252 protein-coding genes, 20 tRNA genes, 3 rRNA genes, 2 pseudogenes and 1 other annotated feature (2 of these 278 cut by a window edge) are annotated in these 230686 nt (G+C 35.4%); of the genes and pseudogenes, 113 read left to right on the top strand and 164 right to left on the bottom strand.

All coding sequences use genetic code 11. The features are described from left to right. Both QY322_04630 and QY322_04625 read right to left on the bottom strand, forming a co-directional pair. Window positions 1–1467, bottom strand: the 5' portion of a protein-coding gene (locus QY322_04630; protein WKZ25633.1) for a penicillin-binding transpeptidase domain-containing protein. 33 nt of this gene lie to the left of the window's left edge; the window shows 1467 of its 1500 coding nt (coding positions 1–1467); its start codon is at window positions 1465–1467; the stop codon falls past the left edge of the window. Window positions 1468–1509: 42 nt separating this feature from the next. Continuing rightward, window positions 1510–2673 (bottom strand): rod shape-determining protein, encoded by a 1164-nt coding sequence (locus QY322_04625; GenBank protein WKZ25632.1) that lies wholly within the window; start codon window positions 2671–2673, stop codon window positions 1510–1512. A gap of 247 nt (window positions 2674–2920) precedes the next feature. On the opposite strand from QY322_04625, the gene QY322_04620 reads away from it, so the two are divergent. Genes QY322_04620 through fmt form a run of 3 tightly spaced genes read left to right on the top strand, consistent with a single transcriptional unit; the run spans window position 2921 to window position 5892 of the window. After that, entirely contained in the window at window positions 2921–4486 is a 1566-nt protein-coding gene (locus QY322_04620) for an O-antigen ligase family protein (protein ID WKZ25631.1), read from the top strand. 40 nt (window positions 4487–4526) lie between these two features. Next, complete coding sequence (gene def / locus QY322_04615) at window positions 4527–5084, top strand: peptide deformylase (GenBank protein WKZ25630.1); 558 nt, start codon at window positions 4527–4529, stop codon at window positions 5082–5084. Between the two features lie 4 nt (window positions 5085–5088). After that, a complete protein-coding gene (fmt, locus tag QY322_04610; protein WKZ25629.1) occupies window positions 5089–5892 on the top strand; it encodes a methionyl-tRNA formyltransferase in 804 nt (267 codons plus the stop codon). Window positions 5893–5900: 8 nt separating this feature from the next. Here fmt and QY322_04605 read toward each other — a convergent pair whose 3' ends face one another. Continuing rightward, window positions 5901–6095 (bottom strand): hypothetical protein, encoded by a 195-nt coding sequence (locus tag QY322_04605; GenBank protein WKZ25628.1) that lies wholly within the window; start codon window positions 6093–6095, stop codon window positions 5901–5903. Between the two features lie 78 nt (window positions 6096–6173). On the opposite strand from QY322_04605, the gene QY322_04600 reads away from it, so the two are divergent. The 4 genes from QY322_04600 to QY322_04585 all read left to right on the top strand — a co-directional run bounded on the left by QY322_04600 (window position 6174) and on the right by QY322_04585 (window position 8028). Beyond that, on the top strand, window positions 6174–6788 hold the full coding sequence (locus QY322_04600; protein ID WKZ25627.1) for a site-2 protease family protein: 615 nt from the start codon (window positions 6174–6176) through the stop codon (window positions 6786–6788). Between the two features lie 213 nt (window positions 6789–7001). Next, window positions 7002–7073: transfer RNA gene (locus tag QY322_04595), tRNA-Thr, on the top strand. A gap of 59 nt (window positions 7074–7132) precedes the next feature. Further along, on the top strand, window positions 7133–7921 hold the full coding sequence (locus QY322_04590) for a hypothetical protein (protein WKZ25626.1): 789 nt from the start codon (window positions 7133–7135) through the stop codon (window positions 7919–7921). 24 nt (window positions 7922–7945) lie between these two features. Beyond that, window positions 7946–8028, top strand: a tRNA-Tyr gene (locus QY322_04585). Window positions 8029–8049: 21 nt separating this feature from the next. Here the strand turns inward: QY322_04585 and QY322_04580 are convergent. After that, window positions 8050–8928: a CapA family protein gene (locus tag QY322_04580; protein WKZ25625.1), complete on the bottom strand. Its 879-nt coding sequence runs from the start codon at window positions 8926–8928 to the stop codon at window positions 8050–8052. Between the two features lie 25 nt (window positions 8929–8953). On the opposite strand from QY322_04580, the gene QY322_04575 reads away from it, so the two are divergent. After that, window positions 8954–9025 (top strand) — tRNA-Thr (locus QY322_04575). Between the two features lie 10 nt (window positions 9026–9035). Here QY322_04575 and QY322_04570 read toward each other — a convergent pair. Beyond that, window positions 9036–10265 (bottom strand): glycosyltransferase family 4 protein, encoded by a 1230-nt coding sequence (locus tag QY322_04570; protein WKZ25624.1) that lies wholly within the window; start codon window positions 10263–10265, stop codon window positions 9036–9038. A gap of 39 nt (window positions 10266–10304) precedes the next feature. Here QY322_04570 and rpmG point away from each other — a divergent pair, with 39 nt between their 5' ends. After that, window positions 10305–10490: a 50S ribosomal protein L33 gene (rpmG, locus tag QY322_04565; GenBank protein WKZ25623.1), complete on the top strand. Its 186-nt coding sequence runs from the start codon at window positions 10305–10307 to the stop codon at window positions 10488–10490. Between the two features lies 1 nt (window position 10491). On the opposite strand, the gene QY322_04560 is transcribed toward rpmG, so the two are convergent. Beyond that, complete coding sequence (locus tag QY322_04560; protein WKZ25622.1) at window positions 10492–10794, bottom strand: hypothetical protein; 303 nt, start codon at window positions 10792–10794, stop codon at window positions 10492–10494. Window positions 10795–10824: 30 nt separating this feature from the next. After that, complete coding sequence (locus QY322_04555; GenBank protein ID WKZ25621.1) at window positions 10825–11067, bottom strand: hypothetical protein; 243 nt, start codon at window positions 11065–11067, stop codon at window positions 10825–10827. Window positions 11068–11114: 47 nt separating this feature from the next. Here QY322_04555 and QY322_04550 point away from each other — a divergent pair. Further along, window positions 11115–11185 (top strand) — tRNA-Trp (locus QY322_04550). A gap of 1858 nt (window positions 11186–13043) precedes the next feature. On the opposite strand, the gene QY322_04545 is transcribed toward QY322_04550, so the two are convergent. Then, window positions 13044–13562, bottom strand: coding sequence for a thermonuclease family protein (locus tag QY322_04545; protein ID WKZ25620.1), 519 nt, complete (start codon window positions 13560–13562; stop codon window positions 13044–13046). Window positions 13563–13603: 41 nt separating this feature from the next. Beyond that, window positions 13604–15973, bottom strand: coding sequence for an ATP-binding protein (locus tag QY322_04540; protein ID WKZ25619.1), 2370 nt, complete (start codon window positions 15971–15973; stop codon window positions 13604–13606). Window positions 15974–16050: 77 nt separating this feature from the next. On the opposite strand from QY322_04540, the gene QY322_04535 reads away from it, so the two are divergent. Both QY322_04535 and QY322_04530 read left to right on the top strand, forming a co-directional pair. Next, the gene (locus QY322_04535; GenBank protein WKZ25618.1) at window positions 16051–16935 is read left to right on the top strand and encodes a PfkB family carbohydrate kinase; all 885 of its coding nucleotides are present in this window, start codon (window positions 16051–16053) and stop codon (window positions 16933–16935) included. Between the two features lies 1 nt (window position 16936). Then, entirely contained in the window at window positions 16937–17512 is a 576-nt protein-coding gene (locus QY322_04530) for a hypothetical protein (GenBank protein ID WKZ25617.1), read from the top strand. A gap of 3 nt (window positions 17513–17515) precedes the next feature. On the opposite strand, the gene QY322_04525 is transcribed toward QY322_04530, so the two are convergent. The 3 genes from QY322_04525 to QY322_04515 are packed head-to-tail and all read right to left on the bottom strand — an operon-like array spanning window position 17516 to window position 19803. After that, on the bottom strand, window positions 17516–18076 hold the full coding sequence (locus tag QY322_04525; GenBank protein ID WKZ25616.1) for a hypothetical protein: 561 nt from the start codon (window positions 18074–18076) through the stop codon (window positions 17516–17518). A gap of 37 nt (window positions 18077–18113) precedes the next feature. Continuing rightward, complete coding sequence (locus QY322_04520; GenBank protein ID WKZ25615.1) at window positions 18114–18872, bottom strand: hypothetical protein; 759 nt, start codon at window positions 18870–18872, stop codon at window positions 18114–18116. Window positions 18873–18921: 49 nt separating this feature from the next. Continuing rightward, window positions 18922–19803, bottom strand: a complete 882-nt coding sequence (locus QY322_04515) for a DMT family transporter (GenBank protein ID WKZ25614.1) — start codon at window positions 19801–19803, stop codon at window positions 18922–18924. Window positions 19804–20581: 778 nt separating this feature from the next. On the opposite strand from QY322_04515, the gene QY322_04510 reads away from it, so the two are divergent. Then, complete coding sequence (locus tag QY322_04510) at window positions 20582–20764, top strand: hypothetical protein (GenBank protein ID WKZ25613.1); 183 nt, start codon at window positions 20582–20584, stop codon at window positions 20762–20764. Window positions 20765–20848: 84 nt separating this feature from the next. After that, complete coding sequence (locus QY322_04505) at window positions 20849–21202, top strand: hypothetical protein (GenBank protein WKZ25612.1); 354 nt, start codon at window positions 20849–20851, stop codon at window positions 21200–21202. 566 nt (window positions 21203–21768) lie between these two features. Here the strand turns inward: QY322_04505 and QY322_04500 are convergent. Continuing rightward, on the bottom strand, window positions 21769–22776 hold the full coding sequence (locus QY322_04500; protein ID WKZ25611.1) for a GDP-mannose 4,6-dehydratase: 1008 nt from the start codon (window positions 22774–22776) through the stop codon (window positions 21769–21771). A 72-nt stretch (window positions 22777–22848) separates the two neighbouring features. Between QY322_04500 and QY322_04495 the strand changes: the two genes are divergently transcribed. The 4 genes from QY322_04495 (at window position 22849) to nusG (ending at window position 24610) form a co-directional block, all read left to right on the top strand. Continuing rightward, window positions 22849–23421: a hypothetical protein gene (locus QY322_04495; GenBank protein ID WKZ25610.1), complete on the top strand. Its 573-nt coding sequence runs from the start codon at window positions 22849–22851 to the stop codon at window positions 23419–23421. A 172-nt stretch (window positions 23422–23593) separates the two neighbouring features. Further along, window positions 23594–23788 carry a 30S ribosomal protein S21 gene (gene rpsU, locus QY322_04490; GenBank protein WKZ25609.1) on the top strand — a complete coding sequence of 65 codons (195 nt, stop codon included), beginning with the start codon at window positions 23594–23596 and terminating at the stop codon, window positions 23786–23788. Then, window positions 23789–23974 carry a preprotein translocase subunit SecE gene (secE, locus tag QY322_04485; GenBank protein WKZ25608.1) on the top strand — a complete coding sequence of 62 codons (186 nt, stop codon included), beginning with the start codon at window positions 23789–23791 and terminating at the stop codon, window positions 23972–23974. Window positions 23975–23995: 21 nt separating this feature from the next. After that, a complete protein-coding gene (nusG, locus tag QY322_04480) occupies window positions 23996–24610 on the top strand; it encodes a transcription termination/antitermination protein NusG (GenBank protein ID WKZ25607.1) in 615 nt (204 codons plus the stop codon). An 11-nt stretch (window positions 24611–24621) separates the two neighbouring features. Here nusG and QY322_04475 read toward each other — a convergent pair whose 3' ends face one another. Continuing rightward, entirely contained in the window at window positions 24622–24840 is a 219-nt protein-coding gene (locus QY322_04475; protein ID WKZ25606.1) for a hypothetical protein, read from the bottom strand. 137 nt (window positions 24841–24977) lie between these two features. On the opposite strand from QY322_04475, the gene rplK reads away from it, so the two are divergent. The 5 genes from rplK to rplL all read left to right on the top strand — a co-directional run bounded on the left by rplK (window position 24978) and on the right by rplL (window position 27475). After that, window positions 24978–25409 carry a 50S ribosomal protein L11 gene (gene rplK / locus QY322_04470; GenBank protein WKZ25605.1) on the top strand — a complete coding sequence of 144 codons (432 nt, stop codon included), beginning with the start codon at window positions 24978–24980 and terminating at the stop codon, window positions 25407–25409. 1 nt (window position 25410) lies between these two features. Then, complete coding sequence (locus QY322_04465) at window positions 25411–26142, top strand: hypothetical protein (protein WKZ25604.1); 732 nt, start codon at window positions 25411–25413, stop codon at window positions 26140–26142. 38 nt (window positions 26143–26180) lie between these two features. After that, a complete protein-coding gene (locus QY322_04460; GenBank protein WKZ25603.1) occupies window positions 26181–26369 on the top strand; it encodes a hypothetical protein in 189 nt (62 codons plus the stop codon). A 131-nt stretch (window positions 26370–26500) separates the two neighbouring features. Next, complete coding sequence (rplJ, locus tag QY322_04455) at window positions 26501–27040, top strand: 50S ribosomal protein L10 (protein WKZ25602.1); 540 nt, start codon at window positions 26501–26503, stop codon at window positions 27038–27040. 33 nt (window positions 27041–27073) lie between these two features. Further along, window positions 27074–27475, top strand: coding sequence for a 50S ribosomal protein L7/L12 (gene rplL, locus QY322_04450; protein WKZ25601.1), 402 nt, complete (start codon window positions 27074–27076; stop codon window positions 27473–27475). Between the two features lie 114 nt (window positions 27476–27589). Here rplL and QY322_04445 read toward each other — a convergent pair whose 3' ends face one another. The 8 genes from QY322_04445 to QY322_04410 are packed head-to-tail and all read right to left on the bottom strand — an operon-like array spanning window position 27590 to window position 34428. After that, complete coding sequence (locus QY322_04445) at window positions 27590–28486, bottom strand: hypothetical protein (GenBank protein WKZ25600.1); 897 nt, start codon at window positions 28484–28486, stop codon at window positions 27590–27592. A gap of 26 nt (window positions 28487–28512) precedes the next feature. Next, window positions 28513–29325, bottom strand: coding sequence for an ATP-grasp domain-containing protein (locus QY322_04440; protein WKZ25599.1), 813 nt, complete (start codon window positions 29323–29325; stop codon window positions 28513–28515). Beyond that, the gene (locus QY322_04435; protein WKZ25598.1) at window positions 29326–29952 is read right to left on the bottom strand and encodes a class I SAM-dependent methyltransferase; all 627 of its coding nucleotides are present in this window, start codon (window positions 29950–29952) and stop codon (window positions 29326–29328) included. Next, the gene (locus QY322_04430) at window positions 29918–30739 is read right to left on the bottom strand and encodes an ATP-grasp domain-containing protein (protein ID WKZ25597.1); all 822 of its coding nucleotides are present in this window, start codon (window positions 30737–30739) and stop codon (window positions 29918–29920) included. Before QY322_04430 ends, QY322_04435 begins: the two co-directional genes overlap by 35 nt. A 16-nt stretch (window positions 30740–30755) precedes the next feature. Then, on the bottom strand, window positions 30756–32069 hold the full coding sequence (locus QY322_04425; protein WKZ25596.1) for a sugar-transfer associated ATP-grasp domain-containing protein: 1314 nt from the start codon (window positions 32067–32069) through the stop codon (window positions 30756–30758). Between the two features lie 16 nt (window positions 32070–32085). After that, the gene (locus tag QY322_04420) at window positions 32086–32967 is read right to left on the bottom strand and encodes a 7TM domain-containing protein (protein WKZ25595.1); all 882 of its coding nucleotides are present in this window, start codon (window positions 32965–32967) and stop codon (window positions 32086–32088) included. Window positions 32968–33013: 46 nt separating this feature from the next. Beyond that, complete coding sequence (locus QY322_04415; GenBank protein WKZ25594.1) at window positions 33014–33811, bottom strand: nucleotidyl transferase AbiEii/AbiGii toxin family protein; 798 nt, start codon at window positions 33809–33811, stop codon at window positions 33014–33016. After that, window positions 33805–34428: a hypothetical protein gene (locus QY322_04410; protein WKZ25593.1), complete on the bottom strand. Its 624-nt coding sequence runs from the start codon at window positions 34426–34428 to the stop codon at window positions 33805–33807. Before QY322_04410 ends, QY322_04415 begins: the two co-directional genes overlap by 7 nt. A 95-nt stretch (window positions 34429–34523) precedes the next feature. On the opposite strand from QY322_04410, the gene QY322_04405 reads away from it, so the two are divergent. After that, complete coding sequence (locus QY322_04405; protein WKZ25592.1) at window positions 34524–36254, top strand: ABC transporter ATP-binding protein; 1731 nt, start codon at window positions 34524–34526, stop codon at window positions 36252–36254. Between the two features lie 79 nt (window positions 36255–36333). On the opposite strand, the gene QY322_04400 is transcribed toward QY322_04405, so the two are convergent. From QY322_04400 to QY322_04385, 4 genes are all read right to left on the bottom strand, one after another. Beyond that, a complete protein-coding gene (locus tag QY322_04400) occupies window positions 36334–37050 on the bottom strand; it encodes a nucleotidyl transferase AbiEii/AbiGii toxin family protein (GenBank protein ID WKZ25591.1) in 717 nt (238 codons plus the stop codon). After that, window positions 37047–37595, bottom strand: coding sequence for a hypothetical protein (locus QY322_04395; protein ID WKZ25590.1), 549 nt, complete (start codon window positions 37593–37595; stop codon window positions 37047–37049). The genes QY322_04400 and QY322_04395 overlap by 4 nt, the downstream gene beginning before the upstream one ends. Window positions 37596–37647: 52 nt before the next feature. After that, window positions 37648–37866: a MerR family transcriptional regulator gene (locus QY322_04390; protein ID WKZ25589.1), complete on the bottom strand. Its 219-nt coding sequence runs from the start codon at window positions 37864–37866 to the stop codon at window positions 37648–37650. 98 nt (window positions 37867–37964) lie between these two features. Beyond that, on the bottom strand, window positions 37965–38990 hold the full coding sequence (locus QY322_04385; protein ID WKZ25588.1) for a cache domain-containing protein: 1026 nt from the start codon (window positions 38988–38990) through the stop codon (window positions 37965–37967). Window positions 38991–39023: 33 nt separating this feature from the next. Here QY322_04385 and QY322_04380 point away from each other — a divergent pair, with 33 nt between their 5' ends. The 6 genes from QY322_04380 to QY322_04355 all read left to right on the top strand — a co-directional run bounded on the left by QY322_04380 (window position 39024) and on the right by QY322_04355 (window position 47109). Then, window positions 39024–39335: a hypothetical protein gene (locus QY322_04380; protein WKZ25587.1), complete on the top strand. Its 312-nt coding sequence runs from the start codon at window positions 39024–39026 to the stop codon at window positions 39333–39335. A gap of 238 nt (window positions 39336–39573) precedes the next feature. Beyond that, complete coding sequence (locus QY322_04375) at window positions 39574–40188, top strand: twin-arginine translocation signal domain-containing protein (GenBank protein WKZ25586.1); 615 nt, start codon at window positions 39574–39576, stop codon at window positions 40186–40188. Window positions 40189–40197: 9 nt separating this feature from the next. Then, the gene (locus QY322_04370; GenBank protein WKZ25585.1) at window positions 40198–42519 is read left to right on the top strand and encodes a hypothetical protein; all 2322 of its coding nucleotides are present in this window, start codon (window positions 40198–40200) and stop codon (window positions 42517–42519) included. A gap of 123 nt (window positions 42520–42642) precedes the next feature. Continuing rightward, entirely contained in the window at window positions 42643–44244 is a 1602-nt protein-coding gene (locus tag QY322_04365; GenBank protein WKZ25584.1) for an ATP-binding protein, read from the top strand. 57 nt (window positions 44245–44301) lie between these two features. Continuing rightward, window positions 44302–44661 carry a response regulator gene (locus QY322_04360; GenBank protein WKZ25583.1) on the top strand — a complete coding sequence of 120 codons (360 nt, stop codon included), beginning with the start codon at window positions 44302–44304 and terminating at the stop codon, window positions 44659–44661. A 123-nt stretch (window positions 44662–44784) separates the two neighbouring features. After that, the gene (locus QY322_04355) at window positions 44785–47109 is read left to right on the top strand and encodes a hypothetical protein (protein WKZ25582.1); all 2325 of its coding nucleotides are present in this window, start codon (window positions 44785–44787) and stop codon (window positions 47107–47109) included. Window positions 47110–47121: 12 nt separating this feature from the next. Here QY322_04355 and QY322_04350 read toward each other — a convergent pair whose 3' ends face one another. Beyond that, window positions 47122–48363, bottom strand: coding sequence for an ATP-binding protein (locus QY322_04350; protein ID WKZ25581.1), 1242 nt, complete (start codon window positions 48361–48363; stop codon window positions 47122–47124). 74 nt (window positions 48364–48437) lie between these two features. Here QY322_04350 and QY322_04345 point away from each other — a divergent pair, with 74 nt between their 5' ends. From QY322_04345 to QY322_04290, 12 genes are all read left to right on the top strand, one after another. After that, window positions 48438–48911, top strand: coding sequence for a hypothetical protein (locus QY322_04345; GenBank protein ID WKZ25580.1), 474 nt, complete (start codon window positions 48438–48440; stop codon window positions 48909–48911). 133 nt (window positions 48912–49044) lie between these two features. Then, a complete protein-coding gene (locus tag QY322_04340; protein WKZ25579.1) occupies window positions 49045–51483 on the top strand; it encodes a hypothetical protein in 2439 nt (812 codons plus the stop codon). A 14-nt stretch (window positions 51484–51497) separates the two neighbouring features. Next, on the top strand, window positions 51498–51896 hold the full coding sequence (locus QY322_04335) for a hypothetical protein (protein WKZ25578.1): 399 nt from the start codon (window positions 51498–51500) through the stop codon (window positions 51894–51896). Window positions 51897–51918: 22 nt separating this feature from the next. Continuing rightward, on the top strand, window positions 51919–52098 hold the full coding sequence (locus tag QY322_04330; protein ID WKZ25577.1) for a hypothetical protein: 180 nt from the start codon (window positions 51919–51921) through the stop codon (window positions 52096–52098). Window positions 52099–52123: 25 nt separating this feature from the next. Further along, a complete protein-coding gene (locus QY322_04325) occupies window positions 52124–52363 on the top strand; it encodes a hypothetical protein (protein ID WKZ25576.1) in 240 nt (79 codons plus the stop codon). Window positions 52364–52367: 4 nt separating this feature from the next. Next, window positions 52368–53201: a hypothetical protein gene (locus QY322_04320; GenBank protein ID WKZ25575.1), complete on the top strand. Its 834-nt coding sequence runs from the start codon at window positions 52368–52370 to the stop codon at window positions 53199–53201. Window positions 53202–53238: 37 nt separating this feature from the next. Then, the gene (locus QY322_04315) at window positions 53239–54540 is read left to right on the top strand and encodes a right-handed parallel beta-helix repeat-containing protein (protein WKZ25574.1); all 1302 of its coding nucleotides are present in this window, start codon (window positions 53239–53241) and stop codon (window positions 54538–54540) included. A 10-nt stretch (window positions 54541–54550) separates the two neighbouring features. Further along, entirely contained in the window at window positions 54551–54751 is a 201-nt protein-coding gene (locus tag QY322_04310; GenBank protein WKZ25573.1) for a twin-arginine translocase TatA/TatE family subunit, read from the top strand. Continuing rightward, window positions 54751–54888: a twin-arginine translocase TatA/TatE family subunit gene (locus tag QY322_04305; GenBank protein WKZ25572.1), complete on the top strand. Its 138-nt coding sequence runs from the start codon at window positions 54751–54753 to the stop codon at window positions 54886–54888. The genes QY322_04310 and QY322_04305 overlap by 1 nt, the downstream gene beginning before the upstream one ends. 8 nt (window positions 54889–54896) lie before the next feature. Continuing rightward, window positions 54897–55634, top strand: a complete 738-nt coding sequence (locus QY322_04300; protein ID WKZ25571.1) for a twin-arginine translocase subunit TatC — start codon at window positions 54897–54899, stop codon at window positions 55632–55634. Window positions 55635–55665: 31 nt separating this feature from the next. Further along, window positions 55666–55818: a twin-arginine translocase TatA/TatE family subunit gene (locus QY322_04295; GenBank protein WKZ25570.1), complete on the top strand. Its 153-nt coding sequence runs from the start codon at window positions 55666–55668 to the stop codon at window positions 55816–55818. A gap of 18 nt (window positions 55819–55836) precedes the next feature. After that, window positions 55837–56205, top strand: coding sequence for a hypothetical protein (locus QY322_04290; GenBank protein ID WKZ25569.1), 369 nt, complete (start codon window positions 55837–55839; stop codon window positions 56203–56205). On the opposite strand, the gene QY322_04285 is transcribed toward QY322_04290, so the two are convergent. Together QY322_04285 and tatA are read right to left on the bottom strand one after the other, a co-directional pair. Further along, entirely contained in the window at window positions 56188–58557 is a 2370-nt protein-coding gene (locus QY322_04285) for a hypothetical protein (protein WKZ25568.1), read from the bottom strand. The genes QY322_04290 and QY322_04285 overlap by 18 nt on opposite strands. An 8-nt stretch (window positions 58558–58565) precedes the next feature. After that, the gene (gene tatA / locus QY322_04280) at window positions 58566–58709 is read right to left on the bottom strand and encodes a twin-arginine translocase TatA/TatE family subunit (protein WKZ25567.1); all 144 of its coding nucleotides are present in this window, start codon (window positions 58707–58709) and stop codon (window positions 58566–58568) included. 195 nt (window positions 58710–58904) lie between these two features. On the opposite strand from tatA, the gene QY322_04275 reads away from it, so the two are divergent. Further along, the gene (locus tag QY322_04275; GenBank protein WKZ25566.1) at window positions 58905–59858 is read left to right on the top strand and encodes a hypothetical protein; all 954 of its coding nucleotides are present in this window, start codon (window positions 58905–58907) and stop codon (window positions 59856–59858) included. Window positions 59859–59893: 35 nt separating this feature from the next. Here QY322_04275 and uppS read toward each other — a convergent pair whose 3' ends face one another. Genes uppS through QY322_04250 form a run of 5 tightly spaced genes read right to left on the bottom strand, consistent with a single transcriptional unit; the run spans window position 59894 to window position 63232 of the window. Then, window positions 59894–61120 carry a polyprenyl diphosphate synthase gene (gene uppS, locus QY322_04270; protein ID WKZ25565.1) on the bottom strand — a complete coding sequence of 409 codons (1227 nt, stop codon included), beginning with the start codon at window positions 61118–61120 and terminating at the stop codon, window positions 59894–59896. Between the two features lie 10 nt (window positions 61121–61130). Then, a complete protein-coding gene (locus QY322_04265) occupies window positions 61131–61829 on the bottom strand; it encodes a nucleotidyl transferase AbiEii/AbiGii toxin family protein (protein WKZ25564.1) in 699 nt (232 codons plus the stop codon). Further along, window positions 61799–62377 carry a hypothetical protein gene (locus tag QY322_04260; GenBank protein WKZ25563.1) on the bottom strand — a complete coding sequence of 193 codons (579 nt, stop codon included), beginning with the start codon at window positions 62375–62377 and terminating at the stop codon, window positions 61799–61801. The genes QY322_04265 and QY322_04260 overlap by 31 nt, the downstream gene beginning before the upstream one ends. Before the next feature lie 30 nt (window positions 62378–62407). Beyond that, window positions 62408–63085 (bottom strand): haloacid dehalogenase-like hydrolase, encoded by a 678-nt coding sequence (locus QY322_04255; GenBank protein ID WKZ25562.1) that lies wholly within the window; start codon window positions 63083–63085, stop codon window positions 62408–62410. A gap of 21 nt (window positions 63086–63106) precedes the next feature. Next, window positions 63107–63232, bottom strand: coding sequence for a hypothetical protein (locus tag QY322_04250; protein WKZ25561.1), 126 nt, complete (start codon window positions 63230–63232; stop codon window positions 63107–63109). Window positions 63233–63331: 99 nt separating this feature from the next. Between QY322_04250 and QY322_04245 the strand changes: the two genes are divergently transcribed. From QY322_04245 to QY322_04235, 3 genes are read left to right on the top strand one after another with little or no spacing between them, the layout of a single operon-like run. Beyond that, on the top strand, window positions 63332–63898 hold the full coding sequence (locus QY322_04245) for a hypothetical protein (GenBank protein WKZ25560.1): 567 nt from the start codon (window positions 63332–63334) through the stop codon (window positions 63896–63898). Further along, window positions 63882–64568, top strand: a complete 687-nt coding sequence (locus tag QY322_04240) for a nucleotidyl transferase AbiEii/AbiGii toxin family protein (protein ID WKZ25559.1) — start codon at window positions 63882–63884, stop codon at window positions 64566–64568. Before QY322_04245 ends, QY322_04240 begins: the two co-directional genes overlap by 17 nt. Further along, window positions 64565–65089, top strand: a complete 525-nt coding sequence (locus QY322_04235) for an RNA polymerase sigma factor (protein WKZ25558.1) — start codon at window positions 64565–64567, stop codon at window positions 65087–65089. The genes QY322_04240 and QY322_04235 overlap by 4 nt, the downstream gene beginning before the upstream one ends. Here QY322_04235 and QY322_04230 read toward each other — a convergent pair. Together QY322_04230 and QY322_04225 are read right to left on the bottom strand one after the other, a co-directional pair. Beyond that, complete coding sequence (locus QY322_04230; GenBank protein WKZ25557.1) at window positions 65064–65984, bottom strand: WecB/TagA/CpsF family glycosyltransferase; 921 nt, start codon at window positions 65982–65984, stop codon at window positions 65064–65066. The genes QY322_04235 and QY322_04230 overlap by 26 nt on opposite strands. Window positions 65985–66343: 359 nt before the next feature. Beyond that, a complete protein-coding gene (locus QY322_04225; GenBank protein ID WKZ25556.1) occupies window positions 66344–67390 on the bottom strand; it encodes a rod shape-determining protein in 1047 nt (348 codons plus the stop codon). Window positions 67391–67418: 28 nt separating this feature from the next. Here QY322_04225 and QY322_04220 point away from each other — a divergent pair, with 28 nt between their 5' ends. The 3 genes from QY322_04220 to QY322_04210 all read left to right on the top strand — a co-directional run bounded on the left by QY322_04220 (window position 67419) and on the right by QY322_04210 (window position 68783). Then, window positions 67419–68582 (top strand): PEGA domain-containing protein, encoded by a 1164-nt coding sequence (locus tag QY322_04220; protein WKZ25555.1) that lies wholly within the window; start codon window positions 67419–67421, stop codon window positions 68580–68582. Window positions 68583–68598: 16 nt separating this feature from the next. Beyond that, window positions 68599–68670, top strand: a tRNA-Arg gene (locus QY322_04215). A 41-nt stretch (window positions 68671–68711) separates the two neighbouring features. Next, window positions 68712–68783, top strand: a tRNA-Pro gene (locus tag QY322_04210). Between the two features lie 33 nt (window positions 68784–68816). Here the strand turns inward: QY322_04210 and QY322_04205 are convergent. From QY322_04205 to QY322_04180, 6 genes are all read right to left on the bottom strand, one after another. Next, window positions 68817–73823: a fibronectin type III domain-containing protein gene (locus QY322_04205; GenBank protein WKZ25554.1), complete on the bottom strand. Its 5007-nt coding sequence runs from the start codon at window positions 73821–73823 to the stop codon at window positions 68817–68819. A 151-nt stretch (window positions 73824–73974) separates the two neighbouring features. Further along, window positions 73975–74460, bottom strand: coding sequence for a hypothetical protein (locus QY322_04200; protein WKZ25553.1), 486 nt, complete (start codon window positions 74458–74460; stop codon window positions 73975–73977). Between the two features lie 46 nt (window positions 74461–74506). After that, entirely contained in the window at window positions 74507–75241 is a 735-nt protein-coding gene (locus QY322_04195; GenBank protein WKZ25552.1) for a nucleotidyl transferase AbiEii/AbiGii toxin family protein, read from the bottom strand. A 6-nt stretch (window positions 75242–75247) separates the two neighbouring features. Next, a complete protein-coding gene (locus QY322_04190; protein WKZ25551.1) occupies window positions 75248–75736 on the bottom strand; it encodes a hypothetical protein in 489 nt (162 codons plus the stop codon). A 52-nt stretch (window positions 75737–75788) separates the two neighbouring features. Next, complete coding sequence (gene ndk, locus QY322_04185; GenBank protein WKZ26126.1) at window positions 75789–76256, bottom strand: nucleoside-diphosphate kinase; 468 nt, start codon at window positions 76254–76256, stop codon at window positions 75789–75791. A 22-nt stretch (window positions 76257–76278) separates the two neighbouring features. After that, window positions 76279–77556, bottom strand: a complete 1278-nt coding sequence (locus QY322_04180; GenBank protein ID WKZ25550.1) for a pitrilysin family protein — start codon at window positions 77554–77556, stop codon at window positions 76279–76281. Window positions 77557–77571: 15 nt separating this feature from the next. On the opposite strand from QY322_04180, the gene QY322_04175 reads away from it, so the two are divergent. Then, window positions 77572–78027 (top strand): low affinity iron permease family protein, encoded by a 456-nt coding sequence (locus QY322_04175; protein ID WKZ25549.1) that lies wholly within the window; start codon window positions 77572–77574, stop codon window positions 78025–78027. 2 nt (window positions 78028–78029) lie between these two features. Here the strand turns inward: QY322_04175 and argS are convergent, their stop codons facing one another. The 5 genes from argS to QY322_04150 form a co-directional block, all read right to left on the bottom strand. After that, window positions 78030–79667, bottom strand: a complete 1638-nt coding sequence (gene argS / locus QY322_04170; protein WKZ25548.1) for an arginine--tRNA ligase — start codon at window positions 79665–79667, stop codon at window positions 78030–78032. A 217-nt stretch (window positions 79668–79884) separates the two neighbouring features. Continuing rightward, complete coding sequence (locus QY322_04165; GenBank protein WKZ25547.1) at window positions 79885–80748, bottom strand: MBL fold metallo-hydrolase; 864 nt, start codon at window positions 80746–80748, stop codon at window positions 79885–79887. Continuing rightward, entirely contained in the window at window positions 80715–81776 is a 1062-nt protein-coding gene (locus tag QY322_04160; GenBank protein ID WKZ25546.1) for a ComEC/Rec2 family competence protein, read from the bottom strand. Before QY322_04160 ends, QY322_04165 begins: the two co-directional genes overlap by 34 nt. 29 nt (window positions 81777–81805) lie before the next feature. Beyond that, entirely contained in the window at window positions 81806–82444 is a 639-nt protein-coding gene (locus QY322_04155) for a helix-hairpin-helix domain-containing protein (GenBank protein WKZ25545.1), read from the bottom strand. After that, on the bottom strand, window positions 82386–84734 hold the full coding sequence (locus tag QY322_04150; protein ID WKZ25544.1) for a class I tRNA ligase family protein: 2349 nt from the start codon (window positions 84732–84734) through the stop codon (window positions 82386–82388). The genes QY322_04155 and QY322_04150 overlap by 59 nt, the downstream gene beginning before the upstream one ends. 231 nt (window positions 84735–84965) lie before the next feature. On the opposite strand from QY322_04150, the gene QY322_04145 reads away from it, so the two are divergent. Genes QY322_04145 through QY322_04120 form a run of 6 tightly spaced genes read left to right on the top strand, consistent with a single transcriptional unit; the run spans window position 84966 to window position 89660 of the window. After that, window positions 84966–85130, top strand: coding sequence for a hypothetical protein (locus QY322_04145; protein ID WKZ25543.1), 165 nt, complete (start codon window positions 84966–84968; stop codon window positions 85128–85130). Window positions 85131–85177: 47 nt separating this feature from the next. Further along, window positions 85178–85849, top strand: a complete 672-nt coding sequence (locus QY322_04140) for a hypothetical protein (protein ID WKZ25542.1) — start codon at window positions 85178–85180, stop codon at window positions 85847–85849. Between the two features lies 1 nt (window position 85850). Further along, a complete protein-coding gene (locus QY322_04135) occupies window positions 85851–86747 on the top strand; it encodes a hypothetical protein (protein ID WKZ25541.1) in 897 nt (298 codons plus the stop codon). Beyond that, entirely contained in the window at window positions 86729–88225 is a 1497-nt protein-coding gene (locus QY322_04130) for a hypothetical protein (protein ID WKZ25540.1), read from the top strand. The genes QY322_04135 and QY322_04130 overlap by 19 nt, the downstream gene beginning before the upstream one ends. A gap of 5 nt (window positions 88226–88230) precedes the next feature. Continuing rightward, complete coding sequence (locus QY322_04125; GenBank protein WKZ25539.1) at window positions 88231–89232, top strand: hypothetical protein; 1002 nt, start codon at window positions 88231–88233, stop codon at window positions 89230–89232. 26 nt (window positions 89233–89258) lie between these two features. Continuing rightward, a complete protein-coding gene (locus QY322_04120; GenBank protein WKZ25538.1) occupies window positions 89259–89660 on the top strand; it encodes a BrnA antitoxin family protein in 402 nt (133 codons plus the stop codon). On the opposite strand, the gene QY322_04115 is transcribed toward QY322_04120, so the two are convergent. Together QY322_04115 and QY322_04110 are read right to left on the bottom strand one after the other, a co-directional pair. Further along, window positions 89657–90556 (bottom strand): hypothetical protein, encoded by a 900-nt coding sequence (locus QY322_04115; protein ID WKZ25537.1) that lies wholly within the window; start codon window positions 90554–90556, stop codon window positions 89657–89659. The two genes, QY322_04120 and QY322_04115, sit on opposite strands and share 4 nt — an antisense overlap. 3 nt (window positions 90557–90559) lie before the next feature. Beyond that, a complete protein-coding gene (locus QY322_04110) occupies window positions 90560–91009 on the bottom strand; it encodes a hypothetical protein (protein WKZ25536.1) in 450 nt (149 codons plus the stop codon). Window positions 91010–91487: 478 nt separating this feature from the next. Here QY322_04110 and QY322_04105 point away from each other — a divergent pair, with 478 nt between their 5' ends. The 6 genes from QY322_04105 (at window position 91488) to QY322_04080 (ending at window position 104195) form a co-directional block, all read left to right on the top strand. Further along, on the top strand, window positions 91488–98585 hold the full coding sequence (locus QY322_04105; protein ID WKZ25535.1) for a site-specific integrase: 7098 nt from the start codon (window positions 91488–91490) through the stop codon (window positions 98583–98585). A gap of 63 nt (window positions 98586–98648) precedes the next feature. Further along, window positions 98649–99860 carry an ATP-binding protein gene (locus QY322_04100; GenBank protein WKZ25534.1) on the top strand — a complete coding sequence of 404 codons (1212 nt, stop codon included), beginning with the start codon at window positions 98649–98651 and terminating at the stop codon, window positions 99858–99860. A 4-nt stretch (window positions 99861–99864) separates the two neighbouring features. After that, entirely contained in the window at window positions 99865–100689 is an 825-nt protein-coding gene (locus QY322_04095; GenBank protein ID WKZ25533.1) for a hypothetical protein, read from the top strand. Window positions 100690–100723: 34 nt separating this feature from the next. Continuing rightward, entirely contained in the window at window positions 100724–100954 is a 231-nt protein-coding gene (locus QY322_04090) for a hypothetical protein (protein ID WKZ25532.1), read from the top strand. A gap of 25 nt (window positions 100955–100979) precedes the next feature. Next, entirely contained in the window at window positions 100980–102212 is a 1233-nt protein-coding gene (locus tag QY322_04085; protein ID WKZ25531.1) for an ATP-binding protein, read from the top strand. Window positions 102213–102323: 111 nt separating this feature from the next. Beyond that, window positions 102324–104195: a tetratricopeptide repeat protein gene (locus QY322_04080; GenBank protein ID WKZ25530.1), complete on the top strand. Its 1872-nt coding sequence runs from the start codon at window positions 102324–102326 to the stop codon at window positions 104193–104195. An 8-nt stretch (window positions 104196–104203) separates the two neighbouring features. On the opposite strand, the gene QY322_04075 is transcribed toward QY322_04080, so the two are convergent. Next, window positions 104204–104274, bottom strand: a tRNA-Ala gene (locus QY322_04075). A gap of 63 nt (window positions 104275–104337) precedes the next feature. Between QY322_04075 and QY322_04070 the strand changes: the two genes are divergently transcribed. Next, window positions 104338–105717, top strand: coding sequence for a hypothetical protein (locus QY322_04070; GenBank protein WKZ25529.1), 1380 nt, complete (start codon window positions 104338–104340; stop codon window positions 105715–105717). Between the two features lie 80 nt (window positions 105718–105797). Then, entirely contained in the window at window positions 105798–109487 is a 3690-nt protein-coding gene (locus QY322_04065) for a hypothetical protein (GenBank protein WKZ25528.1), read from the top strand. A 147-nt stretch (window positions 109488–109634) separates the two neighbouring features. Here the strand turns inward: QY322_04065 and QY322_04060 are convergent, their stop codons facing one another. From QY322_04060 to rho, 3 genes are read right to left on the bottom strand one after another with little or no spacing between them, the layout of a single operon-like run. Then, window positions 109635–110333, bottom strand: coding sequence for an SIMPL domain-containing protein (locus QY322_04060; GenBank protein WKZ25527.1), 699 nt, complete (start codon window positions 110331–110333; stop codon window positions 109635–109637). Between the two features lie 21 nt (window positions 110334–110354). Continuing rightward, window positions 110355–111437, bottom strand: coding sequence for a peptidoglycan DD-metalloendopeptidase family protein (locus QY322_04055; GenBank protein ID WKZ25526.1), 1083 nt, complete (start codon window positions 111435–111437; stop codon window positions 110355–110357). 21 nt (window positions 111438–111458) lie between these two features. Then, entirely contained in the window at window positions 111459–112670 is a 1212-nt protein-coding gene (gene rho / locus QY322_04050) for a transcription termination factor Rho (protein WKZ25525.1), read from the bottom strand. 369 nt (window positions 112671–113039) lie between these two features. Between rho and QY322_04045 the strand changes: the two genes are divergently transcribed. Next, a complete protein-coding gene (locus tag QY322_04045) occupies window positions 113040–114044 on the top strand; it encodes a hypothetical protein (protein WKZ25524.1) in 1005 nt (334 codons plus the stop codon). 366 nt (window positions 114045–114410) lie between these two features. Here QY322_04045 and QY322_04040 read toward each other — a convergent pair whose 3' ends face one another. From QY322_04040 to QY322_04030, 3 genes are all read right to left on the bottom strand, one after another. Further along, complete coding sequence (locus QY322_04040; protein ID WKZ25523.1) at window positions 114411–114824, bottom strand: hypothetical protein; 414 nt, start codon at window positions 114822–114824, stop codon at window positions 114411–114413. Between the two features lie 78 nt (window positions 114825–114902). Continuing rightward, window positions 114903–115628, bottom strand: coding sequence for a sortase (locus QY322_04035; GenBank protein ID WKZ25522.1), 726 nt, complete (start codon window positions 115626–115628; stop codon window positions 114903–114905). After that, window positions 115625–116758, bottom strand: coding sequence for a hypothetical protein (locus QY322_04030; GenBank protein ID WKZ25521.1), 1134 nt, complete (start codon window positions 116756–116758; stop codon window positions 115625–115627). The genes QY322_04035 and QY322_04030 overlap by 4 nt, the downstream gene beginning before the upstream one ends. Window positions 116759–117274: 516 nt before the next feature. Here QY322_04030 and QY322_04025 point away from each other — a divergent pair. Continuing rightward, complete coding sequence (locus QY322_04025) at window positions 117275–117931, top strand: hypothetical protein (protein WKZ25520.1); 657 nt, start codon at window positions 117275–117277, stop codon at window positions 117929–117931. A gap of 3 nt (window positions 117932–117934) precedes the next feature. Here the strand turns inward: QY322_04025 and radA are convergent, their stop codons facing one another. The 10 genes from radA to QY322_03975 all read right to left on the bottom strand — a co-directional run bounded on the left by radA (window position 117935) and on the right by QY322_03975 (window position 127500). Further along, window positions 117935–119248, bottom strand: a complete 1314-nt coding sequence (gene radA / locus QY322_04020) for a DNA repair protein RadA (GenBank protein WKZ25519.1) — start codon at window positions 119246–119248, stop codon at window positions 117935–117937. An 18-nt stretch (window positions 119249–119266) separates the two neighbouring features. Further along, window positions 119267–119530, bottom strand: coding sequence for a hypothetical protein (locus QY322_04015; protein WKZ25518.1), 264 nt, complete (start codon window positions 119528–119530; stop codon window positions 119267–119269). A 38-nt stretch (window positions 119531–119568) separates the two neighbouring features. Further along, window positions 119569–120690, bottom strand: a complete 1122-nt coding sequence (locus tag QY322_04010) for a S1 RNA-binding domain-containing protein (GenBank protein ID WKZ25517.1) — start codon at window positions 120688–120690, stop codon at window positions 119569–119571. 47 nt (window positions 120691–120737) lie between these two features. After that, window positions 120738–120854: ribosomal RNA gene (gene rrf, locus QY322_04005) — 5S ribosomal RNA — on the bottom strand. 128 nt (window positions 120855–120982) lie between these two features. Beyond that, window positions 120983–125829 (bottom strand): 23S ribosomal RNA (locus QY322_04000). Between the two features lie 286 nt (window positions 125830–126115). Then, a tRNA-Ala gene (locus QY322_03995) sits at window positions 126116–126188 on the bottom strand. A 305-nt stretch (window positions 126189–126493) separates the two neighbouring features. Beyond that, entirely contained in the window at window positions 126494–126733 is a 240-nt protein-coding gene (locus QY322_03990; GenBank protein WKZ25516.1) for a hypothetical protein, read from the bottom strand. Window positions 126734–126736: 3 nt separating this feature from the next. Continuing rightward, window positions 126737–126808, bottom strand: a tRNA-Ile gene (locus QY322_03985). A gap of 31 nt (window positions 126809–126839) precedes the next feature. Then, entirely contained in the window at window positions 126840–127256 is a 417-nt protein-coding gene (locus QY322_03980) for a PIN domain-containing protein (protein WKZ25515.1), read from the bottom strand. Further along, on the bottom strand, window positions 127246–127500 hold the full coding sequence (locus QY322_03975; GenBank protein WKZ25514.1) for a hypothetical protein: 255 nt from the start codon (window positions 127498–127500) through the stop codon (window positions 127246–127248). The genes QY322_03980 and QY322_03975 overlap by 11 nt, the downstream gene beginning before the upstream one ends. Window positions 127501–127576: 76 nt before the next feature. On the opposite strand from QY322_03975, the gene QY322_03970 reads away from it, so the two are divergent. Together QY322_03970 and QY322_03965 are read left to right on the top strand one after the other, a co-directional pair. Beyond that, window positions 127577–129697 (top strand): type IV secretion system DNA-binding domain-containing protein, encoded by a 2121-nt coding sequence (locus tag QY322_03970; GenBank protein WKZ25513.1) that lies wholly within the window; start codon window positions 127577–127579, stop codon window positions 129695–129697. Window positions 129698–129810: 113 nt separating this feature from the next. Next, window positions 129811–130155, top strand: a complete 345-nt coding sequence (locus QY322_03965; GenBank protein ID WKZ25512.1) for a hypothetical protein — start codon at window positions 129811–129813, stop codon at window positions 130153–130155. 434 nt (window positions 130156–130589) lie between these two features. Here the strand turns inward: QY322_03965 and QY322_03960 are convergent, their stop codons facing one another. From QY322_03960 to QY322_03950, 3 genes are all read right to left on the bottom strand, one after another. Continuing rightward, window positions 130590–131024, bottom strand: coding sequence for an LAGLIDADG family homing endonuclease (locus QY322_03960; protein ID WKZ25511.1), 435 nt, complete (start codon window positions 131022–131024; stop codon window positions 130590–130592). Between the two features lie 506 nt (window positions 131025–131530). Further along, a 16S ribosomal RNA gene (locus QY322_03955) occupies window positions 131531–132922 on the bottom strand. Window positions 132923–133102: 180 nt separating this feature from the next. Beyond that, complete coding sequence (locus QY322_03950; protein WKZ25510.1) at window positions 133103–133951, bottom strand: LAGLIDADG family homing endonuclease; 849 nt, start codon at window positions 133949–133951, stop codon at window positions 133103–133105. Window positions 133952–134000: 49 nt separating this feature from the next. After that, window positions 134001–134812: a sequence feature (16S ribosomal RNA rRNA prediction is too short), on the bottom strand. A 558-nt stretch (window positions 134813–135370) separates the two neighbouring features. Here QY322_03950 and QY322_03945 point away from each other — a divergent pair. After that, on the top strand, window positions 135371–135577 hold the full coding sequence (locus tag QY322_03945; protein ID WKZ25509.1) for a hypothetical protein: 207 nt from the start codon (window positions 135371–135373) through the stop codon (window positions 135575–135577). Between the two features lie 82 nt (window positions 135578–135659). On the opposite strand, the gene QY322_03940 is transcribed toward QY322_03945, so the two are convergent. The 6 genes from QY322_03940 to QY322_03915 are packed head-to-tail and all read right to left on the bottom strand — an operon-like array spanning window position 135660 to window position 140926. Beyond that, window positions 135660–137405: a DUF2207 domain-containing protein gene (locus QY322_03940; GenBank protein WKZ25508.1), complete on the bottom strand. Its 1746-nt coding sequence runs from the start codon at window positions 137403–137405 to the stop codon at window positions 135660–135662. Then, window positions 137384–138427 (bottom strand): hypothetical protein, encoded by a 1044-nt coding sequence (locus tag QY322_03935; protein WKZ25507.1) that lies wholly within the window; start codon window positions 138425–138427, stop codon window positions 137384–137386. Before QY322_03935 ends, QY322_03940 begins: the two co-directional genes overlap by 22 nt. Next, the gene (locus tag QY322_03930; protein WKZ25506.1) at window positions 138393–139034 is read right to left on the bottom strand and encodes a VTT domain-containing protein; all 642 of its coding nucleotides are present in this window, start codon (window positions 139032–139034) and stop codon (window positions 138393–138395) included. The genes QY322_03935 and QY322_03930 overlap by 35 nt, the downstream gene beginning before the upstream one ends. 58 nt (window positions 139035–139092) lie before the next feature. Then, entirely contained in the window at window positions 139093–139650 is a 558-nt protein-coding gene (locus QY322_03925; protein ID WKZ25505.1) for a hypothetical protein, read from the bottom strand. Next, a complete protein-coding gene (locus tag QY322_03920; protein ID WKZ25504.1) occupies window positions 139647–140216 on the bottom strand; it encodes a hypothetical protein in 570 nt (189 codons plus the stop codon). Before QY322_03920 ends, QY322_03925 begins: the two co-directional genes overlap by 4 nt. Before the next feature lie 14 nt (window positions 140217–140230). Continuing rightward, on the bottom strand, window positions 140231–140926 hold the full coding sequence (locus QY322_03915) for a hypothetical protein (protein WKZ25503.1): 696 nt from the start codon (window positions 140924–140926) through the stop codon (window positions 140231–140233). 91 nt (window positions 140927–141017) lie between these two features. Between QY322_03915 and QY322_03910 the strand changes: the two genes are divergently transcribed. The 3 genes from QY322_03910 (at window position 141018) to QY322_03900 (ending at window position 141396) form a co-directional block, all read left to right on the top strand. Next, a tRNA-Lys gene (locus QY322_03910) sits at window positions 141018–141089 on the top strand. An 83-nt stretch (window positions 141090–141172) separates the two neighbouring features. Then, window positions 141173–141244, top strand: a tRNA-Glu gene (locus QY322_03905). Window positions 141245–141323: 79 nt separating this feature from the next. Further along, a tRNA-Gln gene (locus QY322_03900) sits at window positions 141324–141396 on the top strand. Window positions 141397–141461: 65 nt separating this feature from the next. Here the strand turns inward: QY322_03900 and QY322_03895 are convergent. The 3 genes from QY322_03895 to QY322_03885 are packed head-to-tail and all read right to left on the bottom strand — an operon-like array spanning window position 141462 to window position 142494. Beyond that, complete coding sequence (locus tag QY322_03895) at window positions 141462–141923, bottom strand: NUDIX hydrolase (GenBank protein WKZ25502.1); 462 nt, start codon at window positions 141921–141923, stop codon at window positions 141462–141464. 2 nt (window positions 141924–141925) lie between these two features. Continuing rightward, on the bottom strand, window positions 141926–142267 hold the full coding sequence (locus QY322_03890; GenBank protein WKZ25501.1) for a hypothetical protein: 342 nt from the start codon (window positions 142265–142267) through the stop codon (window positions 141926–141928). A gap of 8 nt (window positions 142268–142275) precedes the next feature. After that, window positions 142276–142494 (bottom strand): hypothetical protein, encoded by a 219-nt coding sequence (locus QY322_03885; protein ID WKZ25500.1) that lies wholly within the window; start codon window positions 142492–142494, stop codon window positions 142276–142278. 83 nt (window positions 142495–142577) lie between these two features. Here QY322_03885 and QY322_03880 point away from each other — a divergent pair, with 83 nt between their 5' ends. Further along, window positions 142578–143123 (top strand): TrmH family RNA methyltransferase, encoded by a 546-nt coding sequence (locus QY322_03880; protein ID WKZ25499.1) that lies wholly within the window; start codon window positions 142578–142580, stop codon window positions 143121–143123. Here the strand turns inward: QY322_03880 and QY322_03875 are convergent. From QY322_03875 to trxA, 5 genes are read right to left on the bottom strand one after another with little or no spacing between them, the layout of a single operon-like run. Then, complete coding sequence (locus tag QY322_03875; GenBank protein WKZ25498.1) at window positions 143107–143916, bottom strand: HD domain-containing protein; 810 nt, start codon at window positions 143914–143916, stop codon at window positions 143107–143109. The two genes, QY322_03880 and QY322_03875, sit on opposite strands and share 17 nt — an antisense overlap. A gap of 7 nt (window positions 143917–143923) precedes the next feature. Beyond that, complete coding sequence (locus QY322_03870; GenBank protein WKZ25497.1) at window positions 143924–144751, bottom strand: thioredoxin domain-containing protein; 828 nt, start codon at window positions 144749–144751, stop codon at window positions 143924–143926. A gap of 32 nt (window positions 144752–144783) precedes the next feature. Then, window positions 144784–145701: a thioredoxin-disulfide reductase gene (gene trxB, locus QY322_03865; GenBank protein ID WKZ25496.1), complete on the bottom strand. Its 918-nt coding sequence runs from the start codon at window positions 145699–145701 to the stop codon at window positions 144784–144786. A gap of 9 nt (window positions 145702–145710) precedes the next feature. Continuing rightward, the gene (locus tag QY322_03860) at window positions 145711–145980 is read right to left on the bottom strand and encodes a hypothetical protein (protein WKZ25495.1); all 270 of its coding nucleotides are present in this window, start codon (window positions 145978–145980) and stop codon (window positions 145711–145713) included. Then, window positions 145980–146306: a thioredoxin gene (gene trxA, locus QY322_03855; protein WKZ25494.1), complete on the bottom strand. Its 327-nt coding sequence runs from the start codon at window positions 146304–146306 to the stop codon at window positions 145980–145982. The genes QY322_03860 and trxA overlap by 1 nt, the downstream gene beginning before the upstream one ends. Before the next feature lie 66 nt (window positions 146307–146372). Between trxA and QY322_03850 the strand changes: the two genes are divergently transcribed. After that, complete coding sequence (locus QY322_03850; protein ID WKZ25493.1) at window positions 146373–147011, top strand: hypothetical protein; 639 nt, start codon at window positions 146373–146375, stop codon at window positions 147009–147011. Between the two features lie 22 nt (window positions 147012–147033). On the opposite strand, the gene QY322_03845 is transcribed toward QY322_03850, so the two are convergent. From QY322_03845 to QY322_03835, 3 genes are read right to left on the bottom strand one after another with little or no spacing between them, the layout of a single operon-like run. Beyond that, window positions 147034–149169 (bottom strand): heavy metal translocating P-type ATPase, encoded by a 2136-nt coding sequence (locus tag QY322_03845; protein WKZ25492.1) that lies wholly within the window; start codon window positions 149167–149169, stop codon window positions 147034–147036. Beyond that, entirely contained in the window at window positions 149166–149519 is a 354-nt protein-coding gene (locus tag QY322_03840; protein WKZ25491.1) for a cupredoxin domain-containing protein, read from the bottom strand. The genes QY322_03845 and QY322_03840 overlap by 4 nt, the downstream gene beginning before the upstream one ends. A 2-nt stretch (window positions 149520–149521) precedes the next feature. Then, window positions 149522–149779, bottom strand: a complete 258-nt coding sequence (locus QY322_03835; GenBank protein WKZ25490.1) for a metal-sensitive transcriptional regulator — start codon at window positions 149777–149779, stop codon at window positions 149522–149524. A gap of 61 nt (window positions 149780–149840) precedes the next feature. Between QY322_03835 and QY322_03830 the strand changes: the two genes are divergently transcribed. Genes QY322_03830 through QY322_03810 form a run of 5 tightly spaced genes read left to right on the top strand, consistent with a single transcriptional unit; the run spans window position 149841 to window position 152483 of the window. Then, window positions 149841–150821, top strand: coding sequence for a sulfite exporter TauE/SafE family protein (locus QY322_03830; protein ID WKZ25489.1), 981 nt, complete (start codon window positions 149841–149843; stop codon window positions 150819–150821). Next, a complete protein-coding gene (locus QY322_03825; GenBank protein ID WKZ25488.1) occupies window positions 150821–151012 on the top strand; it encodes a hypothetical protein in 192 nt (63 codons plus the stop codon). Before QY322_03830 ends, QY322_03825 begins: the two co-directional genes overlap by 1 nt. Window positions 151013–151014: 2 nt before the next feature. After that, entirely contained in the window at window positions 151015–151380 is a 366-nt protein-coding gene (locus QY322_03820; protein WKZ25487.1) for a hypothetical protein, read from the top strand. Next, window positions 151377–151922 carry a hypothetical protein gene (locus QY322_03815; protein WKZ25486.1) on the top strand — a complete coding sequence of 182 codons (546 nt, stop codon included), beginning with the start codon at window positions 151377–151379 and terminating at the stop codon, window positions 151920–151922. Before QY322_03820 ends, QY322_03815 begins: the two co-directional genes overlap by 4 nt. A gap of 6 nt (window positions 151923–151928) precedes the next feature. Beyond that, on the top strand, window positions 151929–152483 hold the full coding sequence (locus tag QY322_03810; protein ID WKZ25485.1) for a hypothetical protein: 555 nt from the start codon (window positions 151929–151931) through the stop codon (window positions 152481–152483). 2 nt (window positions 152484–152485) lie between these two features. Here the strand turns inward: QY322_03810 and QY322_03805 are convergent, their stop codons facing one another. The 12 genes from QY322_03805 to QY322_03750 all read right to left on the bottom strand — a co-directional run bounded on the left by QY322_03805 (window position 152486) and on the right by QY322_03750 (window position 163114). Then, entirely contained in the window at window positions 152486–152992 is a 507-nt protein-coding gene (locus tag QY322_03805) for a hypothetical protein (GenBank protein ID WKZ25484.1), read from the bottom strand. 9 nt (window positions 152993–153001) lie between these two features. Next, window positions 153002–153289, bottom strand: a complete 288-nt coding sequence (locus tag QY322_03800; protein ID WKZ25483.1) for an MGMT family protein — start codon at window positions 153287–153289, stop codon at window positions 153002–153004. An 8-nt stretch (window positions 153290–153297) separates the two neighbouring features. Next, entirely contained in the window at window positions 153298–154269 is a 972-nt protein-coding gene (locus QY322_03795) for a CvpA family protein (protein WKZ25482.1), read from the bottom strand. A gap of 113 nt (window positions 154270–154382) precedes the next feature. Continuing rightward, window positions 154383–154664 (bottom strand): hypothetical protein, encoded by a 282-nt coding sequence (locus QY322_03790; GenBank protein ID WKZ25481.1) that lies wholly within the window; start codon window positions 154662–154664, stop codon window positions 154383–154385. Beyond that, the gene (locus QY322_03785) at window positions 154640–155113 is read right to left on the bottom strand and encodes an aminoacyl-tRNA hydrolase (protein ID WKZ25480.1); all 474 of its coding nucleotides are present in this window, start codon (window positions 155111–155113) and stop codon (window positions 154640–154642) included. The genes QY322_03790 and QY322_03785 overlap by 25 nt, the downstream gene beginning before the upstream one ends. Before the next feature lie 88 nt (window positions 155114–155201). Continuing rightward, complete coding sequence (locus tag QY322_03780) at window positions 155202–155531, bottom strand: hypothetical protein (GenBank protein WKZ25479.1); 330 nt, start codon at window positions 155529–155531, stop codon at window positions 155202–155204. Between the two features lie 17 nt (window positions 155532–155548). Then, window positions 155549–158020: an HAD-IC family P-type ATPase gene (locus QY322_03775; GenBank protein ID WKZ25478.1), complete on the bottom strand. Its 2472-nt coding sequence runs from the start codon at window positions 158018–158020 to the stop codon at window positions 155549–155551. Window positions 158021–158023: 3 nt separating this feature from the next. After that, a complete protein-coding gene (locus QY322_03770; GenBank protein ID WKZ25477.1) occupies window positions 158024–159397 on the bottom strand; it encodes an Nramp family divalent metal transporter in 1374 nt (457 codons plus the stop codon). Between the two features lie 18 nt (window positions 159398–159415). After that, window positions 159416–159802, bottom strand: coding sequence for a PIN domain-containing protein (locus QY322_03765; protein ID WKZ25476.1), 387 nt, complete (start codon window positions 159800–159802; stop codon window positions 159416–159418). Continuing rightward, complete coding sequence (locus QY322_03760; GenBank protein ID WKZ25475.1) at window positions 159799–160080, bottom strand: hypothetical protein; 282 nt, start codon at window positions 160078–160080, stop codon at window positions 159799–159801. The genes QY322_03765 and QY322_03760 overlap by 4 nt, the downstream gene beginning before the upstream one ends. A gap of 42 nt (window positions 160081–160122) precedes the next feature. After that, on the bottom strand, window positions 160123–161820 hold the full coding sequence (locus tag QY322_03755; GenBank protein ID WKZ25474.1) for an ATP-dependent DNA ligase: 1698 nt from the start codon (window positions 161818–161820) through the stop codon (window positions 160123–160125). Window positions 161821–162049: 229 nt separating this feature from the next. Next, window positions 162050–163114, bottom strand: a complete 1065-nt coding sequence (locus QY322_03750) for a Fic family protein (GenBank protein WKZ25473.1) — start codon at window positions 163112–163114, stop codon at window positions 162050–162052. A 53-nt stretch (window positions 163115–163167) separates the two neighbouring features. On the opposite strand from QY322_03750, the gene QY322_03745 reads away from it, so the two are divergent. Continuing rightward, complete coding sequence (locus QY322_03745; protein WKZ25472.1) at window positions 163168–163419, top strand: DUF5654 family protein; 252 nt, start codon at window positions 163168–163170, stop codon at window positions 163417–163419. On the opposite strand, the gene QY322_03740 is transcribed toward QY322_03745, so the two are convergent. Genes QY322_03740 through QY322_03700 form a run of 9 tightly spaced genes read right to left on the bottom strand, consistent with a single transcriptional unit; the run spans window position 163416 to window position 169410 of the window. After that, window positions 163416–163682 carry a hypothetical protein gene (locus QY322_03740; protein WKZ25471.1) on the bottom strand — a complete coding sequence of 89 codons (267 nt, stop codon included), beginning with the start codon at window positions 163680–163682 and terminating at the stop codon, window positions 163416–163418. The genes QY322_03745 and QY322_03740 overlap by 4 nt on opposite strands. Next, window positions 163675–164703 carry a DNA replication and repair protein RecF gene (gene recF / locus QY322_03735; GenBank protein ID WKZ25470.1) on the bottom strand — a complete coding sequence of 343 codons (1029 nt, stop codon included), beginning with the start codon at window positions 164701–164703 and terminating at the stop codon, window positions 163675–163677. Before recF ends, QY322_03740 begins: the two co-directional genes overlap by 8 nt. Window positions 164704–164735: 32 nt before the next feature. Further along, the gene (locus tag QY322_03730; protein ID WKZ25469.1) at window positions 164736–165224 is read right to left on the bottom strand and encodes a hypothetical protein; all 489 of its coding nucleotides are present in this window, start codon (window positions 165222–165224) and stop codon (window positions 164736–164738) included. Beyond that, the gene (gene mutM / locus QY322_03725; GenBank protein ID WKZ25468.1) at window positions 165212–166075 is read right to left on the bottom strand and encodes a bifunctional DNA-formamidopyrimidine glycosylase/DNA-(apurinic or apyrimidinic site) lyase; all 864 of its coding nucleotides are present in this window, start codon (window positions 166073–166075) and stop codon (window positions 165212–165214) included. Before mutM ends, QY322_03730 begins: the two co-directional genes overlap by 13 nt. Then, window positions 166076–166633 carry an MFS transporter gene (locus QY322_03720; GenBank protein ID WKZ25467.1) on the bottom strand — a complete coding sequence of 186 codons (558 nt, stop codon included), beginning with the start codon at window positions 166631–166633 and terminating at the stop codon, window positions 166076–166078. Window positions 166634–166635: 2 nt separating this feature from the next. Further along, on the bottom strand, window positions 166636–167094 hold the full coding sequence (locus QY322_03715; protein ID WKZ25466.1) for a hypothetical protein: 459 nt from the start codon (window positions 167092–167094) through the stop codon (window positions 166636–166638). Continuing rightward, entirely contained in the window at window positions 167072–168235 is a 1164-nt protein-coding gene (locus QY322_03710) for a glycosyltransferase (GenBank protein ID WKZ25465.1), read from the bottom strand. The genes QY322_03715 and QY322_03710 overlap by 23 nt, the downstream gene beginning before the upstream one ends. A 3-nt stretch (window positions 168236–168238) precedes the next feature. Then, window positions 168239–169153, bottom strand: coding sequence for a 5'-3' exonuclease H3TH domain-containing protein (locus tag QY322_03705; protein WKZ25464.1), 915 nt, complete (start codon window positions 169151–169153; stop codon window positions 168239–168241). A 35-nt stretch (window positions 169154–169188) separates the two neighbouring features. Further along, on the bottom strand, window positions 169189–169410 hold the full coding sequence (locus QY322_03700) for a hypothetical protein (protein ID WKZ25463.1): 222 nt from the start codon (window positions 169408–169410) through the stop codon (window positions 169189–169191). A 34-nt stretch (window positions 169411–169444) separates the two neighbouring features. On the opposite strand from QY322_03700, the gene QY322_03695 reads away from it, so the two are divergent. Beyond that, window positions 169445–170011, top strand: a complete 567-nt coding sequence (locus QY322_03695; protein WKZ25462.1) for a VTT domain-containing protein — start codon at window positions 169445–169447, stop codon at window positions 170009–170011. On the opposite strand, the gene QY322_03690 is transcribed toward QY322_03695, so the two are convergent. The 10 genes from QY322_03690 to QY322_03645 form a co-directional block, all read right to left on the bottom strand. Beyond that, a complete protein-coding gene (locus QY322_03690) occupies window positions 169967–170206 on the bottom strand; it encodes a hypothetical protein (GenBank protein WKZ25461.1) in 240 nt (79 codons plus the stop codon). The genes QY322_03695 and QY322_03690 overlap by 45 nt on opposite strands. A 1-nt stretch (window position 170207) precedes the next feature. Continuing rightward, a complete protein-coding gene (gene ftsH, locus QY322_03685) occupies window positions 170208–172142 on the bottom strand; it encodes an ATP-dependent zinc metalloprotease FtsH (GenBank protein ID WKZ25460.1) in 1935 nt (644 codons plus the stop codon). Window positions 172143–172181: 39 nt separating this feature from the next. Further along, window positions 172182–172532 carry a tRNA-binding protein gene (locus tag QY322_03680; GenBank protein ID WKZ25459.1) on the bottom strand — a complete coding sequence of 117 codons (351 nt, stop codon included), beginning with the start codon at window positions 172530–172532 and terminating at the stop codon, window positions 172182–172184. Continuing rightward, window positions 172520–172912 (bottom strand): type II toxin-antitoxin system VapC family toxin, encoded by a 393-nt coding sequence (locus tag QY322_03675; GenBank protein ID WKZ25458.1) that lies wholly within the window; start codon window positions 172910–172912, stop codon window positions 172520–172522. Before QY322_03675 ends, QY322_03680 begins: the two co-directional genes overlap by 13 nt. Then, window positions 172893–173153 carry a type II toxin-antitoxin system prevent-host-death family antitoxin gene (locus QY322_03670; protein ID WKZ25457.1) on the bottom strand — a complete coding sequence of 87 codons (261 nt, stop codon included), beginning with the start codon at window positions 173151–173153 and terminating at the stop codon, window positions 172893–172895. Before QY322_03670 ends, QY322_03675 begins: the two co-directional genes overlap by 20 nt. A 30-nt stretch (window positions 173154–173183) precedes the next feature. Further along, on the bottom strand, window positions 173184–174167 hold the full coding sequence (gene trpS / locus QY322_03665) for a tryptophan--tRNA ligase (GenBank protein ID WKZ25456.1): 984 nt from the start codon (window positions 174165–174167) through the stop codon (window positions 173184–173186). 48 nt (window positions 174168–174215) lie between these two features. Then, window positions 174216–174461 carry a GIY-YIG nuclease family protein gene (locus QY322_03660; GenBank protein WKZ25455.1) on the bottom strand — a complete coding sequence of 82 codons (246 nt, stop codon included), beginning with the start codon at window positions 174459–174461 and terminating at the stop codon, window positions 174216–174218. A 102-nt stretch (window positions 174462–174563) separates the two neighbouring features. Beyond that, window positions 174564–175121 carry a hypothetical protein gene (locus QY322_03655; protein WKZ25454.1) on the bottom strand — a complete coding sequence of 186 codons (558 nt, stop codon included), beginning with the start codon at window positions 175119–175121 and terminating at the stop codon, window positions 174564–174566. A 316-nt stretch (window positions 175122–175437) separates the two neighbouring features. After that, complete coding sequence (locus QY322_03650; GenBank protein WKZ25453.1) at window positions 175438–175758, bottom strand: hypothetical protein; 321 nt, start codon at window positions 175756–175758, stop codon at window positions 175438–175440. A 259-nt stretch (window positions 175759–176017) separates the two neighbouring features. Further along, window positions 176018–176230: a helix-turn-helix transcriptional regulator gene (locus QY322_03645; GenBank protein WKZ25452.1), complete on the bottom strand. Its 213-nt coding sequence runs from the start codon at window positions 176228–176230 to the stop codon at window positions 176018–176020. A 105-nt stretch (window positions 176231–176335) separates the two neighbouring features. Between QY322_03645 and QY322_03640 the strand changes: the two genes are divergently transcribed. From QY322_03640 to QY322_03610, 7 genes are all read left to right on the top strand, one after another. Further along, window positions 176336–176557 (top strand): hypothetical protein, encoded by a 222-nt coding sequence (locus tag QY322_03640; protein ID WKZ25451.1) that lies wholly within the window; start codon window positions 176336–176338, stop codon window positions 176555–176557. Continuing rightward, on the top strand, window positions 176554–177102 hold the full coding sequence (locus tag QY322_03635; GenBank protein ID WKZ25450.1) for a hypothetical protein: 549 nt from the start codon (window positions 176554–176556) through the stop codon (window positions 177100–177102). Before QY322_03640 ends, QY322_03635 begins: the two co-directional genes overlap by 4 nt. Before the next feature lie 277 nt (window positions 177103–177379). Further along, a complete protein-coding gene (locus tag QY322_03630) occupies window positions 177380–177649 on the top strand; it encodes a hypothetical protein (protein WKZ25449.1) in 270 nt (89 codons plus the stop codon). Further along, complete coding sequence (locus QY322_03625; GenBank protein WKZ25448.1) at window positions 177630–178118, top strand: hypothetical protein; 489 nt, start codon at window positions 177630–177632, stop codon at window positions 178116–178118. Before QY322_03630 ends, QY322_03625 begins: the two co-directional genes overlap by 20 nt. A gap of 217 nt (window positions 178119–178335) precedes the next feature. Then, entirely contained in the window at window positions 178336–178524 is a 189-nt protein-coding gene (locus QY322_03620; protein ID WKZ25447.1) for a hypothetical protein, read from the top strand. 102 nt (window positions 178525–178626) lie between these two features. After that, window positions 178627–180432 (top strand): recombinase family protein, encoded by a 1806-nt coding sequence (locus QY322_03615; protein ID WKZ25446.1) that lies wholly within the window; start codon window positions 178627–178629, stop codon window positions 180430–180432. A 246-nt stretch (window positions 180433–180678) separates the two neighbouring features. After that, window positions 180679–180752 (top strand) — tRNA-Met (locus QY322_03610). 17 nt (window positions 180753–180769) lie between these two features. Here the strand turns inward: QY322_03610 and QY322_03605 are convergent. Next, the gene (locus QY322_03605; GenBank protein WKZ25445.1) at window positions 180770–181138 is read right to left on the bottom strand and encodes a septum formation initiator family protein; all 369 of its coding nucleotides are present in this window, start codon (window positions 181136–181138) and stop codon (window positions 180770–180772) included. Between the two features lie 27 nt (window positions 181139–181165). On the opposite strand from QY322_03605, the gene QY322_03600 reads away from it, so the two are divergent. Both QY322_03600 and QY322_03595 read left to right on the top strand, forming a co-directional pair. Then, a complete protein-coding gene (locus tag QY322_03600; protein ID WKZ25444.1) occupies window positions 181166–182029 on the top strand; it encodes a tyrosine-type recombinase/integrase in 864 nt (287 codons plus the stop codon). Window positions 182030–182053: 24 nt separating this feature from the next. Then, on the top strand, window positions 182054–183061 hold the full coding sequence (locus tag QY322_03595) for a hypothetical protein (protein WKZ25443.1): 1008 nt from the start codon (window positions 182054–182056) through the stop codon (window positions 183059–183061). Between the two features lie 7 nt (window positions 183062–183068). On the opposite strand, the gene QY322_03590 is transcribed toward QY322_03595, so the two are convergent. The 11 genes from QY322_03590 to QY322_03540 all read right to left on the bottom strand — a co-directional run bounded on the left by QY322_03590 (window position 183069) and on the right by QY322_03540 (window position 192652). Further along, on the bottom strand, window positions 183069–183260 hold the full coding sequence (locus tag QY322_03590) for a hypothetical protein (GenBank protein ID WKZ25442.1): 192 nt from the start codon (window positions 183258–183260) through the stop codon (window positions 183069–183071). 85 nt (window positions 183261–183345) lie between these two features. Beyond that, window positions 183346–183421 (bottom strand) — tRNA-Ile (locus QY322_03585). 66 nt (window positions 183422–183487) lie between these two features. Continuing rightward, complete coding sequence (locus QY322_03580) at window positions 183488–184363, bottom strand: hypothetical protein (protein WKZ25441.1); 876 nt, start codon at window positions 184361–184363, stop codon at window positions 183488–183490. Window positions 184364–184383: 20 nt separating this feature from the next. Further along, a complete protein-coding gene (locus tag QY322_03575; GenBank protein WKZ25440.1) occupies window positions 184384–186711 on the bottom strand; it encodes a type IV secretion system DNA-binding domain-containing protein in 2328 nt (775 codons plus the stop codon). After that, window positions 186708–187043, bottom strand: coding sequence for a hypothetical protein (locus tag QY322_03570; protein WKZ25439.1), 336 nt, complete (start codon window positions 187041–187043; stop codon window positions 186708–186710). The genes QY322_03575 and QY322_03570 overlap by 4 nt, the downstream gene beginning before the upstream one ends. A gap of 24 nt (window positions 187044–187067) precedes the next feature. Then, window positions 187068–187562, bottom strand: coding sequence for a cob(I)yrinic acid a,c-diamide adenosyltransferase (locus QY322_03565; GenBank protein WKZ25438.1), 495 nt, complete (start codon window positions 187560–187562; stop codon window positions 187068–187070). A gap of 38 nt (window positions 187563–187600) precedes the next feature. Next, window positions 187601–190081, bottom strand: coding sequence for a vitamin B12-dependent ribonucleotide reductase (locus QY322_03560; protein WKZ25437.1), 2481 nt, complete (start codon window positions 190079–190081; stop codon window positions 187601–187603). Then, the gene (gene nrdR / locus QY322_03555; GenBank protein WKZ25436.1) at window positions 190078–190524 is read right to left on the bottom strand and encodes a transcriptional regulator NrdR; all 447 of its coding nucleotides are present in this window, start codon (window positions 190522–190524) and stop codon (window positions 190078–190080) included. The genes QY322_03560 and nrdR overlap by 4 nt, the downstream gene beginning before the upstream one ends. Window positions 190525–190795: 271 nt before the next feature. Continuing rightward, window positions 190796–191404, bottom strand: a complete 609-nt coding sequence (locus QY322_03550; protein WKZ25435.1) for a DUF5667 domain-containing protein — start codon at window positions 191402–191404, stop codon at window positions 190796–190798. 79 nt (window positions 191405–191483) lie between these two features. Beyond that, window positions 191484–192131: a CPBP family intramembrane metalloprotease gene (locus QY322_03545; GenBank protein WKZ25434.1), complete on the bottom strand. Its 648-nt coding sequence runs from the start codon at window positions 192129–192131 to the stop codon at window positions 191484–191486. A gap of 11 nt (window positions 192132–192142) precedes the next feature. Continuing rightward, window positions 192143–192652: a hypothetical protein gene (locus QY322_03540; protein ID WKZ25433.1), complete on the bottom strand. Its 510-nt coding sequence runs from the start codon at window positions 192650–192652 to the stop codon at window positions 192143–192145. Window positions 192653–192663: 11 nt separating this feature from the next. Between QY322_03540 and QY322_03535 the strand changes: the two genes are divergently transcribed. Together QY322_03535 and QY322_03530 are read left to right on the top strand one after the other, a co-directional pair. Next, complete coding sequence (locus QY322_03535) at window positions 192664–194880, top strand: PBP1A family penicillin-binding protein (protein ID WKZ25432.1); 2217 nt, start codon at window positions 192664–192666, stop codon at window positions 194878–194880. A 20-nt stretch (window positions 194881–194900) separates the two neighbouring features. Further along, window positions 194901–197105, top strand: coding sequence for a PBP1A family penicillin-binding protein (locus tag QY322_03530; protein WKZ25431.1), 2205 nt, complete (start codon window positions 194901–194903; stop codon window positions 197103–197105). Here QY322_03530 and QY322_03525 read toward each other — a convergent pair. The 3 genes from QY322_03525 to QY322_03515 are packed head-to-tail and all read right to left on the bottom strand — an operon-like array spanning window position 197098 to window position 199721. Then, a complete protein-coding gene (locus QY322_03525; protein WKZ25430.1) occupies window positions 197098–197781 on the bottom strand; it encodes a hypothetical protein in 684 nt (227 codons plus the stop codon). The genes QY322_03530 and QY322_03525 overlap by 8 nt on opposite strands. Then, a complete protein-coding gene (locus QY322_03520; GenBank protein ID WKZ25429.1) occupies window positions 197765–198760 on the bottom strand; it encodes a serine hydrolase in 996 nt (331 codons plus the stop codon). Before QY322_03520 ends, QY322_03525 begins: the two co-directional genes overlap by 17 nt. After that, complete coding sequence (locus QY322_03515) at window positions 198735–199721, bottom strand: D-glycerate dehydrogenase (GenBank protein ID WKZ25428.1); 987 nt, start codon at window positions 199719–199721, stop codon at window positions 198735–198737. The genes QY322_03520 and QY322_03515 overlap by 26 nt, the downstream gene beginning before the upstream one ends. A gap of 37 nt (window positions 199722–199758) precedes the next feature. Here QY322_03515 and QY322_03510 point away from each other — a divergent pair, with 37 nt between their 5' ends. After that, window positions 199759–199977 carry a hypothetical protein gene (locus QY322_03510; protein ID WKZ25427.1) on the top strand — a complete coding sequence of 73 codons (219 nt, stop codon included), beginning with the start codon at window positions 199759–199761 and terminating at the stop codon, window positions 199975–199977. Here the strand turns inward: QY322_03510 and QY322_03505 are convergent. From QY322_03505 to pgk, 7 genes are read right to left on the bottom strand one after another with little or no spacing between them, the layout of a single operon-like run. After that, complete coding sequence (locus tag QY322_03505; protein WKZ25426.1) at window positions 199958–200950, bottom strand: carbohydrate kinase family protein; 993 nt, start codon at window positions 200948–200950, stop codon at window positions 199958–199960. The genes QY322_03510 and QY322_03505 overlap by 20 nt on opposite strands. Next, window positions 200943–201923: a fructose-bisphosphate aldolase class I gene (locus tag QY322_03500; protein WKZ25425.1), complete on the bottom strand. Its 981-nt coding sequence runs from the start codon at window positions 201921–201923 to the stop codon at window positions 200943–200945. The genes QY322_03505 and QY322_03500 overlap by 8 nt, the downstream gene beginning before the upstream one ends. Before the next feature lie 48 nt (window positions 201924–201971). Then, window positions 201972–202967, bottom strand: a complete 996-nt coding sequence (locus QY322_03495; GenBank protein ID WKZ25424.1) for a transketolase C-terminal domain-containing protein — start codon at window positions 202965–202967, stop codon at window positions 201972–201974. A gap of 28 nt (window positions 202968–202995) precedes the next feature. After that, window positions 202996–203847 carry a transketolase gene (locus QY322_03490; GenBank protein ID WKZ25423.1) on the bottom strand — a complete coding sequence of 284 codons (852 nt, stop codon included), beginning with the start codon at window positions 203845–203847 and terminating at the stop codon, window positions 202996–202998. After that, window positions 203844–204488: an LOG family protein gene (locus QY322_03485; GenBank protein WKZ25422.1), complete on the bottom strand. Its 645-nt coding sequence runs from the start codon at window positions 204486–204488 to the stop codon at window positions 203844–203846. The genes QY322_03490 and QY322_03485 overlap by 4 nt, the downstream gene beginning before the upstream one ends. A gap of 20 nt (window positions 204489–204508) precedes the next feature. Continuing rightward, entirely contained in the window at window positions 204509–205600 is a 1092-nt protein-coding gene (gene gap / locus QY322_03480; GenBank protein ID WKZ25421.1) for a type I glyceraldehyde-3-phosphate dehydrogenase, read from the bottom strand. 24 nt (window positions 205601–205624) lie between these two features. Further along, entirely contained in the window at window positions 205625–206605 is a 981-nt protein-coding gene (gene pgk / locus QY322_03475) for a phosphoglycerate kinase (GenBank protein ID WKZ25420.1), read from the bottom strand. Window positions 206606–206666: 61 nt separating this feature from the next. Here pgk and QY322_03470 point away from each other — a divergent pair, with 61 nt between their 5' ends. Beyond that, window positions 206667–206936: a hypothetical protein gene (locus QY322_03470; protein WKZ25419.1), complete on the top strand. Its 270-nt coding sequence runs from the start codon at window positions 206667–206669 to the stop codon at window positions 206934–206936. A gap of 2 nt (window positions 206937–206938) precedes the next feature. Here the strand turns inward: QY322_03470 and QY322_03465 are convergent, their stop codons facing one another. The 6 genes from QY322_03465 to QY322_03440 all read right to left on the bottom strand — a co-directional run bounded on the left by QY322_03465 (window position 206939) and on the right by QY322_03440 (window position 209653). After that, a complete protein-coding gene (locus QY322_03465; protein WKZ25418.1) occupies window positions 206939–207391 on the bottom strand; it encodes an RpiB/LacA/LacB family sugar-phosphate isomerase in 453 nt (150 codons plus the stop codon). Between the two features lie 33 nt (window positions 207392–207424). After that, complete coding sequence (locus tag QY322_03460) at window positions 207425–208087, bottom strand: triose-phosphate isomerase (protein ID WKZ25417.1); 663 nt, start codon at window positions 208085–208087, stop codon at window positions 207425–207427. A 65-nt stretch (window positions 208088–208152) separates the two neighbouring features. Continuing rightward, complete coding sequence (locus tag QY322_03455) at window positions 208153–208398, bottom strand: glutaredoxin family protein (protein ID WKZ25416.1); 246 nt, start codon at window positions 208396–208398, stop codon at window positions 208153–208155. Next, window positions 208395–208901 (bottom strand): thioredoxin family protein, encoded by a 507-nt coding sequence (locus QY322_03450; GenBank protein ID WKZ25415.1) that lies wholly within the window; start codon window positions 208899–208901, stop codon window positions 208395–208397. The genes QY322_03455 and QY322_03450 overlap by 4 nt, the downstream gene beginning before the upstream one ends. Window positions 208902–208919: 18 nt before the next feature. Further along, complete coding sequence (locus QY322_03445) at window positions 208920–209384, bottom strand: hypothetical protein (GenBank protein WKZ25414.1); 465 nt, start codon at window positions 209382–209384, stop codon at window positions 208920–208922. Between the two features lie 92 nt (window positions 209385–209476). Further along, window positions 209477–209653, bottom strand: a complete 177-nt coding sequence (locus QY322_03440) for a hypothetical protein (protein WKZ25413.1) — start codon at window positions 209651–209653, stop codon at window positions 209477–209479. Window positions 209654–209771: 118 nt separating this feature from the next. On the opposite strand from QY322_03440, the gene QY322_03435 reads away from it, so the two are divergent. Then, the gene (locus tag QY322_03435) at window positions 209772–210695 is read left to right on the top strand and encodes a C1 domain-containing protein (protein ID WKZ25412.1); all 924 of its coding nucleotides are present in this window, start codon (window positions 209772–209774) and stop codon (window positions 210693–210695) included. Between the two features lie 36 nt (window positions 210696–210731). Here QY322_03435 and QY322_03430 read toward each other — a convergent pair whose 3' ends face one another. The 4 genes from QY322_03430 to QY322_03415 are packed head-to-tail and all read right to left on the bottom strand — an operon-like array spanning window position 210732 to window position 213662. Then, a complete protein-coding gene (locus tag QY322_03430) occupies window positions 210732–210929 on the bottom strand; it encodes a hypothetical protein (protein WKZ25411.1) in 198 nt (65 codons plus the stop codon). A 59-nt stretch (window positions 210930–210988) separates the two neighbouring features. Continuing rightward, complete coding sequence (locus QY322_03425; GenBank protein ID WKZ25410.1) at window positions 210989–212758, bottom strand: ABC transporter ATP-binding protein; 1770 nt, start codon at window positions 212756–212758, stop codon at window positions 210989–210991. Window positions 212759–212817: 59 nt separating this feature from the next. Further along, the gene (locus QY322_03420; protein ID WKZ25409.1) at window positions 212818–213117 is read right to left on the bottom strand and encodes a YdeI/OmpD-associated family protein; all 300 of its coding nucleotides are present in this window, start codon (window positions 213115–213117) and stop codon (window positions 212818–212820) included. Then, on the bottom strand, window positions 213114–213662 hold the full coding sequence (locus tag QY322_03415; protein ID WKZ25408.1) for a Fic family protein: 549 nt from the start codon (window positions 213660–213662) through the stop codon (window positions 213114–213116). Before QY322_03415 ends, QY322_03420 begins: the two co-directional genes overlap by 4 nt. Window positions 213663–213794: 132 nt before the next feature. On the opposite strand from QY322_03415, the gene QY322_03410 reads away from it, so the two are divergent. Then, window positions 213795–213866: transfer RNA gene (locus tag QY322_03410), tRNA-Asn, on the top strand. 8 nt (window positions 213867–213874) lie between these two features. Here QY322_03410 and QY322_03405 read toward each other — a convergent pair. Both QY322_03405 and QY322_03400 read right to left on the bottom strand, forming a co-directional pair. After that, window positions 213875–214189 (bottom strand): AI-2E family transporter, encoded by a 315-nt coding sequence (locus QY322_03405; protein WKZ25407.1) that lies wholly within the window; start codon window positions 214187–214189, stop codon window positions 213875–213877. A gap of 331 nt (window positions 214190–214520) precedes the next feature. Beyond that, window positions 214521–214745, bottom strand: a pseudogene (locus QY322_03400) (hypothetical protein). A 73-nt stretch (window positions 214746–214818) separates the two neighbouring features. Here QY322_03400 and QY322_03395 point away from each other — a divergent pair. From QY322_03395 to QY322_03365, 7 genes are read left to right on the top strand one after another with little or no spacing between them, the layout of a single operon-like run. Next, window positions 214819–214989 carry a hypothetical protein gene (locus QY322_03395; GenBank protein ID WKZ25406.1) on the top strand — a complete coding sequence of 57 codons (171 nt, stop codon included), beginning with the start codon at window positions 214819–214821 and terminating at the stop codon, window positions 214987–214989. 20 nt (window positions 214990–215009) lie between these two features. Next, window positions 215010–215390, top strand: a complete 381-nt coding sequence (locus tag QY322_03390) for a YggT family protein (GenBank protein WKZ25405.1) — start codon at window positions 215010–215012, stop codon at window positions 215388–215390. Between the two features lie 3 nt (window positions 215391–215393). Next, window positions 215394–215642 carry a GlsB/YeaQ/YmgE family stress response membrane protein gene (locus tag QY322_03385; protein WKZ25404.1) on the top strand — a complete coding sequence of 83 codons (249 nt, stop codon included), beginning with the start codon at window positions 215394–215396 and terminating at the stop codon, window positions 215640–215642. A gap of 36 nt (window positions 215643–215678) precedes the next feature. Beyond that, window positions 215679–215879, top strand: coding sequence for a hypothetical protein (locus QY322_03380; GenBank protein WKZ25403.1), 201 nt, complete (start codon window positions 215679–215681; stop codon window positions 215877–215879). Between the two features lie 2 nt (window positions 215880–215881). Beyond that, window positions 215882–216058 (top strand): hypothetical protein, encoded by a 177-nt coding sequence (locus QY322_03375; GenBank protein ID WKZ25402.1) that lies wholly within the window; start codon window positions 215882–215884, stop codon window positions 216056–216058. A gap of 15 nt (window positions 216059–216073) precedes the next feature. Further along, complete coding sequence (locus QY322_03370; GenBank protein WKZ25401.1) at window positions 216074–216217, top strand: DUF3096 domain-containing protein; 144 nt, start codon at window positions 216074–216076, stop codon at window positions 216215–216217. Window positions 216218–216261: 44 nt separating this feature from the next. Continuing rightward, window positions 216262–216723, top strand: a complete 462-nt coding sequence (locus QY322_03365) for a hypothetical protein (protein ID WKZ25400.1) — start codon at window positions 216262–216264, stop codon at window positions 216721–216723. Between the two features lie 102 nt (window positions 216724–216825). Here QY322_03365 and QY322_03360 read toward each other — a convergent pair whose 3' ends face one another. Continuing rightward, window positions 216826–217398 (bottom strand): SET domain-containing protein, encoded by a 573-nt coding sequence (locus tag QY322_03360; protein ID WKZ25399.1) that lies wholly within the window; start codon window positions 217396–217398, stop codon window positions 216826–216828. Between the two features lie 35 nt (window positions 217399–217433). Between QY322_03360 and QY322_03355 the strand changes: the two genes are divergently transcribed. Both QY322_03355 and QY322_03350 read left to right on the top strand, forming a co-directional pair. Continuing rightward, the gene (locus QY322_03355) at window positions 217434–218243 is read left to right on the top strand and encodes a Bro-N domain-containing protein (GenBank protein ID WKZ25398.1); all 810 of its coding nucleotides are present in this window, start codon (window positions 217434–217436) and stop codon (window positions 218241–218243) included. 28 nt (window positions 218244–218271) lie between these two features. Next, on the top strand, window positions 218272–219621 hold the full coding sequence (locus tag QY322_03350) for an MBL fold metallo-hydrolase (GenBank protein ID WKZ25397.1): 1350 nt from the start codon (window positions 218272–218274) through the stop codon (window positions 219619–219621). A gap of 25 nt (window positions 219622–219646) precedes the next feature. Here the strand turns inward: QY322_03350 and QY322_03345 are convergent, their stop codons facing one another. After that, window positions 219647–219982 (bottom strand): phage holin family protein, encoded by a 336-nt coding sequence (locus QY322_03345; GenBank protein WKZ25396.1) that lies wholly within the window; start codon window positions 219980–219982, stop codon window positions 219647–219649. Window positions 219983–219997: 15 nt separating this feature from the next. Beyond that, a complete protein-coding gene (locus QY322_03340; protein ID WKZ25395.1) occupies window positions 219998–220561 on the bottom strand; it encodes an SAM-dependent methyltransferase in 564 nt (187 codons plus the stop codon). 27 nt (window positions 220562–220588) lie between these two features. On the opposite strand from QY322_03340, the pseudogene QY322_03335 reads away from it, so the two are divergent. The 3 genes and pseudogenes from QY322_03335 to QY322_03325 all read left to right on the top strand — a co-directional run bounded on the left by QY322_03335 (window position 220589) and on the right by QY322_03325 (window position 222833). Further along, a pseudogene (locus QY322_03335) lies at window positions 220589–221053 on the top strand (TspO/MBR family protein). Window positions 221054–221821: 768 nt separating this feature from the next. Beyond that, window positions 221822–222226: a hypothetical protein gene (locus QY322_03330; protein WKZ25394.1), complete on the top strand. Its 405-nt coding sequence runs from the start codon at window positions 221822–221824 to the stop codon at window positions 222224–222226. Next, complete coding sequence (locus tag QY322_03325; protein ID WKZ25393.1) at window positions 222219–222833, top strand: hypothetical protein; 615 nt, start codon at window positions 222219–222221, stop codon at window positions 222831–222833. The genes QY322_03330 and QY322_03325 overlap by 8 nt, the downstream gene beginning before the upstream one ends. Here the strand turns inward: QY322_03325 and rpoD are convergent. From rpoD to QY322_03275, 10 genes are all read right to left on the bottom strand, one after another. Then, window positions 222830–223909: an RNA polymerase sigma factor RpoD gene (gene rpoD / locus QY322_03320; GenBank protein WKZ25392.1), complete on the bottom strand. Its 1080-nt coding sequence runs from the start codon at window positions 223907–223909 to the stop codon at window positions 222830–222832. The genes QY322_03325 and rpoD overlap by 4 nt on opposite strands. 75 nt (window positions 223910–223984) lie before the next feature. After that, complete coding sequence (gene dnaG, locus QY322_03315; GenBank protein WKZ25391.1) at window positions 223985–225658, bottom strand: DNA primase; 1674 nt, start codon at window positions 225656–225658, stop codon at window positions 223985–223987. A gap of 36 nt (window positions 225659–225694) precedes the next feature. Next, window positions 225695–225946: a type II toxin-antitoxin system RelE/ParE family toxin gene (locus QY322_03310; protein WKZ25390.1), complete on the bottom strand. Its 252-nt coding sequence runs from the start codon at window positions 225944–225946 to the stop codon at window positions 225695–225697. Next, window positions 225946–226215: a type II toxin-antitoxin system Phd/YefM family antitoxin gene (locus QY322_03305; protein WKZ25389.1), complete on the bottom strand. Its 270-nt coding sequence runs from the start codon at window positions 226213–226215 to the stop codon at window positions 225946–225948. Before QY322_03305 ends, QY322_03310 begins: the two co-directional genes overlap by 1 nt. A gap of 38 nt (window positions 226216–226253) precedes the next feature. Then, window positions 226254–226337: transfer RNA gene (locus QY322_03300), tRNA-Ser, on the bottom strand. A 16-nt stretch (window positions 226338–226353) separates the two neighbouring features. Then, complete coding sequence (locus QY322_03295) at window positions 226354–226569, bottom strand: hypothetical protein (protein WKZ25388.1); 216 nt, start codon at window positions 226567–226569, stop codon at window positions 226354–226356. 10 nt (window positions 226570–226579) lie between these two features. After that, window positions 226580–227017, bottom strand: coding sequence for a hypothetical protein (locus QY322_03290; protein WKZ25387.1), 438 nt, complete (start codon window positions 227015–227017; stop codon window positions 226580–226582). Between the two features lie 38 nt (window positions 227018–227055). Further along, window positions 227056–227140, bottom strand: a tRNA-Ser gene (locus tag QY322_03285). A gap of 13 nt (window positions 227141–227153) precedes the next feature. Further along, a tRNA-Arg gene (locus QY322_03280) sits at window positions 227154–227225 on the bottom strand. A gap of 96 nt (window positions 227226–227321) precedes the next feature. Continuing rightward, complete coding sequence (locus tag QY322_03275; protein WKZ25386.1) at window positions 227322–227834, bottom strand: hypothetical protein; 513 nt, start codon at window positions 227832–227834, stop codon at window positions 227322–227324. A gap of 148 nt (window positions 227835–227982) precedes the next feature. Between QY322_03275 and QY322_03270 the strand changes: the two genes are divergently transcribed. The 5 genes from QY322_03270 to QY322_03250 all read left to right on the top strand — a co-directional run. Next, window positions 227983–228069, top strand: a tRNA-Ser gene (locus QY322_03270). 23 nt (window positions 228070–228092) lie between these two features. Continuing rightward, window positions 228093–228180, top strand: a tRNA-Ser gene (locus tag QY322_03265). 34 nt (window positions 228181–228214) lie between these two features. Continuing rightward, window positions 228215–228997 (top strand): DNA methyltransferase, encoded by a 783-nt coding sequence (locus QY322_03260; GenBank protein ID WKZ25385.1) that lies wholly within the window; start codon window positions 228215–228217, stop codon window positions 228995–228997. 2 nt (window positions 228998–228999) lie between these two features. Continuing rightward, window positions 229000–229899: a hypothetical protein gene (locus tag QY322_03255; GenBank protein WKZ25384.1), complete on the top strand. Its 900-nt coding sequence runs from the start codon at window positions 229000–229002 to the stop codon at window positions 229897–229899. 4 nt (window positions 229900–229903) lie between these two features. Then, window positions 229904–230686: the 5' portion of a DNA adenine methylase gene (locus QY322_03250; GenBank protein WKZ25383.1), read on the top strand. Its footprint extends 285 nt past the window's final position; only the first 783 of its 1068 coding nucleotides appear in the window; the start codon lies at window positions 229904–229906; its stop codon lies off the right edge, out of view.

The following is a 230686-nucleotide window of genomic DNA, read 5'->3' as shown; positions in this document are numbered from 1 at the left end:
ATCCATCACTTTTCGTGCAATCGGTCCCGCAACTTTACTTCCTTCACCAGACTTTTCAACCATAACTGTTAACTGTATTTCAGGATTTTCAACTGGTGCAAAAACAGTAAACCAAGCGTGATTTTTCCCATCCTCATTTGTTTCAGCAGTACCTGTTTTACAAGCAACATCTAAACCATAATGCTTTTCACTAAAGTCAAAAAAAGTAAAGGCCGTTCCGCCAGTTTGACAGGTCATTTCCATACCCTCCTGAACATAGCTTAAATTATCAGGTTTAATTTTTAAAACAGTGCAGTTTGTGTCACCTACAATTTTTAAATCACATAGTTTACCCATATTTGAAACTACCAAATTAGCTCTATGTATACCCACAGTAGTTAGTGCCAAATCTCCTTGACCAATTGAAAAGTGGTAGGTGTTACCCAGAAACCATCTCTCCCCTTTAATTCTTTGTTTCCACTCAGGATAAGGAACTAAAGAATAGACTTCACCTCTAAGGTCAATATCCGTAAGTTTAGATAATCCAAATCTTTTCATCCATTCAACAAGGCTATCAATTCCCACATATTCACCAATTTTGTAAAAAAAAGTATCAGTTGATCTGGCCATTGCCCTTGTTAAGTCAATCTCACCCTCTTGGCCACCGTACTGAGTCAAATACCAATTGGTGTATGAATAGTTGCCATACGGGCTTTCAACTGTCACCACACCTGTATCAATATATCTAAAGTTTCTGTCAATTTTTCCCTCTTCCAAAGCTGCAATTGATACAAGGGGTTTAAAAATTGATCCGGGATGATATATACCACCAATTGCCCTATTAAACAAAGGCAGCTCGGGATCATCTAAACTTTTTACAATATCACTAGGATCAAATGTGGGAGATGAAAAAAGAGCCAACACTTCACCGTTTTTGTCTGTTGCAACAGCAGAACCAGTAAGACCCTCAAAATTATTTGCTAGCTCAACCTGCAAATCATAGTTAATGTTAGTCTTTAAATCTTGCCCAGTGATTGGATATTTTGTACCTATCGTTCGTAGTTTATTACCAAGACTATCAACTTCTATAAGTTCTTCACCATCCACACCAGATAAATGACAGTTATAATATTCTTGTAAACCACTTCTACCTATAATTTGGCCTAACTTCATTGGACCTTTTTCAATACACCTGGGGTCAACTATTCCAACCTCTTGTTCATTGGTCTCTGCAGTATAGCCTGTAATGTGGGCAAAATTGGGTCCACTTAATACTTCTCCACCACGTGCCAAAATTCTACCCCTCGAAGCGACGATTCTAACCCTTTCAATCCTATTTCCTTCTGCAAGTTTTCTATAATAACCCCCCTTTATCAACTGTAAGTCTACCAACCTTGCAATTAGAATAAACAACCCCAAAATTAAAACGCCTCTCAAAAACCAAGAGAGCCAAGATTGTTGTTGTTTTGATGAAGCCAAAGTCTGCATATATAAAGTAGATTATCACAAATATTGAAGGTTAACGAGTTATTACTTCATACCTTTTGTAACTCTGATTCTACTTAACATTAGAGGGTTTTCTAATAGTTTTCCACAACCCCTTACAACACAAGTTAATGGATCATCAGCTATAAAAACTGGCATTTTAGTTGCATCTGCAATTGCTTTATCCATCCCATGAATTAGTGAACCTCCCCCTGCTAAATATATTCCTTTTTCCATAATGTCAGATACTAATTCTGGTGGAGTTTCTTCCAGTGTGTCAGATATTCCAGTAATTATCACGTGGATTATTGGTCCCAAGGCTTCTCTAATTTCTCCATCTGTTAATTTAACTGACCTAGGTAAACCAGTTTCTAAATCTCTTCCTCTAACTATTTGAGATCTAGGTTTGTCAAAATTTACTGCAGAACCAATAGATATTTTAACTGTTTCAGCTGATGGTTGACCCAAAAGTACTGAATACTTTAGTTTAACGTAATTAATAATTGCTTCATCCATTTCATCTCCAGCAACCCTTAATGACCTTCCAATTACTATTCCACCCATGGAAATAATTGCAATTTCAGAAGTTCCACCGCCAATATCAACAATGAATGTTCCCTCAGGCGACTCAACATCAAGACCTGCTCCAATCGCTGCAGCCATTGGCTCTTCAATCAAATCCGCCCTTCTGGCACCTGCGTCTATTGCAGCATCAGCAACAGCCCTACGTTCTACTTCAGTTACTCCAGAAGGTATGCCAATAACTACATGGGGTCTTGGAATTTTTGGCATATTTCCACCTGTTTCATGAACTTTTTTTATATAATATGTGAGGATAGAAGACGCTGCATCAAAGTCAGCAATCACACCATCCCTTAAAGGTCTAATTACTTCGATTGTTGATGGGGCACGACCCATCATCTTCTTTGCAGGTGAACCGATAGCTATAACCTCTTTGGTCTTTTTGTGCCTCGCAACAGCTGAGGGCTCACGAGTAGCAACCCCCTTACCTTTAATATAGACTAAGGTGTTAGCAGTACCTAGATCAATACCTAGGTCATTTGAAAAAAAACCTAAGATCATATTAATAGGATTTGGTATACTTTTTAATGAAAACATGATTGCCTTACTTTTTAACACATTATTTTTTTTAATTCCACTTATTTTTTTCAAAAACACGTCTGAGCTTTTTGAGTTTAATAAAGTCATAGTTTTATATGTCTTTACTATTTTAACAATATCCGTTTGGGCAATAAACAGCATATCACAAAAAAGTATCACTTTCCGTCGCACAATACTGGATTGGCCAATTGTTATTTATCTGTTCATTCAATTGGCCAGCACACTACTATCTATTGACCCAAGAACTTCGTGGTTAGGATATTATTCCAGGTTTAATGGCGGTCTTCTGACCCAAATCTGCCTTAGTCTTCTCTATTGGGCGTTTGTCTCAAATATGACAGTAAAACAATCACTTAGTGCTTTATACTATCTACTAATTTCAACGGCTATCACTTCTACCTTAGCCGTGTTAGAACATTTCAAAATATTTGCAACGTGCGGACTAATGGGTTTGGGATACTTTGAATCTTGCTGGGTCCAGGATGTTCAATCTAGGGTTTTTTCAACACTTGGTCAACCAAATTGGCTTGCAGCATTAGTGGTAATACTACTACCCATTTCTTGGCTTTATAGTTTTAAAAACAAGTGGTACATCCTACTTTCAGTATTATTTTTTGTTACCCTTCTGTTTACTAAATCTCGTTCAGGATTACTTGCTTTTGGAATTGAATTTGTAATTTTCTTTACTCTTATGTTTTGGAAAGAAAAATCAAAAATTGTAAAGGAGTTTTTAATTTTACTATTTACTTTTATTGTTATTTATTTTGCTATTAACCCACCACACATCACAAATAACCCACTTGAAACCACCTCAGTTGGTCCCGCTCTTGAAGTGGGAGGGACAGAATCTGGAACAATACGTAAATATGTTTGGACTGGAGCAATTAATATATTTAAAAACTATCCCTTACTTGGATCCGGCCCAGAGACCTTTGCTTATACGTTTCCAAAACATAAACCAATCGAACACAACTTGACGTCTGAGTGGGACTTTATTTACAACAAAGCACATAATGAATACTTAAATTACTTGGCAAATACTGGTATTTTAGGTTTAATTTCATACCTTGTCTTAATTATTGTTTCAACTGTTGTTATTTATAAGTCAAAAAATATTGCGCTTTTGGCTGGATACTTTTCAATTCTAGTTACTAACTTTTTTGGTTTTTCAGTTGTTGCAGTTTCACTCCTCTTCTTTATTTTTCCTGCAATGGCAATTGTAACTTCCTCGCCTGAAGCGGTACAAAGAAAAAAACAAAAACTAAATACAAGCCAAATGATATTAACAGCTTTTGTAGTTATTGCTATAACTTTCTCTTTATATTTTATCTTAGGTTATTGGCGATCAGACGTTCACTATAATAGTGCAAGAAACTATAATCGCGAAAAAAATAGAGAGCTTGCATTAGTAGAAATCACAAAGGCCTTAAAATACACACCCAACGAGCCACTTTATATGGCTGAAAAAGCTCTAGCAAACTTAAGTATTAACGATGCAGTGGTTGCCCTTGATGCAAATCCATACAACCAGAATGTCAGAAATATTTTGATAAGCAACTTAAACTTGCTCGCAAGCCAGAATAAAGAGTATTTACTAGTAGCAGAAGAAATAGCTCTAACAGGTAGCCAAATAGCTCCAACAAATCCAAAGTCTTTCTACCAACTTGGTATTTTGAATCTTAAGAATGGCAAATTGGATGAGGGGTTAGAAAATTTAGAAAGAGCAGTTATATTAAAACCTAACTACAAAGAAGGTAGGTTTGCATTAGGACTTACATACATTGATATTCAAGATTATGAAAATGCAAAAGAACACTTGGAATACATACTTAATAATATTGATCCAAATGACGAATTGATCAAAAAATATTTAGACCAATCTATATCAGCCTCAAAATGATATGAGATTATAACATTAAGATGTTATAATCATAGATATTATGGTTCAAAAGATAGTCCAGTCGGGTAACCCAACTTTAAGAAGGTTGAGTAAACCTGTTGAAAAAATTGACAAAAAGGTGCAAAAATTAATTCAAGATTTAAAAGATACACTTTCTGTTCAAAAAGACCCAGAGGGTGTTGGGTTGGCTGCCCCTCAGATTGGCGTAAACTTAAGAGTTTTTGCTGTTAGTTTTAAAAACTTAAAAAGGATTGTTATTAATCCTGAAATAATAAGCAGAGCTTGGCCCTCTGGGCTTGAAATCAAAAAAGTCAAATTACCTATCAAAGAAAAACAAAAGAAAAATGAAATTTTGGAAGGCTGTTTGTCACTTCCCCACTATTATGGCCCACTAAAAAGAGATGGTTATGTTAAGTTAAAGTATCTTGATGAGAATGGAGAAGAAATAATTGAAGAATTTAAGGATTTTAACGCACAAATAATTTTGCATGAAATCGACCACCTAAATGGATTTCTTTTTATAGACAGGTTATTAGAGCAAAAGAAAAAACTATACAAGTTAGATGAAAGTGACGAATGGGAAGAAGTGGAAATTTAATTATATGAAAGTAATTTTTTTTGGAACCCCAGATTATGTAATCCCAGTTTTGGAGAAATTACACAAATACTACGAGATTACAGCTGTTGTTACCCAGCCACCTAAACCTTTTGGAAGGGAGAAAAAACTTGAATTTTCAGCGGTAGATGGTTGGGCACACAAAAGAAAAATAGAAAAACACTTTGATTTTGATAATTTACCAAAAGCAGATATGGGTGTTTGTGCCTCTTTTGGTATGATCATACCAAAAAATGTAATCAATAACTTCAAGTATGGAATTTTGAATATTCATCCATCCTTATTACCTAAATATCGTGGAGCATCTCCAATCCAAACAACTATTGCAAATGGTGACACTATAACAGGTGTCACTATAATTAAAATGGATGAACAGATGGATCACGGAAAGATAGTTACTCAATTTAAAGAAGAAGTAAATTTAGATGATACTTTTCAAAGTTTAAGAGAAAGGTTGTTCGAGAAGTCTGCAGATGTACTTCTAAACTTAATTGAGCCATATATTCAAGGCAAAGTTAATCTAAAAGAACAAGCTCATGAAAAAGCAACTTTTACTAAATTAGTTAGTAAAGCAGATGGTTTTGTTAACTTAACAGACAGCCCAGAGTTAATTGACAGAAAATTAAGAGCCTACTCTCCATGGCCTGGAATTTGGACAACCATATCTATTAATGGTGTAGAAAAGAGACTAAAGATATTAGAATTTAAAGATGAACCAGTGATTGTACAATTAGAAGGCAAAAATCCTGTTGATTGGAAAACTTTTAAAAATTCCTACAAATTCAGCTAATTAGTTTTTCAAACCTTTGTACGGAGTTTTTTAATACATGAAGTACAAAGTTTCATCCCATACCACTTTTGAATGTTTGGAGTAAAAGTCCTTTTTGTTTCTTGAGCTCTTTTCTTCCATCTTTTTCCAGCAATACCACGTCCATGGGTTTGACTTGACCCAAATACTGTTTTCTTTGAACAACTTTCACAAATAAATGACATAGCGTTAATGATGCATTATACTAGTAAAAGTTAAATTCATCAATGACCGCATCAGGTGGACAATATTATTGATAACATATGATTATAATTTGGATTCTTGCATTCGTTGTCGCTATTACAATTCATGAGGCTTCTCATGCCTGGATGGCAGATAGACTTGGGGACCCAACAGCAAGACTAATGGGGAGACTTTCATTAAATCCAATAGTCCACTACGACCCAATTGGAACAACACTGTTATTGGTATTAGTCATAATGAGGTATATGGGTTTACCTGTTATTCCTTTTGGCTGGGCAAAGCCAGTCGAGTTTGATCCATATAACTTAAAAAACCCAAGGCGTGATTCTGCCCTAATTTCTTTTGCAGGACCAGCGTCAAATTTAATTCTTGCCCTAATAATTTCCTTGATCGCCTATTTTAGCCCATCCTTTAGTATATTTGCGGTTCCTTTCATAATTTTAAATGTAGCCCTTGCTATTTTTAACCTAATCCCAATTCACCCACTAGATGGAGGAAAAATACTAGTTGGGTTACTACCTCGCAGGTACGCCTACGAAGTAGACAGTTTTTTACACAGATTTGGTATGATTATTTTGCTTTTTTTAATACTTCCAACCTTTGGAGGATCCTCTTTTATAGGTAATATTATTTCCCCTGTTCTTAATTTATTTTTGGCCCTTCTCATACCCTAACCTAAACATACCAGGTGTTTGATATGTCTGCTATACTATATATGGTCCTGTTTGTTTAGAGTCGAGGTCAGATTTTCCTGACTAAATCTATGAATTGGGAGGATGCGTTTGGTAGTCACTTGTGATTATTGACAGTCTACCCACCTGAGCAATTCAGGAAATTCACTGAGGCACTTTTCAGATGGGACCATTTTTTGGTATACTTCGCTTTACGCCTCCTTAGCTCAATGGTAGAGCAACGGTTTTGTAAACCGTCGACAGCCGTTCGATTTCGGCTAGGAGGCTCAAATTTTTGGTTACAATTCGGTATTGACTTCGTATAAATTTCGGCATATATTTTATTTATGACATCCTCTGCCGATGACTTTTACACCGATCCTGAATATAAGAAAAAACAATCGGAAATCTCAAAAAGGAATTGGGCAGCAGGTATCTATAACTACAAAATTAAAGCTTTAGTCACTAGATCTTGCAAAAGAACCAACTGTAACAATAAATTTTTAGTAAAACCATATGACCACAAGACGTATTGTTCTCAGCGTTGCTCTGCACTCATAAACAATACGGGTAGAAAAATGTCCGAATCTACCAAAATGAAAATATCTAAAACATTGAAGGCACTACCAAACCGACTGAGAGGAAAACATTTTTCTAAACCCAAAATTAAAATTGTTTGTCTTAATTGTCATAAATCCTTTGAATTAGTCCCATACCTAGCCAAAACTCAAAAATATTGTAGCATCCATTGCAATATAGTCAGACTTGGAAGAAAAACTACTTCTCCAAAAGCTTCAAAAGGCAAAAATGGTATCAGAATCGACATTAGTCCAACAATAAATTTCTATAGCACTTGGGAGGCAAATGTGGCAAGAATATACAATTTAATTGGTTTAAAATGGGAATATGCTCCAAGTCTGTTTGATTTAGGAAAACATACCTATAGACCTGATTTTTACCTTTCAGAATTTAAAACATATGTCGAAGTCAAAAACTTTATGAATGAATACTCGTTAATGAGAGATAAAACGTTTAGAGAACGATTTCCAAAGATACAACTAGATTTAATAACTAAAAAAGAATATCTAGAAATCAAGTCAAATTATAAAGACCTAGTAGAAGACTGGGAGAATTGATATAATACAATCTGTCAGTTTTTTGCCAAGTTGGTAGAGTGGTCAAATACACGAGTCTGTAGAACTCGCGCCGTAAGGCTACCTAGGTTCGAATCCTAGACTTGGCACAGACTCGGATAGTTAATAAACTATTTTAAAATTTCTGGTTGGCCAATTTTTGAAATATATGTTTTATACTCTTGCCTATTTACTATCTTGCCATCTTCAAAAGTAAATTTGACAAGAAGACCTTTTTTAGTTTCCTCACTCCACATCTGATCAAATATAAAATTGCCTAAAGAATAATATACTGGCACCCCATTTATTTCTTCATAATTTTGCACCCAATGAGGATGATGGCCAATTATTAAATCTGCACCGCTCTCAACCATATTTCTGGCTGTCTCAACTTGAAACTTATTTGCTACTGCTTTGTACTCCTCTCCCCAATGGGGACTAACAATTAATAGATCAACTTTTTGGTTTGACTCTTTAATCAAGCTTAAGTCAGATTCAATGTTTTTAATTGAAGTTACATAATCAAATCCTAAAAATCCAAATTTTATTCCATTTTTTTCAATTATCTCTAGGTTTCCCCATCCAACTGACTTTATTCCTAAATTATTCAAATTCTGTTTTGTTTCTTCAAAGCCATCAACACCAAAATTATAACTGTGATTATTAGCAAGCGTTACAATATCAACACCTGATTCCTGTAAACCTTTTGCAATTTCTGGAGTAGTACAAAATGAAAAGCTTCCCTTGTACTGTCTGGGGCAGTCTTTAATAACTGCATTTTCAAGATTGCCAAAAGTGATATCTGCATCTGCCAAAAAACCTTGGACGTTTCTAAATGGATATAAATAATCATTTTTATCAATAGCCTCACCCATTACAGACCTCCCAAGCATTATATCCCCCACAAAAAGAATGGTCGTTTGTGGATTTTTTAACATATTATCAATATTTGAATTACTAGGTATAAGTGATAAGAAGAAAATAACTATGGCAGAAATAATATCATTCATAATGTATAATCCTAGTGTAACATAAGCCTGGGTAGCTCAGTGGTAGAGCACCAACTTGGTAAGTTGGGGGTCGGAGGTCCAATTCCTCTCTCAGGCTCAAATTATATTTATCTTGCGAGAAGATCCCCTATCTTTTTTCCAGTAGCTTCGTATGAAAAATGTGCCTTCCCAAGACTGAAGTTATCTTCAACCATAATTTTAACTTTTTCTTTGTCTTCCAAGAAGGTTCTCACCCGTTCTATGTCTTTGACACTTAAATTTTCACTTATTTCAATTGATTTAAACCCTAATGGTTTAATGTCAGATTTATATACCGGGTAAGGTGTAATTATTACTGGCTTTTTAAAATAAATACTTTCTATGTATTGATTTCCAAACCCCTCAACTTCAGAAGGATAAGTAACAAAATCAGCTGAGATAAATGCATCCCAAAGAGTATAAATTTTCTTTCTGTTGCCTGTTAATTTTCTATTAAAATCAATATAATCACCCACAAAGACGACTCTTACCTTCAATTTTGCAACCAAAGACTCAAGTTTTTCAAAGTAATCTCTACCTTCATCCCCAACTCTACCTGCAACAACCAAAACAATCTTTGGGTTATTTAATTTTTTAACAAGTTCAATAGATATTTCAATTCTCTTTCTGGGAACTATTCTAGTAGCTTGCAAAAACACAATATCATCTTTAGCAATTCCAAAGTCTTTTCTAAATGTACTGTTAAATTTATCTCCTTTGTTTGTTGTCCCCACAAAATCAAATGTGTCAGGTATCACAGATGAGTTAATCCCCAGTTTTTCTTTTAACTGTTTTTGGGTAATTGTATTTATAGTTACATGTTTTACGAATGAGCTATTCGGAGGAAACCAACGTTTAAAAAATGGAAAACAAGAGGATTTTAAAAATCTTTTTCTTTCCCACCAAAAGTCATGATGTCTTGCTATAGTTGGAATTTTAAATTCTTCAATAATACGAGTTAGTGCAACTGCCAATGGAAAATGCATCGGAAGTGATAAACAATTTGCAATTATTATCATATCAGGCCTATGGCCATTAAAGGCTTCTCGAAGCTTTCCTTCTATTTTCCCAGCAAACTCAAAAACTTCTGCCTCAATTTCTTTAAAATGATTTTTACTAAAAACAACTTTATCATGAAGATCTATGACAGATTCGTTACTAAAATGAAGCTCTGGTATTAAAATTCCTGCCCTATCTAACTCCCCAGCAACAAAAGTAACCTTGTGGCCCATTCTAGTTAAAATTGTACGCCACCTAACAGCTTCAAGTGATACTCCATCGTTGCCAGCTATCCTTGTTGAAACAAACCAAATTCGCATCTTCAAACATAGATTACTATATGTTAGAATACTTGTCATATGGCAAAAAAGGGAGCAAGAGAAATTGTAGGAATGATTTGTCCTGACTGTAAATCACAAAATTATGTGACTGACAGGAACAAGGTCAATATGGATACAAAAGGTAAAGGTAAACTTGAACTTAAAAAATGGTGTCAAACCTGCAAAAAACAAACACTTCACAAAGAAACAAGTAAATTAAAATAAGTTATTTTTTCTTTTTCAAGGCGGCCCAAACAAGTGGAAGCATCTTAATTTTGTAAACTTCGCCGCCATATTCCCCACCTATGTGAAACGTCTTGCCGTCCTCATTTATGGTTATAATTCCTTCGTCTGCGAACTTCTTAGCAATTAGTCCTGCAATATACCCACTTTTCTCCATCCTAGCATCAATTTTGTCTTCCCAAGAACCGCGCGTATCCCCACCCTCATGTTTAGTTGCTTTTACGAAAGAGCCTTTACCACTAGTTGAACGAAGTGTATCTGCTGTATCAACCTTTTTATCAGCCATATCTGATGTTATAATAGTCTTTTAGACAAATCAATGCTTCATGTTGTTATCGCATTGTGAAGAAGCTTCTAAATGCTTTAGGGTCATTCGCCTCGAAGACACTTCTGCGTTGCTTGCGTTTACAATCTCCTCAACAACCTGAACAAAACTTGCATCTCTATTACTTGCCTCTTCTGCTGTTGCAACTAAAACATTGTAAAAATTTGAACAACCTTCGCTACAATATTTACCAGCAAAAAAAGGGCATGGAACCAGTAATCCTTCTTTTATCATATGAACTAGCTATTCTATCACCATAATTGATATAATTCCAAATATATAAGGGTGTCGGTCAATGGTAGGCCTCCTGTCTCCAAAACAGGTAATGATAGTTCGATTCTATCCACCCTTGCATACCCCCGACCTGTCGGGGTCGAGCGAAGCGAAGACCACGACTTTTGCCCATCCCCTCGGAGTTTTTTGTTTTCAATTAACAAGTTCGAGCCGAAAATTTTTTCGGCGAGTACCTTTTTGGCATCTTTGTCATTAGTTGATATTATTTGATCTACTCTACTAGCTTCAATTATCCAGTTTTTAAAAGGTTCGATCCAATTATTTTGATTCCTTTTAAGAGAAAGGATTTGCTCCTCTATTGTTTTCTTTTTAGACATTAAATCCAGCTTACTTTCTTGAAAAGTCTGCTTATCAATGATCTGATCTAAATAGCTTTCAAGAAGTAATTTTATTTTAATGTCTATTTGTTCCGAATCCTTTCTCTTGATACTAATAGCATCAAGGCAAGATTTAGCAATATCAGATTCCTCTTGTTTTAGTTTAGAAAGCATCTGATTTGCGTAAATCTTTTTCAAAGAATACTTTTTGATATGTGTGGTGAGTAATTTATCCAAATCACTTTCAGTGATGTGTGGTTGGCTACAGGAGATGTTTTTATTCTTTTTAGTACAACGATAATAACAATAACTAGCGTGACGATTTTTTATTGGATAAAACTTATTTTTGATATCTCCTGTTATAGCCATACCACACTCACCACACCTAAAAAGTCCAAGATAAGGTTTATGAACTCTTTCAACAACAGCTTTGCTCCATTGTTTATTTCTCATTTTTAGAACATCTTGGACTTTATCAAAAAGTTTCTTTGAAATTATTGGATCATGTCTGCCCTCATACACTTCTCCACAATACTCGAACAAGCCACAATAAAATGGTTGTTTTAGTATCTTTCTAACACGATCGTCTCTAATTCTCCTTCCTTGTGTATTTAACACCTTTTGCGTTTCCAAAAAGCTACCAACATCACTTAATTGGATATTTCCCTCAGAATACATTTCGAAAGCCTTAGCAATAACAGGAGCAACTTTTTTATTTACAACAATCGTTTTATTGCGAGAATCATTTAAATAACCGTAAGGCGCTACTCCTGGGAAATATCCATTTCTAGCTTTTTGGTGTAACCCACGACGAGTATTTTCACTTAAAGAATCCACATAATATTTCGATTGTCCAAACGAAATTGACAACATAAATTTACCCTGAGGAGTGGGTTCAAACCAAAAGGTGTTAAATTTGAGGGCAGATATCTTTCCTGTATCTACAAAAAAGATTATTTTTCCTCCATCAACAGAATTACGAGCAAGTCTATCTGGATGCCAAGAGAGAATCCCTGAAGCCTGACCTTTCTCAATCCTATCAAGCATTTTATTGAACACAGGTCTTCCGGGAATTTTAGCTGATTGTTTTTCAATAAGTTCATCTACAACAATCAGATTTTCTCTCTTGGCAAGTAACCTTAACTCTTCAAGTTGTCCATCAATTGATTGAACCTGTTTATCTTCCACATCCGTAGACTTGCGAGCGTATATAAAATATCTATCTTGAGAAGGATCATTTACAATATTGGTCATACCAATATTATTTATACGCCCGTAAATAATACGTATCAAGATATCAAATAATATCAATTTGTGTTTGTTTTGATGTTTTGTTTTGTCCGAGGGGATGGGCAAAAGTCGTGGTCTTCGCTTCGCTCGACCCCGACAGGTCGGGGGTATGCACCAATCTATGATTTAGCTCGAAAATATTTTATATCAAATTTTTAAGCGAGCAACAAGGGAGGGGTTAAAGGGGAAGGAATTGTTGCGAAGCTTCGTGTTTCCTCGCTCAGCCACTTCGTGGCTTCGCTAACACACCTGCAAAGCTCGAAGCTTTGCGCTCACCCCACTTCGTGGGGTTCGCTAACCCAATTGTGTTCAGTTCTTCCAAATTCCTTGTTTGTTTTTCTTTGCTTGTTCTTGTGCTTCTAATAATTGAACTTGATGAATAAATGGCTTTCTTTTTTGGTAAATAACTAATTCAGCCATACCTTTTGAAACAAGTTCAATACAAATATTTTTGTTGTCTATGATTGGATATGCAAGAATTCTTCCAAATTTGTCAGAGGTGTAGTTGTCATATTCAAGTTTAATTTCTTTGCCTTCAACTAATTCTTGGTTTAACTTAGTAGCTTCTTCTGCAAATGATTCTCCATCTTCTGGTGCTGTAATTGCTGTGTAGCGAAGAACAGTACCGTTAAATAACTCTACAGTGTCTCCATCTATCACTCTTTTAACTACTGCAGACTTTGGTAATTTTGTAATATCATGATTTTCTATGGCTTCCCTTGAGTCTAAAACTTTTTTGACTTCGTCTTCATATTCTGTGCCTTTGGATAATTCTCTTAAATTTTTAAGAAGATCAACTGGGACTAAAACAAATTTGTTATTCGACATTAATTATTTTTACACCTTATATATCTAATTTTCAATAAAGGTTAAAGATTAAATCTGCTTCTGAGTTCTCTGTCATATTCCTTTAGATGCGATAGATCATCTTTAGAATTTACGACTTTCCAAATATTTTTATTATTTGTATTTACGCCAGTTAAATTTATAACTCTTGTTTCTGTTCTTCTGAATCTATAAAAACGATTTACTGAACTGTATATGTCTTGAATTTTTGTATCCAAACCAAACCCAAGAACTGTGTATCTATTTTGACTTTCGTCATGAATGATAACATAGTCAGATTCATATTCCAGATCAGTATTATTATGCAATTCTTGATAAAACTTTGACAATGGAGCATCAGCATCCCAGAGTGGTACTCCAGTTTTGCCAGATCCGATATCCCATTTTGTAAGCCCACTGTCCTCTTTCATTAGTTTGCTCAATAAATCGTCAATAGAGTTGCCGTATAAAGCGTTTTGTATTTCCTCAATACGTTTTGAGTACTCTAGGACTAGGCTTTTCCGTTCATTTCTAGGTTTATTATTGATAATCTTAGTCGCAAGTTGGCTGAATTTTTTATATTCTCCATCGTAAACAGAAAATGTCTGAAGATCAATATTTTCTAGATTTAATTTAGATGAACCTAGTAAATTGTATTTTTTAATAAATTCCTCCTCGTATGTCGTGACTGCGTTAGTTTTTCTAACCTCATCAATAACTGGAAATTTGTCATTATCAACCAGCGAAAAATAAATATAGCTTTTCTTCTCCTTTTCACCTTCTGGATTAGACTCATCGACAGTATCTTCGTCTTCCTGACCTGATACTAACAAGCAATATTTATCCACTCTTTCCATTCTCAAAAGCATATCTTCTATTGAACCTGATATATCTTCTTTAGATTTGATATCAAGAACATCAAGTCTTAATTGCTTCTGTTCGCTCTCAGATAGTATATCTATAAATTTATTGTCTCTAACTTCAATGTAAAAATCGGAATATAATTTTTCAGCAACTTGACGTAAAGTTAAGTACAACTGCTCGTTCATCTCACTATCGGCAGGATACGATTTTTCATCAAATGTAGCAGATAAGAAAACTTGCAATGCTGAAGCAACTTCCCATCTTTCTTCTATGCTTCCATTTGCCTCACTATTACCTTTATATAAATGTACTGTTGTGTTTTTATTTTCATATTCAATAAAATTTTCAACAATATTATGAAGATCAAAAATATGATTTTTAGCTAACCAACTAACATAGTATCTGAATTTGAAATAATCGTCTTTATAACTTTTATCAATTTCACCATCAACGTAGCTATCCAATATTCGTTCGATATCTTTGTAATACAACGGGTCTAGAAATATTCGATCTGTGAATAATGTATGAAATGTCGAATACGGATCAATTTTTTTCTTTTTTGTAACCGCATAGTAAAAGCTATTACTTACAATAAACACAAATACAGCACCTGACAAGGTAAATAGATTTTTTAGAGGTTTGATTACTTTATATATGTAGTGATCCTCAAGTTTCACATCTGGACTATCGCCGCCATCTAACTTGTCTAACTCGTCAATAACAAATATAACTTTCTGCTTTTTATCACTTAAATTAAGTAATATTTGTCTTAGACCAATCTCTAAAGTATTTGATGATATATCTAACTTGGCAATACCGGTTTTTTGTGACTTTGAATCAACCTTTTCCATTATTCCTTCAGTTGATATTGTTGAATGCACAATGTTCACATCTACTGATAAAACTAAGAATAAGAACGCAAGACCTAAAAAGAAAAGTGTAATCGCCGCCCATAATGGTATTTGCAAAACTAATATTGTTGTAAGAAATGGAGTTATTGTCAAAGCTCCAATTGTTGCCTTTAACAAAGTTTTTATCGCACTACCAAATTCAAAATGATACTTCTTCTCATCAATACTCTTTTGTTCTTGACTTTGCTTAACACTTGCAACCAATTCAGCAAAGTCTTTTTTCTCAAACTCTGAATAATATGTTTTTTCGTACAAATCCTCAATTGAATCTGACAGCTCTGGATCCTTTAAAATATCTCCATTATTTTTATTTTTCAATTCAAAATATAATCCACGAATTAATGTGCTCAAAATTGTTTTTCTAATATCTTTATCTTCTGGATCAACTTCTGCCAAACTAATTTGAATAACAATTTTAGGAATTGAAGAGTTGTTCATAGACAAAGCCTCTCTGACAAACGATGTCTTACCAATGCCTCTAGCACCTCCAATCAATACAGTTGAAGAAACTCTATTCTCAGCAATATTAGAAAACCTTCTAATCAATTTTTCTCTACCTAAAAAATTACTTTTATCTGTCTTTACAGATTTTTGATTTCTGAAATCTGTTTTGATTTTATATTTAAGTATTGTTTCCATAAAAAAACCGCCTTAGTTAAGGGCAGTGAACCCATTATAGTTCATAAAGGTTTGTTTTGCTATAATTCAGACATCATATGCCAAAGATATTACTAGCAGGAGAAATTTGTGCAGAGAAACAATATTTAATGGATAGTGTACCTCACGCAAATGAGGTTGGCTTTGTTAACTCTGTAAACACATTAACTAGTAGCAAGATAATAAATGCAGGTAGAGTTTTGGCTTCTAGCAATTCTGTTTCAATGTTTGGTGTTGTTGGAAATGATAACAATGGAAAACAAGCAATTTCAGATTTAGAAAAATATGGTATTGATACCAAACTTGTATACACTACTTCTGAATCTCCAACTGCAGAAGTTTTAGTATTAACTGATAAAGATGGTCAGTCTGCAATTGTTCTTAATCTTAACGCAATTAACTTTTTTGATGAATCAAAACTTCAAAACCTTTCAGGCTATGAATATTTATATATGGCAACAAGTATGAAGTTAGATCAAATATATAAAATGATAGAAAGAGCAAACAAAGATAATGTAAAAGTATTTTTAGATTTTCCAAATCAACAAAAAGAGTTTGATAAAGAAAAACTTAAAACTGTAGATTTTGTAGTTCCTAATAGACAAGAAGCAGAATTACTTTTAGATATAAAAATAACAACTATTTATGAAGCATTAGAAGCTGTTACTAAATTAAAAAGCTTCACAGATGGTATTGCAATAATTACTCTTGATACTGATGGCTGTGTTGTTTTTGATAAAGAACCAAAGCACTATCCAACAGAAACTATAACCGCAGTTGATGCTACAGGATCAGGAGATATATTCAGAGGAGTATTCCTTTCTGAATATATAAAAACAAATGATCTTGACCAAAGCATTAAAAAAGCACTTCAAATTGCAACTGAATCAGTTAAATATCAAGGGGTTGATAATTCGATAGAAGAAATTAAAAAACTAATTTAACATGGAAAGTACTACTCGTGAAATAATGAATATTCAAAAAATAGATGAAATCTTAAGACTTCCTGATGATTTAGAACAAAGAGTGGAACAAAGAAGAAAAGATGCATTTGTTGGTTCATACGAACACATAAAAGGTAGATTCCATAGACTTCCAATAGTTTCAGGTTGGACAACATACAGTAAAGGTCTTAAAGGTTGTGGAGCAATTATTGCTGTCAAATACAAGCTACCAATGATAAGCACTGATGTAGTCCCGGATGATTTAGTTGATTTTGCTTTAGAACATGAATCAGTTGAATCAGCACTTGATTTAACAGCGTCAGATAAAGATCATCCAATAGCTTTTGGAAAATCAAAAGAACTTGGAATTACAAAGTCAATCAATACATCAAATGTTAAGTGGAATCATGTATTTGCAACGGTTAGACAATTAAGACTTGCACAAAAACACAACAAGCTTGATGAGATGATGAAGTTTGCAGATGCAATAGAATCTAAACCTGAAAATTCAGTTAGTGGGTATGGAAATAAAGAATTAAGACAGGCTGTATATCAACTTCTAAATTCTGCAGTGTAAATGTCACTTTAGAAGTGGAAAACTTTGGCCTACTTTTTGTCTAAATTCCAACAATGTTATTCGAGCATCTTCAGGTAGCTTAGGTGTACCAATTTCTATTAATTGTCTTGCACTATCTGTAGTAATGTTAGTTTCTGCCCAATTGTCCATCCTCGAAACAGTTGTATTACCAGATGTGCCAAAAGTATCTGAAAGCATTTTTGAAAGAGCAGAAGTCCCTTTTTTATCGCTCATTTCATTAGCTAACGATGTCATTCTTGATTTTTCTTCGTCTTTTTTTGGACTTGAGCTAATGTCTAATCTATATAACTTTTTACCATGTGGCTCCTGAAGTAATATTTCTTGTGTTAATTCACCAGTTTTTTTGTATTGTGTAAGGGATATCCTCAGTTCAAGATCACCATCGTCAAATTCAAGAAGTGTCCTTGCCGTAAAAGATATCAAAAAATCATCATTTAACGGTTTGTCTACGGCAAATTTATCAGCATTTTCTTGTGTCAGTCTATTTGAAGCTTTTTCAATTAGCTCCTTTGGACCAGGCGAGAAAGTTAAAATATCTGTCATACGTATATTATAGGATAGAGACTTTAAAAACGCAAGTTTATAAACTTATTGGATCTTCACTTGGTGCAATCGTTGGTTCTACAGTTGGAACCATGGTTGGAGCAATTGTAGGAATAGGAGTTTCAGTTGGTTTTGGTGTTGGAGTTGTTGTTGGTATTGGTACTGGTGTTGTTGAAAGTACTTCTAAATCTTGTATATCTTCAACTTCAAGTATTTTGTTTTTTGAATCATATGTACCTACAGCTAAGATCCTTTTTCCAACTAGAGTATTTAAATTAAAACCAACTGGTATTTCTAAAGTTACTGCTTCTGTTGAGGTAGTGATTAAATAGAATTTAACAGGATTAGTATTTGTTTTTGTTAGTATTCCTTTAAGTGCAGTATCTTTTAAAATTTCTGGAGTTGGGGTATTTGTTGGAGTTGAGATTATAGAATTATTAAACTTCATCCAAGGAAAGAAAATAGGTAGAACAACTCCACCAATACCAAAGAGAAGTGTAAATCCAATTAAGGCAACACCAAACACAGTTAGTGGTTTTGCTTTAAACTTAACTTCAATACCTTCATTTGCCATTATTCTTTTCCACCAGTATTTAATATATACAAGTGGATTAGTTACTTTTAGATTAACTAGATCAGGTGGAGTTGTTGTATTTACTGAAGTTGGATTATTAACTGATACTGAGATTGGAGGAAGTTTTGTTGGATCATCTTTTGCAACAAACTTACCACTGCTACTTCTTGTTTGTTTCTTTGCATTCTCACTTTTAATCTGACTTAAAACATCTTCTTCCATGAGGGTATATTTAAATATTAGACCTGTGGAAATTAAGAAGCAATATATATTATTTTTTCGAAGCAATCTTGGCTCCAATTACTGCCAACAAACCACCGATAACAAAAGGTATCGTTATTCTCTCTCCTAAAAAGAGTGAGGCAAGTAAAATTGTTGCTATTGGTTGTAAATATGTAAATAAATTTGCTGCAATTTCTGATCCAAGCTTTAAAGCATATTGGTAAGCAAGATAAAATATTCCTGTTCCTACAACTCCTGTATAAATCCCAGCCAATATATGTTTTAACTCAACCGTTCCAAGAAATCCGTTTCTAACTTCATTAATTGCAAACGGTATACTCAAAAATAAAGTTACCAAAGCAAAATAAAAGGTTAATACAATTGGAGATGCGTTCATCTCATTCTGATGTTTCTTGCTCATTATTCCGTAATACATAAAGGCTATGGCTGCCCCAAAAATTAAGATATTTCCTTTCAATGCAACTAGTGGAACACCCTTTTCAATAAGTGGGAGAAGAATAATAAGTGCAACTCCTATGAAACCAATAATTATTCCAAATATACTTTGTTTACTTATTTTTTCTTTTCTAACCAAATAAACATAAACAGCGGTCATTGCAGGAACACTTGCATATATTAATGGTGAAACTGAAGCCTTGGTGTATTGTAAAGCTATAAATAAAAGTATTGGATTTAATGCTCCAACTATTCCAATTGGTATAAACTTTTTGATTGTAGAAACTTTGAATTCTTTTGCCCTAACAATTAATGGAATTAAAAATAATGTAGCAGATAGAAATCTAATAAAAACTATTGTAAATGGTTGAAAAACTTCTAGTGCAATTTTAGCCGCAACAACTATTGAACCACCACAAAAAGCAGCAATAACTGCTAGTATAAATGCATTCTCCTTTGATTTCTGTAAAAACATAACATTAAGATTATAACACCAAAAATAGTATGTGCTGGTGTGTTTTTGTTCTCCTGCCTAGCACATGGCGTAAGCCATCACCCCTGTAGCTTTGGGGTGCTTTGTGCTGGGCAGGATTCCCTGTTAAGGGAATATTTCAGGAGCAATGGTTCTGTTGTCCTGTCTTCTAACCAAGTGCTGTGCGCAAGCACCTTGTTCTGTTTTCAGCACTTGGTTTAGCTGTCCCTGTTGGACAGATTGTGACTGAAATGATACATTAGAAATCTTTTAAAAATAGGTTTGGATTAGTTTTTGTGTTCATATGTGGACTTGCGGTGACCGCAACGGCAACCGCAGTACCGCAACTCCGCAATATGCCCTATAATACGACACGATTGCGGATTTTGTAAAGGTGCTTACGGTATACCGCAAGGGCACTTTCGTCAGGCGCTCGCAAGCGACTGACTACAAAACCCCTTTTCCTTTCAATTGGGTTAGCGAACCCCACGAAGTGGGGTGAGCGCAAAGCTTCGAGCTTTGCAGGTGTGTTAGCGAAGCCACGAAGTGGCTGAGCGAGGAAACACGAAGCTTCGCAACAATTCCTTCCCCTTTAACCCCTCCCTTGTTGCTCGCTTAAAAATTTGATATAAAATATTTTCGAGCTAAATCATAGATTGGTGCAAAGAAGGAAAAACACCCAACTACTAAATCCCAGTTAAACTTGCAAATGGTCATTTACCTATAGTATAATATCCCTAACTCAAAATTGCTTTGAGTATTCCAACAAAAGGAGTTTAAAATGTCCGCTGATATAAGAGTTCACAAGTTCCAGTCTTGTTACAGGCTTAAGGTTGGGAAAAAATTAGTTGCAGAAGCGATCAGCCTTGATGAACTGGAAACAAAAGTGCGCAATGAGCACGGTAGCAACGATGAATACCTCGTTGCAATCGACATTGCCCGTTCACAAGAACGCGGCTGCTAACCGCAACTTGACAGAAGTCAGAGAATAAAAAGGATTCCAAAAAATCCCCCTTCTCCGACTTCTGTCATGTGTTACAATATAATTGTGGCAATTGGTGAGAGAGCTACAACTGCCCGTTCTGAAATATTGGATAGTGCTTCATTCCAATATATCGTTGTCCCTTCGAGTAATCAAATATTTGAGGAACTAACTGTAGTAATTTCTTTTACTTTTGATGGAAAAGACCCAGATAAATACCTTGGAAGTACTGAAAGTATTTTAGACAATCCTCAAACAGCTGAGTCTGAATCTTTTCTATACGCATCAGAAAAAGCTTGGGAAAGAAAATATAGCAAGACTGATGAAAAATATAAAAAATTTGTAAAAGATAAACTCCTTGAAAAATGGAAAGAATTAAACGGTGAGGAACTAACTGGAAAACTTTTGACATTTACTTAAAAATTGTTATACTCAACCATCCCATAGCATTCAGCTATGAGAAAATTCTTTGACAAGGAGACAACAAAATGAGTGACAAAGTGATAGTTCAGTCTGGTGCAGGTGAAGTCAGGATCGAGGCAACAACAGATGGTGCTACCACAACATTCCGTACCTACATTCGGAATGACCTGCAGAGCCAATGGAATCTGTACAATGAACCCGCTACAAAATGCACGCCACAAGGTGTAGCAGGTTATTATGTAACCAGACTCCAGCGTCATCTCAAAGACGCGCTCACCCGGATGGGCATCGACCACAAAGTCATCCAAGAACTTGTGGCTGACATGAACTAATTTCTCCAAAACTAAATAGAAAGGAGACTTATTCCATGAACACTTTTGAAAACAAGAAAGACAAGGGGAAAGATAAAAACAAGAAAAAAAAGAGGAAAATCCGGTAATTGATCTACGGGTCAGGAATGTAGTTAGATTTAAAAAATTAAATATGCAGTAATTGCAAAAGCATAACTTAATTTTTTAAAAGACATTCCTGATCCAGAACTACGCTTTTTTTGAAGCTTCAAATTATTTCAACCTTGCAAGGTGGGCATCTACCATTATTTTGACCAACTCCTTAAATTTTGTTTTTGGCTCCCAACCTAAAATTTTTTTTGCTTTACTTGGATTCCCTATTAATGGACCTGTTTCTGTTGGTCTTATAAATCTTTTATCAACTTCTACAAAATCTTTCCAGTTTAAACCTACATACTGATATGCTTCTTCACACAACTCTTGTATTGAATGAGTTTCCCCTGTTGCTAGTACAAAGTCATCAGGTTTAGTAGCCTGCATAATCATCCACATACCTTCTACATAGTCACCTGCAAATCCCCAATCTCTCTTAGCCTCTAAATTTCCCAAAAATACTTTTCTATTTCTAACAATTGGTTCCCCTTCTTCATTTAAATGAATTGAATTTTTAATATCTAACTTGGCACAAGCTGCTGCATATGTTACTTTTTGGGTTACAAAGCCTAAATGACGCCTAGGGGATTCGTGATTAAACAAAATTCCATTTGTTGCAAACATTTTATAACTTTCCCTATAAATTTTTGTCATTGCAAATGCATATAACTTAGCCGCAGCATATGGATTAGCGGGATTAAATGGAGTTTCCTCTGTCTGTGGAATCTCTCTTACCCATCCAAACATTTCAGAACTTGAAGCCTGATAGAACTTCGTCTTTGGGTTAACATCCAAAGTTGCATCCAAAACCCTATGTGCTCCAATTCCTGTAATCTCTGCAGTGTGAATTGGCTGTTTAAAGCTTTCTGATGGATGGCTTTGAGATGCTAAATTGTACACTTCATCTGGCTCTACTTTCTGTATTATTTCTCTTAAAGAAACTGGATCAAGTAGGTCTCCCTGGTATAACTTTAGGTCGTCTTGGAGATGACCAATATTGGCATAGTCTTCATGAGAAGTTTTTCTAACTATTCCTGACACTTCATATCCTTTTTTTAATAAAAATTCTGCTAAGTACGAGCCATCTTGTCCTGTAATTCCAGTAATTAACACCTTTTGATTTGCCATTGACAATATAATATCACAATACAATTGTGTTTCACAATTGACATTCTGGTGGCATATTTCTAATATGTATATATGTCCACTTCATTTAACTATAAAAACCTCCCACCTACTGCAAAAAATTCTCTTTTGACTGGGCTGTTTTTTGCAACAGTAATTGCACTCCCACTTTTTGTTTGGACAGCCTTAAATGTAAACTTCAATCTAAACAAAAGGGCCCAAGGTGAACCAAATTTTTGTGGTGGTACTTGTGGTAGTAACTATAACTGTCAGGCCAACCTCTTTTGTCATGAAGGTTTTTGTAGAAATCCAATTTGTGCAGAAAAAACAGATTGTGTTTGTAGCTCACCAACAACTACAGCAAAGGCAACAATATCACCATCATCAACAACAAAACCCAGCCAAACACCCATTGCAACTGTAAGTGCAACTCCTCAAGTAACAAAAAATCCAACACCTAGCATCGAACCAATTGCTGAAACACAAACTGAGAAGCAAGAAGATGAATACCAAAATCGGTTTTTTGCAGAATATGCTCTTTATTTGTTTGGACTTTTTGTTTTAATAGTTATTTTGTCTATATATCTAACAGTCGGGAGTAACCACAAAAACAACCACTCCAATATAGTACCACCTACGAATATCTAAAATTAAATGTTATGAACTTCAACATTGTTATGTTATGAACTTCAACATTGTTATGTTATGAACCTCAACATTGTTATGTTATGAACTTCAACATTGTTATGTTATGAACTTCAACATTGTTATGTTATAATCATTCTAATGTTAAGGGTGAAAGGAGGCGATTTTTTTAAATATGTTTGTAGTAACAAAGAAAAAGGGAGAGTCAGACGACGCCTTATTGGCACGATTTCGAAAGAAGACTTTAATGTCGGGTCTTTTGCTGGAACTTCGTGACCGAGAAAGGTTTAAAAAGCCTTCTGAAAAAAGAAAAGAGAAAAAGTACAAGATTGAATTTAATCGTATGCTTGAAAAGAAAAGGAATTATTAAATGAAGAGAATCGCCAACTTTCTTGTCGAGGTTAAACAAGAACTTGAAAAAGTTACTTGGCCAAAACGCGAAGTCGTGATAAACTACCTAAGTTTAGTTATAGTGCTATCAATAATAGTAGCTTCTTTTGTAGGTTTAATTGACTTTTCGCTTACAAAGACCTTGGACTATTTATTGTCACTTTAAACTATTAAAAAGTAAAAAAATATGGATAATACACAATCTGCACAAATTTCAGAAAAAGGAACTGGAAATAAAAAAATTCCAGGTCATATGATTATTAATCAAACAGAGGATCCAAAAGCTAAATGGTATGTGGTTCACACTTCTTCAGGCCATGAAGTCCGTGTTATGGAAACCTTAAGACAAAGGGTGGAAACAATGAACCTAAAGACTACTATCTTTGAGATGTTGGTTCCAACACAAGATAAAATTATAATTAGGGGTGGTAAAAAAACACAAATAAAGGAAAAGATATTCCCAGGATACCTATTAGTTAAAATGATTTTAGATGACGAAACTTGGTTGGCTGTCAGGACAACTGCAGGTATCACAGGATTTGTAGGTGCTGGAAACAAACCAACACCTTTATCTGAAATTGAAGTTAAAAATATTCAAAAGTTCGTAAGTTCCCCTGCTCCAAGATATAAAACAAAGTTTGTAAGTGGAGAGGCTGTTAAAATTACAGACGGTCCATTTTCTGACTTTTTAGGCACAATCCACGAGATAGATGAGGAAAAAGGAAAAGTAAAAGTTTTGGTCTCAATCTTTGGAAGAGAAACTCCAGTAGAACTAGACTTCTTACAAATAGCAAAAATTTAATCTAAAAAAAATTACTGCTCATTTGATTCAGGGTCTGTTGGACCAATCACTTCTTGATCTATATCATACAAACCTTCTTTGTTTTTAGTAGTTCTCCAGCCAAATAAGTCGTATAAAGCTACTATTGCCCAATGTTTTTCTTTTTTCAAATCAAGACCTCTTGCAATAGGAATAACCCAATCATTTTTAGTTGCAGAATTTTCATTGTTTGAGTTACCGCCTTCTGCCATATTGAAATAATATTACTACAATGATACAATAATTGCACCACGTTAATTTGTGGGAGACTAAACAAGTCGAAACTTCTTTAAAAACTGTTTCCCCTTGTTTATCTAAAAAAATTTTAAATCTAGTATCTAATAAATATATGGCAAAAGTAAAAACAATAGTTAAAATTAATTTAAAGGGTGGTGAAGCCACTCCTGCACCTCCAGTTGGAACAGCACTAGGTCAACACGGTGTAGCTATTATGGATTTTGTCAAAGCATATAATGACAAAACTAAAGACATGAAGGGTGAAGTAGTTCCAGCAGTCATCACAATTTTTGAAGATAGAACATTTACCTTTATTATTAAAAAGGCACCAGTTGCAGACATGATTAAAAAGAAACTAGGTCTTGAAAAGGGATCTGGAACTGCAGGAAGAGCGGTACACGCCACACTTTCAAAGGTACAGGCTGAGGAAATTGCAAAAGATAAAATGGACGACTTGAATACAGACAACGTTGATATGGGAGTTAGGATTGTTGCAGGAACTGCAAGATCAATGGGAATCAAAGTAGAAGGGGTGGACAATTAAAATGGGGAAAATGAAAACAACAGTAGTAGAAGGAATGGTTGAAGAAACCAAAACTTCTGCTGAAAAATATGCTGAGAAAAAAGCAAAAAAAGCATCTACTGTGCATTCTGAAAGCCACCCTGAAGCCACTCTTAAAAAGGTTGTAACTCACACCAGAGGTAAAAAATACTTGAAGTCTAAAGAAAACATTTCAAGCACCACTCTTTATAAACTAAGTGATGCAATTAAAATGGTAAAAGAGTCATCTTACTCAAAGTTTGATGGAACAATGGAACTACACTTAATTGTTAAAAGACAAGGAACTTCAGCACAAGTTACCCTACCTTTTTCAACAGGAAAACAAAAGAAAGTTGAAATAGCAACTGAAAAAACTTTAGAAAAACTAAAGACTGGTAAAATTGATTTTGATTTACTTTTAGCCACAGCAGAGATGATGCCAAAACTAGCTATCTATGCAAGACTTTTGGGGCCACGTGGCTTAATGCCAAATCCAAAAAATGGAACAGTCATTAAAAAGGACAGTGATGCTGAAAAATTTAAAGGTAATTTAATTACTGTTAAAACTGAAAGAGAACAACCATTAATTCACACATCTTTTGGAAAAGTTTCTCAAAAGGAAGAGGAATTAGTTAAAAACGCAGAATGCATTATAACAGCACTAGGAGAATCAAAATCTATAATTCGTGCATTTGTTAAATCCACAATGAGTCCAAGTGTGAAGATTCAAATATAATAATTGACATCTACAAACTATAATGTTCTAATAGATGCATGGAAGGATTACCGCCAGACCCAAGCCTATCTCCACAAGACAGAGAAAAATGGATAGAAGCACAAAAAAAACTTAAGCTTGCAAACACACCCCCGTTTAAAACTGTCACTCAAACCAGCGCTGGAAAATCTTTCGGAAACCAAAAAAGGGTCGTTGAAGAAACAAGTGTGAAGTTTCCTAAAAAATAATCATACTCTGATTGACGTCTAAACAAGTCCAATACCGCTTGATTCTTTCGATTCGTTATCATATAATACAATTTGTCCCAAGAAAACAAGCATTTTAAAAGAGTTTTTAAATACAAGTCTTGTCGAGGAATATGAATAAGCAAAATAAGCAAAGCTTGGCCTTACAGGCTAAAAAAGATTTAGTTGGTAGTTTATCTCCAAAATTAAAGAGTGCAACTTCTGTTGTGTTTGTTAACTATCAAGGTTTGTCTGTTACTCTTCAACAAAAATTAAAGGCTGAATTAAAAGCTGTCGGTTCAGATATGACAGTTGTTAAAAATACTTTAATTAAGATTGCAGGTAAAGAAGCTGGGCTTCCTGAAGAAGCTTTAAACGATGAAATATTGTCAGGTCAAACAGCCATAATTTTAACGGAGGGCGATGCAGTGGCCCCAATTCAAGCTTTGGGTAAGTTTGTTAAAGAAAATCAAATTCCAAATTTTAAAGTTGGTATAGTTGAAGGTAAATATCAAGACAAAGAAGCACTATTAAAAATTTCGACGCTACCATCAAAAGAAACATTATACGCTCAAGTTGTTGGGTCACTTTCATCACCAATGTATGGATTGGTAGGAACACTACAAGGAAATTTACAAAAGTTAGTATATATTTTAAGCCAAAAGGCTAAATAAAAATAAATTTTTAAAGAAATGAGGTGAGTACGAATGACAGAAGAAAAAGCAAATAAAACGGTAGAAAAATTAGTCGAGGAAATTAGTAAACTTTCAGTACTCGAACTTTCAGAGTTGGTAACAGCACTCCAAGACAAACTTGGAGTATCAGCTATGCCAGTTGCAGCAGCAGCTCCAGTCGCAGCACCAGCAGGTGATGCACCAGCCGCAGCAGCAGAAGGTGGTAACCAAACAGTAGTTTTGGCTGCAACAGGAGACAATAAAATTGCAGTTATTAAAGCACTACGCGAAATCAATCAAGCTTTAGGACTACAAGAAGCCAAAGCAGCAACTGAAACTCTTCCTTTTGAAGTCTTAAAAGACGCAAAAGCAGAAGATGTTAAGTCAGCAAGTGAGAAATTAAAAGCAGCTGGCGCAACAGTTGAGCTGAAATAAAATTTCGGTTTCACTGTAAGTAATTAAGTTCCACATTAAAGTAATGTAAACAAAATTACTTAAAAAACAAATTCCGCTCGAAAGGGCGGTTTTTTGTGTATTCTTTTTAGTGGTTTAAGATATGCGAGAGAGGATATAGTCTGAAAATGCCTTAAGCTCTGGTGAAGTTTTTGCATTTGGTTCAATTCCCGGTCCTTTGTTAACCTCAATTATATAAATCTTCCTTGTACTTTTCTCAATTGCCAAATCAACACCTGCGATATCTAACCCTAAAATAGTTGCAGACTTTAATGCTATCTTATTTGCATTCTGCGTCGCACAATCTAATTCTAGGAAAACAGATGGTCCTGTCAGGTCTTGGTACTCAACTTTTAAGTTTTCATAATTTCTTTTAAACTTTTGCTCTAGTACGCAAACTTTTTCACCCAATATCAAAAACCTGTATTCTTTCTCTATATCTATATATTTTTGAAATATAAATTCTTTGTTTGACTTACTCAGTAATTTTTCAAAATCTTTCTCATCTCTCAAGATGTATATATTTTGGTTTCTTTGTGACAATATTGCTTTTGCAATTATTGGAAATCCCAACGACTTAATTATTCTTTTTCTGCAATTTATGACATTCTCTTTAAAACAAAAAACGGTGTGAGGTACAGGTATCTTTCTAATCGCCATTCTGAGGGCACTTGAGGCCTTATCCATACTCATACCAATTTCACGAAATGCAGGATCTACAAACTCAATCTTCTTGTAATCAAGGTATTTTGATATGGCTCCCATAAACCTGACATATTTACCTGCACGCCTCACAAATACTAAATCAAATTTTGTTATATCAATATCCTTTACCTTTAATTTAACTTTTTTAGGATTTATATCAAAATACAAATCTTTAAATGAAAACAAAAATGAACGATATTTATTTTTAGAATTTGAATTTAAATAGCGGTTAAGCTTTTTTTTACTTGGCCCAATAGAATCAACCAAAATCAATACTTTCTTCAGCATACCCTGTAGTATATCACGGTTGAATGCTAATTGATGAGGTAATTAAGTATACTCAAAGCAACATTTGTGCCTAATGCACGCTCAAAACCCTTAAATTGGCAGGCACGATTTACTTCTAAAACTTTCCATTCTCCCGAGTTCCCCATCATCAAATCTACTCCAACAAATTCAAGCTCAAAATGTTTTGCAGTTTTTATGGCTATTTGTTCTATATTTATTCTCTCAATGTCATTTACTTTAAACTTTTCGACTTCCCCACCTTGAGAAAAGTTGGACAAGAACTCCCCCTTCTTGGGTGTTCTTTTCATAATCCCTAGTACCCTGTCACCTAATACAATGGCTCGCAAATCAAAACCGGAAGTTTGAAATTCTTGACAAAGCAGGTCTTCTGCTTTGTGCTTTAATAATACCTTGTCTAAATCATCTTTATTCTCAATTTTAAAAACATGGCTACCGTGACTACCCAACTTACTTTTTGCAATGAATGGATACTTGGCAATTGTTGGATCAACTTCAGAGATAGTAGGTATATTTCCCTTCTTAAATTCAGTCTCTTGCGTTTTTTTGTCAAGTATTGACCAAGCAAGATATGACTTACAATTTAATATTTTTGAATTATGAGAAATATAGGTATTTAAAAGTTTGTCTCTGAAATCGTATATATTTTTAGAAGATGTAGGTTCTCTGAAAATTACATATTTAGCCTCAGGCAAATCATTTAAATCAGTATTGCTATATGATTTTATTTTACAATTTAGTCCAAGTTTTAAAGCTTCTTCGTAAAGTCTCTTTGGCCCATATGTCTTTGGATATTGTGTAAAAATTAAAAGATCTAACATTTACTTTTCTTTCACTTTGTAAAGAAATATTGTAAAGTCGGTTGGATGATAGTGATGGCGAAGTATTACTCGCCTAGTTAATGTCATACAATATTTCAATATTTCTAAGCTATCTGTATACCAAATATTACTGACGTCTTTGTTTTGTGTTGCTGGATGGCTACCTAACATATTAAAAGCTAAAACATTTGACGTATGATCAAACATTGTCTTTATTGCCTTTTTTCTAAATTCTAAGTTTTCTTCTTTTGTTCCAAAATTAGAATTTAATGCACCAGAACAAATTACAGTATCATACCTTGTGGCACTATAACTTACGGGTAAAGGTCGTGAAAAGTAATCGACCGTTTCGAGGTCTAGCTCAGGGTAAATTTTCTTTCCGTTTTCTATAAATTCTGGCATAATATCAATGCCTTTATACTTAACGTTTTTGTACCTTTTTGTTAAGAAATTGCCCATTTCTCCGAAACCACAACCCACATCAAGAACATTTTTGTTATCAAAATCTATCTCCGCCCAAAACTGTCTGAAGCGTTGATGAGCAGCTCCTTTTGATTTCCATTGAAGGGCTTGTGGGCTAACACCAAACTCTTTAAATTTTTGTTTGTAAATATTTAATGATTTCATCTTCAACTGACGCATTACAGTATTTATTAATTAGTTTCCAAGCTGGGGCAGCGTTTGCTTCAATTACACACATTTCATTTGTCTGACTATTAACTAGGATGTCAATTCCTGATATCTCAAGTTCCACTGCTTTGGCTGAGTCCACTGCAAGCCTTGCTATTTCATCTGGTATAGGGTCAAGGGTTTCTTTTGTCTGACTTTTATTCCATTTAGTCTGTCTTTTTATAGCTCCTATTGCCCTATCCCCAATCACCAAAACCCTAATTCTTTCTGCATTTGGGACCAACTCTTGGGCAAAATATAGTTTCTGTTTATCTAACTTTTGATTTAACAATTCCAGTTCCTCCTGATTATTAACAAGCCATACTTCTCTTGCTTTTTGACCAGATGTTGATTTAACAACATATGGAAATTTAAGTTTAGAAAAATCACCAAATACAGTTCTTGGAATAGTAATCCCTGATTGATACAGTTTTCTCATTTCTAGGGACTTACCTAAAGAAATAGGCATAAGACGGGTTTTTTCATACATAACGTCTACAACTTTTATACCATTTTCACTTGCATAATTACTAACTAATGTTGCAACCTCTAGACTTTTTCCAACCATTCTAAAATAAATTACTTTATAATTTTTTAAGTCTGTGTCGTTTAATTTCAACTCATTTGAGTTACTGTCATAGTTAATCTCCTTAAAAGTTCCCAGCATAACACCCTTATCCCCAAACCCCTCAAGCTTTGTTATATTTCCTGAAGTTAAGATTAGTATTTCGTTTAAATTTATCATTTTATTTTTATATAGATTACCACTTTGCCTTTACTAGTTTATCACGTTCAATATCAGGGCTTACTAAAAAGCCTTGCAGGTCTGTTCTACCAATTAAAACCTGATATCTTAAGATTTTTCTGTCTGCTACCGTAACTTTTGTTGCTATTTTACGTCCAGCAAGGTAAAAGGTCAAAGCTATAACAGGCCTTTCATCTTCGCCTAAAGCACTTAATTTCTTTCTTGTTGCAATAATTCTGTTTTTCTTAAGTAATCCTAAACGTCTAGCCAAACTTATGTCAATTGCTGATGACCACGCACCCGTATCTATTTTTGCTAAGATTTTAATTCCCCTGCCATTTACATCAAGTAATTTTATTTCCTCGACTGCCTTAATTGTATCTACATCATCAATATTTTTAACTCTTTTAACAAACTTGCTAGCAAACAATGCTTTTGCTATTTTTACACCGTGTTCTGCTGATAATACAGTTATATCATCAACTCTATCCAAACGCTTTTTTAACCCCTCCATATTAGCAAGCTGGATAGATAGCCCTGGCTGAGCATTTAATTCAATAACCATTGGGCCTTTTTCTGGGTGAAGTACAATATCAACACCAGCATAACCCAAGCCTGAGGCAACCTGTGCCCTAACTGCAGTATCCAATATCTTATTCCAATATGGGACCTTGATTCCTCTTAATTTTTTATTACTGTTTGGCTTGTAAATTATTTCTCTATTATTAACAATTGCTTTTGTAGTAATACCTGACGCGATGTCAACTCCGACCCCCAGAGCCCCCTGATGCAAATTTGCCCTTCCTCCGGACTCTTTAGTGGGAAGCCTTAACATCGCCATTACAGGAATCATATTAAAAACAATAACCCTGATATCAGGTGTTCCTCTATACGCTATTTTTTTAAATGCAGAATGCCTACCCACAAACTCCTGAACAAAGGCAGTGTCAGGCTCATTGCCCATTGAATAGGCTCCTTCTAAGATATCCAAGGTATGGAGTTTTAAATCTTCAATTGTTTTGACTTCCCTGCTAGTTGTCAGAAAATTACCATTTTTTAATCTTCTCTTGATAACGATTATTCCGTCACCGCCCAAACCTCGTGAAGGTTTTAGTGCAAATTTATCAGGCAAACTGTTCCAGTCAAATTCATATACTCTATTTTGATTGTTAAATTTTGCATAAACAGTCGGTTTTGCAACTTTAGCCAACCTTAGTACCCTATTAGTTGCAAGTTTTGAGTCAGCAATTCTCTTTGCTTTTCTACTGTTATATCTGCCAGTAAAAAGTACAGACCTAGAATTTAAACCAAGAAGTGCAGATGCTTTCATGATCGTAGATTGTATCTCATTTTGAACTAATAAGTTTTTGAAATCTTAAGTATTCCATAAACCTCAAACCAACATATTTACCCAAGACGATATTTATCAAAAATGTAGATATTAATACAATTTCTGGATTTAATAATACATACGATCTAAATGGCTGATATGTCAAAAAGACGTATGAAATAATTGCTAAAAACAATGTTTGAGTAGTTAGTCTAATAGCAGTCTTAAATGATTTTCCAAGTTGAATTCTGGTAAAGTCCTCTGTCAAGAGGGTTAAGATAAGGACGGGGAAAATAGAAACATTTTTTAAGGCTGGATAATTAATCAAGGGAGAAGCAAAAAGGATTCCCAATATTCCAAAGGACACAAACCATAAAATAAGTGCCATTCTAGGTAAATATTGAAGTTTTAATTTCAATTTTCTGGTAATTAGCCTAACACTTGTAGAAATTACAACAATTGCCATAAACAATAATATTCCTAAAATTGGACCAATAGCCACGAAGGCAATAGATAATGCAGCTGGTAAAAATATACCAAAACCACGGATACCTATTATCTGGCGAGTTGCGGCCATTACCGTTGCAACAATTGGTAGTAATAACAATAGAACTATGGTATTGGCAGGTACGCCCGACTCTACAGCATTTTTAATAGCATACTTAATTGGATTAAATGGCCAAACATTGCCTATTCTCTGATCCCTAATTAGTGTCTCTAATGGCCCTGTTACCTCTTCAGATTTCTGAGTTATGTCAACTCTTGGTATTTCAGTAGCTTCAGGTGATACAATTGCAGTAGCCTCAGGTGATGGTGAAATTGTTGTTCCTTGGGCCAAAACACTACTAGAGGAAGAAAGGATAGTCAAAGCCAATACCAGAGATGTGAGAAATTTCATAGTGAGATGGTATATTATAGCACAAAGTGCTGAATCTCATATCAAATCAAAGGTTATTAATGCTACTTTTCAGTAGATCATAATAGTTATCGCAAAATTGTCTGGCAAAAGCTTGATCACTAAAAAAATTACTTAAATCAGAATATAATTCATCAGGCTTTATCTGCTTTGATTTATCTAATATTTTAGATACCAAATTCTTAGTAAGAAGTTTAGGATCAAGCCCCAATTTTCTACCATCATTGAACATCCAATATATGTCAAACGCATCTCTTCCTTTGAAGTTCACTTTTTGGATATTGCCCCTCTTATAAACCCTATTTAAAAAAGCATCGACTTTATTAACAAAAAGAGTATCCAAATCATAACACTTTGCAATAAATGAAAATCCGTTTTTGGTGTATGCCTTACTATTTGTGTTTCCACCTTTACTCTGCGCAAAATCGATTTTTAAATATAGCACCTCTGAATCATTTGACCCAGCAAATCCAACTTCTCTAAGTATTGGTAATTTAATCAAAACAGTTCTTCCATTAAATTTTAGGCTAAAGTTACTAAATCCAACTTGTTTTATAAGATATTTGTTTAAATCATTTTGAAAATCATCGAAGTTAAAATCTGCATTTTCATAATTAAAATCAAGATCTTCGGATATTCTGGGTAGATCATAAAATTTCCTAAGACAGGTTCCTCCTGTAAATATTAGATCTTTATATTTTGATGTATATATAAAATTTAATATATAAACTTGTAAACTTTCTTTTAAAATATTCCTTCTATATTCAGGATTGGGATTACTTTTATTGTTTTCTACTACCTTTTTTAATTCTTCTATAATTACCATTTTAATATCTTAATCGCCTTTCTCATCTTAACAGATTTACTTAAATTGACATAGTTTTTAAATTCATCTATGTCTTCTTTTGAGAAAACTCCAAAGTTTAACCTTAAACCCTCAGATAGTTCATATTCTAAACTTGAATTGCCAAAACTTCTTAAATAAATTGTATCAAATAACGCTTTAGCTTTTGTTGCAATTCTTACAGGATTATCTCTGTAATCTAATGATTTATATCCTGTAAATAAGTTTTTCTTTATACTTTGATATCTAAAATTTCCAAGTTTATTAGTAAAAAGTCTTGATGATTTTGTTGTAATTGAGGTAATAACATAAATACCTTCAGGAATTATTCCATATAAACTAAGCATATATTCAAGCGATATATACGAAGGGTATCTTAGAATGTTTGCAACAAACTGAATATATTTTTCGTATATCCCCGTACTTTCTTCAATTCTAGCTAAATACATTTTAGATACAAACAACCCCTTTTTAAAGGCAATTATTTCCCCACTCTTTAGCCTTGTTTTGATCCAATAATCCAAATTTTGGCCAGACTTAGATAAGGCTACCCCCAAAGTAACCTTGTTAAAATATGGTAACTTGTCAATATATTCCATAATTAGTTAAGTTAATGACTAATTCTAGAATAAAGTAGCAGTTTTGTCAAGTTATATGATTAATTCCAATATGTTATAATTTAGCCTCGCTTAATATGTTTAAAATACTAAAAACGTTCTATGGCTTCTTGCTTAAAAGGTGGCTGATTTTTATCGGCTTTATTTTGCTTGTTATTGTCTCAAACATATTATTTTCCCTAAATCCTTACTTTTATAAACTATTTGTAGATGCTATCCCCTCTTTAAATGAAAGTTTGTTATTCAACATTTTGTTTATTTATATAGCAGTTAGAGTCTCCGCGGTAGTTACTGACATGGCAAGTTTTTGGGTAGGAGATATAATATTATTTAGTTCTGCAATTGATGCTAGAACTACAATATTTAAAAAGGTACAAGATCTTGACTTTGCATTTCACGCCAATAAATCAACAGGGTCGTTAATTTCAGCATTTAAAAGGGGTGATGGTTCATTTTACTCTTTCTTCCACGACATACATCACAAGATGTTGGGCGTTGCAATAAGTTTTGCAGTTATGATTTATTTCTTTTCTGGGATTGATAGTTATATTGTTTTAATGATTCTGGCTTCACTTGTTGTTACATTACTTGTTACAAAGTTTTTGATAACAAATAACATGAATAAAAGAAAGGCATTTAACAAAGAGGAGGATGACGTCTCAGGAATTATTACAGACAACTTGATTAATTTTGAAACAGTAAAATTGTTTGCTAAAGAATCATGGGAAGAAAACAGATTAAGAGGAAATTTCGTTCCTTGGCTAAAAACTCTCTGGGGTTTTGGTAACTCATTTAGAGTTATTGACGGAACAATGGGTGCAATAATCAACATCAGTATTTTCTTTGTCCTTTATGCAACAATTAAACAAACTGTTTCATTAAAACTTACTGTTGGAGACTTTGTCTTAATTACAGGCTTTTTAGGCAACTTCTACCCAAAACTTTGGGATCTAATCTGGGGCTTTAGAGATTTAGCCAAGAACTATGCTGATATTGAAAAATATTTTAGTATCTTAGATTATGAAACAGAAGTTAAAGAACCAAAAAACCCTGTTAATATTAAATCTGTAACAGGTAATATTGAGTTTAAAAATGTATCTCACTCATATGTTGGAGGTACTAAAAATGCAATTAAAAAATTTAACTTAAAAATCAATCAAGGTGAGTCTGTAGCCTTTGTTGGTAGAAGTGGAAGTGGTAAAACAACAATTACAAAGCTATTGATGCGATTCTTTGACCCAGAACGAGGAAAGATCTTAATTGATGGTATTGATATTAAAAAGTTTAACAAGTCAGATTTGCGTAGCTTTTTTGGTGTTGTACCCCAAGAACCTGTCCTTTTTAATAACACTATTGGATACAACATCAGTTATGGAGATAACTCACACAAAAAATATGGAGCTAAACTTAAAGGGGCAGCAAAAATGGCCCACTTATCTGATTTTATAGAAAGTATGCCAGAAAAATATAAAACTAATGTTGGAGAAAGAGGTATCAAACTTTCAGGAGGGCAAAAACAAAGGTTAGCAATTGCCAGAATGATTATGAGTAATCCTGACATAATAATTTTTGATGAAGCAACTAGCCATCTGGACTCAGAAAGTGAAAGACTAATCCAAGATGCTTTTTGGAATTATGCCAAAAACAAAACAACAATTATAATAGCCCACAGACTTTCAACTATCAAAAAGGCAGATAGAATAATTGTGATGGATAAAGGTCAAATTGTAGAAGTTGGCAAACACAACAAACTTCTCAATAATCAAAATGGAGTTTATTCAAAATTGTGGAATATACAAAAGGATTGAAAAATAACAACCCAATCTGTTTAATCCTTACTTTGCATACCCAGGAGCCACAATATTGCTTCTTTTTTGCATATTCTATTTAAAAATACTTTAATAATGTTTTTTTAAGTTCTGGCAGTATTGCTCTTTGAGATAGTGGTAAAAATTTACCAAGATCACGAGCTAAGTCGTTGTCATCAAATTCTTGAATATTCTTTTTATAAGTTTCACTATATTTTTTATTACTTATAACTTCTCCTGTTGAAAATAAATACCAGATATCAAAAATGTCTCTACCCTTAAAACGTGTTTTAAGGCATCTAAGTTTTTCTGACAGTATCTCTTTTTTATTCAAATGATAAATTGTTGGGAAAATAAGGACTGGGAATCTAGTTGTCAAAACACTCTTATCAATATTTTTAATACTTTTAACAATATGAAAATCTAGTCTTAAATTTAAAGGAAACTTGAAAATCTTTGATTCGTATTTAATGTTGTATCTAAGGCCTTCCTTGCCTTGGTAAATTTCTGTAAACTTTAGCTCGGGCAATTCTTTTTTTGTCTTATTTCCTAAATTTAGAACAAAGTCTTTAATTTCTTTAAATGTCAAAGTGGTCGAAAAGTCCAAATCTTCAGAAAATCGTGACGATCCATACATTAATCGCAATGCAGTTCCACCTTTAAAAACAATTTTTTCACTTTTTCTTTCTTGATAGATATAACTTAAAATTAGAATTTGTAAATATTCTCTAAAAATTGTAAATTCATCAATTTTATAAAACTTTGACAAATCTTTTAGTTGTATGTTAGTAATCATAATCTATATTTAACACCCATTATACTTCCCCATTTATTAAAAATCTTTTTGTTAATTTTAGATAGATCCATTTCATCTAAATCTATTTTTCTTAAGCCTTTACTTCCAAAATATAGATAGTCGAGTAATGCTTTTTCTGGAGTTGCAATCAAAAAATCTTCTTTTTTTTCATATCCAAAAAAGAAATTAGGACTAATTTGAGCATACGAAAACATCTTGTCATTGGATGTAATATTTTTAGTTTTTTTGACTGCAATAGATGTTATTTCATATGGAAATTGTGTAATTATCGAATAAAAAGAAAGTGCGGACTCAAGTGAAATATATGAACTTTGATATAAAAAATTTGCTCTTGTAAAATCGTTGGTATTTTGAAGTAAATATTCATACTTACCTTTTGTAAGCGATTTTAATATACCCTTACTTATCAGGCGCTCAATTTTTTTATAAAGAGTCCCCCTATTTGAAATAGCAAAAATACCCCCAAGTTCATTTAGAGTAAACAATGGAACATTTTTGTTATTTAACAATTTTATCGTTTCCATAATCAGTATAATTATATACCAAAAGTGGAAACATATCAAGAAGTAAAGAGGGTTAGTCTTTGGCCTGCATACCCAGAAGCCAAAGTATTGCTTCTTTTTTATAACGTCTATCCCCTCTTGAATTAATTCTAATTGCAGGAAGTTTACCTCTTTTACCCCATCTTTTAATTGTAAGCGGTGAAACACGAAGCAAGTCACTAACTTCACGAACAGTCAATAAATCAGGGAGACTTTCTAGTTTTACTTTTATTTTTGTTGGTTTGTCATCCATATCTTTTGCCTACTTTAACTATTCACAATATAATTAACTGGTACATAACTGTCAACTGGCAAAATATTAAAAGATTTTTAAAATAACAGTGGAACTTTTCAAGATTTGGAGTGTTTACCTAAGTTATGCCTTTGATGTTCATCTTCTACTGCTTGGTCGTAGCCCGTTTGTTTTGAAGCTCTTAAGGTTAACATTATAAAAATAGCCACAGTAATAAATATTACCAAAATCTGATTACTATAAAAGTTAAAGGTAAAAGCCTTTAAATCATTTTCAGGTGTTGTTGTAACTAGTTTCCAGTTTCTGTCTGCTAGTTTTATTGTAGAAGCATTAACTAAATATGGTTCTAGTTTATGACTTCTATCCGAGTTCGGAATTGCCAAATTTAGCACAGTGTCACCCTCACTGGCCATTTCTTCTCTGATCAGGTCATATATTATTTGTGAACCTAAAAATTTATTAGCTAACAAATCCTCCAATTTATAGCCAATTAAACTAGGTATTGTTGAATATATAATTTCTCCCCTATTGGTTACTAGATAATAATCGCTTGACTCTAATATTTCCAAACCATTAATATAGTGTTCTACCAAGTCTGACAAAACAACTGCCACAACAACCACCCCATCAAAGTTGTCACTTTTTACAACCGGTGATGCAATTGGTAAAATATATTTACCCTTAGATGAGCCCAACTTCGAGACAATTGCAGGGAAAACTTTATATTCACCTTTTTTTGCTGTTCTTGCCCATTCAAAATAGTCCCTTTCTATTACTGATTGACCTTCGCTTTCTACATTACCCCTTTCAGAATGTAAGTAAACAAGACCATTTTTATCAGCTGCCACAACTCCAGAAATACTTTCATCTTGCCAAGCTTTTATAAACTCGTCAAAAGCTTCAATTCTTGGATCAATTGCTAAAAGCGTAGTCATACTACCAACAGAGGTCAAAAAACTTTCTACTGAATTCGCACCGGCCCTAACTGACATTTGTTGCCTGTGTTGGATTTGTTCAACCAACTTATCTCTTGAAATTTTATTAAAAAATATTGAAAGAAAAAGAATCGAAAATAGTAAAAAGGCGAAACTTATTAAAAATGGATTCTTTGTGTACTTAAGCATGGGATTAGTGGTATATTTATAATAACAAAAAAAATGGATAAATACACAAGGGTTTTGCTTGCAATTCTAATATTAGTTCTATTTGCAATTGGGCTAAACATTTATACTATTAAGGTATTAAAGGACACAGCGAAGGTAACTTCATTGCAACAAACAACACCGCAAGTTATTGCAACAGACAAACCTATTTCTACTGAAAACGCAAACGTTGTAGTAAATGAAAACGACATTACCGCCGACCTAACCATGATTAAGGCAGAAATCAGAGCCTTAAGAGAAGTTTTAGGTCTAACCACTACTTTTGAAGAGTTTTCAAATCTTGTAAAAAATTTAAAGCAAGAATAATATGAACAAGCTATTTTTATTTTTACTTTGCATACTTTCTATTTTTATACTAGTTGGTTCTGTAATTACTAATTCCACACTATCAATAATATTTTTACCCATTCCCGTTTATTTTCTAACAACTTTTTTGACAAACAATAATGACTTTCATTTAGCAAAGCATAAAAGAAGTGTTTTCTTTTTTATTTCTTTTCTAATTGTATTGTCCCTAATTTCGGTCTATAGATTTATATAACATATGAGAAAACTAATAGTATTTTACTCTTTTATAATCACCAGTTTTATGCTGGTAACAGGAATGCTGTCTTCACAAAATTTTATAGAACTTTTTATTGCTTTAGTGTTTTCCCCACTTGCGTTTTATTTTTTGGTGGCAATACTACCTGTCAAGCAAAAGGTTATATCAATTGAACCAGTTTTGGATATTATTCCCGACCAAATAAAAAAGATTAAAAACCCAGATTATGACCCTGAACGCAGAAAGTTTTTAAAATTAATAGGTGCTGCAGGTGGTTCCCTTTTTCTTTTAACTGTTTTTACCAGAAAAGCAGAAGCCTCATTCTTTGGAAGTATGCCGGGACCAGGAACCATATCTATTAAAGATTCAGCGGGTGTAAAAATTGACCCATCTGAGAAAAAGCCAACAGATGGATATAACATCACAGAGGTTGATGACACAGGAACAGATACTTATTATGGATTTGTTAATAAAGACGGTGCATGGTTTATACAAAAAGAATTATCGACTGGAGCATATAGATATATCAAGGGAGCTTCAGACTTTACCAATGCAACCACTGGCTGGCCAAATAGAACAAACCTGATATATGACTATTTCAATATGATATTCTAAATTATAATTATGCCTGCAATACGCGACTCATCATTTGCCTACGAAAGTGTCACAACAGATGCAGGTTTAACTATTCCCATCTGCGCTTACGAGGAAAATGACTTGCTCATCGCTATCTGTGTGGGCGATACTGGTACCCCTACTTGGGGTTGTTCCAATGGTGTGGGGTCATGGAACAACTTATTCAACCGTAACAACTCGTGTTCTACCACAGTTTACTGGAAATATGCCGCCGCATCCGGTGAAGGTGATGTAGCTTTTACTTCAACCGTCAACGAAACATACTCTGGTATCGTGGTCGCAATTAGAGACGCCTACCAATCCTATACAGGTGGTAGTCCAATGCTTCAAACCAATACAACTTCAACAGGTACAGCCATTGCTCTACCAACTCTCACCACTTCCGACTCCAACTCTTTGGTTTTAACTCTCGTCACCAGTACTGCCGCAGCCCCATCCATTCACTTTGTCAACTCTGTTTTACAAGAAGAAAATAAAGTTGATGGCTCAGCCGAAGGTCTAGGATTAGGTTGGTTTTTTAAACGTAGCACTGGTGTAACCACTGCCTACACAGCCAGCGCCATGGTCTCGGGTAGTGGAACCAAGGCGGTTATTGAAATTCGTCAGCCATCTGGAGGTGCGACCGTAATTCCCCCATATCCATCTAGCGATGACTCAATTTATATCACCCCCTCATTCGGTATTGCATATGACGGTAACAGTGCTATTGCTGCAACCGCCGATACCAACTGGGGTACAACCTTAGCAGGTAAAACCGCCAACGATGCAACAGTCGCAACTGCCGTAGTCGATATCGGCAACGACAAGGGTTCGTTTATGTCTTTCTCTGGAGTAACCAATGCAGCAACCGCCAATCAAGTTAGTGGTGCAGAGGGAGTCGTTGCAGCTTCACGCTATAATGTGGGGGAAAGAAACATCCTAACTCACTTTAGGCACGCAACCCCTGTACAAAATCAGCGCTTGTCTACCCTAGGATCTGGACGAGGAGTATGGTTTGGTATGAAATCAGGTACCACTGCAGGACAAAACTATAAAATCTGGCAAGTACACGGCTCTGACGTTGCAACTCCACCTGGATCTGTTGTACCAATTGTAATTAATGCATCTAACACAGATACGGTTGACAGTAATAGCACAATCACCAATTCCGATATTAGACGTTACGGCATATGGACAGGAGGACTTGGTGTCTTAACTCAACAAGTAGCCTTTGGACCTACTTGGGCAATGGATACATTTGCCCTAGTAGGAGGCAACTCCACAGAACCAATTGATATTCCTGCTATTGTCAAATCTGCCGCCAATAACAAAAATCGCTACTCCTCTATTTTACAAGGTTCATCACAAATGCTTTGTTTGCAGGCCATTCAGTTTGGTGACGGCGGAACTAATCCTCTCTATCTTAGCCTTGACTCAACCGCCATCGAATTTCCCAGTCAAAAAAACTACTCTAAAAAAATAGTCAACTACAATGGTATTGACAACACAGTGGGTTTTACCTATTACGCAGGCGCTACCGACACCGTTATTCACCGCTCATCAGTGATTTCCAGCCAAAGTAAATATCACTGGCGTATTCACTCCTCCTCATCAGCTAGCGCCATCTACGACTTTTCAGGACTCACCATTATTGGTGCAGGAGATGTCCAACTTAGAGCAGTCACCACTTTTAACGGTATGACTTTTACCACTTGCCCCACCATCACGCAAAACTCCGCCGTCATTGACGACTGCACCTTTTCCAACTCCAAAATTACCTCTGCCACCTTAGGTGACCTGGATAATATTTCTAACTGTACTTTTATTTCATCAGGGACAGGTCATGCTATCGAAGTAAGCGGTGCAGCTTCAACTATTTCTTTTGTTGGTAATAGTTTCACCGGCTTTGCTTCCTCAAATGGTTCAACCGGCAATGAGGCTATTTATGTCAACATCGCCAGTGGAATAGTTACACTTAATATTTCGGGTGGTGGTAGCACGCCAAGCATAAGAACTGCTGGTGCCACAGTCAATATCAATAACACTGTTGATATAACTATCACCGTAGTGGACAAAAACAACAACCCAATTGAAAATGCTCAAACAGCAGTCTTTAAATCAATTGACGACACACAACTTATGAATGAAGATACCAATGCCTCAGGTATTGCAACTGAAGACTTTAATTATGTTTCTAACACATCCATATACATAAGGGTCCGTAAAGCTTCATCGGGCGGTCCAAAATACATACCAACCTCAAGCACTGGTACAATTACTAATGAAGGTTTTAGCACTACAATTATTCTAACTGAAGATCCAAACGCCTGATAGACAACTCAAAGTATTTGGAATATCATTTAGCATAAACTTAAATTGAACCATCAAATGAATATTCGCTCATGACGACTCTACAGACTAATGGTGTTATTTAAAGTACTATAGTAAATATAAATGATTAGGAAAAAAATATTTTTATTAAACACCTTAACCTTAATACCAATCTTTTTATTTGTCATCTATTTAAACGTAACTAGCTATAAAAAATCTGAAAGTGAGGCAAAAAAAGATATCAGTAATGTCACTCAAATAGTGGCATCCGAAAATATTCAGATTGTTGAGTCAGCAAGGCAGTTGTTAATATCACTTTCAGTAGTACCAGAAGTAATGAGTAAGGATTATAAGTGTGCAACCTACTTATCCGAGCTCCTTTCAAAATACCGTAGATACGGAAATTTTGGAGTGACTGACATAAGAGGAAATCTTATCTGTTCTGCTATAGAAACAGATGGAGATATAAATCATTCCGATAGAGTTTTTTTCAAAAAAGCAATTGAAACCAAGGATTATAGTATTGGTGAATATGTAATAAGTAGGTCAACCAACAAAGCCAGTATTAATTTCGGCTATCCACTTTTAAACAGTGGAGGTGGTGTTGTATTTGCCACATTAAATCTCGACTGGCTAGATGAGCTCATCTCAAATCTTGAAATAGATAAGAACGTAGTTGTTACAGTTCTTGATAAAAAAGGTGTAGTTCTAGCGAGAATACCTGAAACTGAAAATTTGATTGGAAAAGAATTTCCAAACGACCCCCTATTAAGCTTACTTAACGAAGACGAAGGTCTTATAGAAACGACAGGGATCGATAGTAAACCAAGAATATATGCTTATAAGGAGATATTTAGAGGAAATGATCAAGGTCTATACATTGTGGCCAGTAAGTCTAAAGGCGACATCGCAAAAGAAATACAGATAGAGTTTATAAAAAACATATTAATTTCAGTTGTAATTACCGCATTTTCTCTCATAATCGGCCTTTTTATTGGAAACTCACTAATTGAAAAAACTATAGATAAACTAAATCAACTTGACAGTTTAAGAAAAGACTTTATTTCTTTAATTTCTCATCAAATAAGAACCCCTGCAACTTCTATAAAATGGTTTACAGAAATATTACTTAAAGATTCTAAGAACAAGCTAAACTCAAGGCAAAGAAGAATACTTAAAGATACTCACATATCAGTTAAAAGAATGATTGAACTGATAGGAAACGTCTTAAATATCACTAAGCTTGAAAATGACAAGATAGAACTTGATAAAAAAGAGGTAAATCTTAACCAAATAGTAACTGATACGTTAAAACAAATCAGTAAGGAGTTTAATAGTAAAAACATAAAATATGACTTAGTAAGTCAAGCTAAAATATATAAATTAGAAGTAGATGAAAAACTTTTCTTTCAAGCAATATATAACATAATTCACAACGCTTTTAAATATTCTAGCAAAGAAGGGCTTGCAAAGATTAACATCAATAAATCAAATAATAGTATAGTAATTAAAATAAAAGACGATGGTATAGGAATACCCGTCAATGAAAGAGATAATATTTTTGCCAAGTTTTCAAGAGCAACAAATGCAAAAATGGTTGATACTGAAGGTGCAGGACTGGGGCTTTACCTATCAAAACTAATTATTAAAGCCCACGGAGGCGATATTAAATTAGGTAACACTAAAACTGGAACTTTAGTTTTAGTGTCAATTCCACTAAGATAAATATATGGTTAAAAAGAAAAAGGTGTTAATTAAAATAACCAATTAATTTATTTGAATATGAAAAAAAGAGTATTAATTATAGAAGACGACAAATTTATAAACAAGGCAATGAAATATAAATTTGAAGAATCTAATTTCTTGGTAAAAACAGTCAGAACCGCAGAAGAGGGGTTGGTCATACTTAACGAGTGGCTGCCTGATGTTATTATTCTTGATATTTTACTTCCAGGAATTGATGGTTACGAATTTTTAAGAAGGGTCAAAGATGACAACAAACTTGCAAATATACCCGTTATTGTTGCCTCAAATTTAACTGAATCAGAAGACGGAACAAGAGGAGCAACTGATTATATTGTTAAAAGTGACCTAGATCTTGATCAACTTGTCAAAAGAGCAATTAAAAATATCAAAAAATGATAAATGGTAGAAAAATTAAATCAGTTATTGTAACACCTTCAGAAGAATCGTTTTTGACATTTATCATAAACGTAAATAGCCAATGTATCAAAAGTATTTTTAAGAATCTCTTAGGGGGGACCTATGGCTAGAATTCGTGACTACGCAACAACAATTTACGCAGCGGCGACTACCGCGAACATGGTTATGGATATGCCCGTGCATGAGGCGGGAGATTTACTTCTAGCGTTCGTTGGGAAAGACGGTACTGCTACATTCACAACTCCAAGCACCTCTGTCGGCACCCCTGTTTCTTCAAGCAACTGGACACTGATCCGGTCATCTACCAGTACCGGTGCTGGTGGTGGAGTTTATGCGCTGCGGGCAACTTCTTCTTCCGAAAACGTGACTTTCCCACTTGCTATTGACACGTGTGTTGGCACTGTCATTTCTATCAGAGATGTGTATGGTACAACGGTTGCCGACGCTGTTCCCAACTCAACAGCATATGGCGCCACAAGTAGTACCTTGCCCTTTACCGGTGTTAATATAACCACATCACAAGCAAATGCGCTTTTATTTTCCCACCGCTTTTCGGATACTACTATAGGCACCTCACATTTACCACCATGGGTTAACATATTTGTCGGTGATGCGGCAAACGGCGGGAGTTGTGTAGCATACTCATTTGAACCTACAACATCAACAACAGTGTCAGCACCAAGTATGTGGAGTGGAGGTCAGGATGATGGTAAAGCGGGTATGGTGGAGGTAAGAGATGGATCAAGTGGTACAAGCATACCACCCTATATTCCGCTCGATGTCGTACCGTCTGTTCTTATTTCTCCACTTGTAGGTACAACAGGGGCTATTGACCGTGGGACTTATGCGGCGGTGGGCAGTAATACCATCACCTCCGTTGCAGGCAAAACAGTTTCTGGGATAGCTATTACTACCACGGCTGACTCCGGATATAACCCATTCCGTGGTTCAGCGAGAAATGCGGGAGCATCAAGCACAACTGCCCTCAATGCCATAGAAATTAATATGACCGCGACACAAGATGTAACGACAGGTGATCTCATTTTTGGAACATTCCTTCATCTCGCTCCGCGTGATTATCTTGATTCGGGAACAGTGGCTCGTGGTGGTAAATATTTTCTTGCTGGATCGGACACATCCAACTGGCGCGCATGGGTCGTAGGAGGCCAGTTTAGTAAAACAGACACACCAAACGCTCGCGTGAACTGGCTTGTACAACCCTCATATTCCACAAGTCAGTATAGTTCGGCAGGAACACCAAACTTCGCGTCACTTGATCTCGTGCAATTTGGTTCCTCAGGTTATTATGGAGCCCCAGCAATTCTGTGGAATGAACTCTGGGAGTTGCGTACTGCAATTCTAGCGGGCGGTTCTTCAACCATCCCATTTAGATTCGATGATCTGATTTTTGCAGTAAACGGTGGTTGTGGATATATCCCCGTACTTAACCAAAGTGGTTCTGCTGTATCAGTCTGGATACCTCTCCAGATAGGTGGTAATGAAAAAATCGGAATAGAGATTAACCTTCGAACATTTCAATGGTCTAGACAAGCCGATCCAGCAAACGGTTATGTGGATTGTCATGTAGATGACAGCAAGTTGGGTATAGAGTTCTACGGTACAGGGTCAGACGATTACATTCACTTCACTAACTGCGTATTCACGCGGGACACTCCGTACTACTGGCGCTTCAATGCGAGTCACAGCGCATCTGCGGACATAGATTTCTCTGGTACTTCTGTTATTGGCGCAAATGTCACCCTGCGCTCAACTGTCACATTGAACGGCATGGTCTTTATAGATTGTCCGAGCTTCACGCAGAACAGCGCAACTTTAATCGATTGTGAATTTTACAATACTAAAGTTACTTCTGCTTCGCCTGGAGATGCTGATAATGTTTCAAATTCAACCTTTACAAAAACCACTGGGACGCAACACGCCATTGAAATAAGTGGAACTGCAACTGATATGACACTTACTGGAGTTACATTTACAGGTTATGCAGAAACAAATGGAAGTACTGGAAACGAGGCTATTTATGTAAATATTGCAAGTGGTAGTATGACGGTCAGTATTATTGGGGGGGGTTCTACACCCTCAATCCGAACGGCAGGAGCTACAGTAATAGTGCAAAATGCCGTTACTCTGTCAATAACAGTTATTGACGGTAGTAATAATCCAATTGAAAACGCACAAACTGCAATTTATAGAACCAGCGATGACTTACAGCTTATGAATGAAGATACAAACGCAAGTGGAATTGCAACAGAAAGCTACAATTACACAGGCAATACTGACGTTTATATTAGGGTAAGAAAATCGTCAGGTGGTGATACTACAAGATATTACCCCGCTTCAACTGTCGGAACAATTACTTCATCTGGTTTCTCAACAACCATTTCAATGATTGAAGACACGACAGTTTAAAATGAAAATTAATTATACTAGCGTTTTAATCTCCCAAGGATAAATAAAATTTTCCTTCGGATAAATAAAGCTACTATTTATTTTTTTACCATTTAATCCAATCATTTTCCAACTATTAAGTTTGTATTTTTTATTAAAAGTATTAATTGCTCTCTGGTTGAAATTGCCAAAATTTAATTTTACTTCGATTGGTATGTATGGATCCATGTTTTTTTCAATAACAAAATCTATTTCCATGTGAGTTTTAGTTCTCCAAAATGAAATATCTTTTCTATCAAATACCTTAGATAGTTCCCCAAAGATGTTTGTTTCAAAAACAGAACCTAAAACAACATCTTGGAAATTGTTCATCCATAAAATAGACTGCAAACCGCTATCATAGAAAAATAGCTTCGGTGTTTTAGTTATTTCAACACTTGCACTTTTACTATATGGGGAAACAAGTTTAATAACATAAGTTTCTTCTAATATTGAGATATATTTCTTGAGCGTAATTAAGGATATCTCAATTTCTCGAGAAAGTGACTGCATATCCAATAGTTGCCCAGACTGTGAAGCTAATACTTTTAACATATTGTTAAATTTCTTAATATCACTAATATTTGCAAGGTCTTTTATGTCTTTTCTGATGTAGGTATCGATTAGCTGTAATAACAACTGTTTTTTCTTTTCTTCATCATTTTCAAGCACAACTTTTGGATAACCGCCATATTTTATAAATTTGAAATATAATTCTTTTAGTTTTTCTGTAGTAATTTCAGATAATGGGTCTGTTATTTTTATATTAACTCCTAAAAATTCTAAGTATTCCTCAAAATCCAATGGAAAAACTTCAAAAGAAACAGTTCTCCCCGCAAGTGAGTTTTTGAATTTTGATTTAATTTCAAATGTAGATGAACCTGAAACAATAAGATGAATATTTTTATAATGATCAGCAATAATTTTTAAAAACGAACTTGGATTATCTAAATACTGTATTTCATCTATCAACACATAACAATCTTCACCCTTTTTATACCCTTCATCTGTAATTTTAGAGATCAAAGAATCAGCACCTTTATTAAAAAATTCTAATAATTCAGGGTATTCCAGATCATAATAAAAATTCTTTTTAGTTTTTATGTTAAGCCATTCGCGTAAATAATACAAAATATGGGTTTTACCCACCTGCCTTGCCCCATGAAGCACAATTACTGTCTCATCACCTATGTAGGGCTCAATTTTATCAAAAACCTTTCTTTTATATAACTGCATTATACTAAAAGTATAACTATTAATATAATATTTGTCAAGTAGACAAACGGGACTTCATAGATTATATTGTAAATATGAAAAAGGAAGTAGTTTTCGTAATCACACTTGGTCTTTTTATAGTTGCATATGCGCTTGATTACTTTGCAGGAAGTTTAAATTTAGTAGTCACCAGTCCCCTTTTCTTTTTAAGAGAGAGTTATTTCAAGCTTTATCCTATGACTTTTGTTGCAGTTGTTATCAGATCCGTTGCTATTATGCTCTCTGTGACCTTAATACTTTCTATTATGGAACGTCAGTATCTTAAAAAAGCTTTAATTTCTTTAGTTTTAGGATTTGTCGCAGAAATATATGCATTTCAAATTTTGGCAACCAGTTCTACTGTTACCCCAGTACTTTGGACTTTGGCAATTTCCTATGCTGGAGTTTTACTTTTAATACCCATCATTGTTTACATTTTACTTGCTATATACAACTTTTTAATACCCCAAACAGGGACTGAACTCAAGGTTGAAACTGACTCTCCAAAGTCTTCTGTTTTAAACCCCTAAAACAGCTCTATTTGAACGTAAATTTTTTAAACTACAACTTTTAGCGACTAAATGTATCAATTCCGACTTATTTGATACAGTTAATGTCAGTTGACAAGGCATAGACTAAATAGAGTAAACTAGTTATTAACGTATGGCAGATACTATTTTAAGTGGAGATTTTACAGTCTATTATGGCGTAGAAAACAGGCAAAAACGCATAGAATGGACTGGTTCAGCAACAGGAACTCGTACAGTAAACGAGTTATATTCTGCCCTTCAAGATCTCTTTGACGAACTAACCCAAATGGACGATGGTGTCCCAATGTCGGCACAGACCCCTACTGAGTACACAATTGGAATTATTGACTCTGGAGCCAAAGATCCATGGTTTATAGACCGCACGACAGTTGAACATTTAACAGGTGGTGCTTTAAAAACTGCAAACTGGGATAGAGTCACGGGTTCAAATGTTGGTATTGTCAAAGTTATATGCAATAACACTGACATAGTTGCGGGTGACATTGGCCTTGATATAACACACGCAGATGGTGATGCCGGAACACTTTTAGATGTTAAAGGAACAGGAGCTGGAAGTATTCTTTGGATTAGACCTGACAGTTTTGCATCCGCCAATGACTGGGATTCAACATCTGGAACAATCACTTGTAATGCCCATACTGCAACTCAATCATCTGCCTCTGTTTCTGCTGGTGAATCGCTTTGGAGTAATATTTACACACTTGGTACAATCGAGAGTAATACCCATATTTATATTAACCAGAACAGTGCAAATCTGGTAGCCTACAAGGGCTCAACAGACTGGTGGGGCGATGGACACATTGATATTTTAATTAATGTTAAAGAATTGGGTGTTGAAACAGATGAGGGATATATCTTGGTTTTTGCTAGACAATATAGTAAGTCATACTCGTATTACAGTGTGGACTTAACTAACGGAGGTCGTAACCCTATTCCTCTTCAGACAGGTAATGATTTAGATAACCAAACAGGTTATAAGCAAATTAACTTTGATGGCGGAAACGGATCAACACTAGCTGCTGGTGATGTGTTGACAATTTCCAGTGTTGCCCGTGCCGTTGTCACTTCAGTATCAGTGGGTGCTGCTGCAGCGACGGGAACATTTGAATATTATTTAATTGGTGACCCTATCACCGATCTTTCAAACAATGAGGGTTTTACAGCAACTGGTGGAAAAACTGGAAGTATCGATGGTTCCTCGTCTGTTTATGGTCCTGCAGACCTTGCTAGCCCACCAACAATTGTCCACGGTGGCTTGGCAACCGGTGGATCATATGATATTGACGAAAATGGAACACCTGAAAACTACTCAATTGTCATAGACTGTAACCAAAACGGACTTGCAGACGTCTATCAATTTAGTAAATATTCAACCAGACGTGGAGAAACAGGAACTACCACAACTGACGGAGTGCAGGGACAGTTCTATATCGGATCCGACTATCGTTTAGTTTACACTGGTTCTGTAACTGGTACATTAGTTGATGGTGATACTGTTACCCAAGAGACATCAGGTGCTACAGGTACAATTGTCAATATTAATACCACAGATAAAATCATTACACTTAGAAACTGTCGTGGAACATTTGCAACACATGCAACCACCCACACCCTAACAGGTTCACAAGCAGGAACTGTAGAAATAGATGGTTCAGCAACAGCAGTTACACCTATTGCCTCAGCGCCATTTGGGACATTCGCTGGTGGTAAGTTCTTCTGTGCACCAGGAGTAGTTTTGGAAGATTATTTGACGGCAGATGCTAACAATTTTCAACTTGTTGACGACAATGGTATTGTGCGTGTCGCACCTACTAAAGCCACTGTTACAGTCAGTAACACTAGAGAGGGAGATAAAATTGCAGTCTTTAGATTAACAGGCTCGGGTGGAGATATTGATAAAACGGAATACAACGCAACAGTTCAGTCAGCAGGGGCAACAACTGCAGTAATGGGGGCAACAATTACGGCAGATACTCCAGGTAAATCAACTGGTGGAACAATTAGACTTGTTGATACTTCAGCAAATACTGAATTTAGAATGAGATATTCAAGCTACACAGGATCAACGTTTACACTAGCTTCGTCAACAGGCTTAACAGCAGATGCAACATCAAACACCACAACGATTGTTGACTCTGGTGTATTCACTAATGCCAAAGTTGGTGACCTCATAAGGGGTGTTTCACCTGCCGGAATTTCATACATAACGGAAGTTACAAGTGCAAACCAAGTTACTATTTTTCCAGCAATTGCAGGTTTTACAACTGGTAGCACTTATGAAATAAACACACTCCCAGTTGCCACAACCACTTCACCACAAGATACTTGGTATGTTCCATTTATAGATGTTTATGAAACTACAGGCTCATCAGGAACACCAGGAACCGAGTCTGTAACCATTACTCATAGTACAACTGACCCTGATATCTTTATTAGAGCCAGAGTCAGAAATGCCGGTAATATCTTACCTTTTGAACAGGACTCAAGTGTTGTTGGTGCAAACCCAACAAACATTTCTGTCATTAGATCAGGTGATACAATCTTTACATAATCTAAAAAATTAATATGATATATAAAAAATACGAATTCTCACTATCACAAAATGGAGATAAAATTATGCACATTGCCAGAAATGCATACGGTAACGTGATTTTTAGAGGCGAATCAATGGCTGAAGTCAAAAAAATGATCGACACCTCCATTGAAGCCAACCAGGAAAGAATAAGGCTTGAGGAAAATAGAAAAAAAGAACTAAAGAATAAAAAGAAAAAGGGGTTATTTCAACCAGAGCCAAAAGAAAGTGAGGTTGAAGAAACCACTGAAACAGTAGAGTCTGAATCTATTCTCACTCCCCCTGCCCAAAACGTTACTAGAGGTCCAGATGGTAAATTTATAAGCAAAAGCAAGCTTCAAGAACAAAGCGAAGACGAGAATAAATCATTCTGGACCAAGCTAACCTCATAAAGATTTGTGGTATCATTATCTAATGAATTCAGATATGCCAGTCACCAAAGAAGAAGCTTTAAGATACAAAAAGGAAGATCTAGAAAGAGAAGTTAACCATATTAGGAAAAATATTCAAGTTCTTCAGAAGGAAGCACAAAAGGGTGAATCTCAAATAGCTAGGCTTATGCAGATGATTGCCATAATCGAAGCTGTTGGCTAACTTTAAGGATAAATAACAATAAAGTATGAAAAAACGACTTAAAAAAATAAATAAAGTTAAGTTAGTTCCAAATTATAACCCCAAGGCGGTCATTGAAATTAGGGGTTACGGTATAGTTGAGCTTAAAAAATATCAGGAGAAGATAATCAAAAATATTCTGGTTTTTAAAGAAGCTATACAAAAAGAAAAAAATGAACACCAAAGAGTCCAAGAAATGATAAAGGTCTTGGAGAAAGATATCAAAACTGCAAAGAAATTTTTATAAAAATATGGTTACCTATCTTCTTATCCCAGAAAGAAATGGTCAAGATTTGACCCTAATTATCAAAAAAATTAGTGACTATCTAATTAGTTTTACTGGAGACATTTCTGTAAAAACAAAATCAGAAAAAGAAATTGAGATAATCTATACAAATACCTCTTTTAGCGCCGAATTAGCTGTTAGAAACAGTAAATTAACCCTGCTTACCCACCCCGACGACTCAATCACTATTAACCTAGTCAAAAATATTGCAGCGAATAGTGGTTTTAGGGTTTTTAATAAGAATGGATTCTTTCTACCAAACGATCCAAAACTTATGGACGTATCGTCAGTTGGGATAAATGAAAGAATTTATAAAATATTTAAAAGCCTAAAGCTAAAACCAATATTTCAATATAAGGATAGTTTAATATTTTTTTGTTTAAATCAAAAAAAAGAAGTGGTTTTGATAAATCGTCACTACATTGAGTACCTAATCGAAAACCACGAAACACCAAATGCCAAAGAGTTAGCGGTTACTATTGCACCTGATATTGCGACATTTATCGCTCTTTTTGATAGGGGTTTGATTAGTTTAGTTTTTCCAAAATATCTTAATAATGATACAAAAGTTGTTAATTTGAGTGGCTTTGATATATCTAATCTACCAAATAACTCTCTACTTCAGGTTACTAACTTTAGACTAAATAAAGAAAAACAAAACTTTATTCAAGAGTCCACAACGGACAAAATTATAAATAAGAAATACCTAGCTATGAAAATTAATCAAGATTATTCATACAAGCTCGAAGGCAAGAAATTGATTAAAATAATAAACGTATCTTGTTTCTATGAAGCTTAACTAATTATCTAATTAACTATTTATCTAATTAACTAAAATGGCAGCATCACTTACATTTTTAAAAGCACAAAAAATAATACAGGTCGATAGTCCTCAGACCTCACTTGATGTGCAAGATTTAGTCAACCAAATAAGACTATATGAAGAAAACCTTCTAAATCTTGACTATGGAACTATTGTTAACGCCTATGGCAAACAGCCCTTGGGTGGTGGTGCTTATGTAGGTATTACAATGGAGCTAATTAATGACTGGAGGCTTGCTTTTGAGGCTCGTAGTGGTCCAGAAACGATCCTTTGTACTTTGTCTGGTGGTAATATCGTTGCTATAAATCAATATAATAACAATCCAATTTATCCTACTGCATTTACTCAAGTTGTTATATCTCAATCGTCCTCCCCTACTTTGGTTCAATCAAGTTCAGATTACGCAATGATGTATATGATTGAAGCTCTACGTGGCAGGAAATCTGCAGTTGGTTCCATTTTTTATTGGAATCCCACATCCGGAACCGATACTAATGATGGGCTATCCCCCGCAACAGCAGTTGCCACATTTAACAAAGCCCAAACTTTAGCAACTGCAGGTGCTGGAGACATTGTTTTTGCAATTTCTACAAGCACAGGTGGAATTACTACTACTGACGAAAAGATAACAATCACTAAAGCGGGATTAAAAGTAAGGGGTGCAGGTTATGCATTTCAGATGGTTCCAAGTACACCCGGAACAGCCACAGTTGCCATAACTGCCGACTCAGTAGAGTTTGAGGGCTTTTTTGTAAAAACTGACAATGGTGGTACTGATGATGGTATTACGATAACAGGAAGTAATGTTTTAATTAAAGATTGTTGGGTAAACGAGGCAACCGGAGATGGAATTGATATTAGTTCTTCAGCCAGAAGTGTAGTTGATACCTGTGTTATTGAAGATTGTGGAGGCACTGGAATTAAAATTGGGAATACAACAACAAACTTAAAAGTAAGACAGTCAATTATTTCAGGTAATGGGGTTGATGGGATTGATCTGGCAGGTACTGACATATCCGATAACATCTTTGAAACAAACCTAATATTCAATAACACTGGTTATGGAGTTGATGTTGGATCAGGAGTCGTAAGAACAGGTGTCAGATTAAACCACACTTTCTCAGGTAACAGTCTTGGATCAACTAGAGATGCAGGGACAGGAACATTTATAGAAACACCTGCCGGTGGTGAGTCCGCTTCAGCCATAGCTGACGCCGTCTGGGATGAAGTAATTGCGGGTCACACAACGGCAGGTACTGCAGGACAAGTCTTAAAGGCCACTAAGCTTAAAGCCACTCTTGCTTCTCTAAAATAGTTAGACTATTATGACTTTAATGGGAAACATAGGTATGCCTGAAGTTATCTTAATTGTACTAATTCTGATTGTTATTTTTGGTAGCAAGAAAATTTCAGATGTAGCCAAAAATGCAGGTCAAGCTGGTAAAGAATTAAAAAAAATCAAAAAAGAATATTCCAAAGCCACACAAGAAGTTGAAAAAATAAAAATGGGGGGAGGTGTTATTTGATGTCTAGACTAGGAACAGCAGAAATAATTGTCTTAGCAATTTTGGTCATTGTTTTCTTTGGTAGTAAAAAATTACCAGAGTTTATTAAATCCATTGGAGTTGCTATACGTGAATTTAAAAAATCAATGAATGAATAACTCTTAAAATGAGTGACAATATCTCAACAAATGTCCAAGAGAATATAAATCGTTACTTCCCTCTTTTATCAGAGGTCAGGAAGCGGTTACTTTTTATAGTGTCTATCTTTCTTCTTTTTGGAATAATTGGTTTTTTCTATTACGAAAAAATTATTGTTTTCATCTTAGGACTTATAGATCTGGATGGTGTTAATATTGTTTTTACTTCACCCTTCCAATTCTTAAATCTTGCAGTCAGCTCTTCATTTTTAATAGCTACAATTGTAACAATACCAATCTTAATATATCAATTTTTGACATTTCTTAAACCAGCCCTGAAAGTAAAAGAGTACAGATCAATAATTGCTTTTCTACCTCTATCAGTGTTTTTGTTTCTGGCTGGATTTAGTTTTGGCTTTTTAATGATGAAGTATGTAGTTACCATTTTTTATTCAAAATCTGTTGAATTAGATATTGGTAATATGCTAGATATCAGTAAACTATTAAGTCAAATTTTAGTGACCTCTTCTTTAATGGGTCTTGCCTTCCAGTACCCAATTGCAATGAGTTTATTGATGAAATTTAAAGTTGTTGCACTTCAGACTTTTATTAGACAAAGACCAATTGCCTATATGATTGCCTTAATTTTTGCGGCATTAATGCCACCTACAGATATTTTCTCACTCATACTCCTAACCTTACCACTTGTAATTTTGTTTGAACTTACGCTATTATTGAATCGAATATACGCAAAGGTCCAGAGATAAATAATAAAAAAAGGAAAGGAAGTGATATAAATTGTTACAAAACATAGGTACAACTGAGATTATTGTTATTGCTATAGTACTTTTAGTTCTTTTTGGTGGTAAAAAGTTACCAGAACTATCAAAAGGTATTGGAGACTCAATTAAAGAGTTTAGAAAAGCAGTAAACAACAAGTCAGAAGAGTAATCACACACAAAAAGCATAATGGAATATGTCTCTGCTCTCGTTTTTCCTTTTATTATCCTTTTAGTTGAAAACTTTCTTCCCTACCCCCACATCATTGAAGAAGTTTTTAAGTTTTTCTTGGCAAAATACGCTAACACTACTAAAGTAGCCATCATTTTAGGCCTTCTTTTCTCTATTTCAGAAGCTATTTTTTACCTTTTAAACCCCGAGTACTCCATTGTGGGTGGAATAGGAAAATCAGCAACCAGATTTCTTTTAGTCACACCAATGCACATTACAACTATTCTTGTTATGCAATATTTCGCAAGAAAGACAAATCTATGGCCAATTGGACTTATACTTGCTATCTTAATTCACTATCTATTTAACTCAGTTGGATCTAACTAAGACATTTTCCAACCCGACCCAAATCTCTTTCTGGTCAAATACCACTTTTACTCTTTTCTCTCCCCTCTCAACTTCTACCGCAAGCTTGCCTGAATCAAGTATCTCTGCAATTGTTTCAGTACCCTCATCTTGATAGACTTTAACAACTCCATCAATGGAAACTAACTCTACTGCTTTTAGTTGGTTGTAGTCAACTGTAGTAGATCCTAAGACCTGTGTTGTTTGTTTTGCCGATAGCTGTTGTGGAACAACAAACTTTTTAACCGTAATTGAAGAAAGTAGCCCTGAAATAGTTGCAACTACTAAAAATACTGCTATTTTATCAAAGTGATTAGGCTTGTCTTTCCCCTTATGTGAAGCGTTAACAGTAACTGCCTTCTTTGGATTAAGTAGCTTTCTCATATAAATTGTCATAAATATAAAGCCTGTGGTTATGGCAATTACTATTCCCCAAACACCTATTGCTTGTGAACCACCTACAAACCCTAAGATTGAACCGGATGACTGAGCAAGTGTTACAAGATCTGTTAATTTAGAAATTTTTTCTTGTGCAGATATTATTTGCAGTTCTGCTTCACGATAGGTTTTGATTTTGGCTTCAGGTGTAATACCATCATCTAAAAAGTCTTTAGCCTTGGTCAAGTTTATATCAATTTCACTTTTTAGAGTTATACCTTGTGCAAAGTAGGCAGTTTTTTCTAAAACTCCCGTTAACTCCTCAGTCTGTTTAAGTAAACTGTCAATTTCACTTTCTGATATTTGCCAAACGTCTTCGAGTCTAACTTTGATTGTCCTTGTTTCACCTGGTTTTAATGTAAATGTTCCATTGATATAGAACTGATCTTTTTCAGGATCATATTTTACCTCTGCGCCAGTATCAACATCTATAATGTGTTCCTCTTTTATTTCCTTTGGTAAATAATACTTTAGAGGTACTTCCTGGCTAATTAAATTTGAAGGATTAGTAATTAATGTCTTAACTACAATACTACCCTCTTCCAACCAATTTGCAGCAAAGGCTGTTTTTTGGCCATCTATTAATAGTTTTTTATTAGCAAAGAGTAACGCTCTTAAGCCCAGTAATTTGTTTTTAACTTTTTTCTCTCCTGTTATATCACTATAGATAGATTCAATTACCTGCTGGCCTTTGGGGACTTTATTTATAGCAATTATGTTTTTTGTGAGACTGTCTGTTTTATTTTTAAGCTCCAAAAAGGAAGAGGTCGTCCAAAGGCCCAAAACTTTGTTTACTTCGATTAAGTTATTATCAATCAAATTGGACAAGCTTTCTGTTTCAGAAATTTTTTTGTTTAAGCTTGCAAGTACCTTTTCAGATGAGTTGGTGTAATTTATAGCACTAACAACTTCTTTTTGAAGTGTACTGCTTTTCCCATAACTTGATAATCCTGTTATTGTGTAATTTATTGCCTGTTTAACTGCCTTTGCCTCTTCATATAAGTCATCAGCCTCTTTAAATCCCCAAGCACTTCTTAAGAGATTGGTTTTTCCAAATATGGTGTTGTGTGTTGATGAATCAGGCTCATCCCCTAATAGATTTTTAGCTTCGGTTAGGTTGTCTAAAATCTGTCTATCAGTTAGATTTTTCCAATTTTTATTGGTTTTTGTTAAAGCAGTGTTAACCAAGAGTAGATTAACATATAGTTCGTTTGTGGCTATTTTACTATCACTTATTCTTTGTCCTAGGTCTATTTCCTCTACTTCCTCAAGGCTATTTTCAATTATTGGCTTGTTAATTAACTGCTCTAATAAAAGTCTTGTTTCATTAACTACTGTGTTAATATTAGTTACTTCAGTTGAGGAAACAGAAGTTGTAATATTTGCGCCACTAGTCAAGGTTCTTGAGGCAAAACCCCAAACATCAGAGACTATATTATTAAAGCCTGTTAATGTCCTACCACTATAACCCCAAACAGCTGAGGCGATATCATTAGTAGTTAAACTACTACCACCGGCAACCTCTTCTTTAACTTCAAAACTTTTATCTATACATAAATAATCAGATCCTGCAGTACAACAAATTTCTGAACGGTAATAACCAGTTGTTGTTGGAGTGGTGAATGTGTGACCATACCAACCATCTGCGGTACTTGATAATGATTGGTTAGTTAAATAAGCTGTTCCATCAGGATTTTTTGAGTTTAAGTTACAAGTTGCACCTGTGTCTGGTTGATATTCATCATCATATAGATATTCGCCAACAGTACAATTCTCTCCGGGGTTACAAACTGAAACATTGGTAGCAAAAGTAACTGAAGGATTAAAAAACGAAGCTACCACCCCCATTATGAGAGTGGTAACTATCGAACGTAATTTGTATTGGGCAGAATACATTTTTTTTACTACTTTCCTTTTACAGCATTTTTAAACTCTTTAATAGAGTCTCCGATGCCTTTAGCTAACTCAGGAAGCTTTTTGCCTCCAAAGAAAACTAACAATAAAACTGCTACTACAATGATTTCTGTTGCGCCTATGTTTTTTAACATATATTAATCACTTCACCTCCTTACCAACAATAATAGTATGTTCCTTTTTAAAATAGGTTGTCAATAGGCATTTTGTTTTCAAGTTATCTTATCGTATTCTTATCTCATTTTGTATATTTAGCCTCATCTAATGCGACTACATATTAATTTGACGACCTGACGTGATAGTGATATGATTATTTGATACTACCCATTATGATAAATCTGTCTTATCATTTATCTGAAGAAATTAAAGAAAACTTAAGTATAGTCGATAAGTTAAGAACTCAGATATTAACTACCCCATTAAAGCCTAGAACAGAAAATTTACTTAAGTATCAATCAGACATTGAAAAGGCTTATTGGGGACTCACGTTAGCTAAAAATCCAATCACTAAAACTCAAGCTTATAAATTAATGTCTAAACCACTACCTAAAAAGTTAAACGACTACCAGAAAGAAGTTGTTTCCTATATTGAAACTTTAAGGTTGATTCGAGAATATTGGACGGCTTCAAAATCACAGATTAGTTCAAAAAACATACTAGAAATTTACAACATCTCATGTAAGTCTGTATTTGGTTCTACTTCAACATATTTTAGATCAAAAGAAAGTGAAGTTGCTGATATTTTAAAGTTTATAGAATCAGGAAATGATCACCCAGTCATTCAGGCAGGTTTATTGCAAATTGAGATTACTAAATTGTCCCCCTTCGAGAACGGGACAGGGAGAGTTGCCAAGTTACTTTCCCACCTGATGTTTTCAAAACATGGCTACGACCTGCGTGGACTTTTAATTTTGGAGGATTATTACAGATCAGACCTAGTTTCCTTAAAAGAAGCCCTAGAGTCTATTGAAAAAGACAAGAATGCAACCTTTTGGCTTGAATATTTTACCGAAGGAGTCAAAAAAAGTTATCAAAATACACTGAAACTAGTTACAGATCCAACAAAGTCAAAATTTTCTCCCAACTTTTATAAACTTTCGGATAGACAAAAAAGCATAATGGAAAAAATGAACAACCCAGAAGTGAAAATTTCAAATAAAGAAGTTTGCAAGATGTTTAAAATAAGCCAGATTACTGCCTCTAGGGATTTATCAAAAATGGTAAATTTAGGCTTGCTCCTGCCACACAATAAAGGTAGATCAACTTTTTATACTAAAGCTTAAGGGTAAATTGTAAACAAGCTTGGCATTGCTTCGAATTATGCTATACGCTCTTTCAAAGCATTGTAATATTTCTCTAAATAATCCTCTGCCCTGTTCCAATCACCTTTATTTCTAGCAATATTGGCAAGAACGCGAAGGTGGGCAGCTTTTGCCGCTTGAAAAAGACTAATTCTATAAACTTCTGCCAAATGCTCCTTTGTGGTTTCCTCGTTTTCCCCTTTTTGTTTCCTCATCTCAACTTCCAAAGAAGCAACTATTTCAGGCTCAAAAGCAAGTTTTAATTCACTCTTTAGTAATTTATAGAATTTTTTAAGAGAATTCTTTGCTTTTTCTAACTTGTTTTTATCTTGAAACCTAATTGCCTCAAGTGAATAAATTGCTGCTTTGCCTGCAAGTTCTTTTGATAATCCAAACTGTTCTTTTAAGTGTTTGACAGAATATTCCAAAAAACTAACACCTTCTGGAATATTCCCCAACCTCCACCATTTAAGTTCAAGGTTTGCAACTAAATGTGGATCAAAAGTAAAATGTTCCATAGCATCATTACCACCAAATCTTCTTCTACGTCTTGAAAAATCAATAATTAGATCTTTTAACTTTTGAGGTGTCATATCCGGCAAATGTCCAAGTTCCCAACTATACTCTGCGTAATTTAGTTGCCAAGGTAAAAAGCCTGATGTTCTTTGTTCTCCAGAAGTTCTAACAAACAAGTCAACATATGGGTATGGCTGGTCACCAGTGTCAAGATATGATGCAAACAAGTCTCTGTCTAAATCCTCAGCCTTCACTCCGTCATTTATTATCTTTCTTGTCGCCCGAAGTATTTCGTCATGTCCACCATAATTAATTGCTGCATTAAACACATGATTTTTATAGTTTTTAGTTTTTGCCTCCAAGTCTGTAAAAACTTTTACCAAATCCCTTGGCAAATCATCTTTTCGTCCTAAATGCACAAACCTAATTTGTTCTTTGTCGGCCCTTTTACCCACCTCCCTAGCCATACCTTTGTAAAGAGTCATTAAATAAGATATTTCCTTTGGATCCCTATCCCAATTCTCTGTAGAAAAACCCCAAACAGTGAAGGTGTGAACTCCCCAATCTCGAGCAGCCTGTGCAATTTTTAGCCCAGCTTCAAATCCAGCCTTGTGTCCTTGCAGTGTGTGTAAACCCCTAGACCTAGCCCATCTCCTGTTACCATCTAAAATCATGGCAATATGGTTTGGGACAGTAGTATCTTTTGGAAGAGTAATTGTGTTAGCCATGTAGGAAATATTATACCAGATCTATTTGTCTTTGGATTAGATTTTTAAGTTCAATCAACAACTTTGCTTTTGCCCAATCTTTTTGTGGATCTGTTAATACTTCCCCCAAACCTTCAAGGATCTTGTTTGAATTGATTGTTTCAATAAGCATAAGTAAACTCATGTAAAATTCTTTAGGCTTTTTATTTGTTCTTCTTTTTATTACTTCATAGTTAATATCTGTTGCGTATTCCGTACCTAGTAAATAATGAATATCAAACAAATCTCTGTTGGCCACAGATGGCCTTTCTGTAAAAGCAACCATCTTATGAGCAATCATATCCCTAATATTTATTGTATTAACACTTACACCGTAAAAAATCTTAGGTTCATAATGATTATAGCTATTGTCACGAGTAGAGATCTCAATTTTTATATTATGTTCACCTTTAGCATAGCTTACAAGCCAAAAAAGAGTATTATATTTAGTGCTTTGATCTTTAATCGTATATTTTTTTGAAAGCAAGTCTGTAATCTTAGCTATTACCTGTTCAATTTTGTTCTTATCACCAACATAGTCAAAGTCTAGATCAACACTAAAACGTGGCAGGTTATAAAAAAGCATTGCAGAAGTTCCACCTTTAAAGCCAAGGCTTCTTGACAACAAGTTATCTTTATAAATATCAATTATAATGTTTGTTAAGTTTGTCTTGTGTTTTCTAATATCCATTTTTTTATTAAATAATTATCATCATATACTTCCGTGTTTATTTGTTTTATCTTTTCCCAATTTATCTCTCGCAAATTATCGAAATATTCTACCCCGTCTAGATAAACTTTATCACAGATAGCTCTTTCAATCGTAGCCTTATAAACAGAGTTTGTATTTTCAATCCCCAAAGGGTTCAATAATACTTCGTCCTTAATTTTTCGATAAATTATTTTTGTGTCACTAACCACTTTTGTTTCCGACCTTTGAGAAATCGCAAAGATAGATTCATATGGCTGAAATACTACTCCAGATTCAAACAAGACAGTATAAAGACTGATATATGAAGGTGTTCTAAATTTATTTGCAAATTCTTGAATTGAATAATTGCTGTCGAATGAATATAAACCTTTGGAAAGTCTTATTAACTCTTTGTTTTTGACAAGATATTTAATTGCTTGATTTAATTTTAATCCACTATAGTCTCTTTTTATACCAGATAGATCAGCTAAACTAAAAACTGTCTGACCATTCCGTGCATATTTATATATCTCTTTAATAAAGGCCATCTCACCCAGAAGTGTAATTTATTTACATTACTATGTCAAGAAGGCAAAAATTGTATCAGAAATAGTGTTTCGATCCACAATTGTCCATTTTCTTGATAAGGCTATATCTTTTAATTTATCATCAGGCTCCATGACTAATGGATTTTCGACTTTCTCTAGCATATCGATATCGTTTTCTGAGTCACCAACTGCGATTGAACCACTAAAACCGTACTTGTCAATTAAGTCAGTAACAATCCCCTTGTTTCCTCCCAATGATAACTCCAATCCTTCTTGAATTACTCCGTTATTTTGTTTTACTTTCGAAGAAAGAAAGCCATTTAAATCAAAATATTTTGTAAACGCTTCTGCGGTAAAGTCAAAATTTGTCGTAACAAAATAAATATCATGTGTTTTCTCTAAGTCAGAAACCAAACTTTTAAAGTAAGGAAATATCTTTTTACTTGATCTCTTTATAAAATCCAAATTATAATCAACAACATCATCATATTTTTCACCCTTCAAACTACTTGAATACTCCAACAACATTGTGTCAGCTGTTTCTTTGTACGTTAATTCACCCTTTTTATATTTTTCCAGATGTTCTAAAATGGAGTCCCATAAACCTGTTTCTATGAATCCTTTATTCTCCTGATCTTGAATCAGATCAAATATAGAGTGACCATCATAAATAACACCATCAATGTCAAATATGGCTATACTTTTCATTGTTTCAACTTTAACATTTTTTCAATTCGTTTCCAAACTATTTGTCCCTTTATTTACAGGTTCAGGATCAGGTTTAGGCTCTTCTTTTGGTTTACTATGACTTTTTAACTCTAATAATTCTAAATCTGGTTTGTTTTCTTTACTCATCTATCAATCACCTCTCTTGTCGTCATATCAAGTTAGTCTTTAGAACCTTAAAAAACCCACGACTTGACAAGAAATAATTATTATTATAAACTGGAAGTAATGAAAAATCTTACCTACAGTATTAATAGGCTTCCACAAACCGTATTTACAACAAGAGAGATATCACTCATTTTAGGTGAGACAAACCCTGACATAGTCAAATCTAAAATAAGTTATTATGTAAAAAGGGGTGAATTGTTTTCCCTTAGGCGAGGAATTTATAGTAAAGATGAAGAATTTAGTAAATTTGAGTTAGCAACAAAACTTTATACCCCATCATACATAAGCTTTGAAACAATACTTTCAAAACACAATGTTGTTTTTCAATATGACAGCAGGGTGCACTTAGCAAGTTATGTAACAAGAGAAATTGAGATAAAAGATGTAAAAATATATTACAAAAAAGTAAAGTCAGAAATTTTACATAATCCGGTAGGAATTATTTATGAAAACAACTATCCAGAAGCAACAGTTGAGAGAGCCTTTCTAGACACAATATATATTTTTGGCAAACGACATTTTGATAATTTAGAGCCAATTGATTTTGATAATTGCCAAAATATGCTTTATGTTTACAAAGGTGATATAAATAAAAAGGATATAGAATCATATGCTAAACGTCGCTAAACATAGATCAATAATGCTTGATGTTTTAAAATCAATTTATGAAGATAGTTTGTTAGGCCCAATTTTAGGTTTTAAAGGCGGAACTTTGCTTTATATTCAATATAATCTCAATCGTTTCAGTGTTGATTTGGATTTTGACTTACTTGACCCTGAAAAAGAAGCTCTTGTTTTACCTCGTCTTAAAAAAATACTTAAAAATATTGGGTCTTTTGAAGAACAAACAAGCAAAAAATATACAATATTTACATTACTTAACTACGAAAAAGGACAAAGAAATTTAAAAATTGAAATCAGCAAGAGAAATTTGGGTAGTAAATATAAAATATCAAATTACTTAGGTATACCAATTCAAACAATGGTAGAAAAAGATATTTTTGCTAATAAGTTGATCGCTTTAACAACACGCAGAGAATCTGTAAACAGAGATGTTTTTGACACTTGGTTTTTACTTAAAAACCGCTTCGACATAAATTGGGATCTTATTAAAAGTAGAACTCAGATGGATAAAGACCAGTACATTAAAAAATGTATTGAGTGTCTGGAGAATTGGCCACTTAAGCATGTTCTTAATGGTTTAGGAGAACTAGTTGACAACAAAACCAAAGATTGGATTAAAAAAAATCTGATCAAGGATACGATATTTTTACTGAAGGCCAATCATCAACTATGAATTTTACAAAGCTATATAAATCCCACATTTCTCCCCTTACGCGCTTCGTATTTAAAAGAATTGGAAGCGATCCACAAATGGCTGATGAGATAGTTTTAGAAACTTTTTCAAGTGCTTGGAAAGGATATAAAACATTTCAGAATAAATCTTCATTTTTTACTTGGCTTTGCAGAATTGCCCTAAATAAAATAGCTGACTACTACAGAGACCAAATAAATAGAAGGTCAAAATTAGTTTTTCCAACTCTTAAAAAACTATCTCAAATAGAGTCGAAAGATATCGCAATAGACGAAAAACTGGCATTAGATGAACTAAGAAGTAAAGTAAATGAAGTATTAGACCTTCTACCTCCTGAAAAAAGAAGACTATTGCAGTTTAGGTATTATCGGGACTTAACATATAAAGAAATCTCTGTCATTTTACAAATTTCTCCACGAGCTGTAGAGGGAAAACTATATCGCGCGAAAAAGAGTTTTGCAGAGGTGTTTAAAAAGATTACTTCTCTACAACACTATATGTAGCTTCAAACTTCCTTCTTTTTAATTTTGCCACAAAAACTGTCCAAGGAAATTTAGGAAATGCATTAAATACCCTCTTATATCTATATGGCTCATTAATAAGCCTCCAAACCCACTCAAGACCTGATTTCGCCATCCAAACAGGAGGTAGTTTAGAGTTCCCCGAAACAAAATTAAAAGTCCCACCAACAGCCATTGCACCAGTAGCACGTAACCTAAAGAAGTTCCTAAATATCCATTTTTCTTGCTTTGGTGGTGTCATTGCCACAAAAACCAAATCAGGTTCAAATAGCTTGATGCTTCCTAATATCTTTTTATGCAATCTTCTATCTTCTACGGTTGCTGGCTGGCCTTTTAAGGTGTAATTTGGGAATTTGTAGTGTGTTTTAAAAGTAATGTTGGGAAATCTCTTCTTAAGTAGCTCCATTGCTATTTCCTGTTCCCCATTCTCCCCACCAAACAAATAGACATTTAGCTTGTTTTCGTCTGCAATTTTGACAATATCAAAAAACAACTCTCGTCCCTTTATAACTTCGAAGTCTTTGGTTAGCCATTCTCTATTATTAAAAGTTGCTATGGCAACCTGATAGCCTTGATATAACAACTCAAACAGCCTAGATAACCCTTGAGGATCTGGTAAAGATAAGTACTTTCTAGCCTGAGCCAAACCTATCCCATCGGGCACAGATAAGTCTGATCTAAATATCGCTTTTTTCAAAAGCCAGTCCTTCATAGCCATCAAAACTATCTCTGGATTTGGTGTAACTATATAAAACTTTTCCTTCGTCTTAAGTCTCTCACGCACAAACTTTAGCACTTTAGGACGACTAGTGCTACTAACCTTAATTCCTAACAAATGACCGTGTTTTGGACCAGTTTTTGTTCTTGTTTTTATCATATGTGCCTAATTTTAAAACATTAATCTATCCTTTTTTACTATTTTTTATCTTTTTATTAAGCTTTACTTAATTATTAAACAAAAAATTATTTCCGCAGTGACTAGTTTTTTCAAGTTCTATTCTACTTAAACTATTACAACTACTATATACATCTGACTAATAACGTCTGTGTACACTTTTACTCACTTTTGTATAACTTTTTACTTCAAAATTCAGTCTCGTTTTATAATAGTTATCCTCAACCCTTCAACAATTAAGTTATTTTTAATACTTAAAACTACAGGATGTATATTAATTAACTTTCTATCAACTTTATCCAAAAACTGTCAGGTTTTAATAGAATTAATTAACGCAACAATTATCCTTTAGTTGTTACTGACCTCTTCCAGAGCTCAATATTTTCCAATACAAGTCCAGTTCCCCTCACTACACACAAAAGAGGTTCATCTGCAGTATGTGCAGGTACTCCAGTCTCTTCAGTTATCAGTTTATTGAAGTTACGTAGTGATGAAGTCCCACCACTCATAATTATGCCTTTATCAATAATGTCTGCTGCAAGTTCAGGTGGCGTGTCCTCAAGAACCGCCTTGATTGCTCCAATCATTATAAGAAGCGTGGGCCTAATTGCTGTTGTTATCTCAGTTGAGGTAACAGTTACGGTCTTGGGTAATCCAAAAACAAGATCTCGACCACTGATTTCCAGTTTTTCCTCTTTAGCAAGAGGTGTTGCAGACCCAATTTTTATTTTTATGTCCTCAGCTGTCGCATCCCCCACAACCAAATTATGCTTTTTCTTTAAGTAGTTAATTACAGATTCATCAATTTTTGTTCCCGCTGAGCGAACAGACTTATGAACCACAACCCCACCAAGAGATATAACTGCAGCCTCAGTTGAACCTCCACCAGAATCAACAATCATATGCCCAGACGGGGCAGAAACTGGAATACCAGCCCCAATTGCTGCGGCCAATGGCTCATCTATTAAATAAGCATGAGCGGCTCCAGCAGATAGTGTTGCATCAAGAGCAGCTCTCCTTTCAACCTGTGTGCAACCTGCAGGCACACAAACCATAACATTTGGTCTAAATAAAAAAGAGGAAAAACGAGAAAGAGCCTTTTGAAAATTCCCCTCGGAAGTAACAGCCTTATTAATAAAATATCTAAGCATAGCCTCGGTAGCAGAATAATCTGCAATTACTCCATCACGCATTGGACGACTTGCAATTAAACTTTCTGGTGTCCTACCTAACATTTTTTTAGCTTCTTCGCCAACAGCTACTATTTTATTGTCGTCAACTGAAGTGGCAACCACTGTTGGTTCATTTGCAACTATTCCCTCGCCCACTACCCAAACTAAAGTATTGGCAGTACCCAAATCAATGGCTATATTTTTTCTTTTAAGCATATCGTCAATTATATAGTATAATTGAATAATGGCGAAAACCAAAAATATGACTTTGATAAGGGTGGTAGTTCTTCTAATTACTTTAATTTTCGTGGGAACTATTGGTTATTTTGTATCACTATTAGCTAGAGGGTATCAGTTTGATATAGGCTCTCTGTCATTCCACGAAAACGGTATTTTGGTTGCAAAATCTGAGCCAGACGGGGCATCAATCTATATTGATGGAGCATTAAGGGGGGCAACAAACACTAATTTAAGACTTTCCCCAGATACATATTTTGTTGAAATCAAAAAAAATGGCCATATAACTTGGAGTAAAACGTTAAACATTAAAAAAGAAGAGGTCACGCAAGTAACAGCTCATCTTTTTAAATCTGCACCATCTTTTTCCCCAGTTACCTTCGATGGAGCAGAGAATCCCGTAGTTTCATCTGATTTTAGTAAAATTGCATACACTAATGAAGATGGGTTATGGATTATGAGCGTTTCTTCACTACCAATTGGTTTTCCAAATGAACCCAAAAAGATAACTGATGCCATCTTTGTAGATTCAACTTTAAGTTTTTCACCCAACAATCGGGAGTTGATGATAGAAACAAAATTAGGAGCAGTCTACTTAGTAAGTACGAACGAATTTACACCACTTAATAATTTGGTCAATATAGCACTACAAAAAAATGAAATTCTTAATGAGTGGAATCTTGAAAAAATGAAGAAGCAGGAAGCTGAGTTTAAAACATTGCCTTTGGAAGTAGCCAAAATTTTGTCAGAAAACAGTTCTTCGTACACCTTCTCCCCTGATGAAAATATGGTTATGTACACAGCAAGTAGTGAGGCAAAAATTGAAATGGATTTGATTTCAAAATTACCTGGGAGTTCAACACAACAAGAATCTAGAGATATTAAAGAAGGTAAGACCTATGTCTATGATGTTAAAGAAGATAAAAATTTTGAAGTTAACAACAATGGTAGGTCACTTTATTGGTTACCTACCTCAAGGCATTTAATACTGCCAGATCAGGGTAAAATAATAATTATGGACTATGACGGCACAAACAGACAAACAGTCTTCTCAGGCGACTACATTGACCCACATGCATATCCATTTGTTAATGCGAATAAATTGTTAATTTTAACAAGTCTTGGCTCTGACAGTAGTCTTCCAAATTTATATTCTCTAACTATTAAATGATATAATTCACACAAATGTCCTCGTAGTTCAACGGATAGAACGAGGGATTCCTAATCCCTAAATTTCAGTTCGATTCTGAACGAGGACACACGTAAACTGCAGGCAAAGCTTGCATCCCTCGCATAGCTACGGAATGTAGTGAATCGGTATCACGCTTCGTTCGGGACGAAGAGACAGGCAGTTCAATTCTGCCCATTCCGACACACAGAGAATCAGGTAAAGAACGACTAATTGTTACCAGAATCTTAATCTAGAAAAGAATTCTCTTAACATTGACCAGATGGCTTGATACCACTTGGTAAATAAGTTGACTTTCTTAATCTCTGGTTGGGTATAACCATCGTCTGAATCACCTTCTTGTTGATTCAAATCACTTGACACTTCTATCTGGTCTTCACAACCCAGTTTTAATAACCAACCAACTTCAATACTTCCAGGGCTTGTTAATAGACTTGGATATTGTTGCTGATTACTGGCTATCAAATCACCGTAAAGGTAAGGGTCTCCAAATTCAACTTCTGCTATCTTCCATAAAGTATCACCGCTTTTAACCTCATAGACTTTACAAACACTACTAATAGTTTCTTCTTGTTCCAGTGATATGTTGTTAATGACAGTGGAGGCCTCTTTAATATCTGACCATAGTCCACCTGCACAATCATTAACAGCCTTAACCCTGAAATAGTATCTTGTATTTGGCCTTAAATTAGAAACAGTATATTGTTTATATCCATCTCCTCTAGCACCTATGTTTAGATTTCCATATTGATAGACACCTGGTTTAGTTCCATATTCAAGGGAATAATGAGTTAACGGTCCAGATGCATCAGTAAAGTAAAGTTTTATGGACCTATCAGGCTGAGGAATTGCTCCATATAACCAAGGTCTACTCCCACTTGGAGAGACCTTTCCACAAACTTCAGGTTGTGAGTTATTTTCAACTGATATATTCAAGGCCAGTGAGCTTGTAGAGCCTTCACCAAATAGTGCAAATGTTGAGAATTCACTTGTCTCACAAGATACAGTTTTAGCTTCAGTATCCACACTACAATTTGAAAGTTGATACCAACTTGCGCCATTCCAACGATATATAACTAATGAAGCTTCATTGTATCCAACAATTTGCTCAGTGGTATAACTCATTGTAACTGTAATCGGTTCATTAAAGCTGTCAGCTTTCTCAGTTGCACTTACTAAGGCATCAAGTTGATATACGTGATCTCCAATTACGGACTTTGTACTTGTTGGTGTAGACGTTATCGTAATTACTGAAGATTTCTCAAGTCTTTTAATCTGGAAGTCCGCATCGGAATTTGAGAAGTTGGCAGGAACTGTCAAGGCTAGCTTAACCTCTCCACTTTCTGAATGCTGGACAGTTCCACCACTTGATGTGGTTACAGTTTCAGTAGTTTCCGACTCAACTGTAGCAGCGCCAGGACAAGTTGGAGTGGTAAAACTTTTATTTGAACCAGTTAATGTATTGCCCGCACTATCTCTTGATATAACTCTATAATGGTAAGTTGTACAGGATTGCAATCCACTTAGAGAGACGCTGTGCTCTGTAACCCTTGGTGATGTATCAATTTCAACCGTAGTTGTTGTGTTTAACCCCACGTTTGTATTTGTTCCATATTCCAACTGCGTTGAAGATAGCTCATTGGTTTCCCAAGAAATCACAGCTGTAGAAGCAGTTGCCTCGACACTTTCTACCCTTGTAATTTGTGGGGTTGTACCATCATAATTAAAACTAATTTCTGACGACGTGGCCTGATTTGAAGCACTATCTATTGCCCTTGACTCTATAGTATATTCACCATCGCTTGTGGGACTAAATACATATTCCCAAGAAACAGTCCCAGTAACTGCCAACCAAACCCTTGTTAAACTGTCAAACGTTACCCCAGTCCAGTAATTGAATCCATCGGAGATGGCAACAGCCACACTTGAAACTGCTGAGACAGCGTCAGAGGCAGTTCCTGCAATTGTCTCGGGAATGGTTGATGAATTGTAGATGATACCGACGTGCGATGTGATATTTACAATTGGATTTCCGTTGTCCCATTTATAACTTCCATTCCAAGTTGCAACATTACCAGCCAAATCACTTGCACACAAATACAAGACATTGCTACCTTCAGCCAGTGTTCCAGTTAGATCCGTTCCTGAGGAAACTAATGTACCACTATTACAAGAAGCCCCTAAAGTATTATTATTCCAAACGTATCTTATCTCCTTTAGACCTGATAATGAGTCAGATGGACTTGAAACAGTAACCGTTGGTTTTGCATTTGTCCAACTGCTTGATGAATTAGATGCAGACAATGAGATTGGAGGAGTTGAATCTAAAGTATAGGTGACAGATTCTGAACTTGACATTTTATTACCCCAAATATCCTGACATCTTATATATACGGTCTTAACACCATCACCAGTAAGATTAACTGTACAACTTGATGTGGAGCTACAAATATTCCCCATCTGATCAAAACTAAGATCTTCCCCATCCCAATTACAGGAAAATACTCCACCTCCACCACCGTCAGTTGATGTAAATGCAATTACAGTAGCTGAGTCGTCAGTATTGTCATAGTAAATGGAATCAGTATCACCTGCCACAGAGTCAATAGATGTAATACTTGGGGCATCTCCCTCATGAGTAGTGAAAGAAAAAGGTGTGCCCTGAGTAGAACTTAAAATATTTGATCCCAGTGGATCAATTGCATAAGATCTCCAATAGTAAGTAGTTAGAGGAGAAAGTTGGGTCTGCATTGTATAGGTAGCTTGAGTACCTGAAACATAAGCTGTACCATCCATTGCATCCTGGCCACTCCAACCTACCATACTGTCTGATTGGTCAAAAATTTGACAACCCGTAGTCATACTCAAATTACTACAAACTTGAATTCTATAACGCAAGTCATCACCATCAGGGTCAATACTTGTAAACTTAAACACGGGCAGGTAGGACTGATCCACGGCCGAATCCAGTGGTAAATCAAGTGAGCCAACCCCAGGAAGAATGTTTGTTAGAATATAGTCAAAATAAACAGTTGCCCCATTAGTGTTCTCTGTTAGTTGAAGTGCAATTTTTGTTACCTCATCACGACTACTAGCGTTAATTCCTGATATATTCCAAACCTTTTGTTCCCAAGTGTCTACATTGTTTATAGTAAAATCAAAAGACTGCTCATTGCTTGCACTCTCGCCAAATTGAAATCTGGCAAAACTACCAGCAATATTTGATCTTACCCAAAATATAATTGCATTGTACCCTGACAAATCTGTGGCAGTTTTTGTCAAAGTTACAGTGTCATCTTTTGAGCCATATCCAGCTTGGAAGTTGTCTACATAGAAAGTATTTTCACTATCTGCATTGACAACAGTAATAACAAGTTGATCAATCGAATCTTTGTCAGACGAACTTACACCTGAAAGATCCATAGTAACCGTTTGGAACTCATTAGCACTGGTAATGTTAGGTGTAACTTCTGTAGTAGTACCGCCCGTATCCCTAAGACCAATCTTAATGTTGCTCCCTGTTCTACTGGCACGAATATCAAAACTCATTGATGGACTAGTTGACATATCAAGTGGAGTTTCAAATGTTTTAGTGATTGTCTTATTTAAACTAGTTGTCTGGTTAGCAACACCTTTTAATGAGTAACTACCTTCTGTTTTAATTGTAGATTCTGAATATGATTGTAAATATGGAGGTGTTAAATACCTAACGATAACAATTCCAGAACCCCCTGTTCCTCCCGAATTCCAATGTCCACCACCTCCACCACCGCCGGTGTTTCCAGCTCCAGCATAACCTGGTCCGCTACTTTCACCACCATTACCACCACCATACACCCCAATCCCCCTAGATCCGGTGCCACCACCGCCAGAACCACCTCCACCGCCAGCGTATTGAACACTAGAGCCACTAATAGAACTTGTAATACCAGCTCCACCGGTACCACCGGTCCCTCCACCCCTAGAACCATTGGCACTTGCACCACCCCCACCACCAGAAACATTCGCATCACCTGTACCACCGGCATATCCATTACCCGAAGTTCCACCGCTATAGAGGTTACCGCCCCCGCCCCCAACCGCACTCGTAACCCCAGCTATTGAACTTACGGAACCAGATGAAGCAATAGCTCCGCCATTGCCCACACTAATTGCATATGAATTAGCATTTAATGTTGAAGAATTTTGTAAAGCCTGACCGCCACCACCGCCACCACCATGTGGATAGCCCCAGGTGCCAGAGACACCACCGCCTCCTCCACCCACAACCAAATAGTCTACATCTGCAACTCTGGCCAACACAAACGTACCACTTGTTGTAAATTTATGGATAGTATACCCACCAGAACTAGTGATTGTTCCACCGGTAGCATTTGAAGTTATATAATTTGAACCATACGCTGATTGAGCTATTTCGTCTGATGAATACTCCATCAACTCAACACTTGTTCCAGCTTCTGCCGTTGTTTGTATTTTAACTGATCCAGATCCTTCATATACGACACTAGTTTCTTGGGTAACAGTTGTATAGGTGGCATCAGAACTTTCCCATCCCAAAGCAATGTCACCATTATCAATGACAATATCTATTGCAATTGGGTAATTCCTTTGACTATCGTTTATCCAATCTTGACCTTCTTTAGTTAGTTTTTTAACTATTAAATAACTATCATCATCTTTTTGACTTATTTCATAGACAATTCCAAAAGACTTTTCATCTTTGTTGTTTAATTCATACATTACAGGAGCAGGAAGAGAGAAGGCTAATTTTTGATCCTGATAAAAATATATTCCACCTCCGTTTTCTCGATAGCTATCTATACCTAATGTCTTTACTTCTTGATCTATTTTTTCTATTTTTGATGCAGTATCTAGGTTGTATACAATAAATTCTTCCAAAAGTCTTGATGGAGTAATTGAATACTTTAAGTCTATATCAGAATATATATCTTTATAAACTAGTGTATTATTTCCTAATTCTGCCTTAGGGCTGTTTAGAACTCCAAAGGATTGTTTTTTGGGAGTATAGAAAGAAAGCTCAGCTAGTTCATTTCTAAAGACTATACTACCTGACTTTGTAGGATTGTCACCAAAATGTACTGTGTATCCATTACCTGAAAAATTGTAAACAAGTTTTTCGTGCCTTAAAGAAACCAACAGCCAGAGAGAGACGAGGATAAAAACAATAAAACTGAATACTAAATGCTTTCTATATTTTGACACTATATTTTAAGGTAACAGATTAAAAATACAGTAGCAATGGGGTTTTAGTGTGTTCTGACCTCACCTAGATGCGAAAAACACCGAAAGTGTAAAGATGGACCTTAAAAAGTAGATACTAGAGTAAAAATTAAAATTATAATTGGTAATAAATTTAGTTGTTTGCACAAACTATACTGTCAGGATCAGCTCCCGGTGCATCTTCCCACCCTACTATCTTAGATCGTTCAAAATAACCAATTACAGTGCCATCCGATGCATGTATTGTTCCACTTGGCACATCAATATATAAACTGCTATCATGTCCAACCACTACCGTAGCTCCAAATAAGGTATTACCAGTCGAGTAACTGCCAACCTTAACACAATCTCTTCCATTTCCTTCAGGATCTGGCACGGATTCATATAAAACAGTTTTTCCTGGAATAAGTGTGTATTTTTTATAACCAGCTGTGTTTACTTGTGTTTCAGCCCCGAAATTACCCTGCTCATGTTCAGAGCTCAATGTCGGTGTTGGTTGTAAAGTTCTTTTTGCCTCTTCTGCCCCATCATTGTTTGACACAATGCTTCGAATACCAAGAAATGCTCCACTTATCACTGTTGCGATTCCACCTCCATACAGCCATTTTCTATCTATCATGGTCGTAGTCTAATACCAAGAGTTTAAAAACTCAAATTGTAGTAACTTAATTTATTAAATTCTTTAAAAAAAGTAATGTATCTTGTTTTAATGTTTTTCTAATTTTACTAAATGTATCGGGTGCCAAAAGCATATTTAAATCCCTATTTATCAAATCTTCTGTTACTTCTTTTTCAATAAACACAATTAATTTTTTAATATAATCTTTTGTTTCCATCCCTGTTCTTTCCTTAATTATCTCATTCTTAAACTCATACCCTTGTTCAAAAAAATATTTAACATCATAAATATCCCTACCTGCAATTTTTTTATGCCTATTGTATCTATCCATTACACTAACGAGTTTATTTGCAAACATTGATTCAACTGTCTGACAAGTCATAAATCTATCAATTTCTGTAATTTTAACCTTTTGATAGTCATTATTTTTTATAACTTCATTAAATACGCTAAGCATCAGAGTATTCCTAAAATTAACTTTTGCCTTGTATTTTAGAGTAAAAAACAGTGATTCGTAATTTTCTCTGTCAATTTTAAAATCCAATTTATCAAAAATTGGCAACAGTTCCTTTCGAAAATTCAACATATCAGATGTGGCAATTGACTTATAAGGATCAAAATCTAAATCAACAGAAAATCTATCTAAATATCCAAGCATCGCAGCGCATGTTCCTCCTCTAAAATAAATTCTCTTTGAGAGAAATGGATTATCTGCAATTGCAATCAAAAGTTTTTGCATTTTATTCCTATGAATAGCATTTTGTATTTTTAAATCGACCATATTTAATTATTCTTTTTCTAAATTATCCATATAATATTTTGGGTTAAAATAATTCATGTCTGATGTTGCCCTTTCTTTTGTTGCCATAAAATATCCATCTTTTTGTTCTATCCCGTTTAGATCAAACAATATTTCAGGCTTTGCTTGTCTATAAATATACATTACTCCGTTTATTTCTATTTTAGAAGAAATGGATGAAACATAGGTAATGGGATAAACAACTTGATTTATGACACCTTCTAAAAACAATACCGTCTCACAGGAGACGTAGCAATATTTATGAATTAAACTTGTACCTAGTTCAAACTTGTCGATCTCGTTAATTGGAACAGTTGAATAAAGCCCTTTAACAACTGGGATTAATATTCCTTTTTTGACATATCTTTTTATGGTTGTGTAGAGAGTGTTTCTGTTTTCAATTCCCCACAAGAGGGCCAGATCTTGTGTATGAAATAGCTTTTCTTTGGACTTAAGTAATATATTTAGTTTGTCCATCTTGTACAATTATGTACAGGATAACAGAACAAAGGCATGTTGTCAAATGAAGTTACTTACTCATTTCATCCGCGCCATAAATTAAACATTCTGTGGCACTTTGATATTCAAAAATTTCATCACCATTAAAAATAAGTCCCATTTCTTTTTGTGCTGATTCTTCTGAATCTGAGGCATGAATAATGTTTTGTGATCCACTCATACCAAAGTCGCCTCTAATTGACCCTGCTTCTGCCTCTCTTGCTTTAGTAATTCCCACAATCTTACGAACCGCAGCAATGGCATCAAGACCTTCCCAGACCATGGCAACAACCGGGGTCCACTCCATAAAACTTTTCAAATCCTTAAAAAATGCTTTATCTTTGTGGTGAATATACCAGTTTTCAAGTATTTCATCTGTAAGCCTTATCATTTTGACACCAATTAGTTTTAAACCCTTTCTTTCAAACCTATGCATTATTTCACCAACCAGACCTCTTTGAAGTCCATCTGGTTTAATTAAAACTACAGTTCTTTGCATCATATTATTGTACTATTCTATACTAATTTAATATTTTTTTAAACTCCCTATCACTTCCATATGGTCCAATTATGGCAAGGTTTAGTTTTTCAGGTACAAACAATCGTATAGCTTCAGCGTTGACTTCATCCATTGTTACTTTGTCTATTTTTTTAAAGACACCCTCCGGTGATAAAACTTTTTTCTCAAACAACACTTGGTTTCCAAAAAAACCTGAGACGTCACTTGTGTCTTCCAATGCCAAGGCTAGGTGACCCTTTAAAAACTCCTTTGCCTTTATCAGTTCTTGTTTTGTTATTGGATTTTGGCCGTTAGTTATCTTTAAATGTTCATTTAATATTACCCCAACTGCCTCCACTGCTCTTTTAGTATCAAGTCCTGCATATGTACCTATATAACCACAGTCTGTATACCTATCCATTGATGTTCTGACTGAATATGCCAGACCCCTTCTTTCTCTTACCTCTGTAAACATTCTTGAAGACATCCCACCCCCCAAGATAACTGATAAAACGCTTTGTGCATATTTGTGTTCATAGTTTCTGCCGTCTGCCATATAACCCAAAATAATATGTGCTTGCTCTTTCTTTTTATTGTGTAGTTTTATTTTTGGTTTACTTTGAATTGTTTTGAATTTATTTTCAATTTTTAATTCACTGTTTTTGGTACTTATCTTTGAAAAGTATTTTTGACCAAGGTTAGTGGCAATTTCTTGACTCAATCCACCAGCCACAGTTATTAAAATATTATCGACCCCATAGAAACTGTCTTTATAATCCAAAAAATCCCCCCTTTTCATTTCTGAAACCGTTTTTTCTGTACCAGCAATACCCATTCCGAGAGGATGACTCTCGTAAATAAGACTCTCAAAGACTTCTCCGATGTTAATCATTGGAGTATCTTCATACATCCTAATCTCTTCAATAATTGTTCCTTTTTCGCGCTCAATCTCTTCACTTGCCAAAAGTGAGTTCATAACCATATCAGAAAGAAGATCAAAAGCAATTTCTGCCTTATCTGCCCTACATTTAATGTAATACTGTGTATATTCTTTAGATGTTCCCGCATTTTGAATACCACCAATTGAGTCTATCTCCTCTGCTATTTCTTTGGCTGTTGGCCTATTTGTTGTACCTTTAAAAAACATATGTTCCAGAAAGTGACTAACTCCATTATTTTTTTTATTTTCATTCCTTGATCCTGTTTTAAACCAAACTGTTACAGTAACAGATTCTAGGGTTGGCATTGGGATAGAAACGACCTTAATATTGTTGTTGAGTTTTTCTAAAAAATAGTTCATAGTAATATAGACAATATGAATGTTAACTCAATTTTTAGGAAAATAGCAACTACAGTTTCTAATGTGGCAGGAAGTGCCTATACTTTTGTAATTGCAATACTTCTAATTGTTCTTTGGGTAACAACCGGTCCTCTATTTAACTACTCAGACACTTGGCAATTGGCAATTAATACCTTAACCACGATCATAACCTTTCTAATGGTCTTTTTGATTCAAAATACGCAAAACAGAGACTCTAAAGCTATACACTTAAAACTTGATGAATTATTAAAGGGTATAAAAGGTGCAAGAGATGAGGTTATAAATGTAGAAGAGTTGTCAGATGATATACTAGATGAACTACATAATGAATTTAGAGATTTGCAAGTCAAATATATATCTAAATTTAAAGAGAAAAACAAAGAAGAAACACATGTGTCAGAATTGAGAAAATTGTTTGATAAGTTTTTTGGAATTATAGAAAAGAAGTAGTTTTACATCTTCTCTGGAGTGTCTATTCCTAGAATTTCTAGACCATTTTTAAGAACAACACAAACACCAGAGGTCAGTAAAATCTTAAAATATTCATTCTTCCCACCTACAATTTTATGAGCATTGTAAAAAGTATTGAATTTACTGGACAATTCATATAAATAATTGCAAAGTATGTTAGGTGAGTAAGTTTTCCCCGCAGTCACCATAACCTCTTGGAATTGGGATAATTTACGCAGTAATAATATTTCCTCAACTTCTAAGTTCTTTGTTTGCAAATCCTTAAGATTTAAATTATTCTTGTCAGATTTTGAAACCACTGAGTTTATTCGAGCTACAGTGTATTGAATATAAGGCCCACTATTGCCATTCATATTTAAAATTTTGTTCCAATCAAACACTACATCGCTTTGTACAGAATGCATCAGGTCAAAATACTTAATTGCTCCAATACCAACTTGTTTTGCTACTTCTTTATTGTTTCCTAGCTCTTTTGCTCTTTCAATAGCTTCGTCTAAGACCTCTTCTAATTTAATTGTTTTACCTTTTCTAGTTGAAAACTTTTTTCCGTCCTCAGCAAGGTATAAACCATGTGCGGTGTGGACCAACTCAACGTCTTTGTCTATTAGGTCGAGCATTTTTGCAGCTTCAAAAACCTGCTTAAAGTGCAATTTTTGTTCTGCGCCAACCTCATAGACAATAATGTCTGGTTTGTATTTTTTCTGTCTGAATCTAAGTGTTGCCAAATCTCTGGTTGCGTAGGTAGTTGCACCATCTCCCTTTAAAAACATTAGTGGGGTTTTAATTCCAACTGACTCCAAGTTAATAACCTTTGAGTCCCCATCTTCCCCATCTACTATATGTTTATTTATACTTGGATCCTTTAACATCTCTTTCATCTCTTCCTCGTAAAAACTTTCTCCGTAGGTGTTGTCTACCTTAATATCTAAAAGATCATATATCCGTTTAAATTCATTTAAAGACACGTTTACACACTGTTTCCACACAGTTCTTGCTGTACTATCACCATCTTCCAACTTTTTAAACCACTCACGAGCTCTTTCCCCCAATGTTTCATCTGTTTTTTCAAGTTTATGAAATTCAACATAAAGTTCTTCTAGGTTTTCAATAGAAAAATCTTTTGTTTTCTTAAAATCGATCATATATAGAAGTTTTCCAAATTGTGTCCCCCAATCACCTAGGTGGTTATCACCAATTACTTGATAACCCAAACTTTTAAAAAGATTGTAAATTGCCTGACCTATGACAGTTGACCTTAAGTGTCCTATACTAAAAGGCTTGGCTATATTTGGAGATGAATAGTCAATAATAACTGTCTTATTTTTACCAATATTACTTTTTCCATAACTATCCTTATCTTTATCAATCTGTATCAAATTATCAACTAGGGCATCGTTTTTCAACCAGAAGTTAACAAACTTTCCTTTAACTTCTGCCGTATAATCTAAGTTTAGATTGTTAACTTTTAAAGCTATGTCGTTAGGATCTATATCTTTATTTTTTAAAGCAATGTTGGTTGAATAATCACCAAAACTATCTATTGATGAGAACTCAATATCAGGGTTTTTAATTCCACTAATTTCTTCAAGAACTTGTCTAATACTTTTCATATAATCCATACAAATATATTGTATCAAAATAAAAAGTTTTAAGTTAGTAAATTATAAGCTATAATACCCTTACCAAAAAATTTTAAATTCCAAAAAGGAGGATGAAATGAAATTTTTTGAGAAGTTGATCAAGATAGCATTTTGGACCCTGGTTGGGTTCTTAATAGTTATATGCTATATAGCCAACTTGTTTTTCAATAACTCACCCTATTAAACATAAAAACGTTTAAAAAAGTGAGTTATTTTTTTGCCAGAAAGTTTGTCCATCAGTTTCAATTACAATATCACCTATCTCATCAGTCCTCAAAACATTAACATCATACTTTTTTAAGATTTCAAGTATCTCCGCATGAGGATGACCATATCTGTTCTTAAAACCAGAACTAATTACCGCGAACCTAGGATTAACTGCTTTTAGTAGGTTTTCAGACAAACCATTACGACTTCCGTGATGATTTACTTTGATATAGTCAAGGTTGTTGACTTTTATATTGTTTGACAACTGATCGCTTACATCATTCTCAACATCACCAGTAAATAAAGCCTTAAATTGAGCGTAATTTAAGACCATAACTATACTTTGGTTGTTTGAATCACCTTCTATATTTTGTTCTTTATTAATTTCCAGTGTTGCAGCTGGATGAACTATATCTAAATATATCAGACCTAACCTGACAACCATACCACTAGTCAAGGTAACCTGCTCTACATCCATACCCCCCACCCAATTTACTAGCACTCTATACTCCTCTTTGCTAACATCCTTACCATTTGTCCCAAACTTTAAAACTTTGTAGTTACTAAAGACATCAATTAAACCCCCAAAGTGATCTAGGTCAGGATGGGTTAGAACTACCATCTCTATTTGTCTATCAAAAAAGGGCATATGGCGTCCAAGACAATCTAATACTTTTTTATCTTGCCCACCATCAATTAGAACTTGGTTATTCTTGTGCTGTATTAGAATTGCATCACCCTGACCTACATCACAAGCAACTATTTGCAGGTTGTCAGACACACTAAAGGCAAAAATCCAAATAGAAAGAAGGATCAAAACTAAAACATAGAAACTACTTTTTCGAAATACCATAATAATGGGAATATAACAAAGAGTATCAGTCTACCAACTAATGGTATAACTAAACCCAATACCCCTGCTATTGCTCCTCCAACCATAATATAGGGAATAGTCCACAGTATCAAAGCATTAATAATTGGTGAAAGAATATTAAATTGACCAAAAGTAACAAAAATTATTGGCGCAACACCAATCTGAGCCGCAAGTGAGGTTGATAATCCTTCACGAAAGAACGCGGGAATTGATCTTAACTTTAGGTCAATTGTTTTTTGAAAGAGCATTAAAGACATAGTAGCCACAAATGACAGTATGAAACCAAGATCAGTTAGCCAAGATGGCTTAAACAGTAACATTATGAGAGCTGAGTATATTAAAATCCTCCAAGTATTTACTAATCTTCCCCCACCTTGACCCAACAATAGTATTGATCCCATTATTCCTGCCCTAACAATCGGGGCATCAAAGCCAGAAATGACAACATAACCAAAAATTCCAACTAATGTAAGCCAAATTGCGGTCCTTCTAACAAAGAAAATGGTTAGTAGTCCAATCAAAAAACTTGCCGTCATGGTGACATTTGTGCCTGAAGCAACAACTACATGGGCAGTTCCCGTGTCTTTTAGTTTCTGCCAAAAACTTTCTGGCATATTTTTTGAACCTATTACAGTTCCTGCTACCAAACTACTTAAAGGCTCTGGTAATGAAGATTTGTAAAAAGAAATTAGTTTAAATCTAAAATCTAATAAAAAACCCCTGTTTTGTGTTTCTAGTTTTTCAATTATTGGGTTACTTAGCTTGTCCCCATCAACTGTCCCAACGACAACAACAGTGTCACCATAGGTAACTACTGGATATTTGGGCAAGTAAGTTTTAAGATCTGACAGTTTAAGATACTGAGCTGTTGAATACTGGATTGGTTCTGTCAAAACCTTAGTGGTTATTCTAACTTCGTCTCCATTTTTAAAATTAGGAAGCGTTGAGTGATAGCGAATAAATATCAGAAAAACAACAACTAAAAAACTAATATAATGAAATATCATTTTTGATTTTTATAGCAAAAAAACAAAAATTATAAACTAATACTATTTTTGATTTTTTCAAAAACTGATTTACCAATTGCACCTTTTGACACCAACTCTTCCAAGGTTGAGTAAGGTCTGTGTTCAATGATGTTTTGGGCGTAAACAGGGCCAATTCCACTAAGACTATCCAGCTCTTTTTGACTTGCAGTGTTAATGTTTACCAAGTTACCATTGCTATCACCTAAAACCCCCTGATCTACTTTGACACCCTCAGTTTCTTTGGCACTCACCTCTCCTAACTGATATATGTAAATCTTTTGCCCATCAATTAGTTTAGATGCCCTGTTAATTTTTTTGACGACCCAATCTCTGTCAGCATTTACTGAAAGTCCACCAGAAATTATTAGTAAGTCATCAACCCTATCCCCAACTTTCATTTTATAAACACCTGGTTTTTCTACACTTCCAGAAATTTCCACAACTATTTCTTGATTGCCCTCTTGGTTCTCTGTAACACTATTTAAGACCTCAACCTTGTCAGATTGAGTGAGTATGTTAGTTTTAAATAGAAGCACCCCAAAACCGATTAAGATAAGTCCAATTAGTAGTAATACTAATGAATTTTGATCAAATAACGAAGTTAACAAGTCTTTCAGGTATATATATCTCTTTCTTAATTGTTCCACTCTTTAACCATTTTGCTACTTTCGGGTCTTTTTTTGCAAGCCCTATAATTTTACTTTGCTCTAAACTAGCTTCAACTTCAATTGTCGATCTTAATTTACCGTTGATTTGCACAGCAATTACAACTTCTTTAAGTTTCAAATACTTCTCATCATATTTAGGCCAGCTTGATGTGTGAATAGAGCCTTTTTGTTTTAACTCAGTCTGCCATAATTCCTCAGTAACGTGCGGGGCAAATGGAGCTAAAAGCAAAACTAAATTTTTTAATATTTTTCTGTCTGCACCTAATTCTGAGATTGTGTTTACAAGCTCCATAATAGCTGCAATGGATGTATTATATTTAAATTCGCTTATATCATCTGTTACTTTTTTGATTACTTGGTGTGTTTTGAAACAAACCTTCTCCAAATCATCCTTACTTGGTTTTTTATCACTTTCAAAAAGACCAACAACTCTTTTAATGAATCTGTTCATACCTTCAATACCACTATCTCTAAAGTCAGGATAACCATCCATTTGACCTAAAAACATAACATATAGCCTTAAAACATCTGCACCGTACTTTTCTACATAGATATCAGGGTTGACCACATTCCCCCTAGATTTACTCATCTTGGCTCCATCTTTAATCATTAATCCATGAGCAAAAAATTTAGGAAATGGCTCTTCATGATCAATTAGACCCAAATCATACATAACCATATTCACAAATCTTGCATACATTAAATGAAGTACAGAATGTTCTGCTCCACCAAAATATAGGTCAACGGGCAACATTTTCTTTGAAATAACACTATCAAAAGGAATCTTACTATCATTTTCTAGCCCAATAGAAGGATATCTCAAAAAATACCAACTACTATCAACAAAGGTGTCCATAACATCAGTTTCTCGTTTTGCTTCACCACCACACTTTGGACATTTAACCTCAAAAAATTCGCTATGATTTGCCAAAGGTCCCCTACCATTTCCTTCTGGTTTAAAATCAGTAATATTTGGTAGCTCTACAGGCAATTCTTTTTCTGGAACGCTAACCCAACCACACTTAGGACAATCAACCATTGGTATAGGAGCTCCCCAATATCTTTGACGACTTACCAGCCAATCTCTTAAATGATAACTTGTATTTCTTTGGCCAATTTTGTTTTCTTCCGGTTCTTTGTTTAATATATCAATAGAATACTTAGTAGCAAAATCCATATCACGTTCGTCGTGTGCAGGTACGCCCATTACTACCCCTGTCCCGTAGTTTGGAGCCACATAGTTAGTATCCCAAATTGGAATTTTTCTACCATCAAGTGGGCTAACAGCGTATTGACCTGAGAATTGACCAATTTTTTCTTTACTACCCTCTTTATATAACTTGGAAGTTGCCAAAAAAGTAACAGCATTTAAAGTATCTGGTCTTGTGGTAAATACCTTTAGTTTATCTTTTGAGCCGACTACTTCAAATTCAATCAACCTCCCTTGAGACTTTCCTATCCATTCCTTTTGTGCAACTTTTACCCTACTACTCCAATCTATTTTGTCTAATCCTTCAAGTAATCTATCTGCATAGTCAGTAATTTTGAAAAACCATTGATCCAAGCTTTTCTTTTCTGCAACTGTTCCACATCTCTCACAGACTTTCATATCCTCAGTTTCAGTAACAATGTTACCTTGGCCATCTTTTGGTTCTTTGCCTGCCTGTTTTGGAGTCATTACCTGCTCATCAGCCAAAACAGTTTTGCAAGATGGGCAAAAATTTACTTCTGCCTTTTTTCTGTAAGCCAAACCCTTTTCCCACATTTTGATAAACAGCCACTGTGTCCATCTATAGTAATCAACATCAGAAGTGGTCACTGTCCTAGACCAATCATATCCATGACCTAAAGATCTCATTTGTTTTTCATAGTTTTTAGTGGTTCTTTTTACAACTTCTTTGGGATTCTCGTTTATTTTAATTGCATAGTTTTCAGAATGTATTCCAAAACTGTCATAGCCAATTGGTTGAAAAACAGTCCTACCATTCATTCTCATAAACCTACCAATTACATCACTTCCAGTTGAAGCGAAGGCATGACCCGCATGAAGACCTTCTGCTGATGGATATGGAAACATCCAAAGGTTGTAAAACTTCTTCGAAGTTTTCGTCTTACCGTCGTAGAATTTATCTTTCTTCTTTAATTTTTTAATATCAGGAGAATACAACCTCTCTCTTTCCCAAACCCCTTGCCACTTTTTTTCAACCATTTTATGATCGTAAAATGGCGAAGCTTTGCTTACTTCACGATGATTATATACATTAGTCATATTTGATATTCTACTACTTTTTAACTAAACTTAAAAATAATGCTCTACATACTTGCCTTTATTATCATTCTATACACTGCTTCACATTTTCTATTTAAGAAAAATGAAGTTTACTTAAGAGTTAGGAAGTATATTGATATTGCCACAATCGTAGTTACCACAATTTTAGTTATAGCTTGGGTTAACATCTTCCACTACTCATTCATATTTATAGTTTACTTCCTGATCTCTATGACAGTGATCATATATCTCGTTTCAACATTAAGAATACTTACAACTAAAAAAGAAAAGGCTGAAGAAATAATCAAAGAACTAAAGATAGAAGAAAAAGTTTTGGAAAACGAAATTGAAGCTAAAGACCACGAAATTCAAAATTTAGAAACAAAGAAAAAATGAAAAAGTTTATGTTTTGTTGCATATTTTTTTTTCTGATAATTTCTAATTTGAGTCTCGTTTACGCACAAGAAAGAGTACAGTCAGAAAATTATCGAATAATTTTTCCAAATTTCAATTCAGGGGCAGGAATACCCTCTTCTGACAACTATTATTTAAACACAACAATAGGTCAAACTGCACCTGGACTTTTTTCATCAACAGGCTTTAGAGTCAAATCTGGTTTTCAATACATAAACTCAATAATTCCTTTTTCTTTTTCCGTGAGTGATATACAAATTAATTTTGGTGTTCTAACACCAGGCACACCATCAACAGATACATCAATCTTAACTGTTTCAGCTGGAGGGGCAGGAGGATATACAGTCAAAGCTTCTGAAAATAATCCTTTAAAAACATCAGATGGTTCAAACACTATCATAGACACTCTTTGTGACTCAACTTGTAGTGAAACGTCTGCGGGTACTTGGACGTCTAACTCAAGGTATGGCTTTGGGTTTAATATGAGTGGTGATGACATACCAGCCGATTTTGTAAATTCAGACTACTTCAGACAGTTTTCTGATAGAAACAGTGCAGAAAATCCAGCCATAATAATGAGTTCAATAAATGTCGGTCGTGAGAGAACAGCTACAATTACTTATAAAGTTAATGTCAGCGGGGTTCAACCCGCAGGAACATATCAGAATATAATTACATTTACAGCTATACCAGGATATTAATATGAAATATATAGTATTTACATTTTTCTTTTTTAGTTTGTTCTTTGTGTTTGACCAAAAGACAATTGCCCAAGGTAATATTTCACTTTCAATTACCCCACCATTACTTGAAGTGACTATTCAGCCAGGTAAAGAGGTTAAACAAACATATGCACTAACTAATAATGGTTCTGACATAATATTGAAACCTAAGCTAATTTATTTTATTCCATCAGACATAATGGGAAATGTAACAACTACAGATATTCCTGCACCCGATTGGATTAGATATAATCCTGATCAATTTACAATCAAAAACCAAGAACAAAAGATATTTAATATAAGTTTGTCTCCTCCAGAAACAACACCCGAAACTGATCATTTTATAACCTTAATTTTTGAATCCCAAGAACCAAATAGTATTACTGATGATAACTTAAGTTTATACAAGACAGAAATAGGATCAAACATCTTAGTTACCATATCAAAAGATGGTAACCCAAAAAAATCTGCAGAGGTTGTTAAGTTTAAGGCACCTCTTGTTTCTGACCCACTCATACCATTTAGTTTCGAAGTTTTAATTATGAACAATGGCAACTCTTTCTGGAAACCAAATGGAAAAATAATAATAAATGATGAGGAAATGTTAAAGCTTGCCCCCCAAAATATTCTTTCTGGATATTCAAGAAGTATAAATTGTCTTGATGGAGAGTCTTTAGTTGACTGTACACCTAAACAAAAACTTATTATTGGAAAAATGATAACCAAATTAGAGTTTTCAATTGATGATGAGGCAAAAATATATAAGTCAGAAACTACAACTTATGTCTTTCCATTCATATATGCAATTATAATTCTGTTACTATTGACTTTGATTAGATATAAAGTCATATTTAAAGTATGGAGAAGAAGAAATTAATAATTTTTGTTGTTTTATTGTTAGGTTTTAGCCTTGGTTATATTTTAATTTCACCAAGAACCAAAACACACTCAGCAAACTTTACATCAGCCTCTGCAACATTATCTAATGCAAGGTTTTCATATAAAGCTGGTGTTGCAACAGGCACTTCAGGATCATCAACTGTGACAATTGATGCTTCCGGAAACGCTGATAATAACACTAATCACTTATTCCCTGGAGATACTGTTTGTTTTGCAGGAAGTGAAGAAACAGGTTGTTTAGGTGATGTTAATTATAGTGTTGCAAACATAATAGATAGCACAACTTTTAATTTAACTTCGGCCCTAACAACAACACTTGAATCAACTGCATATGTAGTTGCATCTCAATCCGGTAGTTTGACTCTAGCTTTTACTACAGTAACAGAAATACCTGCAAATGGAGATCTTTATATTACAATCCCAGCAGTTGACTCAACAGGTAAAACAAATGATGGTATACCTGATACTGGTGCAAGCACAACAGCCAATGGATTTGATATCAGCACCATCGCCACAACCGATATAGCAGTTACAGGATGCACTGATGTAAACTGGACAGTTGCCTCAATCACTGCAGGCGATGCTACAAATGATCATAGAATATTAATTAATCGTGCAACTTCAGCTTGTGCAGCATTAAGTGCAATTACCGTAACAATTGACTCAACTCCAGGAATAATTAACCCTGCACCGTTAACCACGCATACCCAAGGTCAAGCTGATTCATATCAAATAAACATAAAGTCAAGAGATGGTACTGATGCAACACTGGATAGTTCAGATGTTGCAGTTGCCCCAGTCGAGGGAATCCTTGTTTCTGCGACAGTTGATGAGTCGCTCTCCTTGACAATTACTGGTATCACTGCCGACTCTGGTTCCTATTGTGGAATAACTAGGACAGCAAGTTCACCCGATACAACAGCAACTTCTGTTGGTTGGGGAACTTTGTCTCCTACATATTTAGCAGCTACACACAACACCAACCATCAAATAACAGTTTCAACAAATGCTGGTTCTGGTTATAAAGTCTATGTTGAACAAAATGATCAAATGGGCAAAGACGGTAAAGTTTGTACGGGCGCAGCTGCCGGAGAGGCAGATGACTGTATACAAGACACTGTTTGTGACGGTACGGGTTGTACACATCAAACATATAGGGACTGGGGTTCTGACCCTACTTCATACCCAGGACTAGGATATTCTTTACAAAATTCCTCAGGAACCGACGCAATATTTGACTGGGATGGTGCTGGTGGTGATACTTTTAATGCCAAACAATTTGCAGATCAGGAAGCACTAGAATCGAGAAGTGCTTCAACTGCACACATAATGGAAAATGGAGGGCCGGTAGATGGGTCAAGTGTTTACGTTTGTTACAGGATTGATATTACAGGTACACAGCCTGCTGGATATTACTATAATAAAATACAATATACAGCTGTGCCAACATTTTAAAAAATATGAAAAAAATGAGATTCAATCTAAAGATTATAACTGCTCTATCACTAATTACTTTTCTTTGTTCTATGTACTTTGTATTTAGTACAGCTAACGCTCAGACAAAAATACCCTTGACCGTTGCCCCCTCTAGACAAACAGTAGCTATTGACCCAGGTAAGTCTGAAAACTTACAAATTAAGTTTTTTAATGAAACAGATCAACCAATATCGGGAAACATTAAGGCTGTTGACTTCATAGTTACTGGTACAGATGGGTCCCCCATTTTACTTGAAGATCAAATTAATGATTGGATCGAACTACCTTTTACTAAAGCAGTAATACCTTCAGGTGAGGTATTAAGGGTTAATTTTAGAATCAACGTACCCCAAGAGACCCTTCCAGGAGGAAGATATAGTGCAATTATTTTCGAGCAGACTGGACAACTAACCCAAACTTCAAATTCAGAAGCAGCATCGTTGGTCTCACCAAGAATTGTAGGTTTAGTCAACACAAGAATTAATGGCCCAATTACAGAATCTGCATTTGTAGACATATTTAAATCTCCAATATTTTCTGAGTTTGGCAAAATTCCTGTTTATTTTGAGATTAGCAACAAAGGTGGCTACCATATAAACCCTAAAGGACAAGTAACATTGACTAATTGGATGGGACAAGAAACTGAAAGGGTCACATTGGAAGATAAAAATATATTTCCAAGTGCCAAAAGAAATTATGAAGTGGAATTGGGTCAGACTTGGATGTTTGGAAGATACAAAATTGACTTAGTGGCAAGCTATGGAGAGCAAGGCAAGACTTTGACTGCAACCAACTATGTTTGGGTCATACCCGTAACAGTTATTGTTATGATTATTTTCTCAATCATAATTATAATACTACTCTCCTACCTAATGAGCAGGAAGTCAAAAAACAAACAGGAGGAATTAGAAAAAAGACTAGAAGAAGAAATACACGAGGTAGAAATGTTAAAAAATAAATTCAAGGACAAATTACCTAAATCATAACTTCAAGTTGACAATATCGTACAAAAATGATGAAGTTACTTTATCATTTCAATAAAATATTAGATACAACAAAGAAAGAAAAATATATGAAGATACAAAAAAAGAATCAGGGTAAACAGAGTTTGCTACTACGTAGTAAAAAAATATTACCAACAATCCCCCTTTTTAAAAACGAGGATGAAGAGAGAGACTTTTGGGCAAATCACAGTGTAACTGATTATCTTCACATTTTTAAACCAGTCAAACTTGATTTTTCAAAGCTCAAACCATCAACTGCAAAGGTAACATTAAGGCTTCCCCAAATGATGTTAGAAGATTTAAGAATGCTTGCAAACGAACAGGATGTTCCATACCAATCACTAATGAAGATTTTTTTGTCTCAAAGAATTAAAAAGGAATACTCTAGTAGATACTCCAACGCTTCTTAAAAAGACTCCACAAACTTTAGATAATCCTTTTCATTATGACGCTTCTGGACTCTCCTATTCGATTTTAAAGCCAGAATAAGTAATAAAACGATGAGGATTGCCTCTACAATTAAAACAACTATTATTTTGTTTGTTATTAAGTAATTAACAAACCTCTCCAACAGGGACTTAATATCAGTTATTACTGCAAATGTTAGTGTATTACTTTTTGCAGATAGATTTTCACCATATTTAGTAGAAGCAAACATCCTGTATTCTGCTTTTGTCCCAGTTGGCAAGCTTATTTCAAATTTACCTTCATCATCCGACGTAGTGTTCACAACTGGCAAACTGTATGCATTGACCTCAGACACAAAACTTAACTTTGACAAGTCATTACTTTTGGAGACAAAAAGATTAACTAATGTGTTTGGGGTAGTTTTACCAGTAATAATTGCGTCTTGGCCCTCTACTACCCTATTTTTACTCAAAGAAACGGTAGGAGACAACAATATCGGACCCACCTCTAAGGGTATCGAACTATTCCCTGGTAGGCTTGGGATACAAGTAGGTTGCGTAACCCTACCCAAATCATCAGTTGCTTGTACACAAAGCTCTGGATAAGTCAAAGTCAGACTGTATATTCTATTAAATACAAATAAACCAGTCTCATCAGAAACTGTTTCTTCAGAAACACCAAAACCTTTTAAAAACACCTTAGATTTAATTGGTCCAAACCCATAGATTATTAACGAATTATCACTATACCTTTTAAATGAAGGGAAAGTGTAAACAGGTGTAGCGGTGGGAGTTGAATCAGTTGTAGTACTTGGTGATGATGTTGGTGTAGCTGTTGGTTGGGTAACAACCTGCCCTATTGTTGCATCATTTATTATTTCTGGAGCAGTGGTAAACATATATTAGTCAAAAACTACCCGTAAACTTTGTGGCAATTTAACACCATCAACATAAACATCAACAGTATATGTCCCAATAATATCAGAGCTTAAATCAAATAGGGCTTTACCTGTTTCATCTGTTAAGCTTTGTATCTCTTTTATCGCAAGGCCTGAATTATCAGACTTCAGTTCAACCCTTTTGTCATATAAACCTGACCCATTATCATCTAAAGCAAATGTTGTAACCCGTATTAAGTCACCAGAGGCTTTAGCTCTAACTGGAGATGCAAAGACATATGAGTTAACAATTGAAACACTTTGAATAGAATTATAATTATCCGCACGAGGAGCTATTGTAGTTTGGAAACGAATATAATAAACTAGAATCCCTAAAGTAAGTAAAAAAACAAGTAAGACTACTACAATTAAAAAATTAGACTTGTTACTGGAAAAGTTAGATTCTTCATTCATTCTTTAAATATACTCATAAAATTGGGACGAAACAACTGCAAATTAGTCGTAGCAGTCAAGTACTTAAAATGCCAAAGTCAAATACAAAACAGCACAAAAAATAAAAGACCAAACTTGATCTAATTCCTGCAAATCTTACAGAAATTGAATAATTACCGATAGCTAAAATAAATTAAAAAACGCAATAATAATTTACCGCATATTTCCGCAAAATAACCATAATGGCATTATTAGGCACAAATAATTCAACCCGATAATAGTAATATTGTAAACTATATACATAAATATAAGATGCTTTGATATATTTGGTAGTAGAATTACTGTGCGGAAATTAAACTATTTTATCTGTGAAACATATATTTAATAATATACTATTTTCATTAACATTTAGCCTCTTGACAGGCTGTGGGTATATAATAATATTAGTACAGGTCGGTATAATCAGTATAATCTGAACCTATTATATAAATTGCGGAAAATGAATAATTCAGAAGTTGTAAACAAAACCAAAGTTATTGAAAATTTTTTAAGATATTTAAAATTACACGGAGTTTCCCTTAAATCTTTAAAATACTACAAATCAGATATTGTTAATTTTTTAACTTGGGCTGGTGATCGCAAGGTTAGCTCAAATTTAATTAGGGAGTATATTAACTCACAAAGACTTACTACCCCACTTTCAACTTTAAATAGGCGTCTTTCAACACTTAGAAGTTACTCAAACTTCACTGGTAGTAACTTTATGAGTGGTGTTGAAAATGTGTCTAGTTTTAGAACAATTTCAAAGTCTTGGCAAGAAAGAATAATTTCAAAGTTTATTAATAAACCTAAGTTAAAGAATGTTTTAACAAGTTTGTTTTTCAACCGACCAAACTGGTACAGAAAGTATCATTCATATCCACTTGCAAGTTATATTCATATCGCAATTTTAATTTTATTTTCATCACTTTCAGGTTATGCGGTATATGATCAGGTTTTCTACTCAACAGACAGGTCACTTGCCTTCCCTACCGCTCTTGAACGACCAAACAGATTTTTATCCTTTCAAGGAAGGTTAACTGATGACCTAGGAAACCCGGAAACTGTAGCAACAAATATGGTTTTTAAGTTATACGCAGTTTCAACCGGGGGAACTGAACTTTGGGATTCTGGAACTTGTTCAATTACACCCGATCAAGATGGTATATTTTCAACCCTACTTGGTTCATCTTGTGGAGCAGAAATTGCTTCAAGTGTTTTTAGTGAAAATGCAGACATTTGGTTAGGTGTAACCGTTGGAACAGACGCTGAAGCAACACCAAGAATACAAATTGCAACAGTTGCATATGCTATTAACTCAGAAACGCTACAAGGCTTTCCCGCGGGGACAGGAACATCTACAATTCCATACATTGATTCAACAGGAACAGTTGTTTTAGCTTCCGCATCACCTAAAATACAATCTACTTCAGGCACCTTTGCAGTAGAAGGACAAGCACTAACCTTAACCACTCCAAATACATCAAACGGTATCATAACCATCAATCCAGATGGCACTGGAACTCTTGACCTAATTTTTGAAGGAGCAGCACCAGGTGGTGGTGCAAATGGTTTTGTAAATGCAACAAATGCAAACATAACTTCTGGATCACTATATGCAGGAACAATTGCCAGTAATGCCACTGGTTACTATTTTATTAATTTTCTATCAGGAGCAACACCAACTTCAAAATTTTCTGTCGACTCAACAGGATTAACTACTATTGGGGCTGATTTATATGTGACTTCTGGAATTTCTACTTTTGGAACACCAGTCTCAGATGGGACAATTGAAGCTACCAAGTTTTGTACAGGTGATGGAGAAACAAACTGTGTGACTGATTTTAGTAGTTTAGGTGGTGGGGGTGGAAGTAGTGTTTGGTCAGACTTACTAACCCCAACTGCAAATCTATCCCTAGCCCATGCAGGTTACACCACTGCATTTACTTTTAACTCAGTCACAGCAGCAGATGCTTTTTCTCTTGCTTCATCTTCATTAACCACAGGGACATTATTTGACCTCTCCTCTACTTCTACAGCAGGTGGAGCAAGTGGTTCATCTAAAATACTAGACATTATAAGAAGTGGAACTAACGCCAATGCATCACACACTGCATATGGACTTTACTCAAATGTCACCAACACAGGAACAACATCAATTAATATCGGTGGTTACTTCTCTGCTTCAGGAGCTACTAATAATTATGGGCTGATTGTAGAAAATGGCAACGTCGGTATTGGGACGACATCGCCTACGGCGAAACTCACCATAAACGAAACGACGGAACAACTTAGACTTGGATATGACGCCAGTAACTACTGGTCAGGTACAATTGGATCGACAGGCGGAATGACTTTAACTGGCACCGGAACAGGTGGGTCATTAACTCTGACCCCAACTGCAGGTCAAAACCTCAATGTCTCCCTTGCCACAACCGGTGATTTTGCTGTTAACACCAACCAACTCTATGTTGACACCTCTGCCGGCAACGTCGGTATTGGGACAACTGGACCAGATGCAAAACTTGATTCTCTGGCAACATCAGGTGAACAATTAAGATTAACTTACACTGACGGAACTGTTTATTCTGGTTTTACATTAGATTCAAATGGATATTTATTAGTTGATCCAACTGGTGCAAGAATTGCTCTTGACGGATCATTACAAGTCGGTAGTACCTCTCCTGTTGCCTACTCCAGATTTGGAACAGCGACAACAGGACATGGTTTTACTACATCAGATGACGTTTTAATCAGTGGAGATTTGGAAGTTGATGGAGTTTTATATTTAGATGGAAGAATAATTTCAAACCCAGATGGTACTGCAACTATTATATTTGCAGATGATGCTTCAGCAGTTAATAGTCCCAACATCCTAGACAATGGTGTCTGGTGGGTAAACAACACAGTTAATAACGGAATGGCAGCCTTAATGGTTAATAATGACAAAGGTGGAGATATTTTTACAGCAAGTGCGTCTGGAACTACTAAATTTACAATTCACAACGATGGCGCCATAACTCTAGCAAGTAATATTTCTTCAACTACTAATACTATTGAAGGAACAATTTTTTATGATAATAACTCAGCAGGAAGTTCTTCTACTGACCACCTCTTTTTATATGGATCTGATAGTGCGTGGCATCGTATTGCCCTGGATATGACCAAGTATTCCCAAACCAACGCCGCTGTCGCTAATCAAAACTATATTGAAATTGCCCACAACCAAAATACCAACGACCTATCTTTAACGGCTTGGATTAAGGATAAAATAACAGGTCTTTGGAAAACTATCACCAATTCCACCCAAACCGTAAAACATGCACTTCAAAACGAATTTGATGATGCTTCTGCAAAAACTTTCTTGGTTGATTCCCAAGGTACCCTTATTAATAACTTAATCAGCTTCTGGACAATGAATGAAGCCAGTGCTGGATCTAGCGCTACCACTCGTAATGATAGTTATGGAAGTAACAACCTGACAGACAACAACACCACCGCTTCAGGTACGGGTAAAGTTAATAATGGAGCAGACTTGGAAAGCACTAATAGTGAATTTTTTGAAATTACTGACAACACCTCACTTTCAACAGGAGACATTGATTTCACCATCAGCGCTTGGGTGAACCTAGAAAGCACAGGAGCTAACCGAACTATCGTCAGCAAGTCAGAGAGTTCATCCGTCAAAGAATATGAGCTCTATTACAACAACACCTCAAGCCGGTTTGAGTTTATTCTTGCCAATTCGTCTGGCACTACCGTTTGTACTGCCACCGCTAATAACCTCGGGGCTCCTTCCACCGCGACTTGGTATTTTTTAACCGCTTGGCATGATGCCACAGCCGACACCTGCAGTATCCAAGCCAACAATGGCACAGTTGATTCAGCCTCAGAAACTGGTGTTGTATCTGACACTGTAGCCAACTTTAGAATTGGAGCTCGATATACAACCGAAGAACTCTTTTTTGATGGCATAATAGACGAAGTAGGTTTTTGGAAGAAAAAATTATCTGCTGCTGAAATTACAGACTTATACAATTCCGGCAATGGTAACTCATATACTACCACAGGCAATCTCACCCGCACTCAAACTAAACTGACAAATATTGAGATTACTCCAGCTATCGATACCGGCACAGGTGGAGATGGGAATATTACGGTTTCAGGTAACACAAATATAAATACAACCAGCCTGATTTCCGGCCGAAGTTGTGCCGACGGTGGCGATGCGGTGAATTACTCGGTAACTACCCTTACTGCAACCACTGCTACTTTAAGCACTACCCCTGCCAGCGGTTGTCTTGCTGCCGGAGATGAGATATTACTTATCAACTTAAAAGGAATTGTGAGTGCCTATGACAATGTCGGAAACTTTGAAACTCTTCGAATTTTAAGTGTTTCATCAAACATTATTACCTTCAAAACCTCAAAGCTTAATTATTACGGTGACATTGCCGGTAGTGATTCAAATATCGGCACTACCAGTGGAACCAACCAATTAGTTATGATCCAAAGAGTTCCCAATTACAACAATGTCACCGTCAACGCCTCCATGAACTTTACTCCGTCGGCTTTTAGTGGTGCCAAGGGCGGTGTGATGTTTTTCAGAGCCACTGGCACAGTTTCCGTAGCCGGGAATATCCACGCTACCGGTTTAGGTTACGCCGGTGGAGCTGGCGGACCTTCACCAAACAGGACTAATGGTTCAAATGGTGTTGGTACAAATTTGAATTCCATAGGTTCGGGTAATAATAATATCGGCGGTGGCGCCGGAGGCGTTTACAATGGAGGACAGGGCGGTGGAGGAGGATCATATGGCACAGCTGGTAACACAAGTACCTACGGCACACTGGCTGGTACTACCTACGGTTCCACCACCTTAGCAAAACTTTATTTAGGTTCTGGCGGTGGAGGTGGGGCAAGTTACTCAGACGGTACGGGGTCCGGGAGTGGTGGTGCGGGCGGTACTGCTGGGGGAATAGTAACTGTCAGCGCAGAAAATATTACTGTCACCGGTTCTATCAGGGCCAACGGCAATGCGGGTTCAAACGGTGTTACACACGGAACAGGTGGAGGTGGGGCAAGTGGTGGTTCCGTCAAAATAATGGGCAAGAACCTAACACTGGGATCTTCCCTGGTAAGCGCTACGGGTGGAAGTGCTGGTAGTGGCTACGCCGGTAGTCACGGAGGAGCGGGGGGAAGTGGCAGAATCGCAATTGAATACTCGTCATCGATTTCTGGAACTAGTTCCCCTGCTTCCAACACATCACTCTCTGGCTACCATACCTATGGTTTGTATCACAGTAAAGTAATAAGCACCCCAAATTCAGCCAGTCTTGAGTCAATCAGGTGGGAAACTCCAATTGTGCCATATAGTAAAGTTTCCTTCCAAACCAGAAGTGGTTCTACCCTGTCCCCAACTGACGGAACTTGGGAAGCTTGGAAACCGTTTACTGCTACCTCCAACTACCTTGATTTAAGTGATGGTAATACCCATACCGAGTGGACAGGTACTAACTTGACTGTGGCCGATGGTGACGTCACCAGAAACGTTGATCAGTTTGAAGATGAAGATGAGGCAACTGCCGGTAATCTCACCAAGCTTACTTCTTCTACCAATGGTGGTTACGCTGAAGACACCATCACTTCAGCTAATCTTTCCGGCTACGACTATCTCACTTTTTGGATCAGAGCTTCGCAAACTGGCAGTACTGTAAAAGTGGGTATGGGAGAAAGTGCCGGCACGGAACAGGAAGAGTTTGTAAAAATTGACGCAGCTGACGTTTGGCAAAAGGTATATTGGGATTTGTCTGACATACAATCGGGTGCAAGAGATGCTATTACAAAATTAAGGTTTACAAACTTAATTGCATCCTCAAATACTATATATATTGATAATGTTAGAGCTGAAAAGTTGTTAACTGATAATAACTTTTCCAAAATAACTTCTACCCCGAACGAGTATTTACAGTATAGGATCATACTCTCCACCACCAACAACTCCTATCAGCCTCAAGTGGAAAATGTATATCTTACTTACAACGATGGCTACAAAATTGAGCAAGTTGACACCAACACCGTCCGCCTTTATAACTACACCGGTGAAGAGCAGGAATTACGTCTTGATGCCGTAGTTTTTGGCGCTGATTTGGCAGAATGGTACACAGTTGATGATGACTCAATTGGTGCAGGAGACTTAGTTTCCATAACCGGAAAAATGGATGAGTTTAGTGTTCCTATACTTACTAAGGCAAAATCAATTAACGACCCAAATCTAATTGGAGCTATTTCTACCAAGGCAGGCAAAACTTTAGGCATTGAAGCCGAAAATAGAAGGCTTTTGGGTTTGGCTGGTCGAATTCCGGTCAAAATTGACCCTAACTCCCCTGCTATTTTTGCAGGAGCAGAACTAACCTCATCCCAAACACCGGGTTTGGCCACCCTAGCTATGGCTGGAGACCGTACAATTGGTAAAGCAACTGAAAACTGGGAACCAAACACTGGAAAAGACACAATTACTATAATTATTGATAATTCTTACGCTCCAAATCCAACGTCCATGGAGAGTCGAGTTTACCGTTATCTATATAGTACCAGAGAACTAATTGATGTGGTTACAGAAAGAGTAGTTACCCAGATTGGTATTTTTGCAGGCATAATTACTCCAGAGATTAAAACTAATATCATCTCCCCAATTGCAGATTCTAGTTTAATCATTGATCTCTCAGCTTCTGAATCTGCAAGATTAGTTATTAATGGACAAGATAATCAAGAAGTAGCATCAATTGACTCTTTGGGTAATGCAAACTTTGAAGGTACTGTTGAATCCAATCAATTAGCGGTAAATGGTGATGCAACAATTTCAGGAACATTATATGCAGATGATATTGAGTCAACCAGACTTTCAGAAATTGAAGAATTATTGCGTGAGGTTGAAACAAACCAAAGTTTATTGGCAGAAAGTCAAAATTGGAGCACTGATACTTCTTTTGAAGATGGTACATTTACTAACTTGATTGCAGAAAGTATACAAGCAAACAACTTATATGTTACAGGTCAAGCTGCAATATCATCACTTTTTGTCTCTGACCTATTAACTGTCAACAAAATAGAGTCACTTGATATGCCACTACAAATTCAATCTCTTGCAGCTACCCCACTTGAAATAATGGCAGGAAAAATAACAGTTGATATTGATGGAAACACTAAATTTTTGGGTAATGTTGAAGTTGCAGGTAACCTAACTATTAATAATATAATTGTTGCAAATAATATTGATACTACTGCTACAGAATCTGCAACAATCGTAGAAGGAGAAATAAACTCAAATGCTACAGCTGGAAAAGCAGTTTTACCTGCAAACACAAGGAAGGTTAGAATAAACAATAACAAAGTATCTCTTAATACTCTAATCTATATAACACCAATAGCTTCTACACAAAACAAAGTGCTATATGTAAAATCTAAAGATACTGGTTACTTTGAGGTTGGTTTTTCTGATACACTAGAAACAGACGTTGAATTTAACTGGTGGATTATTGAATTAGAAGGTATTTAGTGCTGTTAATGAATGAGATATGTTTTTCTTGACAAATCATATAGGTAGGTATATGATTTACACATGTATTTATATACTAGGCATATTTCAAGGAATCTAAATCAGACACTAAAAAACAACAAATCTATTTTGTTGCTTGGACCCCGTCAGGTTGGAAAATCGACATTAATAAGAGAAGTCTTGTCCAAAAAACATCATTTCGACTCAATCCTCCTCCAAAATCCGGCCTTAAGAATCATTTACGAAAAGGAACCAGCCAGACTTATTCAGGAATATGAATTAGCTAACACTGCTGATATTATTTATATTGATGAGATTCAAAAAGTTCCTGCACTTTTTGATAGTATCCAATATCTAATTGATGAACATCATAAAAAATTTATATTAACTGGATCCTCTGCACGAAAATTGAGAAGGTCGCATGCAAACCTTCTGCCGGGAAGGTTAATCCTTCAACATCTTGACCCACTTATGTGGGGAGAGCTTGGCATAACTATCAAAAATTATATTCCAGAAATAGGATTGCCAAATATTATTACGAAAGATAATAATTTCAGCCTTAATGACTGCATGGTTTATGGTTCTCTTCCTGAGGTTGTTTCTATCCCCGCTCCTCAAAGAAAACAATTACTCCATAGTTATTCAACAATTTACTTAGAAGAAGAAATTAGAGCTGAAGCCATAAGTAGAAATCTAGGTTTATTTAGCTCATTTTTACAACTTGCAGCATATGAATCAGGAGGTAACCCTAATTTTACTTCACTTTCAAACCAAACAGGGATATCAGTAATTACTGTTAAAGAATATTATCAAATATTATTAGATACTCTCATAATTCATCAATTACCTCCATTTATTAAAAATGCAAGAAAAAGAATTGTCAAAACGCCGAAATATTATTTCTTTGACATAGGTGTAAAAAATGCAGTTGCCGATATTCCACTTGAAGCAAATTTAACCAATATTGACAGAGGTTCATTATTTGAACATTTTGTAATTTTAGAAATGTTTAGAAGGCAAAATTTAAAAGGTGATTTTAAATTATATTATTGGAGAACACAAAGTGGTCTTGAGGTAGATTTAATCATTGAGACTAATAACAAAGTTATTCCTATAGAAATTAAGTCAGGTAAAAACATCGGATTAAAAGATTTATCTGGTCTTAATACTTTTTTAGATGATAACAAACTAGAAAAAGGATATGTTATTACAACGGATCAAAAACCATACAAATTAAGTGATCGTATTACTGTAATTCCTTGGACATATCTTTAAAACCGTGAATCATATTTATATAAATAATAAAAAGACTGTACTTTCTTCTAATTTTGATCATAATTTATTGAAGGATGTTCTTTGGTCTCCTGAAAATTTTAATAACCACGGGGAAATTATCAAAGAAATAAAAAATAAAAATCCTTATGTTGTTTCGATATTTATCGAAAGATTAAAATGGGAACTTAGACATAAAAAGAAATATGTCAAATTAACTAAAATTCCTATACAAACCCTTTATCATGAACTACTTTTTAAAAAACTATATGAAGAATATGGAGAAGATGAAGTTAATGAAGTATATAGAAGCTGGTTAGATAAGTACGATCGAAACGATGATTTAATTTTTAAAAAAGAAATTGAACCAAAATATAAAGATGAGATTCTTTTAAAAAATAAGAATCATACTAAATTATTTAAAAATCGGTGTGAATATAAAAGGGAAAGATATTACAATCTTCCTGAACCTTTGAATTGGGTTGATTGGCGTACACTATTTGATAATCTTTTCATTTGGCAAGATGGTAATAAAAAATACGCTCACCGAGGTGGAGGCGGATCATCACAAGCAAGAGAAACTAATAGTAAATTTATGTATGCTTTATTAGCTTTAAACAAATTCAATCCAATTCCATCGTACTTAATGATCTATACAGAAAATAACAAACTTACATTAGCAAAGAGGTTTGGTTCACTTACTGTCCCAGATTATGACATTGGTTCAAATTACTCAGTTGATAGAAAATTGGATAGTGATTTGAAAAAAAACGGCAGATTCATGACTTGGAAAGATATATTTAATCCTAATCGCTTAATTATAAAAAGTTAATAATCACCACCATGCAACAGCAGGAAAAGCAGTTTTGCCTGCAAACACAAGGAAGGTTAGAATAAACAATAACAAAGTATCTCTTAATACTCTAATCTATATAACACCAATAGCTTCTACACAAAACAAAGTGCTATATGTAAAATCTAAAGATACTGGTTACTTTGAGGTTGGTTTTTCTGAAACACTCGAATCAGACGTTGAGTTTAACTGGTGGATTATTGAACTGGAATCAATAGAAAGTGAACCCGTCTTGACTAACTAAAAAGTTATAGTTATACTTAAAAGAAATGATAAAAAATACAGAAGTTTTAGATACAAATAAAATATATATGACTAGAGATAGGTATATTGACTTAATAAGGCCGTTTATTGGTAAAAATATCGTCAAAGTTATTACTGGCCAAAGAAGGGTTGGGAAAAGTTATTTAATGCTTGAAATAATTGATGTTATTAAAAATAATAACAAAAAGGCAAATATCATCTATATAAACAAAGAAAGCTATGAATTTGACAAGATTAAAAATTATCACGATCTTATTAAATATATTACCCCTCTAAAAAAGATAGGTATGAATTATCTGTTTATTGATGAGGTACAAGAAATAGAAAATTTTGAAAAAGCGATTAGAAGCTTTTTTTCAAGCAAAAAGTTTGACATATTTTTAACAGGCAGTAACAGCCAAATGTTATCATCTGATATCGCAGGCAAACTTTCAGGGAGATTTATTGAATTTCGAGTCCATCCCTTGTCTTACAGTGAATTTTTGAAGTTTCATAAGCTGGAAAATGACAACCCATCTTTGGAAAAATATATAAAATATGGCGGACTCCCCTATCTAATTAATTTGGAGCTAAATGACGACCAAGTTTATGGCTACTTAAAGGGTGTTTATGACACTGTAATCTTAAAAGATGTTGTTAAAAGGTATGCAATTCGAAATATCAATTTCTTAAATAGATTAATTGAATACTTGTCAGATAATTTAGGCTCTATTGTATCTGCCAAAAAGATTAGCGACTTTTTAAAATCTCAAAATATCAATCTATCGCCAAATACTGTATTAAATTATCTATCGTCTATAACAGGAAGCTATTTTATAAATAAAACACAGCGAATCGATATTGTAGGCAAAAAAATATTTGAGATTGGCGAAAAATATTATTTTGAAGACTTAGGTTTAAAACATGTTGTCTCAAATTTTAAGCAAACCGATATTAACAAGATTCTTGAAAATTTGGTCTATTCAAAACTTATCGAATTAGGATATGTTGTTTACGTTGGTCAATTAGGAAAAACAGAAGTTGATTTTGTCGGAGAGCATTCAGGAAAAAGGGTTTATGTTCAAGTGACATATTTATTGTCCTCTCAAAAAGTCAGGGCAAGAGAATTTGGTAATTTACTGAGCATCAAGGATAATTATCCTAAATTTGTAGTATCAATGGATAGTATGGCAAGTGGAAACACAGATGGAATTAAGCATTTAAGCATCTCTGATTTTTTACTTTTGAAAAGTTTTTAACCAGCCTGCCCCGTTTTACGGGGTGGATAATCGAGCTGCAGTGATATGATCATGAACTTGAGGCAGTTTTAAACAAGACAAATTAAAAAAATCTTGTTACACTTATAAAATATGAAATATTTAGACAATATTAAATCCAGCTTAACAGCTATTGAAAAATACACTATATATATAAGTTTGTTTTTGTTTCCCCTATTGTTCTTTCCATTTTTTGAAAATGCGTTTGAACTACCTAAATTATTATTAGGAGTGTTGTCTGTAGTAATTTTAGTGCTTTTAAAAATTACTAAGTCAATTATCAAGGGAAGTGTTGAATTTAACTCCAGCAAGCTTGATTTTGCAGTTATAGTTTTTATGGTAGCTATCCTACTTTCAGGTCTATTCTCTAGCGCAAATAAAGTTGATGCATTTCTTTTGCCCGGTACTGCAAGTTTTGTATTAATTGCAGGTATCTACTACTTTTTGATAAACCAAATTAGTAAAAAGGATAAAAACAATTTAGTAAATGTTATTTTGGCATCTGGTTTGACGGTATCAACAATTCAAATTGCCTCATTTTTAGGTATAACCAACCTAATTCCACAACTACCAGAGGTTATTAAATTACAATTTTTTAACCCCCTAGGTAGTACCTTGAACTTAATTGTCTTTTTAATAGCTTTACTTCCTATATTGATCAAGAAAGCTTTTAACAAAACTGACATTTCAGAAAAGATTCTTTCACTAATTGTATCTGTTGTCTTTTTGATTAGTATTTCTACTTCAATTTATTTAATTTTGCCAAATAGACAAACTACTCCTAAAATACTAGATTTTAAAACTGGTTGGTCAGTAGCAATCGATTCATTAAAAATAAGTCCCCTCTTAGGTTCTGGGCCAGGAAACTACTTACAAGCATTTAATCAATTTAGACCCGTTGCGTTTAACTTGAGTCCAAACTGGAATTTAAAATATACCCAGAGTACAAGTTCATTACTAACTTTATTTACTGAAACAGGTATTTTAGGTTTTGTTACTCTTTTAACCTTAATGTATCTTGCATTTAGAAAACCTGAGTTTGAAAATTCATTATTTGTATCACTTGCAATTCTTTCACTTGGTTTTATTAGTCTTCCCCTATCTATGTCAATCTTACCTCTTTTATTTTTATTTCTTGCATTAAGTGCAGAGGTTAAAGATGGTAAAGTTGCTTTCTTTGTAAAAAGATATGCAATTGTTTTATTGGTTACCCCTATTATTTTCATTTTAATTGGGGCTAGTTATCTATTTGGACGTGCATATTATGCAGAACTATTATTTAACAAGACTATTAAAGAAATTGGTAACAGCCAAGGAGTTATGGCCTTTGAATTGATTAACAAGGCTGTTAAGATAAACCCATATTCAGACAAATATCACCAGCTGTCAGCAGGAATTAACTTGGCTTTAGCTGAAAATATAGCTAGAAAAGAAGATTTAACAGACCAAGACAAAGAAACAATATCACAATTAATTCAACAATCAATTGTTGAAGGTAAGGCTGCTGTTTCTATTGGTCCTAATAAATCCTCAAACTGGGATGCTCTCTCAAATATCTATCAGACAATAATTTCGTTTGCACAAGGTGCTGACACTTTTGCAATCCAAACTCTTACACAAGCAATTTCACTTGACCCAACTAACCCAATATTAAGAATTAGATTGGGCGGACTTTACCACTCTCTTGGTGACTACGAAAGAGCTATTGAAGTTTTTAAGTTGGCAGTTCTTGCAAAACCAGATTATGCTAATTCATATTACAACTTGGCAATTTCATATAAAGAGGCAGGGCAAACAGAAAAAGCAAGGGAAAATATACAAATAGTCTTAAATCTATTGGGCAAAGATGATCTAAACTACGAAACAGCACTAAAAGAACTGGAAAAAATAGAGTCTTTGACACAACCTGAATCTCTACCTGAACCAATTATAGAGCCTCAAGTTGAGTTACCCCCACAAGAGTAAACATTAAGTGGACTGTGCCAGAATCGGACTGGCGTTTCATCAATGCGAATGATGTGTACTACCACTGTACTAACAGCCCAAACATAGCTGTCAACACAATTTTATTGTGATAACAGCCCATATTCTATTATATAATGAATTAATGCCTAAATCTCAAAAATATATTAAGGGTGTTATTGACCCTTTGAGTATTATTAGTGTCTTGTTTTTGGTTGTTACTTTAATTGTGGGTACTGCAGTTACTACAAACAAGAATTTTTCCCTAAATATCTCAGAAAAGGCTTCAGGTAACAGTTGTTTTGACGAATGTAGAAAAGAAAAAGGTAGAGTTTATTGTAACAACCAGTGTGGTGTAAATATAAACTACAAGGGCGAGGAGGTTGCAGTCACCACGAACAGCACAACATCCTCAACCGGTACCACCTGTGATGCCAACGGAAAACAATATTCTGCTGGTGATGTTGTTCTCTATGGAGGAATCGGAAGTTATGCAACTTGTGGATCAGACGGTAGATGGAAAGTAGGAGAAGGATCCTTAAGCCAAGTCAAACCTGAAAATGTACCATCATACGCACAGGAAACGTACAAACAAGAGGTTCAACAACAAGCCCAAAATCAGATAAGTCAACAGAGCAATAACACTGAAGGTAGTTTTTGTAATGTCTCACTAGTTTCCTCTTTTTGTGGTGATGGTAGTAACTGCCCAAGCAATGTCTATTGTCAAATATGGAAAACAACAACTTGTAGTGAGGAGGTAGTTGTCACATCAACGTCCTGTTCAACTTCATCTACTGGTTCTGTAACAGTTAGCACCAAAGAATGTAGCAGCGGAGAAAAAGAATGTAGTGGAAACACATTAAGAACTTGTTCTCAAAATGGAATCTGGGTAAGTCAAAATTGCCAGAATGGTTGTACAAACGGAGCTTGCATAGCAAGTACATCTGTTAGCATTGAAGTTAACCGTGATGATTCAGGAACAACACGTGACTTAACAACAATTGCAAAAGACCAAGATCAAAAAGTAATTGATGCTGTTACCATACCAGTTGCCTACCAAACTTACAGGCCAACTGTAGAAAAACTAGGCGATGGATTTTTAAGAACTGTTACATCTACAATTAATAATGCAGACACCACCGAAATACTGTATGCCATAACACAAAGTTTGCACACAAAAGACGTGGCACAGTTGGCCAAACCAACTGTAAATATGCAACAGACAAACAACTTTGCTGATTGTAACCGTGAAGGACTAACCCACGATCAGACAGCAGAATGTAATAAAAAGTTGAACCAAGTATATAATGCACCAATCATAGGGAGATATTTGCAAGCGTTTTCTGATTCAGGCAATATTTTTCAATGGCAACAGCTTGGATATAGTAGCTCAGAAGAAGCAGTCCAAGCTTGCGTTGATCAGAATGGAATAAGTGCAAGCTATGGATGTATGAGGCAAATGACGGGATACGGAGCAGAACAGGTAGCTAGCTCTGTACAACTTGGAAAACTGGTACTGCTTTAGCCGGCATAATTGCAAGCCCATTTGGTTGGGGTACAGGGGCCTTAACTGGAGCTCAGGCGATATCATTAGGTTTTGCAAGTATGACAACAATGCAAACCGGAACTACAGCCGATGTCTGTATAACAAATCCAGGGTCTGACGAGTGCACATATAATGCTATATGGACAGGTGTTGGATGGACAAATATTGGTACCTCTGCAATGTTAACGAGAGCAATTCAAACAGGGAGAGGGATTCAAGCAGCCACCATAGTAAATACTGGTGTAAATCTAGCTAATATTGGAGTAGATGCGTGGGATATAACTCAATCATGTGGTGATGGACAGTTTGCATCAGATTTTGGATGTGTAGCTGCGTGGGGAGGTTTAGTTTTTGATGTTGGACAAGGTGGGGTTGATATTGCAAGAGCAATTTCAAACCTACCGGGGTCAAATTTCGCCGGATCTGTTATGCAATTGGATGGTCCAAGCCTTGGTGCGTTACCAGATAATATACCAGGTGGTGCTATTGACAAGGTTGACTTAGACGGAAAAAGATTTGTCAATTTTGATGAAAACAACATAGGTCAATATTTACCTTCTTCCACAGTACCGAGTATGAGTGATCTAGCAAAAAATACTTCAACACAACAAATTACCATCCCAAGTGACGGTATTGGAGCCTTAGGTTTTGGTCCAGGAACTGTTTTACCAGCCCCAAACCCAACAAGTGTTCACTTAGCAAAACTCCTAGATAATGCTGGAGTTAATTTAAGTTTTCCAGATGTAACCATAAATAATTTGACCAATACTATTGCTCGTAGCCCCCTTACAGGGGATGTCTCAATCACAACACTTGATACTGTAATATTACCTAATGGCTCACCAACTAATCTTAACAATGTCATGGCCCAAGCTGCAAATACCCCACCTACAGCCCTCACCCCAGACACTCCAAATAACTCACGGGGTGGAATTGGAAACTGGTTAGAAAATATGATTGGAGGAAATAACACGCCATCTACTAATATTGATGCTCCAAATATAATAGATGGTGTTATTATTGACAATGCTCCAAACATAGGCATATCTAATTTGGAAATTAGTATCAACGACGGAAACGTCCCCAATGTCCCAAACCTAGAAAGTGTAAAGCGATCCATTGGCAACGAAAGCTTCAGTATAAATCCCAGTAAACCAACGTTGGAAAAATATACCATTGCAAATGGCGGACCACCGCCAACGGTAATCGATTTATCAAACGCTCGCCCTAGAGACTTTTCTCCACCCCAACGGGCAATTATTGATTATTCGCTTGGTAAAATAAGTAGACAAGAACTTGATGTAACCATTTTTAACTTCTTTGGTGATAATGTTACATATAAATTTGTGTCTCTTGAAGAACTAAAAAAATATAGCCCTACTGCAGATCTTGGAACAACTGGAATTAATTACAAGAATGGAACCGCCAAAATATTTTTACTAGACCCATCCGAAGTATCAAAGATACACGGCCTTACGTATGACGAAGCTGTTTTAATACAACTCCAAACACTAGGACACGAATTTGGCGAAGCATACGATAGTATTATTAGGGACACACCTTTGGATGCATGGGCATCTGAATACAGAGCAAGAAACTTCGATCAACGATTTATTGAAGAATTGGGGTTAAATCAAAATCCTATGTTTAGTCAACAATACAGGGAAGTGGATTCGTTTTTAAAAGAGATGGAGAGTAAAAGCAAAGTTATAATAGAACCAACAAATTGGTTTCAACAAAAAATCTACTCCCCAACTGATGGGTTTTTACCTGTAGTTAGAAATTGGTTTGATGATACTTTTGGCAGACTTCTTGGCAGTGTCAGCCCTGCAAACAATTCAGAACTACCATCAAGTCAAGCTATAAATCTCTATAATGACCAGTTGGCAACTAAATATAATGAATCAGATTACTTACAAAAAGTAAGGGCAGGTCAACAAAATTTACAAATAGAAAATCATATAGTAGATAAAATCATTAAAGAAGAACCTGTCTTGATATTTCACAGGCTAGCTAGTGAATCAGACATAGACGGAGTTTCTAAGAATGGCATACAAGGCAACTATCAAATCCTCACACCTGACGGAAAAAATCCAAGAGTTGCTTATTTTACCCTAGTCCCACCAAATACAGTTACAGAAGCGGATATTTTTGTTAACTTGAACGTACAAAAAAAATACAAGATATATGATGCAAGGAATGTTGATATTACAAATAGTCAAGAATTTTATAGCGATCTTTACAGTTCGGGATATGATGGTGTTATAACAAAAGGCGGTGTAAATGCCGCAAATGCAAATCACAATTTTGTATTATTTGACGGAACAGAAGCGGCCGGAAAAGTAAAACAGGTAAAAGCCGTCGCAGACGACAATGTTATTAGCACACCAACAAATCTATCTACTGAACTTAGTTTCAACTCAAAACTTAAAGACTGGTTTGATGGGCTAACAAATCCAACCTTAAAACAAAAATATGAATTATCTGTTCGTGACACACTCAATTTCTATAGCGGTGATACTTACATTGCAGGATCAAACTTAGAGAATACAAGAGTGAGATTCTTAGAGTATGGTCTAGATCCAACAATAATGGACGAAATTGATAATAAGATATTAAGTAAGGGTCCAATAGGAATTGTATTAGATCAGCTAGGTTTTGAAATAAGAACTATACTTTTTGATGCTAGAAACCAAGCGAATCCTTATATAAATAATTTTGATGATATGACCCCAACTGCCCCAAGAGTTCTTGATGTTGGAGATGAAGGATTGCCAAAAACAATCGAAATAAATATCCCAAGTAAGAATGTAGATGATTTCATCACAAGCCCAAATGTAAGTAGATTAACGCAATTTACAAATAGATATTCTCCAGTATTTTTTATTATTGGTGCAACATATGGAGGATATCAATATTGGGAAAATTATGTTTCAGATGAAACAAAACAAGCATTATCCGACTTCTGGCAAAATATTACCTCACCCATTTTTGATTTGCTTAATGATCAAAAAGTAGATGAAAATGCTGGCGCCCCAGACCAGATAGAGAGAAGTTCTTACAAATCAACCAACGAAGTAATTATAAAAAATAATCCTGCGATAGTATACCCTTCAAAAAAATCTGTACCTAGCGAATGTTCGAATTTAGAACTTTTAAATACATCTGTAGTAGGAGCAAATACGGGAATTAGATATGACGAATCTTTTGTACCCGATGTTGTTGCTGTAAATGACAAAATCGAAGGTGCAAGATTTTCTCTATGGACCGATACTTGGATGGTTAAAGAAGCTGTCGACCCCGTTCAACAGTGGGTGTCATGGATAAACGAACAAGGATATTCTCCGTTTATAAGTTCTGCTTATAGATCTTACGAAACCCAAGATGCATACAGCAGTTCTTATGGAAACGAAGCCGCAACAGCAGGAGGTTCTTGTCACCAAAGTGGATTGTGTTTTGATGTGCACTACTTTATCGATAATAAGACAGGGGTGTTGCACGAGTTGTGCTACGATCCAAATAGACCTGAGTGTAAAATCAATACTGATGCACAAATTAAAGCACAAGAGTTAGGAATTGCGCACCCGTATGAGTGGGATCAACCTCATTACTTTGTAGCAGTTGCAGCAAGTCCCGCCATACTTCCTTTTGTACAGCAACAATCAGTTAGACAGACCTATATCGATCAATTAAATGATGAGCTCTTGAAGCTTCAATCAAAATGTAACAAATATGTTTCAGCACCCTGACCGATAATCAACCCCCTTTAGTGGCTAGATAAATACTAAAATATACAAAGTTTGCAACTAACCACCTAACTTTGTTGACAAAGTTGCAAACTTGGTAAGGTCCCAGCTTGCTTGTTTCAATAGCCAGAGCTTTCAACGAAGTTGAAATCACCACATTTTATAACTAACTGAAACAACCTTGGAGATTTTGATAAGACCGTCATCTGGAGAGATATTCATTTCAACTTGAGATGCAATATCTGCTTTAGTTGTAACAGTTGAAGATGGCTGGGTCTGGGATTGTTCTATTAAAACAATCTTTCTAATAGGTTTTAGGTTGGATAATGCAATTGAACCAGCTTTTTTCTTGGCATTTTTAATTGCCAAATTGTATGCATCTTTTTCCAACTCTTCAATGTTCCCTACTGTTAATATTGGCTGCGACACAATTGAAGCACCTTGAGAATACAAACTATTTGTGATTGCATCAAGATTATTTATCTGGTTTGTTTTTAATCCCATTGATATAACTGCCTGAAAACCCGTAGCCCCAACTGTCACCGCAGAGGCTGGAACTACGGTGGCTTGCGACTCATACAAACTGCTTTCTGGTATTCCACTAGTTGCCAGATTCTGTTTAATGGATGTTGCCAAATTTTTGACTAATGCTAATGCGTTTTGAGGGCTATCGGAGTTTACTGAAAGAGTAAAAGTCATTGTTGCAGTTTCAGCAACAGCTGTAACTTCTCCAGAACCTGTAACAGACACAATCATAGGTGAAGTAATCCAGGAATATACAAAAATAAGAAGTAAAACTGCTAAAGTATAACCTAAATACTTTTTCCAAGGAAAAAAGGCAGATTCCATATATATTTAAATTGTATTGAGTTATCTTAAGACTGTCAATGGGTTTAGTTTAACTCCATTTTTCATAACCTCAAAATGAAGATGTATTCCTGTTGATCTTCCAGTTGAACCCATCTTACCAATTGCACTACCCCTTGAAACAGACTGGCCGACAGATACAAATAATTGTGAGAAGTGGGCATAGAGTGTGGTAAATCCATTGCCATGGTCAATTTTGACGTGACAACCATAACCATAGGCCAAACATCCTGCATAGGTAACCCTTCCTGAATCTGCAGCTAAAATGTTTGGTGATGCTCTATTGGCGATATCAATTGCTGGATGGTACCAAGCATAGTTTTGAGAGATTGTTCCGTTTGTTGGCCATACAAAGCTTCCAGAGGCAACAACCGATCCCGCATCAGGAGTTAATTGTCTTATCCTTGGATTTGTTATTATCTCCTGTGGTTTAACTCCATCTGGAACTATTACAGTCTGTCCAATGGCTAATTCAAATGTTTCGTCGTTACTAAATGTATTAAATGGAAAATCTACAATGGCCTGAGCTGCAGAGTCATATTTTTTAGCAATTGAATAAACAGTGTCACCCTTATTAACTTTGTGGGCAATCCCTGAAACTGGAAGAATTTGGATGATTTGTCCTATTTTTATTTTATCTCCCGATATATTATTCTGCCACCTAATAGTTTCTGCATCAACACCAAACTTCTTAGATATTGATGCAACGGTATCACCCTCTTCAACTTTATATTCCTTAATTCCATCTCTTACCTTCTCAGAAACTAATGTTTCAATAGCTCCCGTCTCTGTGGTAGCAGACAATACTTGAGGTGTTGACTCAACTTCCCAAGGATTAACAGAAGTTCCAGGGAACTCTTGTGCAATAACTGGAGCAATCATCATACCAACTCCAGCTAGACCAGCCATTCCCGTATGTATCAGTTGTCTTGCCATTTTACCCCTTTGCTTATAAAGGGCTGTAACAAAAGATGACTTGCTTTCTTCAAACCGTAAAAATGATATATGAAGTTTTTTGCCTAGATAGTTACCAAGGTCGGCAAAAAAAAGCTTTAACTCATCAACAAACGCAAGTATTTCTTCCATGGTAAAAGACATTGTACCAAATTATGCAGTCTTTAAGGAGTCTAAAAATTTATCGTTGTCTTTTGATTTTGCAAGTTTGCCTAGAAGTGTTTCTGTTCTCTCATCTTCATTTAACATATCAATCATTCTGCGAAGTGTATTTACCTTGACCAACTTGTCTTTCCCAAAGAGAAGTTCATCCTGTCTCGTGCCTGACTTACTAACATCAATTGCAGGGTAGACCCTCTTTTCTGCTAATTTTCTGGTCAAGTGAAGCTCCATATTTCCTGTACCCTTAAACTCCTCATAGACTAAGTCATCCATCCTAGAACCTGTTTCAATCAAGCAAGTTCCGATAATTGTCAGACTTCCAGCACCTTCAATCTTTCTGGCAGCCCCAAAGAATTTTTTGGCTGGGTATAGCGCCACTGGGTCAAAACCACCTGTTAATGTCCTACCCGACGTAGGAAGTGCCAAGTTATATGCTCTAGCCATTCTTGTAATAGAATCGAGAAGAATTACTACATCACGGCCTTCTTCAACCAGTCTCTTTGCTCTTTCTAAAGCTAGTTCTCCTACTCTTGTTTGGTCAGCTGGAGCCTCGTCAAAATTACTTGCGGCTATTTCTCCTTTACCATCTGTCACTTTTTGCAAATGACGTAGTATATCAGTTACTTCTTCTGGTCTCTCACCTATTAAAACTGCCATTAAGTGAACTCTCTCTTTATAATTCTCAGCAATTCCTGTAATCAAATCCTTAACAAGCCAAGTTTTTCCAGCTTTTGGAGGAGAAACAACTAAAGCTCTTTGGCCAAAACCTACAGGGGCCACCAAATCAACCATACGAGTTGTTAAAATATCTTCAGATGTTGACATTTTAAGCTGTTCATCTGGGTAAATAACCATCAACTCATCAAAGTTGGCCCTAGTTTTTTTCAAAAATTCCTCAGTTTCTATATCATTGACTTTTTCAACTTTAAGTAGTCCCCAATATCTTTCATTTTCCTTTGGTCTTCTGGCCTGGCCACCCACTTTATCCCCCACACGAAGATTAAATCTTCTAATTTGTGAGCTTGAAATGTAAATATCATTATTACTGCCTGTGAAGTTTTTTGGACGCAATAAACCACTACCCTCATGGGCTATATCTAAAACGCCCTCAACATACTCTGTTGGGAGATCTGCATCAGGAATACGTCTTTCGTATGTCTTCCCGACTGAATCGGATGTTCGTACTGGCTCGTCGTTTTGCATGAATTAAAAATTAATTTGGACGAAGCTAACTTAACTATTTTGATTATATGGACTTTTGAACTAATGTCAAGAATGAAATAAATTTCACCCACCTTTGTCAAAATCGTTATACCTCATAGTAATTGACATTTGAGTATAAATGCTATAATATTTCCTCATACATTAGCAGAGGTTTAGTCAATCTTTTTGCTTTGACCAAGACCCTTGTTTTTTGTTTGTAATTTAGTACTTTGAAAATTTAACAAGAGAAAATTAAAAATTTGGGTTAGCCAAATTGTGCTTGATTATTAAATTATTTCGAGCCCAGCTAGGCTAACCTAAATCAAAAATGGGAACTAAGGAACCCCGTTCGGGCTAGTCAGAAAGTTTGTGTTTTCGCGAAAAAACAAAATTCAAACAAAAGAGGTAAAGAAAATGAAAAAGATTCATGTTTTTTTGGCGATCCTGACGATCGTCATCCTTTCGACTTCAGTGGTCGGCATTGTTGCCGCCGCTGGACAAGAAACTTGCCCTAATGGGGGTGGGTGGACCAAGGTCGATTCAAGTGACCTGTCCCAATACCCTGTCAGTGGTGCGACGGATTACTGCTTCAAAGCCGGAAGTGATAATAGTCGGGGTTGCACTGGCGGACTGTTTGACTCGTGGCCACAGCCTGCAGGAACATGCGGTTTGAGTCATTGGAGCTATTACATTCCACCTGAAGAACCGGTGTGTGAGAATGGCGCGGATGATTACCCAACCTGCACTCCACCTGAAGAACCAGTGTGTGAGAATGGCGCGGATGATTACCCAACCTGCACTCCACCTGAAGAACCAGTGTTCTGCACAGTCAAGGGCTTGGAATTCCTCGACGCCAACGACCCCGCTTGCCGCTGGGTCCCGCGCGAGCCAAAAACCTGCGCAAACTGCGGGCAAGGACAAACCGAAGTAGTCGAAGCAGGCCAGCTGGTCTTTTTCCACGGCAACACAAAAGACTGCTTCAGCGACTGCGATCGCTTCATCGTTGCTGTGGCTCTTCAAAGTTTTGGTCTCAAAGTTGATGAAACACCGCTTGAAGATATTACCGGTGCCACGAAAACCAATACAGATGAAGGGACTGTCTACGTTTTTCCCGCCGAGTATTATGGCAAACTACAGATTGAAACTCAAACGGAATTCAGCGAATTTGTTCACTATTCCGTTTGTTCGGTTTCGGTCGGCAGCTGGGCGGTCAAGGACGGAAGCATCATCACCGTCCCCGGAATGACAGCGACCGATATGTCAGTGTATTTCTGGGAACAAGGATATTTTGGAAACTTCCTTGACTCCTACGACTACACAGTCGCCAACTGGTATGCCGGACGTGTTGGAACATATAGCGTTCGAATCCCGTAAACGTTTCGGCAACAAAACAAAGACCCTCGCGGGAACGATAAGACCTCGCGAGGGTCTTGAAGAAATTATTGAAAGGAATTCGGATGGATCCAATTGATTGTTTATTTACAATCCATTGAAAAAATCAACCTAATGGTTGATGCTCTATATCGAATTCAAATTGTTTGGGGGAAATTCTCTTGTTGAATTATTTTTTATGAACGGACACGTTAAGTTAATTTGATAGCAATATCATCAAATTAGCACGTGTCCGTTTTTGTTTCACCAGCCTCAAACTCCAATTGACAAAATGTGATATAATAACAATTAAGAAAGGACCTCGGCGAGGAGTTTATACACTCCACTATAGCGGAGGCCTTTTTTTGATTAATCGCCTGTTGAAAATACTGACATGAAGTAAAGCTTCTTTTTCTTTTTATCTTCTTTAATTTGTACAAAAAATAATTCTTTTTGCTTTGTCAATCCTCCAAATCTATATAAAATCTCGTTTTTCTTGTTTGGATTTACTCTTGATGAAGGTTTGTTTCTTGAATTGGCAATTAAATCAAGCGCGCACTCAAAATATTTTAGTCTTGATATCCTTTCCGTATTTCCTTTTTGATTTAAATGAACCCAAAAATAATCAAAAAATACTTTTTGTTTCTTAAAATAAGGAGATCTAAGATATGGCTTTCTTTTCGTCTGTTTTTCAATTGTATTAAACAGTCTCCTTACTTTCTTATGTATATCACGATCATTTGATCCTGTTATCCTAGAAATTTTTGATTGATAAGCAATCATGTATAAATATTATTCCGAAACATGTTGATAATCAATTTTCGAAACTATGAGTCTTAATTTATTTTAACTACAGGATGTTTACTTTACTGGCACGGCTACTACTACCAATCTATTCCATGTTGTCCCAGGGGGGTCACAAGTTTGTAAAATCAATTCCTCACCTCTCCCCTCTCTTTGTAGCCACGAAATATCTTCTGGTTTAGTAATTACTTTTTCTGTAACTTCATATTCATATTTTTTATCTAAAAAGTAAATTTCTATAATATCTCCCTTTTCAAGCTTACCTAGAAGATAAAAGACTGCATTATATCTAGCAAAATTTAAAAATGAATCTGTTGAGTGAGAAAATAAATAAATACTTTTATCTTGACCTGGGAAATACGTTCCCTTAGCGTGGGCTATTCCATCTTGTAGAGCTTCCATGTATTCTTCCTTTTTACCAGGGTCAACATTTGAAATAACATTTGCCTTAGCATTAATTTTTGGAATATGAACTGAAAAATATGGGTCAATACCTAAATTGTTAGCTTCTTCTTTTATTATTGCGCTGTTTTCTGCTGTTATTTGTGAAAGCATGTTACCAAACCTGCTTGATTCTGTATCTGTTTTAAATCTATATGAAAACTCCTCTTTAATTACAGGGTAAAAACTAAAAGTAATTCCAATAACTGCAAATCCGAGCAATCCTCCTCCTATAACGTTTGTGGCACGATACAAGAACCTACCAAACTTACTTATGGATATATAAACTTGGCCTGAATTTTTGCCCCACTCACTACTGTAAATTAAACCGTTTGATCTCATTTAAAACGCCTTAACTTTATCAAATAATATCCAAGTCCACCAAGGCCTAACAGAGCAAAGAGATGATTAAAGCCTGTTTTTGGTAAAACTGGAGGTGCAGTCACTCCAAGCACTGGTGGTGAAGTTGGGCTATCACATTCACAACTAGCTGCACTAGGGCACGATGGGTTTCTACAAAAACCTGAGGATTGACCGTTATCAATATAGCAAAATAGATTTCCTTGACAATTTAAGTTACTGCCACATGTTCCATTACAAGAATTTGGCACTCCAGTTGGCGTAACAGTTGGAGTACTTGTTGGTGTGATTGTAGGGGTCGTAGTTGGTGTTGGAGTAGGTGTAACGGTTGGTGTGATTGTAGGGGTCGTAGTTGGTGTTGGAGAGGGCGTAGGGCTAGGTGTTGGGCTAGGTGTAGGTGTTATCGTTGGTGTAGACACTGGAGCAGGAGTGTCTGTTTCATTATTGCAACCACAAGTACTCATATATGTCCCAGCATAATCTCCCCCATCAATTTGGATTGTTCCGCAGAAACAAGCAGGTGGTCTACCTTGACCAAGATCCTGAACAGAGTTATATCCCACACAAGACTGGCCAGTACTATATCCATTTTGGCCCACAACACATCTATAACCACCGCTTCCACTTCCACCACCACCAACTTTAACAGATATTCCCTGTTCAATTGCTGCCTCTATACAACTCGCTGCAGTGTTTGGAGCACAAATTGAAACTGATTGACCTTGTTGATTAGTTACACTACATCTTACTTCATTCAAAGCACATCCAGCCTGTCCTGGATTATTATTGTTCCCACCTAAATAATTATAATTTGTACCACAGAGGTTGTTGCAATAAACTCTACCCTTACCCATTTCACCTCGGCAGTCATCATAACAGGCATTTCCAGTTGATGCGGTGATGTTTAATGATTTGTATTTTATTGCTAGCCCTGTTCCAAGAAGAAGTGAGGCTAAAATGATAGCTATGTTTAATCCTATGACACCCTTCTCGCCATACTGACGGAACATCTGTTTAAATGAGCATGGCATATCAGCGTTCAATTCATCCATAGGTCTGTAGACCGCGGTTTTCTTGAATGCTGTTATAAATGCTCTATCTGCCTTATCCATTTAATGTATAATTGATGACACGTAAAATAATGTGGGCAGAAGATTTTATTAACCTTAGGAAAGGGTAGTATACCTGCCCTGCACACCACCCTTCCCTAAGACCAACAAAGTCTGTCCCGAGCCTATTGGGACCAAAAGACTATTGACAAGATTTTAATTAGACACTAGTCTAATTATGATTTGTCTTACATTATTAGGTTTTATCCTGTCCTTAAGATAAATTATTAACTTAAAGAGCATCTCTACTCGTGGCGAGTCCCCCTGCTTAGCAGGGACAAAACCCAGCGGTAACGATGCTCTTTTTGCTTTTATCGTGCGATTAAAACTAAACTAGTGACAGTATAATACTTATTTATTTCATTTGTCAAACCCCATAATAAAGATGTGTGCTGAGTTTATGTAAGCTTATAGTATCTTTGATATATAATGTCCCGCATTTTCGGGACTTTATATAATTATATATTTGGGGAAATAAATTGTGGATAAGTTGTGTATTAATTACAAATGGTGTAACATATGCAAATTATGAAAGATTTTGCAGTGAAAAGAACTGAACAATTACTAGTTGATAAATTTCGTGGAAACGAAACTTTTAAAGAAGGATTACGTTTTTACTCGGTTATCACCGAAGAAGAAATGAGAGATGTTGTGGCTCCAATAGTTACTGCTGCTAAAAAGATTGCCCCGGCTGTCTGTCAGCTGGATAAATCACCCGAAAAAAGAGGTTTTATGCTTGGTATAACCAAAAATATAGTCTCTTTTCCAATGGTTTTTATTGAAGTTGGACATGTTTGGGCTAAGGATTTTAATTTTGGAACAGACGGCAAAAGGGCCAAGTATGTTGAGTTTGCTCAAAAAAAAGCAAGGGTAATCAGACTAAATCCTGGATTTATATCTTCAGGGCAAAATTTAAACAAAACACCTGGGGAACGCTTACTGTCTGATACTGGAATTGATATTCCAGACGGTGCACTACTATTTGGTGATTGGATAATAAGCGTATCCGCATTTAAAAATGCAAAACTCGACACTGCGGCATCATTGTCAATAGCAACAGGCGCAAACCTTGTAGATATCGATGCAGCGATAAGAATCGCAAAAAGCCCAGATGTTAATTGCCAAATATTTTTGGATAACCTAGATAAAATATATACCGAACCGATCCTACATTAGTTTTTATTTTAAGTATGATTTTATAACTTGGAAGAGGTATTTGAAGTCTGTTGAGGTTACTGTATTTTTGAATCCTAATCTTTTTGCATCCTTTATTCTTTTATCCTGTGATTGTACTGGCCTAATTTCTCCCAAGAGACCAACTTCACCAACTGCAAGAAAATTGATAGGAAGTGCTTTATCAAAAAATGCACTAGCAATTGACAGACAAATAGCAAGATCCATAGATGTATCATTGGCTTTTATGCCACCTGCAATGTTTACAAAAACATCCATATCATATGTTGGAACGTTTGCACGTCTAAAAAGAACTGCCAACAACATCTCAAGTCGCTTTGAGTCAATACCTTGTGCAACTCTTCTTGGAAAGGCCATTTTTGTGGGAACAACTAATGATTGTATTTCTACTAGGATAGACCTTGAACCCTCAGCCAGGATCGAGACTACTGAACCAGCCACAGCAGTTTTACTTCTTTCTAAGAATAATTTCTCTGGGTCGTTTAAAGACTTAAGCCCCTTGTCTTCCATTTGAAATATTCCAACCTCGTCTGTGGCCCCAAACCTATTTTTTACAGACCTTAGTAACCTCAAGCTTGACGTCTTTTCGCCCTCAAACCATAATACTGTGTCCACAATGTGTGCAAGTGTTGATGGCCCTGCAACAGTCCCCTCTTTGGTTACATGACCAACTATGATCATGGGAATGTTGTTTTCTTTGGCAAACCTTAATAGTCTTGCTGCACTTTCCCTAACCTGACCCACAGAACCAGCCATACCAGAAAGGTCAGACGTGGACATCGTTTGAATAGAGTCGATTATAACAGCAGACAAACCATCCTTTGATTTTGAAAGTTGATCAATAACACTATCAACATCAGTGTTTTCCAAAAAGTCTATGTTTTTGTTTTTTATCCCCAATCTCTCTGCCCTAATTGCAACCTGAGTTGCAGATTCTTCTCCTGAAACATAAATTGTTTTTTTTAAATTATTTGCAAGTTGAAGTAAAATTGTTGATTTTCCAATACCTGGGGTTCCAGCAACCAATACCATCTGGCCCGCAACCAGACCACCACCCAAGACCCTATCAAGTTCAGGTATATTTGTTGAAATTCTTTGCATCTGACTGGTTTTTATATCAGTCAGTTTCATAACTTGTGGCTCACTAAGCTTTGAGGAAGCCTTCTTTGACTTTGATTTTCCTGTAATTCTTGCAGATTCAACCAAACTATTCCATGAATTACAAACAGTACATTTTCCCAACCACTTTGAAAACTCATTACCACATTGTTGGCAAACAAAAATAGAAGTATTAGACATAATGAAGATTATATACTATTACGAAGACCTTCTTTCACCTTTTCCAGCACCTTCACAATAAATAACACCATGTGTACCATTTCTTGTCCCAAGACCTACATTCAAGGGTCTATAGGCAGCACCTATTTCGCCAAAAATATTTTGAGTTCTAATATTACACTCTATTTTTGTACATTTCCATTTTGGATGACCATAAAAAGATTCTTTTCCTTTTTTTAAATTTATCGATATCTTACCATCTGGATCTAATACTAAACAAGGAACTTCTTTTCTTTTTGCCATACAGCGATTATATCACGCAAAATTTTATTTACAATATTTTACTTGTAGCCTACAGGAATTGAAGTTAAGACCAAACCTAGCGCAATTTTTCTTGACTTTGTATCAATTTCTTCTATATAAACTTTTACTTCATCACCCACTGAAAACTTTCTTCCTGGGGCAATTTTTGTCATATGAACAAGGCCTTCAATGCCAGGCTCTAACTCAACAAAAATACCAAAGTCTGTAACTTTTGTTACTTTTCCAGAAAGTCTATCTTCTGTTTTAAACTTTTTATCAGCTTCCATCCATGGATCTTTGGTTGCATTTTTAATAGAAAGTGCAAGTTTTCCATCTTTGGTACCAATTACCTTTACTTTTATTTTGTCTCCAATTTTTAACACATCTGAAGGATGGGCTACTTTGCCCCAAGATATTTCTGAAACGTGAACCAAACCCTCTATCTCTGATTTACTAAAATTGATTTTTGCAAACACTCCAAAATTTGCAACCGTGGTAACCACTGCATCGAACAAATCTCCGTCTTTGATGGAAGATAATATTTTCTTGGCTTCTGCAATATCTTTTGCATTCGTTACTTCTCTTTCAGAAAGAACTAACTTATTTTTTTGTCTATCTACTTCGATAACTTTAGCCTTAAAATATTTACCAACTAGTTTATCAATATCAGCGGTTAATTCTTTTGAAAGTTGTGAGGTTGGAACAAAACCACTAATTCCATTGACATCAACTGAAACACCTGAAGAGGTTGAGGATTTTGCCAATACTGCAACTTCCGTACCATTTTTAAAGGCTTCTTCAACACCTTTCCATGAGGCTTGGGAAACAGCGTCACGTAAAGATAGTAAGGTTGAACCATCTCTCATTTCTGGAACCAAAACTACTGCTGTTACTTCATCCCCCACCTTTAACTTTGAAATATACTCGCGAGCTTCAACAAATGCCTTTTCAGCAACCACACCTTCTGCCTTTCCTTTAATATCTAGAATTAGCGATTTTGAAAGTTTCTGAATAACAATACCTTTTACCCTTTGTCCAAGTGAAAGATTTTTAATAGAAGAGTTATGTTTAACCAACAAATCAGCCATTGTGACTGATTTAGATGTCGAATTGCCAGTCTTGCTGGCCAAGCTTTGCTTATTTTTTGTTTTTGTTGCCAAAATTCATGTCCTACCTTTCTTTTTTGTATTCTATCAGAGTACCTAAGTCTTGGCGATGACGTATTTTCGCGGTAGGTTGCCCCACAACTATCGTCCGCGCTATGGCGTTTTACTTCTGAGTTCGGAATGGATTCAGGTAGTTCCACCACGCTCAAATCACCAAGACTTAAATACCCTGACAACTGAAGGATAATTTTATACTAGAAATAATAGGTTTATCCACTACTTTGCTACGCAAAGTTTGAATAAACATTTGTTAATCGTTAACACCATATACCTTGTATACAATGTTGTAAGGTTTTCTTCGACCAATCCGTAAAGTTAAGCTTAACGCCTTACGGCGCTTCCACCTACTTCCGGTTATACCCGATATTCTTTCGGGGGTCTCTCGTCCTTTCGGACTACGAGTTCTAATCTTTGGGTGGGCTTCCCGCTTAGATGCTTTCAGCGGTTATCCCTTAGGAATGTAGCTACCCGGCGCTGCATCTGATGACACAACCGGCACACTAGGGATTCCTTCATCCAGGTCCTCTCGTACTGTGGACAACTCCCATCAAAACTCGAACGATCCCACTGGATAGAGTCCGAACTGTCTCACGCATGTTATTCAACTATTACTAGTTGCATGGACTATATCTTCATCCTATTCCTGAAATTTAGGTTACTTTAACCATATTCCTAGGTCTTTCTAATAGGCGTCGACGTATTGCACCAATTAATTTGATGCCTCTTCTTTCGAATCAGTCTCTACGGGATACAAAATCTAAAAAGATTTTGTCTTACCCTCGGTATTACCCAATTAGACTCGGACGAATCTAATCTAGGGTTTCACCGATTTTAGTCGATATTTACTCACATTATTACTAATGTGTAACGCAATGTTATTTACGTTCTGAACCCAGCTCGCGTATCACTTTAATGGGCGAACAGACCAACCCTTAGGACCTTCTCCAGCCCTAGGATGTGATGAGCCGACATCGCAAAAAACCATATTATTTACATAATAGCTTGACTATACCTTCATCCAATTAAAACATCTTGGATGTCAACGTGTTATGGAATACTTCCATCTGTTCCTTCAAGCGGAACAAGTCGATACGGGGTTATATCGAGATTTTGTACAACATACTAGGAATAATAAATTTCTTTATCATTCCAAAAAGTATTTTTGTACTTTCTGTGGTAATTCTTATTCTAAAATACTTTTTATCTCTATTTAGCCTAGAGTTGATTCCAATTAAACTTAATGAATCCATTAAGTTTTCTTGGCTTTTGCTACTAAACTTTTGGGTATTAAAATAACAGCTTCTATAACTTTTGTTGCCATCATCCATATACCAAATAGCTAAAGTAATTGGAGTTAAAACAATTCCTTTCGGAACTATCTTTTCCTTTCCTTTGTAAAAAATATCGTAAAATTTAGTTAATTCTGGTATTGATTTGGTGAAAAATCTATAACCTATCCGATCTGCATTTCCTCTATAACTAGAGGGTTTTGTTAATACTAAATCTGTTAAAATTTCGTATTTCCAATCAACATATTCTTTTTGTTTATAAGAATGTGTTATTTGCAAATGAGCGTTGGTTTTCTTTCTCATGTAACCATCACCCAAAATTGAACCTAAAATTACTTGTTTCTGAACTCTCGATAAACTTCCCACGGTATTACCCTTTCATATTAATATTATCCGAAAATAATACGAAATGAAATAAGGTTTCACCGTTATGAGTTGAATTTTTGTTTAAATTACTGGTTGAATTTAAACACAGCATTCTGAAATCACTTTCAGAAGACCCCGATATGTTGAGGTAGCGAACCGCGCCGTCGATATGGACTCTCGGGCGCGACTACTCTGTTATCCCCGGGGTAGCTTTTATCAGTTAAGCCCCGTCCCTCCCATGAAGGATCGGGGGATCACTAAGACCTACTTTCGTACCTGCTTCACCCTTCGGTGTTGCAGTCAAGCTGGCTTATCTCTTTGCAGTTACACTACGATTTCCATCCGTAGCAAGCCAACCTTTGTGCCCCTGCGTTACACTTTGGCAGGGTACCGCCCCAGTAAAACTGCCCATCTAGCACTTTTCCCTTCCCCGTCTTCAGGGGAAATGAGTAAGTCCAATAATTTCTAACGGGAGGTATTACACTGATGCTTTTAACGGCTCCCTCCTATACTAGACGATCAAAAATTATTAAGACAATGCCAAACTACAGTAAAGCTCCACGGGGTCTTTTTGTCCAAGTGGGATTAGGCCGCGTCTTCACAGCCAACGCAATTTCGCCGAGTGAATCCTCAAGACAGTTGCTAACTCGTGACGCCTTTCGTGCGGGCCAGAACTTACCTGGCAAGGAACTTCGCTACCTTAGAACAGTTCACTAATGTTAATTTTGATTCGTTAGATCAAATTCTCATAATCGCTTAATGAGGTCGGACTATATCATACTCAATTCGATAAAAACTGAGTCTCGGCGTGTAGTCTCTGGGGATTCCTAAATTGGAAAAACATCATTTATACTGTATTTTCTAGTTCTACCTTTACCTTCATTTATTTTTTCTCGAAGATTTAAAATCTCTTTAAGTCCTGATTCGTTTCTGTGTTCTCCTCTTTTTACAAGGTTAGAAACTTCACAGAAAATAGAAAAATTTCTTTTCTTTGATTCTGAAAGTAATGGATATTTTTGAAAAAATGGTATAACTTTTTCAGTTATGTCATCTACGTTGGTAACATCAAAAGAATGAAGATTATCAATTTTTCTTGTTTTAATAATTCCACAATTTAATATTTCTTGAATCAAATTCAAAAGAGAAACATCTTTTTGTGAGATATTAAAACTCAATACTACTTGCCAACCCAATTTGTAATCAGGTTTCTTTCGTAATGATATATTGAAACTTCCTTCTCCTTCAGTAAATCCAGAGATGAAATATCCTATGTTGTCCTCATTTAGGCCTTTCCTGCTGATTGTCCGCACTGATCGCATTGTCACCATATATAAATAATACACGGTAGCGTCAGATACTTCAACCGTTCATTGATTCTAAATCAACGTAAGTTACGGTTTCACGGATATTCCAGCATATAGCCAAGTTTTGCGTCATTATAGACGGTAGGATTCGATACCTACGTAACTACAATGTTGTTCATAGTTACTGCTGTCGTTTCACCGGAGCTTTGGTTCAGAGCAAGTACAAATAAATTTGCACCACCCCTCCCTTTAACCTACCGGCACTGGACAGGCGTCAGCCTGTATACTTAATCTTTCGATTTTGCACAGACCTGTGTTTTTGATAAACAGTCGGTCAGCAAACTTTAGGTGCCTCCCATCCTATTACGAATAGGAAACCCATCTCCCGAAGTTACGGGTAGTTTTTTTGCCGAGTTCCTTAAGGATCCTTCTCTCGATCGCCTTAGTATTCTCTACCAACCCACCTGTGTCGGTTTGCGGTACGGCTAATTATGGCTCTCACTACGAATTTTTTCTTGCAAACTGAAATGTTTATAATCTCCCACCTCGCGGCGGAATTTACATCGTTGCTCAGGTTAAAACGCTCTGGTAGATTTTCTAGTCAGAACTGCTTTACAACTTATACCCCAATCAATAAGGGGCTACAATATTCCTGTTCGGTTATCCCTAGTTAATAACGATCCATAAAAAATAGTTGAATTTTAACAACTTGTCCTTCGGCTACGCCAGTAAACTGACCTCACCTTAGGTACCGATTAACCCGTCGTGGACGAACCTAGCGACGGAAACCTCGGGTATTCGGCGGACGGGATTCTCACCCGTCTTGTACGCTACTCATGCCTGCATTCTCACTTCCATACGCTCCAACAAACCTTACAGTTCATCTTCACTGCATATGGAACGCTCCCCTACCACTTGATCCTAGACGAATCTAAAATCAAATCTCTAGCTTCGGCACCATTTTTAATCCTCGATAAATCTTAGGCGCTCCCTCTCCAAATCGACTAGTGAGCTGTTACGCTATCTTTAAAGGATGGCTGCTTCTAAGCCAACCTCCTAGCTGTCTAAGAGAGAAAACTTCCTTACAAACTTAAAATGGATTTAGAGGCCTTAGCTGAAAATCTGGGATGTTTCCCTTTTGCCATATCAGCTTAGCCCGATATGACTGTCTACCATGCTTTATTTATTAAGTATTCTTAGTTTGGTTGGATCAACTCAGTTTCCCTCGATGACTCATCCAGTAGCTTTACCCCTTAATAACATCCATGGCGCGGTCCCTAAAGACCTTTCGGGGAGAACCAGCTATCTCCGAGTTCGGTTGGTATTTTGCCGCTAACCACAAGTCATCCCATATCATTGCAACGATAACGGGTTCGGGCCTCCTCCTTGATTTCTCAAGGACTCACCCTGCTCAAGGTTAGATCACTCGGTTTCGGGTCTCCCGGTTACTATTTTTTTCGCACTTTCATACTTGCTTTCGCTTCGCCTCGACAGTATTACTGTCTTAGACTAAATAGTAAGCGAGAACTCGCAGGCTCATTCTTCAATAGGCACGAGATCACAAAGAATTGCTTCAATGCTCTCTCGGTTTGTCCGCAGATAGTTTCAGTTTCTATTTCATTGGGTGTCTCACCCTTCTTTTCACCTTTCCCTCACGGTACTAGTTCACTATCGGTTCGTATTTTTATTTAGACTTGGAGGATGGTTCCCCCGGATTCGCACAAGATATTTGTCTCATGCTACTTGGGAAATCCCTAGAGCTATTTTTAATTTCGTATACGAGATTTTCACTCTCTTTGATCAACCATTCCAGATTGTTCTACTATTAAAAATAGTCCCACATTGGGCTCCCGCAACCCCCAGTACCATACAAGTATGGACTAGGTTTAGTCTGTTACGCTTTCGCTCGCCGCTACTAACGTAATCTCTTTGATTTCTATTCCTCAGCTTACTTAGATGTTTCAGTTCAGCTGGTTCCCTCAAACACAGATATAAATTAAATAAATTTAATAATTTTTCTGTGAAGTCACCAATAAAATTGGTGGGATTGCTCCATTCGGACACCGACGGATCAAAACTTCGTAGCAGTTCCCCGTCGACTATCGTGGCTATGTACGTCCTTCTTCGGAAAATACGACCAAGGCATCCACTATCTGCGTTAATGTAAAAACCTTACAACACTACATACTAGTAGTGTTTTAATTAACGGCCTTATTTCTAATCATTCTACATAACCGGACAAAGGGTTATGTAGACACTTTACTTGCACAACATTTTACTAATGTTGTGCGTATTACTACATAGCGATTAGCTACGTAGCAATTTTTTTACCACACGCTTTCGTGTGGCAAGTTTCTTATCCTTCAGTTGTCAAAGTACTAAAGTGTTCAATTAGTTGTTAACTGTTAATCACTAGTAAACAAAATTACTAATTAACCAATAGTTAACATCCAATCGCTGTGGACCGTGGGAGATTCGAACTCCCGACCTCTTCATTGCAAATGAAGCGCTCTACCAACTGAGCCAACGGCCCTAAAATAATCAGTTGGCCAAGCTTGCTTACCAACTGAGCCAACGGCCCAGGTTGTAAACATCTTGCGCTTCACCTTGGGCAAAACATTAATATGTCAAAAAAAACCGGCTCTTTAACAAGAGTCGGGTAATTCTAAAGTATAAACGAAGTTTGAAAGCTTCGCGTATAAAAACTTATTTGTTATCTACACCCACGCAAAAATGCGTCTTGGTTTTGATTTAAATTAATTTTTTTCATTAAGTATTCCGAACTCTTAAAGACTAGTGTGTATTATATGGTAAGTTTGGGCTTTGGTCAAGAGCAACTTAGGCAATTCTTTTTGATTCAATCAAATCGCCCTTAAGGACAAGGCAACCAACTTTTTTAGCAGAGTATGTGTTGACTTGTGTTCCCTTGGAAAGTTCTATTCCCTCTTCCATTGTCAATTCAGATAGTTTGTCTCCCACCATATTATTTATACCATCTTTGGTATTTGAAAAGGCACTAAATAGTTTTCCAAACTGATTAACAACTTCAACACGAAAGCCTTGTCTAATTATTTCCATAGGTGGGTGATAATGGGATCGAACCATTGACCTCGTTCTTATCAGGAACGCGCTCTACCACTGAGCCAATCACCCTTCTAGCTTGACTATTTTAACATACGAAGTTCTAAATCGCATCAGAAAGAAGTTCTACTCCCATCTTCCTAAAATATTCATCAAATGAAAAAATATGTTTAATTTTATTTCTTTTCATTGCAATCACGTTTGAGCAATCTATAAAAGAAATATTTTTAGATTTAACTTTTGTGAAAAATTTCCTTGTTTCTCGATGAGTAGCCTCATCGATAAAAATTTCTCTTATGCTACTGTTTTTAAAATCTTTATACCAATCTATGGCTATTTCTTTACCAAGTTTTTTGGATATAACAGTTAATGTCTCTCCTATTACATCTGAAGATGTGGCCCATTTAATTTTGTTTTTGGATATATATTCAGAGATTTTTAATGCTTTTTTATGAGTGGAGTCTGTATTATCGCGGATTGTAACAAAAACATTTGTGTCAACAAAAACTTCAGAGATCATATGCATATTTATCATATTCGGAATTTCCAGGACCCGCAACTGCCTTTTTTGCTTGTTGTATCATAAAATCTGCACCAGATACCTTTTTAACATGTTTACCTTTTACGGATTTCTTCTGAATTTCAATGCCGGTTTCAAGTATTTTTCGATGCATTTCAGACATAGAAATCCCTTGCAACATTGCCAAATCAGCAAGATCCAAAGCTTGTTTTTCCTCAATTAATATTTGTCTTCGTACTAACATACACAATACTATTACACAACTTTATGTGATTGTCAATATACTATTCATAGATGACCGTTGGTTGTATAATAAAAATATGTCCCGTTTAGTTACAATTTCTGTCAAACTACCCCGCCTGCAAGAGGTTACTCCTGAGGCTGCAAAAACATTTCTTTCTACCTTGACTTCAATTAGTTCTGTTTCTTCATTTCAAAAACTCTTTGGAACCAAACCACAAGTATTATCTTTAGAACTAGTTACCGTAAATCAACAAATATTATTTTTAATTACTGTTGATGAAGAATTAGAAAGATTTGTGCAAACACAACTTCAAAGTAACTACCCATTAGTAATAATGCAAAAAATTAATGACCCACTACAAAGTCAATCGTTGTTTGTTAAAAATTTCAAACTTAAGAATGGTTCATATTATCCAATAGCTACATATGACAAGTTTGCAGACATTGACCCAATGGCTTCAGTCCTTTCTGTTCTCTCAAAAGCAGAGAGTAACGAAGTGTCCATGGTTCAAATTGCACTTGAAGCGACTAGTTCCTCTTGGCAAAGTAAAGGCAGTAACTATGCTGATTTTGGCACTAAAAAAGAAGATGGGACTTATACACCAAGAACGGACAAAAGTGTAATAGTTGAAAAAGTTTCTTACCCAGGATTTAAAGCATCAATAAGGGTTGCTTCAACCTCCAATAAAACCCTGAACGAGCTATCATCATCTTTGGGGGTATTTACAAGATCAGATGGAAATACGTTTACATCAAAAAAGGTTAGTCTTTGGGGTAAGGCCTCGGTTGTCGATGATCTACTTGACAGAAAAGTTATTGGAAATGACATTTTAAATATTTTAGAAATTGCCACACTTTGGCACCTACCATCAGACAAAATTAAAACGGCAACAATTGCTTGGGGCACATCAGTCCTATCTGAACCTCCAGAAAACTTGCCAAACGCAATTACTGCGACAGAAGAAGAGAAACAACATATTAACTTTTTTGGTAAAACAATATTTAAGAACAGGGACACAATATTTGGAGTTAAAGACATAGACAGAAGAAGACATATTTGGGCAATTGGAAAAACTGGAACTGGAAAATCAACCATGCTTGAAAACATGGCCATAGATGACATGAAAAAAGACAGGGGTATATGCTACATTGACCCCCATGGAGATGCTTGTGAAATACTTTTAGATTACATACCCAAAAGAAGAATTAATGATGTTATCTACTTTAACCCCGCAGATACTGAGTATCCAATAACTATTAATCCCCTAGAGGTTAGGAACAAGGAAGAAGCAGAGCTTGTTGTTTCAGGCTTAATGGCAATATTTACAAAGGTTTGGGCAAACGTCTGGTCTGCCAGAATGGAATATATTTTAAGAAATGCTTTTTTAACGTTAGCGGAAGTTCCAGGTTCCACACTTGCTGATGTACTTTCCTTAATTTCAAATCAAGGGTACAGGGCAAGAGTTGTAGAAAAATTACAGGATAAGGCGTTAGTTAACTTTTGGAGAGATGAGTTTGACAAAATGCCACCCAATTTACAAAAAGAGGCCATTGCCCCTATTCAAAATAAAGTAGGTCAATTTGTCACTTCTCCCATGATTAGACGAGTTATAGGTAGTCCAAAATCAACTATTGCCCTAGATGATGCGATGAACGAAGGGAAAATAATACTTGCTAATCTTTCTCAGGGAAGATTGGGTGAAGATAACTCTGCCCTACTCGGTGCCATGCTTATAACCAAACTTCAGTTGGTTGCAATGAGAAGAGTCAAAATTGAAGAAGAACAAAGACGAGACTTCTTTATGTATGTTGATGAATTCCAAAACTTTGCAACAACATCATTTATTAAAATTCTTTCAGAAGCCAGAAAATACAGGCTTTCCGTTATGCTTGCAAACCAATATATGGCCCAAATTCCAGAAGATGTACAAAAAGCAATTTTAGGTAACGCAGGAACTGTAACTTGTTTTGCCTTAGGTGCGTCTGACGCTGACATATTACATAAAGAATTTGCGGAGGTTTTCTCACAAAATGATCTTGTTAATCTTTCAAAATATCAGATTGCTATAAAAATGATGATTGATGGACAAACAAGTAGGCCATTTGTAGCCAACACCCTCCCACTACCTATATCCAAAAATCAAAACAGACAAAAAGTAATTGATGTCTCCAGATCCCGCTGGGCAACAAAGGTTTAACTGCAAAAATACCCTATAACTTGACAATGTGTGGTGGTGGTGGTGGTACCATTAGCCTCAGATTTCAACATTTGCGTTGAATATCATAATCCTATAGCACATTGGAGGCTAAAATGTTCAAGACGTGGTCGTTTAACAAGAATCACCCAGAAACGGGTGATGGAGAGGTTTTTCTGACTAATGTAGGTGATCGTGATCCCGAATTTCGTTTTTTCGATGAGGACGATTATCTGCACATTGGTTGGAAAACAAAACGCAAAGGTAATGTCGCGTACGATATCAACGGAAAAGAAGTCTACGGAATGAAGCCAGTCTTTGTCCAACGCAGTGAATTGGAAAAAGGTGGAATCGATCCAGACAATCTTTGGCCGGCGAATGTAAGTTATCGACGTATCATTATGTTTGTGGCTGGAGTCATTGTTATTTTGGCAATTATCGCATTTGCGATATTGAAATAGCTTTGACATCATAAAAACCGCCTAGGGCAATTTGACTAGGTGGTTTTTTATTGCCTATTTTCTCCAATAAAAAACCGGCCTTTCAGTCGGTTCAATACACTAAAAAACCCCGCATTTCTGCGAGGTTAGTTCTACTCTCTGTTTTATTTCAGTACAATCTTATTATCCAAGTTGCGACTAGGAACATGATTTTTAATGCCGTTTTTTCTTGTCCTTTAAACATTGCATCTTAAAAAAGGGGTGTATATTACAACTCCTTAGAAAGGAGGTGATCCATCCCCACCTTCCAGTAGGGATACCTTGTTACGACTTAAGCCTTATCGCTAAATTTACCTTCCTCCGGTAAAACCGAAGTTCGGGTACCTTTAACTTTACTGCCTTGACGGATTGCACTTTACTGAAAACTTTAGTGCGTTTCCACTGGACAAGCGGTGTTACCGCATCCAGCGAGTCCGATTATTCATTGTCGATTTTAATTTGATTATTTTACTAATTACTTTTGGATCTTTATGTTTATTTTGAAAAACTAAACTTACAACTTCCTTAAAAATAAGAAAATCTTTTTGTTTAACTCCCAATAAAGGGAACTTTTCAAAGAATGGAACTAAAATTTCTTTAAGATCTTTTATATTATTAACCTCATACCTGTAACAGGCTGAATGATTAATTCTTTTTTCATTTTGGTAATAAATTGCTCCACATTTTAATGTCTTTCGAACTTCTTCAAGTAATGGAAGATTATCTCCCCTTAGCTTGATATAAAAATGAGGCTCAACTCTTACTGTTTTGAATGGACCTTTTGGAAGTCTAATTCCAATGTAAAAACATCCTTCTCCATCAGTTAATCCGGTAATATAATCAGGTGACATAATCGGTTTGTCCCTTCACCGCTACGGTGATATATTAAAATATTACCATAAAACGACTACTACGAACAAGCTGACTTCCTAAAAAGCGTTTGTTTTCTAATCTTTTTAGGATCTCCAAGGGTCATTATAAATTCTGTTCTTTGCATGAACTTTAAGCTTTATCGTGGACAACTTCCTTCTGACCGCCCAACAGAAGTCGTCATAGCTTTTTTTAGTTTGAAGCTGTTAAGCTCCATTTACTTTAAATCCCTGCAATTTGCCTCAGGCCCTCCAGTTGATCAGTTACCCGACTCAACCTGCCGATTTTTTTTGGCTACGCTCCAATTGTTGTATTGGAGGCCGAGATTTGAACTCGGTAGAAATTATATGATTTTATGAAAAATCATATATCAAGGTTCAATTCAACCATGCAATAAAATTGCAGGCGTCTTGAATCTTGTTATAACTGCCTCGCGCGAAATTACCATTTGATATTTATATACGAATAAATACCTTCCTTGGCGGTGTGTACAAAAGGCGAGAACGTATTCACCGCAGTATAGCTGACCTGCGATTACTACCAATTCCACGTTCATGAGGGCGAGTTGCAGCCCTCAATCCCAACTGAGAAGCCATTTGATGGGATTAGCTCCGCCTTGCGGCTTGGCAACCCATTGTTGGCTCCATTGTAGTATGTGTGTTGCCCCAGTCATAAGGGCCATGCTGACCTGACATCGTCCCCGCTTCCTCCCGCAATAAATGAGGGAAGTCCCCTGAGAATATTTAACTCAGGGCAGGGGTTGCGCTCGTTACCCCACTGAAGGGAACACCTCCAATTATTTTATTTAAAAAATAATTATAATTTAGACTATACCTTCATCCTACTTAAGTTTTAAACCTATGTAGGAGCTGACGTTTGATACAAGCGTATTATCATGTATCTCTCCCTCTTAAATAAATAATATTTATGGGGATCAGTCGTTACGGGGTCAAAGAATCTTGTATAACATGTTGGAATGAATATATGGTTTAACAATTCCTAGAAATCTATTGACAGATTTCGCTGAAATTCTTATTTTCCCACTATTCTGAATTGTACTTTCCAAACCAAACTTAGTTAAAAGTAAGTTTTTAAGTACCTCCCTACTCTTTGAATCAAAATTGTCAGCAGAAATTTTAATATTTCTACCTTTATATATATTTCCATCATCCATATACCAAACTGCTAAAGCGAGTTTAGTAAAGTATTTTGAAAACTTAATAGGGAAAATTTTACTTCCTTCAGGGTAAAATTCTTCTCTTAATGGTCTGAAATATTGTCTGAGCCAGAATCTGGCACTTTTATATTCTTTTCCATATCTTGCGTCATACCTACTAACAAAAGTTGGTATGCCGTAAGCGAGATTGTTTAACTTTTTATACTTCCACATTAAATATGGAAGTTGTTTGATACTTTGTTCAAACTGAACTTTTCCAAGTTTAGTTATACAAGCATCTCCAAGCAAACAACCTAAAAGTATCTCCATTTGAAGATTGGAAACTTTTAATTTTAAATTCTTACGAGCAGTAAATTCCAGCATGTAAAATTCTCGACTTCCCTCGGGATTGTATGATTTTAGATTATACCTAATATAATCCGTAGTCAATAGTTCCCCCGATATGAGTCAGATTTCTCACACCAAATTACTTTGGTGGGTCGCAAAGTGTTATCTTACGACACGAGCTGACGACGGCCATGCAGCACCTGTTCAACCATTCAATATTTCTAAAGAATTTCTCTCTGTTTCCAGAGAAATGTACGGTTGTATGTCAAGACTGGGTAAGGTTCTTCGTTTTGTTTCGAATTAAACCACATGCTCCACTGGTTGTGCGCCTTCCCGTCAATTCCTTTGAGTTTTAAACTTGCGTTCGTACTCCCCAGGCGGCCCGCTTAACGCGTTAGCTTACGCAACGGACTCTTACGAGCCCATCGCTAGCAGGCAAAGTTTACGGCTAGAACTACAGGGGTCTCTACAGACCTTGTTATCAACAAACTAAGTGTTTGTTTACTACGATTCAACACGTAGTCTCATAATCGCTTATGAGATCGGACTATATCTTTATCCTCTAAACCTCGAAAGATTGATTATCTTTTTCGGATTTTTGTAAGAACCAATTGCGATATTTAACACATTCCGCTTTTCGACACCTTGCCAAAATTTAGAATTTTGTGTTATTTTTACACCTTCTATAAAACCAACTTTTTCTCTAAACTTATTCAACTCATTTCTGCCTTGAATAAGTATTTTTCCATCTCCCTTAATAATTTTAGATTCGATACCAAGAACTTTCAAAAGTTCGTGATAATCAATCTGTAATTGTGGATGCTTGCAAGCTAAATATACATTCCTAATCAAAAATTTGTATCCAAACTTTGATTTCGCTACGTATAAATTTATGCCACCATCACAACTAAAGGCAACTTTTAAGAACTTGCTCATTATTTTGAGATTAGAATTTTTGTTAAACGGTAATTTTGTCGAAGGATAAATTTCTTTACCATCTTCACTTTTAAAAACTAGTGTTCGAAATGTACCATATTTTGAATTTAAAAATTCTCCAGATGATGCACTATCTACAACTGCTCTGTAAAAAGGTTTTCCATTAACTTGTTTTTTAGATATTCGTACTCTTTTGGCATCTAATTTAAAAAGATTGATCATACAATTTTTAAATACTTGTATAATTATGTAAGAAGTGTTGCTTAGATAAAATCTCCATGCATTCTTACTCCTTTTAGATAGACAACCATCGGTGTATAAAATACCCAATAAAGTTGCTTCTATGTCAGACATTTCATTCTTACTACTAGTAGGATATTCGACATATAGTCTCTGAGGGTTTCTCTTACGAGATCTTCCCTGCTGATTGACTGCACTTAAAGCATTTTCAGTTATCAATTTGGGCATTAATTAAGTATTATCCGAATTAAAACCTAAGTCAACAACTAGCTTAAGATTCTCAGTTATTCCAGCATATAGTCGAATTTTTAAACCTTTAATTACTTAAAGGAGGAACTAGAGTTTATTACCCCATCCCTTTCGCTACTCTAGCTTTCGTTCCTCAGCGTCAGAAATTTCCCAGCAATCTGCCTACGCCCTTGACGTTCCTGTTGATATCAACGGATTTCACCCCTACACCAACAGTTCCGATTGCCCCTAAAATTCTCAAGTCTGGCAGTATTAAACCCCTTCCCCCGGTTAAGCCGTGGTCTTTGAAGTCTAACTTACCAAACCGCCTACGAAACGCTTTACGCCCAATAAATCCGGATAACGCTTGCACCCTCTGTATTACCGCGGCTGCTGGCACAGAGTTAGCAGGTGCTTATTCTCCATATGTTCACACATATGGCAAAAGAAGTTTACGACGAAAACGCCTTCATCCTTCACGCGACGTCGCGGCGTCAGACTTTCGTCCATTGCGCACGATTCCCGGTTGCTGCCACCCGTAGGTGTATAGGCCGTGTCTCAGTCCTATTCTGGGGGGTCATCCTCTCAAATCCCCTACCCGTCATAGCCTTGGTAAGCTTTTACCTTACCAACTAGCTGATGGGAAATAGGCTCATCCATCGGCGCGCGGTTAAGCGCTTTCACCTTGCGGTCTTATGCGGTATTAGCTCATCTTTCGATGAGGTATTCCACACCAAGGGGTAGATTCCTATTTTATACTCAGCCGTTCGCGGCTAGGCATATTGCTATGCCTCGCTCCACTTGCATGCCTAAAGCACGTCGCTAGCGTTCATCCTGGACCAGGATCAAATCCTCAAAAAGTGACGGTTCTAAATTTTTTTAATGTTTTAGAAACATCTCTACACACTCCTAGTCACAACTTGAACCAGAATATATCGATATTCTGTATCTTGATTACCACATTTAGTGGAAATCATATTTACCACGTAATGTGGCAAATTAATTTATTGTACTGTCATATTACATTTCAATTTCAAAGAACAATACAAATCATAATTAACAATAAATAAGCAGTAAACACGAACAAAGCGAACGAATAAAAATTAACTTGGGCTCTTTCTTATTTAAAACTTATTTATTAGTAACTATTTAATTTGTAAAGTAAAGGTTCTTTTGGAGGTTATCAATCCTGAGCGAGCTCGAGAGACGAGTCAACCTTTAAACTTGTAGAAGAATTATACCATACGAAATGCATGATGCAAGCCTTGCTTACAACCAAATACTTGACTATGGGTATATAATAGAAATTACCACACAAAAAAGGTATGGGGAAACCAATCACGTCGGTTTTTCAACTAAACACTCCATCGGAGCCCAAGGGCTCCTATTTTTTATTTTTCAAAGAAAGGAGGTGAAAATATGACAACTGAAGTTAAAACCACAGATAAGCTAATTTCTGACGCAGAAGATGCATTACCACTAGCTCACGCAGATAGAAGTACGGCAGTAAAAGAGGCTCCCGTACTAATAACGCCAGTAAAATCAGTTAGTGGGGGTTTCCAAATGACAGAAGAGGAGAAACAAAAAGCAGAGGCTGATGCCAGACATAAAGTTTTTGGAAGATAGCATAATCTAGTTTATAACACACTCTCCCCGTTTGAGTTTGATTTGTGTTAAAAAACATCAATATAACTACCTTATCAAATTTCTACCCAGCCCCTCCTCCACCACCACCTCCACCACTACCTCCACCACTTGAAAATCCACCAGATGACCCAGAACCACTTGCTCCAAAGCTTGAAAAACTCGATGATAATGAATTAAATCCGGTCGAAAAACTTGCAAATGAAGTTTGAAAGTTACCACTTCCTGCACCGCTTCCTACAAAGTACATTCCTGAGTGAGAAAGATTACTCTCTGAAAACTTAATTGGTAATTGAGATAATGCTTTAATTGAAATTCCAAGGGCAGTTCCATAGACTAAATATTTTTCCCAAAGTATCACTGAATCAATTGGATAGTTCTTAGTTACTGAATAGTCCATTAACCATTTTTTAAATGCCAGCCACCCAGCCAGTTCCTCCCCTCCCCATTTAGATTTTTTTGGCATAAATATAGAAACAAATATCATAATAACAAAATATATTATTAATATAATTAAAATAGGATGATAATAAAGCACCAAGAAGGGAGATCCAAATGTTACTAATATCCCAACAAATACTGTTTCGACTATTGCCTTCGTTTGATACTTTAAACTTTTTTCCTCGTAAAATCCCAATTTCTTTAGTCCCTCTTTAGCGTCCTTTTGCCACTTAATCCAAAAGCTAGATGTCTTTGATGGATATTTTTTTCCTAATATCTTTATATCATCAAAGTCTAACTTCGTCTTTGTGGTGGTAAACAACAACCCAAGCAGATCTGATTCCATTTTGGTAGTTTTGAGTTTCGGATTTTTTAGTCTTAAAAAATACTGATCCTTTGCTCCAAAAAATGTCTTTTTACCATTTTTTATAAAATCTATTTCCAACACTTTTCTCCTGACAAGCTCCAGAACTGTAGAGACAATTGATTTACCTGTTGGATTTCCTTTTAATAAGGTCTCAACAAAAACAGGAGATATCTCAGACGGCGGTTCATGAAGTAGCCCAGCAGCGTTAACCTCTGGCAGTCTATTGTCCTTTCCATACTTTACCCACTTCTTAATCCACACCATGATCCTATAGATGGCAAAAATTAATACCAGAACCAGGACAAAATTCTTAATGGCACCTTGTCTTTTAGTTTTTAACCCAAATTCTTTTTCCTCGTCCAATATACTTTCAAGGTCTAAGCTACCCGGCCTACCACCGGCAAGTGTTCCCTTTGGAAAAAGCACCCTTACTTCAAACATTTTTTTGGAAGGTAAACTGTTAGCTGAAAAATTAACTTCTTTGGCCGAAGCAATATTTATCTGCCCATTTAACGGCCCGTGTCCAAAAGCCCAAATTTGGTTGTCTTCTACCTCTTCGTGCAAAATAACTTTGGCAGCTACATTTTCCACACCCTTGTCCCACTCGGACCCAATTAGTTGCCAATAAAATTCAGAGATATTGTTGTGATTGGTTACTGCATTTTCAATTATGTAGTTAATTGTGAAAGTTTTAGTTTCGTTAAAAGCACTATAAAACCATTTAACATAAATCTTGTCGTCTGTTATTTCAGTGTTAAAACTATCTGCCCCATTAACCCCTAATACGTTTACCTTGTAATCTTTAGTATTTATCCACTCATCAGCCCAGCTAAAACTTCCATTAAAATCATATACTCTTGTCTCAGTTACATTCGCTGAACCGTTTTTATTGATTCTAACTTCAAAGTCGGCTGATTTTATTGAATAATCTTTGGCCAAAACATTTGTTGGTATTAGCAATAAACCTGCAAATATGGATATTAATGTAATAATTTTTCGCATATTAATTTACTCAAACTTAAGTATAGAAAAGGTAAGATCAAAATGAAATATCTTGTAAAAGGAAGTTGGAACAGCATTACAAACATATATACAACAGGTGTTATCAATAATAAAAACTTTAATTCTTTAACCTTTGTTTGTATAACCAAAAACAGAGTTACAAAAAAGCTAATTGGCCAGAGGTAGTAACCTCCAAAAAACATAGAGGCTGCTCCACCCCATTCGATTGCCCGATTGTGATCTAACATGAACTTAATTATTTTTGCTTGATGGAATAAGAAATTATAATCTCCTTTCAAGAAAGAAATTGTATAAGTTAAAGCAAGGGAAATTGAAGCAACAACTAAAACAAACAGTTCACGTTTTAAATCAAACTGTTTGGTCACTATTTTATACATATATATAATTGCCAAAAACATAATTACTGGGCTGTAAAACTTTGATGCAATCGCAAGGCCCAGCAAAACTCCCTGCCCTATCCAATGTTTTTTCCAGAAAAACGTAGTTAATATAAACCCGAGTAAAAATACGACTTGTCCCAAATCTAATAGTCCGTAGATAGTTATTTCCTTAAAAACAGGATCTATAAGTAACAAAGTGGCACCGAATAATCCAACGACGCCACTTTTAAAAACTAGCTTGCCCAGTAAATAAACTTCTGAAAGTAAAATTGCTGAAAAAATTATGTTTGGCAGAAGTGGTAAGTTAAAATATTTAGCTGACAACCCATACAAATATTTAATAAATGGTGGATGTTGGAAGTTGTATTCTGTTGGACTTGCACCATTTGCATAAAGAAAACCGGAAGCTATATAAATTTCTTCATCTGAAACAAATATCCTATCTTTAATTTTATTTTCAGTGTCTAATATGTCTTGCGATCTTAAATAACTTTCTACTATTATTGAGTCAAATTTTCTAAATAGATATTCCTTGTTTAAAAAAACAAATAAAGAAAATACCACAAATAAAATGGTGAGATGAAATCTACTTTTCAAAATATTTTTCTTTAAGATATTCATAAACTGCGGGAAACAAAGAAATAACAACTATGGCTAAAATAACTAGTGAAAAGTTTTCTTTAACAAAATCTAGGTTACCAAAAAAATACCCAAGTAACGTAAATCCAAATACCCAAACAAATCCTCCAAAAACACTAAAAAACAAAAACTTTGGGTAATACATCTTACCAATTCCTGCCACAAATGGTGCAAAGGTCCGAATAATTGGAACAAATCTAGCTAAAAAGATTGTCTTGCCTCCGTGCCTTTTGTAGAACATTTTAGTTTTTTCCATATGCTTATTATTAATAAATGATATTTTTGACCTATCTATGATTTTTTTTCCAAATATATAACCGATCCAATAATTTGTGTTGTCTCCTAGTACAGCAGCTAGCCAAATAATCGGAAGAAATGTGTATATATCAATAAAGCTAAGAGCTGCAAATGCTCCAGAGGCAAATAGTAATGAGTCTCCAGGTAGAAAAGGGGTAAAAACAAAACCTGTTTCTGCAAAAATAACTCCAAAAATGATTAGGTATGAAAGTTTGCCATAGGTTAAAAATATTTCGCCCAAATGTGAATCAATGTGAACAATATAGTCTATGATAATTAAAATAAAATCCATAGAACAATTGTACTACACTTGAATCTAAAATAGACTAGTTTGAAAAGGAAATATTCAATTACTGTTCTGGGGTTTCGTACTTAGGCATACTATTTTGTAGTTCTTCAAACATCTTACTCATATCCTGAAATTCAACATCTTTAGGAATATCAAAGTATGAATCAGACACTGTTGCAACCTTACATAAATCTTTATATTGATTAATCATTTCTAAATAGTTTTGACTCCCCTGACTACTTGGTTGTGTTGAAACATCAACATCTACTTCAGTATCTTCAACTGTATAGACAAAACCCTCTTTAGTTTTAATATCCCATATGTACATTTTATTACCCACCATAATCATTTCCCCAGGTTGATTGTCTGAATCAGAATAAGTTGAGCTAACTCTTACTGCACCATTTTTAATGTATGATTTGACCTGGTAACCATCCTCTTCAAATTCACAAACTAAGGATATTTTTTTATTTAATGCATCTTTTATATTTAAAAATGAAGCTGAATCTCCGTTGCCGGTTGGTGAAGGTGAACTGTCTTTAGATTTTTGATAGTAATATAATCCACCTGCAATAACCAACAGTGCAAGAACAATAACAACTATTAATTTCTTTTTCATTCTGTATTTATTATATCAGATATATTTGGAGTTGCACTAGGTGTTGATGTTGGTTCAATGGTTGGAATTGGAACAGGAGTGTTTGGTAAAACTTCTAAGTCTTTAACATCAAAAACCCTTAATAGTTTTGTTGCTTTGTGATACTCGCCCACTGCCATTATTCTTTTCCCTATTAAACTCGTCAAGTCTAAATTACTAGGAACATCCAAGGTTATGGCTTCACTTGATGTGGTAACTAAAAAATATTTCTTTGTGGCAGAACTATATTGTAGCTTTCCAGTAAAAGCAGTTTCTTTCCATTCCACAAGTGGTGTGGAAGTTGGTTTTGCAGTTGGCACATTCCCAAACTCAAAAAAAGGAATTTTAACCCCATCTGGTAGAGATATCCTACCCGCTCCAAAACCAATAGTTGCGATAACAGCAACCATCAAAACTGCAGTAACAGGATGTATGGTAAAACGAAAATCAATACCTTCTTTACCCATTACTCTTTCCCACCAGCGACGAAGGTATGTAACAGGATTTGTAACAGTAACAAGAGGAGGTTCTTGGTTTGAAGTGGGCATAGTTTAATTTAATACTAACTCCTTTGAAATTGCAAGCAAATTCCTTCAACCCAACCCATAACTTTTCTGTTTATATCGGTACTTCTTTTAACACTTACCCTTAAAACACCGTTGTATTCTTTACCACGATTTTTTCTAAACGAATTTACCTTATTTTTCTTAAAGTAAATCTTTTTAAAATTATCTTTCGTGAAGCCTGATATTTTCGCCCAAAACAAAATAAGTTCTTTTTGCGTTTTATTGTAAGTTTCATGAATATATATCTCAAATTTTATATCTTCTGGTTTTATCGACAAACATTTTCTAAGCCATAAAAGATAAATCTTAATCATGTTTACATCAGAATTTGTAAAAACCAACTCTTTACTTGGGTTATGTTCTTTTTGTTTACTTCCCTCTGTCCAGTAAAGTACTGTACCTATTACTTTAAGATAATTTTGATCTAATTTTCCTATTTCTAATTTTGCTTTATTTATTATTGCTTTAGTTTTTTCTATCCTATTTCTTTTAAGCACTATACTACCCAGTTTCCTGGCTGTTGAATTTTTTAAACGTAGTCTATCTATCTGAGAGTTTGTGATTTTTACATCTCTTAACCACGATGACAATGAAGATTTTGACACTTTAACTTCTTTTAAAATTTCTGAATATGAATATCCTAATTTTCTAAGTTTTATTGCATTTTTTTTCTCAAGTGGTTTTGGATTCATTATTTATGATATACCGAAACAACTACGAACATCAAGTATATCTTGTGAATTAGAAGCACGTTAAGGTATAATATGGCCTCCGTGTAATCACGGGCCCGTAGCTCAGTGGTAGAGCAGGAGCCTTTTAAGCTCTGTGTTGATGGTCCGATTCCATCCGGGCTCACAATATTAACATAAGCCTGTTTTTGTTTGCCCCATCTTCTACATCGAGCAAAGCGAGATGAGACGAGGGGACGAGCAAAGCGAGGCCCCATCGTCTATCGGTTAGGACATTGGGTTTTCATCCCAAAAGGCAGAGTTCGACTCTCTGTGGGGTCACTAGTGGGGAATCGTCTAATGGTAAGCCAGCTTAATTATGACAAAAACAAAGCTTGCCATTATCCTTCCCTTGTTACACTGCGGGATCGTCTAACGGTAGGACATCTGTTTTTGGCACAGAAGATTTCTAGGTTCGAATCCTAGTCCCGCAGCAAGATAAATATCGAAAATAGATATTCAATGTGTCCTTCCTATATTCTCAACTTCAAGGTTTCATCTATAAACGTAGTTTGTAAGCTTCGTTTATAAAAACAAGCTGGTCTTGTGGGAGCATTGGTAGTTCCTCGAACTTAAAAAACTTTGCCGTCTTTATTTCTTTTGAAGCTTTATAGTTACCACCTATAAACTGACCTGCATAAGTTATATCTAATCTTGCATTATTTCTATCAGTTCTAATTTTTAACCTTGTATCGGCACTAACTATATAACCCGTTTCTTCATCCACTTCTCTCTCCAAACCCTCCTTTGGGTGTTCTCCCTTTTTGATGTAACCCCCAGGAAGGCTCCAGTTATCTCCTCCCCTATACGAGTGTTTAACAAGAAGAACTCTGTTATCATCATTGAAAAATATTCCAGTAACACCAATTAAGAATTGATCGTTAATAAGCCCCATTATCCAGACTTTTAAATTAACTGGAAACTTAAGTACTTTCCAAATTTTAAGAAGAAATCCATACATTTTTAAATTGAATTTGTGTCTGTTGGTTCACCAACTTCATTTTTAAACTCGGCATTCTCAAGTTCTAGTTTATGACATTTTTTTGTAACTTCTGCAAGTTCTCTTTTCAAACTTTTAATTGTATTTTTCTGACTTTTAATTTTTAAGGTTGAAGTTAAATTGCGAATAATTTGAACACCCAAACTAGCAACCAATGTTAATAGCACAGGAACTAATATGGCTAGATAAACTGGGACGTTGGGTAAAGTAAAATAGCCAAAATTCAAGATAATTGGACTTGTGTTGAGTGTTGCAAAAATACTAAATAAAATACCTAAAAGGGCAGCTAAAAATAGTATGAACATAAGTTGACTTATTCCTCGTCTTCTCCGTCTAACTTTGCTTGTTTTTTATCTTCTGCGATTTGTTTTCTAGCTTCTTCCCTTTTAATCTGTTCGTCTTTAATAAACTTCCTTTTTACAGCCTCTTGTTTTAAAGATTTATTTACAAGTTTTTGACATTCAGGGTCAGAGCATTCTGTAATAGTATAAGTTACTGTTGAAGTCTCAACTTTTTCTTCATAGGAGTCCACAATTATCCTAGGCTTTCCACATCGTGTACAAATACTGCCTGTCATTATGTGCTATTTTAGCATTAAACTGATAAAATAGCCACATGCAAAGGATGAACTCTAAAGAACTTAGAAAAACAAAACCTACTAATGGTGAGGAAAAAAGCATCACTAGAAACCAAATTTATTTTATATTGGATAATGTTTTAGACACATATAATATCGGTTCAATTTTTAGATTAGCAGATGCAGTGGCTGCAAAAAAAGTTATTATTTGTGGTGATTCAGAATATCCCCCATCCTCAAGAATTCACAAAGCTGCAGTAGGGACAGAAGAATGGGTTCCTTGGGAATATCACAAATCAGTAACTCAATTAATCAGAAATCTAAAACACGACGGTGTACAAATTATTGCAATTGAGCAAGATGCGCGGTCAATAGACTACAATCAATTGTCCAAATTCAGTTTAAAATTTCCTGTTGCATTAGTCGTTGGCCATGAAACCCATGGGGTTTCAAAAGAAGTTTTGGATGAGGCTGACTTAATTGTTGAACTACCAATGTTTGGAATTAACAAATCAATCAACGTTTGGGGCTCTTTAGCAATTGTAAGCTACAAAATCGTTGAAAGTATTAATCATAATCCTTAAAAAGTTTTTCTTTTCCGTCTTCAATAATATATGTTTTAACATCTATATACTCTTTTAAACCGGATGGATCTAATTTTTCTTCCACAAAGTCATCAACTTGGAAAAGTCCTGCTGGATTTGTCATTGTTATCTTTATATCCACCAATTTCTGATCACCTTCATTTACAAAAACAGAATCAATTGCGTTGTTTGATACATTTTCAATATCTACCAGTAGTTTCGATATTCTTGCCCTGCCTTTTGTCATATCAAGTGCATCTGCAACTCTTACAATTCCACCCTCAACGGTTGCTGTCCTACCACTACTTCCGTGACTATGCGATATTATTGCATGCAAAGTTTCAGATATAACAACCGTTCTTTCTTCAATATCCATAAATGAAAGTAAATCTTTTAATAGTGAATTTGCTAAAAACAAGCTGAATTGTTCATGACCAGACCTATGGATACTCATTCCCAAATCGTGTAATACCGAGGCTAAAAAAACTATGACTTCAGCATGATCCTTTGTTAAACCAAAGTCCTTAACTACTGACATTTCAACACCTTTTCTATCAAGAAGTCTCAAAATTCTTAAAGCATATCCTGCAACGATATTAAAATGGACGGGACCATGGTCTGAATAGCCCAATCTATCGGTCGCAATCACATTGGTAATCTTCCAAAGTGTCTTAATTTCTCTATTCTCATTGATCAAATCTACTACTTTTTTTAACAACAAATTATCTTTGGTATCAACTTTGATTTTTACCAATGAAGTTCTAGTTTTGTCTATTATTTTTGACTGATCCATATATTTTTTACTTTAATATCTCATCCACAAGAGGTTGCATATCTGTGAAGCTATAGGCGCCTGCAAAATTATTTTCATTTACATAAAATCCTGGAGTCCCAGAAATACCAAGTGAGGCTGCTATTGAGCTATCGCTTGCGATTCTATCATCATACTTACCACTTTGCAAACAACTCAAAAGGTCTGGAACGTTTGCTGTCTTTAAGAAATCAACTAATTTTGGTGCATTAGCAACATCATTCTTAACTACGTCATTGATAATTGCATAACCCTCTGAGGTCATTAATAAGTCATGAGCTTCCCAAAACTTACCTTTTTCGTGTGCACAATAAAGAGCCTTGGTTGATAACTCTCCATTACCATGACCGTTTGTGTAAATCCAAACAAAAGCAGCCTTCCCTTGATCAACTAGTTTTTTCATTTCCAAAACTGGTGCTACATAACTTCCACCATCACTTACCAACGTAAATTGCGTACCCACTTGACTATTTAAAGATGGATTTAAACCAGCAGCTATATGACAATATGGGCAAGATGGGTCAGATGCTTCTACAAAAATTAAATCGCTGTCTGGGTCACCAAAATAAATCAAGTCTTTGTTAAACAGATCTTTAATCTGTGCAATGTCTATCTGTACCGGAGCTGGGGCTTGTTGGGTTCCTGCAACATTGGATGTACCAGTTGTCCCAATATTCTCAACTTTCTGCCACAAAACACCTACCATAAAGGCAAGACCTACAGTAATCACCAAAAGAGCTGGAACTATTTTTTCAAAAACAGAAGGTTTATTCATAGTGGTTGAGAATCTCGAAGAAACTTCTTCTGTTTTAGACATTCTGTAATACTACATTGAAGTATTAAGCCTTGTCAACCAAGAAAACTAATGACATCCATTGCAGATTGGCATCCAAAACCCGCCGCTGTTATAGCCTGTTTATATGTATGGTCGTGAATATCACCCGACACAAAGACACCTTCAATATTTGTTTTTGAACCTGTTTTTGGTACTACATAACCTTTTTCATCTAAATCAATTACTCCTTTAAATAAACTGCTTGACGGGTCATGCCCTATTGCGACAAACAGTCCGTCTGCTTTAATTTCAGTCATTTCATTAGTTTTGTTATTCTTTAATTTTACCCCTTCCAACTTTGTGCTTCCCAAAACTTCTTCAATTTCTGTATCCCAGATTACATCTATTTTTTTGTTTGCAAAAACTTTTTCCTGCATTACTTTACTTGCTTTAAATTCTGATTTTCTATGAATTAAAGAGACTTTTGATGCATACTTGGTCAATACCAGTGCTTCTTCCATTGCAGAATCTCCGCCACCAACCACCAAAACATATTTTTCTTTAAAAAAAGGTGCGTCACATGGAGCACATGAGGAAACACCCCTACCAATTAACTCCCTTTCACCTTTAACTTCCAACCATTTGGTTTCCGCTCCTGTTGCAATAATTACAGTTTTAGCTACTATCTTTTGGTCAGAGGTTGTTAAATGAAATGGGTGAGAACTAAAATCAACTGATGTAACATTCTGTGATATAAACTCAGCACCAAAGCGAAGAGCTTGTGCCTTCATTTTCTCCATCAATTCAGGGCCCATTACACCGTCAGGAAAACCAGGGAAATTATCAACTTCAGTGGTTAACATCAGTTGACCTCCCCAAGAATCTCCACCCAATATGACTGTTGATAAAGCACCTCTGGTTGTATAAATTCCAGCAGTCAAACCCGCAGGACCAGAACCAATAATAGCGGTGTCCCAAATAGTATCTTGCATATACTTTTTTTAAGCTGTTGGTGTAGTTACTGCTGGTTGTTCTGTTGCCACTTCAGGAACAGCTACTGGATCAGGACCGACCTGTTGTGTAGTTGTTTCTGCTACCACTGTTGGCGCAGGTGACTCAGTAACCGTAGCTGATGCGTCAGGCATTGGTGTCGTAGTAACATTTGATGTGTCTACAGCTGTATCAGTATTCATAACGGGCGCTGGAACCGTTGGGTCCATTGCAGGTACCGCTGGATCTGGTGTAACTACTGGATTGTTGTTATCTTGCATTAAGAAGTCACCCCCTTTTTGATTAACTCTTCAAATACTTGTTTTCCTCCAAAACCTACTTGTCTTCCTATTTCATTTCCATCTTTAAAAAGAATTGTTGTTGGAATAGACATAACTCCATATTTTCCTGCAGTTTGTTGATTTTCATCAACGTTTAATTTAACAATTAAAACTTTGTCTTTGTAGCTTTCAGATAACTCCTCTAAGACAGGTTCTGCCATCTTGCAAGGCCCACACCAATCTGCATAAAAATCAACCAGAACAGGAAGTGAAGACTTCAAAACATCTTGGTCAAAACTTGAATCTGTTGTTTTGTTAACTGCCATAGCTACATCAATATACAGACAAAGCGATTGACAAGTCAACCCTTAAACACATACAATGCGACTATAATGGAAAAATTCTTTTCTATTTTTGGAAAAATAATGTTAGTTGTAATTGTGTTGGGAAGCATATCCTATGGTGCATATTATTTTGGAACACAAACTAAAAGTATAAAGAAACCAGAAGCTGTACAAACAGAAAATGAGAGTGTATTAACAGAAGAATTAAACTCTCCCTACCCCACTACCACACAACAACCCCTAGTTACAATTATTGGAGGTGTTGCAAAAAGTGCAGGATTATCATTTGACCAATATTCAATTCAAGTTTCAAACGATTGGATAACCAGCAAAGAATCTCAAACCGCAATGGATGAAACATTAACTTTATCAAAAAATGGATATGAGATAAAGATTTTTCAAGCAGCGACAGGTGGAGCACTTTGTTTGTACCCTGGTGATGCTGACTTTGAAGGGCCAAGCTCTAAATTTGATACTTATAAGAGCCTAACAACCAAAGACAATAGAACATTGAGAAGAAGTGGTGACCTAAATGGTGTTGCCTTTACGGTTTGCCAAAAATCAGTTGATAACAGCTTCCAGCAACCAACAATCTATGGACATATGTCAGTTAAGATGCCAAACACATGGACTCAAGAAATGTTAACAGAAATTGATTCAATACTCTCAACCCTCAAGAAAATTTAATAAACAAATTTTTACTTTAAAGTTATATCTTGACTCTGTTTAACCTCAATGAATTTAGAACCACTGAAACAGAACTTGCCGCCATGGCAAATGATGCAAGCATTGGATTTAAAAGACCTATTGCTGCTGCGGGAATCAAAACTACATTATAGAAAAAGGCCCAAAATAGATTCTGCTTTATTATTTTCATTGTTCCACGACTTAAATCAATTGCTGATAACACTGACTTAAAATCTTTGTTTAAAAGTGTAATTCCAGCCGACTCCATTGCGACATCGGTTCCAGTTCCCATGGCTATTCCAACATTTGCAGAAGCCAAAGCTGGTGCATCATTGACACCATCTCCAACAAACCCAATGACGGCCGAACTATTATTTAATAATAACTCCTTTACTTTATTTGCTTTTTCTTCCGGTAATACCCCCGCCATCACATTTTTAATTCCGGAAAGTTTCGCAATCGCATCGGCCGTTCTTTTGTTGTCCCCCGTTACCATCCATGTCTCCACTCCCTTGTCGTTTAATTTTTGAATAACGTCATAAACACCATCTTTTAAAGTATCTGCAACAGCAATAAAACCTAATTCTTTTGACCCCTGTTTAAGTATCATCACTGTTTTGCCTTCAGACTCTAATTTTTTAATCTCTTGCGATTTTTGATCACTTTTCCCAAAGAAGTATTTTTTTCCATTTATCTTCCCCTCAACCCCTTGACCTGGAATTGCCCTAAAATCTGTAACTTTTAACAATTTTGTATTTTTTTCTTTTGAATAATTTAGTATGGACTCACCCAAGGCGTGTTCAGAGCCTTGTTCTAAAGAAGCAACTGTTGATAATATTTTTAAATCTGATACATCAGTGACAACTGGATGACCTTTCGTCAAAGTTCCCGTCTTATCAAATATAAGCGTGTTAATCTTGTGAGCCATCTCCAGACTACTTGCGTCCTTAACCAAAATCCCTTTTTCTGCACCCTTACCTGTACCAACCATAATTGCGGTAGGTGTAGCTAACCCCATAGCACAAGGGCAAGCAATTATTAAAACTGCAACCAAGTTAATAAATGCGTTTACAGGAAAGCCAATTACATACCAAGCAACAAAAACTGCGATGGAAAACATCAAAACCACTGGAACAAAATATGAAGACACTAAATCTGCAAGTCGTGCAATCGGGGCCTTAGTGCTCTGGGCAGTCTTAACCATCTCAACAATTCGAGAAAGCATTGTTTCACTGCCCACTTGTGTTGTTTTATAAATAAAACTGCCTGACTTATTAATGGTTGCACCTATAACTTGAGATCCTACTAATTTATCAACGGGGATAGACTCTCCAGTTATCATTGACTCATCAATTGAGCTTTGACCTTCCGTGATTATGCCATCAACTGGAACTTTTTCACCAGGTCTAACGCGTATCAAATCTCCAACAACAACATCTTCAAGTGGTATGTCAATTTCTTGTTTGCCACGTATAACACGAGCTGTTTTTGCTTGCAATCCTAATAACTTTTTGATTGCGTCAGATGTATGAGACTTAGCTTTTGCTTCCAGAAGTCTACCTAATAGTATTAACGTGATAATTACTGCAGCTGTATCAAAATACATCCCCTCAACAATTCCAAACATTGATAATATTGAATATAAAAATGCCGCTGAAGTACCCAAAACAATTAGTGTATCCATACTAGCGGTTCTATTTTTTAATCCCGACCAAGTAGCAAGATAAAAATCACGTCCAGCCCAAAACTGAACAGGGATTGTTAAAATTAATAAAATGTTAAGTTCTGACAAAAATGTTTGACCAAACCACTCAGGAAAACTTCCTACCATAATTAAAACTGTCAAAATTGAAGAAACAGTTACCTTTAACTTTAAACTTTTGTACTCTTTTAGTTTTTCTTCTTCTTTTAGTTGTTCAGCTGTTTTATCTACGCCACCTTCTACATTAAATATAGCTCTATAACCTGCATTATGAACTGCTTTTTCTAAATCTTTATTCCTAACTTTTTCCTCAATCTCTACAACAGCGGACTCACTACCATAATTTACAGAGCAACTGACTACACCTGGAACCTTTGAAACACTTCTTTCAATAAGTTTTGCACATGACGCACAGTGCATGCCTATGATGGGAAAGGTCTTTTTTGATATTGTCATACAACAACCACCTTTCCACGAAACATATTCATGCCACAATGAAACGAGAATTCACCAATTTCTTTTGGTGTTATCGTTATCTGGATCTTTTGATTTAAAGGTAGGTATTCTTTAATTTTAAAGTCAGGGAGAACAATTTCCTCTAAGCAAGAATTTTTATCTTTTCTTAAGAAAGAAATTGTAGTTTCTTGATCTTTTGGAATTTTAATAACTGAGGGTTTATACCCTCCTTCAACAACGATCTCTATAGTTTTACCAGAAAACACCATATCTTCTCTCTTTCCAAAAAAGAACCAGTAGACAAAGCCAATTAATAAAATGCCTGAAAATATTACTATTAGATTATCCATATTTATTTTTTCTTCAATACCTCCATCACTTCTTTTATCGCAGTGTCGGCATCTCCTCTTTTGATGCTATCTGCAACGCAAGTTTTTAAATGATCCTCTAATACTATTTCATCTATTTTTTTTAACGCAGATTGAATTGCTAACAATTGATGGACCACATCAATACAATATTCATCTCCCTCAACCATATTAATAACTTTTTCCAAATGACCTTTGGCAATTTTTAACCTATGTAGTATATTTGTTTTTGGTACTTGCATTTATTTATATCTTTCGTAAACTAATATACATCCCCCCCAGGGGGACTGTCAACAACCAATTATGAATCAATACTTGCTAGCATTTGTAACAGGATTAACCAGCGGGGGCATTTCGTGTCTTACTGTCCAAGGGGGTCTTTTAGCCTCAGCCATTGACGAAAGGTCAAGCAAGTACAAAAGTACCTTGTATTTCATACTTTCCAAGTTGGTTGCATATACTATATTAGGTGCTTTGCTGGGAACGATTGGTAGTGCATTTTCTTTTTCAATCACAACACAGGGAATATTACAAATACTAATTGGTCTTTTTATGTTAGCAACTGCGGGAAGAATTTTAAACTTACACCCCATCTTTAGATACACAATAATTCAACCACCTGCGTTTATTTTAAGAAAGGTTAGATCAATATCAAAAGAAAGAAATATTTTTACACCAATATTTCTAGGTGCATTAACTGTTTTAATCCCCTGTGGAGTAACACAAGCAATGCTTATCTTATCAATGGGCACAGGTAGCGCTATTGACGGAGCATTAATAATGTTCTTGTTTACCCTTGGCACTTCTCCTGTTTTCTTTCTATTGGGTTTGACAATAACTAATATTTTTAAACACAATATATTATCTAAAATTGCAGCCTTAACAATTATTGTAATTGGCTTATCTGCAATTAATAATGGTCAGGTGTTAAGAGATTCTCCTCATACTTTTCAAAATTATAAAAGGGTTGTTTTTGGAGACAATATACAAAATGGTGAGGTTAAAATAGTCGATGGATACCAAATTGTTGAGATTACTGCCACCAACTCAGGATATAAGGCTAATACCAAAAACTTAAAGGCTGGTATTCCAGTGAAACTTAAAATCTCCACTAAAAACGTACAAAGTTGTGCTAGAAGCTTCATAATACCCAGTCTTGGTGTAAATACACTATTACCAGTCAGTGGTGAGGAATTAATTGAATTCACACCAACAGAAGAAGGGCTATTAAATTTCTCGTGTGGTATGGGAATGTATACAGGATCATTTAACATAACCGAATAATGAAACATTACAAAATTAAAGATATGGATTGTGCAAGCTGTGCAAGTTTAATTCAAATGGATTTGGAAGATGCAGGATATAAGTGTAAGTGCTCATATGCTGATGAATCACTCACTATTGAAGATGAACATAAAATTGAAAAGATTGTAGAAATAGTTAAAGCTTCAGGATATACTTTAGAAACAAATTAAATATGAGTAAATCTGGAATTATATTAATCGTCATAACAATCTTAATTATGTTTGGTGGTGCCTATCTTTTTTCAAAACCCACAGAAATACCAACCCTTTCAGGATATGAATATTTTTGGGGTAATGGCTGTCCACACTGTGAAATCGTTGATGAATTTTATCAAACTTGGGAGGGTAAAGATAAAATAAGTGTTAAAAAACTAGAAGTCTGGAGTAATACAAAAAATGCGGAGCTAATGGCAGAGAGGGCCAAAAACTGTGAAATTCCAAGAACTGGAATGGGCGTACCCCTGTTAGTTACACCAGAGGGCAAATGTTTAATTGGTAGCCAGCCAATAATTGACCACTACAAGCAACTTGAATTATGAAAAAAATAACTAAAATCTTTGCATTTTTACTAGTGCCTGGTGCCTATTTTCTAATGCCTAATCCCGCTCACGCAGTCTGCCCTATCTGCACAGTTGCTGTTGCAGGAGGTCTTGGTGTATCAAGGTACTTTGGAATTGATGATTCACTACTTGGAGTATGGGCAGGAGGTTTAGTTGTTTCTGTGTCTCTTTGGACCGCAGACTGGTTATCAAAAAGGAGTTGGGGTCTCTTAAAAAAATCAAATAACACTATTAACACTGTTGCCAGTTTAATCTTTTGGACTCTTCTAACTTATGTTCCACTTTACTCTGCTAATATTATTGGTCATCCATTTAATACAATTTTAGGAATTGATAAATTAGTTTTTGGTAGTATTTTAGGGTTTGTTGCATTTATGCTTGGTGTTTACTTGGACAAAAGAGTAAGAGAGGTTAAAGGAAAACAACTGTTTAATTTTCAAAAAGTAGTCTTTCCTGTTCTGTCTTTGACTATTTTTACTTTAGTATTATACTTTTGGGGCGGATACCTATATAACATCTAACTACATATGGCCAACAAGATTAACGACTATAAAAAGCTATTAGACAAAGTTGAAGAAGTCACAAAACAGAAAGAACTTGATCTGTCTTCAGGCGAAGACCTATCAATTGGAATAATGAACTTAATTTCAATTGAGGAACATTTATTTTTTACCTCACAAAAAACAAAGGACAAAAAATACCTTGATATTTTAGATGAAGTCAGGTTAATGAGGACTGATCTTTTAAAAGAAATTATTAAAGATTATGAAGGTGAAGTATGGTGTATTTCAAAGCATTTACTATCAGCTTCAATGCGTTTAATGGAAGTTGGCACAAAAGAACTTAAAAAACATGACAAAGAAAAAGCATGGAAAATGTTTGAAAAATCATACAAGCTCTATTCTCTATTCTGGGGTCTAAACCTTGGAATTGTTGGAAGTACTCCAAATGGAAAAATTAAAATGCCAGTAGAAAAATTAAGCGAAGCTTGGCCGACTTCATCGGTAGATATTAAAAAAGCTTCAGTATTTGATAAATTAGGTTCCCTTGTTCAAAAAGCAATTGATTGTTGTAGAGAATAACTTTAAATTAATATTCCAAATACAAAAAGTAAAATTACTTGTACTGCAAAATAAATTCTTGACTTGTCATAATCTTCTAAAATAATTTCATTATTTATAACCTTCTTTAAGTTGAAAATAGTTAAATTTAAAAAATAGGCAAGAACCAATCCCTTTACAAAAAAACTGCCCGATGAGGAAACTATCCAAAAGGTTAATACTGCGAATATAACTTGAAACAAGAGTGTGTGGAAGATCAATTCTTTCCTTTCGTCTCTTGTGTCATACAAGAGATTTAATGCCATTTTGTATTGTTTACTTTTGACAAGTAAAATAACTCTCTGGGAGGTTAACTCCAATGGCTTGAAAATAAAAATATGTACCAAGTGATCAATGTATGGTAAAAACAAGCCGATAAGACCACCGACATAAAAAGGCCAGTAACTTAAAGAGAATAATTTATTAACCAACACTACGAGGAGAAAAAAACCAACCCAAAAAATTAAGTGGTTAGTTATTTCTTTAATCATATCTTTATATTACAGGCAATATTTAGTAAGGTCTACATATCCGTCCTTTTTAAAGACAATTCCCTCCATCTCAAGCCTTTTTTGTTGCTCTTCTTTACCGTTAAATGCAAAGTTGTCAGCCAATTTTCCCTCTTTGTTCACTACCCTATGACATGGAACCTCACTAGATTTGTTTGCATGTAATGCCCAGCCAATTTTCCTAACATCCTTAATCTCCAAGGCCTTAGCCACCTGACCATATGTTGCAACCCTACCTTTGGGGATCGTTTTTACAAAGTTATAAATGGTATCAAACATAAAACTAGCTAGTCTTTAAAAACCTGTACAAACATTTTTCCATAAACACCGTTGTCGTAAACTCCAATTCCAATTTTTGTAAATCTCGAGTCAAGTAAGTTTTCCCTGTGCCCCTTTGAGTTCATTAAACCTGTATGGGCTGTTAAAGTGGTTGGGGCTAAGGCTAAGTTTTCTCCAGCAAAATAATAGACCACCTTTGCATCTGTCAGTCTATCTCCCACATCCTTGCCATCAGGTGAGATATGTGAGAAATACTTTCTTTCCCACATATCCCTAGCGTGCGCCCTTCCGACAAACACTAAATTTGTATCCCACTCTAGCTCCGCCACGTCTGAATTCTTTCTTTCTTCATTAACTTTTTGAAACATTTCATTTTCTGCTTTCTCATCAATAATTAAGTTATACGATGTAACAGTTAAATCAATAGAGTCACGACTCCCTGGGTTAACTGTAAAGTAAGTTAGAGAGTCATTAATTACTCCACCAAACACTTCATTAATCGCACCACTTAGAACAGTTGTTTTTTCAAGTATTACCCCACCTATTTTTGAATCAACAACATCTGACTTAACTTGTGGCTTAATTGGGAGAGCCACAACAAGTGTTAGTATAAAGGAGATTAAAACCAAGCCCTCACCAAGTCCAGGAATTACACCTAAAAATCTACTTAATTTGTGTTTCTTTATTTTTTCAGGCAACCTCTGCAAGAAAAATCCTGCCATATAACTTAATATCGATTCTAGAATGATTGCTGTAAACAAAAATCCAATTGCATTTGAAATTGAAGCATTAATGGAAAAGTTTAATCTTAAAAACTCTGCTGTATATTTATATAAAGTTAACGAAAGAAAAAGAGAAGTCAAAAATGCCAAAAAGTCTGCAAAAACAACCCAAAAACCATATCTTAGTGAGGTAATTGCAAAATAAGATAGGACTAGAATTATAACCAAATCAATGTAATTACCGTCAAATAGTTGCATCTGCTTTTATTTTACTACATTCAGCTTGCTGAAGGGAGCCAAGAAATCTATTTGTTTTCTGCCTTAGATTTCTTATCATATTTCTCCTTGAGTTGCTTCAACTTCCACATAAGTCAAGCTTGTGTGTTAGTTTTCGCGACTTTGAGTTGCTTCAACTTCCACATAAACAAGCGCCCCTTAGATTTGGCATTATCAGCGTCTCTCACAAAGCCCCTAGCTGTTTCCAATATCCCTCTGGGAGTATTCTTGGCAAGTCTCATATATAAGGATTTATGGGGCAAGTCATCAAGTTCAACTGCCAAATCGTAAGCATACTTTTGAAATTCGCGTGACACATACTTATCACTATCACTGGGATTAAATTTTTTTGTTATAAGACTACCAATTTTTTGCATATTTGTTTAATAACACTATCTATTGTTGCTTTTTCTTCTTTGGCAAAATCTTGTAAAACATAGTCCTTACCTTTAGTTACTAACCTCTGATCTTCACTTCTATTGTCTACCCCAATCCTTATATGCCAAAAGTCTTTTGTACCCAACTTGTCATATATATCATTTAAGCCGTTATGGTCTTTAGGCCCTTTTCCAAATTGAACTTTAAATAACCCAAGTGGTATATCCAAGTCATCGTGAACAACATACAAGTCAGTTAATTGCATTTTTGGATATTTATTTTTTATATTTTTAATAAACAAACCTGAATCATTCATATGTTTATCAGATTTTAAAATCTTGTCTTTAAGTTTTAGATTTTGAAGCGCATCGATAACAAGATGGCCGATGTTATGTCTATTGTTTACATACTTTATTCCAGGATTTCCCAAACCAACAATGATTTTCATAGTTATTTACATTCTAACACACAAAAAACTAGCAACTAATTCAAAGCTACTAGTTTCTTGTAATTCTCTGGCCATCTTTAAGCTTCGCTTAAGCTTTCTTAAGGATTTGTCTTGCAAACTTGCCTAAAAATGGAACTTCCCACTCTTCGCCCTGCCAAGCTTTATAAATAAGCATAAGCCAAAGAATAAAACCAACAATTCCAACCAGTGGAACTAAAATTGCCAAGATAATCGTAATCCCAAGCATTGCTTGTATTGCAAACAACCCCACAAAAACGACAATAGATTGCATTGCGTGAAATCTTACAAAAGAATCCTTTTCTAGAATTAAAAATAAAACACCCGTGATTGGCCCTAAAACATAAGCCAATGCACCTGAGGTTTCTTTATTTAATCCCGTTGCTGTTTTTCCTGCCATTGTTAATCACCCCCTCTTCAACTTAATATTACATTTTTCTCAAGTGTTCGTCTATTGATAATTTTAACAATCTCAATTAAAGAAACGGTGACTAGTGATGTTGATATAATTAAAACCCAATAATTAATAGGTACTGAAACCGTACCAAAGAAACTACGGGTTGACGAGCTCATAATTGGCACTATCTGTAAAATTGCACCAGCAAAAACTGCCACAAGAAGCCATCTATTAGAAAAAGGATTTTGGCTCCAAATAGACTCTTTAAGGGTTCTAGTTGAAAAAACGTAGAAAAGTGAATTAAACCCTAAACTCAAAAAGGCTACGGTTTGCGACAGGGCCAAGTTGTTTGTTCCTCTATAGGTATATATGAAAAGTAAAAGTGCCAAAATACCTGATGACACACTAATTATCGCAATTAAACCTTTCATCCAACCGTTTAAAAGACTCTCATTTGTTTGTCTTGGAGCTTCATTCATTATATTTTTCCTCTTTGGGTCTATGGTTAGGGCCAAGTCAGGAAACCCGTCCGTCACCAAGTTTATCCATAATATCTGAACAGCACTTACGGGCAAGGGAAACCCTAATATTATAGCTCCAGAAACCGCAATAATGGCATTAAAAGCACTACTCATTAAATAAACAATTATTTTTCTGATGTTTTCAAATATTCCCCGACCCTCTTCTATTGCCGCAACGACGGTTTCAAATTTTGAGTCTAAAAGCACTAAATCTGCAGTTTCTCTTGCCACATCACTAGCATCCCCGACAACAACTCCAATATCTGAAGATTTTAAGGCTAAGGCATCGTTAACCCCGTCCCCCATCATAGCAACCACTTCACCATTTAATTTTAAGCTTTCTACTATCTTGGACTTTTGATCAGGAGTAGTTCTAGCAAAAAGCAATATTCTGTTCTCTCCTTTAAGTCTAGTTGAAAGTTCTTCTGTTGAAAGTCTTGCTAACTCATCACCTGCCATTGTTTGGTTTTCGTTTAAACTAAGTCCTAACTTGTTGGCAACTGAAAGGGCAGTTTGTAAGTAATCGCCTGTAATAATAACTATATTTATCCCCGCACGCATAACTTTTTTAAGTGACTCAGAAACGCCAAGCCTAACAGGATCGTCGAAAGCTATTAGTCCCACCCACTCAAACCCCCCTTGCTTAATGGTTTCGTCTGATAAAGATTGTTTTGTATCAACTTGTTTTCTTGCAAAAGCTATCAAACGGGCTCCGGATTTAGTAAGACTGTTTATTTCATTTAATATTTTTTCCTTTTTGGCCTTTTCTAGGTTTGACCACTTCAGAATAAACTCCGGTGCACCATTGACAAAAATCATATTATTTTGATCATTAAATTTATTAAGCGATGTAAAATATCTATCCTTAGGTGAAAATGGAATTGAGTCAATCCGTAAATATTTAGTAATCATTTTCTGTGGATCAATTTTAGAGTGAGTCTTGGCCCACTCAAAAGCAGATATCACAATTGGGTCATCCATGTCGTTTGCAACTATCGACTGCAAAACGATATCTTCCAAATTGCCTTCTGTTTTTAGAACCTTTAATTTACCCTCGGTTAGAGTTCCTGTTTTATCCAAACAAATAGTAGTAACTCCCCCTAAAGTTTCAGCGGATACTAAATTTCTAACCAAGCCTTTTCTCTTTAGTATCCTCTGCATACCAATTGCCAAAATAACAGTTAAGGCAACTAATAGTCCTTCGGGAATTGCAGAAACCGCTAAAGCTACTGATGCCCTAAACATTTCAGAAGTATCTCTTCCAGTAGCAGAACCTAATATAAAAACAAAAACTGTTAAGGCTAAAACAACTACGGCTAAGCCTTTGCTAAAAGTATTAAGTTGTTTTTTTAATGGAGTATCTTCTTCTTTTGTCTGTATTTTTAAAGCAATCTGGCCTATTTTTGTATTTACCCCGATTTCACCAACCCTCATTAAACCCTGTCCGGCAGTCACTATTGTCCCCATAAAAACCATATCTTTGACATTTTTGGAGACAGAAACAGACTCGCCCGTTAATATAGCTTCTTGGAAAAAAATTCTATTAGCGCTAATAAGCTCGCCATCAGCGGGGACTTTATCCCCTTGGTTTAAAACCACTAAATCTGAGGGTACAAGATTGAAAGACTCTATTGTAATAACCTTGCCATTTCTAATAACTTTTGCGTAGGACTTAACCATCTTTTTAAGTGCAAATAGTGACCTGTGGGCCTTTCTTTCTTGATAGAAACCTAAAACAGTATTTGCGATAATCGCTAGTAAAATTATTAAAGTATCAGATAACTCTTTAAGAAAAGTTGTGACAGTACCTGCAACTATTAATACGTAAACAAGCGGGCTTTTTATTTGATCAAATAGTATTTTTAAGTCTGAAGGAGGCAAAACCTCAGGTAGTTCGTTCCTACCATGAGTTTTCCTAAGATCTAAAACCTGTTTTTCGCTTAAACCTTTATGTTTTAAATATTCAAACATCAATTAAAAAAATAATGGAACAATGGTTTTGTATGAAAAATAACCAAAGAATAAAAATGCTACAACCATCCACAAAATTCTAAACAAATTAGGTCTTATCTCTTTTTCTAAACTAGTTAAATTTAAGTTTAAGGTCAAACCAATGTGTACAAACATAGCCACGGCGTTTAACACAGCGGAAATAGTCAAAAGTAAAAACGGTTGGCCGAAATCAAAAAGAAAAATTATAATTCCTGCCAATATTTGAAGCCACAAAAATGAATAATAAATTTTAGGAAGCATAATACTTTTCCACCTTTTAATTTTTAGTATCAGCATATTTTCAGCCATTATTCTACTAGTTGCATCCAGCACTGTTAATTGAGTATTAAAAAGCATAAAACCACCAATTAATAAAAAGGATATACCTATGACTGACCCCAATCTGGAAGAAATTACTCCAGCCTCATAAATTATGAATTCAACACCACTAGGTAGATTTACCGACCCAAAAACTGTCGAGTACGAAAGTAAAGAAAGCATACAAATAGACACAACTCCCCCGAGCCAAAAAACTAAAAAGTGTTCAAGGTTAACTACTTTCCACCATTTTTTAAATCTATCAATATTTTCACTATTTACAGCAAAGGCAGTTCCTGTAATTGATATGTCCTCTACTTCGCCAGTTAGAATACTAGTAATTTTACCTCCGTATTTACCCATGCCATATCCTTTTTCTTTAACATAGAAACTTTGGGCAAGATTTAAATTTCCACCAGCACCTGCAAATGCAAAGGCTGCCAAAAATGAGGCTAGCGGTAAACCCTTAGGGATATTGCCAAAATTTACCATTCCATAGAACATATCAATAATGTCCGAGCGGGAGGAGAGATAAACTGCCAAAACAAAAATAGCAGGGACAGAAACTGTAATTAAAACAAGTGATATTTTTTCAACTGTTTTATATAGAACAGGCCCTAAGGTTAAGATACTGCCAATAACTAACAACAATATAATGCCAAAGACGTTTATATTCTGAATAGCAAAGACCTCGCCAAATAATCTTGCAGATGTTGCAATAATTCCAGGCCATATCCAAGCTAAAAGAGTTGAGAAAATAAACCAATAAGGTAAATTTTTATACTTTCTAGCAAAACCTACAAAGATACTCTCACCCTTAGCTAGTGCATATCTCTCAATCTCCATGTTTATAAAAAATTGAAATGTAACACCCAAAACCGCCCCCCAGATAATACCCATCCCAAAGTTACTAGTTAGATAAGGCCAGAGGATAAATTCACCACTACCTAGACCTAAACCAAGGAGTATAAATGAAGGACCCAACAGAGCTCTAAATCTAGGAGCATTTGGAAGAATGTTAATTGAATGCTTTTCCACAAATAAATATTAGCATAATTATTTCTTTGAAGAATATAATTTCAAATTTTTAACTTTTGTGAAGTGTTTTGTATTACTTGTTGCAACTTGTGCATCTAGTTCAAGAGCAGTTGCCGCAATAATGGCATCAAAACCAAAAATATTAGTGTCTCTCGAAATTGTTCCAGCATGTTTTGCTATTTTTTGATCCAGGTTGATTATTTTAAACAAACTCAATATCTTTTCTAGCCTTACTCCATTCTTTTTATTTTTTGTTTCTTTACCTGACCAAAGTTCTGTGATTACAACTGATGGTATATATAAATCACAATTTCCAGACCTTGAATCACTTATTAGTTGATTGAATGATCCAATGTTTGCTCTTGTGTAATCAATAATTACTGATGTATCAACTATTATTTTCATCTATTTCTTGCTTCTTCGAATCTCTTATTAAAACTGTTTCTAAATCTACTCATCGATTTAATATTGGCATCGCTTGATAAAAATCCACTCCCTCCCAATTTTTTAATGAATTTCATATAGTCATCCCAATCAAAATTGTCTTCATCAGCTTTAACAATTTTAAAAAGAGGCACGCCTCTCTTTTCATCGTTAACAGTCACACTTTTACCCATATTTGCCATATCGGAAAATTTACTAATATTTTTTCTAAAATCTGAAAATGATACTGTGTAATTCATATTACTAACTATTATATGTACATTATGTACACATGTCAATATCTAATTTTGTAGCTTGGAGATTTCTTTTAATTCTTTCAATGTTGTTGCTTCATTTGGTCCTTTATCTTCCCTAATTTTAATAAATCTAGGAAACCTGAGGGACAAGCCTAATGAATGTTTGGTACTTTTTGAAATACTATCTGCGGTAACTTCAACAACAAGTTTTGGAATTGCCCATACATCTGGGATTAGGTCTTTCTGGGCTTCATAATCTTTTGGCTTCTCTTTACTTTCTAAATTATCTAAACGCTTTCTAATTTCCACAAGCATGACTTCAGTTAAACCTGTACCAACTTTGGTTAAAGTCCTAATTGAATCTCCATCTTTGATACCTACTAAAATCTTTCCCAGTCCAAACTGGGCCCTTTTGCCTTTACCTGTGAAGTAGCCCATTACAATGCAATCTAGAGTGTCAGAGAGGCGTCCAGATTGCCCCTCCTCCTCTTTCATCTTTACCCAATTCCAACCTGTTCTACCTGAAACATAATATCCATTAACTTTCTTGACAACTACACCCTCAAGTCCCATTTTTAAGTACTTGTTATGTAAACTTTTGACAACTTCTGGATCTTTAGTAATCAACGACTCGTCAATTCTAAGTAAACCTCCATTAACAACATGTTTTTCTAATTCTTTTCGTCTTTCTTGGTATGGAGTATTTATCAAACTTCTATCGTTCACAAAAAGGCAATCAAAAACTTGAAACTGAAGTGGTGTTTCTGTTGAGCTTTTTTCGACCTCATGTTTTCTTCTTCTGGCGATTGTTTTTTGGAAGTCCACAAAACCCTCCCTTTTGCTATCAAGTCCAACAGCCTCAGTGTCCAAGATTATTTCATCAGCCTTGATGTATTTAGCCAAGTTTTTAAGTTCTGGGAAAATATTGATGTCTAAAGAATTCATATTTCTAGTAAAAACTGCTGTGAAATTGTCCTTCTTTCTGTAGTGAATAAATATCCTCAAACCATCAAATTTGGGTTCAACTGCAACTTCTCCCATCTTTTTAATAATATCGTCATAACTTCCTATTCTTTGACAAAGCATAGGAACCACTGGAACTCCTATTTTAGGTTTAGCTTCTTTAACTTTTTGAAGTTTGACAAGTTCTGCTATGTAGCCTATATCGGGCCTTATGTTATATGCATTTTCGATATTCTTTGATTTTTCTTTATCTCCAGATGAAAGAGCATCTATTATTGTTTTTTCAGAAAAACCAAGTCTGAGTTTACCAACTGGGATTCTTGCAACATACCTAACTGATAATGAATCTAGACTTTTTAAAAGTTCTGCAAATTTTTCTATCTTTCTATCTTGTGATCCCTCACCGTTATCCTTTGCTATCTCAACAAGTTTTGAGAAGACTTGATTTACAGTTAATTTTTCAGATTGTAAGCCACCACCCTCAACAGACAAACTCTCTGCAACATTTCCCAAATCTCCAGTCTCTTTATAAATTCTAGTTACTTCATCTAGGTTTTTGCCATAACTTATCGCAATTGACCTAGCTACCATTTTTTCAGCAAAGTTTAAGAGCTTGCTTTCATAATTTGGAGCTAGAACGCCAAGAGATAAATAAACAACTTCTTTGATTTCTTTTTCATCAGTTTCTTTAAATAACTCTTTTAAAATTGCAGTTATTTCAAGCCGTGAAGAAGTCTTTTCCAACTTTTGTAGATATTCGCTAAATTTACTAAAAAGCATAACCCCATTATAGCATCAAGTGCTGGATCTCATACCCTACTTGTCATATAGGAAGAAAAGAAAAGGTAAGCAAAAATGACCATAACTATAAATAACAATCCAAAAAATATAGAGATTAAGCCACTCCACTCCTCATGAGCACATTTGTAGATCCCCTCTCCCATTAAAGTTAGTCCAAAAAGACTTGGTAAAACCAAAATCATATATAAAAATTGCGGGTCGTTAGGTGTCATGTTTTATTTAGTACATACCTGGCTGATTTTGTGCTTCCTTCTTTTTTAATAATATGTTTTGTTATTAAACCTTTTAAGTCACGTAAAATGGTATCTTCAGAAACCATTGGTATTAGTCTTTTAAGATCAGTCATTGGTGCTCCATTTTGGTCAGAAATATATTCCATAAGCCTCATTTGACGCTCTGAAAGTGCTATCTGTTCACCAAATTTGACCTTCATTCTAGTGTCTAATGAGAGTTTTCTTACTTTTTCCTTTATTTTATTAAGTTCTACAGCCACAACACCTGAAAAGTATTCATTCCAAGGGGTTAAATCCCTTTGGGCTATATTTTGTGCATTGATGTCTACCTTAAATAAGGCGTCATAGTAAGAAGCTAAATCTTTATCAAAGTTTTCTTCTAGTGAAAAAAATCTTTTTATATCATAGCCCTCTCTCATCAAAATTAATTGTGTAAAGGCTCTCACAGTTCTCCCATTTCCCTCAACAAAGGGGTGAATTGCGACCAAAACATAGTGTGCAATTCCTGCTTTTAAGATGGGGTGGAGCTCTTTGGCATTTTCACTATTCAACCAACCAAAGAAATCATCTACCAAATATGGTACTTCAACAAATGGGGGTGGTTTTAACACCACCTTGTCTGTTCCCTCTTCCTTAATGATTACCTGTGTGTTCCTAAAAACCCCTATTTTTTCTGCAGATACAATTTTGTCAACAGTTGCCTTATGAATATCCAAAAGCATATCTGAACCTAAATCTCCTTTTTTAAAAACTAATTCATCTAGAAGTGTCATGACATTCCTGTAGTTTATTATTTCCTGAATATCACGAGGCCTACCATATACTTCTTGTCCTTCAAGTATTTTCTTTGTTTGAATTAAGTTTAATTCATTACCCTCAATGTGGGTGCCATGATGAATTGTTTTTGCATATGCTTCATTTTGAAATTGTTTTTCATAAGTAGGAACAAGTGGAGCATTTTCAATAACCTCTTTGGAAGCTTCAACCTGACCAATATTTTTCAAAATTGTGTTTGTTATGTTATATTTAGGAATATACATATATTTATATTACTGCAAAATATGCGGAAAATGAATAGTCACTGTTTACAACAATGAAAAAAAGTAAATCAGAAATACATAAAGAGGTAACAAAAGAAATTTTAAAGCTTTCTACATCAGCATTTGGGCTTGTTGCAGCACTTGCATGGAATGAACTGATTAAAGAAGTTGTAACTATGTATATAAAACCACTGGTAGGAGGTGCCTCTGGGATTATTTCACTGGCTATTTATGCAGTTATTGTCACATTTTTAGCGGTATTAATCACAATCAATTTGTCTAAACTGATTCAAAAGAAAAGTTAATCATCGTATTTTTCAGCCGTGTGTGCTGCTCCAGACCCCGTCGTCCTTTGTCTGTGCTCATGCACTTCTTGGCTGACAGTAGCCTCAGGGGGAAATATATCGTCCGGTGGTAAGGTGCTAATTCTTGTCCACTCACCTTTTCTGACGCGTCTCCAAGTATACCCATCTCCATCTTTCGGCTTTAAAGTCTGAAATTTTGTAGTGGCAATTTCCGAAGTGTTATCTCTGTGACCTAAAACGATCAGTTTATTACTTTCAAGCATATTCTAGATTAATTATTTTTATACTACTTAAATTGACATTTGGCAAGTTGTGTTCATCTGCTGAGGTTATAATTACTTGGTGGTTATTAAAAGAATTCATCACAATTTCGCGATGTTTATGGTCAAGTTCTGAAAAAATATCATCTAACAAAAGTATTGGTTTTACGCTTGTTTTTTCTTCTATATATTTAAGCTCTGCAATTTTTAAGTATAAAACTTGCATCCTTTGTTGGCCCCTTGATCCATAACTTGCAAGGTCTCTTTTCTTTTGAAGAAAAACAAAGTCATCTCTATGAGGGCCTACTAAAGTTGTTGCTGATGCTACTTCTTCATTTTTATACTGTTCTAGTCTCCCCTCACTAATAACTGATGAGTCATACTCAAGATGGCATTTTTTTAAACTATTTATAAATTCGATTAATTCCAATCTTCTTTTGGTAATATAGTTCCCGTTTTTAATTAAAAGCTGATTCCAAAAAAGAAGGTGGGATCTTGATAGTCCCTCTTCTCTTATTTTCCACAATAGTTTATTTCTTTGTCTAACACCTTTTTCATATGAGCCAATAGCTCTTCTATATTCCCTGTCACTTTGTGACAACACCATATCTAAAAAATTTCTTCGAAGTGATGGGGATCCAGTAACTAAATCAAGGTCTTGAGGAGAAAAAAGTGTAACCTTGATGTTTCCTGCAAAATCTATTAGCCTTTTTGGTACTCCGTTAACCATTAACTTCTTTTTGGCTACTTTCTCTTTAATAGGCTTTCCAATGTCAATTAAGCCTCTGGTTAATACAATTTCTAAATCATTTCCTTTGATTCTTGCAATATCATAATCATAGTTTATTGCATCTGACTCAACTTTTGCTTTAAAACTTTTACCCGTTGAAAGAAAGAATATAGCTTCTAGAATGTTTGTTTTTCCTTGCGCATTTGGGGCATTTATAACATTGATTCCTTCACCAAACTCAATCGTCCTTTTATCAAAATTTCTAAAATTGGTTAGGTGTATATTGTTTACCATTAAATATTTGTAGTATACAAGAAGCTACCGAATTAAAGAATATTAAAGGCGTTAATAATTCCAGTTCCCAACCCCACTGTAATAATTGTAGAAGGTATGTTAGCAAGAATTACTATTAGGTATTTATACCAATAATCATTTAGTAAAATTCTGGCTGTGAGTGAAGAGAAAACAGGTCCACCAATTGACCCAATTATTAAAGTCCCCAATATTTTTCCGTGATGCAAGTATTTATTTAAATACTTTTTTTCTTTTTTACTTTCTGTTTTTTCAATGTCTTTTGCAAAACCAAAAAACTTGTCATGGGAAAAAACATACAGAAAAAGACAAGCAAAAAAAATTCCAAACAGATAAAGTTGTATAAAACTGGTTAAAACATTTCCTGATCTCATAGCCTGTATGGTATGAGCCTTAGATATCAAAAAATATCCAGCCAAAACAGCAACTGCTATTATATGTGAATGGTGAAATTTAAATTTGTTTTTTACCACGTAATGGCTAGGTTTTCTCATTTTTGACATTTTTTACACCAATATGTTCCCCTTCCTCCCAAGAAAAACTTTTCTATCTTTTCTGTTTTACAACGACTGCAAACCTCTCCCTGATGATTATATACCAAAGTGTGATTTTGATACTCTCCTTCCTTGCCATCAGGTGTTACAAATGCAAGCTCACTTGCTCCTCCATATTTTAGTCCGTTTTTTAGAACAGTTTCAATTGCATTAAAAAGAAGTTTTGAATCTTTATTACTTAGTGAGTTAGATGCACGTTTGGGACTAATTTTAGAAAGCCAGAGTGCATCATTGGCGTATATATTACCAACTCCCCCAATCTTTGATTGATCCATTAAAAGCACTTTAATATTACGTTTTGATTTTGAAAGTAAATTTGAAAAGTAGTCAAATGTTAATAATGAAGGTTTACCATAAACAGAACCGAATGGCTCTGGACCTAGGGCTTTAACAAACTTTTCATTTTCAACTTCAGTAGTTTTTTCTATTTTGACCCAACCAAATTTTCTAATGTCGTTGTAGTACAGTTTTCCACCATCACTAAATTCAAAGATAACGTGTGTGTGAGGCCCAGGAACTCCACCAACTACTTTTTTAGATATTGGACTCTCATCAAGTTTTGGTCCTTTGTATACAAATTGTCCAGTTAGTTTAACGTGTGTCAGAATTGAATAACCGTTGTCTAAATCTATTGAAGTAACTTTTGCAAACCTTCTCACTCCCAGAACCCTTCCCCTAACCAATTTAGCGATTGGTAAGTCATAACTTGGTGTTTTAACTTGAACTTTAGAAATTAAAGATCCAACTAAAAACTTTTCTAATTGCATTCTCATTGTCTCAACTTCTGGTAATTCTGGCATTTAAAGTACCCTCCTTGGCGTAATCAACACACCAGTAAAAGAGACCAAAGCCAACATACTCATTGCTACAAACAACACATTAAACCCAAAGTGCGTCACCAAAACGCCGCCCAATACTACACCGAAAGCTACTAATAGATTATTGATAATATTCCAATTTGAGTAATCCATAATCTCTTTCTTACCATCTAAGTGTTTTGCAAAAATAGCATTCCAAGATGGTGTTCCCAAGGCCTCTCCTAAACCTAAAATAATTTGGATTAAAATTAACCCTGATATATTTGTTACAAAAAGGTAGCCCATCCAAGCAATGGCCCTCACCAAAAAGCCACCGGCCAATAAATATTCTTGCTCTTTTACCTTATCACCATACTTTGATACGAAAGCCATAAATACTGTTGAGGAAAGCATAAAAACAGCCCATGACAAACTTACTGTAACAATTTTGTTGTCTAGACCTTGCACATAAATTGCATAAAGTGGGCCAAAAAGCGACCCACCAAATACGAAAATTGAGTTAAGCGTAAAAAGTACTTTTAATGATTTATTAATTTGCATAATTATTTTTTAACTAATTTAAAACTATGGCGATGGTGAATTGGCTTAATTTGATAGAGCCTAAACATTATGATTGTTGCAATAATAATTGAGACAACGGCGATTATTGTACCTGAATATGGAATCCATAAAACATTACTTGTTAATTGTTCTACATCTCCAATCCAAAGCAAAAACTCATCTAACACTAAGCCAAGTCCAATACCATAAAATAATGCAAACCAGTTTTTATGTTTCCTAATTCCAAGCCCAATGGCTAGAAAACTTGTAATAGTAATAAGTATGTTTCCATATACAAGATGATGAAGCCTAAATTCTCCAACAACTGCAAATAAAAATGGTGGTAATATTTTCCATTCCATTATTGAGAAGGTAATAAGCCTTGAAACTATAAAAACTGAGATAATCGAAACTAAAATTATTACAAGTGGAGCTATACTACTTTTCTTTAAGCTTTTCATATACAAATTGTAGCATTTCTTTTTTAAATCTTTCTTTACTAAATTTCTTGGCCTGCTTGATACAGTCTTCTGGTTTAAATTTCATTTTTGTAAATTTCATAACGGCTTGAGCCAATGATTCTGGGGTTCTTTCTTCAAAAAATATTCCAGTTTTGCCATCAACTACTGTTTCTTTTACACCCCCTTGGTTTAGAGCGATGACGGGAGTTCCAGCAGCCATTGCTTCAACTGGAATTATTCCAAAGTCTTCTTGTTCTGATGGAAAGATAAAAGCTTTTGCACTTCTCATTAACTCCCATTTTTCGCTATCCGTAACTTCTCCCAAGAACTCGACGTTCTTGCCAGCATTCTTTTTAAATTGGTCTAAACCATATGATGCAAAGGTTCCACCAAAAACTTTTAGAGGTAGTCCCAGTTTGGTAAAAGCAGAAATTGCTATATCGTGTCCTTTATGTCTTGATACCCTACCACCTATTAAGTAATAATTTTCTTTTACAATGTTTGGTCTAATATCTGGGATTTCAACTGGAGGATAAATAACTTTTGAGTCTCTTCTGTAAAATTTTGATACCCTACTCTTTACTTCGTTTGAGTTGGTTAATAAATAATTTGGAAACTGTGCAGATTTAAAATCTAAGATTCTTAAAAAATGCATTGGGATTTGACCCAAAACTAATAATGTTCTTCTAAACCAGTTATTAGTCCAGTCATTTGCTACTGGGTAGCCATATAAATATCTAGGTGGAGTGTGATAGTAGGCGATAAACAGTGTCTTTTTACTAACTTTTACAAAATTTGGAGATGTATAGGTTCCTGCATTCGATGTAATAACCACATCAAACTTTGATAAGTCTATAAATCCAAAAATAAAGGGTGCAACAAATCTAAACATACTAATCAGTTTTGCTTTAAAAGGAATGTGTTGCAAAATTGATGTTTTTATATTCCACTTCTCAATTCTTTCTCTGTGAGGTCCTGCGTATTTTGGAAGAAAAACAGATGTATAGACTGGTGCATCTGGCCAAATTTCGAGGAGAGCTTCAACAACTTTTTCAGCTCCCCCAAACTCTTTTAAATAATCATGTACGATTGCGACTTTTACAAAATTCTTATTTTGCAAAGCTTTGCTTATTATTTTCATTTTTTAAAATAGTGATCCTTGTTTTTCTTTTTCTATTTGTTCTCCTAATTTCTTTATTCTAGCAGTTAAAGTTTTGAAACCATACTCCTCAAAAAGCTTTAATACATTTTCCGAAACCAAATCGAAATTATTTGACGTTTCTATATCAATTTTAATTGGAACATTTTTGACAATAGTCGCAAGTTTGTAAGAAAGATATGCTGACTCTTTACCATCAATAAGCTTCTCTCTTAACTTTTCAGGAACTTCATCAATGTGTTCATAAATTCCATCTAAAGTCTCATATTCGGTCAAAAGTGAAGTGGCAGTCTTTGGACCTATTCCTGGTATACCAAAATAGTTATCGGACGGATCCCCTACGAGTGCTTTGTAATCAGGTATTTTGGTAGGTGGTACTCCTAACCTTTCTATGGTTTCTTTTTCCGCAAATATTTTGCCATTTGAAAGACCCGCTATCGGCATAAATAATTTAATATTATTCTTGTCATCAACAAGTTGTAATATATCTCTGTCACCAGTAACAATCACTGTCTCGTTAATTAGTGGGAAACTAGTGACTACTAGTTTTGTTATTGTACCTATTACGTCGTCCGCCTCGTAACCAGACTTTGAATAAACAGGAATATTTACAGATTTTAAAAAGTCACGTGCTTTTTTAAATTGTGGTATCAACTCAGATGGAATTTCAGGCCTTTGAGACTGATATGTTGGAAGTAATTCATTTCTAAATGTTTTTTCTTTCTCATCAAAACAAAAAATAATGTGAGTGGGTTTTAAATTTTCTACAATGTTAATAAGCATTGAAACAAGTCCATAAAGTGCGTTTATTTGTTCACCAGATTTTGAAGTTAGCGGTGGAAGTGCGTGAAATGCACGATACATTATTGCATTCCCATCAAAAATTACGAGCTTGCTCATGAAGCTATTATATCAGTTTGAAGATAAAAAAATGTTTAAGGGTTAGTATCATCTGTGTCTATTTCATTTGGAGTTTGTCCTCCCTTATCATCCCACCTACCTATTGTGCACCCATTTGGCATACGTCTAGCAGCCTTTCGCAAAAAGTTTGTCATCCCCTTAACTTTTAATTGAAGCATTTTATGGTCACGATCGGATAGTGAACCTAAAAAGTCAGCCATTTCTTCTTTTAAGTTTTCTGGGATTGATAATGTCATTTTATATAAACGATTTTACAGTTAGAATATAGTTATGTCAAAAATAAGCAAAGCTTGCCACTTCGTGGTAAAAAAATGGTTTAGTAATAACAAAGAAAAAATTGTTAAATATTTATTAATTTTTGCTTCAGTATTAATTAGTGGAGTTATTATTTATTTTAGAAATGACCTAGAAAAACTTCAGGGCTATGGAATTTTGGGAATTTTTTTAATTAGCGTCTTAGGTAACGCCACTATAGCAATACCAGCACCTGTCATCATCTCAGCCCTTGTGGGTGGATCTATCTACAATCCTCTCCTTATAGGACTTGTGGTAGCTTTGGGTGCCACTATTGGGGAATTGACAGGCTTTATGGCGGGAGTCGGTGGACGTGTTGTAGTAACCGACCATAAACATTTTAAAAAAATAGAAAAGTGGATGAATAAGTCAGGATTTTTGACACTTTTTATATTAGGAGCAATACCAAACCCACTTTTTGACCTCGCAGGTATGTTTGCTGGGGCAACCAAATACCCTATCAAAAAATTTCTACTGGCTACGTTTTTAGGTAAATCTTTAAAGTTCCTTACCTTTGCTATTTTTGGCTCTTATTTTCTCTAAAGTAGGTTCGTCAAATTGAATCTGACCAACTAATACTCCCCCCTCATCTAAACCTGCCTGTTTTCTTTCCCAAGCTTGTTCAGTTAAATCTCCACCCCCTTCTTCTTGTACTTCTGGATCAACTTTTTGACTATTTCCCAGATTTAAAAATCTAACATAACTATTATAGTTGATTTGCAATCTTTTATATGCCATATTATTTAATCACCACCTTTTCTAATAATACAGGTTCTTCTTTTTTACCGACAATTTTTTCAAATGATTCTCTGTCCATTGTTTCATCTTTAAGTAGTGACTTAGCCACTTCCTCAAGTTTATTTTTATGTTTCTTAATTAAGTTTTCAGCATTTTTGAGTGCAGTTTCAAGTATTTTTCTAACTTCAGCATCTATTTTTTCTTGTGTAGAAGGAGAAACTGCATTTTCTTGATAATATTCAGTCTGGCCAAATTCTCCAGCTTGAACATCTGGACCATAATTAACTGGACCTAAACTACTCATTCCCCACTCCACAACCATAGCCTTTGCAATTCTTGTTGCGACCGCAATATCATTACTTGCACCACTAGTCATCTCGTTAAATTTAAACTGCTCAGCAGCACGTCCACCCATCATTGCAGATATCTGATTTAAAAGTCTTGTCTTGGTGTCATGGGTTCTGTCTGCCGCAGGTGGAATTAAGGTGTGGCCCAGACTCATACCTCGAGCCACAATTGAAATTCTATGAACTGGGTCCATATCCTTTGTATAGTGAGTAACAATTGCATGGCCCGCCTCATGGTATGCAGTTATTTTCTTGTCATTTAGACTTTGAAGTCTCTTTTTGGCAGGTCCCATTTTAACCTTAGTTGCCGATTCTTCAACGTCACCCATATCAATTTCTGCCTTGTTTAGTCTTGCTGCCCCAATTGCCGCCTCATTTAACATGTTCTCCAAGTCTGCCCCAGAAAAGCCTACTGTTCTGTCTGCGATTCTCCCCCAATTAATATCTTTCCCAAAAGTTTTGCCTTGAGAATGAATTTTTAGAATTGCCACTCTTCCTTCTTTGTCAGGCATATCAAGTGTTACTCTTCTATCAAATCTTCCAGGTCTTAAAAGTGCTGGGTCTAAAAGATCACCTCTATTTGTGGCAGCAAGTACAATTACCGACTCGTTAGGAGTAAAGCCATCCATCTCAACTAAAATTTGATTTAAAGTTTGTTCCCTTTCATCATGTCCCCCAACCATTCCACTTCTTCCTCTCTGTCTACCTATTGCATCAATTTCATCTATAAAAATAATTGATGGTGCTTGAGCTTTTGCTTGTGCAAATAAATCACGTACTCGCGACGCACCAATACCAACTAACATTTCCATAAATTCTGAACCAGCCATTGAGAAAAATGGAACATTAGCTTCACCAGCAACAGCTTTTGCAAGCATTGTCTTACCTACACCTGAAGGGCCAAACAAAAGTACTCCCTTTGGAGTTCTGGCACCTATTTTTCTATATTTTTCAGGATTTTTAAGAAAATCAACAACCTCAACTAACTCTTTTTTGGCCTCATCAACTCCCGCAACATCAGCAAACTTCACATTTTGTTTACCCTTGGCAAACATTTTTGCTTTACTTCTACCAAATGAAAAGATATCTTGCGCCCCTCTCGTTTGTGAACGCATTATGTAAAGGAAAATTCCTGCGAATAGAATAATTGGTAAAACGATACTTAGAACTTCAGCAACGGCCTTAGCCACTGTTTGGTCAGTTATAGAGAAACCAACAGAAGAGACATCAATTTTGGCATTTTCTAAAAGGTCTGTAAAACTTTGACCTTCTTCTTTGGTGGTTATTTTTGTTGAACCGTCTTTATAACTTAAAACTAAATTATCTTTTTCAATTACTACTTTTTCTATTTTTTCTTGTCTTATATCATCTAACGCAACGGACAGATCAATTTTAGTGTCTACATTTGAAATTCCAAACATTGAAAAAAGAGGGGGTACAAAAAAAAGAATTAGGAGTATCCCAAAAACCACAGTCCAAATATTTACTTTAAATTTTACAGTTACTTGTTTTTTGGCAGGTTTTTTGGAGTTCTTTGGTTCACCAGTAGAAACATTCTTTGTTTCTTTTTTGACTTGATTTAGCTTCATAGTTTATACGTATGTGAGTATATCACAAGAATTTAGTATTTAGCGAACCTTTGTCCCATTCGGAACAACTTCAGGAAGACTGAATAAAACTGTTGGAGTCTCTTCATCTTCTTTGGGTACTGCCATTACCATCATCACTTCACTTAACTCTTTTTCAGGCCCTATTGTTTTGGGTTTTAAATTAACTACGAATGGAAACTGCTTTCCTGTTAAGTCTTCTGGTTTGTAAAACTTCATTATTCCAGAAAAGGCTTGTTTTATTCCTAGCTCTTCTCCAAAATCTGCTTTTATTTTCATCACCCAGTGACTCCACTCAGGAACAGATGCTTCAACAACAGTACCAATCCTAATGTCTATTTTTTCAAAATCATTAAAGCTTATTGTGTCCATATTTTTAAACCTTTTATTCTCTTAAAATGTTTTAAGTTGTTCGTCACCAGAACCATATCGTTTTGGATTGCCGTCGCTGCAATCATTAAATCAAAATCCTCCAACCTCTGACCAATCTTTTCTAATTCTATTTTAATTTTGGCAAATATTTTACTTGTATTCTCGTCAAAATCTAGAATTCTCAAGTTTAAATCCTTGGTCAAACTTTCAATTCCCTCTATTGAGCTACTAGGTTTGGATGTTTTTTCAGCTCCGTAATACAATTCGCATAAAGTAATTGAACAAGTTGCCAAATCGCCTTTGACTGAAAAATTCTGTATATCTAAATTATCTCTTAATAAATCAACAAAAATATTTGTATCAATCAAATATTTTGACATATTTTCTGTTCCTTCTAAAGGAAGTAACATCAGGAAAATCTGGGATACTTCCAGCGTATTTTTTCAAAATATCTTTATAATCGGTTCTTTTTATAGTTTTTTTAACAGGAACTACTTTTGCTATTTCCACACCATACTTTTCTATCATCACTTCATATCCTCCGTAGACAGCAAGGTTTAAAATCTCAGAAGGATTGGTTTTGAGCTCAGTAGCGCTAAATGCCTTAGGATAAATATTCATAATAAGTATATTATGTACAAAATGTACAACTTAGTCAAGTCCCATCTTTTCTTTCACTTCCAAAACTGTTTCACTCGCAATCTGTCTTGCTTTTTCTGCTCCATTTTTAATTACATCATTAACATAAGTTGTTTTATGTTCTAACTCTTTCCTTTTTTCTTGAATCGGTTTTAATTCTTTGTAAATTGCATCTGCCAACTCCTTCTTTAAATCACCATATCTAATTCCATCGCTTGTGTATTTTTCTTCATACATTTTTCTTTTTTCAATTCCTTCAAAAAGTTCTACAAACTTCAGTAAGTTGGCTACTCCCCCAACTGTTGGTAGGACTTCTCCTTTTCCTGAATCGGTTGGAGCTCCTGCTAATCTTTTTTGGATAGTTTTTATGTCATCACTTAAGTTAATATAACTACCTTCTACTGACTTACTCATTTTTCCTTCACCTGAGAGTGATGGCACATACTCACCTTTTGTTGCAAAACGAATAGGCTCAGGAAATCTTGTTCCATATATATCATTCATTTTTCTTGCAATTTCTCTTGTAACTTCAAGGTGTGGTTCTTGATCAATGCCAACAGGAACAAGTGAAGCATTGTAAATCAAAATATCAGAAGCCATCAAAACAGGATAATTTAGAAGTGCAACAGTTGAGGCATTTGGATGTTGTTTAATTTTATCTTTATAGGTAGGTAAGTGTTGCATCCTAGCAAGACTTACGACAGTTGATAATAAGTAAAATAGTTCTGTATGTTCTGGAACGTAAGATTGGACGAACAGAGTAGTTTTTTCAGGATCCAAACCAGCAGAGAGATAATCTAGAACAATATTCTTAGTAGATTCTTTTAGTGTTTCTTTATCGTATGGGGTGGTTAGGGTATGAAGATCAGCCACCATATACAAAGTTTCAAGGTCGCTTCTATCTTGTAATTCAAGCATACCTTTTACAGCCCCCAAATAGTTTCCTAGATGTAGCCTGCCTGTTGCCCTAATTCCTGACAATACTCTCTTTTTCATAGATATAAATATAGTTTAACTTAAAAACGGAAAATCTGCCATTTAAGATTAAACTTTTAATTTTAGATTTTTAATTTTTTCAGATCTACCCCAACTTTTAATTTCTGATTCTCTTTTTAATGCTTCAGACTTTGTAAATAACTTCTCTAAATAGATTTGTTTAATTGGCTTATGAGATCTAGTATAATGACCACCTTTACCTCTTTTATGGTCTAAAAACCTTTTTTGGGGGTTATTTGAATACCCAGTATACAAACTGTTATCTTCACACAAAAGAATGTATACAAACCACATGGGTTAATTATATGTTATTTGGTTGCGGGGCTGGGAGTTAATCAGAAATTACTTTTTAGGCCTATCTGAGCCTATATTCATACCTGACTTAAGGTAATGGGCTTAAGAAAATAGTGTTTTTAATCTCTCAAGTGTTATTCCAGACTGAATTGCTAGAGAAACAATTAAATTAGCAAACTCAACATAGCTTTTTATCTCTCCGATTTTTTCTTTAATCTTTTCAATAAATGATTTTTCATTATCATTCTCTGTCTTACTCATAGCTTGTTGTAAATCCATACCAAGTTGTACAAGAATTTGAACATTAGTATTTTGAGTTTGAGTTTGGTTTAATATCGTAGATGGACTACCTCCAAAAGGGTCTTGCGGTTCAAGTGAATATTCTCCCTGTAATCTCATAATCAAAGCATTTAACATACCTCTGTATGTATCAGTTGGGACATACGGCTCGTGATTATATCCAAATTTAGTGTTTAATTTATATTCGTCAAATCTATTATTGTCTGTTATTTGAACAAGCTCTGTGATTAAACTGTTTGTTCTGTTCCACAACTCAGGTTGATGGATATTTGGTATTTTCTCAGTTTGAGGAGCTTGTGCAAGAAGGCCTTTTAACTCCTTATAGGCTGGCAAAACTTTATTTTTAATATCCGACGTCATTGTTATTGATTTCTTTCCATATTTTATCACTTCGTGCACAAATTTTCCGTAACAAAGGGGGGTATAGAACTCAAGAAACTTTATGTATTATGTATTGTCGATTACTTTTGATATAGATTCACATTCATTAATTCAAAAATTTTAAAAAATAATTTTAGGCAAAGAAAAGCCCGACACTATTGATTTTTAAAAGAGAGAAAATCCTCCTTTATAGTCAGCGTCGGGCTAATCTTGTATTTCTTTATTGCGGGTGTTGACCTATTCGTTTTCGGGCTTGCTGGCACTTGCGTGAGCACTGCGGTCGTAAAAGGCGGCCTTATAGAAAATTTGCCCAGATGCGACCAGCGCCATCAACGAGATTTGACCACATAGAATGGTCTGTCGGAACCTTCTTCCATCCCTCTGGCAGTTCCACGTACTGGAAAATGTCATCGTCATCGACGACTCCGAGGAACTTGACGCCAGCGGCCTCGAGAATTTCTTTTCCGCGCAGGTCGGTCGGAAGGGTGGTGCTTGAAACGAACGATTGCTGGCCAGCCAATTCTTGGTCCATAATCGCGCGTCCGCCGTCGTTGGTGCCAAGTGCACGCATAAACAGGTCGAGACCATCTTCCTTACGGGGTTTCTGTTGTGTCATTTCATATCTCCTTTGAATTAATGATTTTTTAGTTCACTATCCCGAATGGGTTAGCTCTTTAGGTACGAGTAATTAAACTAATACCCAAGGAGCTACCCACTCAAGGTTCAAAAGAGAATCAACTTTTCGCAATTTTAAAGTACAAGATACTAAATAAAAAAAGAGAAATGGCTAGGTGCAAATGAACCTGTGATTTCTCTAAATTTCTAAAAACACTATATCACTGAAATAGCCATTTGTCAAGATTATAGGATGTATTTTAAAGAAGGTTCAAATCTGAGGATTTTATATTTAGTGATTGGGCAATTTTGCGTAACACTTTTAGGCTTGGTGTTCTGTTTGCAGACTCTAGATATTGGATATATTTTTGTGTAACCCCAACCTTATCTCCCAATTCTTGTTGGGTTAAATCTGCTATTTTTCTATATTTCTTAATAGTTTTGGCTAATTTCAAATCTTTCTTGGTTATCATTAAATGAAGTTATCAAGAAGTAGATTCAAACTAAACCCACACATTGTTACTATTTAGCCTCGTAAGTAAACTTGAAAATGGAGTAACAAGGAGTTACCATAAGTTATGACCAAATTTCAAAAGTCATTACTAAAGATTTTAATTTTTGGTTTATTAATTACTTTATTTTTGATACTTAGACAGCAAGAGATTTCTCGTTGTAAAAATTTCTATAGTGAAGTGGAAAAAGAAAAAGCCAAAAGCACGTTTTGGTTTAAACCATCTGGCCTTGAAAAACCTTATAATTACTGTAGTTGGGTACTTTATGGTTTTAAATATACAAAGTGAATAAATTTAATATTTACAAACTCCTTTTTTACATTCTGTTAGTTCCATATATTCTTTTAGCTATCTATTTGTTTTGGTCAGTTAAGGATAAGGGAGAGAGCCAAGACACAATCCAAGATATTCAAAGTACTTGCCAAAAAGAATTAGAAGCCTCTAATAGTGATGTTGACGAATATAATGGCGTTCCCAAACCTATTGATTTTTCAGACCTCCCAGAGGCAAAGAGGCATTATACAAGAATTACAGAAACAGCAGAAAGGGGGGTAAACTTTGCTGAGCGTTACAGCTTGGCCATTTTGGGCTGTGGCACTGACTGTGCGTCATTCGCTGTCACAAATGTAGAAACTGGGAAGGTTATCGCTTATAGACCAGCTAATCCTAGCTACATTTTGCTTAATGAAGGTAGCTACTTAGTCTTAGAGCCAGTATATGCGGAGCAAACAAGGGAATATTACAAAATAGTTGATGATAAGCTAGAACTGGTTTGTACAGAAAAATCTACACAAGATATGTACCCAAATCTACCAGAGGACGTACGATGGTAAATGATTGAACCTAACCAGCCTCAAAGAAAATAAAATAAAAATAATGTAATTTTAATAAAGTTGGTCAAATAGGAAATTAAAATAATTAGCCACAATATCAAAATTCAATTGATATAGATTGATATAGTTTTAGACACTTGATTCAACTAAAGGGTTCTGTTAGGAATAAGATAGTTTAGGTAAAGATTTGAGCACTACCTACCGATAGTCTAAGCGACAACGTACAGACAGAGGGAAATATAAACCCCTGTCTTTTTTTGTGCTTTAAATATGAATTATGAATAATATCTATAAGACAAAGGATAAACAAATTGCTCCATTTCTTCTGACACAGTCAGAGGTATCTTTCTTGGGTACATCTGAAGAAGGATACACACTTTACTTCCAATTCTCTCCTGAAGACAAATGTATAAGTCTAGCAAACGCATTTATAAGTAAAACTGCCCCACCTGTTCAACCAAAAGACTTATTAGACGCTGTTGAAACCTACAGAGATAGGGTTTTCGAGATGAAGGATAAAAATAAATATGAAAGAAATAGATATTAAACAAAAAGAAAAGTGGAAATTATTTTTCAAAAATTGGAAAGGTCTTTGGAGAAATCCTAGTATCTCGACAAATACAAAGGCGGTTATCTTTAATCTGTTTCTTTATCGCTCAGATGACGAAGGGTGGTGTGTTTCAGAAAGAAAGATGGCTGGTGACTTGGGTATCGGCAAAAATACAGCCAGTAAAGCAATTGATGAGGCAACTTCGATGGGTTATCTCCTAACCAACAAGAGCAAACAAAGAGAACGAAGGAAATTGAGGCTATCTGGGTCACTTAGAAGCCCAACTTGGACTACAGATAAACCCAAGGTTTGGGTCAGTAGTGAACCCACTAAATATCAAAGTAAATATAAAAATAATATTGAGATTAAGAAATCTGATAATGAAACACAAGAACTAACAAAAATTATGAGTGGAGATGAACTTGGTAAGAAAATAGCAGAACTTAAAAAGAAAATGCAGATATGAATTATTTTTACAAAGTAACTAAAAATAACAAAACGATGGATAAGTGCTCCACTCATCTTTCCAGACGTTTTTTAAATAACTTACGCACGATAAAATTCCAAAATAACGATATTTCTGTGTACTTGAAATTTACTTATAGCGATGGTCTTAAAAATGAAGGAATTTATAACAACAAACAAGAATTGTTTCAGGCTTTTGAAGCCTTTAGGGAGGAGGAATGACATTACAATCCGAAGCCTTAGAAGAATTTAAGAAACTCTATTTTAAAGAATTTGGAGTTTCACTAACAGATGAACAAGCTTTAGGTTATAGCTCTAGCCTTATTGGTCTAGTAAAAGCCGTATATGGACAAAATTTGCCTTACTCAAAGACTATTGACAACATAAACAATCAGATACAAAATTAAAGGGTACTCAATCTTTAGGAATCGCTATTTTAATGGCCATCTAAGACAATCTGAAGCGATTCTGATTGAGTACAACTTGGATGGCCTTTTGAATTTTAAAATATGGAAGAAAATCAGCTAAGCAATCTTAAATACATAGGCTATGTCCGTAAGAGTTCGGAGGATAACAGAGACAGACAGGTGGCAAGCCTAGATGACCAAGTTTTTATAATTGAAGGCGTAAAAACTAGGTACAATTTAAACATTATAGAAGTACTTCAAGAATCAAAATCAGCACACGAAAAAGGTCGTGAACTGTTTGAAGTGATGATTAACAAACTAGAGGCTGGAGAGGCTAACGCAATTCTAACTTGGCACTTAAATAGACTAGCCCGAAATATGGTTGATGGTGGGAAAATAATTGATTTAATAGATAGAAATAAGTTGGTTGAAATAAAAACGCCAAGCAGAGCATATCACAACACACCAGAGGACAAGTTTATGCTCAGTCTCGAATTCAGCATATCCAAAAAAGATAGTGATGACAAATCAATTGCTGTTACAAGAGGACTCGTGAAGAAATGTAGAGGTGGCTTCAGGCCAGGAGTTGCTCCGCAAGGCTATTTGAACGATAAGACAACAGAAAGTGGCAACAGGCGTATCTTAGTTGATTCTGAAAGGTTTGAGCCAGTTAAACGGATATTTGAGTTGTTTCAAAATGGTACGCCTGTAAATGAAATCCATAGGCTTGCCAAAGACGATTGGGGTTTTAGAACAAGACCAAAGAAAAGAAGCGGTGGTAAACCGCTTTCTATAAGTATGATTTACCGTATTCTTTCAAACCCTTTTTACTGTGGCAAGTTTGAATATCCACTCAAAAGCGGTGTGTGGTACAAGGGAGAATATGAGGCTATGGTATCAGAAAGTACCTTTAACGAGATTCAAATTAAACTAGGTAGACGTAGTCAATATAAACTTCAAGGACATCAATTTGCTTATACAGGAAGCCTTGTACATTGTGCCTCTTGTGATTCCTCCATAGTCGGAGAGGAAAAATGGCAATGTATATGCTCAAATTGTAAAGAAAAGTTTTCAATTACTAAGAAGAATAAGGATAAATGTATCCATTGCGGGACTTTGATTCACAATATGGCCGACCCTAAAATGCTTCACTATACCTATTACAGGTGTGGAAAAAAGAAAAATCCTCAATGTGGGGAGAAATCTGTAACCCTTAAAAAACTTGAGGAACAAATAGATGATTTTTTAACAGATATTGATATTTCGCCAGCCTTTATGAATTGGGCAATTAAGCAAATTTTAAAAGAAAATACAACAGAGAGAGATTTTAGAGAAGATACTATTAAAAACATTAAAAGTACGCACGACAATATCAGAATACAATTGGACAATCTTCTTCATTTAAAAATATCGCCAATGAATAAAAACGGAGAGGTATTAAGTGATGAAGAATATAAAAACAAGAAAACGAAGCTTGAAATTGAACTAAAGGGGCTTGAAAAGCAGTTGGTAGACACAGACGGTAGGATGATTCAGGCCAACGACCAAACTGAGAAGGCCTTTACATTTGCCTCAAGAGCCAAAGAAAGATTTGCAGGAGATGACCTAAAAATTAAACGGGATATTTTTACAGGTTTAGGGTTGCACCTAACTTTGCACGATAGAAAAGTCCAATTTGACGCCCCAAAGTATCTCATTAAGATTAAGGAGATGAAAAAAATAGCACCTATCATCGCAAAGGCGGTTGAACCCAAAAAAGAGCCCGAAAATCAGGCTCTTTTGGAGGAAAAGTTTTCCTCAATTCCCTTCTTGTTGCGGGGCTGGGAGTTGCGCCCAGCCTGCGAGATTATGCGATCTGTAATCTCTAATTACTTAGAGTGTCGGACTATATCTTCACCTCATCTCTGAGGGCTCGGCGTGTAGTCTCTAGGGGGTTATTTCAACTTCCCTCGGGATTGACCTAAATTTTTAGGCGTTCCCCGATATAGCCAAGTTTCACATTTAAAATTTCTTTTAATGTGGCCCAATTTCTCAAGCCTCGCGTGCACTGTACACTACCCCGCACATATGAAATTATTTTTTAAATTTCAAGAACAAAGCTATTGTAACACAAAGCTGAATACTGACTCAAATTTTGGTACAATACAACTTCAGGCCAGCGTAGCTCAGTGGTTAGTAGCGGTCGTTTCATAAGCGACAGGTCACTGGTTCGAATCCAGTCGCTGGCACACAAAAAATAAGTGACTTACTTAAACAAATCCAGCCATTTTTGCCAATTAGTCTTTATTTTGGGCTCAAACTCATCAGGTGGGTCTGGCACAAGCCTTTTAAGTTCGTCCTGTGGGGGTAAAACCACTATTATCTCCCCCTCTTTGGCAAGGCCCATTTTATCTCTAAATTGTTTTTCCCTATATTCATCACTTCTGGTAATTTGGAGTTGTTCTGCCAATTTTTCATTTTCAATTTCCATTTTTTCTAACTTAACTTTTGTTTTTTCGACCAATTCATCTCCGAGCTTGACTTTTCTATAACTTTTTACAAAAGATGAGGCTAAAACGATCATAATTACAACCGGTGCTGCTAACCCCATAATATTGACTATTTTTTTGTTCAATGTATAATACCCCCAGTAAGGTTAATTATGACACAAGAAAGTATTAAAAGTTTACTACCCAAATTTATATCAAGTTTACACGAAAAAGGTAGATCTCCGGCTACAACTTTAGCCTACAGATCAGACCTTGATCAGTTATTGGAATTTTTAACAAAGAATAATATTTCCGAGCCCAGTAAAGTTAAGTCTAAGGATTTGGATATTTTTAGAGATGCACTTTTGGCACAAAAATTTACACCTAAATCTGTATCTAGAAAATTAAATGCTGTTAAAACTTTCTTTAGGTGGATGGTTGAAAGCAACTACCTAGTAGAAGATATTTCAAAAAGTGTAACCCACCCTAAAGTGGAATCATCTATGCCTAAGTTTTTAACTCCGCTTGAATACAGAGCTCTTCGTGACGTAGTTAAAACTGATTCAAGAATTTCAGCCATGATTGAGCTCATTTTGCAGGCCGGTTTGAGAATCTCTGAAGTTGCAAATATAAAAACAGATGATTTAAAAGAAGAAACTTTAAAAATTGAGGGATATGCAACCCAACCAGAAAGAGTTATTCCTTTAAATAAACCTGCAAAAGATGCTTTAAATAAGTATCTTGTAGATAGGCCAAAAGTAGATTCAGATTATGTGTTTATAAGTAAAACAGGTAAACCTCTAGCTGTCAGAAACATCAGAGCAACTGTTGATAGGTTTATTCAAAAAGCAGAGCTACCAAAGTATTCTGTAAACGACTTAAGAACTACTTTCATTGTGGAAAACATCAAAAATGGAGTTGACTTAATTTTAATTTCTCAAGTATCAGGACACAAAAGACTATCAACCACAGAAAGATATTTGAAACTCGCAAATATTAATGAGTCTGGTAAAAAACAAACCTTAATCGAGCTTTAATTTTATTGTGTTAAAATTATTGGTATGGCCAAGCAAAATGAGGTTTGGAAAGGTATTTTTAGCGGTGTCGATCTTAAAAAAAGAATCCCCCAAATAGTGGATGAGGTCTCCAAAAAAAGTGGTTTTGCCCCTGATAAATTACTGAGCACTAGCTCTTGGTGGAGCAAATCAACTGGAGTCGGAGCATTTCATATAAAAGGGACTTTTAGAAATAACTTAGCCATACTAAAAATTCAGGGTGTTAAGCCAACAACTAGTGAAGTTTTTATGGTTGAAGAATTTGCAAAACAAAATAAAAGTAAGGTGGTAAGACCTCCAAAAGTTTATGCAAACTTTCCTTGGGATGAAGAAAAGGGATATGAAGCGTTTGTTTTAGAAGATGTAGGTACTAACCTTGTCATCTCCCCACCAACTAATGAAATTGCTATTGATGATTTTTTCAAATACCACAAAGAATATCGTGCAAAGTGTCGAAATAGTCCATGGCTAGAAAAGCCGGATATTCCTGTAGGTAAAGCTTTAAAACAAAGATTTGACCAGTGGATAGAAACTAGTAAAAAGATATTTCCCCACCACCCACTTAGACATAATGGAGATGAAAAATTAGTTAGAAAGGCAGTTGAGGTATTAACTAAAAACCCCAAATGGCTTGTACTAGAATTCATGCATGGTCATTTCTCGGCACGAGATTTATTTAAAGTTAATAATCAGATAGTTGTATTATCCAACTTATATTGGTCATGGCGTACACCTTATTACGATCTTATTTTTGCATATCATTGGTTTATGTATGACCTAGCCGGTGTTGGTGAAATTGAACCCGATGCAGTTGAGGCACAAAGACAGATATGGCTCAAAAAAATTGAGGGGGTAGCTGAAGACAAAATATTATTAAAATATGCACTTCTAGAAAGAGCTGCTGCTGGACTAAACCTTGATGCCCTAAGTGTTGATATCAAAAAACCCATTGCTAAACATATAGTAGGTAGAACTAGAGAAATTACAAAAGAGTTGATAAAGGAATTATCCTAAATAGAATTTATTTATTTTCCAAAGTTTTAAGTTCTTCAACTACTGAGTTCAATAAATCTTCATATACTTTTATTTCAGAATATCTAAGTTCAGAAAGTGAGTTCTCATGTTTTACTCCCCTGAAGTTTTTATACATCCCATCAAGTTTGAATTGATATTTTAGTTTTTTTTCTTCTAATTCTTTCAATCTATTGTTCATTTAGATAATTTATGTGGCCCGGGATGGGCTCGAACCATCGACTCCCGTCTTATGACTGTGTTTGTACGCTGTCTGTCTGAAAATTTGGTGGGCGCACTTGGATTTGAACCAAGGACCCTCGACTTATAAGATCGATGCTCTAACCACTGAGCTATGCGCCCAAATTTTCTACCATAAGGACGGTACTCTGACCACTGAGTTACCGGGCCTCAGTTTCTTGAATTATATCATTTTTTCTTTGAAGTAAAGGCTTGAGGCATATGCTCCCAATCTCTAATCTTTCTTATCTTAATATTTTTATCCCAAATAGCCTGAAGAGCTGACATGTCTACGTCATTTTTCTTTGCAAAGCCTAAAATACCTATCATATCCTTTGGGAAACAGGCTTTTCCAAAACCGAAATCTCCATCCCACCCCGGAACGCTTAAAAATGTGCCTATTCTTTTATCTGCCTCAACAGCTTCTCTGACTTTGTTGTAATCTGCGCCTACATGCTCTGAAAGTAAATAAAATTCGTTTGCCAATAAAATTTTAGACGCAAGCATTAAATTACTCATATATTTCGCAAGTTCTGCACTTGTTGTATCCATTATGTAATACGTCTGATCTTTTGGTAATATTGTTTGATAAAGTGATTTAATTCTCTTTCCTACTTCCTCGTTCCTAGTTCCTATTACCGTTCTATTTGGATTTAAAAAATCAAAATTTGCTTTTTCTTGAGTTAAAAACTCAGGATTCATAGCAAAATTAACTTTAGGATATTTTTTGGCCATTTTGGTAGTAGTTCCAGGAAGCGAAGTAGACTTAATAATTAGGATTTTCTCGGTATTTTCAATTTTTTTAGCAACACTTTCTACAACTTCTTCAACAATACTCATATCCATTCCAGAATAATCAGAAAACATTGGGGTTGGGACACTTACAAATATAAATTCGGAAAGTTTAACTACTTCTTCTAGTGTATTTTGAGATTCTTTATACTTGTCATACCAAAAAATCCTGTTTTCTTTGTTTGTTGCAAAACCTTTAACAGTTGCTTCTCCAACAAAACCGTAGCCAATTACCCCAATTGTGTAGCCAGAATTACTATTCACATTATTCATAATATAATGAAGAATACCACCTAAAGCTTTGCTCGTCTAGTGATTTCTGCCTCAACTAATTTTACGTCTCTACCATGTTTTAACCTACTCATTTCAGTAATTATTTCTGCAGTTCTATCATTTTTTGTGGCATTTACCGCTTTCATATCAAGTGTTGTATCAAGGGAGAATGGTGTTTGTGGTTGGTTTCTGACAATTGTTTTAACATATGCGTGAAATCTTTCAACATTTAACAAATCATCCTCGCCAAACGTAGGAGAAAATTCATGTTGTAAATAATTAGCATCTGTCACACCAACCCTAAATGATATTTTTGTACCTACGTTTCCAAAAACTGCATTTTTAACTTCTTCTTCCATCTGACCTATAAACTGATTAGCAACGGTCAAATTCAGTTTGTATTTTCTAGCCTCAGAAAGAATAACAGCAAAGTCAGGTGTTGCAAAATTTTGGAACTCGTCAACATAAAGATAAAAATCTCTTCGTTGTTCTTCTGGTGTATCACTTCTGCTCATGGCTGCCATTAAAATACGAGGTACTAAAATAAGACCTAAAAAGTTTGAGTTTTCCTCACCCAACTCACCTTTTGCTAGGTTAATTAATAATATCTTTCCATTATCCATTACATCACGGAATGAAAATGACGACTGAGATTGCCCAATGATATTTCTAATCATTTTATTTGTTACAAACCTACCAAATTTTGAGGTGATATAGTCTAAAACCTCAGATTTATGGAAGTCAGAAGTTTGTGCAATCTGATCCGTCCAATATCTTCTGATTATAGGGTCAGTTACCTTAGGTAGTAATTCCTGAACATATCTTGCGTCTGTCAAAACCCTCATCAATTCAACAAAGGTGGTTCCGGGCTCCGACATTATGGTTAACATGGCATTTCTTACAGCATGCTCAAACCTTGGACCAACAATACCAGTCTTATAAGGGTCAAAAAGTTTGTACATCATATTAATAATTGATGAGGCAACAAAATGCTTTTCGTCTTCAGTTTTGGCTTCCATCAAATTTAACCCCATTGGACGCTCTGTGTCAGAAGGTCTAAAGTAGACAACATCTTCTGCACGTTCTGGGGGAATCATTTTTAAAACATCTTCAACAGCATCACCATGTGGATCCATAAAACAAATTCCACGTCCAGCATTTATATCCTGCATAATCATGCTCTTTAAAAGCTCGGTTTTTCCTGTACCCGTTGCACCAATAATAAACATGTGCCTTCTTCTATCATCATCGCCCATTGCAATTTTTCGTTCTACCCCTCTATAGACGCTCTTACCTAAATACAAGCCATCCTCAGGCACTTCTGCGGGTGCAGGGGCTGTCTTACTATGCAACCAGTGAATATGTGGGGTTGTTATTTGTCTATTTGGAAAATGAAAAATTGTTGCAAGCTCTTCAGAATTTAAAATTGATACATGGTTTTTTAAAATATTAAACATCGGCTGATAGCGATATAAAAAGTCCTGCATAAATGAGCCTTTGTTATATATTTTTCTACCACCCAAGATGTTGTGTTCACCTGCAACTTGGCTGATTGAAGAATTAATGTTGTCCAGATGGATTTTTGCCCTCTCTTTTGTAGTTCCTGAAACTATAATCCTGATTGATGTTTCAAAACCAGGTTTACTGATCTTGTTTTCCACGGCTTCAAGAGCTTTTGCAGATACAGAATATTTAGCACTTTCTGAACTGCTTTCTTGTTTTTTAGTATCTGAAATAAACTTTCCTCCCTCTTTTTGCCAGTCAGATTCAGCTGGAGAAATTAAAATTTGTAAAATTGCACCCTCACCTTTATCCATCCTAGCCATACTAGATGTAACTGCAGACAAAATATCTGTAGACAAATCTTTAAATGTTTTTAGAGGATAATAGTTTGCTTTTGAAAGTTGCAATGACTTATAGGCTACTTTACCTTCGTTTGAAAAAATATTAACCTCTTGTACTTCTTTAACTTCAGCGTCAGGATATGCACCATGGATTTGTTTTTCTACTAAATCTTTATATTCTGAAGGTGTCCAAACAAAGAACTTGATATCTTCATCTCTTGCCAACATTTCAAAAGAAAGTGTAGGCTGAACAGAAAACTTTTGTTTCCAACCCCCTTTTTTAACTGAATACAGTGAAGCAAAAAGTTGCTCCATAGCATCAATTTTAATTTCGTTCAAGCGGGGTACAGAAATTTGCAGATAAACCGAGTCAACTGATCGTTCTTCTCTACCACGGTATCTGAAAACCACAAAGGCTACATAGGAAAAAACAGCAACCATGAAAACTAAAATTAAAATTAGTATCAAGAATGCAAAAATTGTATTTAAATCAGATACGATCATTGTTTACCTCCATCGAATAATATCTTCCAACTAAAATAAACTGCCTTTTTAAAAATTCTAAGCCAATAACCTGCAGACCAAACAGAAGATTCACTTTTATCCCCCTTGATAGTAACCTCAAGACTTTTTTCGTTAGAAGCAGGAATAACTATGTCAACTTTTTCAGACTCTGGTGTTTTAATTACACTATTACCCTGATCATCTGTAACTTGAGCTTTAAATTGGGTTGGAACAGGAGTTACAACCTCTTTCCTTTCTATGTTTAAAGGCGAAGCTTCATCAGGATTCTCATACTTATTCTTTATTGGTTCTCTTTCAGGCAGTAGTCCCATGAATTAATAATATCACAACAGAAGCTAAACTATTTTCCAAGTTTCTTCTCTCGTCTTTTGTTTGAAATTGGTGTAGCGGGCAAGGGTAAAGAGATAATCTGAAAGTCTATTTAAGTAGGCAAGTTTGTCTAAATTTGGATGTTTAGTATCTGAAGCAGAAACTAGCATTCGTTCTGCACGACGCGCAAGTGCTCTAGCGTAATAAATTTTAGTGGCTCTTGGTGTTCCAGAATAGATTATAAAATTGGCAAGAACTGGCATTGCCCCTTCCATTCTATCTATTTCTTTTTCTAATTTTTTAACCGCATCTTTTGGAAGTGTAAGCTTGGCGCCAGATAGAATTGAGTTAACAGTAAACAAGTTTCTTTGTACTTCCGTTAAACCACCCACAATACCAAGGTATGAATTTAGTTCATCAATTGCCCCTATGGCTTGAATTAACTTGGAAGATTTTGAAATTCTTTTCCCACCAAAGGTTCCAGTTTTCCCTTTATCCCCTGTTTTTGTATATACTGACATGGAGTTATTCTATCAAATTCTGGTTTCGCAAGTTTACTTTAGCATTCACTATGTCCACAGGCGTGGCATTTACTACACCCTTCTTCAAAAACTAATGCTCCTGCTCCACAACTTGGACAGATATCACCAACTTTTTCTTTTGTAGCATGAAGAAACAAAGTGTCTTGTTGTTCTTTTGTGGTTGATGGAATTGATGCAATTACTTCACTTACTGGTTCTTTTTTTGAGTCATTTACGCCAAAAACATTTGGGCTGTTGTGGTATCCATTTATACCAAAATCATAATGAACAGATAACGCACCAGCTACTGCATCTGGAAGAGATTTTATTTTTGTTGGACCAAATCCAATTGACCTTCTTCCACCAATTCCTGAAAGTTGGTCTGCAAATTCTCTTGCTTTTTCTTTTGCAGAAACATTTCCTCTAAATTTTAAGGCGGTTGAAATAGTACGACCTAAGGCTTCTGCCATAGCAGCAACATCAGAACCAGCTTTGCCAACGTTCACAAAGACTTCTAATGGGTCACCGTTCTCATCTTCATTAATTGTTATAAATGCTGTCCCCACTGGAGTATGCATCCTGTACGTTGAACCAGTTACTTTATAAGGACGTTGTCTTATTGGCTCAACCTCCTGTTGGGTGTTTGTGTTTACATCAGTCTTTACAGTATCGTTTTTTGTACCCAAGTTTAAAACCTGAACATCTTTGCATCCATCCCTAAAGACAGTTATACCCCTACACCCTGTATCCCAAGCCTCAAGATAGGCATTTTTAATGTCTGCAACTGTCGCGGAATTGTCTAAATTAATAGTCTTACTCACTGCATTCTCTGTATGTTTTTGAAAAACTGCTTGTGTCCTTATGTGCCAAGTAGGGGTAATTTCTTGGGCCGTACCAAAAATATTTCTTATTTTTTCTGGAATTTCTTGAATATTTCTGACAACACCTTTCGCTCCGACTTTGTCCATCAACTCCTGACTCCAAATACCTTCTTTTTTAAGAACTTCTTCAAATTTTGGATTAACAAAAGTTAACTTTCTATCCAAATGCTTATCTTTAACTATATGTTGAAAAGCAATTGCAAAAAGCGGTTCACAACCTGAAGAACTACCTGCAATTATTGATATCGTACCAGTAGGTGCAATTGTAGTGACTGTTGAATTTCTTCTGGGAGTTGTCCCTTTATAAATTGACCCCTCAAACATTGGGAAGGCTCCTCTTACTTTAGCAAGTCTTTCTGTCTCAGAAACTGCCTCATCGTTAATTGTTTTCATAACACGCTCTGCAAGAGTTAAGGCTTCTTCACTGTCATAAGGAATTCCAAGCTCAAGAAGCATATCGGCCCAACCTCCAATTCCTAGTCCAATTCTTCTGATACCAAAAACTGTATTCCTTATCTGCTCTAGTGGATACGGATTAACTTCAATGACGTTGTCCAAAAATCTAACTGCTTGTCTTGATATCTCTTTTATTCCATCCCAGTCTACCTCACCATTTTTTACAAAGTAAGTTAAAAATATACTGCCCAAGTTACAAGCATCAAAAGGATAAAGAGGTTGTTCTCCACAGGGGTTGGTTGCTTCAATATCTCCAATTGTTGGAACAGGGTTTGCAGTACTTTGGTTTATCTTGTCTATAAAAATTAATCCAGGGTCTCCTGTCCTCCAAGCACCGTCAGCAATCTCATCAAAAACAACTCTGGCTGATAGTTTTCCAACAACCTCTTTTGTTTTTGGATTTATAAGCTCATAGTCCTCGTTATTTCTATAAGCCTCCATAAACTTGTCTGTAATCGCCACTGATATGTTGAAATTTGTAATACCCCCCTCTTCTTTGCAATGGATAAATTCCATAACATCTGGATGGTCAACCCTTAAAATTCCCATATTTGCACCTCTTCTTTTTCCACCTTGTTTAACCTCGTTAGTAGCGGCATCGAATATTCTCATAAACGATATTGGCCCAGATGCAGTACCAGATGAAGTTTTGACTAACGATCCAGATGGTCTAAGTCTAGTAAATGAAAACCCAGTACCACCACCTGTTTTGTGAATTATGGCCTGATGTTTTAGAGCATCAAATATTCCTTCCATCGAATCCTCAACAGGAAGGACAAAACAGGCAGAATATTGCAAACCATTGCCAGTACCGGCATTCATAAGGGTTGGAGAATTTGGTAAAAATTTTCTTGAAACCATTAAATTGTAGAACTCTCTTGCAGACTTCATCACATCTTTTTTAGTTGCACCCCACCTGGCTTCACTAGAGGCAACATCCCAAGCAACACGCCAAATCATATCTTCTGGGGATTCAATTGGATTTAAGTTATTATCTTTAACAAGATATCTTTCACCCAAAACCTTTAATGCCTGTTCTGTCCAATCACCCTTGGGCAAGTCCTGTGGCAGGTTTGGTTTTAAACCAACTTTCTTATCAATTTCCTTTCGTATTTTTTCATAGGTAGGAGCTTTGTAATCTTCAAATTTTAATAATTTATTTTTAATTTGTTTTTTTGTCATATATTTTTAGATATTATTTTTTCAAAATCTTCTAAGTCTTCAAACTGTAAATAGACACTTGCAAACCTTAACCAAGCTACCTTGTCAACTTTCTTTAACTTTTTTAAAATTGCACCACCTATTAACTTGCTTGATATTTCTTCATTCTCTGCTTTTAGCATTTCCCTCTCTATCTCATCTGCTATTTCATTAACCAAATCTAAAGAAACTGGTCTTTTTTCGATTGATCTTAATATTCCTCTTTTTACTTTCTCTTTATCAAAAGGCTCTCTTTTGCCATCTCTTTTAATAACCCAGAGTACAGATGTTTTAACTGACTCATGTGTTGTAAACCTTTTACCACACTTGGTACACTCCCTTCTCCTTCTTAATCCGTGACCATCGTCGCTCGTTCTTGACTCAAGAACTTGTGTCTCCTTGGTATTACAAAATGGACATTTCATATGTACTTTTTTCTTTTAGTTACAATTTTTTGCGTTTCACAAGTAGTAACTATGTTTCACATAAAATAACTATGTTTCACATATGAAAGCAAAAAACACTATCACTAGTAACAAGACAGATGATCTAACACTAGGGGTAGAGAGTCAACTATAAACTTTTAGTATTAAATATATCACCTTTAAGCCTGAGTAGCTTCAAAAAAATTTCTTTCATTTTTGCTCGCGTAAATTTTGCGGAGATTATTTTAAAATCGAGTATAAAAAAAGGATACTATTCAAATGGATTTTGCGGTGGATTCAAGCCAATCGTCAATAAATTAACACTCATTACTTTATATACTTCCTTTGAGTAGTCAATTGTTTTTATAGCTTGAGGCCTTAGGTCTTCTGGGGTTAAAGGTAGTATTTGTCTTTCGATTATCTCTCTGTGCTTCAGTGAAGCAAGCGCCAACTTTTCATAACTATCAGTATAAGATACTGTTTTTGATGCCTTTTCAAGATATTTTTCAGCCTTAGTTAGTGTGACAAGACCCAAATCGGGTTTATTGTCTTGAAATAACATTGTTGCAGAAACCAAACGTTTGTCGGCAAACAATAAATATAGATCACTTTTTTTGTTTTGATCAAAAGTTGTAACAACCCAAATTCTATCTCTTAAGGCCTTTAGGTACCAAAGTGGATTGTCGGGATTAATTTTTCCAGGGTAGGCCAATACATAATCTACCGAAAGATCATCTTCTGTATTTTTTTGTTCAGTATTCTCTGATAAAACCAGTGGCGTATAGGCATATTTAATACTAACTGTTTTGAAAAATGAAGCCGAAAGTATGGTGAAAGCAACAATTATTGTAATGATATTAACTGCAACATTGCTTTTCATAAATTACCCAAAACTAATTGGGTAATTGTAATTGTATACTAAGCAGTCAACTCCTGCAAACAATGTCACTTATGTCTCCTTATCTAAACAAAATTATTGGCCACTGCCATAATACATGAAGAATAATTGGTGCCAAAATGTTTTTAGTTCTAGCATATACAAAAGCGCTTCCAATACCAAAAATGGTGGTTAGTGCTAAATATATTAGACTTGCTGAAAAATCCAATTTCCAAACAAATATGGTTATGGGTACATGAATCATAGCCCAAAAAACAGATGTTAGGATATTGGCAGTGAACTCATTTTTGATAAAGTCCCAGATTCTAGTAAATATGTATCCCCTGAATGTGATCTCTTCTGAAAAAGCAGTTACAAAAGATAATCCAAGCGCTGTTATAAACGGTAATTGACCAATATTTGCATTCAGATTAAGTTGCCCATCGTATTTGATGTAATTAACAAACATTGCCTCTAAAACAAAGATCAGGCCCAATCCCAAGGAATAATAAATTGCAGGAAACAAATTTTTGAAAGTTATACCAACAGATTCCAAACCACGACGTTCTAGTTTAACTAAATAAATAACTGGGATTAGCCAAACCAGTGGTTTAATTATTGTTTCCTCAATCTCTTCTGGAAGTTGAAAAAGAAATCTATAAAAACCCCATACTATTAGTAGGTACGCTGCCAGATAAACTGCCCTTTTGAAATTTAAAGTCTTGCTCATAATTAATATTGCTATTTAAGTTTACAACCCTCAAAGGCTTTATCCATAGAGCCAATAACCATATCTATTTTGGTTTTGGCTTCGTCAAAAGTGATTGCCTTTTTTTCATCTGGAAACCAATGAAAAACAGTATTTCTACATAAAGTCCAAGTGTTCCACAAGTCATCTGCTAGCTCCTTACCGCCACAGTATTTAACTAGTTTGTCATAGACACTCTCCTTTTCTCTGTACCTTTTATCTAAATATGGATTTAGTGCTTTTCCAATCCTAAATCGTTTACCATGATAATCTTCACTGGTAATAAACTCCATATCTAGAAATACTTTTTTCAAAAAACCTTCATATGCTTTTGCTGCAGGAAAAACCACGAATGAATAATCACTAAAAACTTTCCTACCCTGAGGCATATCTCCTCCCCAACTCCTCACTACATTTGCCAAAAACTCAGAAGCAACCAACAATTCCTGAAGGTCTTTTTCTATATATGTCCACCAAACTTTGTTTTCTAAACCAATATCCATTAAAATCAAGTATGCGACATTTTTTCTCAAAAATCAAAAAACACCTATCTAGTAAATATAATAGAAAAAGAGTTATTTTTTTTACCGTTCTAATTTCTTTTTCTTTGTGGCTTTTTTGGGGAATACCCCTTCCTACTAAACTAACATCACCAGACATTCCTGTCTCAACCAAACTATTTGATAGAAACGGCAATATAATTTATGAAATATATGCAGATACCAGAAGAAGCCCTATTGAGCTCGAGTCCCTACCTGACAATATTAAGAATGCAACCATTGCAATTGAAGACAAAGATTTTTACAAACATTACGGTTTTTCTTTTACTGGAATTGCTAGGGCTGCTTGGAAAATTGTAACCAGAGGAAAACTTGAAGGAGGATCAACACTAACCCAACAACTTGTTAAAAACGCACTACTCTCTCCTGAAAGAACTATTCGGAGAAAGGCAAGGGAGTTTTTCTTGACAATGGTGGTTGAGGGAATATATTCAAAAAACCAAATACTTGAAATGTATTTAAACCAAATTCCATATGGATCGACCGCCTATGGAATTGAGTCAGCAAGTGAACTATATTTTAAAAAACCAGCCAAAGATTTAAGCCTTGCAGAATCTGCTTTACTTGCAGGTTTGCCTCAAAGCCCTACAAGATATTCACCTTTTGGAGCAAGACCTGAACTTGCCAAAGAACGACAAAAACAAGTGCTTGATCAAATGGTTATAAATGAACACATTACCCAAGAAGAAGCTGACAAGGCCTTTGAAGAAGAATTAAAGTACACAAAAATTGAAGCTCCCAAAGCTCCCCATTTTGCCCTTTGGGTGAAAGAACAACTGGTTGAAAAGTATGGTGAAAGAATGGTTGAACAAGGTGGACTTAGAGTTACCACCACTTTAGATTTAGAACTTCAGGAATTTGCTCAAATGGCGGTTGCCACAGAAGTCGCAAAACTTAAAAACCAGAAGGTGGGAAATGGAGCTGCAATCGTTACCCACCCATCGACTGGAGAAATACTTGCGATGGTAGGAAGTAAAGACTATTTTGCCGAAGACGAGGACGGTAAAGTCAACGTTACATTGGCCAATCGTCAACCTGGTTCGTCAATTAAACCCCTTAACTACGCTCTGGCAATCTCGCGCAAAAAAATAACACTAGCAACAACTTTTGCTGACACACCATCTTGTTTTGCAGTTGCTGGACAATCACTTTACTGCCCTAAAAACTATGATGGAACCTTTAAAGGTCTTGTTCAAACAAGGTTTGCCTTGGGAAACTCTTTAAATATTCCTGCTGTTAAAATATTGGCTGTAAATGGTGTAAAACAGTTTGTAGAATTTGCAAATTCTCTTGGTCTCACTACTTTTGAAGATCCAGACAGATACGGGCTATCGCTGACACTAGGAGGAGGAGAAGTTAAGCCTATTGATATGGCCGTAGCTTTTGGTGTTTTTGCAAATGGAGGGGTCAAAGAACCATTACTAGCAATTACCAAAATTGAAGACTGGAAAGGCAAAATTTTAGAAGAGGTTAACATTGGTAACAAAAAATTATCAGGTGAAAAAGTATTAGATACAGGAACTTCATTTTTAATTTCGCACGCCCTGCATGACAACAACGCCAGACAAGAGGCTTTTGGCCCATCTAGTTTTTTAAATGTCAGGGGTCATCCAGAAGTTTCTGTAAAAACAGGTACAACAAATGACAGAAGAGATAATTGGACAATTGGATACACAAAACAAATAGTTGTGGTTGTGTGGGTAGGTAATAATGACAACACTCCAATGGGTGGTGCTGTTTCTGGAGTTACTGGAGCATCACCAATATGGAACCGTGTAATAAAATTTGCCCTTGATAAAAGTGAGAAGGGTGCATATGACTCTGATAGTGATGGTCACTCATGGCCATTACAACCAGAGGAAGTCGTCGGAGGAACAATCTGTTCTGATACTGGTGGAGCCATATTGTCAGGTGACCCAAATAATCCAGGCTGTCCATCCAGATTTGAGTATTTTTTGGCAGGGACCATCCCCACAACAGTAAACGTAACCCACCAAGATTTGTGGGTATTTAGAGATACTGGTCAAGTTGCAAACTCTGATGCTCTTCCTGAGCAAATAGAGATGCAGTCAAAAACAGTTTACACAGACCCAACAGGAGCAATCTACTGTCTTGAGTGCCCCATTTCCAGTTCTTCTGCAACTATTAGATACCCACTTAAAAGTAACTAACAAAACTGGTACAATTGCCTGTGGCTGGAAAAAAGAAAAAAACCACCACTGCCCTTTCGCTAATAGCTTTTATCTTAACTGCTATTGGGAAACCTTTCTATTTTATCTTTTCTCATATTTTTATAGCAGTTATTTTTGTTTTTTATTTTGTTGGTAGTTCTATTAGAAGAATAAAACTTCCAAAGTTTCCCAAAATTAGAAGTTTTGCTTTACCTAAAATTAAATACAATTTTTTAAAAAACTATACTTTTCCAAGGTTTAAAATTTCTTTTAAAAAAAGGTATTTGTTTATTGTTTTGGGTATTACTGTAATTACCTTTATTACTTACCTTACTATTTTTAAAGATCTGCCCTCTTACAAAGAGCTAATGTCAAGAAAAATTGAAGTCTCTACTAAAATATACGATAGAAATGGAGTTCTTTTATACACGATTTATAAAGATAAAAACAGAACTCCTGTTAAATTAGAAGAAATTCCCCAAAGCGTTATTCTTTCTACGATAGCCGCGGAAGATGCAGAATTCTATTATCACAAAGGATTTTCGCTCAGAGGAATGTTTAGAGCTCTTGTTAAAAATATTTCTGAAGGTAAACTTCAGGGCGGGTCAACCATTACTCAACAGTTAGTCAAAAATGCCCTGTTATCTTCAGAGAAAACATATATTAGAAAAGTTAGAGAGTTAATACTCTCAGTTATGGTCGAATTTAATTACTCGAAAGATCAAATTTTAGAAATGTATTTAAATGAAGTAAGTTATGGTGGTACTGTCTATGGCATACAAGAAGCCTCGAAACATTATTTTAATAAGGACGTTAAAGACTTGACGCTAGCTGAAAGTGCACTTCTTGCAGGTCTTCCCCAGAGTCCCACAAGATATTCCCCTTTTGGCAACAATCCTGACCTAACATTTTCTAGACAAAGGGAAGTCCTGTATTTAATGAAGATTAATAAGTTTATTAGCGAGGACCAAGAGTCTGAAGCACTTGAGCAACGAATTACATTTGCACCCAATAAACAAGACATTAAAGCTCCCCATTTTGTGATGTACGTTCGCGAAAAACTTATTGAAGAATATGGAGAAGAGGTAGTTACCACTGGGGGCCTAACTGTTACCACGACACTTGACTACGATATCCAAAAAATCGCAGAGGAAGCAGTAAGAGACGAGGTTTCAAAGATTGAAAGGTTGAACGTCAATAATGGTGCGGCTGTGGTCTTAAGCCCCCATAACGGAGAAATTCTGGCTATGGTGGGAAGTAAAAACTATTTTGACACAGAAAACGATGGCAATGTAAATGTCACCACAAGATTAAGACAACCTGGGTCATCAATTAAGGTTGTAACCTATACACTTGCGTTAAGTAGTGGCTTTACACTTTCAACTATTATAGATGACTCGGCAATTACTTTTAAAGTTCCTGGACAAAAAGACTATTCCCCTAAAAACTATGATGACCTATATAAAGGGAAAATTACCATCAGACAAGCCTTAGCGCAGTCAAGAAACATACCTGCTGTTAAGATTTTGGCGTCATTAGGGGTAACAAAAATTATTGACTTGGGTGAGAAAATGGGCATAACCACTTGGTTAGATAGGTCACGTTTTGGGCTATCATTAACGCTGGGTGGTGGAGAAACCAAACTTTTAGATGTTGCCCAAGCATATTCAGTAATTGCAAACGGTGGAGTTAAAAATGACCTGATATATATATCGGAAATAGTAAATTATAAAGATAAAACCATATATAAACGTGATGAACAAAGTAAAAGTAAGAATAAACTAATAATTGACTCGAGAGTAGCCTATCTTTTGATTGATATTTTAAAAGACAACGTATCAAGATCTCCAGCTTTTGGAACAAACTCCAAACTTGTTATTCCAAACCACCCAGAAGTTGCAGTAAAAACAGGAACAAGTAATGACCTAAAAGATAACTTAACAATCGGGTTTAACCAAGATTATTTGACAGCAGTTTGGGTTGGTAATAACGATAGTTCATCTATGAGTAGAATAGCATCAGGTATAACAGGGGCAGCCCCAATTTGGAATAGAATAATGACCTCTCTTTTAATGGGTAAGGAGGCTGTTGAGTGGGCTATCCCTAATGGCTTAATCCAAAAAGAATGTTACGGTAGGTTTGAATGGTATTTAGAAGAAAATCAGATGAACTGTCCAAAAATAGTAGATCCAGCGGGAATGACAGAGGGTCCGAATATTAACTAGCCACAACTTCACTCGTGTCGTTATTAATCAAAAGCAAATCTTTGTAAAGCAAGTAGGAAGACAAGAGAAATAGTGGGGATAGTAAACCCATAACTAGACTTCCAGCAACTGGGATAATTGTTACAAACATTGTGACAACAATACTGAATAGTCCAAAAACTATAAATCTTCCAAACACTTTCATCATCCTACCCTTGACCATCAACTTACTAGCTTTCAGTGCCTCTCTTAAGCTCATACTTTTATCAAAAACTAAAAACAATGTAAATGAATACCAAAGCCCAAAAATAATTGCAGGTATTATAAGTAGCAATAAGCCTGAAAGAATAATTAAACCTAAAACTAAACTGACTCCTACAAAAGTAGGTAACATTCTTAGTGACTTTTTGACAACCTCAAATTCATTTTTATTGATTTCTAAAATTGAAAAATATGCAGATGCTTGCATCCAAAAACTAAGTAGTGCTGATACTACTGTTAAAACCAGAAAGATAGTTAATCCACCTGACATATCAAATTCCTGATAATTTTCGGTAGGATAATAATATTCATATAAGAATGTGGCTAAAGTCGAAAATATAACGGGGATAGACATGACTTTAATGAAAAAGGCCATATTCTCTTTCTTAAAATAAATCTTTAACGCCTCTTTTATGTATTCAATTGCTGTCCTCATTTGTATGTTCAGTATATAGTAACTTAGTAAGTTTTGGAAATAGTTCATCTGCTTCTCTTTCAATCACACCATCTGTCATAATTACCAATACAAAAGGCTTTTCAGAAAACACAATCCCCGCATCACTTACAGACCTCGCCTCTCTACCATATTTATGTGCTAACTTGTATTCACTTGGAATTCCAGCTCTTAACCAATCTTCAAAGATAGTATTGGTCATATAACCTATTAATTTTTGTGAATTGTCATAGTCTAAAAGTTCGTGTTTGTATAACTTCTTGAAAAATAGTCCCACTTCCTCTGGTGTTGTAGTATTTTCACTTAAGGAAGTGTTTGGCATTCCAAGATCGTAGATGGTATTGTTTACAACCTCTTTGCCCAAACTCTCAACTATGGTATTAAAGGCAAAGTTATCTGACCTCTTGCCCATAGCTTCAACCAAGCTTTTATCCTCATTATTTTTCATTGCGAGATACATCACTGGTAATTTAATTAATGAGGCGGCCTGCATTTTTTGTTGGTAATTTAAACCGTAGTAGTAATCCCCTTTTAAGTCATAGATATAAAATGCATAGATCCCAGAGTAACTATTCGTAGCCTCTTTAAACAAGCGCTTGGTATTATCAATTTTCTTTTGTGAGACCTGGCTCCCTTTATTCCCAACAACTATTACCTGCTCCTTAAAGGGATTTAGTTCAGATAGGTTTGGTAATTTTAAAATCGGAAGTTTTGGTAATTTATAATTTCTTGCCGACAAAGCCAAAAACCCAGAAGTGGCAACAGTTAAAATTAGAATAACCAGAATGAATAATCTTTCAAATTTGCCCCAAGGTTTTACTGGTTCCTTGCGTTTTTTGGCATGCTCAGGCTTTAAGTCTTTGAATTTTCTTTTTGGAAAATTTAGTTCCTCTACTTCCTCGATGTATTCCTCATCTTTCTTGAATAGTCCCATTTTATTTCCGGCGATTTGGCCAAACATCACTGTTTACAATATTATCAGGAAGTTCGTTATCTAAAACTTTTAAAATTCCACTTACTGCTAATTCACCCATTTTTTCTCTTGCCTCATATGTTGCTGATGCAATGTGGGGGGTTAGTATAACGTTCTCCATACCTATAAGCTCTGGGTCAATGTTTGGCTCATTATCAAACACGTCTAAGGCTGCACCAGACAAGTGTCCCGATCTTAAAGATTCTACTAAATCGTGTTCATCAACAACCGATCCTCTTGCTGTGTTAATTAAATATGATCCTTTTTTCATTTTAGATAGGGACTCACTTTTAATCATATGCCTTGTTTCGTCTGTTAGTGGAACATGAAGAGTTACAATGTCACTTTCCGAAAGAAGTGTCTCAATATCACAATATTTTATACCCAGCTTTTCCTCACACTCAGGATCTCTATTTCTTTTATTGTAAATAATCTTCATATTATGGCCCACTGCTTTTTGGGCAACCATCTTGCCAATATTTCCAAGTCCTATTATTCCTAATGTTTTATCCCTTAGTGTGGTACCTAAAAAAATATCAGGTTCCCAACCTTTATAAGCCCCCCTTTTAGTGGCTTCATCTGCCTCAACAATTCTTCTTAAAAGAGATGTCAAAAGTGCCCAAGTGTGTTCTGCCACGGCCTCATCAACCTCTTTACAAGGGGTGTTACAAACTACTATTCCCCTTTCAGTTGCATCTTTAACATTAATATTGTCAAAGCCAACTGCGTAGTTACCAACTACTTTTAACTGTGGACCAATTGCATCCATTACCTCTCCATCAATTCTGTCTGTAAGTAATGATAAAACAGCATCTGATCCCTTGGCCTTACTTATTAATTCCTCCGAAGTTAGAGGCCTATTAAACTCAGAAATTATTACCTCTTGGTTACTGTTTTTTAAAACTTCAAGTTTTGTTGTTGGAATATTTCTAGAAACAAAAATCTTCATACTTTAAATCTAGCATTTATGGCAGTATATTTAAAGAGTGGAACATAAAAAACCACCCACCTATTTAATTGCCATTCTTATATTCTTATTGCTACTTTCCATTTCAATTGCAGGATTTTTTGCATATCAAACACAGAGGTCAAAACCTGTTGCTTGTACCATGGAAGCTAAAATTTGCCCTGATGGATCTGCTGTTGGAAGAAGTGGACCAAAATGTGAATTTGCCCCTTGCCCAACTACATCTCCTCGACTTTAACCCCTGAAGACTTAAACCTTTCAACCCAAGTGTCTAAATCTTGTTCTTTTAATAGTCCTTTCTGAGCCCCAGTGTAGCCTATGACTGATGCGGAATTGACAGTTCCCCAAATAAGTGCCTCTTCAACTGTTTTTCTTTTAATAATTGCTGACAAAAATCCTGAACCAAATGCATCGCCCGCCCCAGTTCTCTCATATGCGTCCATTGGCATAATTCCACAATGAATGAATTTACTACCGTCAAAAAGATATGCACCATTTCCACCGTCAGTTATCACTGAAATTTTAGGACCCAAACCAGAAAGAGACATTAGGAGTTCTTTGGTCACCCCACCTTTTGCTTCATATCCTGTAAGTTTTTCGGCTTCTTGTTTGTTTACAAAAACGATACTTGAAAGTTTAAATATATTACCAATCTCTTGCACCCCACCGCGAAGTTGCCAACTACCAGGATTGAAAGCTAACTTTACTTCAGGATTTTTTACAAGCCATTCAGAAATATGGTTATAAAAAGGTCTATACGACTCACCCATTGAGGTTAAATAAACCCAAGGCGCTTTAGGCAGTTGAACAGGAAACTCGTATGAACGTGGAGAATGGTAGGTAAATATTGTTCTTTCTCCTGTGTAGCTTACAACTACATTGAAATTAGATAGAGTTGAAGGTTGTTGAATGACATAAGTTAGATCAACTTGCTCCTGCTTTAATCTCTCTATTATTTGTAAACCCGTACTATCATCCCCAAGTGTTAAAACCACTGCTGTATTTACACCCAACCTTTTTGTACCAACGGCATTATTTGCAGCATTTCCACCAACTGAAAACTCCAAATTCTTAACTGGTATCTTGTCACCATATGAAAAAGCAATTAAACATTTTTTTGTATCAATTTCGCATAGTGACTCTGATTCTGAGGGAACAATGAAAGCATCTAGATTAGCATCACCTATAGATAGTAATTCAAAGTTATTCATATGACAATTTCCCCTGTCTTGCTTTTGAGACTTTCTTAAGCCTTTCTAAAAATACTTCTTGGGCTTTGGAAACGTTATTAATATTTCCCAACCATTCTTTCATTGCTTCTTCTTGTAAAGCCCTCCCAAATGAAAAAGATAAATCCCAACTACCGAAATTTTTATCTGTGTTGAGTTTCACTATTTCATTTAAATTAAATGTCGCCTGATCTGGAGTTTGACCACCTGACAAAAAGACTATTAATGGAACTTCGTTTGGAACAGAATTTCTAAAGGTACGTAATGTTGAATTTGAAACCTCTAAAGGCATAACCACTACTCCACTTTCTTTGCCAGGCATAACCATACTTGCTTTTAGAACTGTGGATGCTAAATCTACATTTTTGGATTTTAGAATTTCAAAAAGTTTCTTTAATACTTTTGTAGAAATTTCTTCACATCGAGTATTAGTATGATTACCATCTAAAAGAACTTCTGGTTCAATAATTGGTATCATACCCTTATCTTGGACCAGTTTCGCATAATCTGCCATCTTATTTAATGACTCTGATAAAAATGCCTCCGTTGGATAGATATCAGTTATCATAATTACTGTTCTCCATTTAGTGAAAGTTGCTCCTAGCTTTTTGTAATCCTCAAGTCTTTCAGAAAGACCACTTATTCCTTTTGTAATTTTTTCATCACTACCATTAAAGCTTTCTAAACCTTCATCAACTTTAATGCCAACTTCAATACCTTTGTTTCTTAGGGTTTCTACTAACCCTTGTTTAATTGTTTCATCGAATAAAATTACTCCACTAACGTACTTTTCCATATCTTGGGTAGAAAACAGCATTTCTCTATATTCCTTATTTAGTTCTGGGGTTGAGGTTAAACCTAAACTCAAAAATCTTTTTATTATAGAAGGAGTAGATTCGTCAGCAGCCAAAATACCTTTATTGGGTTGTGATAGTTTGGAAATTGTTTCATTCATATATTAAGACTACCATTTAAAAATAAAATGACCAAGCCTTGTTAATCATCAAACATTTTTTCTAGCAATTACTTTTTTAACTGCTTTTGCAATATCTTCCTTGGTTAAGCCATACTCCTTAAACAATTCCTTTGGTTTCCCAGACTGGCCAAATCTATCTTGTACGCCTAAAATCTCCATTTGTACTGGAAAGCTTTTTGACAATACTTCTGATACTGCAGACCCCATTCCCCCCAGTACCTGATGCTCCTCAATTGTTACAACTGCATTTGTAAGTTTTGCATACTTTATAATTACTTCTTCATCCAGTGGTTTAATTGTATGAAGATTTACAACAATTGTATCAATACCATTTTTTTCTAATTCTTTGTAGGCAAGCAGTGCTTCATATACCATTAATCCGCAAGCAACAATCAAGCATTCAGGATTTTTACTTTCAGTTAAAATATTTGCCTTTCCGATTTTAAATGGTGTTTTATCTGTTGTATAAACAGGGCTCTCAATTCTTGGAAGTCTCATATAGAAAGGTTCATCAATTTTTGCCATTTCTAAGGTTGCCTTTTTGGCTTCATTATAGTCACTTGGAACAACAACATTCATATTGGGAATAACTCTTGTTAGAGCAATATCTTCTAGACCTTGATGTGTCACACCATAGTGACCAATATTCAAACCCGATTGAGCCCCAATTATCTTTACTGGGTAACCATCAATTGCAATGGTTGTCCTTATTTGTTCCCAGTTTCTACCAGGTGAAAAACAGGCATAACTTGTTGCAAATGGGATTTTGCCGTAATTTGCCATACCTGAGGCAATTGTGACCAAGTTTTGCTCTGCAACCCCAACTTCTATAAACCTATCTGGAAATTTATCTGCAAAATAGTTTACTTTTGTTGACTCTTTTAAGTCGGCCGTTAATGCAACAATCTTTTCATCCTTCTCTCCCGCTTCAAGTAAACCATGACCGAAACCATCTCTCATGAACTTGGCTTCAATATCTTTCTTAAACAACTTGTCTGATAATTGTAATTTTGTATTAATCATTTTCTTGATTCATCAACTAAGGTAAACATCATTCACCATAAGGTGAGACTTTCCCCTGCATTGTCCTAATATCTTTTATTGCCTGCTTTGCTTGTTCATCATTTGGTGCTTTTGCATGCCAGTTTGGATTATTTTCCATAAAATCAACTCCTTTGCCTGGAATTGTCCTTGCAATAATTACTGTTGGGTTTTCATAGATTGCTCGGGCTTTATTACAAGCGTTTATTATTTCAGTAATATTGTGGTCATCAACTTCTAATACTGACCAATTAAAAGCTTTGTACTTTTCAGCCAGTGGTTCAAGTGGCATAACATTTTCAGTAAAATCATCGATTTGGATATTGTTTCTATCAATTATCATTGTTAAATTACTAAGATTGTTTTTACCTGCAAACATAACCGCTTCCCAGTGATTTCCTTCATTATGTTCTCCATCTGAGGTAATACAAAAGGTTCTGAACCTTTTCTTATCCATACGAGCGCAATACGCAATTCCTGAAGCCTGAGATAAACCTGACCCTAAAGGACCAGAGGTTGTTTCTACACCAGCTAGAAACCTTTTGTCTGGGTGACCTTGAAGTGGCCCTCCCATTTCCCCAATTTTAAATAAGGTTTTGATATCAAAATATCCGCTATAAGCCATTACCGCGTATCTAGCAGGACAAATATGGCCGTTTGATAGTATTAATCTGTCACGGTCCTCCCAATCGGGGTTTTTGGGATCGTGATTTAAAATACCGTAATAAAGGGCCACAAAAACGTCAACCATTCCAAGCGATCCAGCAGGATGGCCATAGCCAGCTTTTAATATCATCTTTATGATATCTTGCCTGACTTCTACTGATATTTCTTGTAATTCTTCAATTGTATACTTTGTCATATTTGAAACGCCTTGTCATATTTATCCATATTATGATCTTCTGAGTGATCTCTTCCATCCATTTGTTTTTCAAACTTTTTAATTATTGGTAAAACATCTTCAACTCTATGTGCAATTTCAAAAACAGAAAGTTCTTTTGCGTCGATATTCATATGTTTTCTAAACACATCAATTATTTCAGCCCAATAGCTACCAAGTAAAATAAATGGTTTATGGTGACCATGATATAGTTTTGCCAAAACCCAAGCAGTACCAAATTCTGAAATTGTTCCACTACCTCCTTTAAATAAAACAAATACATCTCCATATTCCATTAGTTTAAACATCCTTTCAATGTAGTTGGTAGTTACAACTTCTTCATCCGGGACATTGCCAACATACTTACCTTCAAATCCTGGTGCATTTGTCGGATCAAAAGTTACCGTGATTGTTTTTCCTCCCTCTTTTTTGGCACCAGAGGTTGCGGCCTCCATTACTCCGGGACCTCCCCCGTCTACAATGACATAGCCTTCTTTTGCAAGTATCCCTGCAAGTTTAAAAGCTTGTGTATATGTTTCGTCCACTTCAGAAATATCAGCATCTCCAAAAAAAGCAATGCTTTTGATATATCCTTTTTTACTAGAATATTTTTTTTCTTCCATACAGTTTATATTTAAAAAGACTAATTATTAGAATGTAACAAAGTAATTGTGTCTGTAGGTATTTTATTACTATCAAGAGATCGTCCGACACGAATTACTTGTTCCACTAACCTGTTTGCATAACCCCATTCATTGTCATACCATGCAAATACTTTAACCATATTCCCCGCAACCACTTGCGTTAATGGCAAGTCAACAATTGCAGACTCGCTTCGACCAACGATATCACTTGAAACTAAAAAGCCATCAGAAACCGCTAAAACTCCCTTATAAATGGGGTTTTTAACTGCCTCTTTAAAAGCGTTATTTACCTCCTCTACAGTTACATCTTTTTTTAGAAGAAATGTAAAATCAGTAATTGAACCAGTTGCAACCGGCACTCTTAAACTCATACCGTCAAACAAACCTTTTAGCTCTGGAATAGTTTCAGTAACAGCAATTGCAGCTCCAGTTGTTGTTGGAACAATGTTTTGAGCAGCTGCACGACTTCTTCTTAAATCTTTATGACTACCATCTTGTAAATTTTGGTCATCAGTATAACTATGTACAGTTGTCATCATCGCCTTTTCAATTCCAAAGGCTGCATGCATTACTGCAGCAACGGGAGCAACACAATTTGTAGTACAAGAGGCGTTAGATATAACTTGAGCCTCAGTGTTTGTGTCATTAACCCCCAAAACAAAAGTGCCCACATTACCACCTTTGCTTGGTGCTGAAATAATAACTCTCTTAGCTCCACCAATTGCGTGCTTTTTGGCATCCTCCTCTGAAGTAAATTTACCAGTTGCCTCAATCACAACATCCACACCGTACTTCCCCCAGGGAATTAAGGCAGGGTCGCGTTGTGCTAAAAGTGGAACATCCACATTTCTTTCACTTATCTTTAAGTTCCCAATTACTTCTTCGTTTTTAGTCGAGTCGTCACTTTTTACCTCATACTCATATTTTCTATACATCGTGTCATAATTAACAAGGTGTGCCCAACCTGAAGAGTCCATTGATCCTGAAGTATTAATTGCACCAATCTTAACCTCGCCCAAATGTTTAGAAACAGCAATCCTGAAGGCTAGTCTTCCAATTCTTCCAAATCCATTGATACCTATATTAATCATATGAGCAGTAACTACAGTATATGTTTAATTTTGAAGTGCTTCAATACCTGGAAGTGTTTTTTTGGTCAAAAACTCTAGCATTGCCCCACCCCCTACTGACACCCAATCAAACTTGTCTGTTAAACCATATTTATTGATAGCATTTAAACTGTCCCCACCACCAACTATCTTAAAAGCTTTTGAGTTTGCAACTGCCGTAAATACTTTTCTTGTCCCTTGGCTATGGCCCTCATCTTCATATCTACCTAAAACACCAGCCAAAACTACAGTTTTTGCTTTCATTACTTCGTTTGAAAAAATATCAATTGTATTTAAGGTTATATCTTCTTTATCCATTATCAAGTTGCCTATTAAAACCTTTCTGCCATCTCCCTGCAAACGTATGCTTTCCAAACCTTTATCCCCCAACAAGTCTGGTAGTCTTCCCCCGACTAAAACCTTGTCTGCCAAGTTTGACAATGGTTCAATCATTGTTAATTTGTCATCTTTAGTTCCACTAATTAAGATTACAAGCGGTCTAATGGGTTCAAAGACTTTACTTAGATTCATAATTTCATTTTCGAGATTTAGACCAGCATAGGAAGGTAAAAACTTAGGAATTCCTACAATTGAAGCATGTTTTCTGTGAGATACACTAAAAGCTTCATTTACATAAATATCACCCAAACTAGATAATTCTTTTGCAAAACTTTCATCATTTTGTTCTTCTCTAGGATCAAACCTTAAATTTTCCTTGAGTTCCCAACCCTCATTTGTTCCAATCATTTTCTCTAAAATAGGCTGAAGTTGCTTCAAGCTATACTTTTCTTCAGCTTTGCCATCAGGCCTACCAATATGGCCAATTAAAATAACAGTAGCTTTATTTTCAAGCAAAAATTTTACAGTTGGAACAAGCCTTTGGAGTCTAATATCATTTTCAGAAAAGTCAGTAATATCCAAGTCTCCCCTAACAATTACTCTCTTACCAGCTAAATCTGCTTCTTTAAGTGAAGATAATAGTTTCATTATTTAATAATATCACCTTAATCTTGACAATCACACACACACACTGGCTAGAATACGGCAAATGTCAGAATTTTGCAGAACAACGGTTACCTTAGCTGGAGAAAATGGATTAACTTCTGATATGGCACAAGTATATGCAATGCGTATTTGCTTACTGGCTCAGAGTACGATTGGTGTAAGACAGGTTGATGGTAATATCATAATAGAATTTGAATGCCAAAATGTTAAAAGAGATAGTGGTAAATGTGCAGGTAAATGCCTGAAAGAGGTTTTGCAAGCTGATGGACACGATACAAGTCAAATCACGGGTTGTATTGTAGACAATCAATAGGATTAATTATTAGCCTCTATTTTATCAATTTCATCAAGCCTTCTCTCACGTCTCGCGTTTTCTTCATACTTTGTTTCAAGAAATGCAATTAACATTCCCCTTGCTTCTTTAACTGTTGTAAAGTCAGATGCAATTACTAAAACATTCATATCATCGTCACTTCGACCTGCTTTTACCTGTAGGACAGATTTTCCAATTGAAGATCTAATACCATCAAACTTGTTAGCCACAACATCTACACCAACTCCACTACCGCATAGTAGCACTCCTTTTGAATGAGGTCTTTTAGCAACCATTGAGGCCACATCTGAAGCATATTTTATATAGTCGTCGGTTGGATCTAGAAAAGTTGCGCCTAAGTCTTCAAAATCATAACCCAAATCAAAAAGCCAAGAGGCAATTTTCTCTTTTAATTCGTATCCCCTATGATCTGCTCCTAGAAATATTCTTATCATATCTTATATGTAAACATTCATAATATAAATAATTTATGCTTTAAAACCTTCCGTTAAATCTAATAGTTCTTTTTTGGGGTCAACTGCATTCATAATATCTGATGCAACTATTACACCAACCGCACCTAATTCTAAACATTTTTTGACATCTAGTGATGAGTGTACACCTGCACCCACAATTAAGGGAATACCTGTTTTTTGGGATATGTCTGAGGCACTTTTAATAACCTCTGGTTCTGCTGTTGCAACTGATATATCTTTACTACCGATTAAGTTCTCTGGTTCATATGAAATAAAGTCGGGGTTAAGAGTAGCCACCTTTTCAAGCTCTACAATATCCTTTGCAAAAATTAGTGTTTTTAAACCAACTTCTTTAGCCCTCTTATGTGCAGTGGTTAGTGTCTCAAAGTCAGTAAATCTACCCTCTGAGTGGTTTAGTATAGTACCTTTAGCGCCATCCTCAACGACAGACTCTGGAATAACACTTCCAGTGTGAGCACCAAAAGTAACTGGATCAACTTTTTGTGACCAGACCTCCATACCTACTGTGCTTACTATTTCTTTGATATCAGCAACCTGAACAACAGGTACAATTTTAACACCGGCTTGACTACTAACCTCCTTAATAACTTCTGCCAACGAAACAGCATTCTTTCCAGTGCCACTTTCATAAGTTTTGTAATTAACAAATATCATACTAATAAACCTCCAAATTTATATACTTTCAAACTTACCTTTACGGCGTAGACGAAAGGCAAAATTCATTTAACCATAGAGTCGAATTTGCCTTTATCAAATCCAACCACGGTTTCCTTTGTTCCATCTTCTTTTAATATTACAGTAAAAGGTACTCCCAAAAACCCACCTGAAACACCCACCATTTCATTTCTTGCATTTTCGTCTTGATCTACCATTTTTTCAGCAAATGAAATATTTTTTGAAATAAGATAATCCTTAACCATCTTACAGTATGGGCAGGTAGTTGTTGAATAAACAGTTATATTCATAGGTTTGTACTCACCTCCTCTATTTTTTGTTTTAATAATTCCTTTTCAATGTTTCCGGTGTGTTTAAAGTGGACAGCCCCATTTTGATTTAAAACTACAAAGGAGTTTTCTTTGTGTATGTCAAACTTCTTGGCTAATGCATCGGTCTCTGTCGTTGTTTCTGAGTCTAATATATGAATCCTCAGCCCCACCAAACCTTTATCTTTTAAGTCGTCAAAAACTTCCAAGTTAACTTTGTCCTGTTCCAAACACTCCACACACCAATTTGACGTAAAGAATAGAATCACTACCCTTTTGTCTTGTAGGGCACTATCATAATTCTCGTTTGAATAATCTAGATATAGTGACTGCACAGCTTGGGATGTTTTCAGTGTTTCTACAACTTTACTAACATTACTATCTTCGCTTCTATATATATTTAGGTTGTTCCAAACACTAACAAAAAAGACAAGAAAAGAAAGAAAAAGTAAAAAGAGTACGAAGAAAAGAATAGTTTTTTTCACTACTTAAATATACCCTCTTTAGAATGAACCTTCAAGGATTTTTGTTTCTATTTTATTATCAACCACTTTCTCTAGGCTGACTACAACATTGTTGTAACCCTCATAACTTGATTTATCATACTTAGACAACCAGCCACCTTTAACAATTCCCATTTTTCCAAGTGAGATATATTCACCATTTTTTTCGAGCCAAACTTGATAATAATAACCCGTTTCAGGGTCACTAAGGTCTGCCAGTATTTCATTTTCAGTAGCTATTCCACGACCGTCTCCACCTGATACATCTTCAAGTCTAATGGTTTTAACATCGTCTGCAATTTCATAATTGAAACTGTCTTTAAGTTCTTCTATAAAACTGATGCCGTTATTAGTGTCGGTATTAAGGGGTTTTGGAGTTTTTATTTTTCTGTAGGTGTAAAGGCCAAAAAGTATAAGGAGAATTATTATAAAGCCAATAACCACATCTTTTTTCTTATATTCCATCTTAGGGCTAAAGATTACTACCACTATTTAGTTTTGTCAAATTATAATTTTTACCGCAGATTTAACGCATGATTACCGCTAGGCACAAGGTGTCATTTGTTTAGCTTCATATATACCCCAAACATTGCCATTACCGCAGACACTAATAGCCACTGTGTTGACGCTAACCACAGGTCATAACCTAAATACCCAACCATGGCCAACAAAACTGCCATACCTGCACCCGCCATTAAAAATTTTGATAAATCATTGAATTGTTTTTTTGCCATTTGTAATCACCACCCTTAACTACCTCTTTACATAAATAATATCACAACATATATTGTAGATATTGGTGAATCACGGTGAAATTCCGTGGGAGTGCCGCTACTGTAAACCCAGAACCCAATGGCTTTTAAAAAGCTTAGAAACCCGAGCAGGAAAATGACAACGACAGAACAGCTAAACACGATTCAAGGTATATCTAAATATAGATATAAAAAAACTCCAAACCTTCAAACTGGAATTTCGTATGTTGAATCAATTTTCAAGGAAACAAACAGATTACCTGACAGTTATTTCTTTTGGGTTGACAAGGAAGGACTAGTTGACCCAGACACAAATGAGTATTTACACAATCTAATTACGCCTGATTCTCACGAAGAAAGTAGTTATCTTGGTCTTGTTGAATACTCAGCTCTTTGGCAACTAGATAGGTGGAGTATAAAAGAAGAGAGTCAATTGTCCGTTTGGATCAGTCCAGAGTTAAAAAAAGAGGGTTTATACGATGAAAACAAAATTGTGTTACACGAGACATCAGTAACACCTGCCGGTCAGAAGAAGCTCAATAATATTATGATTATATTTGAATGTAGTAGAGACCAATGTCTTAAGCTTGCAAAACAGTTGTTTCCAAAACAGACAGAAAAAATCAATACACCAGAAGAACTCAGGTGTGCACTTTTAGACATAGGTACGGATTTATCAATTGCAGAAATAATACATGTCTTGTCACCTTATATACCAAAAGGCGATAAAGTTAAGCTCCTAAGCGAGGATCACAAAACCTATTTAGGTGGGTTGATAGCTCGAGGAGCACCTTCTTATTTCTTTGCGCAAGAAATGATGAGGCTGGGCGCAATAGGTGAACATTCTTTAGTATGTGTTGGAGGTGGTAGTGGATATATAAACACACTACAATCTAACTCAATAATTATTGGTGGGAGTGAAAAATTTGTCAAAAATTGTGGAGTTTGTGGAACCCCCATAAATGCATTTATTTCAAGTGGGTATCGATGTTCACAGTGTAAAGAAATATATTTAGGGTGTTAACTAAATAACAAATATTACCCCTGTCTGTGTTGCAAGTCAGTCCTCTGGTCCCCACAGTTCATCTGACTCTTCTTTAGCAATCTCTCTTTGAAGTTTTTGTGCATCAACATCTGAAAGTTTAATTGGATATTTAATTAGCTTTGTTGCTCTTGCGACTAACCCTCTGGGTTGGTTTTCTACATACAGAATCACCTTGGCTCCAGTAAATGGATTGAGACGTCCCTCAATCTTCACACCGATTCGTTCTGGTATAGATAAATTTTATACTAGCTACCAACTTGATTCAACTCTACTCACCTCAACTCATATTTGCTTAAGAGTTTTTTGTTTCCTGCAATTTGATATTGAAGTAGTTCTTGGTACAAACCTTTTTTCTTGGCTAACTTCTGTGGTGTATCATCATCTACAATACCACCTTGATCCAACACAATTACCCTATCTGCATTTTGAATAGTTGAAAATCTATGAGCAATTATAATAACTAGCCTATTTTTAAATAATTCTTCTAAGGCTTCTTGGACCAAGCTTTCAGACCTAGAATCAAGACTGCTTGTTGCTTCATCTAAAATTAAAATTGGTTTGTTTTGGAGTATGGCACGGGCAACCTGAATTCTTTGTTTTTGACCACCCGAGAGCCTAACTCCCCTTTCGCCAATTTTTTCGTCTAATCCGTCTTTAAACTTTTCAACAAAGTCCCAAGCATTTGCTTTTTTGAGTGCATCTATTACTTCTCTATCTGTAGTATTTTCTTTTCCGTAGGCTACATTTTCTTTAATGGTTGTTGAAAACAACTCAGTGTCTTGAAAAACCAGGGCCATATGGCTTCTGACCCAAGAATGATCACTTCGTGAATAATTTTTCTTAGACATAAACAAATTACCCTTTGTCGGTTCATAGAGTTTAAGTATCAAATTTATTAATGTTGTTTTCCCAGCTCCAGAGTGTCCAACTAAAGCTACTGTTTGGTTGGATTTTATGGTTAGATTTATATTCTTTAAAACTTCGTCGTCTTTTTGATATGCAAAACTAACATTTTCAAATATTATCTCAGGTTTTTTAACCAAGGCTCCAGTCGATTTTTCAATAAATTTTTCTTTTGATTTTAAGTCTAAAATTTCAAAATAGGTTTTTGAGTCTGCTTCTGCCCTTTGAACATTTTCTAAAATATAACTCATTGCAAATAGTGGCCATCTTAGTTGATTTAGAAGTTGGATAATTAAGACCATTTCACCCAATGTTAGACTGCCAAAAAATGTTTTTTGAAATATTAAGTACAAAATAACAACTAATACTACTTCCAAACCAAACTCTCTTATAAAATTTAATATGTGGTATTCAGTTGACTGTTTGTCATATAGCTTATTAATTGTTTGGTAGTTATTCGAGACAAACTTCCATTCTTTTGGTTGTGTAGAATAAGTTTTTACAAGTCTTATGTTGTTTATAACTTCTGCAATTCTGCCCCTAACGCTATCTTCATATACATTTTTTTCCTCCTGTACCTTACCCCACCTTTTAGTTGAGTAGCTAGTAATTAATATGTAAACAGGAAAAACAGACAAGGCTAAAAGTCCTATGGTTAAATCAAAATAGGACAAAACTGCAATTCCAAATATGGCCTGTAAAAGTGCAGGAACTATAAAATTAGTGGCACCGTTTACAAAGTCCCGTATAGAGGCAATTCCCCTATTTAATTGATTTACAATTTTCCCAGATATTTCACCATCAAAAAAAGATTGTGGGAGTGTAAATATTTTTTTATAGAAAACTTCTGTTAAGAATCTACCTAAACGGGAAGCTATATAGTCCCCCAGTCTTTGGTTACCCGTGTTTAGAATAACTACGGACAAATTAATAACTAAAATCAAAATAAATAACCAGGTCAGCTTTTCATAATCTCCATTTTGATTTGCAATTTGAGCAGAGAGTTCATCAACTACAAATTTTAATGTAACAGGTGTTGCTTGTTGCAAAACGGCCTGAATAGTTATCAAAACACAAGCCACCAAAATCCACTTATGTTGCGGCTTACTAATTTTGAAGATTTTTATGATATTTTTCACTCTAGAATTATAGCTGAATTATATCTTTTTAGGCACTGGCAAATTTAAGGAGTTTGCTACTACTTTCGTTTGTTAAGTATTCCTTGTATTGAAGGGCTTAATTTTTTGTCAGTTCTATGAATACAGCCTATCCAACAACAAGGTCTTCTTTTGCCTTCTTTGAGTTCATTTACTACCCTTCTAACATGATCTTTTCTTGTTTCTTCTTTCTTAACAGAAGTAACCCAACAGATCCATTCATTTCGTGCAAGGGGCGTTAAACTTTCCCACAACAAAAAGGCATTTGAGTCTGAAACTAAAGCCTCTTTTAAATCTGCAGGGACTTTATGCACTACCCCATCGGAAATATTGTTTTTCATCTAATTAGATCAGGCTCTTCGTAATAATAAGACTGCTCTATGCCTTTCATAAAAACTTCACGATCGTTAACTTTTTCAGTGAGTGCTGTGCGAAGGATCTCTTGTAGTTCCAAGTTGTTTACGTGACTTCGAATCATGGCGCTTAGATACTCGTTTTTGCCAACTTTTTGCCAATCAATACATTTATTCAAATGTTTTTTCAAGACTAAGTCTAGCCATATTCGCATACTTCGACCATTACCTTCCATAAAGGGATGTGCTATATTCATTTCGGCGTATTTTTCTATAATTTGTTCAAAAGTAGTATTGGGCATTTTTTCAATTTTTGCCAAAATTTCTGATAAATAGAGAGTATTGGCAAAACGAAAGTCACCCTTACTTATATTTTTCGTGCGTATTTCCCCTGCAAAGTCATACAGACCATCAAAAAGGTATTTGTGAATTTGTTTAAGTCCATAAGCTGTACCTATTTCAAAATTCTCAATTTCTTCACTTCCAAACAGTTTTATTGCCCTCTTTTTACTAATATCGTCAATATTTTTCATATATGTATATTATATAACATCTCAGGCCAAGTTATGGATTAATCGAGGCTTATGTCTAGCATATTACATGGCTAGTTGATATAATTGGCCTTGTTCTTTAACAATCGCCAGGTTGGTTACTTTTAAATATAATCCTCGGTAGCTCAACGGCAGAGCAGGATCCTGTTAAGATCAAGGTTGCACGTTCGAATCGTGCCCGAGGAGCAAAGGTTTTATTTATAATGCTCCCAAGTAGTTTTTAAAACTAACACTAAAGGTATAGCAAAAATTGCACCAACTAACCCAAAAAAGGTAATCCCAAGAATAAGTGAAATAACTAATAGAATAGGTGATATTTTTATTTTTTGGCCTACTATATATGGTGAGATTAAATTGTCCATTATTTGACTAATTATTAAATAGCTAGATATTATTATTAAAAATTCATATATAGGGTGAAGTTCAGGAACAACTAACATTATCAGATAAACAAAAAGTACTGATACAAATATTAATATCAGTTGAGTCTTGAAGAATATAAATAACACACTTTTTATCTTGTCGTATAAACTACTGTTTGAATTATTTTTCAGCAACCTCTTTGACTACTTTCTCTTTTTTTATCTTTGGAGTTTTAGTTTCTTTTTTGGCTTTCACATCTTCAACAACTGGTGTAACAACTACCTCTTTAACTACAACTGCTTCCTTTTTTGGAGTTAGTAATGCAATAATTTTGTCCAGTTTGCTGTTTAACTCATCAATTTGCTTACTGTTATCAGATCGGGCTGGTGTTTGATGTCTATCAAAAGATGGTCTATCACGCCTCTCTGGCCTCTCATTTCTTCCCCCGTCTGCACTTCTGCCACCCATTGTTTCAAAACAATCTGAACAATAAACTGGTTTTCCTGATGTTGGCTTAAATGGGACTTCACAATCTTTTCCACAGTTACTGCACACTGTTTTAAACATTTCTCTTGGACTATCATTTCTAAAGCTTGACCTATCATCTCGTCCGCCCCTGTCTCTTCCCCCACCAAAACCACGTCCACCACCCCTGTTGTCTCTACCCGATCTATTGTTTGAATCTCTATTAAAATAAGCCATTGTCAATATAATAACACACAATCATTGTAATAGATACTTGACAACTAATACAACTAGTTGTAGTATATGAAGTATGTCAACTACAGACAAGCAAAGAACAACTCTTTTTCTTAAGCCCAGTCTTCTTAAACACGCAAAGGCTCAAGCCATTATTGAAGATATTACACTCACCTCTTTAATTGAGAGGGCACTAGTCAAATATTTACCCAACGAAACAATAATTAAAAAGGCGGTAATAAATTGACCACTATAATAAAAGAGGTAGTGGCATCAAATACCACAAATAATCAAGATAAGATAGTTACTACCCCGTTAAGATCTGGTGCAACAAACTCACAAACATATGAATATTTCGTTTACTATTTCTTTGGAGCCCTAGAGATACTTTTAGTTTTTAGGTTGATTTTAAAAATTGCAGGCGCAAGTTTGAATAGTTGGTTTGTCAGTATTGTCTATACCCTATCTCGCTTCTTTATAATGCCCTTCGAAGGAATATTTAGAAGAGTGACAAATCAAGGAGTAGAAACGGCATCTGTTTTTGAACCAGCGGTAATTGTCGCCTTGATAGTTTATGCAGTGGTGGCTTTTGGAATCGTTAAGCTAATTAGAATTTCATCGGGAGAGGCACAAATTGGAGGTGAATAAAATATGGGCATAATACTTTGGATAATTTTTGGAGCAATAGCAGGTTGGATCGCATCACTAGTGATGAAAAATGATCACAACCAAGGCACGCTTATGGATATAGCTATGGGGATAGTTGGAGCGATAGTTGGAGGCTTCTTGATGGGTCTGGTTGGACAATCAGGTGTAGATGGATTTAATCTATATAGTTTAATCGTTGCGGTAATCGGAGCAATTGTAGTTATTTTTATAGGTCGCAAACTAAAGAGTTGATCCGGATTCGCAGAGAAGAAACGAGGTGATGAATTAATGACAACAATAATAAACACACCACAACCAAAAGGTGATACGGGTGGTGGAATGGGAGTAGTCATCGGTCTTGTTGTGTTGATAATATTTGGATTCTTGTTTTATGTATATGGTCTTCCAGCCCTAAGAAAAATGGATGTAGGAAGCCCACAGATTAATGTTCCTAGCACAATCGATGTAAATGTTAATCAAGAAGAATAAAAATGGCAACATTACAACAAACAAAAGATGAGATAGATAGACTAGCTCAGGTTGCGAAAGACAAAACTGACTCTGATGCTAAAGATGCAAGGCAACTGGCGGCTGATCAAGAAATCGAAGCGGTAAGACTTGAGACTGAATATAAAATTCAAGAGATTAAAAATAACGCGCAAAATTAAGGTGGTGATTAATATATGGGAATTTCATTTACAAACCTAAATCCGTTAACTTCTTTGGTTTTTGGAATACTAATTTTAGTTTTTCCAAAATTTCTTAACTACTGGATAGCAGCATATCTTATTATCATAGGGTTAATGGGAATGGGTATACTAAATTAATAATCTTTATTGGTTAATTCTTCTTGGTAGAGTTATACTAAAATATGAAACCATTACTTATTATCGCAGTTTTGATAGTTTTAGGTGGAACATCTTTTTATTTTTATAAATATCAAGAGACTCCCCTCAAAGTTTACTCTACTCCATTATCATCTCCTGATAATAAAGTGAAGGGTGTTGACATCACAGCAAAATTTAAAGTAATCACAAATGGAACAACAAGAATTTTTACTGACAAAAAATACCATAATTTATCAAGTGAGGTATTTATAACTTCTCAAAATCCAAATATTATCGAAGTTAAAAATAACAGTATTACTTGGTCTGATTTCTTCAAAACCTTACCAATGAGCTTGGATAAAAATTGCCTTGTTACTGGCACTAAACAAACATTTTGCACAAATGATGTAAACAAGCTTGTGTTTATAATTAATGGTACTGAAGATCCGAACATCTTAGACAAAAATATACTTGACGGTGATTATCTTCTGATAGAATATAAGTGATATGAAAACTATTACATCAACCTATAAAAGAACATTTCTATTTAATTTTATAGGGGGTGTTGCGTGGGGATTGGGTGTTACTGCTGGTATTTCACTAATTGCCTATCTTTTAGGGTTGTCTTTAAAAACTTTTGAAGCAATGCCTTTAGTTGGTGAAAAGCTGGCAGACATTGTAGAGCACACTCTGAAAGCATTAGAAAGTAGATAGGCTTCTTCACCTAGATGCATTGATCCAGTACATTTTTCACTTCCACAATAACAGTCATGGGTACAAGGATTACAAGTTTTATCTTTAGGTGGCAAAAGATATAAAATTGTTAGTTCCTCACCTTTTTCAATGTCACGAAGTGTAAAAAAGTAAACTTTCCCCCCAGAGTTCAATATCCAGCAATTTGGGTCACAAGAATGGTTGACCAAATGAACGTCATCTTTACTTAAATCAGGATAAATTGCATATTTATCATCGAGAAACATGAGATATAAACCATCTTTGTCTTTTTCTAAATCATATTTCTCAATTTCTACCCTTTCACCTGTATACTCCCCAATTATTGTCTTTGTTTTGATTTCTTTTTTGGCAAAAACACCAAGGCCTTTCTGTTTAGTCTTTTTAATTTGGTAAAAACTTTTGTCAATCAAAAACATATAGACACTGTACCATAAAGTAAAAACCATATTGACTTCGGTTAAGATATGGTCTAATTTTAAATATGGACCAATTTGACGAAACTAAAATAGCAATTTTCAAACATAAAAATATTAGGAAAACTATTTTTAATAATGAATGGTGGTTTTCTGTTGTTGATGTTTGCCTAGCCCTAACTGATAGCTCAGATTCAGGTGCTTACTGGAGAAAATTAAAACAAAGGTTAATTTCAGAATCAAATCAAGTCGTGACATTTTGTCACGGGTTGAAGTTACTCGCACCTGATGGAAAAATGCGTGAATCGGATTGTGCTAACACAGAAGGAATTTTTAGAATAATCCAATCAATCCCCTCTCCAAAGGCAGAACCATTTAAAAAATGGCTTGCAAAAGTAGGTTATGAAAGAATTCAAGAAATTGAAGACCCAGAACTTTCAATGAAGCGTATGAAAATGATCTATGAACTTAAAGGATATTCCAAAAACTGGATTGAAAAAAGAGTTAGAGGAATTGCAGTTAGAAATGAACTGACTGATGAATGGAAAATACGAGGAGCACGCGAGAAACAAGATTACGCAATTTTAACAAACGACATTATGAAAGGCGCTTTTGATTTAACTGTTGAAGAATATAAGAAACTGAAGGGCTTAAAAAGACAGAATCTAAGAGACCATATGGAAGATATTGAACTCATTCTAACTATGCTGGGCGAAGCCACCACGACAAAACTTCATAAAGATCGAGATTCAAAAGGCGTTCCTGAACTATTAAAAGACGCTAAAGATGGTGGTAAGGTTGCAGGAAGAACAAGACTTGATATCGAAAATCAATCAAAGAAAAAGGTTATATCTACAAAAAATTACTTACTTAAATAATTGCTGTATACTTTTTATATATCAACTCATGAAAATTAAATTTTTAGGAGCTTCTGGAACTGTTACAGGTTCTTCATATGTTTTAACTTCTGGTTCTGGTCAATCAATCTTAATAGATTTAGGTATGTTTCAAGGACCGTCTGAAATAGAAAAATTAAATTATGAACCATTTGACTATGATGTTACTAAGCTCTCTGGAGCGATTTTAACCCATGCGCACCTAGATCACTGTGGTAGGTTACCTATTTTGATGAAGTTAGGTTTTAAAGGCAATATCTATATGACACCGCCAACCGCCGATTTAACCGAACTTTCACTCTTTGACAGCGCAAAAATTGCCAAAGAAGATAGGTCTCAAGTTTTATACACTACCGCAGATGTAGTAAACCTTGTAAAACAATTTGTAACTGTTGAATACCATCAGGAAATCCATATAGGCGACTTTACAGTTACCTTTTACGATGCTGGCCACATACTTGGATCAACATCACTTGAAATTAGTGACAAAAGACCAAATAGCGACACCAGAAAAATCGTGTTTAGTGCTGACATTGGCAACTTTCCTGCTTATTTGGGAGAGCATACTGAATTTATTAAATCAGCAGATGCAGTGGTTATGGAAACAACGTATGGTGACAGATTACATAACAAGGAAAACCCAATAGAAGCCTTACAGTCAGAAATTAATGCCGTAGAAGTTGGTGGCGGAACACTACTTGTCCCCTCATTTTCTCTTGACCGAGCCCAAGAACTTCTTCATATGGTTATGCACCTTAAAAAGGAGGGTAAAATATTACCAGAAACACCAATCATACTAGACAGCCCAATGGCAGAAAAGGCTACAAAAATCTATGTAGATTATCCTAAGTATTTTAATGACCACATTGAGGCAGAATATAAGCGTGGAGAACTTTTTGATTTTCCCGGACTTGAGGTAACAAAAGACTGGAGAGAGAGTCAATCAATTCATCAACGACCAGAACCAAAAGTGATTATTGCAGGAGCTGGAATGATGACGGGGGGAAGAATTGTTGGACACGCTGCGCACTATCTACCTATCTCTTCAACAAGGCTGATGATAGTTGGGTATCAGGGTGATGGAACACTAGGTAGAGAATTACTAGAAGGCAAAAGGGACGTATTTATTAAAGAAACTAGAGTTAGTGTTCAAGCTCAAGTCAACGATACCCAAGGTTTAAGCTCTCATGCTGACCAAAGACAACTATTGGAGTGGTTAAAATCAATAAAAGGTGTCAAAAAACTATTTTTGACCCACGGTGATGAGCACTCAAGAATTGGCTTTAATGAAATTGTTACAAAAGAGCTTGGAATAACAGATATTACTCTTCCAAAACTAGGTGATGAGCTCGAGATTTAAAAGCATTCTTAAAAAGATAAATTAGTTACTTTGCAAAAGAAGTAAAAACTGAACCAACAAGCGAAAGAATTAAACTAAACAGTAGTGCCCACCAAAAACCTGAAACACTGAACCCTGGAACTAAACTGTCAACTAATAATATAACTAAAGCGTTAATGACGAACATAAAAAGACCTAGTGTCAAGATGTTTACGGGGAGAGTAAATAAAACTAAAAGTGGTTTTATGAAGGTGTTCACTAAACTTAAAACGATAGAGACTATAATTGCTGTTAAAAAACTGTCAATTGTTACACCTGACAATAATTTGGCGGTTACATAGACAGCCAATGAATTTAACAAAAGACTTGCTAATATTTCCATAATTTTATTATACCATTAATGTCTAGTTTGTCTTTTTATTAAAAATAAAAATTCTCTGTTTTTGCCCTTCTCCCCCACGATTGGTGACTCTACAAAGTTAGCAACCTCACCCCCAATTGAAACAATGTCACCTCTAACTTTATCTAAAACCTCATTCATTTTTTCTGTCTTTAGTCTTCCTTTTTCAAGATACTGTTTTGGTGCTTCGTAGTGGGGTTTTATTAAAGAAACTATCAACCCACCGTCTTTAATATTTTTAAATGCATTGTCCAAAACAAGAACTTGTCGTGTCCAAGATGTGTCAACTGTGATTAAGTCAACTTTCTCTGACAACCTAACATGCATTGCATTTGTTCTTTCCATTACAACAACTTTTGGATCGTTTCTAAGCTTCCAAGCAAGTTCACCATACGCTGTATCTACAGCAAAAACCTTCTTAACACCTTTTTGAAGCAGACAGTCCACAAAACCACCAGTTGAAGAACCAAAATCGGCAACAGTTAACCCCGTTACATCCAGTTCAAAATATTCAAGTGCAAATTCTAACTTTTCACCAGCCCTTGAAGCATATTTGTTCATTAACGTTATTATAATCTTTTTGATACAATGATAATAATGAAAATTAAATCTTGGCCAAAGCTTATTATCTCAATTATTTTAGCTCAATCTGCAGGTTTAATTGGTACTTTTTTTACATTTGATGCAATCCCCACTTGGTATGCAACACTTACAAAACCGGTATTCTCACCCCCAAACTGGATTTTTGGACCTGTTTGGACGATACTCTACACCTTAATTGGAATATCTCTTTATTTAATTTGGACTAGTAAAAAAGGTTCACTTAAGCTTTTCTTTTTCCACCTCTTTTTAAACGCTATCTGGTCACCTGTGTTTTTTGGACTAAAAAATCTATCTTTAGCCTTTTTGATAATTATTGCTATGGATATAACACTAGTTATGATTATTAAGAACTTTTACAAAGTCAACAAGCTTGCTTCATATCTTCTTGTCCCATACTTAGTATGGATACTTTTTGCAAGTCTCTTGAATTATTCTATTTGGCAATTAAACAAAAATGATCTTGACGTCTATGCCCAAGAGTTTACATTTGAAAAAGCTAGACAGGACTATGTTTATGTTGGGGACGTTTATAGAAAAGACTTAAATGACTTTAATCTCAAAAGGGCATCGTATGCAAAAAATTCAACTCTTTCATTAAAAGAGGAGTTAAGACTATCTACATATAATTTCATAGGTTCAAGAAATAATTTTATTAAAAGTTACTTGACCATGTTGAGGTTAAAAACACTTGAATCTCAAGGTTTGGAAACTTCAAAAAAGCAGGAGATTTATTCAAATCTCGATCCTGAAGTAGTTTGGTATGAAACCAGAAAAGACAGTTATAATCCAGCAGATAACCTAGAAGATCTTTTCTCTAAGTCAAAGGATGAAGATACAAGATATTTAGGTAAAACACTACCTATTATCTATAATGGTCTGGCAAATATTAGTCTGGGAGATGTTACAAATATCAAAAATAAACACGTAGAAATGTATAACAAATTAAAGTCAGAGGCTAATAGCCTAGTCTCATTGGGTAGAGCAGATTCAAGCCTTTTTGACAGATGGTTTAGAGATATAGATGGAGAAATAACAAATATCAACGCAATTGAGAACAACACAAAAATCGAGATTGAAAAAATACTATCGGCTGATGATTATCAAAGAGACTCTGGTTACAAAAGGGCCATGGAAAAACTAAGTCTGGTAAAAACAAACCTGAATAAACTTAACAATTATCTAGGAGAGCTCGAGAATGTAATAATTAGTAAAAGGTAAATGGAAAAAATAAGCGAAACTATCCGCATTGCCGTAAAACAAACTTTTAGCAGTCTGTTGGAAAAAATTAAACCAAAGTTAATAGCAATTGACCAAAAAATAACAACGTTTTTACCAAACCCTAAAGTAAAAATGCTGGTTTATATTACCCTAGGTTCGATGGTTGGTTTTATGTTTTTAATTATTATTTTAGGGCTACTACTTTCTCCCCTTAGAAGAGTAGACACTAATACTGGCACAGTTCTAAACAAACCAAATATTATTGTCGAATCACCAAAACCTCAAGTTGAGTTAACGGAAAACCAAGAACAAATTTTAATTCTGGGAAATGAAGTAAAAGATTTGAGTTTTCCTCCAAATATCTTAAATATACCTGTGATACAATCCGATCTAAATTATGATTAACACTGAAGACACTTTCTACGGGCAACAAGGTGGAGAGAAAATTTTATATGTTACCCGCCCTCATCCAATTGCCAGTGCAGTAAACATGGTAAAAGTCTATATTATTGCCCTAATATTGTTTATAATTTTTTACTCACTTACTAAAGAGTTTAGTGGTATGTCAACAGGTTTATACCTGATTAGTATTGTTATTCCACTAGTTGTAATCTTTCTAGGTTCGAAAATGGTGAAGAACTATCAAGAAAAAAATATAAGTTACATAACAGACAGAAGGATTGTTAGGTTTGATCCAACTACTTTTTTTGCAACAAACATAAGAACTCTTTCTTGGGATGAGGCTGTGAAGGTAAAAACTTTTTCCCCAAATATGTTATGGAAACAGCTAAAAATTGGAACGGTTATCTTGCATGCCAGAACCACAGTAAAAACAGTTGACGAGGAGGTTAGACATACTTTATCAGCCGATGATATTGAGCTAAACGATATATATTTATATAGAGACTTGGGCAACTACATAGACAAAATTTTATTTACCTACAAACAAATGCCTAAAGAGGTTGCAGATATTAGACCTTTTATAGAAAAACCAAAAGGTCAAAGATACTAATCTAAGTAATCTTGAAGTTTTTTACGCCTACTTGGGTGTTTCAATTTTCTCAATGCTTTAGCCTCGATTTGACGAATTCTTTCTCTTGTTACACCAAAAACTCGACCGACCTCCTCCAAAGTCATTTGTTTGGTACCTTCCAAACCAAACCTTAACTTTAGGACTTTGGCCTCCCTCTCTGTTAATGTTCCCAAAACCTCATCTAAGTGATCTTTAAGAAGTTGCTTACTTGCTTGATCAACTGGCGACAGTTGGTTTTCATCGGGTATAAAGTCTCCCAAAATACTTTCTTGATCTTCACCAACTGGAGCTTCAAGAGATGTTGTTTCCTGTGCAATTTTAAATATCTCTCTCACCCTATCTGGCTCAATTTCAACTTCTGCGCCAATTTCCTCAGGTGTTGGCTCACGACCAAGTTCTTGCATTAATTTTCTACTAACCCTATAAAGCTTGTTTATCGTTTCAACCATGTGAACTGGAATCCTGATTGTCCTTGCTTGATCTGCTATGGCTCTTGTTATTGCCTGCCTTATCCACCAAGTGGCATATGTTGAAAACTTAAAGCCCTTTCTCCAGTCATATTTTTCAACAGCTCTTATCAGGCCCTGATTACCTTCTTGAATCAAATCTAAAAGTGACAACCCACGACCTATGTACTTTTTGGCAATTGAAACAACCAAGCGAAGATTACTTTCTGTTAGCTTATCTTTTGCCCTCTTATCATTTTTTTCATACCGCTTAGCGTATTCAATTTCATCTTCTGCATTTAATAGTGTAACTCTTCCAATTTCTCTTAAATACTGCCTTACTGGGTCAGTTGACTCGATTCCCTCTAGGCGGGTTAGCATCTCAATTTCCTTGTCTAGTTTTTCTTTTGAAGTATCCAAAAATTCACCATCCTCTGAAGCGACAGACTCAAAAACATCTATATCCTCTGAAAGAAGTTGGTCATATAAATCATCAAGCTCATTAATTCTATCCTCTGCATCTTGAAAAATTTCAAGTATCTCCTCTTGTGTCAAAAAGCCCTGATCTCTGGCTTTTTTAATTATTTCTGCAACTTGTTTTCTAATCATATTTTTTTAAAAATCGTATTATCTTATGTTAAGAAGTATCTCGTATCGCATATTATACCCATAATCTTGGATTTCTTAAAGGGTGGAAAGTTTTTTACTCAATTCATCAAATTCTTTCAACAACTTTTCATTTTCACTATCTTTTTTAATCTTTTCTCCCAAAACCTCTCGTTTCTCCTTTAAGTCAAGCTTTTTTAGTTCTTTGATAATTAAATCAAGTTCGTCGGCTTCAGAATTTTCTAAAACCATTTCTGCATACCCATGGGTCAACTCTTTCGGTAAAGGCATCCCATTATTGTTTATATAGTTAACCACCTTCTTTACAAATACTGTTTCTATTAAATCAAGTATTTCTTTCTTCTGAAGTATTTCCATATCTCTTTCTATTGCATTAACCAATAACTTTTCTTCCAACAACTGCCTCCTAGTTTTTTGTAAGTCCACTTTAACAAACTCAGTAACTGAGGCATTGTCTGTTGTTTTTATTTTTGAAACTTCAGCCATTACAATCTCAGTGGGGACAGATAATTTCCTTGAAACCAGCTCGACATAATAGCTTTGAACAATTTTGTCGGTAATTTGAGAGAGTAGTGGTTTTATCACTTTGCTAATTTCAGCTTTCCCACTACCAGTTGATGAATCGTATTTCTCAAATATTTGATTAATTAAAAAATCCCAAATGCCAATTGCACGGGTAAGTGATTTTTTATATTCATCTGGATTCTCTCTTGCGGCATCGTCAGGATCTTTATAACTTTTAAGTTCACAGACCTTGACATCAAAACCCATATCAACAGCCACTATCGCACCACGCTTAGCAGCTTCGTCGCCCGCAAAATCAGAATCTAAACAAAGAATAATTTTTTGACAAAATCTACCAATTAATCGAAGATGGTCTTCAGTTAAGGCAGACCCCTTAATGGCTATGACATTTTTGATACCCACTTGAAAAGATGAAATCATATCAAGTTCACCCTCTACAACAATTGCAATTTGTTTTTCTCTAATAAATTGTTTGGTGATATTTAAGCCATATAACATTTTTGACTTGTGATATGCAGGAGTGTCTGGAGAATTTATATATTTGGCCATATCCTGTTTTACCCAAGGCAAAATCCTACCAGAAAAACCAACAACTTTATCTCTATGATCAAAAAGTGGAAAAACAACCCTTCCCTTAAATCTGTCCATTGTTCTCCCCGCAATTAAACCAGCTTTAACAAGGTCAGATACATTAAACTTTTGTTTAATCGTTAAGTATTTATATAAAGAATCATAGTTATCGGGAGAATATCCGATCTTAAACAATTTAATCGTCTCGGGTTTTAGCCCTCGGTCTTTTGTTAGATATTCAATAATCTTTTTTCCACTTGGGTGAACATTTAAAACATATTCATAGAAGTTTAAAGCTTTTTCATTGATTGATATTATTTTTTCCTTTTCAGAAAAATCATCATCCTTAAATTTTGTTAATTTTACTCCTGCTTTCTCAGCTAAATATTTTAGGGCTTCACCAAAACTCATTCCTTCGTGTTCTTCGATAAAAGTATAAACATCCCCTGATCTGCCACAACCAAAACATTTATATATTTGAAGTTCTGGAGTAATCATAAAAGATGGAGTTTTTTCACCATGGAATGGACAATTGGCTTTATAATTTCTGCCCGCCTTTTTAACTTCAATATATTCTGAAATCAAAGAAACAATATCTGTTTTATTCTTTACTTCTTCAATTTGATTATCAGCCATTAATTTGGATTATACATCATGGCTCAAATTTCAAGATTAGCTATAAACTATTGAGCGATGACCGGCAGACATTAAATATACAGTCTTATTATTTTTGTCAATTTTATAAATTATTCGATAAACACCAACCCTGTAAGAATATTTGCCCAAAAATTTATCTTTTAGTTTTTTTCCCAATTCGGGATCATTTTTCAGGTCATCAATCGCAAAACCAACTGCCTCTTTGTGTACAAACTTTAGTAATTTGAGCTGTTTGATAGCTTTTGGAGCGATTATTATTTTAAACATTAAAGACCAAGTTGTTTTTTAACCATATCCCAATCTTTTCCCTTATCTTCGTTAATTTCCCTTTCCCCCTCCTCTATTGTCTTCATTAGTTGTGGATCAGACATAATCTCAAGAGTTTCTTTCCATGAATCAAACTCTGAAGCAGACATCAAAACTGCGGCAGGTGAACCGTTGACCGTAATTACAAATTCGTCAAGTTTCCTTTTAGCCTTGTCTACTAGGGAAGTTAGTTCTTCTCTGGCCTGTGTAATAGGTAATGTTTTTGTCATAAGTTTATATTACATAATTCTGTACAGTTTGTCAATTGCGGAAGGGACAGGATTCGAACCTGCGAGGCTTTAACACCACACGATTTCCAATCGTGCTCCTTAAACCACTCGGACACCCTTCCAATAAGGGGTATTATATCACTTGTTTTTTAACTGAAGCATGTGATCTTTCAGTGATTGAATTGAGGGTTGTAAAGTTCCTGTTTCTTTCCAAATTTTTTCTGCAATTCTCATATTTAAGTCATCGCCCGTCACCCACAGACGAGCTGCTGCAACCTCTCTTGTTTTGTTGTCACTCTCGTGGGGTTCTAATCTTTCATGTTTCTCAATTAGTTCAATAGATGCATCACTCATGAGAATTTAGTTATTTTTTCTTTTTCTTTTTTTGCCACTCTTTAACCATTACTGAAGCTGATTTTAAAATGTCTTTTTCTCTTTTTAGTTTTATCTTTTTTGATGCATTTGAATAATCAAGCCAATTAATCTCTCCCATACCTGATATTTCTGCCCCTGCTTTAAAAATCATTAAATAATATATGTATTTATAACTAATAGTTTTATTGTTAACAGTTGCAGTACTTGTTGCCCTACCTATTTCATCCAAAACCCTTGTGTTCATATTTCCTTGTTCAGATGTATATCTAATAACCGACCTAACTGAAGATTCTCCCCTTCTGACTGTTGATTTTAATAACTCCCAATCACCATCACTGTTTTTCGAAAGTAAATATTGAAGTTTACTTTTACCTTCTTTAAATACTACTGCCCCACCCACTAAGACTTCATTGTTTCCATTTTTCATAGTTTATTTATCAGGTATTATATCACGAAAAACTTTAGCGGAGGGTGCAGGATTTGAACCTGCGAAGGGATTACTCCCTCGAGTTTTCGAAACTCGTGCAATTGGCCACTATGCGAACCCTCCTTACTTTCTTATGTGTGCCCGACAAGAATCGAACTTGTATCTAAAGATCCGCAATCTTCAATTCTATCCGTTGAACTACGGGCACATAAGTGCAAGCAGTCAACTGACAACGTTCTTGCGAAGCAAGGTTGTTATCCGTTGAACTACGGGCACTAAAAAATCTAAGTAGGTATATTATACTTTAATTGGGGAGTTTTTTACTAAACCAGTCAATTGCCTTGTCTAATCTTGAAGGTGAAACTTCTTCTTGAACTAAATATTCTGAAAGAGTTTTTATTATTTGTTCTTTTGATTCAGGGGTAATTACAAGTTCCATTCTGTTTGGTATAAAACTTGTTTCTAGAATTAAAAGTTCACTGTCATATCTTTTTCCAAACCAAAATCTACCTAAAAATTGCCAATCAACTCGTCTGTCCCCAACTTTTATGCCTTTATTTGTAATTCTATATTCAATATTGTCAGGTGGAACAGTGCTCATAACATAATACAAGAAAATAAGTGAAATAATTAAAATTACAGGCATTGCCCCCTCTGCAAGAAACAGAATTAAACAAACCATAGCTGCAATTGAAATTGTAGTTACATAAAAATGCCTATCTCTTCTCTTAAATGGCCTGGCTGGAGCAACCCAAGTAAATAATTCTTTTTCCAAATCAGGTTTGAATGTAGTCTCATTTTGGTTGGCAGGTTCCATATAAATTAGTATATCAGATTAGCGTGGTGTATCTGCTATGAGATTCAGCATCGTTGATGCTATGAGATTCAGCATCGTTGATGCTATGAGATTCAGCATCGTTGATGCTATGAGATTCAGTATCGTTGATGCTATAATTGCAGATTAAGGTGGGGTCGCATAGTTGGCCCATTGCGGAGAATTGCTAATTCTCTGAGTAGTAATACTCGCGCGAGTTCGAATCTCGCCCCCACCGCAAAATCACACTATGACAAGCAAGGTGAGGTCGCATAGAGGTCTAGTGCGGAAGTCTTGAAAACTTCTGTAGTCAATTTGGCTACCGTGGGTTCGAATCCCACCCTCACCGCAAAAATAGTGGTATTATTAACCAAAGATATAATATGCCATTTTTTAACGATCTTAATATAAAAGAATGGGGCAAATCAGAAATTTGGACTGATAGTCTTTGGATAATTCCTGAAAGAGATAAAACAGGAAAACATAGTAACTTTTATCACGGCAACTTTGTTCCCCAAATTCCCCACCAGTTGATTTTAAGATATACAAAGAAAGACGAAGTCGTTTTTGACCCCTTTTTGGGAAGTGGGACAACCGCTTACGAGGCAGAGAGTTTAAATAGGAATTTTATCGGAATTGACATTCAAGGTAAACTCATTGATTATGTAAGTAAGAATATTGAATCTAAAAATAACTTCTCTGAATTGATCGTTGGAGATAGCACTAAAACTCGAACTTTTGATGAGATAGGTAAGGTTTTAAAAAAATATAATAAAGAAAAGGTCCAACTGGCAATTTTACACCCACCATATGCCGATATAATTAAATTTAGCGATTTAAAGGACGATTTATCAAATACTAAATCTTTAAGAGAATTTTTAGATAAATTTGCAGAGGTTATAAAAAATACAATTGAAATTTTAGAAAACGGTAGGTACTTGACGATTGTCATTGGCGATAAATACACGGCCGGAAAATGGATACCTTTAGGGTTTTATTGCATGAATGAAGCGCAAAAATTAGGATTGACACTAAAAAGTATTATAATTAAAAACATGGCAGGCAACCGCGCAAAACAAAACAGGGAAGGTATTTGGAGATATAGAGCGCTTTCAAGTGATTATTATATTTTTAAACACGAATATATTCTAATTTTCAAAAAGTAGTTATGGAATACATTAAGTCAAAACTATCAGACGACCTAGCACGAAAAATTATTGGTAGCCGCGAAAAAGCAACCGAGTATTTATTGCGATTAAACGCTATTAAACCCATACCTTATTTAAAGTTTAGAATTATTAGCCGTGGGCAAAATATGGGTAAAAAAGTCTTAGCTTCGGAAACAAAGGAGCTTTGGAAAGCTGTCGTCGATAGCTGGGATTACGATAAAAGCAAAAAGATAATTAGAGAAATTTTCAAGCAAACCAATAAGTACAAAGGCGGAAAAGAGGCTGACAACGCAATGGGTGTCCTAATTAAGGAATGGCAATCTTTGAAATTAGGTAATATTGCTTGGCCCTTTTCACAAGGTGCTTTTGATGAGTTCGTGCAAAGAGTCAACTCCGAGAGAGAAAACGGATTTTTTAAAGACGAAAAAGTAAAAATCGCCGCCGTAAAATATAGACGAATAAAAGAAATAAACACAGTTAGAAACGACTTTATAGAAACTTTAATTTTTGAAAAAAATAATAGTATTCTGCCAACATTAAACCATAGGCGAGGTGTTGATTTCTTTGTCAACGGAGTTTCTTTTGATCAAAAGGTTGCAAAAAGCCCCACTAATGAATTTAAAAGACATTTTAAGGATGACTGGCGAGAAACCGCAATTAAAAAACCTGAACTCGTCGCAGAATATCTTTATAAGTTTCAAGACGAGGGAAGATTTGGTGACGACCCAAGACTATTGGTTGTTTATCTCGACGAAGATGTTTCAATAGATAGAATTAGAGAAATAATAAATAAAACTGACTTGAATAATCCAATTGAAATCAATTTTACCTACAAGCACAAGAATCTCGGTGAAAAAAACTATAAAGTACCCTGTTTTGTAATCTTATTGCACAATTGAAACTATGAATTATATCGGCAGTAAACTATCTTTATTGGGATTTTTAGAAGAATCAATTAACAAGGTGGTTGACAAAAACTGCAACACTTTTTGTGACCTGTTTGCTGGAACAGGTGCTGTTGGTAAACATTTTAAAAAAAAAGGATACAAGATAGTTGCTAATGACATTCAATACTACAGTTATATTTTAAACAGACATTACATTGGAAATCATAAAGAATTACTTTTTAAAAAATTAACAAAAGAGATCTCTTCTCTCAAGAATATTATTCCTAGCAAACGAAAAAAAAATGTTTGTGACTATTTATCAGCCCTCAAAGGAGTAAAAGGCTTTATATACCAAAATTACTGCCCCACTGGAACGAAGGATCAAAAAGAGTCTCGACAATATTTTTCTGATGAAAATGGTATGCGTTGCGATGCTATACGCCAAAAAATTGAAGACTGGAAAATAAAAAAATTAATTTCTAGTGACGAATACTACTTTTTGATTACAAGTTTAATTGAATCAATTGATAAATATGCAAACACCGCTTCTGTATATGGCGCCTTTCTAAAAAAACTGAAGAGAACAGCGCAGAATAATTTGATTTTAAAGCCAGCCGAACTAATTATAAACGACCAAGATCACGAAGTTTTTAACGAGGATATAAATAAAGTATTAAAAAAAGTTAAAGGTGACATTTTATATTTGGATCCGCCATACAACCATCGGCAATATGCGACAAATTATCATATTCTTGAAACTGTAGCAAAATATGACAACCCAAAAATATACGGTAAAACT

This window comes from bacterium (genome assembly GCA_030583725.1).
Lineage (GTDB): Bacteria > Patescibacteriota > Microgenomatia > UBA8517 > UBA8517 > JAUYMM01.
The sequence above is the reverse complement of the archived record's forward strand: the minus strand, read 5'-3'. Positions and strand labels throughout refer to the sequence as shown.

Coding starts and splice junctions, on each gene's coding strand:
- QY322_03915 (WKZ25503.1), bottom strand. CDS start 140,926: ATGAATCCAAAACCACTTGAGAAAAAAAATGCAATAAAACTTAGAAAA.
- QY322_03395 (WKZ25406.1), top strand. CDS start 214,819: ATGTCAACTACAGACAAGCAAAGAACAACTCTTTTTCTTAAGCCCAGT.
- QY322_04275 (WKZ25566.1), top strand. CDS start 58,905: ATGATAAATCTGTCTTATCATTTATCTGAAGAAATTAAAGAAAACTTA.
- QY322_03290 (WKZ25387.1), bottom strand. CDS start 227,017: ATGAAAAATGGAAACAATGAAGTCTTAGTGGGTGGGGCAGTAGTATTT.
- QY322_04375 (WKZ25586.1), top strand. CDS start 39,574: ATGAGAAAACTAATAGTATTTTACTCTTTTATAATCACCAGTTTTATG.
- QY322_03890 (WKZ25501.1), bottom strand. CDS start 142,267: ATGTTCATACTATTTTTAGCTGCCCTTTTAGGTATTTTATTTAGTATT.
- QY322_03495 (WKZ25424.1), bottom strand. CDS start 202,967: ATGATTAATACAAAATTACAATTATCAGACAAGTTGTTTAAGAAAGAT.
- QY322_04325 (WKZ25576.1), top strand. CDS start 52,124: ATGAAAAAACGACTTAAAAAAATAAATAAAGTTAAGTTAGTTCCAAAT.
- QY322_03660 (WKZ25455.1), bottom strand. CDS start 174,461: ATGTGGTTTGTATACATTCTTTTGTGTGAAGATAACAGTTTGTATACT.
- QY322_04040 (WKZ25523.1), bottom strand. CDS start 114,824: ATGATTGCTTATCAATCAAAAATTTCTAGGATAACAGGATCAAATGAT.
- QY322_04520 (WKZ25615.1), bottom strand. CDS start 18,872: ATGGAAGAAGATGTTTTAAGTCAGATTAAAAGTGAGAATGCAAAGAAA.
- QY322_04265 (WKZ25564.1), bottom strand. CDS start 61,829: ATGGATATTAGAAAACACAAGACAAACTTAACAAACATTATAATTGAT.
- QY322_04400 (WKZ25591.1), bottom strand. CDS start 37,050: ATGATTACTAACATACAACTAAAAGATTTGTCAAAGTTTTATAAAATT.
- QY322_04125 (WKZ25539.1), top strand. CDS start 88,231: ATGAAAAAAATGAGATTCAATCTAAAGATTATAACTGCTCTATCACTA.
- rho (WKZ25525.1), bottom strand. CDS start 112,670: ATGCAAAACGACGAGCCAGTACGAACATCCGATTCAGTCGGGAAGACA.
- QY322_04475 (WKZ25606.1), bottom strand. CDS start 24,840: ATGGCAGAAGGCGGTAACTCAAACAATGAAAATTCTGCAACTAAAAAT.
- QY322_04255 (WKZ25562.1), bottom strand. CDS start 63,085: ATGAAAAGTATAGCCATATTTGACATTGATGGTGTTATTTATGATGGT.
- QY322_04035 (WKZ25522.1), bottom strand. CDS start 115,628: ATGAGATCAAACGGTTTAATTTACAGTAGTGAGTGGGGCAAAAATTCA.
- QY322_03950 (WKZ25510.1), bottom strand. CDS start 133,951: ATGCCCAAATTGATAACTGAAAATGCTTTAAGTGCAGTCAATCAGCAG.
- QY322_03380 (WKZ25403.1), top strand. CDS start 215,679: ATGACAACAATAATAAACACACCACAACCAAAAGGTGATACGGGTGGT.
- QY322_03505 (WKZ25426.1), bottom strand. CDS start 200,950: ATGAATAACTTTGAATTACTATCTATAGGTGATGCTAATCTAGATGCT.
- QY322_03715 (WKZ25466.1), bottom strand. CDS start 167,094: ATGAAAAGCTTAAAGAAAAGTAGTATAGCTCCACTTGTAATAATTTTA.
- QY322_04395 (WKZ25590.1), bottom strand. CDS start 37,595: ATGGAAACGATAAAATTGTTAAATAACAAAAATGTTCCATTGTTTACT.
- QY322_03965 (WKZ25512.1), top strand. CDS start 129,811: ATGTTCAAGACGTGGTCGTTTAACAAGAATCACCCAGAAACGGGTGAT.
- QY322_03580 (WKZ25441.1), bottom strand. CDS start 184,363: ATGAATAATGTGAATAGTAATTCTGGCTACACAATTGGGGTAATTGGC.
- QY322_04340 (WKZ25579.1), top strand. CDS start 49,045: ATGGCAGATACTATTTTAAGTGGAGATTTTACAGTCTATTATGGCGTA.
- QY322_04620 (WKZ25631.1), top strand. CDS start 2,921: ATGACAGTAAAACAATCACTTAGTGCTTTATACTATCTACTAATTTCA.
- QY322_03645 (WKZ25452.1), bottom strand. CDS start 176,230: ATGATAACCAAGAAAGATTTGAAATTAGCCAAAACTATTAAGAAATAT.
- QY322_03540 (WKZ25433.1), bottom strand. CDS start 192,652: ATGGATATTGGTTTAGAAAACAAAGTTTGGTGGACATATATAGAAAAA.
- QY322_04410 (WKZ25593.1), bottom strand. CDS start 34,428: ATGGAATATATTGACAAGTTACCATATTTTAACAAGGTTACTTTGGGG.
- QY322_03330 (WKZ25394.1), top strand. CDS start 221,822: ATGGAAAAAATAAGCGAAACTATCCGCATTGCCGTAAAACAAACTTTT.
- QY322_04570 (WKZ25624.1), bottom strand. CDS start 10,265: ATGCGAATTTGGTTTGTTTCAACAAGGATAGCTGGCAACGATGGAGTA.
- QY322_04580 (WKZ25625.1), bottom strand. CDS start 8,928: ATGAATGATATTATTTCTGCCATAGTTATTTTCTTCTTATCACTTATA.
- QY322_03375 (WKZ25402.1), top strand. CDS start 215,882: ATGGCAACATTACAACAAACAAAAGATGAGATAGATAGACTAGCTCAG.
- QY322_03775 (WKZ25478.1), bottom strand. CDS start 158,020: ATGTTTGAATATTTAAAACATAAAGGTTTAAGCGAAAAACAGGTTTTA.
- QY322_03275 (WKZ25386.1), bottom strand. CDS start 227,834: ATGGAACCTGCCAACCAAAATGAGACTACATTCAAACCTGATTTGGAA.
- QY322_03895 (WKZ25502.1), bottom strand. CDS start 141,923: ATGTATGGATTTCTTCTTAAAATTTGGAAAGTACTTAAGTTTCCAGTT.
- QY322_03545 (WKZ25434.1), bottom strand. CDS start 192,131: ATGAGCAAGACTTTAAATTTCAAAAGGGCAGTTTATCTGGCAGCGTAC.
- QY322_04055 (WKZ25526.1), bottom strand. CDS start 111,437: ATGGAAGAAATACTTGCGTTTGTTGATGAGTTAAAGCTTTTTTTTGCC.
- QY322_04230 (WKZ25557.1), bottom strand. CDS start 65,984: ATGATAAAAACAAGAACAAAAACTGGTCCAAAACACGGTCATTTGTTA.
- QY322_03820 (WKZ25487.1), top strand. CDS start 151,015: ATGAGTAAATCTGGAATTATATTAATCGTCATAACAATCTTAATTATG.
- QY322_04290 (WKZ25569.1), top strand. CDS start 55,837: ATGGAATATGTCTCTGCTCTCGTTTTTCCTTTTATTATCCTTTTAGTT.
- radA (WKZ25519.1), bottom strand. CDS start 119,248: ATGTCTAATACTTCTATTTTTGTTTGCCAACAATGTGGTAATGAGTTT.
- argS (WKZ25548.1), bottom strand. CDS start 79,667: ATGGATTATATGAAAAGTATTAGACAAGTTCTTGAAGAAATTAGTGGA.
- QY322_03570 (WKZ25439.1), bottom strand. CDS start 187,043: ATGGGACTACTGCCTGAAAGAGAACCAATAAAGAATAAGTATGAGAAT.
- dnaG (WKZ25391.1), bottom strand. CDS start 225,658: ATGGCTGATAATCAAATTGAAGAAGTAAAGAATAAAACAGATATTGTT.
- pgk (WKZ25420.1), bottom strand. CDS start 206,605: ATGAAACTATTATCTTCACTTAAAGAAGCAGATTTAGCTGGTAAGAGA.
- QY322_04130 (WKZ25540.1), top strand. CDS start 86,729: ATGGAGAAGAAGAAATTAATAATTTTTGTTGTTTTATTGTTAGGTTTT.
- QY322_03550 (WKZ25435.1), bottom strand. CDS start 191,404: ATGAAAAGCAATGTTGCAGTTAATATCATTACAATAATTGTTGCTTTC.
- QY322_03620 (WKZ25447.1), top strand. CDS start 178,336: ATGACATTACAATCCGAAGCCTTAGAAGAATTTAAGAAACTCTATTTT.
- QY322_04355 (WKZ25582.1), top strand. CDS start 44,785: ATGGCTAGAATTCGTGACTACGCAACAACAATTTACGCAGCGGCGACT.
- QY322_04100 (WKZ25534.1), top strand. CDS start 98,649: ATGTATTTATATACTAGGCATATTTCAAGGAATCTAAATCAGACACTA.
- QY322_03975 (WKZ25514.1), bottom strand. CDS start 127,500: ATGTTAGTACGAAGACAAATATTAATTGAGGAAAAACAAGCTTTGGAT.
- QY322_04030 (WKZ25521.1), bottom strand. CDS start 116,758: ATGGATAAGGCAGATAGAGCATTTATAACAGCATTCAAGAAAACCGCG.
- QY322_04105 (WKZ25535.1), top strand. CDS start 91,488: ATGAATAATTCAGAAGTTGTAAACAAAACCAAAGTTATTGAAAATTTT.
- QY322_03860 (WKZ25495.1), bottom strand. CDS start 145,980: ATGCAAGATAACAACAATCCAGTAGTTACACCAGATCCAGCGGTACCT.
- QY322_04235 (WKZ25558.1), top strand. CDS start 64,565: ATGAATTTTACAAAGCTATATAAATCCCACATTTCTCCCCTTACGCGC.
- QY322_03625 (WKZ25448.1), top strand. CDS start 177,630: ATGAAAGAAATAGATATTAAACAAAAAGAAAAGTGGAAATTATTTTTC.
- QY322_04195 (WKZ25552.1), bottom strand. CDS start 75,241: ATGGTCGATTTAAAAATACAAAATGCTATTCATAGGAATAAAATGCAA.
- QY322_04015 (WKZ25518.1), bottom strand. CDS start 119,530: ATGGCAAAAAGAAAAGAAGTTCCTTGTTTAGTATTAGATCCAGATGGT.
- QY322_03515 (WKZ25428.1), bottom strand. CDS start 199,721: ATGAAGATTTTTGTTTCTAGAAATATTCCAACAACAAAACTTGAAGTT.
- QY322_04320 (WKZ25575.1), top strand. CDS start 52,368: ATGGTTACCTATCTTCTTATCCCAGAAAGAAATGGTCAAGATTTGACC.
- QY322_04430 (WKZ25597.1), bottom strand. CDS start 30,739: ATGATAAATTTAAACGAAATACTAATCTTAACTTCAGGAAATATAACA.
- QY322_04315 (WKZ25574.1), top strand. CDS start 53,239: ATGGCAGCATCACTTACATTTTTAAAAGCACAAAAAATAATACAGGTC.
- QY322_04420 (WKZ25595.1), bottom strand. CDS start 32,967: ATGAAATTTCTCACATCTCTGGTATTGGCTTTGACTATCCTTTCTTCC.
- tatA (WKZ25567.1), bottom strand. CDS start 58,709: ATGTTAAAAAACATAGGCGCAACAGAAATCATTGTAGTAGCAGTTTTA.
- QY322_03595 (WKZ25443.1), top strand. CDS start 182,054: ATGGCCAAGCAAAATGAGGTTTGGAAAGGTATTTTTAGCGGTGTCGAT.
- QY322_04390 (WKZ25589.1), bottom strand. CDS start 37,866: ATGGATGACAAACCAACAAAAATAAAAGTAAAACTAGAAAGTCTCCCT.
- QY322_04070 (WKZ25529.1), top strand. CDS start 104,338: ATGCCTAAATCTCAAAAATATATTAAGGGTGTTATTGACCCTTTGAGT.
- QY322_03700 (WKZ25463.1), bottom strand. CDS start 169,410: ATGACATTATCAATCCCAGAAAACTTAAAAGAAGAAATGGCTGACTTT.
- QY322_03815 (WKZ25486.1), top strand. CDS start 151,377: ATGAAAAAAATAACTAAAATCTTTGCATTTTTACTAGTGCCTGGTGCC.
- QY322_04510 (WKZ25613.1), top strand. CDS start 20,582: ATGTCCGCTGATATAAGAGTTCACAAGTTCCAGTCTTGTTACAGGCTT.
- QY322_03465 (WKZ25418.1), bottom strand. CDS start 207,391: ATGATAAGAATATTTCTAGGAGCAGATCATAGGGGATACGAATTAAAA.
- QY322_03945 (WKZ25509.1), top strand. CDS start 135,371: ATGACAACTGAAGTTAAAACCACAGATAAGCTAATTTCTGACGCAGAA.
- QY322_03980 (WKZ25515.1), bottom strand. CDS start 127,256: ATGATCTCTGAAGTTTTTGTTGACACAAATGTTTTTGTTACAATCCGC.
- QY322_03870 (WKZ25497.1), bottom strand. CDS start 144,751: ATGTCTAAAACAGAAGAAGTTTCTTCGAGATTCTCAACCACTATGAAT.
- QY322_04385 (WKZ25588.1), bottom strand. CDS start 38,990: ATGCTTAAGTACACAAAGAATCCATTTTTAATAAGTTTCGCCTTTTTA.
- QY322_04415 (WKZ25594.1), bottom strand. CDS start 33,811: ATGGTAATTATAGAAGAATTAAAAAAGGTAGTAGAAAACAATAAAAGT.
- QY322_04260 (WKZ25563.1), bottom strand. CDS start 62,377: ATGGCCTTTATTAAAGAGATATATAAATATGCACGGAATGGTCAGACA.
- QY322_04115 (WKZ25537.1), bottom strand. CDS start 90,556: ATGTTTACCACTGCTCCAGAAATAATAAATGATGCAACAATAGGGCAG.
- QY322_04165 (WKZ25547.1), bottom strand. CDS start 80,748: ATGGTATTTCGAAAAAGTAGTTTCTATGTTTTAGTTTTGATCCTTCTT.
- QY322_03370 (WKZ25401.1), top strand. CDS start 216,074: ATGGGAATTTCATTTACAAACCTAAATCCGTTAACTTCTTTGGTTTTT.
- QY322_04540 (WKZ25619.1), bottom strand. CDS start 15,973: ATGGAAACAATACTTAAATATAAAATCAAAACAGATTTCAGAAATCAA.
- QY322_04345 (WKZ25580.1), top strand. CDS start 48,438: ATGAAAAAGGAAGTAGTTTTCGTAATCACACTTGGTCTTTTTATAGTT.
- nusG (WKZ25607.1), top strand. CDS start 23,996: ATGGATAATACACAATCTGCACAAATTTCAGAAAAAGGAACTGGAAAT.
- QY322_03825 (WKZ25488.1), top strand. CDS start 150,821: ATGAAACATTACAAAATTAAAGATATGGATTGTGCAAGCTGTGCAAGT.
- QY322_04240 (WKZ25559.1), top strand. CDS start 63,882: ATGCTAAACGTCGCTAAACATAGATCAATAATGCTTGATGTTTTAAAA.
- QY322_03310 (WKZ25390.1), bottom strand. CDS start 225,946: ATGTTTAAAATAATAATCGCTCCAAAAGCTATCAAACAGCTCAAATTA.
- QY322_03630 (WKZ25449.1), top strand. CDS start 177,380: ATGAATAATATCTATAAGACAAAGGATAAACAAATTGCTCCATTTCTT.
- QY322_04200 (WKZ25553.1), bottom strand. CDS start 74,460: ATGATAGATAGAAAATGGCTGTATGGAGGTGGAATCGCAACAGTGATA.
- QY322_03500 (WKZ25425.1), bottom strand. CDS start 201,923: ATGAATGAAACAATTTCCAAACTATCACAACCCAATAAAGGTATTTTG.
- QY322_03260 (WKZ25385.1), top strand. CDS start 228,215: ATGCCATTTTTTAACGATCTTAATATAAAAGAATGGGGCAAATCAGAA.
- QY322_03705 (WKZ25464.1), bottom strand. CDS start 169,153: ATGAGCAAGCTCGTAATTTTTGATGGGAATGCAATAATGTATCGTGCA.
- gap (WKZ25421.1), bottom strand. CDS start 205,600: ATGATTAATATAGGTATCAATGGATTTGGAAGAATTGGAAGACTAGCC.
- QY322_04530 (WKZ25617.1), top strand. CDS start 16,937: ATGGAAAGTACTACTCGTGAAATAATGAATATTCAAAAAATAGATGAA.
- QY322_04060 (WKZ25527.1), bottom strand. CDS start 110,333: ATGGAATCTGCCTTTTTTCCTTGGAAAAAGTATTTAGGTTATACTTTA.
- QY322_03875 (WKZ25498.1), bottom strand. CDS start 143,916: ATGGATCAGTCAAAAATAATAGACAAAACTAGAACTTCATTGGTAAAA.
- QY322_04305 (WKZ25572.1), top strand. CDS start 54,751: ATGTCTAGACTAGGAACAGCAGAAATAATTGTCTTAGCAATTTTGGTC.
- uppS (WKZ25565.1), bottom strand. CDS start 61,120: ATGGCTAACACAATTACTCTTCCAAAAGATACTACTGTCCCAAACCAT.
- QY322_03365 (WKZ25400.1), top strand. CDS start 216,262: ATGAAACCATTACTTATTATCGCAGTTTTGATAGTTTTAGGTGGAACA.
- trxB (WKZ25496.1), bottom strand. CDS start 145,701: ATGCAAGATACTATTTGGGACACCGCTATTATTGGTTCTGGTCCTGCG.
- QY322_03525 (WKZ25430.1), bottom strand. CDS start 197,781: ATGAGGACAGCAATTGAATACATAAAAGAGGCGTTAAAGATTTATTTT.
- QY322_04150 (WKZ25544.1), bottom strand. CDS start 84,734: ATGACTAATGTATATAATCATCGTGAAGTAAGCAAAGCTTCGCCATTT.
- QY322_03565 (WKZ25438.1), bottom strand. CDS start 187,562: ATGTCAGTATATACAAAAACAGGGGATAAAGGGAAAACTGGAACCTTT.
- QY322_03535 (WKZ25432.1), top strand. CDS start 192,664: ATGCGACATTTTTTCTCAAAAATCAAAAAACACCTATCTAGTAAATAT.
- QY322_04435 (WKZ25598.1), bottom strand. CDS start 29,952: ATGAAATCATTAAATATTTACAAACAAAAATTTAAAGAGTTTGGTGTT.
- rplL (WKZ25601.1), top strand. CDS start 27,074: ATGACAGAAGAAAAAGCAAATAAAACGGTAGAAAAATTAGTCGAGGAA.
- QY322_03760 (WKZ25475.1), bottom strand. CDS start 160,080: ATGAATTACACAGTATCATTTTCAGATTTTAGAAAAAATATTAGTAAA.
- QY322_03790 (WKZ25481.1), bottom strand. CDS start 154,664: ATGCAAAAAATTGGTAGTCTTATAACAAAAAAATTTAATCCCAGTGAT.
- QY322_03720 (WKZ25467.1), bottom strand. CDS start 166,633: ATGCAAATTAATAAATCATTAAAAGTACTTTTTACGCTTAACTCAATT.
- QY322_04085 (WKZ25531.1), top strand. CDS start 100,980: ATGATAAAAAATACAGAAGTTTTAGATACAAATAAAATATATATGACT.
- QY322_04600 (WKZ25627.1), top strand. CDS start 6,174: ATGATTATAATTTGGATTCTTGCATTCGTTGTCGCTATTACAATTCAT.
- trxA (WKZ25494.1), bottom strand. CDS start 146,306: ATGGCAGTTAACAAAACAACAGATTCAAGTTTTGACCAAGATGTTTTG.
- recF (WKZ25470.1), bottom strand. CDS start 164,703: ATGGTAAACAATATACACCTAACCAATTTTAGAAATTTTGATAAAAGG.
- QY322_04525 (WKZ25616.1), bottom strand. CDS start 18,076: ATGACAGATATTTTAACTTTCTCGCCTGGTCCAAAGGAGCTAATTGAA.
- QY322_03840 (WKZ25491.1), bottom strand. CDS start 149,519: ATGGATAATCTAATAGTAATATTTTCAGGCATTTTATTAATTGGCTTT.
- QY322_03655 (WKZ25454.1), bottom strand. CDS start 175,121: ATGACGTCGGATATTAAAAATAAAGTTTTGCCAGCCTATAAGGAGTTA.
- rpoD (WKZ25392.1), bottom strand. CDS start 223,909: ATGATTAGAAAACAAGTTGCAGAAATAATTAAAAAAGCCAGAGATCAG.
- QY322_03800 (WKZ25483.1), bottom strand. CDS start 153,289: ATGTTTGATACCATTTATAACTTTGTAAAAACGATCCCCAAAGGTAGG.
- QY322_03940 (WKZ25508.1), bottom strand. CDS start 137,405: ATGCGAAAAATTATTACATTAATATCCATATTTGCAGGTTTATTGCTA.
- QY322_04245 (WKZ25560.1), top strand. CDS start 63,332: ATGAAAAATCTTACCTACAGTATTAATAGGCTTCCACAAACCGTATTT.
- QY322_03415 (WKZ25408.1), bottom strand. CDS start 213,662: ATGAAAAATATTGACGATATTAGTAAAAAGAGGGCAATAAAACTGTTT.
- QY322_03990 (WKZ25516.1), bottom strand. CDS start 126,733: ATGGAAATAATTAGACAAGGCTTTCGTGTTGAAGTTGTTAATCAGTTT.
- QY322_03710 (WKZ25465.1), bottom strand. CDS start 168,235: ATGAAAATAATAAGCAAAGCTTTGCAAAATAAGAATTTTGTAAAAGTC.
- QY322_04225 (WKZ25556.1), bottom strand. CDS start 67,390: ATGCTTAAAAGAAAAAATATAGCCATTGATTTGGGTACTGCCAATACT.
- QY322_04495 (WKZ25610.1), top strand. CDS start 22,849: ATGTCCACTTCATTTAACTATAAAAACCTCCCACCTACTGCAAAAAAT.
- QY322_04405 (WKZ25592.1), top strand. CDS start 34,524: ATGTTTAAAATACTAAAAACGTTCTATGGCTTCTTGCTTAAAAGGTGG.
- QY322_04605 (WKZ25628.1), bottom strand. CDS start 6,095: ATGTCATTTATTTGTGAAAGTTGTTCAAAGAAAACAGTATTTGGGTCA.
- QY322_03325 (WKZ25393.1), top strand. CDS start 222,219: ATGATTAACACTGAAGACACTTTCTACGGGCAACAAGGTGGAGAGAAA.
- rplK (WKZ25605.1), top strand. CDS start 24,978: ATGGCAAAAGTAAAAACAATAGTTAAAATTAATTTAAAGGGTGGTGAA.
- QY322_03830 (WKZ25489.1), top strand. CDS start 149,841: ATGAATCAATACTTGCTAGCATTTGTAACAGGATTAACCAGCGGGGGC.
- QY322_03615 (WKZ25446.1), top strand. CDS start 178,627: ATGGAAGAAAATCAGCTAAGCAATCTTAAATACATAGGCTATGTCCGT.
- QY322_04025 (WKZ25520.1), top strand. CDS start 117,275: ATGCAAATTATGAAAGATTTTGCAGTGAAAAGAACTGAACAATTACTA.
- QY322_04365 (WKZ25584.1), top strand. CDS start 42,643: ATGATTAGGAAAAAAATATTTTTATTAAACACCTTAACCTTAATACCA.
- def (WKZ25630.1), top strand. CDS start 4,527: ATGGTTCAAAAGATAGTCCAGTCGGGTAACCCAACTTTAAGAAGGTTG.
- QY322_03740 (WKZ25471.1), bottom strand. CDS start 163,682: ATGCTTGAAAGTAATAAACTGATCGTTTTAGGTCACAGAGATAACACT.
- QY322_04250 (WKZ25561.1), bottom strand. CDS start 63,232: ATGAGTAAAGAAAACAAACCAGATTTAGAATTATTAGAGTTAAAAAGT.
- QY322_03670 (WKZ25457.1), bottom strand. CDS start 173,153: ATGAATATTTATCCTAAGGCATTTAGCGCTACTGAGCTCAAAACCAAT.
- QY322_03745 (WKZ25472.1), top strand. CDS start 163,168: ATGAAAAAAAGTAAATCAGAAATACATAAAGAGGTAACAAAAGAAATT.
- QY322_03470 (WKZ25419.1), top strand. CDS start 206,667: ATGTCAGAATTTTGCAGAACAACGGTTACCTTAGCTGGAGAAAATGGA.
- QY322_03560 (WKZ25437.1), bottom strand. CDS start 190,081: ATGACAAAAAAACAAATTAAAAATAAATTATTAAAATTTGAAGATTAC.
- QY322_03340 (WKZ25395.1), bottom strand. CDS start 220,561: ATGAACAAATATGCTTCAAGGGCTGGTGAAAAGTTAGAATTTGCACTT.
- QY322_03750 (WKZ25473.1), bottom strand. CDS start 163,114: ATGTATATTCCTAAATATAACATAACAAACACAATTTTGAAAAATATT.
- QY322_04335 (WKZ25578.1), top strand. CDS start 51,498: ATGATATATAAAAAATACGAATTCTCACTATCACAAAATGGAGATAAA.
- trpS (WKZ25456.1), bottom strand. CDS start 174,167: ATGAAAAAGAGAGTATTGTCAGGAATTAGGGCAACAGGCAGGCTACAT.
- QY322_03850 (WKZ25493.1), top strand. CDS start 146,373: ATGGAAAAATTCTTTTCTATTTTTGGAAAAATAATGTTAGTTGTAATT.
- QY322_04380 (WKZ25587.1), top strand. CDS start 39,024: ATGGATAAATACACAAGGGTTTTGCTTGCAATTCTAATATTAGTTCTA.
- QY322_04425 (WKZ25596.1), bottom strand. CDS start 32,069: ATGAAAGCATCTGCACTTCTTGGTTTAAATTCTAGGTCTGTACTTTTT.
- QY322_04350 (WKZ25581.1), bottom strand. CDS start 48,363: ATGCAGTTATATAAAAGAAAGGTTTTTGATAAAATTGAGCCCTACATA.
- QY322_04065 (WKZ25528.1), top strand. CDS start 105,798: ATGACAACAATGCAAACCGGAACTACAGCCGATGTCTGTATAACAAAT.
- QY322_03650 (WKZ25453.1), bottom strand. CDS start 175,758: ATGACACAACAGAAACCCCGTAAGGAAGATGGTCTCGACCTGTTTATG.
- QY322_03730 (WKZ25469.1), bottom strand. CDS start 165,224: ATGTCAAAAATGAGAAAACCTAGCCATTACGTGGTAAAAAACAAATTT.
- rplJ (WKZ25602.1), top strand. CDS start 26,501: ATGAATAAGCAAAATAAGCAAAGCTTGGCCTTACAGGCTAAAAAAGAT.
- QY322_03755 (WKZ25474.1), bottom strand. CDS start 161,820: ATGCTTTTTAGTAAATTTAGCGAATATCTACAAAAGTTGGAAAAGACT.
- QY322_03520 (WKZ25429.1), bottom strand. CDS start 198,760: ATGTTTGGCCAAATCGCCGGAAATAAAATGGGACTATTCAAGAAAGAT.
- QY322_04110 (WKZ25536.1), bottom strand. CDS start 91,009: ATGAATGAAGAATCTAACTTTTCCAGTAACAAGTCTAATTTTTTAATT.
- QY322_03640 (WKZ25451.1), top strand. CDS start 176,336: ATGACCAAATTTCAAAAGTCATTACTAAAGATTTTAATTTTTGGTTTA.
- QY322_03600 (WKZ25444.1), top strand. CDS start 181,166: ATGACACAAGAAAGTATTAAAAGTTTACTACCCAAATTTATATCAAGT.
- QY322_04460 (WKZ25603.1), top strand. CDS start 26,181: ATGGAAGGATTACCGCCAGACCCAAGCCTATCTCCACAAGACAGAGAA.
- QY322_03970 (WKZ25513.1), top strand. CDS start 127,577: ATGTCCCGTTTAGTTACAATTTCTGTCAAACTACCCCGCCTGCAAGAG.
- QY322_04560 (WKZ25622.1), bottom strand. CDS start 10,794: ATGGCTGATAAAAAGGTTGATACAGCAGATACACTTCGTTCAACTAGT.
- QY322_04445 (WKZ25600.1), bottom strand. CDS start 28,486: ATGCTGAAGAAAGTATTGATTTTGGTTGATTCTATTGGGCCAAGTAAA.
- QY322_04590 (WKZ25626.1), top strand. CDS start 7,133: ATGACATCCTCTGCCGATGACTTTTACACCGATCCTGAATATAAGAAA.
- QY322_03420 (WKZ25409.1), bottom strand. CDS start 213,117: ATGAAAAACAATATTTCCGATGGGGTAGTGCATAAAGTCCCTGCAGAT.
- mutM (WKZ25468.1), bottom strand. CDS start 166,075: ATGCCAGAATTACCAGAAGTTGAGACAATGAGAATGCAATTAGAAAAG.
- QY322_04175 (WKZ25549.1), top strand. CDS start 77,572: ATGAATGTTAACTCAATTTTTAGGAAAATAGCAACTACAGTTTCTAAT.
- QY322_04120 (WKZ25538.1), top strand. CDS start 89,259: ATGATGAAGTTACTTTATCATTTCAATAAAATATTAGATACAACAAAG.
- QY322_04145 (WKZ25543.1), top strand. CDS start 84,966: ATGACAGTGATCATATATCTCGTTTCAACATTAAGAATACTTACAACT.
- QY322_03920 (WKZ25504.1), bottom strand. CDS start 140,216: ATGCCCACTTCAAACCAAGAACCTCCTCTTGTTACTGTTACAAATCCT.
- QY322_04285 (WKZ25568.1), bottom strand. CDS start 58,557: ATGTATTCTGCCCAATACAAATTACGTTCGATAGTTACCACTCTCATA.
- QY322_04440 (WKZ25599.1), bottom strand. CDS start 29,325: ATGTTAGATCTTTTAATTTTTACACAATATCCAAAGACATATGGGCCA.
- QY322_04135 (WKZ25541.1), top strand. CDS start 85,851: ATGAAATATATAGTATTTACATTTTTCTTTTTTAGTTTGTTCTTTGTG.
- QY322_04500 (WKZ25611.1), bottom strand. CDS start 22,776: ATGGCAAATCAAAAGGTGTTAATTACTGGAATTACAGGACAAGATGGC.
- QY322_04370 (WKZ25585.1), top strand. CDS start 40,198: ATGCCTGCAATACGCGACTCATCATTTGCCTACGAAAGTGTCACAACA.
- QY322_03590 (WKZ25442.1), bottom strand. CDS start 183,260: ATGAACAATAGATTGAAAGAATTAGAAGAAAAAAAACTAAAATATCAA.
- QY322_04330 (WKZ25577.1), top strand. CDS start 51,919: ATGAATTCAGATATGCCAGTCACCAAAGAAGAAGCTTTAAGATACAAA.
- QY322_03835 (WKZ25490.1), bottom strand. CDS start 149,779: ATGCAAGTACCAAAAACAAATATACTACATAGGTTAAAAATTGCCAAA.
- QY322_04160 (WKZ25546.1), bottom strand. CDS start 81,776: ATGATATTTCATTATATTAGTTTTTTAGTTGTTGTTTTTCTGATATTT.
- QY322_03360 (WKZ25399.1), bottom strand. CDS start 217,398: ATGGTTTTTACTTTATGGTACAGTGTCTATATGTTTTTGATTGACAAA.
- secE (WKZ25608.1), top strand. CDS start 23,789: ATGAAGAGAATCGCCAACTTTCTTGTCGAGGTTAAACAAGAACTTGAA.
- QY322_03845 (WKZ25492.1), bottom strand. CDS start 149,169: ATGACAATATCAAAAAAGACCTTTCCCATCATAGGCATGCACTGTGCG.
- QY322_03785 (WKZ25480.1), bottom strand. CDS start 155,113: ATGAAAATCATTGTTGGTTTGGGAAATCCTGGAATAAAGTATGTAAAC.
- QY322_04625 (WKZ25632.1), bottom strand. CDS start 2,673: ATGACTTTATTAAACTCAAAAAGCTCAGACGTGTTTTTGAAAAAAATA.
- QY322_03355 (WKZ25398.1), top strand. CDS start 217,434: ATGGACCAATTTGACGAAACTAAAATAGCAATTTTCAAACATAAAAAT.
- QY322_03460 (WKZ25417.1), bottom strand. CDS start 208,087: ATGATATTTGTTAATTACAAAACTTATGAAAGTGGCACTGGAAAGAAT.
- QY322_03255 (WKZ25384.1), top strand. CDS start 229,000: ATGGAATACATTAAGTCAAAACTATCAGACGACCTAGCACGAAAAATT.
- QY322_03440 (WKZ25413.1), bottom strand. CDS start 209,653: ATGGCAAAAAAACAATTCAATGATTTATCAAAATTTTTAATGGCGGGT.
- QY322_03935 (WKZ25507.1), bottom strand. CDS start 138,427: ATGAATATCTTAAAGAAAAATATTTTGAAAAGTAGATTTCATCTCACC.
- QY322_03445 (WKZ25414.1), bottom strand. CDS start 209,384: ATGGAATATAAGAAAAAAGATGTGGTTATTGGCTTTATAATAATTCTC.
- QY322_03930 (WKZ25506.1), bottom strand. CDS start 139,034: ATGGATTTTATTTTAATTATCATAGACTATATTGTTCACATTGATTCA.
- QY322_03795 (WKZ25482.1), bottom strand. CDS start 154,269: ATGCAACTATTTGACGGTAATTACATTGATTTGGTTATAATTCTAGTC.
- QY322_04545 (WKZ25620.1), bottom strand. CDS start 13,562: ATGTCGAATAACAAATTTGTTTTAGTCCCAGTTGATCTTCTTAAAAAT.
- QY322_04300 (WKZ25571.1), top strand. CDS start 54,897: ATGAGTGACAATATCTCAACAAATGTCCAAGAGAATATAAATCGTTAC.
- QY322_03455 (WKZ25416.1), bottom strand. CDS start 208,398: ATGAATATAACTGTTTATTCAACAACTACCTGCCCATACTGTAAGATG.
- QY322_04360 (WKZ25583.1), top strand. CDS start 44,302: ATGAAAAAAAGAGTATTAATTATAGAAGACGACAAATTTATAAACAAG.
- fmt (WKZ25629.1), top strand. CDS start 5,089: ATGAAAGTAATTTTTTTTGGAACCCCAGATTATGTAATCCCAGTTTTG.
- QY322_03350 (WKZ25397.1), top strand. CDS start 218,272: ATGAAAATTAAATTTTTAGGAGCTTCTGGAACTGTTACAGGTTCTTCA.
- ftsH (WKZ25460.1), bottom strand. CDS start 172,142: ATGAAGCTAAATCAAGTCAAAAAAGAAACAAAGAATGTTTCTACTGGT.
- QY322_03780 (WKZ25479.1), bottom strand. CDS start 155,531: ATGGCAGGAAAAACAGCAACGGGATTAAATAAAGAAACCTCAGGTGCA.
- QY322_03575 (WKZ25440.1), bottom strand. CDS start 186,711: ATGATCGTATCTGATTTAAATACAATTTTTGCATTCTTGATACTAATT.
- QY322_03305 (WKZ25389.1), bottom strand. CDS start 226,215: ATGACAAAAACATTACCTATTACACAGGCCAGAGAAGAACTAACTTCC.
- QY322_03435 (WKZ25412.1), top strand. CDS start 209,772: ATGGCTTTTAAAAAGCTTAGAAACCCGAGCAGGAAAATGACAACGACA.
- QY322_04515 (WKZ25614.1), bottom strand. CDS start 19,803: ATGTTTTTACAGAAATCAAAGGAGAATGCATTTATACTAGCAGTTATT.
- QY322_03680 (WKZ25459.1), bottom strand. CDS start 172,532: ATGGACACAATAAGCTTTAATGATTTTGAAAAAATAGACATTAGGATT.
- QY322_03810 (WKZ25485.1), top strand. CDS start 151,929: ATGGCCAACAAGATTAACGACTATAAAAAGCTATTAGACAAAGTTGAA.
- QY322_04180 (WKZ25550.1), bottom strand. CDS start 77,556: ATGAACTATTTTTTAGAAAAACTCAACAACAATATTAAGGTCGTTTCT.
- QY322_04535 (WKZ25618.1), top strand. CDS start 16,051: ATGCCAAAGATATTACTAGCAGGAGAAATTTGTGCAGAGAAACAATAT.
- rpsU (WKZ25609.1), top strand. CDS start 23,594: ATGTTTGTAGTAACAAAGAAAAAGGGAGAGTCAGACGACGCCTTATTG.
- QY322_03880 (WKZ25499.1), top strand. CDS start 142,578: ATGCAAAGGATGAACTCTAAAGAACTTAGAAAAACAAAACCTACTAAT.
- QY322_04080 (WKZ25530.1), top strand. CDS start 102,324: ATGAAATATTTAGACAATATTAAATCCAGCTTAACAGCTATTGAAAAA.
- QY322_03695 (WKZ25462.1), top strand. CDS start 169,445: ATGTCAAAAATAAGCAAAGCTTGCCACTTCGTGGTAAAAAAATGGTTT.
- QY322_03485 (WKZ25422.1), bottom strand. CDS start 204,488: ATGGAAGAAAAAAAATATTCTAGTAAAAAAGGATATATCAAAAGCATT.
- QY322_04465 (WKZ25604.1), top strand. CDS start 25,411: ATGGGGAAAATGAAAACAACAGTAGTAGAAGGAATGGTTGAAGAAACC.
- QY322_03385 (WKZ25404.1), top strand. CDS start 215,394: ATGGGCATAATACTTTGGATAATTTTTGGAGCAATAGCAGGTTGGATC.
- ndk (WKZ26126.1), bottom strand. CDS start 76,256: ATGCAAAGAACTGTAGTTTTAATTAAACCAGATGGACTTCAAAGAGGT.
- nrdR (WKZ25436.1), bottom strand. CDS start 190,524: ATGAAATGTCCATTTTGTAATACCAAGGAGACACAAGTTCTTGAGTCA.
- QY322_03490 (WKZ25423.1), bottom strand. CDS start 203,847: ATGACAAAGTATACAATTGAAGAATTACAAGAAATATCAGTAGAAGTC.
- QY322_03805 (WKZ25484.1), bottom strand. CDS start 152,992: ATGATTAAAGAAATAACTAACCACTTAATTTTTTGGGTTGGTTTTTTT.
- QY322_03295 (WKZ25388.1), bottom strand. CDS start 226,569: ATGAGTGATGCATCTATTGAACTAATTGAGAAACATGAAAGATTAGAA.
- QY322_04310 (WKZ25573.1), top strand. CDS start 54,551: ATGACTTTAATGGGAAACATAGGTATGCCTGAAGTTATCTTAATTGTA.
- QY322_04220 (WKZ25555.1), top strand. CDS start 67,419: ATGGCGAAAACCAAAAATATGACTTTGATAAGGGTGGTAGTTCTTCTA.
- QY322_03675 (WKZ25458.1), bottom strand. CDS start 172,912: ATGTCAAAATATTTGATTGATACAAATATTTTTGTTGATTTATTAAGA.
- QY322_04190 (WKZ25551.1), bottom strand. CDS start 75,736: ATGGACAAACTAAATATATTACTTAAGTCCAAAGAAAAGCTATTTCAT.
- QY322_03690 (WKZ25461.1), bottom strand. CDS start 170,206: ATGGCATATAAAAGATTGCAAATCAACTATAATAGTTATGTTAGATTT.
- QY322_03765 (WKZ25476.1), bottom strand. CDS start 159,802: ATGAAAATAATAGTTGATACATCAGTAATTATTGATTACACAAGAGCA.
- QY322_03925 (WKZ25505.1), bottom strand. CDS start 139,650: ATGAAAAAGAAATTAATAGTTGTTATTGTTCTTGCACTGTTGGTTATT.
- QY322_04555 (WKZ25621.1), bottom strand. CDS start 11,067: ATGATAAAAGAAGGATTACTGGTTCCATGCCCTTTTTTTGCTGGTAAA.
- QY322_03345 (WKZ25396.1), bottom strand. CDS start 219,982: ATGGAAATATTAGCAAGTCTTTTGTTAAATTCATTGGCTGTCTATGTA.
- QY322_03960 (WKZ25511.1), bottom strand. CDS start 131,024: ATGTCACCTGATTATATTACCGGATTAACTGATGGAGAAGGATGTTTT.
- rpmG (WKZ25623.1), top strand. CDS start 10,305: ATGGCAAAAAAGGGAGCAAGAGAAATTGTAGGAATGATTTGTCCTGAC.